Source organism: Streptomyces sp. NPDC002176, from assembly GCF_044903645.1.
Classification (GTDB): domain Bacteria; phylum Actinomycetota; class Actinomycetes; order Streptomycetales; family Streptomycetaceae; genus Streptomyces.
Window position 1 is genome coordinate 337,090 of the sequence record NZ_JBJDQW010000005.1, and the last position, 227,742, is coordinate 564,831.

The following is a 227,742-nucleotide window of genomic DNA, read 5'->3' on the forward strand; positions in this document are numbered from 1 at the left end:
AGCCACTCGAGGCGGGCGTACAGCTCGTCGCTGGGGCTGGGCTGCCGCTCGGGCGGCACCGGGCCTGCGGCCCACTCCGCGGCGAGTTCCCGGAGCAGGGCCTCGTCGCCGCGGGCGTAGGCGGCGTTGACGCGGGTGATGAACTCCTCGCGGCGGGCGCGCTCGGCGTTCTCCTGGGCGAGGTCCGGGTGGGCCTTGCGGGCGAGGTCGCGGTAGAGCTTGCGGACCTCCTCGCTGGGACGCACCCGCTCCGGAGGCCGCACCGGCTGGTCGGTGAGCATCGCGGTGGCCTCGGGGAAGAGTCCCTGGCCGTCCATCCAGCCGTGCAGCAGTTCCTCGACGCCGGGGATGGGCGAGAGGTTGGCGCGGGCCTCGGCGGCGCGGCGGATGTCCTCGGGGTCCTGGGTGCGGGCGGCCCGCGCCTCGGCGATCGAGGCGTCCAGTTCCTCGATGCGGGCGTACAGCGGGCCGAGCCGCTGTTCGTGCAGCCGGGCGAAGTTCTCGACCTCGACGCGGAAGGTCTCCACGGCGATCTCGAAGTCGATCAGCGCCTGCTCGGCGGCGCGGACGGCGTTTTCCAGCCGTTCTTCGGGCCGCGGCGACTGGGACTGCTCGGTCTGCTCAGCTTCCGGGGTCGTCACCCGACCAGCCTAGGCCACGGCCACAAGAGCCCAACCAGGCCGAACCGGACGACCACCCGGGGCCAACTCGCCTCCTCCACGGCCACCCCCACCCAGGCACCCCCACCTAGGTACCCGTGTCCGGGCAGGCGGCCGGTACCCACTCGGCCACCAGATCGCGGCAGGCCACCACCAGTCGGCCGGGGCGGCAGGCCACCTCATGGGTGCAGCCGCCGGGCAGCGGCAGGATCTCGTCGAGGATCACATCGCCCAGCGAGGCCGGATCGCACACGTCCAGCACGTCCGACTGGAAGCGGGAGACGCCGGTGTAGCGGACGAGGAGGTCCTCCTCGTGGCGGAAGCAGTTGTGGCGGAAGCGGATCTCGACGTCACCGTCGGCCGTGCGGTTCACCCGCGTGGGCAGCAGGTCGCGGACGCAGCGCTTGGCGTCGGGGTCGTAGTGCGCCGGGTCGGTGGCGAAGGCGCGGGCGCCGGGCGGAAGTCCGGCGGCGATGCCGGGCAGCCGGGCGAGGTAGGGGCGAGGGTCGGCGAGCACCGGCTCCTCGCTGCCACCGCCGCGCAGTTCGACGTACTTCATCTCACCACTCCGGGCACCCTCTTCCCGGCCACGACGGCGGCACCGACCACGACGGCTGTCCAGGCATCGGCGCTCACACCCCCGCCTCGGCGGCGATCCGCCCGGAGCGCACCGCCGTGACCAGTTGGGCGTGGTCGGCCTCGGTGCGGTCGGCGTAGGCGGTGGCGAAGTCGGCCAGGGCGTCGTCCAGTTCCTCGTTCTTGCCGCAGTAGCCCGCGATGAGGCGGGGGTCGGCGCTGTGGGAGTGGGCGCGGGCCAGCAGGGCGCCGGTCATCCGGCCGTAGTCGTCGACCTGGTCGGGGGCGAGGGCGGCGGGGTCCACGCTGCCCTTGCGGTTGCGGAACTGGCGCACCTGGAAGGGTCGTTGGTCGACGGTGGTCCAGCCCAGCAATATGTCGCTGACGACCTGCATCCGCTTCTGCCCGAGGACCACGCGCCGTCCCTCGTGCTCGGCGGGCGGCACCGGGAAGCCCGCGGTGGCCAGATGCGGGGTGAGCGCGGAGGGCCGGGCCTCCTTGACCTGGAGGACGAGCGGTTCCCCGCGGTGGTCGAGGAGCAGCACCACGTAGGAGCGGGTGCCGACGCTGCCGGTGCCGACGACGCGGAAGGCGACGTCCTGCACCGCGTACCGCGCGAGCAGCGGCAGCCGGTCCGGGCCGAGCGTCGCCAGATACGGCTCCAGCGAGGCGGCGACGACGGCGGCCTCGGCGTCCGGGACGCGGCGCAGCACCGGGGCCGCGTCCACGAAACGGCGGCCGCCGTCCCCGGTGTCCTCCGTCGACCTGGCGGCGAAGCGGCCGCTGGTGTTGGCCCGCGCCTTCGCCGAGACCCGCTCCAGGGTGCCGAGGAGGTCATGGGCGTCGGTGTGGGAGACGAGTTCCTCGTCCGCGATAGCGTTCCAGGCGTCCAGCGCGGGCAGCTTGGCGAGCAGCCGCATGGTGCGCCGGTACGCGCCCACGGTGTCCCGGGCGGCCGCGCGGCAGGTGTCCTCGTCCGCCCCGGCCTCACGCCCGGCCAGCACCAGGGAGGCGGCGAGCCGCTTCAGGTCCCACTCCCAGGGGCCGTGCACGGTCTCGTCGAAGTCGTTGAGGTCGATGACCAGGCCGCCGCGCGCGTCCCCGTACAGACCGAAGTTGGCCGCGTGGGCGTCGCCGCAGAGCTGGGTGCCGATGCCGGTCGCCGGGGTGCGGGCCAGGTCGTACGCCATGAGGCCGGCCGAGCCGCGCAGGAAGGCGAAGGGGGAGGCGGCCATGCGGCCCACCCGTATCGGGGTCAGTTCCGGGATGCGCCCGGCGTTGGACTCCTCCACCGCGGCGACCGCGTCCGGACGCGCGTCGTCCACCACGAGGTCCCGGTGGGAGGCGCGGGGTACACCGGCCCGCAGCGCCTTGCCCTGGTGCTTGGCGGAGCCTCGCGGCGGCCACTGCGCGAACCCGCGCAGCCGTGGCACCCGGCTCTCCAGCCCCGCGCTGCCCACCGCTTCAGCCAGCTCCACACCGGCTCCGGTCACCGTGACCGCCTCCCCCGCACACCGACCGCCCACGCCCCGCACGAGCGTCTCGAACATCAACTCGTGCCGAAGGTACATGCGGTGACCGAAACGCGTCAGACCCTGTGGACAACTCACCGCTTGTGGACATCCACGGCCTCTCCCGCACCAGTACCCCCACGCCTACCCGATTCCCCCGCCGCACCCGCACCCCGCACCCCACCGGCACCGCCTTCACAAGGCGCCCCCGCCCGGGTGAGGCGCCGGAAGAACACCCACGTCAGCGCGTACTGCGCCCCGGTCCCCAGGCTCATCGACAGCCACACCCCCCGCACCCCCAGAGCAGTGAGCGACAGCCCGTAGGCGAGAGGCATTTGCACACAGGCGCCGAACGCCGTGACCGCGAGCAGCGCGCGTGGGCGCCCCGCACCCATGAACACGCCGCCCAGCGCCACCACCCCCGCGAGCAGTACCAGGTAGGGCAGCAGCCAGCGGAAGAAGACCGCGCCCGCGTCCACCGCGGCGGGCTCGCCGGTGAAGAGCCGCGTCAAGCGGCGCCCGCCCAGCGCGAGAAAGAGCCCGGCGCCGAAGGCGGTCGCCGTGGCGAGCAGCAGGCTCTGCCGTCCGATCAGCCACGCGGCGCTCCGCCCCGCACCCCGCGTCCGGGCGGTCAGGATGGCGGCCGCCTGCCGGAAGGCGTAGCAGGCCATGGTGACGAGCAGCATCACCTTGGACCCGACACCGTAGGCGGCGAGCGGGCCCGCACCGAACCTGGCCACGATGCCGACGAGAGCCGCGCTCATGCCCATCCGCAGCACGAAGTCCCCGGACACCGGAAGCCCGATGCGCAGCACGCGCCGCAACACGGTGGCCGTGCGCGGACCGGGCGCCGCCCGCTGAGCGCCCGCCGCCCGGCCGAGCACCCGCCGCAGAAACACGAGACTGACCGCCAGCGCCACCGCTCGCCCCGCCAGCGTGGCGAACGCCGCGCCCTGCACACCCAGCCGAGGCAGGGGGCCGACGCCGTAGATCAGTAGGGGATCGAGAACGAGCACGATCCCGTTGGCCAGGAGCGCCATCCGCATCGGGGTGCGGGTGTCCCCGGTGCCCTTGATGAGGCCGTCGACGACGTTCTGCGCGAAGAAGACCGCCATGCCGGGGAAGGAGACGGCGAAGAAGGCGACGGCCAGCCGGTGCACTTCGCCCTCCCCGCCGCCCACGAGGAGGGTGGCCACCCGGTCCCGGAGGAGGAAGCCGCCCACGGTCACGACGGGCGTGATGACCAGCCAGAGGACGGCGACCGCCCGAACCACCACCGGGACCTCCCCGCGCCGCCCGGCCCCCAGGGCGTCCGCCATCAGCATCGTGGCGCCGGTACCGGCCATGAGGATGACGCCGAGCAGCACGTTCTCCACCGTGCTCGCCACCGCCACGGCGCCCACCGCGGCCTCTCCGAGGCGGGCCACCCAGAGGGTGTCGATGATCCCGGCGACCACACCGGAGAGCAGTTCGCCGTAGACGGGGACACCGAGCCCGAGCAGCGCCCGGCGGGTGGCGGCCGGAGCGCCGGGTTCGAAGGCGGCGGGAGCCTGCGCCGAGCGCTTGGTCCCAGGAGACACCGGTCACCCCTTTCCGAGGGCGCGCGGACGCGCGCACCCGTCGCGGCCCCGCGTCCACGACGGCTCGGACAGGCTCCGCCAGGCCGGGCACCTGGAGCGCGAGGCCGAGCCCGGCGACAGCGCGCCCCAGCGGCAGGTGCTGCGGATCACTCCGTCCGGCCGGGCCGAGCTGCTGCGCAGGCTGAGCGAGCCCAAGGAGACGGAGATCACTGACGGCGGGGCCTTCTTCACCCTGCTGGCCTTCCTCAGCCAGGTGCCCGACCCCGCCCGCCGGGCAGCCGTACTGCGCCGACGCCTGGACTTCCTGACCCGCCCGGCGGGCTTCTTCACCCATGACGGCACCCCGGTACGCATCGCCGACGAGCCCGACCCGTACCGCAAGGGGATGCTGGTCATGGCCAGGGCGGCCCAGCGGGCGGAACGCGCCTGGCTGGAGGAGGCCCTCCGGGACCTGGACGCCGAGCCCCCACGGCCGACGTGATCCCAAGACCCCGCCGAGCAGCCGCCCTTCGCCAACTCCCGCCCGACGGCATCGGGAAGGCCCAGGCCACCTGAGACCTTCCTCACAAGCCCCCAGGGGGAAACGCTTGGCCGGGAACGCCAAAGTGGGCGGCATCTTCACGATGCCGCCCACTTGACTATGGTGCGCGAGGGGGGAGTTGAACCCCCACGCCCTTTCGGGCACTGGAACCTGAATCCAGCGCGTCTGCCTATTCCGCCACCCGCGCATTGGGTGTGTCTTCCGGCTTGGCCCTTGCGGGCTGGCCCCTTCCGACATGCAGAACATTAGCACGGCCCACGGGGTGGAATCACATCTCTTCTCCAGGCCCCCCACCAGGCCATCTGTGCCCCCCGGCCCGAGAACCCGCGCCGCACGGCGCCCCCGGCGGGCACTCCCGCAACCGCCGCCCCTGTGGACAAAGCTGTTCAGGTATCAACCTCGTACCGGTCCCGGCCATCTCATCCACAGGGGGACCGGACCGGCCGCCGGGTGCGGGACACTGGAGCGAGACCGCCTCTACGATCCTCCTCCGAAGGAGTTCGAAGGGGGGCCGCTGGGGGAACCGGCTGATTGCCGGGCGCGTAGATACGATCAGTGAGCAGTACCGGCGAGGCTGCCGCGCCGAGCACGGCACGGCAGAACGGCAGCGACGGAGGAGGTGCCCCATGGGAGTCCTGAAGAAATTCGAGCAGCGCCTCGAAGGTCTGGTCAACGGCACCTTCGCCAAGGTGTTCAAGTCCGAGGTCCAGCCGGTGGAGATCGCCGGCGCGCTCCAGCGGGAGTGCGACAACAACGCGACCATCTGGAACCGCGACCGGACCGTGGTCCCCAACGACTTCATCGTGGAGCTGAGCACGCCCGACCACGAGCGGCTCAGCCCCTACTCCGGACAGCTCGGCGACGAGCTGGCCGGAATGGTCCGCGACTACGCCAAGCAGCAGCGGTACACCTTCATGGGCCCGATCAAGGTCACCCTGGAGAAGGCCCCCGACCTGGACACCGGTCTGTACCGGGTGCGCAGCCGCACCCTCGCCTCCTCCAGCAGCCAGGAGCCCCAGGCCCCCCAGTCCGGCGGTCCGGGCCCCGCAGGCCCCCAGGCCCCCCAGAGCGGGTACGGCTACCCGCCCGCCGGAGCCCCCCCGATGCCGTCCGCGCCGCCTCCCGGCGCCCGGCCCGGCGGCTACGGCTACCCCCAGCCCGCCACCCAGCGGCCCTCGGCCGCCCCGATGGGCGGCGGCGCGACCCGGTACTGGATCGAGGTCAACGGCACCCGCCACCAGATCTCCCACCAGACCCTGGTCCTCGGCCGCAGCACCGAGGCGGACGTCCGGATCGACGACCCCGGCGTCTCCCGCCGGCACTGTGAGATCCGCACCGGAACGCCCGCGAGCGTCCAGGACCTCGGCTCCACCAACGGCATCGTGGTGGACGGACAGCACACCACCCGCGCTACGCTCCGCGACGGCTCGCGGATCGTCGTGGGCAGCACCACCGTTATCTATAGGCAAGCCGAAGGGTGAAGCGGGGGCAATGTCAGAGCTGACCCTCACGGTCATGCGGCTGGGTTTCCTGGCCGTACTGTGGCTGTTCGTGATCGTGGCCGTGCAGGTCATCCGCAGCGATCTGTTCGGTACGCGTGTCACACAGCGCGGAGCGCGCCGGGAGGCCCAGCGACCGCAGGCCGCCGCCCGGCAGCAGTCCGCGCAGTCGCAGGGACGCGGCCAGCGCGGACAGCGCGCCCAGCAGAGCGGCGGCGGCCGCCAGCGGCGCAACGCGCCCAGCAAGCTCGTCGTCACCGAGGGCACCCTCGCCGGGACCACCGTGGCGCTCCAGGGCCAGACCATCACCCTGGGCCGCGCGCACGACTCGACGATCGTGCTGGACGACGACTACGCCTCCAGCAGGCATGCCAGGATCTACCCCGACCGCGACGGCCAGTGGATCGTGGAGGACCTCGGTTCCACCAACGGCACCTACCTGGACCGGTCCCGGCTGACGACCCCGACGCCGGTCCCGCCGGGCGGCGCGATCCGCATCGGCAAGACCGTCATCGAGCTGCGGAAGTAGTGCTACACCAATGAATGAGCGCGAGCGGAGCGAGCACGCGGCGGCGGACCGCAATCCGGTCCCCGGCGCGCTCCCGACCGGAGGGTGGGCAGTGTGGCTCGACACGACCGGCTGTACCCGGAGCCGACTGGCGAGGTGCGCATGAGCCTGTCACTGCGCTTCGCCGCCGGATCGCACAAGGGCATGATCCGGGAGGGCAACGAGGACTCCGGTTACGCCGGTCCCCGCCTGCTCGCCATCGCCGACGGCATGGGCGGCCAGGCCGCCGGTGAGGTCGCCTCCTCGGAGGTCATCTCCACCCTGGTCACGCTCGACGACGACGTGCCCGGCTCCGACATCCTCACCTCGCTGGGCACCGCCGTGCGCCGCGCCAACGAGCAGCTGCGCTCCATGGTCGAGGAGGACCCCCAGCTCGAGGGCATGGGCACCACCCTCACCGCGCTGCTCTGGACCGGCCAGCGGCTCGGCCTCGTGCACGTCGGCGACTCGCGCGCCTACCTGCTGCGCGACGGCATGCTCAGCCAGATCACCCAGGACCACACCTGGGTGCAGCGCCTGGTCGACGAGGGCCGGATCACCGAGGAGGAGGCGGGCGCCCACCCGCAGCGCGCGCTGCTCATGCGCGCCCTCGGCAGCGGCGACCACGTCGAGCCCGACCTCTCCATCCGCGAGGTCCGCGCGGGCGACCGCTACCTGATCTGCTCCGACGGGCTCTCCGGCGTCGTCTCCCACCAGACGATGGAGGAGGCGCTCGCCAGCTACCAGGGCCCGCAGGAGACCGTGCAGGAGCTGATCCAGCTCGCGCTGCGCGGCGGCGGCCCCGACAACATCACGGTGATCATCGCCGACGTCCTCGACCTGGAGACCGGAGACACCCTCGCCGGGCAGCTCTCCGACACCCCCGTCGTGGTCGGCGCCGTCGCCGAAAACCAGCACCACCTGAACCACGACAACGGCATCATGCAGACCCCGGCCGGCCGCGCCTCGCACCTCGGCCGCCAGGGCCGCAGGCAGGGCGGTGGCGGTCGGCACGGCGGGCCCTCCGGCGACACCGAGGAATACGCCCCCGAGGGCAGCTTCGGGGAGTACTCCGAGGAGGACTTCACCAAGCCCCGCAAGGGCCGTCGCTGGCTGAAGCGTTCCCTCTGGAGCGCCCTCGCCCTCGCGGTGATCGGCGGCGCGGTGTACGGCGGCTGGCGCTGGACCCAGACCCAGTACTACGTCGGGGTCAACGGCGAGCACGTCGCGCTCTACCGGGGCATCAGCCAGGACCTCGCCTGGGTCTCGCTGTCCAAGGTCGAGCAGGACCACCCCGAGATCGAACTCAAGTACCTGCCGTCGTACCAGCAGAAGCAGGTCAAGAACACGATCGTGGTGGCGGGCGGTCTGTCCCAGGCCCGCTCCAAGGTCCAGGCGCTCTCCACGCAGGCGTCCGCCTGCCGCAAGGAGGCCGAGCGCACCACCGCCGAGCGCGAGCAGCAGAACCCCAAGACGGGCCAGGGCGCGACCGGCGGCACCACCGGTGCCACCAAGACCGCCTTCACCAAGGCCAGCCCCTCGCCGGACCCCTCGGCCTCCGGGTCGAAGTCGCAGGCGTCGCCCTCGAAGTCCCCGACCGCAACCGCCACTCCCCGGCCCGGCCCCAGCCTCTCCGAGGATGAGCAGAAGGTCGCCGATCAGTGCGGCAAGCAGTAGGCAAGCTGTGAGAGGCCCCGTCACACGATGAGCAGTACTACCAACACGCCGACGCACCACACGTCCACGATCGGCTCGATCGGTGCGCCGAGCCGCCGCAACACCGAGCTGGCCCTGCTGATCTTCGCCGTGGTCATCCCGGTGTTCGCCTACGCCAACGTGGGCCTGGCCCTCAACGACCAGGTCCCCACGGGCCTGCTCGGCTACGGCCTGGGCCTCGGCCTGCTGGCGGGCGTCGCCCACCTCGCGGTGCGCAAGTTCGCCCCGTACGCCGACCCGCTGCTGCTGCCGCTGGCCACCCTGCTCAACGGGCTGGGTCTGGTGTGCATCTGGCGCCTGGACCAGTCGAAGCTGCTGCAGTCCATCGGCCAGGCGGGCGGCAAGGCCACCAACCAGCTCGTCTACACCGCGCTGGGCATCATCCTGTTCGCCGTCGTGCTGATCTTCCTCAAGGAACACCGCACGCTGCAGCGGTACACGTACATCTCCATGGTGGCCGCGCTCGTGCTGCTGCTGCTGCCGCTGGTGCCCGGCCTCGGCGCCGACCTGACCTACGGCGCCAAGATCTGGATCAAGATCGGCAGCTTCACCATCCAGCCCGGTGAGTTCGCCAAGATCGTGCTCGCGGTCTTCTTCGCCGGGTACCTGATGGTCAAGCGGGACGCGCTCGCGCTCGCCAGCCGCCGCTTCATGGGCCTCTACCTGCCGCGCGGCCGCGACCTCGGCCCGATCCTGGTCGTCTGGTTCATCTCGATCATCATCCTGGTCTTCGAGACCGACCTCGGTACCTCGCTGCTGTTCTTCGGCATGTTCGTGATCATGCTGTACGTGGCCACCGAGCGGACCAGCTGGATCGTCTTCGGTCTGCTGATGAGCGCCGCGGGCGCGGTCGGCGTGGCCACCTTCGAGCCGCACGTCCAGACCCGTGTGCAGGCGTGGCTCAACCCGATGCATGAGTACGAGCTGAGCCGCACCCCGGGCGTCACCGGTGTCCACTCCGACCAGCTCCAGCAGGCCCTGTGGGCGTTCGGCTCCGGCGGCACCCTCGGCACCGGCTGGGGCCAGGGTCACTCCGAGCTGATCCGCTTCGCCGCCAACTCCGACTTCATCCTCGCCACCTTCGGCGAGGAGCTGGGCCTGGCGGGCATCATGGCGATCCTGCTGGTCTACGGCCTGATCGTCGAGCGCGGTGTACGCACCGCCCTCGCCGCCCGCGACCCCTTCGGCAAGATGCTCGCGGTGGGCCTGTCCGGCGCGTTCGCCCTCCAGGTGTTCGTCGTCGCGGGCGGTGTGATGGGGCTCATCCCGCTGACCGGTATGACGATGCCCTTCCTCGCGTACGGCGGTTCGTCCGTCATCGCCAACTGGGCGCTCATCGGCATCCTGATCCGCATCAGCGACACCGCCCGGCGCCCGGCACCCAGCCCGGCCGGGAACCCCGACGCCGAGATGACGCAGATCGTGCGGCCCGGCGCCACCGGGCCCGACGAGCAGTGAGCGCGGCGGGCGGCGGGACCGTACCTCCGGGCGGGTCCCGTCGCCGGGCCTCAGGAGCGTCTCCGTCCACAGGCAGTGCCCCTAGACTGTGGGCGGCCATGGACGGGGTCCAGCCCCAGCGACACCGAGAGACCGAAGCGACAGGCGTCCCTGTCAGCTCGTGGAAAGGCCGGACGTGAACAAGCCCCTGCGCCGCATCGCGCTCTTCTGCGGACTGCTCGTCCTGGCCTTGCTGATCCGTGACAACTGGCTCCAGTACGTCCAGGCCGACAAGCTCCGCACCGCCGGGGACAACCGCCGCGTCTCCATCGAGCGCTACGCCGCCCCGCGCGGCGACATCATCGTGGACGGCGACCCGATAACCGGCTCCGTGGAGACCAAGGCCGGTGACTTCAAGTACAAGCGCACGTACAAGAACGGGCCCATGTGGGCGCCGGTCACCGGCTACTCCTCCCAGGCGTTCGACAGCACCCAGCTCGAGAAGATCAACGACGGCATCCTCACCGGCAACGACGACCGGCTGTTCTTCCGCAACACCCTGGACATGCTGACCGGCAAGCCCAAGCAGGGCGGCAACGTCGTCACCACCCTCAACTCCGCCGCGCAGAAGGCCGCGTACTCCGGGCTGAAGAACCAGGGCGGCAAGGGCGCGGTCGTCGCGCTGGAGCCCTCCACGGGCAAGATCCTCGCGCTGGCCTCGTACCCCTCGTACGACCCGTCGTCCTTCGCGGGGTCCCGTGACGGCGACGCGGAGGCGTGGTCGAAGCTGCAGAAGAAGAGCGACTCCGCCGACCCGATGCTCAACCGGGCGCTGCGCGAGACCTACCCGCCCGGCTCGACCTTCAAGGTGGTCACCGCCGCCGCGGCGCTGGAGAACGGCAAGTACGCCTCGGCCGACCAGAAGACCGACAGCCCGCTGCCCTGGGTGATGCCCGGCACGCAGACCGAGCTGAAGAACGAGGGCAACATCCCCTGCAAGGACGCGACGATGCGGGTCGCGCTCCAGTACTCCTGCAACACCGTCTTCGGCAAGATCGGTGCCGACCTCGGCAACGAGAAGATGCTGGACGAGGCCAAGAAGTTCGGCTTCGACGAGGAGCAGTTCACGCCGATCCGCGCCAACGCCTCGGTGTTCTCGGACAACATGAACGACTCGCAGACCGCGCTGTCCTCCATCGGCCAGTTCAACACCGCCGCCACCCCGCTGCAGATGGCCATGGTCGCCTCCGCGGTCGCCAACGACGGCAAGCTGATGAAGCCGTACATGGTCGACTCGCTCCAGTCCTCCAACCTGGACCCGGTGGAGAAGAACGAGCCGCAGGAGATGAGCCAGCCGCTGTCGCCGGGCAACGCGCAGATCCTGCAGTCGATGATGGAGACGGTCGTCAAGGACGGCACCGGCAAGAACGCGCAGATCGACGGCGTGACCGTCGGTGGCAAGACCGGTACCGCGCAGCACGGTGTGAAGAACAGCGAGAACCCGTACGCGTGGTTCCTCTCCTACGCCAAGCTGCCCGACCACAGCGCTCCGGTCGCCGTGGCCGTGGTCATCGAGGACGACAACGCCGTCCGTGACGACATCTCCGGTGGCGGCCTGGCCGCCCCGATCGCGAAGCACGTCATGGAGGCGGTCATCAACTCCAAGAAGTGAACCCGCTCACGTGTCCTTCACATCGGCGCACGTTGCGGTACCGGTCCGGTATCGGGTTACCGGCTTGGCCAGGGCACACGGAGCGAGCCGGGTACGGTAGGCCCGGACGGCAGCTCCGGCCGCGCACACCCGTGCCGGCCGGGACCGACGGAGAGGGCTGGTAAGTAGCTATGGAAGAGCCGCGTCGCCTAGGCGGCCGGTACGAGCTGGGCCACGTGCTCGGCCGTGGTGGCATGGCCGAGGTCTACCTCGCGCATGACACCCGCCTCGGCCGCACCGTGGCGGTGAAGACGCTGCGCGCGGACCTCGCGCGTGACCCGTCCTTCCAGGCCCGGTTCCGCCGGGAGGCCCAGTCTGCCGCCTCGCTCAACCATCCCGCGATCGTCGCGGTCTACGACACGGGCGAGGACTACATCGACGGGGTCTCGATCCCGTACATCGTGATGGAGTACGTCGACGGCTCCACGCTCCGTGAGCTGCTGCACTCCGGGCGCAAGCTGCTGCCTGAGCGGTCGATGGAGATGACCATCGGCATCCTCCAGGGTCTGGAGTACGCCCACCGCAGCGGCATCGTCCACCGGGACATCAAGCCGGCCAACGTCATGCTGACCCGCAACGGCCAGGTCAAGGTGATGGACTTCGGCATCGCCCGCGCCATGGGCGACTCCGGGATGACGATGACGCAGACCGCGGCCGTGATCGGCACCGCGCAGTACCTCTCCCCGGAGCAGGCCAAGGGCGAGCAGGTCGACGCCCGCTCCGACCTGTACTCCACGGGCTGCCTCCTCTACGAGCTGCTGACCGTCCGTCCGCCGTTCGTCGGTGACTCCCCGGTGGCCGTGGCCTACCAGCACGTCCGCGAGGAACCGCAGCCGCCGAGCGTGTTCGACCCCGAGATCACGCCGGAGATGGACGCGATCGTCCTCAAGGCGCTGACCAAGGACCCGAACTACCGCTACCAGTCGGCCGACGAGATGCGCGCCGACATCGAGGCGTGCCTCGACGGCCAGCCCGTCGGCGCGACCGCCGCCATGAGCGCGGTCGGCTACGGCTACGCCGACAACCAGGCCACCACCGCGATGCGGCAGGAGTCGGCCGGGGCGACGACGATGCTCCCGCCGATGAACGCGGACGACGGCGGCTACGGCTACGACGACCGGCCCGACCGGCGGCGCCAGCAGAAGAAGAGCAACAACACCTCGACGATCCTGCTCGCGGTCGCGGGTGTGCTGGTGCTCGTCGGCGCCGTCCTGATCGGGATGGTGATGTTCTCCGGCAAGACCGAGAAGCCGTTCCCGGCGCCGACCTTCGTGGGCCACTCGGTCGACGAGGCCCGGAAGATGGCGGAGGCCACCGATCTGAAGCTGGGCGAGGTCACGCGCAAGCCGTGTGACAACCAGCCCAAGGACAAGATCTGCACGCAGGACCCGGCGGCCGGTACGGACGTCAAGAAGAAGGACACCGTCAACGTGGTCGTCTCCACCGGAGCGCCCAAGGTGACGATCCCGAGCGTCATCGGGCTTCCCTTCGACGAGGCCCGGGAGAAGCTGGAAGGCGACGACTACCAGCTCACGGTGAAGAAGGAGACCCGCGTCTCCAGCGACACCCCGGACAACGTGGTCGACCAGGACCCCACCGGCGGCAACCAGGTGCAGAAGGGGTCCAAGATCACCCTGACCGTCGCCAAGGCCGAGGAGAAGGTCACCATCCCGGACGTCGCGGGCAAGTCCTGCGACGAGGCCAAGGCCGACCTCCAGAACGCGGGCCTCGTCCCGACCTGCACCGACCAGCCCGTGGCCGACCCGGCCCAGAAGGACAAGGTCCAGGGCACCAACCCGGAGATCGGCCGCCAGGTCAAGAAGGGCACCCCGGTCTCCATCAACGTCGGCAAGAACGACACCCCGGAACAGGTCCAGGTCCCCGAGGTCCGCAACCAGACCCTCAAGGCCGCCCGCGACGCTCTCCAGGCCGTCGGCCTCCAGATCCAGCCCACGGGACCGGGCGCGGGCGACGACAACGCCACCGTCCTCACCCAGAGCGTCCCCCCCGGCACCCCGGCCAACAAGGGCGACACCATCACGGTGATAGCCGTGACCCAGGGCAACAACGGAGCCGGAGGCGGCGGAATCTTCGGCGGCCCGAACGGCTGACCCACTCCGCTCCGACCAACGAAGAGTCCCCCGGCACCCATGGGCGCCGGGGGACTCTTCGTTTCAAGCAGTGATCTCAAGCAGTGATCAGCGGAGTTCCGCCGGAGGGGTGCGGTTGCTGTCGACCTTTTCCGTGCGGACCAGTTCGGCCCAGACGACGTAGCGGTAGCGGCTGGTGTAGACCGGGGTGCAGGTGGTCAGGGTGATGTAGTGGCCCGGCTTGGTGCGGCCGGACTCCTTGGGGATCTGGGCGAGGACGTCGACGTTGTACTTCGAGGTCTCGGGGAGGACCGAGTAGACCTTGTAGACGTACCACTTGTCCTTGGTCTCGAAGACGACCGGGTCGCCCTCGTGCACCTTGTCGATGTTGTGGAACTTGGCGCCGTGGCCGTCGCGGTGGGCGGCGAGGGTGAAGTTGCCCTTCTTGCCGGTCATCGGGAGCACGGCCCTGGCCGGGTCGGTGTAGTAGCCGGCCACCCCCTCGTCGAGGACGTCCGGGGAGGTGCCCTTCTCCACCAGTACCGTGCCGTTGCGCATGGCCGGGACGTGGAGGAAGCCGATGCCCGCCTTGGTGTCCAGCGCGCCGGGCCCGGTGTCGGAGCGTGCCCAGTGGTCGCGGACCTTGTCGGCCTGCTGGTCGGCGTGCCGGTCGGCGACGACGTTCGTCCACCACAGCGAGTACACGACGAACAGCCCGAGCACCGCCCCGGCCGTGATGAGGAGTTCCCCGAGGAGGCTGACCGCCCGCGCGACGGGCCCCTGCCCCCGCGGCGGACCCCCGCCCCTGCGGGACGCGGCCGTGTGCTCTTCGGTGCCGTCGGCGGTCGCTGCCACAGATCCCCTGCCCATGTTCGGCTCTTCGGCTGGTCGGCGGACCGCCGCTACTGGATGAGCGCGTCCGGCTTGCCCTTGCTGCGCGGGCGTTCCTCGACCATCTTGCCCCAGACGATCAGCCGGTACTTGCTGGTGAACTCGGGCGTGCAGGTGGTCAGCGTGATGTACCGCCCCTGCTGGGTGAACCCGGACCCCGTCGGCACCGGATTCAGCACACTCGTGTTCGACGGCGGCGTCACCGGCAGCATCGACGCCACCTTGTACACGAAGTACTCGTCCTGCGTCTCGACCACGACCGCGTCGCCCGGCACCAGCCGGTTGATGTAACGGAACGGCTCCCCATGGGTGTTGCGGTGCGCGGCGAGCCCGAAGTTGCCGGTCTTGTCGTACGGCATCGCGGTCTTCAGCGGGGCCTCGCCGTAGTGCCCGACCATGCCCTTGTCGAGCACGTTCTTGTTGCTGACGCCCTCCGCGATCGGCGCGACCACGTCCAGCTTGGGGATGTGCAGGATGGCGAACCCCTGCCCCGGCTCGAACACCCCCGGCGCCCGCTTGCCGTTCGCCCAGTCGTCCTGGAGCTGGCTGGTCTCGCTGCCCGCCTCCGCGTGCGCCCGTACGTTCGTCCACCACAGCTGGTAGGTGACGAACAGCAGCATGACCACGCCGGTGGTGATGAAGACTTCGCCGATCGCCCGGCTGATCAGGACGCCCGCCCCCGGCTTGCGCGCCCGCTCCCGCTGCCGGGCCTCGACCCGCGACAGCGGCCGCGCCGGACCCGCCGCGGAAGCCGTCGCCTCCTCGCCTCCCCCGCCACGGCGCCCGCCACCCCGCTTGGCGGCCTTTCTGCGGGCCGCGCGCCCACCGGTGGCACTCCCGGAGCCCGCGGCGCTCGCGGAGGCGCTCAGCGAGCCGTGCGCGCCCTCCGGGGCGCCGGGCACCCGCAGTGCCACCGTCCGGTCGTCCAGGGGGAGTTCAGGGACATGATCGCCGTACTGGTCGTACTGGTCGTACTGGTCCACGGCGGGCATCCGCGCCGTCCCCGGATCGCCCGCGCCCACGAACGCCGGACCGTAGGACCCGTACGGCACCCCGCCGTACCCGTCCTCGCGCTCCGGGCGCGGTGTGGTCACGCCGTGGCCCTGCCCACCACCGGGGCGAGCCCCGCCGACCTCGCCACCGCGTCCGCGTCGCCGCATTCCGCCAGCCAGTTGGCCAGCATCCGGTGGCCGTGCTCGGTCAGCACCGACTCGGGGTGGAACTGCACGCCCTCGACCGGGAGTTCACGGTGGCGCAGCCCCATGATGATCCCGTCCGCGGTGCGGGCGGTGACCTCCAGCTCGGCGGGCACGGTGGCCGGTTCGGCGGCCAGCGAGTGGTACCGGGTGGCGATGAACGGCGTCGGGAGCCCCGCGAAGACGCCCCGGCCTTCGTGGATCACGGGCGAGGTCTTGCCGTGCAGCAGCTCGGGCGCCCGGTCCACCACCCCGCCGTAGGCGACCTGCATCGACTGCATGCCGAGGCAGACCCCGAACACCGGGACGCCGGTCGCGGCGCAGTGCCGGACCATGTCCACGCAGACCCCGGCCTCCTCGGGCGTGCCCGGTCCGGGCGAGAGGAGGACGCCGTCGAAGCCGTCCTGGGCGTGGGCCGTGGTCACCTCGTCGTTGCGCAGCACCTCGCACTCGGCGCCAAGCTGGTACAGGTACTGGACGAGGTTGAAGACGAAGCTGTCGTAGTTGTCGACGACGAGAATCCGGGCGCTGCTCACTGGTTGTCCACCGTCACATCGTTGAAGGGCAGCAGCGGTTCCGCCCACGGGAACACGTACTGGAACAGGACGTAGACCGCGGCCACGACGAGCACGAGCGAGATCAGTGCCCTCACCAACGCGTTGCCCGGCAGATGCCGCCAGATCCAGCCGTACATGCCGTCCCTTCCGTTCCTCCACGGCTCCTGACTCACGCCGTACGGCACCAGACTAACGGCGGCGGGCCCGCCTCCGGCCTGCCTGGAGCCCACCTGGACTTACGGGGCCGGGCGCCGATCACCTCAATGACGGGCGGAACGGTTTCGCACCGCGAACACGCGGTCGGCGGGTGAGCGGCGGCTCCTCCACGCGCGGCTCCTTCGCGGGCGCCTACTTCACGGGCGTCGCGTAGTGCAGGTCCACGGTGCCGGTGTAGCCGGGCAGCGTGATGGTGCCCTCGTCGGCGACGTCCCAGCCGAGGCCGTAGACGTTGACGTACACCATGTAGTTCTGGATCGCCTTGCTCGCGGCGAGCGCCTGCTTCAGCCGGTCCGGGTCGCCCACAGCGGTGATCTTGTACGGGGGCGAGTAGACGCGGCCCTGGAGGATCAGGGTGTTGCCGACGCAGCGGACCGCGCTGGTGGAGATCAGCCGCTGGTCCATGACCTTGATGCCCTGGGCGCCGCCGTGCCACAGCGCGTTGACGACCGCCTGGAGGTCCTGCTGGTGGATGACGAGGTAGTCGGGCTGCGGGGCGGGATAACCGGGGAGCTTGGCGGTGGCGTTCGGCGGGGCGTCGTCGAGGGTGACGGTGACGGCCTTGCCGGTGAGCCGCTCGGTGCCCGCGCTCTTCTCCAGCCCGCCGAGCTTCTCGTCCTGGGCGCGGGTGCTGCCGTCGTCGCCCTCGGCGAGCGATTCCACGCCGCGCCGCAGTGTGGCGTTGGACTCGTCCAGGCCCTGGTTCTTGCGGCTGCGCTCCTGGATCAGGTCCGACAGCTTCAGCAGCGAGGTGTCGGTGCGCAGGTCGGTGCCCTTGGCGGTGTTGAAGCTGGTGACGAAGAGGAGCCCGGCCAAGGCGAAGACCCCGGCGGTGAGTATCCGTACCGGCCGGAAGCGCGCGCGGCGGGCCGGAGCGGGACCCCTTGCTCCCGTCCCTGGGGAGTCGGCAGAATTGCTCAACGTACCCTTATCTCCTTCGGCGCCGCGGAAGCACTACGCTAACGGACGCCCGGGGGAGGGCTCGGTGTGCCCTTGCCGTCCCCTTGTACGCTGCCCCGAGCCCGACCCAGACACCTGCGCGGCCACGCAGCGCATCGACAGGAGAGACCCTCGTGCCGAAGTCACGTATCCGCAAGAAGGCCGACTACACGCCGCCGCCCGTCAAGCAGGCGCAGGCCATCAAGCTCACCAACAGCGCCTGGGTCGCGCCCGTCATGCTGGCCATGTTCCTCATCGGCCTGGCGTGGATCGTGGTGTTCTACGTGACCGACGGCTCGCTGCCGATCGACAGCCTGGACAACTGGAACATCGTGGTCGGCTTCGGCTTCATCGCCGCGGGCTTCGGCGTCTCCACGCAGTGGAAGTGACGGGGCTCCACGCCCGGTCCGGCCGACCTCTGCCCACGGCCCGCCGCTGAGTTATCCACAGGCCAACGAAGTATCCACACCCCCCTGGGGAAAAGGAATACGATCTGTGGATAACTAATCCCCGGTTGACGCCGACAACACCATCCGACGACCGGTTCTCCACCACGCGCCCCCTGTCTGACCTGCGGAGTCTCATCCGAGCGACAGGGGGCACAGCTGTTCCCGCACGGTATGCACAAGATCGGGCACAGACTGTGGACAACGGTTCGGGCTCAGGTGAGCTGCACGGTTCTCACCAGGGTGAGAACGGCCACCACGACGAGCACCAGGGCACACGCGCCGTACTGGATCAGCGCCCGGCGCTCGCGCGGGGCGTGGACCATCGCGTACCCCAGGACGACACCGGCGACCAGGCCGCCGATGTGCGCCTGCCAGGCGATGCCCGGCACCCCGAAGGTGATGATCAGGTTGACCACCAGCAGCACGATGACCGGCCGCATGTCGTAGCGCAGGCGGCGCATCAGCACGGCGGTGGCGCCGAACAGGCCGAAGATCGCACCGGAGGCGCCCAGCGAGGGCTGGTTGGGCGCGGCCAGCAGATAGCTCAGCGCACCGCCGGCCAGGCCGCAGACCAGGTACAGCGTGAGGTAGCGGGCGCGGCCGAGCGCGCCTTCCAGCGGGCCGCCGATCCACCACAGGCTGAGCATGTTGAACAGCAGGTGGACATACCCGCCGTGCAGGAACATCGAGGTCAGCAGGCGGTAGTACTGCCCCTCGGCGAGACCCTGCACGCCACCCAGGTGGGGGACGTAGGCCCGGCCGATCAGATCGAGCTGGTCGGTGAACTTGTCGCCCAGGGAGAGCGAGGCCAGGAAGGCGGCCAGGTTCAGCCCGATGAGGATCTTGGTGACCAGCCGGGGATCGCTGGTGAGGGTGCCGCCCGCCAGGGTGCGGGGCCGGTTGTCCTGGCTCGCGGCGGGTGCGGTGCCGCTCGGGACGGGGGCGGGGGTGCCGCCGCGCACGCAGTCGGGGCACTGGAAGCCGACGGAGGCGTCGACCATGCACTCGGGGCAGATCGGGCGGTCGCAGCGGGTGCAGCGCACGCCGGTCTCGCGGTCCGGGTGCCGGTAGCACCCGGGCACGCTGCGGGCGCCCGGGGCGTCGGCTGCGGCCTGGTCCATGAGATCCCCTTGTCCCTCTTGTCCCCCGCGTCGTCCGCCGAGGCTCCGGGAGCGCGGCACCGCCCCTCGCTCATCTTTACGGACGAGCGAGGCATTTGGTTCCGGTCAGCTCTCGCTCTTCTCCACGACGACGGACTCGATCACCACGTCCTCGACCGGACGGTCGTTGCGGCTGGTGGGGACGGCCGCGATGGCGTCGACGACCTTCTGGCTCGCCGGGTCCGCGACCTCGCCGAAGATGGTGTGCTTGCGGTTCAGCCAGGTGGTCGGGGAGACCGTGATGAAGAACTGCGAGCCGTTGGTGCCCGGCCCGGCGTTGGCCATGGCGAGCAGATAGGGCTTGTTGAAGGACAGGTCGGGGTGGAACTCGTCCGGGAACTGGTAGCCGGGGCCGCCGATGCCGGTGCCGAGCGGGTCGCCGCCCTGGAGCATGAAGCCGCTGATCACCCGGTGGAAGGTGGTGCCGTCGTAGAGCCGGTCCGTGCTCTCGACGCCGGTCCCCGGGTGCTTCCAGGAGCGCTCGCCCCGCGCCAGTTCGACGAAGTTCTTGACCGTGGCCGGCGCGTGGTTCGGGAACAGCCTGATCTTGATGTCGCCGTGGTTCGTCTTGAGGGTGGCGTAAAGCTGCTCGGCCACGATCTGCCTTCCGTTGTCTTTCCGTTCGCCTCCGATCCTCGCACGCCCAGGTCGGCCCGGAGCCGGGCGGGCGATGGTGAGTTCGGGTCGGAATGGGCAGCGCCGAGCGGGGAATCGTGGCAGTGTCGTGGACGGGGCCGGTTGCCCGGAATTTCCTGACTTCGACAGAGATCGGCACCCGTATGCCCGTCCACGCATGCTGTGTGGGCCACGGGCAGGCATGATCCGTAACAGGGTGGACAGTCGAAATACCGTACGCCACCGAGGAGGAGGTTCCCGTGACCCGCATCGACAGCGTGCGCGCCGCGACCGGTTCGGCCAAGGACAGCGTGCTGCACGCAGCGGACGTGGTGGCGCCTTACGCCGACACGGCCAAGGAGCGCGCCGCGCATTACACGCAGGAGGCGCGCGTACGGCTGGCGCCCGTGGTCGCCCAGGCGGCCGACCAGGCCCGTCTGCAGTACGACGCCAAGCTCGCCCCGCAGGTGGAGCGAGCGCTTTCCCACGTGCCGCCGAAGGTCGATCAGGCAGCGCAGGACGCCGCCAAGCTCACCCGCAAGGCCGCCAAGCAGGCAGCCGATTACTCCCGTCCCGTACTGGAGCAGGCCGTGGCCGCCGCCACCCCGGTGTACGACGAGGCCGCCGCGCGCAGCGCCGCCGCCTTCGTCGCGCTGCGCGGCAATGTCTCGGCCAAGGAGATCAAGAAGCTGGCCCGCCGCAACGAGCGCCGGGGCCGTACGGGCCGCGCGCTGAAGTACATGGCGCTGGCGAGCCTGCTCGCGGGTGGCGCCTATGTCGTATGGCAGTGGTGGGACCGTCAGGCCAACCCGGACTGGCTGGTCGAGCCCCCGGCCGCGACGGAGATGCCGGACGCGGCCCGTCTGCACTCGGTCGACGGCACCGGCCCCTCCGTACTGGACCCGGAGGTCCAGGCGAAGCAGGTCGAGGACGACATCGAGGGCGACGAGAACAGGTGACCTGCCGGTCCCCAAGTCACGCTCCTCGCACGCCGTTTCACGTGAAACACTGAGAAAACCCCCTCCGCACTGCGTTTCCGCAGCTCGGAGGGGGTTTTCGCTGTGGAGCCTAGGGGAGTCGAACCCCTGACATCTGCCATGCAAAGACAGCGCTCTACCAACTGAGCTAAGGCCCCGGACGGGAACGACCGGCAGGAGAACGGGCTCCCGGCGGGCGTCGCAGACCAGAGTACCGGGTCACCCCCCGTATCCCGCAAAAAGATTGGGGGTCCCCGCGAAACACCCCGCTCCGTAGGATGCTCGACGTGGTTCGCTTCAGCGAACCACGGTTTCTGGGGAAGCGATGGGGAGACGCAATGGACGCCGCACAGCAGGAAGCCACCGCGAGAGCGCGGGAGCTCCAGCGGAACTGGTACGGGGAGCCGCTGGGGGCGCTCTTCCGTAAGCTCATCGACGATCTCGGGCTCAATCAGGCCCGGCTCGCCGCCGCTCTGGGGCTGTCGGCTCCGATGCTGTCGCAGCTGATGAGCGGCCAGCGCGCCAAGATCGGCAACCCCGCGGTGGTCCAGCGGGTCCAGCTGCTGCAGGAGCTGGCCGCACAGGTCGCGGACGGCAGTGTGAGCGCGGCCGAGGCGACCGACCGCATGGACGAGATCAAGAAGTCCCAGGGAGGCTCGGTGCTGAGCAACACCACGCATACGACGAGCAGTTCGGGCGCGCCGACGGTCAAGCGCGTGGTCCGCGAGATCCAGTCGCTGCTGCGCTCCGTCGCCGCCGCCGGGGACATCATCGACGCCGCGGACACCCTCGCCCCGACCCACCCCGAGCTGGCAGAGTTCCTCCGGGTCTACGGCGCGGGCCGCACCGCCGACGCGGTCGCGCACTACCAGTCCCACCAGAGCTGACCCCCGGCCCGGTCCGGAGGGGGTCCGGCACCGGGCCCGGTCGTACGGCCGGGGCAGCACACCAGGGGGAGGAGCTGCACGGTCATGGGTGAGGTCTTCGCGGGCCGGTACGAGCTGGCCGACCCGATCGGGCGTGGCGGTGTGGGCGCGGTATGGCGCGCCTGGGACCACCGCAGACGGCGCTATGTCGCCGCCAAGGTGCTTCAGCAGCGCGACGCCCACACCCTGCTGCGCTTCGTGCGCGAGCAGGCACTGCGCATCGATCATCCGCATGTGCTGGCACCTGCCAGCTGGGCGGCCGACGACGACCAGGTCCTGTTCACCATGGACCTGGTGTCCGGTGGCTCCCTGGTCCATCTGATCAACGACTACGGTCCCCTCCCCCCGGTGTTCGTCTGCACCCTGCTGGACCAGTTGCTGTCCGGCCTGGGCGCCGTGCACGCCGAGGGGGTCGTGCACCGGGACATCAAGCCCGCCAATGTGCTGCTGGAGGCCACGGGCACCGGTCGGCCGAGGCTGCGGCTGTCCGACTTCGGTATCGCCATGCGGTTCGGGGAACCCCGGCTGACCGAGACCAACCTCGTGGTGGGCACGCCGGGTTATCTGGCGCCCGAGCAACTGCTGGGGGCCGAACCCGACTTCCCCGGTGACCTGTTCGCCGTGGGCCTGGTCGCCCTGTACCTGCTGGAGGGGGCCAAGCCGGACGGCAAGGAGATCGTCCGGTACTTCCTGGAGCACGGGACGCCGGGTGCGCCCGCGCGGGTGCCGGAGCCGCTGTGGCAGGTGATCGCCACCATGCTGCAGCCCGATCCCGCCGCCCGTTTCCGCACCGCCACGGGTGCGCGCAAGGCGCTCGCGGCCGCGAGGGAACTCCTGCCGGAGCCCGGCCCCGACGACGAGCCGATAGAGATCTTCGACCAGCTCGGCCCGCTGCCCCCCGGCTTCGGCCCCGAGGGCCCGTCCAAGCCCGCCGCCGCGGTGGACCCGCGCTGGGAAGGCCGGGCCCCCGGCGCCCCGGACACCAGCGGCACCACGACCGACGCGCCGATCCCCAGGGCCTCCGTCACGCCCCCGACCGTCGACCTCGCCACCCCGCGCCCGGCCGTCACCGCCCCGTCGATGTCCGACACGGGCAGCTTCCACCTCCCGCCCCCGCGGCCACCCCGCCCCGCCACCGACCCGCAGACCGCCGCGTACACCGCCCGCGACCCACGCACCCCTCCCCTCAATCCCCCCAGTCCCGCCAGCCACCGGGCCGCCGCCACCCGCCCGCGCCCCGGCCCCCCGGCCAAGGTCGCCGTACCGGTGCTGCTGCTCGCGCTGCTCTGTTACGCGGTCGGCCTCTGGGCACTGGCACACGGCTGAGTGTGCCGGGGGTCGGCCGGTCGGTCGCGCTGTCGGCGGTACTCCGTCACACCGTCGGCTTCTGCGCACCGGCCCGCGTCCGCCGGGCCAGCAGCGTCCAGCCGACCAACCCCAGCAGCAGCGCCGTACCGGTGCCGAGACCGCCGTAGGCGAGTGCGCGCATCGTCGGGTCGCTGCTCCCGGTGGCGCCGGACTGCTCGTCCCGCGCGCTCACGGTGAAGAGGCCGGTCGGTTCGGGGCGCCCCCGGTACTCCGGCCCGGCGTGCGCGTCTCCGTCCACCCGCACCCGGAGGGTCACGCCGAAGGGGCCGGTGCCGAAGGAGTCGGCCATGCGCTCGCTGAGGTGGACGACCAGGTAGTAGTCACCGGCGAAGCGGACCGCGTTCTCGCCGCTGGGTACGGCGTAGCGGTTGGTGTATTCGACCGGGGGCACCGGTGCGAGGGACGTGGCGCGCCGGGTGCCGGTGTAGCCGAGGGCGACGTCGGTGACGGGGCCGCGCGCCGGGTTCAGCAGGGAGAGGGTGAGGGCGCCGCCGACGTAGCCGTGGCCGGTGGGGGTGGCGTCCAGTTCGGCTCCGGCGTTCACCTGGCGGCCCCAGCCGACCGGGACCTTGTAGAAGAGGGTGTCGCCGGGGGCGAGACGGGTGCGCCAGGCGCCCTGGCCGAGGGAGGTGGCGGTGCTGAAGCCGTCGCCGCCGCGTCGCTCCCGCGGCTCCTCGCCGGGCGGCTCGGGTGTGGCGGAGTTCCAGGAGCCGGGCGGCGTGGACGGCGCTGCCGCCGCGAGGGCGGGTTCGGTGGCGGGGGCCAGCTCCAGGTCCCAGCGGTCCGGGGTGGAGTTCTTGGCGTCCAGCCGCTCCACCACCAGGAAGTACACGGACGCGGCCTCACACAGCGACTTGCCGGTGTCCCGCTGGCCGACGGCCGTGACGGGCCGGGGGCTGAGTCCGGCGCCGAAGGACGCGGAGGAGTAGAAGCAGGGGTTGCCGTCGGCGTCCTGGATCGAGACCCGGATGCCGTCCGTGGCGGCGACGGTCGCGCCGCGCGGGGGTATGGCGGTGACCGGGACGTAGACGTTCGACGTGGCGTCGAGGGTGAGGTGGTAGTAGAGGCGGCCGTGCGCGGGCAAGGAGCTGCGGTAGGTGCGGCCGGCCACGATCGACTTCGCCCCGTCGGTGTCCGGCGAACCCGCGACACTCTCGGCACCGGGGGCGAAGGCGTACCCGGTCCCGCGCGGCACGGCCAGGGCGTCCGGCGCGGGTGTCCAGGCGAGCGTCCACACCACGGCCCCCGCGCACAGGGCCCTCATCGCGTTCCGCCAGCCCCGCCGCATCCGCCGCCCCCTGCCCCTAGGTCACATGCCGGGGCTCATATTGCCCGGTACCGCTTGCGCCATCAGGGTTTTTCGCACGGCCGTCCGAAACGCCCGCGCCCCGAGAAGGGGGCCTACCCCACGTATCGGCACCCGGCAACACAGAACCCCGGCCGCTCGAGCGGCCGGGGTTCGTTCAGATCGTGGTGCCGGGTTTCAGGAACCGGTGGGCACGGAGTCGGTGGCCTCCGTCCACAGGTCCTGCTCGGCGCGATCGGCCTGGATCTGGCGGTACACAAGGAGACCGCCGATGGCGGCCAGTGCGACCAGGAGCAGCTTCTTCACCGCGCGACCTCGTCTTTCGTTGACGTAGGGGACCTCTGGAGCCCGACTATACACACCGGCCGAGACCGATCGGTGACCTGCGGCGGGCCCCCAACTCCCGCCCCTCGGCAGGGGTTGCGGCGCCCCGGAGCCACCACGATCGGAGGGTGATCACACCCGCACAGAAGGTTGTGTTCCTGCCGTTTCGAGAAGCTTTCAGGGGTTTTCCGCCTCCTTGCACCCATCCGTGTGGTGTTCATCTGAACATCGACGCGCCACGGGCGTCGGTCCACCACTTCGCGGCCCGCATACACATCATGAGGAAAGTACGCAAATCGCCCAACCTGAAAGTGAGGGGTTATGGCCAGGAACAAGGTCATGACGCTGTGGACCGCCATCGCCACCGCCTTCCTCGCGCTGTGCACGGCGCTCGGACTCGTCACCGCGACCGCCCCGGTCGCCTCGGCCCGCACCGAGAGCCCGAGTCACGGCAGCACGGAGCACACCGCCCCCGAGGCACCGGCGGCCACCAGCCACCAGGTCTGGCCACAAGCCAGGTCCCTGCCCCCCACGATGAAGCAGCGCATCCGGGCCGAGGCCCACGGGAAGTCCCCCCACTGCCGGAACCGCTCACTGGCCGGACGGGAAGCGGGCACCCTCACCCCGCACCGCGTCAACGCCCCGGACCGCACCGAGACCACCCACCGGCAGGAGAGCACCGAGCAGTACGCGTCCCACCTCGACTGCTGAGCCCCTCGGCCGGACATCCAGTACCGCGGACGTCTCGACCTATTGGCGACTTGCGTACCCGACCGTCGACACGGAACGCCCCCCGGCCCACCGGCCTGGGGGCCCGCACCACGTCCGCCGCGTTGTCCGCGGCGGCGCTCAGTCCCCGAGCAGCACAGCCTGCGAGGGGCACTTCTCCACGATCTCGCGCACCAGCGGATCGTCGCCGGAATCCTCCCGGCCCGGCCTGACCACGCCGTATCCCTCGACGAAGTCGAAGACCTCGGGAGCGCGGTACGCGCACTCGGCCGAGCCGTAACACGCGTTGCGGTCCACGGACACCTTCATGCGGCCTCCCCTGCTCGCCCGCTCGCACGGGCAGCCCCGGCGCGGCGGGCCACCGGCGGCCCGCGTCTACGACGACCCTGCCCCTGTGACGCCCGCCCGAACCGGCGGCGCGGGCCGGGCCCACGCCGCCGCCCGTCCGGCACCGGTCCCTCCCCTCGTGGGGACCGGTACCGAACGGAGCGGAGGGTCTTCGTCCCGCGCCGAGCCGGTGTGTCCGGCACGGGCGGACGGATCTCATGGCGTCCCGCCACGCCGTGACAGCATCCCGGCGAACTTTGACCGAGAACGTTCGGCGTCCGGTGGGCCTTTTTCCCGGAGTCGGCAGGTGGCCTGTCCGGACGGTGTGTGACAGCTCCGCTACCGCGATGTGATCCTGCCATCTATGGCAACGGGCGAGGAGGTCCGGACCACCGAACCAGGGCTTTCCCGCAGGTCAGCCGTATAGGGTGAGTTTTCCGGTCCGGACGCATCAGATGGGGGAAGTGAGGGGTGGGACCTTGGGTTCCGACTCAGGGGCACGCACAGCCTTCGCCGAACGCCTCGCCCTGCTGTACCGGGAGGCCGGGAACCCGCCCCTGAAGAGCGTGTCCGAGGCGGTCGGCCGACTCCAGCGGGTGGACGAGCGGGGGCGTCCCGTCAGGGTCTCCGCGCAGCGCATCAGTGACTGGAGACGGGCCAAGAACGCGCCCGCCCAGTTCGCCGCCCTCGCCGCCGTCCTCCAGATCCTCATCCCCGAGGCCCGCCGCGCCAGCCCCGCCCCGGTCTCCAGCGGCCTGTACGACGTCGCCCAGTGGCAGCGACTGTGGGAACGCGCCCTGGCCGACCCGGTGGGCGAGCGCCCCGAAGGCCCCGCGGCCGAGCCTCCTCCGGCCGAGTCCCCGGTGTGCCCGTACCGGGGCCTCGCCTCCTACCGGCAGGAGGACGCCCGCTGGTTCTTCGGCCGGGAGCGCGGCACGGAGGCGCTGGTGGCCCAGCTGCGCGCCGCCGAACGCGGCGGGGGACTGGTGATGCTGGTCGGGGCCTCCGGTGCCGGGAAGTCGTCGCTGCTCAACGCGGGCCTGATGCCCGCGCTGGAGGAGGGGGGCGCGCACACGGTCCGCCAGCTCGTGCCGGGCGCCGATCCGCTGGGGGAGCTGACCCGGCTGATCCCGGCTCTCGCCCCGCTCGCCGCCGAGGCCCGGGCCGCCGAGGACGATGAGCCGGGCTCCCCCGGTCTCTCCGGGGCGATACGGGAGGCGGTCACCGAGTGGGCGCTCGGCCACCGGCCTCCGGGGACGGCCCTCACCATCCCCGGCCCACGCCACTCACCGGAGTCCCCGGCCCCCGTACCGGAGCCCGGCGCCCACGGGACGGCCCGGCCGGTGCTGATCGTGGACCAGTTCGAGGAGACCTTCACCCTCTGCCCGAGCGAGGCCGACCGCCGGGCCTTCGTCCAGTTCCTGCACGCCGCCTGCACCCCCGGCCCCTCCGGCCCCGCCCCCGTCCGGGTCGTCCTCGGCATCCGCGCCGACTTCTACGAGGAGTGCCTCGGCTACCCCGAACTCGCCGACGCCCTCCAGCACCGGCACATGGTGCTCGGCCCGCTGACCACGGCCGAGCTGCGCGAGGCGGTGAACGGACCGGCGCGGGCGGTGGGACTGGAGCTGGAGGGGGGCCTGACCGAGCTGATCGTCCGCGAGGTCAGCGCCGACGGCCCGCGTGGCGCCCATGACGCGGGCGTGCTCCCGCTGCTCTCCCACGCCCTGCTCGCCACCTGGCAGCGCCGCAAGGCCGGACGGCTGACGGTGGCCGGATACCGGGCGGCCGGCGGCATCCAGGGCGCGGTCGCGGCCACCGCCGAGCGCGCCTGGTCCGGGCTCGACCCGGCCGCCCGTACCGCCGCCCGGCTGCTCCTGCTGCGCCTGGTCCGGCTCGGCGAGGACACCCAGGCCACCCGCAGGCGCGGCACCCGGCGCCAGCTGGCAGCCGAGTCCACCGACCCGGACAAGACCGAGGAGTCGCTGGAGGCGCTGGTCCGCGCCCGGCTGGTCACCCTCGACGCGGAGACCGTGGAGATCACCCACGAGGCACTGCTGCACGCCTGGCCCCGGCTGCGGCACTGGATCGACGACAACCGGGGCGACCATCTGCTGCGCCAGCGCCTGGAGGAGGACGGCCGGTCCTGGGAGGACTCCGAGCGCGACAGCTCCCTGCTGTACCGGGGCTCCCGTCTTGAACAGGCGCGCGGCTGGGCGGAGTCGGCCGGGGACACCTATCTGACGCGGGGCGCGCTGGACTTCCTGGCCGCCTCGGTACGGCTGCGCAGGCGCACGGTGCTGGTCAGCAGGGCCGCAGTGGCGGCGCTCACCGTGCTGGCGGTGCTGGCCGCGGGGGCGGCGGTGGTGGCCTGGCAGCAGCGGAACGACGCGGTGTTCGAGCAGGTCCTCGCGGAGGCCGACCGGGTCCAGCACACCGACCCGTCGCTGGCGGCGGGCCTCGACCTGGTGGCGCACCGGCTGCGCCCGGACGACGAGGGCGCGTACAGCAGGCTGATCTCCATCGTGAACGCCCCGCTCGCCACCCCGCTGAGCGGCCACACCGGCGCCGTCTACCTCACCTCCTTCAGCCCGGACGGCAAGACCCTCGCCACCGCCAGCTACGACCGCACCGTCCGCCTGTGGAACGTCGCCGACCGAGGCCACCCGAAGCCCCTGGGCGCCCCGCTGCACGGCCACCGGTCCTGGGTAAGCAGCGCGGTGTTCAGCCCGGACGGGCACACCCTGGCCAGCGCGGGCGACGACGGCACGATCCACCTGTGGGACGTCACCGACCCCGCGCACCCCACGTCCCTGGGGGAGCCCCTCACCGGTCACGACGGCACGATCTACCTGGTCGCCTTCAGCCCGGACGGCCGCACCCTGGCCAGCGCGGGCGAGGACCGCACCGTACGGCTGTGGAACGTGGCCGACCCGCACCGGGCGAAGCCGCTGGAGGCGCTGCGCGGGCACAGCGCGCCGGTGCGCTCGGTGGCGTTCAGCCCGGACGGGCGGACCCTCGCCTCGGCGGGCGACGACGACACCGTGCGGCTGTGGGACGTGGCCGACCCCGGGCATCCCGAGGCCCGGCGCGGGGTGTTGCGGGGGCACACCGATCTGGTGCATTCGGTGGCGTTCAGCCCCGATGGGAAGGTGCTGGCCAGCGGCAGCGCGGACGACACGATCCGGCTGTGGAACGTGGCCGACCCGGCGCGTCCGGCCCCGCTGGGCTCGCCGCTGACCGGGCACACCGGGCCCGTGTGGTCGGTGGCGTTCAGCCCGGACGGGGGTAGGCTCGCGGCGGCCAGCGCCGACTCGACGGCCAGCCTGTGGAACGTCACCGACCCCGCCTCCCCGTCCCAGGTCGGCGAGCCGCTCGCGGGGAGCAGCGGGGAGATGTACGCGCTCGGGTTCAGCCCGGACGGACGGACCCTCGCCACCGGCAGCGGCGACGGCAAGGCCCGGCTCTGGGCGGTGCCGACCTCGGACATGACCGGGCGCGGCGCCGCGTTCCGCCCGGACGGGAAGGTGCTGGCCACGGCCGCGCGCGACGGCCGGGTCCGGCTGTGGCGGGTGACGGCGCCGGGGCGGCCGGTGGCGCTGGGCGCGCCGTTCATGCCCGCGGACGGCGGGCAGCGCACCCTGATGTTCGCGCCGGACGGCCGCACGCTGGCCGTGCTGAGCGGAAACCGCTCGGTGTACCTGTGGAACGTGGCGGACCCCGCGCATCCGATGGTCGCCGGGCCGCCGCTGAAGCTGATGACCCGCTTCATGGGCGCCGACGCGCTCGCCTTCAGCCCCGACGGCCGCGTCCTGGCCACCGCCTACGACGACCACCGGTTCCGGCTGTGGAACGTGTCCGACCCCGCCCGCCCGGCCCCCTACGGGCCACCCCTGGCCGGACACCGGGGGTACATCAACGCGCTGGAGTTCACCCCGGACGGGCACACCCTGGCCAGCGGCAGCGCGGACGGCACGATCCGGCTGTGGAACGTGACCGACCCGGCCCGGCCGGTCCCGCGCGGCCACCCGCTCACCGGCCACTCGGGCCCGGTCAACGCGCTGGAGTACAGCCCGGACGGCCGCACCCTGGTCAGCGGCGGCGACGACGACACGGTCCGGCTGTGGGACGTCACCGACCCCGGCTCGGCGGGCCCCGTCGGACGCGTCCTGACCGGGCACACGGAGTCGGTGACCTCACTGACCTTCAACGCCGACGGCCACACCCTGGCCAGCGGCGGCAACGACAACACCGTCCGCCTGTGGGACCTCACCGACCCCGGCTCGGCGGCCCCCATCGGCCAGTCGATGAGCCCGTACGCCAAGACGGGCAACTTCCTCGCGTTCAGCCCCGGCAGCCACGTCCTCGGCGTCTCCAGCGGCGCGGACACGGTACGTCTGTGGAGCCTGGACGCGGACGAGGCGGTCACCCACATCTGCGCGGTCACCCGAGGTGTCCTCACGCCCCAGAAATGGCACGAGTACCTCCCCCGCCTCTCCTACGACCCCCCGTGCCCCCACTGACCCACCAAGATCAGCCAACTCCCCCACCGTTCAACCCCGTTGGCCCCGCAACGCCCCCAACCTTGTTACCCTTGGCCATAGCCCGATCGCTGGTGCATCCCCCGTCGCCAGCGATCGGGTCTTTTGCGTGCCTGGCGCCGCTCAGTCCCCGGAAGAACCGAAGAAGCCGACATGCGTGGGTCGGCCCTCGGCGTGCAGCACCACATAGACACCGGTCCAGCTCGTCCGGTGCTCACCGAGCAGCGTCGTGCCCTCGTCCGCGGGACGCCCGGACTCCAGCACCTCGTGGGCCCGAGCCATCGCGTCCTCGTACTGACGCACGCTCGGGCGGTCCGTGCCGAAGTGGTGGACGAGCCGAGCGGCGGGCAGCGGACGGAGCGTGAGACTCTTTGCCGAGCCGGGCTTCCCGGCCACGCGCCGCACGTCCAGGATCGAGTGAGTCCCCTCCTCCTCCATGAACTCCTCGTCGGCGTACAGCTCCGCACGGCTCCCGTACTCCTCGCCGCCGCCGTACAACTCCCGGAAGACCTCGTCGTGCAGGGCCTCCAACGTCGCCTCGACGTTTCCTCTGTACGGAGTGACGTAATCCCACCCACTGGCACCCATGAACCGCCCCCTTCAGTGCCTAAAGTCCCAGACCGCCCCTGACGGACGACTCCTGCCTGGTGAACTCTCCCGTCAGCATCGGCATCGCCTTGCCGATGGCGGCCTTTGTCTCCGGCAGTGTCAGCGAGGCGTCGTGGTGTTCCTTGCTCTGCCAGACCTCGGTCACCCAGATGGTCACGTCATCGTCGTCGGACACGCTGACGACGTAGAGGTGGCATCCCGCCTCGCGGAGACCGTCCACCCCGCTCAGCAGAATGGAGACGACTTCGTCGCGGGAACCGGGCTGGGTCTTCATCGAGCCGATGTAGCCGTAAGTCATCGTGACTCCCTCTCCCAGGGATGGGCCGGTGCTTGCCTTGGACGAGGACAGTCAAGCAGGTATGCCGAAGACCCCCGGCCCAAATGGACCGGGGGTCTTCGTGAATGTGGGGCTAACAGGATTTGAACCTGTGGCCTCATCCTTATCAGGGATGCGCTCTAACCAACTGAGCTATAGCCCCGCCCGCGCTTTGCGGGGTGACCCGCGCGCTGACTCCTGAAGATTAGCGCACGACCGGGGCAGTCCCAAAATCGGTTGTCGGGGGATCGTCAACCGGGCCGGGAGGCACCCTCACTCGTCCTCCGCCAGCGTCAGTTCGACGCCGCCCACGAAGCCCGCGGAGAGGTTGTAGATGAAGGCGCCCAGCGTCGCCAGGGCGGTGGCCAGGACGACATCGATGACCGCGATGATCGTGGCGAACATCAGCACGTGTGGCAGCGACAGGTACGCCTGGAGGTCGAAGCCGGTCGCCTCGGTGGCCCCGGTCGCCTCGGAGATCGTGCCGCCCACGGTGGAGAACACGCCCATCGCGTCCAGCACCATCCACAGCACCGCCGACGCCACGATCGTGCAGATGCCGAGCGCGATGGAGAGCAGGAAGCTGACCTTCATCACCGACCACGGGTCGGCCTTGGCCACCCGCAGCCGCGCCTTGCGGGTACGCGGCGCCGTGCCCACACCGGAGCGCGGACGGCGTACCGCGCCCGCGGGCGGCTGCGCCGCGTACGCCTGCGGCGGGTGGTAGGGCCCGCCGGGCTGCTCGGGGCCACGCTCACCGGGCAGCGGGGAGGCCGCCATGCCCTCGGTCGCAGCGGCCTTGGCCTGGGCGCCACGGGTGTCCGTCACGGTTCCCCCCTGGGAACTCGAAGAATCAGGAGAAGAAGCAGGAGTAGCAGCAGAAGAAGTGTCGGCCGGGGCCGACTGCGGGCCCGTCGCGGTACCGGCGCTCCCCGCGCCCCGCTTCCGCCCCGCCTTCGCGGCGGAGCCACGGCCGCCGCCGTCCGTCTCCGTACCCGTAGAGGTACCGGCCGATCCGGCGCCCGTGGCTCCGCTCACGTGATCCACTCCTCGTGCTACTCGACTGAGGGCGCCTCACCCTCGTCCGTGCCGGTGATCTCGATGACCTCGACGGTCTCGTCGACGACGATCTCGCCGTCGACCTCCTCCGCCTCACGCCCCGCTTCGGCGTTGCGAGCGATACCGACGACGGCATCTCGCTTGCCCAGGTTGATCAGCTGGACGCCCATGGTGTCACGGCCCGTCTCCCTGACTCCGCTGGCGCGCGTACGAATCACACCGCCGGAGAGGGTGATGGCGAGGATCTCGTCACCCTCCTCGACGATCAGCGCGCCGACGAGCGAACCCCGGTCCTCCACGATCTTGGCAGCCTTGATGCCCAGACCGCCACGCCCCTGGACGCGGTACTCGTCCACGGCCGTGCGCTTGGCATAGCCGCCGTCCGTCGCGGTGAAGACGAACGTACCCGGCCGCACCACGTTCATCGAGAGCAGCTCGTCGCCCTCGCGGAAGCTCATGCCCTTCACACCCGAGGTGGCACGGCCCATCGGACGCAGCGTGTCGTCCGAGGCGGTGAACCTGATGGACTGCGCCTTCCGGCTGACGAGGAGCAGGTCGTCGTCGGCGGAGACCAGCTCGGCGCCGATCAGCTCGTCGTCCGTGCCGTCCTCGCGCGCCCGCAGGTTGATGGCGATGACACCGCCGGAGCGCGGCGAGTCGTAGTCCTTCAGCGGGGTCTTCTTCACCAGACCCGCCTTCGTGGCGAGCACCAGGTACGGCACCGCCTCGTAGTCGCGGATCGCCAGGATCTCCGCGATCGCCTCGTCCGGCTGGAAGGCGAGCAGGTTGGCCACGTGCTGGCCGCGCGCGTCCCGGCCCGCGTCGGGCAGCTCGTACGCCTTCGCCCGGTAGACCCGGCCCTTGTTGGTGAAGAACAGCAGCCAGTGGTGCGTGGTGGAGACGAAGAAGTGGTCGACGATGTCGTCCTCCTTCAGCTTCGCGCCCCGCACCCCCTTCCCGCCGCGCTTCTGCGCCCGGTAGTCGTCCGTCTTGGTGCGCTTGATGTAACCGCCGCGCGTGACGGTGACGACGATGTCCTCCTCGGCGATCAGGTCCTCGATGGACATGTCGCCGTCGTAGGGCACCAGGGTGCTGCGCCGGTCGTCGCCGAACCGCTCGACGATGGTGGCCAGCTCGTCGTGGACGATCTGACGCTGCAGCGACTCGGAGGCGAGGATGCGGTTGTACTCGTTGATCTTCGCCTGGAGCTCGTCGTGCTCCTGGACGATCTTCTGACGCTCCAGGGCGGCCAGACGGCGCAGCTGCATCTCGAGGATGGCGTTGGCCTGGATCTCGTCGATGGCGAGGAGGTCCATCAGGCCCGCGCGGGCGATCTCGACGGTCTCACTGCGCCGGATCAGCGCGATGACCTCGTCGATGGCGTCCAGGGCCTTCAACAGACCGCGCAGGATGTGCGCGCGCTCCTCGGCCTTGCGCAGCCGGAAGCGGGTCCGGCGGACGATGACCTCGATCTGGTGCGTCACCCAGTGCCGGATGAACGCGTCCAGCGACAGCGTGCGCGGCACACCGTCGACCAGGGCCAGCATGTTGGCGCCGAAGTTCGTCTGCAGCTCGGTGTGCTTGTACAGGTTGTTCAGCACGACCTTGGCGACCGCGTCCCGCTTGAGGACGATCACCAGACGCTGACCGGTGCGGGACGACGTCTCGTCACGGACGTCGGCGATGCCGCCGATCTTGCCGTCCTTCACCAGGTCGGCGATCTTCTGCGCCAGGTTGTCGGGGTTCACCTGGTACGGCAGCTCGGTGACGACCAGGCACTGCCGGTTCTGGATCTCCTCGACCTCGACCACCGCGCGCATCGTGATGGAGCCGCGCCCGGTGCGGTACGCCTCCTCGATGCCCTTGCGGCCCACGACCAGCGCGCCGGTCGGGAAGTCCGGGCCCTTGATGCGCTCGATGAGGGCGTCCAGCAGCTCCTCCTGCGACGCCTCCGGGTGCTCCAGGTGCCACTGGGCACCGGCCGCGACCTCACGGAGGTTGTGCGGCGGGATGTTGGTCGCCATGCCGACCGCGATACCGGCCGAGCCGTTGATCAGCAGGTTGGGGAAGCGGGCGGGCAGGACGGTCGGCTCCTGGGAGCGGCCGTCGTAGTTGTCCTTGAAATCGACGGTGTCCTCGTCGATGTCGCGGACCATCTCCATGGAGAGGTGCGCCAGCTTGCACTCGGTGTACCGCATGGCGGCCGCGGGGTCGTTGCCCGGCGAGCCGAAGTTGCCGTTGGAGTCGACGAGCGGCATGCGCATCGCCCAGGGCTGGGCGAGGCGGACCAGGGCGTCGTAGATCGAGCTGTCGCCGTGGGGGTGGTAGTTACCCATGACGTCGCCGACCACGCGGGCGCACTTGTAGAAGCCGCGGTCGGGGCGGTAGCCGCCGTCGTACATCGCGTACAGCACACGGCGGTGGACGGGCTTGAGGCCGTCCCGGACGTCGGGCAGCGCGCGCGACACGATGACGGACATCGCGTAGTCGAGGTAGGAGCGCTGCATCTCGGCGTCGAGGCCGACCGGTTCGATCCGGAGGGCGACGGCGTCGCCCGGCTCCTCCACCGGCGTCACCGGTTCGGGCACGATGTTCGGGGTCTCGTCGGTCATTGCTGGTGAAGATCCTTCCTGGTGCGGTCAGCCGGGACCGACTCAGATGTCGAGGAAGCGGACGTCCTTGGCATTGCGCTGGATGAACTGGCGGCGGGCTTCGACGTCCTCGCCCATCAGGACCGAGAACAGGTCGTCGGCCTGGGCGGCGTCGTCGAGGGTGACCTGGCCGAGGACCCGGAGGTCGACGTCCATCGTGGTCACCCGCAGCTCCTCGGCGTTCATCTCGCCGAGGCCCTTGAAGCGCTGGATCGAGTCCTCGCGGACCCGCTTGCCACGCTGACGGCCGATCTCCAGCAGGGCGTCCCGCTCGCGGTCGGAGTACGCGTACTCGAAGTCGTCCCGGCCCCACTTGATCTTGTACAGCGGCGGACGCGACAGGTAGACGTGCCCGGCCTCGATCAGGGGCCGCATGAAGCGGAACAGGAAGGTCAGCAGCAGGGTGTTGATGTGCTGGCCGTCGACGTCGGCGTCCGCCATCAGGATGATCTTGTGATAGCGGAGCTTGGCGATGTCGAAGTCCTCGTGCACACCCGTGCCGAAGGCGGAGATCAGCGCCTGGATCTCCTGGTTCTGCAGGATCTTGTCGATCCGCGCCTTCTCGACGTTGAGGATCTTGCCTCGGATCGGGAGGATCGCCTGGTACTCCGGGTTGCGGCCCGACTTGGCGGAACCGCCGGCGGAGTCACCCTCGACGATGAAGATCTCGCACTTGGCCGGGTCGTTCGACTGGCAGTCGGACAGCTTGCCCGGCAGCGCCCCCGACTCCAGCAGGCCCTTGCGCCGGGTGAGGTCACGGGCCTTGCGGGCCGCGACGCGCGCGGTGGCCGCCTGGATGCCCTTGCGGATGATGTCCGCCGCCTCGACCGGGTTGCGGTCCAGCCAGTCGTTGAGGTGCTCGTAGACCGCGCGCTGCACGAAGGTCTTGGCCTCCGTGTTGCCCAGCTTGGTCTTCGTCTGGCCCTCGAACTGCGGCTCGCTCAGCTTCACCGAGATGATCGCGGTCAGACCCTCGCGGATGTCGTCACCGGTGAGGTTGTCGTCCCGCTCGCGCAGCAGCTTCTTGTCGCGCGCGTACTTGTTGATCAGGGAGGTCAGCGCGGCCCGGAAGCCCTCCTCGTGCGTGCCGCCCTCGTGGGTGTGGATGATGTTGGCGAAGGAGTAGACACCCTCGCTGTATCCACCGTTCCACTGCATGGCGACCTCGAGGGACAGGGCCTTGTCCTTGTCCTCCGCCTCCAGGTCGATGATCGTGGGGTGCACCATCTCGCCCTTGCGGGAGTTCAGGTACTTCACGTAGTCGACGATGCCGCCGTCGTAGTGGTACGTGACCGACTTGACCTCGGCCTTCTCGTCGGCGCCCGCCTCGTCCGCACCGCTGGTGGCCTTCGCCTCCTCGCGCTCGTCCGTGAGCCTGATCGTCAGGCCCTTGTTGAGGAACGCCATCTCCTGGAAGCGCCGCGACAGCGTCTCGAAGGAGTACTCGGTGGTCTCGAAGATCTCCGGATCGGCCCAGAAGGTCACCGAGGTGCCGGTCTCCTCCGTGGCCTCGTTCTTGGCCAGCGGGGCCGTCGGGACGCCCATCTTGTAGTCCTGCGTCCAGCGGTAGCCGTCCGTCTTCACCTCGACGGCGACCTTCATGGACAGCGCGTTCACCACGGACACGCCCACACCGTGCAGACCACCGGAGACGGCGTAACCGCCACCGCCGAACTTGCCGCCCGCGTGCAGCACCGTGAGCACGACCTCGACGGCCGGCTTGCCCTCGGAGGGAACGATGCCGACCGGGATGCCGCGGCCGTTGTCGACCACGCGCACTCCGCCGTCGGGCAGGATCGTCACGTCGATCATGGTCGCGTGCCCGGCCAGGGCCTCGTCGACCGAGTTGTCGACGACCTCCTGCACCAGGTGGTGCAGACCGCGCTCACCGGTGGAACCGATGTACATGCCGGGGCGCTTGCGGACCGCGTCCAGCCCTTCGAGCACGGTGATGGCACTGGCGTCGTAGGAGGTGGAGGCGGCTGCCTCGCCGTTGACGCCGGCGTCGGTGGAAGGGATGTTCTCGTTGGGGTTGCCGGAATCGGCCACGAAGCGCCCTTTCTGGCACAGCACGAGCGCTCCTTGCGGGTGCGCGCCCTCCGGGAGGAGGGTTGCCGGAGCGGCTGCGGCATGTTGCGTTGGTAAGCCCTGAATCAGCGTTGCTCAGCTTTTCCCGGACGGTCCCCACGATTGGGGCGGGATCGCCTTCCAGTCTACCGGTAGCGCCGACAATGATGGGGGCTTGCGGGCACCTGAGTCCGCATGTGCCGCCCTGAACCGGCCCCGACCGGGTCCCGATATGGGGAAGGGGGCTGCGAGGGGCTCACAGCGGCGCTCAGGGCTTCGGGCCGTCAGCCCTTGTCCATCGGGGGGTACGCCCATGATCGGCCCGTGATCCGTACACCCGTACGGCCCTGGAGCGCCCGCACGCCTCGCTGGTCAGACGTGAGGTACGTCACCCGTAGGTGTCGCCCGGACCGGCGCTTCCCGGCGCCCTGAGGGGGCCGTAACGGCGCACCGGGGCACCCGGACCGTTCACCTTGATCATCCGGACCGTGCCGTGCCCGAGGTCCTCGTTCAGCCGGGCCACGAGCGTCGGCGCCAGCAGCCGCAGCTGCGTCGCCCACGCCGTCGAGTCGCAGGAGACCGACAGCACCCGCTCGTCCTCGTCGTACCGCTGCGGCACACAGTGCTTCGCCAGGTCCTCGCCGACGATCTGCGGCCAGCGGCCCATCACACCGCCCACCGCCGCCGGGGCCTCCCAGCCGCGCTCGTTCAGCAGCCGGTTGATCGCCGCGCCCAGCGCCATCGGGTCCCGGCCGTCCGCCCGCGCGCCAGAGCGCAGCCCGCCGCCGCGCCGCACCTGCTTCTTCTGCCGCGCCGCGTCCCCACGCGCGCGTGCCTGCTCCTTCGCCGCGCGCAGCGCCACGCGCGCGAGGTCGACACCGGACGGCTCCGGCGCCTTGCGGTCCTCGCCGCCCTCACCGGCGCTCATGCCGGTTCCACCGTCCCGTCGGCGACCGCGTACCGGGCGCCCGCCAGGACGTGCGGCACGTCGTCGTCGACCGCGGCCGTCACGAGCACCTGCTCTCCGGGCGCCACCAGCTCGGCCAGCCGCTCCCGGCGGCGCGCGTCCAGCTCGGCGAAGACGTCGTCCAGGATCAGCACCGGCTCATTGCCCTCGTCCCGCAGCAGGTCGTACGAGGCTAGGCGCAGCGCCAGCGCGTAGGACCAGGACTCGCCGTGCGAGGCGTAACCCTTGGCGGGGAGGCGGCCGAGCCGGAGCACCAGGTCGTCGCGGTGCGGGCCGACCAGGGTCACGCCCCGCTCGATCTCCTGCTTGCGCGCCTCGGCGAGCGCCGCCAGCAGCTGCTCGGCCAGTTCCTCACGGGTGTGCGCGGTGCCGGGCGCGGAGGACTTGTAGTCCAGCGCCACGGGGCCGCCGCCGGGGGCCAGCTGCTCGTACGCCTTGTCGGCGAGCGGCTGGAGCACCGCGATCAGGTCCAGGCGCTGCGCCAGCAGCTCGGCGCCCGCGCGCGCGAGGTGCTGGTCCCACACGTCGAGCGTGGAGAGGTCCATGGTGCGGCCGCCGTGCCGACGCGCCAGGGCCGCCGACTTCAGCAGGGTGTTGCGCTGCTTGAGCACCCGCTCGTAGTCGGAGCGGACGCCCGCCATGCGCGGGGAGCGCGCGGTGATCAGCTCGTCCAGGAAACGGCGCCGCTCACCGGGGTCGCCCTTGATCAGCGCCAGGTCCTCGGGCGCGAACAGCACGGTCCGCACGATGCCCAGCACGTCACGCGGCCTGACCTGCGCGGACCGGTTGATCCGGGCCCGGTTGGCGCGGCCGGGGTTCAGCTCCAGCTCGACCAGCTGCTGCCGCTCGCCCTGCCGGACCTGCGCCCGGACGACGGCGCGCTCGGCGCCCATGCGGACCAGGGGGGCGTCGGCGGAGACCCGGTGGCTGCCGAGGGTGGCCAGATAGCCGACGGCCTCGACGAGGTTGGTCTTGCCCTGCCCGTTGGGGCCGACGAAGGCGGTGACGCCCGAGCCGAGCGGAACCTCGGCCCGGGCGTACGAGCGGAAGTCGGCCAGCGAAAGATGCGTGACGTGCATGGTCGTTCGCCGACCTCCCTCAACAGCCTGTGGATCGCGGACGCGACCCTGTGGACTACTTCTTCTGCGTGCCTACGGCTTCTTCTCCACCGCGTGGCCGCCGAACTGGTTGCGCAGCGCGGCGATCATCTTCATCTGCGGCGAGTCGTCCTGCCGCGAGGCGAACCGCGCGAACAGCGACGCGGTGATCGCGGGCAGCGGCACCGCGTTGTCGATCGCGGCCTCCACCGTCCAGCGTCCCTCACCGGAGTCCTGCGCGTAGCCGCGGAGGCCGTCCAGGTGCTCGTCGTCGTCGAGCGCGTTGACCGCGAGGTCGAGCAGCCAGGAACGGATGACCGTGCCCTCCTGCCAGGAGCGGAAGATCTCGCGGACGTTCTCCACGGAGTCGACCTTCTCCAGCAGCTCCCAGCCCTCGGCGTACGCCTGCATCATCGCGTACTCGATGCCGTTGTGGACCATCTTGGAGAAGTGGCCCGCGCCGACCTTCCCGGCGTGTACGGAGCCGAAGTCGCCCTCGGGCTTCAGCGCGTCGAAGACGGGCCGCACCTTGGCGACGTTCTCCTCGTCACCGCCGTACATCAGCGCGTAGCCGTTCGCCAGGCCGTGGACGCCGCCGGAGACGCCGCAGTCGACGAAGCCTATGCCCTTGGCCGCCAGCTCCTCGGCGTGCTTCTCGTCGTCCGTCCAGCGGGAGTTGCCGCCGTCCACGACCACGTCGCCGGGCTCCAGCAGCTCGCCGAGCCGGTCCACGGTCGCCTGCGTCGCCTCGCCCGCCGGAACCATCACCCAGACCACGCGCGGGGCGCTGAGCTTGCCCACAAGCTCTTCGAGGCTGTGGACGTCCGCGAGGTCCGCGTTGCGGTCGTATCCGATGACGGTGTGGCCTGCGCGGCGGATGCGCTCGCGCATGTTGCCGCCCATCTTGCCGAGGCCGACGAGACCGAGCTCCATCAGTTGTTCCTTAGGTCGCTGTGTGGCGTGCCGGGCACGTGGGTGCCCGGCACCGAGCCTAACGGCGGCCCGTCCCGCACAGCTGTGGGCATACGCGCTCATACGTACGCCCCCACCTGGGCTTTTGCCGGGGAGCCCGACTCAGCCGCTCAGCCGCACCGGCATGATCAGGTACTTGTAGGCGTCGTCCGCCTCCGCGTCCAGCGCGGGCTTGCCGCTGAGCAGCGCCGGCTTGGTGGAGGTGGTGAACGACAGCTGCGCGACGGGCGAGTCGATGGCGCTCAGGCCGTCCAGCAGGAAGGTCGGGTTGAAGGCGATCGAGATGTCGTCGCCGTCCAGCTGGGCGTCGACCCTTTCCACAGCCTGTGCGTCGTCGCTGGAGCCCGCCTCCAGGATCAGCACGCCCTGCTCGAAGCTCAGCCGCACCGGGGTGTTCCGCTCGGCGACCAGGGCGACGCGCTTGACGGCCTCCACGAAGGGGGCGGTCTCGATCACGGCGACCGAGTTGAACTCCGTCGGGAACAGCGTGCGGTACTTCGGCAGGTCGCCCTCGAGCAGCCGCGTGGTGGTGCGGCGGCCCGCGCCCTCGAAGCCGATCAGGCCCTCGCCGGAACCGGAGCCGGAGAGCGCCAGGGTGACGCTGTCACCGGCGCCGAGCGACTTGGCGGTGTCCAGCAGCGTCTTGGCCGGGACCAGGGCGACCGCGGAGGCGTCCGGGTTCTCCGGCTTCCACAGGAACTCGCGGACCGCGAAGCGGTACCGGTCGGTGGAGGCCAGGGTGACGGTGTCGCCCTCGATCTCGATGCGCACACCGGTGAGGACGGGCAGCGTGTCGTCGCGCCCGGCGGCGATGGCCACCTGGGAGGCGGCGGCCGCGAAGACCTCGCCGGGGACGGTGCCCGTGGCGGTCGGCATCTGCGGCAGCGCCGGGTACTCCTCCACCGGCAGGGTGTGGAGGGTGAAGCGGGAGGAGCCGCAGACCACGGTCGCCCGTACACCGTCCGTGGAGATCTCCACCGGGCGGTTGGGCAGCGCGCGGCAGATGTCGGCGAGCAGTCGGCCGGAGACCAGGACGGTGCCCTCCTCCTCGACCTCGGCCTCGACGCCCACCCGGGCGGAGACCTCGTAGTCGAAGCCCGACAGGCTCAGCTGGCCCTCCTCGGCCTTGAGCAGCAGGCCGGCGAGGACAGGAGCCGGCGGACGGGCCGGAAGGCTGCGTGCCGCCCACGCCACTGCCTCCGCGAGTACGTCGCGTTCAACCCGGATCTTCACCGTAAGCCGCCTCCTGCTGTTGCGTCTGAGTCCTCCGACTCGGTGTCGCCGCCCATTGCCGGGGGAAGGACACCGGTGACCAGTCTGACGCACTGCGCTGACAGCAGGTGCCGGTCGGGGTCAAGTCGGTCCGAGCGGCAGCCGGGCTCGAAACAGCGAGTTGTGCACAGGCCCCGCTTCGAAACGGATTCCCAGCTCTCTCTAGTTGGAAGTAGTAGTAGGGGCTGTGGATACCGTGGATAACCTCGTTTTCGCAGGTCAGACCCCAAATTTTATCCACTGCCCCTGTGGGCGGAGCCGGTGGAAAACCCGGCCCCTCTGTGGAGAACAGAAAGTTCTGCACACACCGTCCCCAGGACAGGGCGAGTTCTCCCCAGCTGCGTCCCCAGGTTTGGCGACGTTTCCCACAGGGTCTGTCGGCAGCTTCGTGTGACGGCTTTCACTCGACGCAGTGACGGAGCCCGTCGCGTTGCCGAACAGTGGACAGTGATGTGGAGAAGCTGGCCTCTGCTGGGGAAAACCGCCCCCAACCTGTGGGCCGAGCCGTGGACAACGTTACGCACAGGGTGTGGACGGAGCACTTGTCCACACCCTGTGGAGATCGTTCGTCCACGAATCCACAGCCCTCTGAGCTGGGCAGACGTCCTACGCCCAGGCTCCCTGTGGACACAGCTTGGGACAACTTCTCAGTCCCCAGCCTGTGGGCGGAAGAAAGTCGGGAAATCTGTGGAGGGAGGCCGTAACCCCACAGGGAATCGAACACAAGGTTGCTGGTGGGACACGGTGCTGGGGGCTTGAAGGGGGGCGTCGAGGGCGCTTCGCCTCGCTGCGGGATGGGCCAGGAACGCCGAAGGGCGCCCCGGAGACCTCCCGGAGCGCCCTCAGGGCTCGTACGCGGCCGACGTCAGCCGTTCTTGATGCGGTTCGTCAGCTCGGTCACCTGGTTGTAGATCGAGCGCCGCTCGGCCATCAGCGCCCGGATCTTGCGGTCCGCGTGCATGACGGTGGTGTGGTCCCGGCCGCCGAACTGGGCGCCGATCTTCGGCAGCGACAGGTCGGTCAGCTCACGGCACAGATACATGGCGATCTGCCGGGCGGTGACCAGCGCCCGCCCGCGCGAGGTGCCGCACAGGTCGTCCACCGTCAGCCCGAAGTAGTCCGCGGTGGCCCCCATGATGGCCGGCGCGGTGATCTCGGGGGCGGAGTCCTCGCCGCCGGGGATCAGGTCCTTCAGGACGATCTCGGTGAGCCCCAGGTCCACCGGCTGCCGGTTGAGCGAGGCGAACGCCGTCACCCGGATCAGCGCGCCCTCCAGCTCACGGATGTTCCGCGAGATCCGGGAGGCGATGAACTCCAGCACCTCCGGCGGGGCGTTGAGCTGCTCCTGCACCGCCTTCTTCCGCAGGATCGCGATCCGCGTCTCCAGCTCGGGCGGCTGGACGTCGGTGATCAGGCCCCACTCGAAGCGGTTGCGCAGCCGGTCTTCCAGCGTGACCAGCTGCTTGGGCGGCCGGTCGGAGGACAGCACGATCTGCTTGTTGGCGTTGTGCAGCGTGTTGAAGGTGTGGAAGAACTCCTCCTGCGTCGACTCCTTGTCCGCGAGGAACTGGATGTCGTCGACGAGCAGGATGTCCATCTCCCGGTACCGCTTGCGGAAGCTGTCGCCCTTGCCGTCGCGGATGGAGTTGATGAACTCGTTGGTGAACTCCTCCGAGCTCACGTACCGCACGCGCGTGCCGGGGTACAGGCTGCGCGCGTAGTGCCCGATCGCGTGCAGCAGGTGCGTCTTGCCGAGTCCCGACTCCCCGTAGATGAAGAGGGGGTTGTACGCCTTCGCAGGCGCCTCGGCGACGGCCACCGCGGCCGCGTGCGCGAAGCGGTTGGACGCGCCGATGACGAAGGTGTCGAAGAGGTACTTCGGGTTCAGCCGCGCCGTCGGCTCACCGGGACCCCCGGCGGCCGGGGACGAGGAGGACGACGAGCCGGAGCCGCCACGGCCGGTGGACGGCAGTTCGGGACGCCCGGTCCCGCCGCCGCCGCGGCGCGCGGGGCCGCTGTCGGACGGCGGCTCGGGCAGCTCGCGGCGGACCGGGTCGCGCTGGTCGTACTCGGCGCGGGGCGCGCCGTAGTCGCGGCGCGGGGCGTCGTAGACGGGGCGCTGCTGCTCGTATCCCTGGCGCTCGCGGCCGGGATTGCGGTAGTCCGGCGCGCCGTAGGAGTCCTGGGGCGGGGAGGCGTAGGGGTCGCGCTCGGGATAGCCGAGGCGGGGCTGCTGCCAGCCGTAGTCGTCCTGGCCGGAGCGCGGCCACGCCCCGGGCTCGGGGCGCTGGTACTCGGACGGGTAGGTGGGGCGGGCCGTCGGCATCCGCTCCTCGCGCCCGGTCGGCGGGCGTTCGCCGTGACCGGCCGGTCCGTCGCCCGGAAGCTGGTGGTCCTCGGTGTGGCGGCGGCCGTAGCCCTCGTACGGGCCGGAGGGCAGTTCCGGCTCCTCGTAGCGCGGCTGCTGGGCGCTCTGCTCATGGGCGTCCGGCTGCTCGTGGTCGGCGGACTGCTGCGGGGCCGGGGGGCCGCCGACGGAGTCGTCCACGGTGATGGCGATCCGGATGGGGCGGCCGCACTCACGGCTCAGGGTCTCGCTGACGACCGGGGCCAGGCGGCCCTCCAGTACGCCCTTGGCGAATTCGTTCGGCACGGCCAGCAGCGCGGTGTCCGCGACCAGGGCCAGCGGCTGGCAGCGCCTGATCCAGTGCTCGTCCTTGGTCTCGACGCCCTGGCCCCGGCCCTCGCCCAGGAGTTTCTCCAGTACGCGTGGCCACACTGCGGCAAGATCGGCAGGTACGTCAGCCACAGGGCACGCTCTCTCAGAGGTCCCACGAACGTGTGGTTGTGGGATGGGTCGGGATGACAATCAGGTGGACGGGCCGGACGGTGCCGGGCAATCCCGGTCGTGCTGGGACAAGGGAACGAATCGGAGTCCAGCCACGGTAGTCAGGGCAGCCGGTAGGGTTCAAGTTGTTGTCCCCAGCCTGTGGACAGTGTCCCCCGACGGGCGCCGGTTTGACCGGATGGCGTAGCCGCGCGTACCGTGACCAGGTCGAGTTGTCGATGGCTGCTGCCGCCTGCCTCCGATGGGCACAGATCACTTCAGGTGATCGGGAAGCGGTGCACTCGGGCGCGTTGCGAGCTACTCGTGGGCGCACGGTGACAGCCAGGACGGCACCCCGCCACTACCGATTTCTTCTGGAGCCCCCGAGTGAGCAAGCGCACCTTCCAGCCGAACAACCGTCGTCGCGCGAAGACCCACGGCTTCCGGCTGCGTATGCGTACCCGTGCCGGCCGCGCCATCCTGGCGACCCGCCGCAGCAAGGGTCGCGCCCGTCTGTCCGCCTGATCCCGATCAGGTCATGACATCGTGCTGCCCTTCGAAAACCGGCTGAGGCGGCGCGAGGACTTCGCATCCGCGGTACGACGAGGACGCCGGGCCGGTCGCCCGACTCTCGTCGTCCACCTTCGTAGCGGTGCCACGAACCCGCACGCGCCTGGGGAGAGCGCTTCCCCGACGCGTGCGGGTTTCGTCGTGAGCAAGGCCGTGGGCAACGCGGTCGTCCGCAACACAGTGAAGCGCAGACTGCGTCACCTGATGCGTGACCGAGTCGCCCTGATTCCCCCCGGTAGCCTGGTAGTCGTACGCGCGCTGCCCGGATCGGGCGACGCGGACCACGCACAGCTGGCCCGAGACCTGGACGCCGCTCTTCAGCGGCTGATGGGAGGGGGCACGCGATGAAGTACCCGCTACTGGCCCTGATCAAGTTGTACCAGTGGACGATCAGTCCGCTGCTGGGGCCGGTGTGCAAGTACTACCCGTCGTGCTCCCACTACGGCTACACGGCCATCGACCGGCACGGTGCCATCAAGGGAACAGCACTCACGGCCTGGCGCATTCTCCGCTGCAATCCGTGGTCGCTGGGCGGTGTGGACCATGTCCCGCCGCGCAAGCGTCCGCGGTGGCACGAGATGCTGCGCAACGCCTGGGGCGCACGCAAGGGCGGGAACTCCGCCGACCCGGCCACCGAGGCGAAGCTTTCTTCCGAGCCACCTTCGGGCCCGGCCGCAGAGAACTCGTCCCATGCCCAAGGAGCATGATTAGTGGACACGATTGCCAGCTTCTTCAGCTTCATCACGACACCCGTCTCCTGGGTCATCGTCCAGTTCCACACGGTGTACGGGTCCATCTTCGGCCCGGACACGGGTTGGGCCTGGGGCCTGTCCATCGTGTCCCTGGTGGTCCTGATCCGCATCTGCCTGATCCCGCTCTTCGTGAAGCAGATCAAGGCCACGCGCGCGATGCAGACGCTCCAGCCGGAGATGAAGAAGATCCAGGAGCGCTACAAGAACGACAAGCAGCGCCAGTCCGAAGAGATGATGAAGCTGTACAAGGAGTCGGGTACCAACCCGCTCTCCTCGTGCCTTCCCATCCTGGCGCAGTCGCCGTTCTTCTTCGCCCTGTACCACGTGCTCAACGGCATCGCGTCGGGCAAGACCATCGGCGTCATCAACGACTCGCTGCTGGAGAGCGCCCGTAAGGCCCACATCTTCGGCGCCCCGCTCGCGGCGAAGTTCAAGGACAGTGCGGACACCCTGCACGCCCTCGGTGCCACGGTCACCGATGTGCGGGTCGTCACCGCCATCATGATCATCCTGATGTCGGCGTCGCAGTTCTACACGCAGCGCCAGCTGATGACGAAGAACGTCGACACCTCGGTGAAGACCCCGTTCATGCAGCAGCAGAAGATGCTGATGTACGTCTTCCCGATCATGTTCGCCGTCTTCGGCATCAACTTCCCGGTCGGTGTCCTCGTCTACTGGCTGACCACCAACGTGTGGACCATGGGCCAGCAGATGTACGTCATCCGCAACAACCCGACTCCGGGCTCCAAGGCGCAGGCGTCCTACCTGGAGCGGCTGACCGGCCACGTCACGCACCACGGCAAGGTCCGCCGTCGCAGCTCCCGGGTGATCGTCAAGGCGATCGTCGCCAAGGGACGCGACCGCAACGAGGCCGAGCGGAAGTTCATCAACTCCCTCAGCAAGGCGGGGCTCACCGCCCAGGCCGACGGCAACGTGGTCAAGAGCGAGAGCCAGGCCGTCGAACAGGCCGAGGACGGTACGCCCATCGCGGCCGCCGCGGCACGTCGTCAGCAGCCCAAGCGGCAGAGCAAGTCCCAGCGCCAGTCGGGGCAGAAGCAGCCGCACGAGGCCGAGCCGACCGCCGAGCACGCTCCTGAGCCGGACGCTGGACAGGCGCCCTCGCTGAGCAAGTCCGACGAGTCGCAGGACGCCGCCCCCGCGGCCGCCAAGCAGACCCCGAAGCCCGGTTCCGGCACCCGCAGCAAGGCCCAGTCCGGGCAGCGCAAGGGTGGCCAGCGGCCCAAGTCCCCGTCCAAGAAGTAAGAAGGAGCCCATCCCGTGACGGAAGGCACCACCACCGCCGCCACCGAGGGTGCTGACACCCTCACCCGCCTCGAGCAGGAGGGCGAGATCGCTGCGGACTACCTCGAGGCTCTGCTGGACATCGCCGACCTCGACGGCGACATCGACATGGACGTGGAGGCCGACCGCGCCTCCGTCTCGATCATCAGTGACGCGAGCGGCCGGGATCTGCAGAAGCTGGTCGGCCGGGACGGCGAGGTGCTCGAGGCGCTCCAGGAGCTGACGCGTCTGGCCGTGCACCGCGAGACCGGTGACCGCAGCCGTCTGATGCTGGACATCGCGGGCTACCGCGCCCAGAAGCGCGCCGAGCTGGCCGAGCTGGGTGCCGAGGCGGCCGCCGAGGTCAAGAGCAGCGGCGAGCCGGTCAAGCTCAAGCCGATGACGCCGTTCGAGCGCAAGGTCGTCCACGACGCGATCAAGGGTGCGGGACTGCGCAGCGAGTCCGAGGGCGAGGAGCCGCAGCGCTTCGTCGTCGTGCTGCCCGCCTGATCGGCCCCATGGTTCCATCGGCCCCGTCTGACCAACAGACGGGGCCGAAGTTTGTCAGCCTGGTAGTTCTGAGGGCCGGTGCGTGAAGCACCGGCGCGGTACGGAAGGACGGTCCCCGTGACGGAGGCAGCTGAGCTTCCCCCCGCGCCCGAACAGGCGCGGGAAGTGTTTGGCGATCGCTTCGAGGATGCGGTCCGCTATGCGGAGCTGCTGGCCGAGGCCGGAGTCCAGCGTGGCCTGATCGGCCCGCGGGAGGTGCCCCGCCTGTGGGAGCGGCACCTGCTGAACTGTGCGGTGCTCTCCGAGGCCGTCCCCGAGGGGGTGACGGTGTGCGATGTCGGCTCAGGTGCGGGACTGCCGGGCATTCCGCTGGCCCTGGTGCGTGACGACCTGAACATCACCCTGCTGGAGCCCCTGCTGCGCCGCACCACGTTCCTCACCGAGGTCGTGGAGCTGCTGGGCCTGGACCATGTCACCGTGGTCCGCGGTCGCGCGGAGGAGATGCTGGGCAAGGTGCCGCCGGTCCATGTGGTGACCGCGCGGGCCGTGGCTCCGCTGGACCGGCTGGCCGCGTGGGGCATCCCGCTGCTGCGGCCCTACGGCGAGATGCTGGCGCTCAAGGGGGACACCGCCGAGGAGGAGCTGAAGGCGGCGTCCACCGCGCTCAGCAAGCTCGGTGCGGTGTCGACGTCGGTTCTCCAGGTGGGCGAGGGCGTGGTGGACCCGCTCTCCACGGTGGTCCGGGTGGAGGTCGGTGAGAGTCCGGGCGGCGTGCGGTTCGCCGCCAAGCGGGCCAAGGCGGCCCGGACGAGCCGGACGCGTCGGCGTCGCTGAGTTCTGGGCTGCTGAGTTCTGAGCTGCTGAGTTCTCAGCCGCTGGGTTCTGAGTTGCCGAGTCCTGCGGAGTGCGCCCCTGGCCGAGGCCGGGGGCGCTTTCTTTTGCTCGTCGGCTGGGCGGGCCGGAGTGTCGCAGAGCCCCGGCCCTCGTGGCTGTGCATCGTGTTTCACGTGAAACGTCGCTCTCTGCTGCACGGCATCATCAGTCGCGGTCGCGCCGCGGCGGAACCCCTCGACCGGCGGCCTCTTGGTTCACTCGGAGGGGTGCCGAAGTTGTCCACAGAGGTGGACTTCTCCACAGAACGCCAGGGCTCACTGGTTCGTGCCCCCGAAGGCATGGGAGGCTCTGTTCATTGCGAGCCTGTAGTCGAGGAGAGTGAATCCTTGCGGTCCGACGCCAACATCGCGGGACCGATGACCGATCCGGTCCCCGGTCCCCGTACCGAATCGAGGGAGACGGATGTTTCACGTGAAACACCGCCTCCGATGGACGACACTCCCATCGGTCGTGCGGCCCAAGTGGCGGTCGACGCCCTGGGCCGTGCCGCAGAGGGCATGCCGAGGCCGGAGCAGACCCGAGTCATCGTGGTCGCCAACCAGAAGGGCGGCGTCGGCAAGACGACGACGACCGTCAACCTCGCCGCCTCCCTCGCGCTGCACGGCGCCCGGGTCCTGGTGATCGACCTCGACCCTCAGGGGAATGCCTCCACGGCACTAGGGATCGACCACCACGCGGAAGTCCCCTCCATCTACGACGTCCTGGTGGACAGCCAGCCGCTCGCCGAGGTTGTCCAGCCCGTCACCGATGTCGAGGGTCTCTTCTGCGCTCCCGCCACGATCGACCTCGCCGGTGCGGAGATCGAACTGGTCTCCCTGGTCGCCCGTGAGAGCCGGTTGCAGCGCGCGATCCAGGCGTACGAGCAGCCGTTGGACTACATCCTCATCGACTGCCCGCCGTCGCTGGGCCTGTTGACGGTCAACGCACTCGTGGCCGGCCAGGAGGTCCTCATCCCGATCCAGTGCGAGTACTACGCACTGGAGGGCCTGGGTCAGCTCCTGCGCAACGTCGATCTGGTGCGGGGTCACCTCAACCAGTCCCTGCATGTGTCGACGATCCTGCTCACCATGTACGACGGCCGGACCCGCCTCGCCTCCCAGGTGGCGGAGGAGGTGCGCACCCACTTCGGCGACGAGGTGCTGCGGACGAGCATTCCGCGCTCGGTCCGTATCTCCGAGGCGCCGAGCTACGGGCAGACGGTGCTGACCTACGATCCAGGTTCGAGCGGTGCGCTCTCCTATCTCGAGGCGGCCCGAGAGATCGCGCTGAGGGGCGTGGGGGTCAGCTATGACCCGACCCAGGCCCATCTCGGCACCCAGAACGACCGGAACATGGTGGAGGGGATGCAGTGAGTGATCGACGAAGGGGGCTGGGCCGAGGACTTGGCGCACTGATCCCCGCAGCGCCGACAGAGAAGATCCCGGCGTCGGCCGTGCTGGGCGGTGGATCGCCCGCCTCCTCGGCATCGGGCCCGACGCTGTCGCCCGACCGCAGGCCCACCGGGATCGGCCGAGGCGGCGCCCTGCCGTCGGCGTCCCGGGAGCTGGAGGAGGTCCCGGCGAGCCCGGCCGACGAGCGGCCCGCACCGCCCGCCGGTGCCTACTTCGCCGAGCTGCCGATCGAGGCCATCACGCCGAACCCGCGCCAGCCGCGCGAGGTCTTCGACGAGGACGCGCTGAACGAACTGGTCATCTCCATCAAGGAGGTGGGCCTGCTTCAGCCCGTCGTCGTGCGGGAACTGGGCGACGACCGCTATGAACTGATCATGGGTGAGCGCCGTCTGCGCGCCAGCCGCGAGGCGGAACTCGAGACCATCCCGGCGATCGTCCGCGCCACGGACGACGAGAAGCTCCTGCTGGACGCCCTGCTGGAGAACCTGCACCGCGCGCAGCTGAACCCGCTGGAAGAGGCGCACGCCTACGACCAGTTGCTCAAGGACTTCAACTGCACGCACGACCAGCTGGCCGACCGCATCGGGCGCTCCCGGCCGCAGATCTCCAACACCCTGCGGCTGCTGAAGCTTTCGGCGACCGTGCAGAAGCGGGTCGCCGCAGGTGTGCTCTCGGCGGGTCATGCGCGGGCGCTGCTGTCCGTGGAGGACTCCGAGGAGCAGGACCGGCTGGCGCACCGCATCGTGGCCGAGGGGCTGTCGGTGCGGGCCGTCGAGGAGATCGTGACGCTGATGGGGTCGCGGCCGCAGGGCGCCCAGCGCGCCAAGGGGCCGCGGGCGGGCGCTCTGGTCTCCCCGGCGCTGAGCGGTCTGGCGACGCGGCTCTCCGACCGGTTCGAGACCCGGGTGAAGGTCGACCTCGGCCAGAAGAAGGGCAAGATCACCGTCGAGTTCGCTTCGGTGGAGGATCTGGAACGCATCCTCGGCACGCTGGCCCCCGGTGAGGGGCCGATCCTGCCGAAGGGGTCCCCGGAGGACGAGTCCGAGGAGTAGCCCTCCCCGGGAGGGCGTTCCGTCAGCGGGACTGCGAGAGCGGGCCGTGTCCGGTGTGTACCGGAACACGGTCCGCTCTTTGCTTTGCGCCGGTATCGAGGGAATCGCATCGTGGATACGATGCGAGCGGATGTGACGCGGCGAAGGAAGCGAGGAACAGCTTTCATGGGGCGTCGGCTCGTACCGCTCACGCTGGACAACCTTCAGGATCTCCCCCAGCGGTGCCGTTCGTGCGTCTTCTGGGAGCTGGACCCCGTCAGCGCCGAAGCCGCCGTGCGGGCGGGCACCACGCAGATGGAGAAGGAGTCCTGGATCTCCGCCGTCCTGCTGGACTGGGGCTCCTGCGGCCGGGTGGCCTATGTCGACGACGTACCGGTCGGCTTCGTGCTCTACGCCCCGGCGGCCTACGTCCCGCGCGCGACTGCGTTCCCCACGAGCCCGGTCTCCCCGGACGCCGTGCAGCTCATCACGTCGTTCATCATGCCCGGCTACCAGGGGCAGGGGCTTGGGCGGGTGCTGGTGCAGGCGGTCGCCAAGGATCTGCTGCGCCGGAACTTCAAGGCCATCGAGGCGTTCGGGGACACCCGCTGGAAAGAGCCCGCCTGCCTGCTGCCCGCCGACCATCTCCTCGCGGTGGGCTTCAAGACGGTGCGGCAGCACTCCCGGCACCCCCGGCTGCGTCTGGAGCTGCGCTCGGCGCTGTCCTGGAAGGAAGACGTCGAGCTGGCCCTCGACCGGCTGCTGGGCGCGGTCCACAAGGAGCCCGCACTGCGGCCGCTGTGACGGGGCCGGGCGGTCTCCGCGTCCCGAACACGACGAAGGGGCCGACCCTGATGGGTCGGCCCCTTCGTGGGCCATGTTTCACGTGAAACATCGGCCGGTGCTGTGGACGTCAGCCGGTGATGAAGTCGTCCAGGTCGCGGACGAGCGCCGCCTTCGGCTTGGCACCGACGATCGTCTTGACGACCTCGCCGCCCTGGTAGACGTTCAGCGTCGGGATGGACATGACGCCGTACTTGGCGGCCGTGGCCGGGTTCTCGTCGATGTTCAGCTTGACGATCTGGATCTTGTCGCCGTGCTCGGCGGCGATGGCCTCCAGGGACGGAGCGATCTGGCGGCACGGCCCGCACCACTCGGCCCAGAAGTCCACCAGGACGGGCTTGTCGCTCTTGAGGACGTCCTCGTCGAAGGAGTCGTCAGTCACTTTCTTCACGGTGCCGGCCACAGCGGGCTCCTTAATTGATCGTTCGGGGGGGATGGGGGTAAGTCAGACGGCGGTCTTCTCGGGCTCGGCGTGGCCGCCCTCGTCCAGCAGGGACGCGAGGTAGCGCTCCGAGTCCAGCGCCGAGGCGCAGCCGGTGCCGGCCGCGGTGATCGCCTGGCGGTAGGTGTGGTCGACGACGTCACCCGCGGCGAAGACGCCGGGCAGGTTGGTCCGGGTGGAGGGCGCGTCCACCTTGAGGTAGCCCTCCGCGTCCAGGTCCAGCTGGCCCTTGAAGAGCTCGGTGCGCGGGTCGTGGCCGATGGCGATGAACAGACCCGTGACGGGCAGGTCGGACAGCTCGCCGGTCTTGAGGTTGCGGAGCTTCAGCCCGGTGAGCTTCTTCTCGCCCAGGATCTCGACGACCTCGCTGTCCCAGGCGAACTTGATCTTCGGGTCGTTGAAGGCACGCTCCTGCATCGCCTTGGAGGCGCGCAGGGTGTCCCGGCGGTGGACGATCGTCACGGACTTGGCGAACCGGGAGAGGAAGGTGGCCTCCTCCATCGCGGTGTCACCACCACCGATCACGGCGATGTCCTGGTCCCGGAAGAAGAAGCCGTCACAGGTGGCGCACCACGAGACGCCACGGCCGGACAGCGCGTCCTCGTTGGGCAGTGCGAGCTTGCGGTGCTGGGAGCCGGTGGCGATGATCACGGCCTTGGCCCGGTGGACCGTGCCCGCGGTGTCGGTGACGGTCTTCACGTCGCCGGTGAGGTCGACGGAGACGACATCGTCCGGCAGCAGCTCGGCGCCGAAACGCTCGGCCTGCGCCCGCATGTTGTCCATCAGCTCGGGGCCCATGATGCCGTTGGGGAAGCCCGGAAAGTTCTCCACCTCGGTGGTGTTCATCAGCGCGCCACCGGCGGTGACGGCACCCTCGAACACCAGGGGCTTCAGGGACGCACGCGCGGTGTACAGCGCCGCCGTGTAGCCCGCGGGCCCGGAGCCGATGATGATCACATTACGGACGTCGCTCACGGCTTGGTTCCTCGTCTCTGGTCTGTGTCGGCCGACCGGTGGGAGCCCCTGCCGGGACTCTCACACCACCCAACCGATCCTAAGGGGCGCACATTCCCCTGATGTCCGGCCACACGACGGCTGACACCGTACGGACGAGGAGAGACGGGCGGAGATCACCTCCGCGCCTTCTCAGTGACGGGCGAGAGACTGCTTCAGCAGCACATCACCGGCGGAGGCGGGGCGCCGGGTCGTACAGGAGGCGTCGACCACATAGGCCGTGACACGCTTGCTGTCGGCCTTGTCGGGCACCACGACGAGGTAGGCACTCTTGTCGGCGTAGGTGCCGCTCTTCGCCCCCAGAACCGTTTCACCGGAGTGGAGCGCACGCCGGACGCAGTCGGGCACCGGGACCTCGGGCTGGATCAGCGTGTTCGCGCTCTGCGTAGGCCCGGAGTGCGCCAGGTCCGTCTCGGCGTCCTGCTGCGGGCGCTGGCTGCCCCGCTGCAGTCCCTGCCTGGCGACGAGCAGGTCCGACACCTGGCTCTTCACGCTGGCCCCGGAGAAGGTGCCGACGGCAGACGCCGCCGTGCTCTGCGCCGTCTTGTCAGCCGAGCTCTGCCCGAGGGACTGGACGAGCAGGGAACCGGCCCCGAGGACAGCGGCGGTGAGCACGGCGCCCAGCGCGGCTGTCCGGCGGCGGCTCCGGGCGCGCCCCTTCCGACCGGGGCCGGTGGTGGCGCGAGAGAGCCTGGCGGGACGGTCCGGTGGGGTCGGTGTTTCACGTGAAACATGGCGACCGGAGCCTTCGGAGTCCGCCTGCTCGGTCCGCCCTGCTGCCTCGGCGGCCAGGGCGGCGTCGATTCGGTCGGCGATGTCCAGGGGCATCGGTGGCACATCCGGGACGCCGCCCAGCAGCCCCTGGATCTCCGTCAGCGCGGCATGGACCTCGGCGCATGCCGCGCAGCCCTCCAGGTGGCACCGCAGCTCCGCGCTACGGGACGGCGGCAGGAGCCCCTCGGTCAGGTCGGAGATCTCGGCGACATCCGGGTGCCCGGTCGTGTCCGTCGAGGACGTCATGCTCGCCCACCTCCGCCCTTCACGACGGCTGAACCATTCGGCCCGGAGTCTTCGGTTCCCTCGCCCTCAGATCCTGTCGGAGGTGGGACGGATGCCCCGTGCACCCGGTTCCGTCCCGCCAAGGGTTCTTTTCCACCGTCAGGGGCGGCGGCGCTTCTCTCGCGGGGGGCGCCGGGGCGTAGGTGGGCGAGCAGGGGAAGGAGTCTGGCCCGGCCTCGGGCGCAGCGGCTCTTCACCGTCCCGGTGGGCACGTCCAGGACTCGCGCCGCCTCGGCGACGGGGTAGCCCTGCATGTCCACCAGGACCAGCGCCGCCCGCTGCTCGGCGGGCAGGGTGCCGAGAGCCTCGAGGAGCTGGCGGTGGAGGTCGTTGCGCTCGGCCGGGGCGGAGGCCGACTCGTGCGGCTCCAGCAGCTGTTCCAGGCGCTCGGGGTCGTCGACGGGCGCGGTCTTCCGCGAGGCCGCCTTGCGGATGCGGTCCAGGCAGGCGTTCACGGTGATCCGGTGCAGCCAGGTCGTGACGGCGGACTGCCCCCGGAAGGTGTGCGCGGCGCGGTAGGCCGACACCAGCGCGTCCTGCACCGCGTCGGCGGCCTCCTCGCGGTCCCCCAGCGTCCGCAGCGCGACCGCCCACAGCCGGTCCCGGTGCCTCCGCACGATCTCACCGAAGGCATCGGGGTCACCCTGCACATGACGGGCGAGCAGATCCTCGTCCCGTACCTCGCCGTACCGGCTATCGCCTGCCATCGTCCCCCTCCGGCTCGGATGAGACGTCAGCCTGTGAAGTGCACTTCGGTGATGGCCTGCTTGTAGCCCGCCTTGGAATAGGTGGCCGCGTCATACCCGGACATGGGAACGGCCGTCAGCCAGACGAGGACGTACCGCGCCTTCACCGGCTTGTCGGGCTTCACCGTGGCGGTGGAGTCCGAGGTGGTGCTGCTGCCGACCTTGTGCATCGAGTCCAGCGACACCGGTGCCGAGTCGGCCGTGTAGAGGTCGACCGTCGTGTGGTCTCCGGAGTAACGCAGCCCGATCGTGGCGGCGTCGAGGTCCTTCGCCGAGCCGAGGTCATAGACGATGCCCACACCTGGCTTGAGGGGGGCGATCTCAGGACCCTGGGTGAAGGACTTGGTCCGCCAGGACGTCGACGTGTCCCCGTCGTAGGTCTTGGCGACATCGGCCGGGTGCTGGGCACCGCCCTCCGCGACGAACTCCTGCGCACCCTGGATCGTCACCGGCTGCGGCGCCACCTTGGCCGCGCCCTTGTCGCCGCCGTCCTGCGTCTGGGTGGTGTTGGTGTCGTTGGAGTTGTCGCCGCGGTTCATCAGGGCTTCCGCCAGCTGCCAGCTGCCGAGGCCGAGCGCCGCGATGAGCAGGGCGGAGACCGCCCACTTCAGCGCCTTGCCCGTACGGCTCTGGAGCGGGGGCGGCGGAGGCGCCATGGGCTGCGTGGCACCGGGATGCGTCGAGGTGCGGCCGTAGGTGCCCTGCTGGTAGGTCGTGCGCTGGTACTCCGGCGGACGGGTGAACGCGGGCTCCGGCGGCCGGACGCGGGGCATCTCGCCGATCGCCTTGACCAGTTCCTCCGGCGTGGTGCACGCGGCCTCGTGCCGGGAGGCGGTGGCGCCGTCGTTGACGAGCGCGCGCATCGCCAGCTCGGACAGTCCCCGGTGGATTCCGGCGCGCACCTGGTCCGGCGCGATGAGGCCGATGTCCTTGGGCAGGCCGGCCAGGCCGTACGCGTCGCTCTCGTAGGGCCAGCGCTGCGTCAGCGCCGCGTACAGCAGGGCGCCGATCGCCTCGGTGTCGGTGCGCTGGGGGGTGTCGGAGCCGACGCCGCGCAGGACGGCGTTCACGGCGAGGCCGCGGATCCGCCACTGCCCGGAGGAGGTGCGCAGGACCGCGTTCGGGTTCAGCCGCAGATGGGAGAGGCCCTCGCGGTGGGCGGCGGCCATGGCGGCCGAGACCTGACTGACCATCTGGTAGGCGTCGTGCGGCTCCAGGGGACCGGCCGCGAGCAGCGCGGTCAGCTCGGTGGCGTCGGGCAGCCACTCATGCACGACGTAGACGAGGTCGTTCTCCTCGACCGCGTCGAGGACCTGCACGAAGCGCGGATCGCCGAGCAGCGCCGCCGAACGGGCGGCCGCCAGCACGGCACGGGAACGTACGTGGTCGGCGGGCAGGATGTGCACACCGACGGCTCGCCGCAGTTTCTCGTCGACCGCGCGCCAGCTGCTGAATCCGTCCAGACGGGTGACGCACTCCTCGAGGCGGTAGCGTCTGGCGAGTTTGTGACCGCTGTGCAGCTCGGTGGGCGAAGACGTCCTGCCGGAGTCTTCGGCCCCGCCGCTCCCCTGCGCCTGGTCGATGTCCGTGTCCCGCTCCGGGTTCTTGGCCACCCCGTCGGCCGTGGCCTGATCCGCCTTGGCGGTCAGCGGCTCGTCACCGCTGTTGTCTGCCACGTCGACGGCAGCCGTGCTCCGTTCTGCCACCGTCGTCCCTGCCTCCCCATCCGTTGCACGCTGTCCGACGCCGAAACCAATTGTGCCCACAGTCCGCCGCAATGCACGACACGCAGAGGGGGACGATGGTTGTGCGACTACCCCCGCCTCAACGCCCCAGACGCCCGCGAACCATGCCGACGAGCGAATTGAGCTCGTCGATCCGCATCCGGCGCGCGGCCAGGAAGAAGACGCCCAGCAGTACCGCACCGCCCGCCACCAGCGCAACGAGCGAGCCGAGGACACCCTGTCCGAGGGAGTGCCCGATGCCGTAGCAGGCCGCGCCGCTGAGCAGCGCCGCCGGGACCGAGGCGATCGCCAGGCGCGCGTACGTCCGCAGCACCCGGGAGCCGTCCAGGTCGCCGCCCAGCCGCTTGCGGAGGCGCCGCCAGGCGACACCGACGCCGATGGCGTAGGAGAGCCCGTACACGGCCGCCATGCCCGCCACGGCCCAGCGGGCCGGGAGCAGGAAGTAGCAGAGCGCGGAGGCGCCCGCGTTGACCGCCGCCACGATGACGGTGTTGTAGAAGGGGGTGCGGGTGTCTTCGTACGCGTAGAAGGCGCGCAGGACGACGTACTGCACCGAGTACGGGATCAGGCCGAGGCCGAAGGCCATCAGCATGAAGCCCATGTTGGTGGCCGAGCCGGTGCCCGAGGAGCCGAAGATCAGCGTGCACATCGGGATGCCGAGCGCGACGAAGCCGAAGGAGACGGGCACGATGGCCACGGCCGTGGTGCGCAGGCCCTGCGAGATGTCGTCGCGGACGGCGCCGCCGTCGCCCTCCGCGGCCGAGCGCGACAGCCGCGGCAGCAGCGCGGCCATGAGGGACACGGTGATGATGGCCTGCGGCAGTCCCCAGATGAGCTGGGCGTTGGCGTAGGCGGCGAAGCCGGTGCCCTTGACGCCGGAGTCCTTTCCGGCGGCGGTGGACAACTGGGTGACGACCAGGGCGCCCGCCTGGTTGGCGAGCACGAACAGGACCGTCCACTTGGCGAGCATCGCAGCCTTGCCCAGGCCGTGGCCCTTCCAGTCGAACCGGGGCCGGATGCGGAAGCCGGTCTCGCGCAGGTACGGGATCATCGCCAGGGCCTGCACGACGAGGCCGAGCAGGATGCCGATGCCGAGCAGGCGCTGCCCCTCCGGCGGGATGTTGTTGACGGTCATGTGGGAGTCGGCCGCCGAGCCGTAGACCCACAGGAACATGCCGAGCGTCACGATGATGACGATGTTGTTCAGGACCGGGGTCCACATCATCGCGCCGAACTTGCCGCGCGCGTTGAGGATCTGACCCATCACCACGTGGATGCCCATGAAGAAGATCGAGGGCAGGAAGTAGCGGGTGAAGGTGACCGCCACCTCGTTGGCCGCGTGGTCGGTGGCGATCGGGTTCGACAGCACGCGCACCAGGTACGGCGCGCCGAGCATCGTCAGCGCGGTCAGTGCGGCGAGCGCGACCATCACGAGGGTCAGCAGCCGGTTGGCGAACGCCTCGCCGCCGTCCTCGTCCTCCTTCATCGACCGCACCAGCTGGGGCACGAAGACGGAGTTGAGGCCGCCGCCGACGGTGAGGATGTAGATCATCGTCGGCAGCTGGTAGGCGACCTGGAAGGAGTCGCCGAGGAAGCCCGCGCCCAGCGCCGCGATGATCATCGCGGAGCGGACGAAGCCGGTGAGGCGCGACACCATCGTGCCCGCGGCCATGACGGCGCTGGAGCTGAGCAGCCCGGAGGCGCGCCCCTTCGCCGGGGCCGGAGCCGGTGGGGCCGGGGTCTCCACGGGCCCGGAGGGACCGGCCGGGGCGGGTACGGGTGGCTGCATGGGGTTCCCGGAGGCTGCCTGGTACGGGGTTCCGCCACCGCCGTGGTGCGCGGGGCTCTGGGTGTGGGGCGGCGGGTACGAGCCGCCCTGGCCCGCGCGGGCCGACGCGGCGGAGCCGCTGTGCTGCTGGTCCCGCAGGAGATGCGCGAAGGCGTCCGGCTCGTGGTACTCCTCGCCGGAGTGCGAGACCAGGTCGTCCACGCCCACGAACTGGGTCGTGCGCGGGTGGTCGCCGTACGGCAGGTGCTGGGTGGCGTCGCCCTCCGGCTCGGGCGCCGGGGTCTTGGCCCACACGCGCGGGTCGGGGGAGTACGACGACTGCGACGGCGGGGCGTAGAGCGGCTGGCGCGGCTCGTAGCTGCCCGGAGGCGGCGGGGGGTGCGCGGCGCGGTCGTAGAGCGCCTCGGCGACCGGGTCCTGGGCGGAGAGGTCCCGCGCCCGGTAGGGGTCCTGGTCGTAGGCGTCCTGGAGGTACATGTCCGCCGCGGGCTGCGGCTCCTGGCCGGGCTCGGGCGGGGTCTCGGGCCTGCCCGAGTCGGCGGCATCCCCGCCGCGGTCACCGTCGTACGGCGCGTTCATGGTTGCCCCACCTCATCGTCCCTGGCCACACGGGCCGCGGCGTCGCTCAACGGTCCACTCTCTCACCCGTGCCGGACGGGTCGGTGCTTTCCGGTGCGGTGTCCGGTGCAGGGTCACCCGGCTGGTCCGGCCCGGCTGCCCCGGCGGGGGAACCGGCCTCCTCGGGAAGACGGTCCTCGGTGTCGTCGGGGTTCCCCGAGCCGTCGCCGGAGTCCGCCTCCGCCTCACCCGAGCCGTCACCCTCGGCCTGGCGGGCGGCCGCGCGCTTGCGCTGGGTGTACATCCGGAATCCGGCGAGGACCAGCAGCAGCACCCCGCCGCCGATCACCAGCATGACCGTGGGCGTGACCTCCGTGACCTTCACGTCGAAGCTGACGGGGTCGCCGTACTCCTGGCCGTCCTCGGTGTACAGCTGGGCGAGGACCGTGGCCCGGCCGTTGGCGTTGGCCGAGGTGGTGAACTTCACCGACTGGCTGTGGCCGCCGGAGACCTCGACAGGCTGCTCGTCGTACGCCTTGCCGCTGATCTTCAGCCGGGTCGGCTGGGTCGAGCTGAGCCGCAGGTACAGATGGCCGACGGGCTGGACCAGGTTGTTCTGCACGGTCACCGGGATGGTGGCGCTGCGCCCGGATAGCTTGGTCTCCGACTTGTCGATCAGCTTGACCTGGCCGCCGAGGTTGTCGAGATAGCTCAGCACGTCCGCGCGGAAGCCGTCCGCCTTGGTGGCCTGGCCCCGCCACGACGTGGACATCCCGCGGTTTATGGCCCGGCCGAACGGCGTGACCACGCGGGACTGGTCGGTGAGGATCACCTGGAAGTTGTCGAGCTTGTCCTCCGTGTCCGCGATCTGCTCGAAGGCGCTCCTCGGCAGTTCCTGCTTGCGCAGCGACGAGGGGTAGGCCGACGAGGAGGGGATGCGCGTGGTGGCGTCCGGGTCGGGCTTGGCCTTGGCGGCGGCGGTGAGGGTCTCGGGCTGCGACCAGTTGCCGTCCTGGAGCGCCTTCATGGCGGTGGCCATGGCCTGTGCCTGGCTGGCGGTCGGCGTGCGCTGCGGGGCGACCACGATGCTGCGCTGCTCGTCCTTCTGCACGTTCGCCTCGAGGCTCTGTGCGAGGAACTGCTGCACCGCGAGGGTGGAGGAGTCCGCCTTGGTGAGGTCGCCCTCGAAGGCCGTGGACATCCGCGCGTCCGCGACCACCGCCGTGGTGCCGCCGCCGATGGGGCGGGCGGCGGACGGCGTGTAGGAGAGCCCGGCGGACTCCCGGAGGCTGTCGCTGCGGGCGATCACCCGGTCGGCACCGGCGGAGGTGGCCACCTTGATGATCGAGGGGTCCACGGCACCCTCCACCGGCCAGGCGAAGTCCGTGGTCGGCGTCACGTGGAGCACGGTCTTCACCGTGAGGGCCGCGACATCGGTGGCGTCCTTGAGGTGGCTGAGCGAGCCGGTGACGCTGGTGCCGGTGTGGGCGAGCGAGGCGAGGTCCGGGTCGGCGAACGGCAGCGCGACGACCTCCTTGCCCGCCACGGACTGCTGGAGACCGGCCAGCCACTGCTTGGCGACGTCCTGGTTCTCCCGCGAGCCGGCCTTGGTACTGCCGTCGGACTGCTGGACCCGGTAACCGTTCGCCATGGCGTCCACCGCGGCCAGCAGGTCCGGGTCGATCACCCAGGTGACGTCGAGATCCCGGCCCAGGTCCGTCATCTGCGCCAGGCGGCCGCCGGGGGCGATCTCCTTGGCCAGCTCGTCGTCCTGGAAGACCGGGGTCTGCCGCTCTCCGGCGCCCGTGCGGGCCGTCATGTGGACGGAGGAGATCAGCGGCCACATGAAGGTCGTGCGGCTCTTGGTGTCGGCCTCGGACGACTGCCAGGGCAGGAAGGTCCGCTCGATGCCGAGCATCTGGTCCCAGGGCCGCGCCGAGGTCTTGCCGGAGACGGAGACGCCGAAGGAGTAGACGCCGTCCTTGCCGAGGTTCAGCTCGTCCGCCGGGACGGAGATGCTGAAGTGCTCGGCGACGCCCGGGACCAGCTTGCTGAACTTCTCCGTGTACTTGTCGCCGAGCTCGTCGCCGGTGCCGCCACGGAGATCATTGGGGTGCTGGGAGATGCCGTCGACCGCGGAGCGCGTGTTCAGCAGGGGGCCCACCCGTAGCCCGACGTGGGCGCCGGTCACGGTCTGCCTGCCGTTGTTGACCACCGTGCCGGACACGGTCAGCGTGTCGTCCTCGGTGGGCGCGCTGGGCGTAAGTGAGTCCAACGCCACGGACACCGAGTCCGCCGACGCCGTCGGCGCCGCCTGTGCGGGTTCGGCCGCGGTCAGCTGGAGCAGCCCGGCCAGCAGCGGGGCGCCCGCCAGCAGTGCTCCCGCCCGCCGCAGTCGGCGGCGGGCGGGAGAGGCACTGTGCCCCTGGAATTCAGCCGCGTCGGCCACGCGCTAGCCCGTCCCTCGTCGTCGTCATCAGTGGTCGTCGGAATGTGCGTCCCCGCATGGTAACGATGACCGCTGAGGTGAAGTGCCACGGACCGTTCCCCAAGATCGCCCCGGAGCGTCCGCCTGTCCTCTATATCCATTAACGAGCGGAGAGCCGGTGTCCGCCGCATGGGGAGCCCTTGTGGGGGTATGGCGGGGAGCCTCGGGGCCGGTCAAATGGGTGCGGTCCTGGTCGGCCGGGCCACGTACCCTCTTCTGTTGTGCCGAACCCCAACGATGACAATCCCGCTGCCCTCAGCCAGGTGCAGCAGCGCGCGGTGAGCGAGCTGCTGCGGGTGGCTCCCGTCGCAGACGACCTCGCCCGCCGTTTTCAGGAGTCCGGGTTCTCGCTCGCCCTGGTCGGCGGCTCGGTCCGTGACGCGCTGCTCGGCCGGCTGGGGAACGACCTGGACTTCACGACCGACGCGCGCCCCGAGGACGTGCTGCGGATCGTCCGGCCCTGGGCGGACGCCGTCTGGGAGGTCGGGATCGCCTTCGGCACCGTGGGCGTCCAGAAGGACGGCTACCAGATCGAGGTCACCACCTACCGTTCGGAGGCGTACGACCGCACCTCCCGCAAGCCCGAGGTGTCGTACGGCGACTCCATCGAGGAGGACCTGGTCCGACGTGACTTCACGGTCAACGCGATGGCCGTGGCCCTGCCGGAGAAGGAGTTCATCGACCCGCACGGCGGTCTGGAGGACCTCGCGGCACGGGTGCTGCGCACCCCGGGCACACCGGAGGAGTCGTTCTCCGACGACCCGCTGCGCATGATGCGCGCCGCACGCTTCGCCGCCCAGCTGGACTTCGAGGTGGACCCGGCGGTCGTCACGGCGATGACCGAGATGTCCGCGCGGATCGAGATCGTGTCGGCCGAGCGGGTCCGGGACGAGCTGAACAAGCTGGTGCTCTCCGCGCACCCCCGCAAGGGACTCACCCTGCTGGTCGACACCGGGCTCGCCGCCCATGTCCTGCCGGAGCTTCCGGCGCTCCGGCTGGAGCGTGACGAGCACCACCGCCACAAGGACGTCTACGACCACTCGCTCATCGTGCTGGAACAGGCGATCGACCTGGAGGAGAACGGCCCGGATCTCACGCTCCGGCTGGCCGCGCTGCTGCACGACATCGGCAAGCCCCGGACGCGCCGCTTCGAGGAGGACGGCCGGGTCTCGTTCCACCACCACGAGGTGGTCGGCGCCAAGATGACCAAGAAGCGCATGACGGCCCTGAAGTACTCCAACGAGCTGGTGAAGGACGTCTCGCGGCTGGTCGAGCTGCATCTGCGCTTCCACGGCTACGGCACCGGGGAGTGGACGGACTCCGCCGTCCGGCGCTACGTCCGCGACGCGGGCCCGCTGCTGGAACGGCTGCACAAGCTGACCCGCTCCGACTGCACCACCCGGAACAAGCGCAAGGCGACCACGCTGTCCCGCGCCTATGACGGGCTGGAGACGCGCATCGCCGAGCTTCAGGAGCAGGAGGAGCTGGACTCCATCCGCCCCGACCTCGACGGCAACGAGATCATGAAGATCCTCGGCGTCGGCCCCGGCCCCGTCATCGGCCAGGCGTACAAGCAGATGCTCGAGCTGCGCCTGGAGAACGGCCCGATGGACCATGACACGGCGGTCGCGGCTCTTCAGGAGTGGTGGGCGCGGCAGCAGGGCTGAGCATTTCCGAGTCGTGTTTCACGTGAAACATGACTCAGCGGTGGGGTGGTGTTTCACGTGAAACACCACCCCTTTCGCTGTCCCGCCGCCACTCGAAGCGGGCCATGGCCACGGTGACGACGCCGTAGAGCAGTGCCACGAGGATCACCAGCAGCGCCGACCGGCCGTCCGGTGGCAGCATCAGGGCGGCCACTCCGGCGGCACCGACGAAGGCCACGTTGAAGAGGACGTCGTAGACGGAGAAGACCCGGCCCCGGAAACCGTCCTCGACCGACGCCTGGACGATCGTGTCCGTGGCGATCTTGGCGCCCTGGGTGACCAGCCCCAGCAGGAAGGCCGCGATCAGCAGCGGCACCGTGGCGAACGCGAGCCCGAGCGCCGGCAGCAGAAGGGCGGCGGCGCCCGCACAGACCGTGATCCACCGCCCGGCACCCAGACGTCCCGCGCTCCATGGGGTCACCACGGCGGCCGCGAAGAACCCGGCGCCGGACACCGCCAGCACCAGCCCCAGCAGACGCAGCCCCTCCGCAGGCGTGTCGGAGAGGCCGTACCGGCACAGCATGAGCAGCAGGACCAGCAGCGCTCCGTAGCAGAAGCGCATGCAGGTCATCGCCGTGAGCGCCCAGACGGCCTCCCTGCGCCGGGGCTGGGCCAGGTACCGCACGGCCGCCAGGAGGCCGCGCGCCGTGTCGGAGAGGACGGTGCGCAGCCGGGGCAGCACCGGTGGCCGGTCGGGACCGAGCAGGGAGGGGGCCATGGTCAGAGCGGTCAGGCCCGCGCACAGATACAGCAGGGCGCCGAGCAGGACCACCGCCGCGTCCGAGTTCGACACGACGAACCGGACGCCGAGGGCGAGGGCGGCGCCGAGGGTCGCGGCGAGTGTTCCGGCGGTGGGGCAGAGGGAGTTGGCCAGCACCAGGCGTTCGGTGTCGACCACCCGGGGCAGTGCCGCCGAGAGCCCGGCGAGGACGAACCGGTTGACGGCCGTGACGCACAGCGCGGAGGCGTAGAACAGCCAGTCGGGCGCGTGGACGGCCATCAGCAGGGCGGTGGCGGCCGCCAGCAGCGCCCGCAGCACATTGCCGTGGACGAAGACCTGACGTCGGCGCCAGCGGTCCAGCAGTACCCCGGCGAAGGGTCCGACCAGCGAGTAGGGCAGCAGCAGGACCGCCATAGCGGAGGCGATCGCCGGGGCCGAAGTCTGCTTCTCGGGGGAGAAGACGACGTACGAGGCGAGCGCGACCTGGTACACCCCGTCCGAGCCCTGGGAGAGCAGACGGACGTACAGCAGGCGCCGGAAGTCCCGTACGCGCAGCAGCAGGCGCAGATCACGGACGACAGGCATGGGCACAGCCTCACACATGCGGAAGGTCCCCGGGGTCGGCAGACCCCAGGGACCCTCGCAGCCCTGGCAGGAGCGTTCTCGTGCGAGCGGGTGCTTAGCGCTCGACGTCGCCGCTGATGAACTTCTCGACGTTGTCGCGGGCCTCGTCATCGAAGTACTGGACCGGCGGGGACTTCATGAAGTACGAGGACGCCGACAGGATCGGGCCACCCACGCCCCGGTCCTTGGCGATCTTCGCGGCACGCAGGGCGTCGATGATGACACCGGCGGAGTTCGGGGAGTCCCAGACCTCCAGCTTGTACTCGAGGTTCAGCGGGACGTCGCCGAACGCACGTCCCTCCAGGCGGACGTAGGCCCACTTGCGGTCGTCCAGCCACGCCACATAGTCGGACGGGCCGATGTGGACGTTCTTCTCGCCGAGGTCCCGGTCGGGGATCTGGGAGGTGACGGCCTGCGTCTTGGAGATCTTCTTGGACTCCAGGCGCTCGCGCTCGAGCATGTTCTTGAAGTCCATGTTGCCGCCGACGTTCAGCTGCATGGTGCGGTCCAGGATCACACCGCGGTCCTCGAACAGCTTCGCCATGACGCGGTGCGTGATGGTGGCGCCCACCTGCGACTTGATGTCGTCACCGACGATCGGCACACCGGCCTCGGTGAACTTGTCCGCCCACTCCTTGGTGCCGGCGATGAAGACCGGAAGGGCGTTGACGAAGGCGACCTTGGCGTCGATGGCGCACTGGGCGTAGTACTTCGCCGCGTCCTCGGAGCCCACGGGGAGGTAGCAGACCAGGACGTCGACCTGCTTGTCCTTCAGGGTCTGGACGATGTCGACCGGCTCGGCGTCCGACTCCTCGATGGTCTCGCGGTAGTACTTGCCGAGACCGTCGAGGGTGTGGCCGCGCTGGACGGTGACCCCGCTGGAGGGTACGTCGCAGATCTTGATGGTGTTGTTCTCGGAGGCGCCGATGGCGTCCGCGAGGTCGAGGCCGACCTTCTTGGCGTCCACGTCGAAGGCGGCGACGAACTCGATGTCCCGCACGTGGTAGTCGCCGAACTGCACGTGCATCAGGCCGGGGACCTTGGCCGCCGGGTCGGCGTCCTTGTAGTACTCGACTCCCTGCACCAGCGACGCGGCGCAGTTGCCGACACCGACGATGGCTACGCGAACCGAACCCATTCCGGTTGCTCCCTGTGTGTACGAGTGAGGCCCTGACGGGCCGTCACGTGGCGGTGTCGCCGGGCGTATCCGTCCCCGGAAGATCCCTGGGACGGGGCAGGCCGCCCGTCGATCCAGATGTGGTGTCCTGCTGAGCGGACTCGTCGGATTCGGGACCCTTGCGGTCCCGTCCGGCCCGCTCGCTCTCGATGAGCTCGTTCAGCCAGCGCACTTCGCGCTCCACGGACTCCATTCCGTGGCGCTGGAGCTCGAGCGTGTAGTCGTCGAGGCGCTCCCGCGTGCGTGCCAGGGAGGCGCGCATCTTCTCCAGGCGCTCCTCCAGGCGGCTGCGCCGGCCCTCCAGCACACGCATGCGCACATCGCGCGAGGTCTGCCCGAAGAAGGCGAACCGGGCGGCGAAGTGCTCGTCCTCGTATGCGTCGGGGCCGGTCTGCGACAGGAGTTCCTCGAAGTGCTCCTTACCTTCGGCCGTCAACCGATAGACGATCTTCGCGCGGCGTCCGGTGAGAGGGGCGGCCAGAGCGTCTTCATGGGTGTTGCCCGGTTCCTCGATCAACCAGCCGTTGGTGACCAGCGTCTTGAGGCACGGGTAGAGCGTCCCGTAGCTGAACGCCCGGAACACACCCAGGGACGTGTTGAGTCGCTTGCGCAGCTCATAGCCGTGCATCGGCGACTCGCGCAGCAGCCCGAGCACGGCGAACTCGAGGATGCCGGAACGACGGCTCATGATCGCCTCCTCTCGGCACACAGCGCTTTTATCTCGCTCTGATGTATCGACTCGATACATCACGACGATAGAACGCCCCCCGGCATGCGACAAGAGGGGCGACGGTGAACGGGATCACATCACCGATTCGTACGAGGCAAGTTGCCTGTTTTGGGGTGAACTTCGGGACTCGGAGGTTTTGGTGGTGCGTAGTCTGTGCGGCATGCACAACACCGGGAACCAAGGGGCGCTTGGGGAGCGTCGTGATCCTCGGTGCAGTACGGGTGAATGCAGTTACGACCGCATCCGTACTTCGGGGGGACCGGAAACCAGCCGCTGTTTCCAGGCGCGCACGGATGCGCCTGCCCGAGGAGTAATCGTTCGATGAGCGAGCACCGTCGCAAACCGCCGCAGCCGCAGGGAGGCGGACGTGCCGCGGCCCGACGCGGCCAGCCTGGCCCGTCCTCCGGCCGCGCCGCGGCACCGCGAGGCGCCAACGGGGCCTCTGACCACTCCTACGGGTCCGGTTCCCATGGACCGGACTCCTACGGCTCTGGGGGTGATGGGCGTGAGTACGGCAGCCGTGCCGAGGCACGCCGCGCCGCCCAGAGAGGCGGCGGCCGCCGCAGGGGGGCCGACAACGCGCCCTCGGGGCGTGGCCGTGGCCATGACCAGGGCCCGCCCGGCAAGCCCCGGTTCATCGACTATCCCCGCGTGGGCAAGTACGGCTGGCGCCGCTGGGTGCCCTCCTGGCGGCTGGTCACGGGCCTGGGCATCGGGTTCGTGGGCAGCATGGTCGTCATGGCGGGCGTGGGCTACGCGCTGGTCCGCGTGCCGGACGAGAACGCCGCAGCCGCGTCGCAGAACAACGTCTACTACTGGGCCGACGGCAGTCAGATGGTGGCCACGGGTACCGGTGTGAACCGGCAGAACCTCAAGATCGAGAACATCCCCAAGGCCATGCAGTACGCGGTGATCTCCGCGGAGAACAAGAGCTTCTACAAGGACTCCGGCGTCGATCCCATGGGTATCGCGAGGGCCGTCGCCAACATGGCGCGCGGCGGTCAGACCCAGGGTGGCTCCACGATCACGCAGCAGTTCGTGAAGAACACCTACCTGAGTCAGGACCAGACCCTCACGCGCAAGTTCACGGAGATGTTCATCTCCGTGAAGGTGGGTACGCAGGTCAGCAAAGACGAGATCATGCAGGGGTACCTGAACACCTCGTACTACGGGCGTGGTGCCTACGGCATCCAGGCCGCTGCCCAGACGTACTACGGCAAGGAAGCGAAGAACCTGACGCCCAGCCAGTGCGCGTTCCTGGCGGCGCTTCTGAAGGGGCCGACGTACTACGACCCGGCCGGTAACGCGGACCTCGACAAGTCGGCGACCCCGGAGAACAACAGGAAGCTCTCGGAGGGCCGCTGGCGCTGGATCCTCGGTGAGATGCACAAGGACAAGCGCCTCACCGACGCCCAGTACCAGGAGGCGGTCAGCACTTACCCCAATCCGCAGGGCCGCAAGGCGACCAAGGGCATGACCGGCCAGACCAGCTACATGGTCGACACGGCCAAGAAGTACGTCCTGAACCACTCCAACATCACGGAGGCGAAGTTCGACCAGGGCGGCTACCAGATCCAGACGACCTTCCAGAAGGACAAGGTCGAGGCCCTGACCGCGGCTGTGAAGAAGATCCAGAAGACGCGGCTGAAGCCCGAGACCAAGGAGAAGGACAAGTTCGTCCAGTTCGGTGCCGCCTCGGTGGTACCCAACGACGGCGCGATCGTCGCCCTCTACGGCGGTGACGGCTACGAGAACGGTCACTTCACCAACAACGCCGACACCTCCGGTGTCCCGGTGGGCTCGACGTGGAAGCCGTACGTACTGGCCGCGGCCATGCAGGACGGCGTGTACAACTCGGACGGTGAGGGCATCTCGCCGCTGAGCAAGTACAACGGCAACGACCATCTCAAGGTCCGCCGTCCCGACGGGTCGTTCTATCTGAACAAGGACAACTCGTTCTTCTTCCAGGCGAACGAGAGTGAGCGGCCCTGGGGCTACATCAGCCTGCGCAAGGCGATGGAGCAGTCGATCAACACACCGTTCGTGCAGCTCGGCGTCGATGTTGGTATGACGAAGGTCCGGGACATGGCCAAGTCCACCGGCATCCTGGAGGGCAGCATGGCGAAGGACCTGAACCCGTCATTCGCCATCGGTACCTCCACTCCGAGCGCGATCCGCATGGCCGACTCCTACGCGACGTTCGCCGCGTCCGGAAAGCAGGTGGACCCGTACTCGGTCACCTCGGTCAAGTTCGACGGCCAGCCGTTGCCGGGATTCGCCAAGCCGAGGTCCAAGCAGGCGATGGACGCGAACATCGCCAACAACGTCACCGACGTCCTGGAGAACGTGATCCAGAACGGCACCGCCAAGGGCGCGCTGGCCCTGGGTCGTACGGCGGCGGGCAAGACGGGTACCACCGACGAGAACAAGTCGGCCTGGTTCGTCGGCTACACCCAGCAGCTCTCCACCTCGGTGGCGATGTTCCGCGAGAATCCCGAGGATCACCGACTGCTGTCCATGAACGGCACGGCGGGCAAGGACTCCATCCACGGTGGTGACATCCCGACCTCGGTCTGGACCGAGTACATGCTGGCCGCGCTGAAGGGGAGCAACGACCCCGGATTCCCGGACGCCGTCAAGATCCCCAAGATCCAGAACGAGGCGGGCGCTCCCACCCCGAAGCCGAAGCCGAGCGTCACGCCGAGCGAGAAGCCGACCCAGTCGTCGAGCCCGTCGCCGAGCCTGTCGACGACGGCGCCGCCGTCGCCCTCGGAGAGCGAGACCTGCCGGTTCTTCTGCAACGACGACGGCGGCACCGGTCCCGGTGGTGCCGACGGCGGAAGCAGTGCTTCGCCGACCGACTCGACCTCACCTGGAAACGGTGGTGTCCGGGGTAACAGCAATGCCGGGGCCAATGGGAGCGACGGCGGAGGCTTGTTCGGAGGCCAAGCAGGCCAGTAGGACCACCTGACCGATTGGCGGTCCTTTCGACCGGCACGGGTGTTTCACGTGAAACAAGGGCCGTCGCACCGACCAGGTGCGGCGGCCCTCGGTGTTTTACCGAGCGAGTACGGCAGGATGTGCCCCATGCCCAGCCCCATGTCCAGTGCAGAGACGACGCCCGCGCGCGTGCGTGAACCGGAGACGGTACGACCGACGCGGGAAGACGAGATCGCCGCGGCCGGCAGCGAGCTGATCGGCGGCCCCCTCGGGCGACGCGCCCTGACCGGCACGTCCTGGTGGACGCCGGTCCGGGTCGTCGTGCTCGTGGCGATCGGCATGTTCGCCCTCGGGCTCGTCCAGAAGGCGCCCTGCTACGACGGCGCCTGGTTCTTCGGGGCCAGCTCGCAGTACACGCACGCCTGCTACTCGGACATCCCCCACCTCTTCCAGGGGCGTGGTTTCGCCGACGGGCTCGTGCCGTACTTCGACAAGCTGCCCGGCGACATGGACTACCTCGAGTACCCGGTGCTGACCGGCGTGTTCATGGAGGTCGCCTCCTGGCTCACACCGGGCAGCGGCGGCATCCAGCGCCAGGAGCAGTGGTACTGGTTCGTCAACGCCGGGATGCTGATGGTCTGCGCGGCCGTCATCGCCGTCTGCGTCAGCCGGACCCACCGCCGCCGCCCCTGGGACGCCCTGCTGCTCGCCCTGGCACCCGCCTTCGCGCTGACCGCCACCATCAACTGGGACCTCCTCGCGGTGGCCCTGACGGCCGCGGCGATGCTGATGTGGTCGCGCGGCCGGGCCGTCGCCTTCGGCGTGCTCCTGGGCCTGGCCACGGCCGCCAAGCTCTATCCCCTCGTCCTGCTCGGGCCCCTGCTGGTGCTGTGCTGGCGGGCGGGCAAGTGGCGGGAGTTCTTCCTGGCGGTCGGCGGGGCTGCGGGCGCCTGGCTCGTGGTGAACGTGCCGGTGATGCTGTTCGCCTTCCAGGGCTGGTCGAAGTTCTACACGTTCAGCCATGACCGGGGCGTCGACTTCGGCTCGTTCTGGCTGATCTGGTCCCAGAACTCCAGCAACCCGCCGAGCATCGACTTCGTGAACACCACCGCCAGTGCCCTGGTGGTGCTGTCGTTCCTCGCCATCGCGGCGCTGACGTTCACCGCCCCGCGTCGGCCGCGCTTCGCCCAGCTGGCCTTCCTGATGGTGGCGGCGTTCATCCTCACCAACAAGGTCTACTCCCCCCAGTACGTGCTCTGGCTGGTGCCGTTGGCCGTCCTCGCCCGGCCCAAGTGGCGGGACTTCCTGATCTGGCAGGCGTGCGAGGTGGCGTACTTCCTCGGCATCTGGTTCTACCTCGCGTACACGACCAGCGGAGACGCCCACAAGGGCCTGCCCACCGAGGGCTACCACTGGGCGATCGCCCTGCACCTGCTCGGCACCCTGTACCTGTGCGCCGTCGTCGTGCGCGACATCCTCCGGCCGGAGCGGGACGTGGTGCGCCGGTCCGGGGACGACGACCCCTCGGGCGGCGTACTCGACGGCGCCGCCGACGTCTTCGTCCTGCGCGGCCTCCGGACCCCGGAGCACGAGTCACCCGAGGAGCCGTCACGGACGGACTGGGGCGGCCCGGAACCACAGCTCCACGAGGGGCGTTCACTCTGAGCGAACAGCCCCGGCGGGCATGAAGAAGGCCGTGCACGACACCTCGTGCACGGCCTTCCGCCCGTCTCGGCCCGGTACAGCGGTCCTAGCGGTCCACGATCCGGTCGAACGTCGTGGTGGTGTGCCGCAGATGGGCTACCAGCTCGTCGCCCACCTTCGGCTCGGGAGCGTCGGAGGGGACGAACAGGATCGACACCTGCATGTGCGGCGGCTCGGCGAACCAGCGCTGCTTGCCGCCCCACACGAACGGCGCGAGGTTCCGGTTCACCGTGGCGAGGCCCGCCCGGGCCACGCCCTTGGCGCGGGGCATGACGCCGTGCAGGGCCTTCGGAGCCTCCAGGCCCACCCCGTGCGACGTACCGCCCGCCACGACCACCAGGAAGCCGTCCGAGGCCGCCTTCTGCTGGCGGTAGCCGAAGCGGTCGCCCTTGGTCACCTTCGTGACGTCCAGGACGGCTCCCCGGTACTCGGTGGCGTCGTGATCGCCCAGCCAGAGCCGCGTGCCGATCCGGGCGCGGAAGCGGGTCTGCGGGAACTGCTGCTGGAGCCGGGCCAGTTCATCGGCCTTGAGGTGGCTGACGAACATCGTGTGCAGCGGCAGCCGGGCCGCGCGCAGCCGGTCCATCCACCCGATGACCTCCTCGACGGCGTCCGAGCCGTCGGTGCGGTCCAGCGGCAGATGGATAGCGAAGCCCTCCAGGCGGACGTTCTCTATTGCCTGGTGCAGCTGCGGCAGGTCCTGCTCGCTGATGCCGTGCCGCTTCATCGAGGACATGACCTCGATGACGACACGGGCACCCACCAGGCCGTACACGCCGTCGACCGACGACACCGAGCGGACCACCCGGTCCGGCAGCGGCACCGGCTCCTCGCCGCGCCGGTACGGGGTCAGTACGAGCAGGTCGCCGCTGAACCAGTCCTTGATGCGCGCGGCCTCGTACGTGGTGCCGACGGCGAGCATGTCCGAGCCCAGCCGGGTGGCCTCCTCCGCGAGCCGTTCGTGGCCGAAGCCGTAGCCGTTGCCCTTGCAGACCGGGACGAGTCCCGGGAACTGCTCCTGCACGTGCTTGTGGTGCGCACGCCAGCGCGCGGTGTCGACGTAGAGCGTGAGCGCCATGGCCGGACCCGGAACCTTTCTCGTGGCTGCGGTGGATTCAGTGGGCGGTCCCCGAGGGATGTAGGGGGACCGGTGGACGGTGAAGCCTTGTGAAGGCTATGGAACCAGACAGCGGGACGGGCGGCTGCCCGCCGCTCAGCGCCGCGACATGTAGATGTCGAGCGCCTTGTGCAGCAGCTTGTTCAGCGGGAAGTCCCATTCGCCGAGGTACTCGGCCGCCTGGCCGCCGGTGCCGACCTTGAACTGGATCAGGCCGAACAGGTGGTCCGTCTCGTCCAGGGAGTCGGAGATGCCGCGCAGGTCGTAGACGGTGGCGCCGAGCGCGTAGGCGTCGCGCAGCATCCGCCACTGCATGGCGTTGGAGGGCCGGACCTCACGGCCGATGTTGTCGGAGGCGCCGTAGGAGTACCAGACGTGACCGCCGACGATCAGCATGGTGGCCGCGGAGAGGTTCACGCCGTTGTGGCGGGCGAAGTACAGCCGCATCCGGTTGGGGTCCTCGGTGTTGAGGGCCGTCCACATGCGCTGGAAGTACGACAGGGGGCGCGGCCGGAAGTGGTCGCGCACCGCGGTGATCTCGTACAGCCGCTGCCACTCCTCCAGGTCCTGGTAACCGCCCTGGACGACCTCGACGCCGGCCTTCTCGGCCTTCTTGATGTTGCGGCGCCACAGCTGGTTGAACTGCTTGTGGACCTCTTCGAGGGAGCGGTTGGCCAGCGGCACCTGGAAGATGTAGCGCGGCTGCACGTCGCCGAAGCCCGCTCCGCCGTCCTCGCCCTGCTGCCATCCCATGCGGCGCAGCTTGTCGGCCACCTCGAAGGCGCGCGGCTCGATGAAGTCGGCCTCCATGTCGCGCAGCCGCTTCACGTCCGGGCTCTGGATGCCCTTCTTGATGGTCTCCGCGTTCCAGCGGCGGATGATCACCGGCGGGCCCATCTTGACCGAGAACGCGCCCTGGTGCTTGAGGTGGGCCAGCATCGGCTGGAGCCAGTCCTCCAGGTTCGGCGAGAACCAGTTGATGACCGGGCCCTCGGGGAGGTACGCGAGGTAGCGCTTGATCTTGGGCAGCTGGCGGTAGAGGACCATACCGGCGCCGACCATGTCTCCGGTGCGCTCGTCGAACCAGCCGAGGCTTTCCGAACGCCACTCCGCCTTCACGTCGGCCCATGCGGGGACCTGCATGTGGCTGGCCGACGGCAGGCTCTGGATGTACGCCAGATGCTGCTCGCGGCTGATGGTCCTCAGGGTCAGACTCATGTCGGGGCGCTCCTCGGGCTGGTGTGTCCCCATGGGATCAGGGGCTCCGGCTCTCGCGCCGAAGCCTACTGCGCCCTGCGAGCGCCCCGAATAGGGCGTACAGCACCCGCGTTCCGGCCCGTTGGCGGGCCGGAACGGTCGTCGGTGCCCGCGATGTCTTCGTGGACGGCGGGCCGGGTGCGTCAGCTGCCGATGAGGCCCCCGAAGAGACCGCCGTTGGCCATGCCGATCAGGAAGCCGATCCCGGAGGCGCCGAGCCCGACGACCAGGCCGAAGCGCTCCCGGGTGGTGATCGAGATCCACTGCCCGTAGGCGCCGGTGAGCAGGCCGATCAGACCGGCCCAGGAGGCCACCAGGTGGAGGCCGCCGATGAAGCAGGTGACGAAGGCGAGCAGGCCCAGGACGAGCGTCACCACCGTCAGGGTGTCCTGGAGCGGATGGGGCTTGCCGTCACTGGCGAAGAGGGAGCCGGCGGTGGTCGGTCGCAATGCCTGGGTCATGAGGCACCTCCTGCGGATCGCGGCGCACTGTAGCGCCCTACACACCCGATGTGTACAGATTGCGGGCTCCCAGGCCCGGATTTCAACCGGAAGCGGGTGGGCGGGTAGTCTGTAACGTCTGCACCGGTGTCTGCCCTGACCCGTCGCGGTCCACTGTGGACGGTTCCTCGCGGAGCCTCCGATTGTCAGTGGTGGCCGATACCGTTGCGTACGCATCACGACCCTCCTGCCACGGAACGACCGTGGCCGCTGAGTCCAAAGGAGGTGGGTTCCACATGCGTCACTACGAGTTGATGGTCATCCTCGACCCCGATCTCGAGGAGCGTTCTGTCTCCCCGCTGATCGAGAACTTCCTCTCTGTCGTCCGCGATGGCGGCGGCAAGGTGGAAAAGGTCGACACCTGGGGCCGTCGTCGTCTCTCGTACGAGATCAAGAAGAAGCCTGAGGGCATCTACTCGGTCATCGACCTGCAGGCCGAGCCTGCGGTCGTCAAGGAGCTCGACCGCCAGATGAACCTGAACGAGTCGGTCCTCCGGACCAAGGTCCTCCGCCCCGAGATGCACTGAGCTCTCCCGCTCAGCTGATCTCGGGATTCGAGTAGCAGCAACCAAGCAGCCAGAGCAATCCCGCCGAGAGGTTCCCCCATGGCAGGCGAGACCGTCATCACGGTCATCGGCAATCTTGTCGATGACCCCGAGCTGCGCTTCACCCCCTCCGGTGCGGCGGTCGCGAAGTTCCGCGTCGCGTCCACTCCCCGCACCTTCGACCGGCAGACCAATGAGTGGAAGGACGGCGAGAGCCTGTTCCTGACCTGCTCGGTCTGGCGTCAGGCGGCGGAGAACGTCGCGGAGTCGCTCCAGCGAGGCATGCGCGTCCTCGTGCAGGGCCGGCTGAAGCAGCGGTCCTACGAGGACCGCGAGGGCGTCAAGCGCACGGTCTACGAGCTGGACGTCGAGGAAGTCGGCCCCAGCCTGCGCAACGCGACGGCGAAGGTCACCAAGACCTCCGGCGGCGCCCGCGGCGGCCAGGGCGGTTACGGCGGCGGTGGCAACCAGGGCCAGGGTGGCGGCGGCTGGGGCGGTGGCTCCGGTGGCAACCAGGGCGGCTCCCAGGCCGACGACCCGTGGGCTTCCGGCGCTCCCGCCGGTGGCAACCAGGGTGGCGGCGGCTGGGGCGGCGGCTCCGGCTCCGGTTCCGGCTCTGGCGGCGGTGGCGGCTACTCGGACGAGCCCCCCTTCTAAGGGCTCGCATCCCACTTCTTGATCACACAGGAGAAACACCATGGCGAAGCCGCCTGTGCGCAAGCCTAAGAAGAAGGTCTGCGCTTTCTGCAAGGACAAGGTCACGTACGTGGACTACAAGGACACGAACATGCTGCGGAAGTTCATTTCCGACCGCGGCAAGATCCGTGCCCGCCGCGTGACCGGCAACTGCACGCAGCACCAGCGTGACGTCGCCACGGCCGTCAAGAACAGCCGTGAGATGGCGCTGCTGCCCTACACGTCCACCGCGCGCTAAGGAAGGGTGACCTACACATGAAGATCATCCTCACTCACGAGGTCTCCGGCCTCGGTGCCGCCGGTGACGTCGTCGACGTCAAGGACGGGTACGCCCGCAACTACCTGATCCCGCGGAACTTCGCGATCCGCTGGACCAAGGGTGGCGAGCAGGACGTGGCGCAGATCCGCCGCGCCCGCAAGATCCACGAGATCCAGACCATCGAGCAGGCCAACCAGATCAAGGGCCAGCTCGAGGGTGTCAAGGTCCTTCTGGCCGTTCGCTCCGGCGACGCCGGTCGGCTCTTCGGTTCCGTCACCCCGGCCGACATCGCTTCCGCGATCAAGGCTTCCGGTGGCCCCGAGGTCGACAAGCGCCGCATCGAGCTGACCGCTCCGATCAAGACCCTCGGCGCCCACGAGACGTCCGTGCGTCTGCACCCCGAGGTTGCCGCCAAGGTGACCCTCGAGGTCGTCGCGGCCTGATCGCCGTGACCGCTCGGCTCGTTTGAGCTGGTGAGGGGCCGCATCCTTTCGAGGATGCGGCCCCTTTCTCATGCGCTCGGTGCCTGGCTGGGTGGGGTCGCAGGGCACGTTTCACGTGAAACGGTCAGCGGGTCGCGCCCGTCACGATCCATCGGCCGGACCGGGTGCGGACCCAGAGGGTCACCATCCGGACCGTCATCATCAGCGTCATGGCCGCCCAGATCGCCGTGAGGCCGCCGCCCAGCGCGGGCACGAGCAGGGCGACCGGAGTGAAGACCGCCAGCGTGAGCACCATGGCCCAGGCCAGATAGGGTCCGTCGCCCGCGCCCATCAGCACCCCGTCCAGCACGAAGACGACCCCGCAGACGGGTTGGCAGAGCGCCACCACCAGCAGCGCGGGCAGTGCCACGTCCTTCACCCCTGCGTCACTGGTGAACAGCGGGAGGAAGAGCGGCCGCGCCGCCACCACCAGCACACCGAGGGCGACACCGGTGGCGATGCCCCACTGCACCATGCGGCGGCAGGCCGCGCGGGCGCCCGGTGCGTCGTCGGCGCCGAGATAGCGGCCGATGATCGCCTGCCCGGCGATGGCGATCGCGTCCAGGGCGAAGGCCAGCAGGCTCCACAGGGACAGCACGATCTGGTGGGCGGCGATGTCGGCGTCACCGAGACGGGCCGCCATCGCGGTGGCGATCATGAGGATGGCACGCAGGGACAGGGTGCGGACCAGCAGCGGTACGCCCGCCTGTGCCGAGGCCCGGATGCCGGCGAGATCCGGACGCAGGGACGCCTCGTGCCGTCGCGCGCCCCGGACGACCACCCAGAGGTAGACGGCGGCCATGCCGCACTGCGCGATCACGGTGCCCCAGGCGGAACCCGCGATGCCGAGCCCGGCGCCGTAGACGAGCACGGCGTTGAGGACGGCGTTGGCGATGAAGCCGCCGATGGCGACGTACAGCGGGGTCCTGGTGTTCTGGAGTCCGCGCAGTACACCGGTGGCGGCCAGGACGGCCAGCATGGCCGGGATACCGAGGGCGGAGATGCGCAGATAGGTGGTGGCGTGGGGCGCCGCGGTGGCGGAGGCGCCGAAGAGGTCCACGATGCCGGGTGCGAGCGGTACGACGACGGCGATGACGACGGCGCCGATGAGCAGGGCCAGCCAGATCCCGTCCATGCCCTGGCGGATCGCGGCCCGCAGATCCCCGGAGCCGACGCGGCGGGAGACCGCCGCCGTGGTCGCGTAGGCGAGGAAGACGAAGATGCTCACGGCGGTGGTGAGGAGCGCCGAGGCGACGCCGAGACCGGCGAGCTGGGCGGTGCCGAGATGGCCGACGATCGCGCTGTCGGCCATGACGAAGAGAGGCTCGGCCACGAGCGCGCCGAAGGCCGGGAGGGCGAGGGCCACGATCTCCCGGTCATGGCGTCGCCTCGTGGCCTTGGAGATCGCGGGAGCCTGTGTCATGCGCATCAATCTAATCGTCCACAGGTAAGAGATGCAACTGTCCTCTGACCCTTACTTCCGTTTCCGGAAGGCAAGGTTTCGTGCGGCGTTCGAGCTGATCTTGGTCCGAGTGGGAAAGTTTTTCTTCTGCACAGCCGGTGGACGGTAAAGATGCAGGTCAGTGCGGTCTCGTCGAGGAGGGCGAGGTCTTGTTCACAGGGCTGTCCACCGGGTCGTGCACAGGTTTCGGCGAGTTCTCCACAGCATCTGGGCCGTCGTCCACATGGCCTGTGGATAACCAGATTGGCTGACGGTGCCGGGGGGCCTACCGTGGTCCGGCGCCCGCTCCCTCTCCCGGCCGTGGAAACGTCACATATCCGACGCGCCGGAACCGGAGTTGGGCCTCTCATTTTGTCAGTGCCGTGCCGTAGAACAGAGGGCACGGCGAGGTCCGCCCAGGCGGACGGGAGGAGGTGGCTCGGTGAGCATTTCCGAGCCCTTGGACGATCCGTGGGCCGACAGCGGTCCCAGTGATCGTCTCCCCGCCTCCCGGCGCCGTGGTGACGCCAACCGTGGCGGCCGTGACGAGCAGCATGAGCGTGGCCGCGAGAACGGCGGCTGGGACGACGGAGGCTCCACCTTCGAGCGGGTGCCGCCGCAGGACCTGGACGCCGAGCAGTCCGTGCTGGGCGGCATGCTGCTGTCCAAGGACGCCATCGCCGACGTGGTCGAGATCCTCAAGGGCCACGACTTCTACAAGCCCGCGCACGAGACGATCTACACGGCGATCCTCGACATCTACGCCAAGGGCGAGCCGGCCGACCCCATCACCATCGCGGCCGAACTCACCAAGCGCGGTGAGATCAACAAGGTCGGCGGCGCCGCCTATCTGCACACCCTCGTCCAGACGGTGCCGACCGCGGCGAACGCCGAGTACTACGCGGAGATCGTCCACGAGCGGGCCGTCCTGCGCCGACTGGTGGAGGCCGGAACCCGCATCACGCAGATGGGATACGCGGCCGACGGCGACGTCGACGAGATCGTCAACAGCGCCCAGGCCGAGATCTACGCCGTCACCGAGCAGCGCACGAGCGAGGACTACCTGCCGCTCGGCGACATCATGGAGGGCGCCCTCGACGAGATCGAGGCGATCGGCTCGCGCAGCGGCGAGATGACCGGCGTGCCCACCGGGTTCACCGACTTCGACTCGCTGACCAACGGCCTGCACCCCGGCCAGATGATCGTCATCGCTGCGCGTCCCGCCATGGGTAAGTCGACGCTCGCGCTGGACTTCGCGCGGGCCGCGTCGATCAAGCACAACCTGCCGAGCGTGGTCTTCTCGCTAGAAATGGGCCGCAACGAGATCGCCATGCGTCTGCTGTCCGCCGAGGCCCGTGTCGCCCTGCACCACATGCGTTCCGGCACGATGACCGACGAGGACTGGACGCGCCTGGCCCGCCGGATGCCGGACGTGTCGGCCGCGCCGCTCTACATCGACGACTCCCCGAACCTGTCGATGATGGAGATCCGCGCGAAGTGCCGTCGGCTGAAGCAGCGCAACGACCTGAAGCTGGTCGTCATCGACTACCTCCAGCTGATGCAGTCCGGTGGCTCCAAGCGGGCCGAGAGCCGTCAGCAGGAGGTCTCGGACATGTCCCGTAACCTCAAGCTGCTCGCCAAGGAGCTGGAGATCCCGGTCATCGCGCTCTCCCAGCTGAACCGTGGCCCCGAGCAGCGCACCGACAAGAAGCCCATGGTCTCCGACCTGCGTGAGTCGGGCTCCATCGAGCAGGACGCCGACATGGTCATCCTGCTGCACCGCGAGGACGCCTACGAGAAGGAGTCCCCCCGCGCGGGCGAGGCCGACCTGATCGTCGCCAAGCACCGAAACGGCCCCACGGCCACGATCACGGTGGCCTTCCAGGGCCACTACTCCCGCTTCGTGGACATGGCCCAGACCTGATCGACGCCCACGGCGGAATGCGCTCGACGTGGCCCGTCCCAGCGGGTGGAGTGGGCACATGACGACATGGGACGAAGAGCTGCTTCCGGCGACGCGCCGGGCGTTGACGCACCGGATCGCCGTCGCGCAGGTCGAGGGGCGGGCGCCGTCGCTCGTCGCCGCGGTGGTGCGTGGTGGCCGGGCGGTGTGGCACGGGGCGCGGACCTCGGTGGACGGGCACGGGCCGGACGAGGATGTGCAGTACCGGATCGGCTCCATCACCAAGACCTTCACCGCCGTCCTGGTGCTGCGGCTCCGGGACGAGGGCGTGCTCGACCTCGGTGACCCGCTGGAGAAGCATCTGCCCGGTACCGGCGCCGGTGAGGCGACCATCGCCGAACTGCTCGCCCACACCGCCGGGTTGGCCGCCGAGTCGCCCGCGCCGTGGTGGGAGCGGACGCCGGGCTCGCTGCGGCCCGAACTGAGCGATGTACTCGGTGAGAAGCCCCCGCCGCACCCGGCCGGACGGCGCCATCACTACTCCAACCCCGGCTACACCGTCCTCGGCGCGCTGGTGGAGGAACTCCGCGGCGCTCCCTGGGAGCAGGTGCTGCGCGACGAGGTGCTCGAACCCCTCGGCCTCCACCGCACGACCGCCCAGCCCGAGGCGCCGCATGCCGGTGGCTGGGCGGTGCACCCCTGGGCCGACGCGCTGCTGCCCGAGCCGCTGGAGGACCTCGGCCGGATGGCCCCGGCCGGGCAACTGTGGTCCACCACCGGCGATCTCGCCCGCTTCGCCGCCTTCCTGGTCCAGGGAGACGACCGGGTGCTGAGCGCCGAGTCGGTACGGGAGATGCGCACCCCCGCCGCGCCCGCCGAACCCGCGGACGTGGTCGACGGGGCCACGTACGGTCTCGGCCTGCAGATCCAGCACCGGGACGGGCGGCTGCTCGCCGGGCACTCCGGTTCGCTGCCGGGCTTCCTGGCGAACCTCACGTTCAGCGTGGCGGACGATGTGGCGGCGGTGGTGCTGGCCAACTGCACCAGCGGTCCCCTGCTCGGTGCGGTGGGCGCCGATCTCGTCCGTATCGTCGCCGAGGCCGAACCGCGCATCCCCGAGCCGTGGCGCCCGCTGCGCGAAGTCGACCCGAAGGCGCTGGAGTTGGCGGGCCTCTGGTACTGGGGGACCCATCCCTTCGCGCTGCGGGTGAGGGCCGACGGCCTGCTCACGCTGGGACCGCTGAGCGGAGGTGGCCGCCGTGCCCGGTTCCGGCCGAACGGCGACGGCGGCTGGACGGGCCTGGAGGGCTACTACGCCGGGGAGTTGCTGGAAGCCGTGCGCCGCCCGGACGGCACGGTGAGCCATCTCGACCTCGGGTCGTTCGTGTTCACGCGTCAGCCGTACGACGCGGACGCGCCCGTACCTGGCGGGGTGGACGCGGAGGGCTGGCGGGGGATCGCCCAGCCGTAGCGAGACATCGACGGTACGAAGGGTCCTGTTTCACGTGAAACAGGACCCTTCGTGACATCAACTACACGTTCAAAGGCTCAGCTTGAAGCCTTCGTGCGAGGCCGTGAAGCCCAGCCGCTCGTAGAAGCGGTGGGCGTCGGTACGCGTCTTGTCCGAGGTCAGTTGCACCAGGTGGCAGCCGAGGCGGCGCGAGGTGTCGACGGCCCACCCGATCAGCTCGCTGCCCAAGCCGCTGCCGCGCTCGTCCGCGTGGACCCGGACCGCCTCGATGAGGGAGCGGGTGGCGCCCTTTCGGGAGAGCCCGGGGATGATCGTGAGCTGGAGTGTCCCGATGACCCGGCCGTCCCGGACCGCGACGACGAGATGCTGGTTCGGGTCGGTGTCCAGGCGCTCGAACGCCGACAGGTAGGGCGTCAGGTCGTCGGGTGACTCGCGCTGGGCGCCCAGCGGATCGTCGGCGAGCATGGCCACGATCGCCGGGATGTCGTCCGGGGTCGCGGGCCTTATGTCGAGGTCGGTCATGAAGCGCAGCCTATGCGGGGACGTGCAGCGACTCCACGGCCTTGACCAGCGGGGCGAGTTCGGGAGTCAGCGCCGCCGCGTCCAGTGACTCGCGCAGCGCGGCGTCATTGGTCGGACGTGCCTTCTCCAGCAGCTCCAGACCGGCCTCGGTGACATTGGTGTAGATGCCCCGGCGGTCGGTGGGGCACAGATAGCGCTCCAGCAGCCCGCGGTCCTCCAGACGGGTCACCAGCCGGGTGGTGGCGCTCTGACTGAGCACGACGGCGTCGGCGACCTGCTTCATCTGCAGATGACCGCCGTCTCCGTCGTGCTGCCTGCTGAGCACATCGAGCAGGGAGTACTCGCGCACGCTCAGCTCGTGCTGCGCCTGGAGGGCGCGCTCGATGTGCGCCTCGATCCTCCCGTGCAGCAGAGACAGGGCGCACCAGCCCTGCGCGAGGGCGGTGAGCGCGGGGTCCGTCGCTGTCATTGGGGTGTTCCTCCGTCCCGGAGCGGCTGAACTCCAGAGTAGAGCACTGCCGCAATATCCAGCGATTGCATTTAACCCGCGTCTGCAATTATTGTGGAAGCACGCAAAGCGCTCCTGCAATCGTTTGGGAAGGTCTACCCCCTCATGCCTCTCGCGCTTCTGGCCCTGGCGATCGGGGCCTTCGGAATCGGAACGACCGAGTTCGTGATCATGGGTCTGCTGCCCCAGGTGGCGGGCGATTTCGGGGTCTCCATCCCCACCGCTGGCCTGCTCGTCACCGGCTACGCCCTCGGCGTGGTGATCGGCGCCCCGCTGATGACCGTGCTCGGCACCAAGATCTCGCGCAAGCGGATGCTGATGGTGCTGATGGGCCTGTTCATCGCCGGAAACCTGCTCTCGGCCGTCGCGCCCGTCTTCGCGGTCATGCTGATCGGACGGGTGGTCGCGTCCCTCGCCCACGGCGCCTTCTTCGGCATCGGCTCGGTCGTCGCGGCCGAGCTGGTGGCACCGCAGAAGAAGGCCGGCGCCATCGCCATGATGTTCACGGGGCTGACCGTCGCCAATGTGATCGGCGTCCCGCTGGGCACGCTCATCGGGCAGCAGATCGGCTGGCGCGTGACCTTCGGCATCGTCGCCTTCCTCGGTGTGATCGGCCTCGCGGGCATCGCGAAACTCGTGCCCGAGGTGCCCAAGCCCGAAGGCGTGCGGCTGCGTCATGAGCTGGCCGCGTTCAAGAACGCCCAGGTCCTGCTCGCCATGGCGATGACCGTGCTCGGCTTCGGCGGAGTCTTCGCCGCCATCACCTACATCGCGCCGATGATGACCCACGTCGCCGGATTCGCCGACGGCTCGGTCACCTGGCTGCTGGTCCTGTTCGGCCTCGGCATGGTCGGCGGCAACCTGATCGGCGGCAAGTTCGCCGACCGCGCCCTGATGCCCATGCTCTACGTCTCGCTGGGCGCCCTGGCTGTCGTGCTCGCGCTCTTCACGCTCACCGCGCACAACAAGATCGCGGCGGCCGTCACCATCGCCCTGATCGGCGCCCTCGGCTTCGCCACCGTCCCGCCGCTGCAGAAGCGCGTCCTCGACCAGGCGCACGGCGCCCCGACCCTCGCCTCGGCCGTGAACATCGGCGCGTTCAACCTGGGCAACGCCCTGTCCGCCTGGCTCGGCGGCATGGTCATCGCGGCCGGGTTCGGCTACACCGCCCCCAACTGGGTCGGCGCCGTCCTCGCTGCGGCCGCCCTGCTGCTCGCCATCCTGTCGGCCGCCCTGGAACGCCGCGACACCAGGTCCGGCGCGGTGACCGCCTCCGGTGCGTCCGTCGGCCGACCGGAGCCCGCCCGCCACTGAGACCGGCGCGGCGCCCCCACAGATCCCCGTCCGCACCGGTGACGAACACAGCCCGGCCCGGACGGACCACCTCAGAGACATCCAAGGAGACCCCCACCATGAGCACCACCACCTTCGCCCCGCTCACCATCGAGGACGCCGAGCTGCTCATCGCCACCGCCCGGCGCGCGGCCGAGGACGCCGGTGTGACCGTCAGCGTCACCGTCCTGGACGCCGGTGGCCACCTGCTCGCCTTCCGCCGGGACGACCGGGCCGTGCTGATCTCCGGCGAGACCAGCACCCGCAAGGCGTACACCGCTCTCCAGCTCGACGCGCCGACCGCCGACCTGGTCGACCTCGTGCAGCCGGGCGGCCTCTTCCACACGCTGCCCACGGCGCTCGACCGCCCGCTGCTCTTCATCGCCGGTGGCGTTCCCGTCCACCGTGGTGGTCGGCTGATCGGCGCGATCGGTGTCGGCGGCGGCGCGCCGGACCAGGACCACGGCTTCGCCACCGCGGCGGTGAGCGCCCTCGTCTGAGCGAGCCCCGCACACCATGACGACGGCCCCCGCCGCAGCGCGGGGGCCGTCGTCATGCGGAGGTCAGCCCGCGGCCACCGTCAGCGGTGCGAACCTGCGGGTCCAGTCCCCCGGCAGCTCCGCCGCGCCGAGCACCATGACGGAATTCGACATCACCGGCGCGAGTCCCCGCTCCTTCGCCCAGGTCAGCAGCTCCTCATGGCGCACGTCCACATCGGTGCGCAGCGGCCGGTCGGTACGGGCCGCGAGCGAGCCGATGAGAGCCTTGGCCGTCTCCGTGTCACGGGCGATCAGCGGGCCGACGACATGGGTCCGCATGTTGGGCCAGGCGGTGGCGTATCCGGTGATCCGGCCGTTCTCCTCCGCCACCCGCACCTGATCGGCGAAGGCGGGCAGCCGGACGACGACCGAGGTGCGGTCGGCACCGAAGACCTCCGCGTCGAGACGGAGGATCGACGGCAGATCCTCGGCGGTCGCGGCCCGGGTCGCCACCGATGGCTCCGACCCGTCCGGCGTGAAGTGCCCCATGAGCATCTCCGCCCGGCCCACGGTCTTGAAGCCGATCTCCTCGTAGAGCGGGCGGCCTGCGGGCGTGGCGTGCAGGGTCAGGGGAGTGCCGTCCATGGCGGCCACGACGTGCCGCATCAGGCGGCGCCCCACGCCCTTGCGGGAGTGGCGTTCGGCGACCAGGACCATACCGATGGCACCCAGCTCCAGCCGCTGCCCGGAGCCGTACTCCGTGACGACGCACGCGGCGACGAGGCCACCGTCGGGATCGTCGATGCCGAAGCCGTTTCCGGCGGTCAGCAGCAGTCCCCACTTGTGTTCTTCGCGGGACCACCCCCGGTCCTCGGAGAGGTCGGCGCAGGCGGTGAGATCGCGCGGAGTCAGACGGCGGATGGGCAGCGCGGCGAGTGAAGAGATCGGCACGCCGGTCAGGCTGTCCGAAGGACACCCTTCACGTCCACCGGATTCGGAGACTTCTTACCGCTTCAGGCCAGTTCCGGCAGGGGTGTTTCACGTGAAACACCCCTGCCGCACGACGTAGCGCACACCGAAGTCGATCAACCCAGCGGACTCGTAAGGGGCTTGGCGGCCAACAGCGTAACCGGACGAAGCGCTTCAAGAGCTGTGTTTCCGGGTAACCCGACGCGGCATCCGGCCACGGTGTCACGCTGCGGAACGAGTGCTGCGGTCCTCCGTCTCGTCGGGGATCACGCGCTTCCGAGGGGGAGAGCGCAGACCGTCGCAGGAGTGCGAGCGAGGCCACACATGGAAGCTCCGGCCACCCCATCGGGGAACGACGGCCTGCCGGACCACGGCGACCGACGCCCGAGCCGCGGAACCGAGGCCGAACCGGTCGTCGCGCGCCCGGCGCGGCCCCTCGGCCAGCCGTCCTGGGACGCGCTGCTCATCCGCCGCACGATGGCGGAGATCGCGCCCGTCGCCGACAAGGTGACCTCCTACTTTTACGCCCTCCTCTTCGTGCGCCACCCGGAGCTGCGGCCCCTGTTCCCGCCCGCGATGGACACCCAGCGGGACCGGCTGCTGCGGGCACTGCTCACGGCGGCGGAGCACATCGACAACACCCCCGTGCTCGTCGACTACCTGCGGAACCTAGGCCGGGGCCACCGGAAGTACGGCACTCGGGCCGAGCACTACCCGGCTGTGGGCGCGTGCCTGATCGGCGCCCTGCGCACCTACGCCACCCACACCTGGAACCCACAGGCGGAGGCGGCCTGGGGCCGGGTCTACGCCACGATCTCCCAGGTCATGACCGACGCCGCCGCGACGGCCGGCCGGGACGCTCCGCCCTGGTGGCACGCCGAAATCGTCACCCACGACCTGCGGACACCCGACGTCGCGGTCCTCACGCTGCGCCCCGACCAGCCGTACCCCTTTCTGGCCGGGCAGTACACGAGTGTGGAGACCCCCTGGTGGCCGCGCGTCTGGCGGCACTACTCCTTCGCCTCCGCACCCCGCGCCGACGGCCTGCTCACCTTCCATGTGCGCGCGGTCCCGGCAGGCTGGGTGTCCAACGCCCTGGTCCACCGCGCCTGCCCCGGGGACATCGTGCGCCTCGGGCCACCGGTCGGCTCGATGAGTGTCGACCACGACACCGACAGCGGCCTGCTCTGCCTGGGCGGCGGCACCGGCATAGCCCCGATCAAGGCCATGGCCGAGGAGGTGGCCCGGCACGGCGCCCGCCGCCCGGTGGAGGTGTTCTACAGCGCGCGCGACGACCACGGCCTGTACGACATCGACACCCTGCTCCGGCTGCGGCAGGCCCACCCCTGGATATCCGTCCGGTCGGTCATCGACCGGGAGGACCGCCACCTCCACGACGCCGTGCGGGCGCGCGGCCCCTGGCGGGACTACGACGCCTATCTCTCCGGTCCGCCCGGCATGATCCGCAGCGGTGTCTCCGCGTTGCAGGCGCTCGGTGTCCCCACGCCCCGCATACGGCACGACCCCGTCGAGGACCTGGTGGTCGCCGGTTTCTGAGTGCGTGGGCCCGGGCTAGCCGAGGTCGGGGGCGTGCATGGCGCGGACGCCCTCGATGTTGCCGTCCAGGTAGTGCCGCAGCGACAGCGGGACGAGGTGGACGGAGGCGATGCCGACCCGGGTGAAGGGGATACGGACGATCTCATACTCCCCGGCGGGCTCCTCCACCTCGGGGCCATGGCGGAGGGCGGGGTCCATGGACTCCAGTCGGCAGACGAAGAAGTGCTGGACCTTCACCCCGGTCGCGCCGCCGTCCTCGCCGATGTGCTCCACGGTGTCCACGAAGCAGGGCACGACATCGCTGATCTTGGCGCCGAGTTCCTCGTAGACCTCGCGGTGCAGGGCGTCCACGACGGTCGGGTCCTCGGGCTCGACCCCGCCACCGGGGGTGACCCAGTAGGGATCGACACCGGGCTTGGTGCGCTTGATCAGGATGAGGTCGTCACCGTCCAGCAGAACGGCGCGGGCGGTGCGCTTGACCACGGGTCGGACGGTCATGGGAACAATGTGGCCCGGCTGGTTCCACGTGAAACATCGCAGGCGACTTCGGCCGCCCGAGGTGGCGGCATTCCCGGAGGAAAGCCTCTTCAGCACCAGTGAGAGGCCGCCCGCTGAAGCCACTCGTGCGCCCGTGCCACATGGGGCAGGGCCAGCGATCCGGTGCGCACCACCAGGAAGTACGTCCGCAGCGGCGGCACGGCCGGGTCGTGCAGCAGCACCACCTCGGCGCGGTCCAGAGCCGTGGCGCACAGATAGCGGGGCAGCACCGCGAGCCCGGCGCCCGCCCCGGCGCAGGCCAGCACGGCGCGCAGGTCGGGGACGATGACCGTGCCCGAGACCCCCGGACGTGTGTCGAAGACGGCGGCCCAGTAGCGCGAGACGAAGGGCAGCGACTCGTGGACCTCGACCACGGGCAGGTTCTTCAGCGCGGCCGCGCCTGTCCGCCGTAGCGCTTCCGGACCGATCCGCTCGGCCCAGCGCGGGGCGGCGACCAGCACATGTTCCTCGTCGCAGAGCGGGCTCGCGCTCAGCAGGGCACCGCGCGGCCGGAGCGTGCTGATGGCCAGCTCGTGATGGCCTGCCGCGAGACCTTCCAGTACTTCCTCCGCGGTGCCGAAGGAGGCGCGCAGGGCGAGGCCCTGTCCGTCGGCGCCGGTCAGCTCCGTCAGGGCGGGCAGTGCGCGCTCGGCGGTGAACTCCGGGGGCCCGGCCAGATGCAGTGTGCGCAGCGAGGACTCGTCGTCCAGGCCGCTCTCGGCTATCTCCACCAGGGCGTCGAGATGCGGTGCGGCCTTGTGGGCCAGCTCGTCGCCGATGGTCGTAGGTGTCACCCCGCGGGCCTGCCGCAGGAAGAGGGGGCGGCCGAGCTGGCGCTCCAGCGTGCGGATCTGGGAGGTGACGGCGGGCTGGGACAGGCCCAGCAGGGCGGCGGCGCGGGTGAAGGAGCCTGCCCGGTGCACGGTGACGAAGGTCCGCAGCAGGGCCAGGTCCATGCGGGGTCCCCTTTCCCTGCCTCCTCCGGCGGCCGGGCAGAACCCAACTATAAATAAGTCGATAGGTCTCTGTCGTTACCGTGATTGGACACTGACGCAGAGTCAACTAGCCTTGTTCGCGCGGTTCTTCGCGCGCGGAACCGGTGACGGTCCGAGCCACGAGGGGGGAGGCTCGGACCGTCCGCACCGCCTTCAGCCCGCGGACTCGGCGGCCTCGGCGGACTCATCCAGGGCCCGCAGCACGTCCGCCACCAGGTCCTCGGCGTCCTCGGCCCCGACCGACATGCGGATGAAGCCCTCCGGTACCGCGTCCCCGCCCCAGCGGCCACGCCGCTCGGCCGTGGAGCGGACCCCGCCGAAGCTCGTCGCGTCCTCGACCAGACGCAGCGCCTCGAGGAACCGCTCGGCGCGCTCGCGGCTGGGCAGCGTGAAGGAGACCACGCAGCCGAAGCGGCGCATCTGCCGCGCGGCGACCGCGTGCGACGGGTCGTCGGGCAGCCCCGGGTACCGCAGGTCGGAGACCTCGGGACGCCCGCGCAGCGCCTCGGCCACCGCGAGCGCCGTGGCGTTCTGCCGGTCGACGCGGAGCGGGAGCGTGGCGATCGAGCGGTGGGCGAGCCACGCCTCCATCGGGCCGGGGATCGCCCCGACGATCTTCCGCCAGCGGCGCACCGCGTCCATCGCCTCGCCCGCGTGCCCGACGACGTAACCCAGCAGGACGTCACCGTGCCCGGTGAGCTGCTTGGTGCCGCTGGCCACGGCGAAGTCGGCGCCCAGCTCCAGCGGACGCTGCCCGAGCGGTGTGGCGAGGGTGTTGTCGACCGCGACCAGCGCGCCGCGCGCGTGTGCCTCCTTCACCAGCCGCCGGATGTCGCACACGTCGAGCCCGGGGTTGGACGGCGACTCGATCCACAGCAGCCGTGCCCCGTCGAGCGCGTCGAGCTGGGCGTCGCCGCCGGTGGGCGCGGTGCGCACCTCGATGCCGAACGCCTCCAGCTGGGCCCGGACCAGGGGGAGCGCCTGGTAGCCGTCCGAGGGCAGTACGACCGTGTCGCCGGAGCGCAGCTGGGAGAAGAGCACGGCGGAGATCGCGGCCATCCCGGAGGCGAACACCAGCGTCTCGGCGTCGTCGTCGCCGGGCGCCTCCAGCTCGCCGATGGCACGTTCCAGCAGGGTCCAGGTGGGGTTGCCGTCGCGGCCGTAGGAGTACGGGCCGCTGACCTCGCCAGGCAGGTGGAAGTGCGCGGCGAACACCGGGCCCGGCAGGGTCGGCTCGTGCTTCACCGGCTCGGGGAGACCGGCCCGGACGGCGCGCGTGCCGTCGCCGGTCGAGTTGTCGTTCATACGGGCCGTTCCTCCAGATGTTCGCGTACGGAGTCGAGCAGTCCGGCGCTCGCCGCCTCCACCATCTCAAGGCACTCCTCGAAGCCCGCACGGCCCCCGTAGTAGGGGTCCGGCACATCGAGGTCGGCGTCGGCCGCCGGGTCGTAGGAGCGCAGCAGACGCACCTTGCGCGCGTCCTCCTCGGTGGGGGCGAGGCGGCGCAGGGTCTTGAGGTGGTCGGTGTCGAGGGCGATCACCAGGTCGAGGCGGCCGAACCAGGAGGGCCGGAACTGCCGCGCGGTGTGCCCGGTGCCGTAGCCGTGCTCGTCGAGGACGGACACGGTGCGCGGGTCGGCGTCGTCGCCCTCGTGCCAGCCACCGGTACCGGCGCTGTCGACCTCGACCAGGCCGTCGAGTCCGGCTTCGGCGACGCGCGCCCGGAAGACCGACTCGGCCATCGGGGAGCGGCAGATGTTGCCGGTGCACACGAAACAGACGCGGTAGGTCATGACCGGATCAGTCCTCGTCGGGCAGAACGAGGTTCAGCGCCCAGGAGACGATGGAGATGATCAGTCCGCCGAGCACGGCCGTCCAGAACCCGTCGACGTGGAAGCTGAGGTTGAGCTGCCCGCACACCCACGAGGTCAGCAGCAGCATCAGCGCGTTGACGATGAGGGTGATCAGGCCGAGGGTCAGGATGAACAGCGGGAAGGTCAGCACCTTCACGACCGGCTTGACCAGAAGGTTCACCAGGCCGAAGACCAGCGCGACCACGATCAGCGTGCCGACCTTCTTGCCCGTGCTGTCACCGGTGAGGGTGATCTTGTCGAGGAGCCACACGGCGACCGCGAGGGCGCCCGCGTTGGCGATCGTCTTGACTACGAGATTCTTCATGTGTCTGATCGTTGCAGACCAGAATCAGAGTGGCGGCGGGGCAAGGGCGGGCGACGGCGATGAAGGCATTCCGGCTGGACGATCTGGAGGCGGAGCGCGCCGCCAACGAGGGCGCGTATCTCCAGTTCCTGCACGAGCGGAACATGTCGGTCGGCCTGTACGCCCTCGACGCGGGCTCCCACGACCCGCAGAAGCCGCATCTCCAGGACGAGGTGTACTTCGTCGTCAGCGGCCGGGCCTCGATCACGGTCGGACTGGAGACCACCGAGGTCGCGCGGGGCAGCGTGGTCTACGTACCCGCGGGCGTGGCCCACAAGTTCCACCACATCAGCGAGGACCTGAGGGTCATGGTGGTGTTCTCTCCCCCCGAGGCGTGAGGGTCGGCTCTCAGGGTTCCCTAGGGGATGGATCAGGGGACGACAAGGGGTGCGCGGCCCCCACGGAGACCCTCGTCGGCTCTAGCATCGAAGCGGGACATCGAGAACCGCTAGCGCAAAGGACGAGGCGATGCGAGAGATCTTCACGGGGATGCCGTGGTGGGTGAAGTGGATCGCGGTGCCGGTCATCGCGCTGGTCGTGTTCGGCGGGCTGATAGCGACCGTGGTCGGCTTCCTGATAGGTCTGCTCTTCAAGCTGCTGCTCTTCGTCGCCCTGGTCGGCGGACTCATCTACGTGGTGCGGAAGTTCACCGCCGGTTCCTCCTCGCGCGGCGACTGGTGACGCGCGCGGGAGCCGGGGAGCGGTAACACGGATCGCCGGTTCCCTCGGGCGGGGGAAGTTTCCCCGGCAGGCCGTCCGCGCGCGGTGGTGGACGGTTAGAGTCCGGAACCTCCGTGGGGCCCCGAACCCCACGGGCGGCACGCACCCCACCCGTGTCCACCCCGCACGGGCCGCCCCCACCTCCGCGCTTCGGGAGTAAATCCTTGGCCACGGTCGACACCGCCCCGGCAGGACCCCACGCACCCCCGGCTCCGGCGCGGTCCTGCGCGCCCCCCATGCAGCGGCCCCCCGCCGCCACCGCCCCCGACAAGCACTCCGCGACCCTCATCGGCTCCGTCCAGCGCGCCATGCGCCTGCTGGAGACGGTCGCCGGGCACGAGTACGGCGCCCCCGCCAAGCAGCTCGCCCGCGAGACCGGCCTCGCGCTCCCCACGGCGTACCACCTGCTGCGCACCCTGGTGCACGAGGGCTATCTGCGCCGGGACAAGGGGCGGTTCTTCCTCGGCGACGCGGCGGACCGGCTGAGTAGCAGCGGAGCGCAGCAGAAACGTCGCAGCACGGTGGCCGACACCCTTGCGCACTGGCGCGATTCGATCGGCGCCCCGGTGTACTACGCGATGTACCGGGACGGCGAGATCGAGGTCATGTGTGTGGCCGACTCGCGCGAGACCCCGGCCGTCGCGGAGTGGGCCGACTTCCGCGAGACCGGACACGCCCACGCCATCGGGAAGTGCCTGCTCTCCCAGCTGGACGAGGACGCCCGCCGCGACCACCTCGCGCGCTACCCGGTGCGCTCCCTCACGCCGTACACCGTGCGGGACAACGATGCCCTGCTGCGGCGGCTGGCCAGGACCCGGCGGATGGAACCTGTGGTGGAGCGGCAGGAGTACGCCCTTGGAGCGATCTGTGCGGCGGTGCCGATCACTGTCGGTACAACCGCCGCGACGATGGCGATCTCGCTCCCGGCCCATCAGGCTGATCAACTTCCGTGCATGACAAGGAGGTTGCAGTCGGAGATGGGCCGTCACATGGGAGCGCTGGCGCTCTCTATCAGCATCTGAAAACTCACTCCTTGTGATCTGCCATGTACGTTCAGCTAGATTTGACCCCAGTCAGGGATTAAACCCGGCCAGTCGATGTCATACGACGGGGTAGGCGATGCGCGAGTCCGTACAGGCAGAAGTCATGATGAGCTTTCTCGTCTCGGAGGAGCTTTCCTTCCGTATTCCGGTGGAGTTGCGCTACGAGACGAGTGATCCCTATGCGGTCCGGCTCACCTTCCATCTGCCCGGTGACGCCCCGGTGACCTGGGTCTTCGGCCGGGAGTTGATGATCGACGGGGTCGGCCGGCCGTGCGGCGAGGGTGATGTGCACATCGCCCCCGTCGACTGCGAGGTGCTCGGCGAGGTGCTGATCCGGCTTCAGGTGGGCGGTGACCAGGCGCTGTTCCGCTCCTCCACCCCGCCGCTCGTGGCGTTCCTCGACCGCACCGACAAGCTGGTGCCGCTCGGGCAGGAGGGTGCGCTGGCCGACTTCGACACCCACCTCGACGAGGCACTGGGCCGCATCCTGGCCGAGGAGCAGAGCGCGGGCTGACGTGGCCCGGCCGGGGGGCGCCGAGCGTTCCGCCGGGCTCCGTGCACCTTTGAAGAAACGCTTCTGCAAGGGTTCACGGCCCGACGGTCTAGACGGTCCGCTCAGCGCTTCCGGCGCCGTCCCCTGCCGCCGGAGGCCGCGACGGGCGGGGTGGCCGCGGGAGCCGCCGTACCGGGCGCGGGGCGGTCCGCCGATACGACCAGGGCGGCCAGCGCGGTGGTGACCGGAACCGAGGCGACCAGACCGATCGAGCCGACGAGCGTGCGCACGATCTCCTCCGCGACCAGCTCGCTGGTGGCCACCGTGCCCACCCCGCTCTGCGCGATGGAGAAAAGCAGCAGCAGGGGCAGCGCGGCGCCCGCGTAGGCAAGGACGAGGGTGTTGACGACGGAGGCGATGTGGTCGCGGCCGATGCGGATGCCCGCCCGGTAGAGCCCGCGCCAGCCCATCGAGGGGTTGGCCTCGTGCAGTTCCCACACGGCCGAGGTCTGGGTGACCGTCACATCGTCCAGCACGCCCAGCGAGCCGATGATGACGCCCGCGAGCAGCAGCCCGCTCATGTCGATGGACGGGTAGAGGCCGTGGATCAGGCCGGTGTTGTCGTCCGTGTTGCCGGTGAGCGCGGCCCAGCCGATGAACTGTGAGCCGAGGAGACCGATCAGCAGCAGGGAGACGAGGGTGCCGAGCACCGCGACGGAGGTCCGCGCGGACAGGCCATGGCACATGTACAGCGCGATGAGCATGATCGCGCTCGACCCGACCACGCCCACCAGCAGCGGATTCGAGCCCTGGAGTATCGCGGGCAGGATGAACAGGGTGAGCACCATGAAGCTGACGGCCAGGGCCACCAGCGCCATGACACCGCGCAGTCGGCCCACCACCACGACGGCGACCGCGAAGATCCCGGCGAGCAGGGCCATGGGGAACTTGCGGTCCAGGTCGGTGACCGCGTACTGGAGTTCCCTCGGCGCCTTGGGCTCGTAGGCGACCACGACCTTGTCGCCCTGGTGCAACTGCCGGGTCTGGTCCGGCTGCACCAGCTCGGTGAAGGTGCGTCCCTTGTCCTTGCCGGTGTCGACCCGGACAATCGCCTTCTTGCAGGGGCCCTTCTTGTCCTCCTGGGCAGCCGGACCCGCGCCCGTGGCCGAGGGATCACCGGCCGGGGCTCCCCCGCCCACCCCGCCGACCTGGCAGCTCACCGAGGTGACCTGGGTGACCGTGGCCTGCTGGGTCTGGCGGTCGAAGCCGACCCCGGAGCGCTGGTGCGGGGGCGCGCCTCCGGGCCAGAGCACCACCAGACCCACGACGACGGCCGCGCTGAACGGGATCAGGATGGCCGCGATGACCTTGCGCAGATGTCTGGAGACCGGCGCGGCGGGGCCGTGGTTGTGAGAGTGGCCATGACCGCCATGACCGCCATGGCCGTTTCCGGGGCCGGACCCGTGCCCGCTCCCGTCGCCGGGGCCTGGTCCGGAGCCGGGCCGGTGGGGTGGGCCGGGGGGAGGGTAGGGAGGCTGCTGCGTCGTGGTCACGGCCCGATCATTGCAAGAACGGGGGAGGCCCACTGTTCATCCCGTCACACAGGGCGCTAGCGTGGAGGCACCTTTGCACACGCGGGAGCTCGGAGCACCGGGCTGAGAGGGCGCTGACCTCCGTCGTTGCGATGTTTCACGTGGAACATGGTTCCCCGAGATCATCTGCGGACGGAAATCGCTGCGTCGACCGCCGAACCTGTTACCGGGTAATGCCGGCGTAGGGAGTAGGTCTCATGACCAACAAGGACGCACGCACGCCTGCCTCCGCGCAGACCACGACGACCAGTTCGTCGGGCGAGGAGGCCGGGAAGTCCATCGGCTGGCACAAGGCGTATGTCGAGGGTTCGCGCCCCGACCTGCGGGTGCCGGTCCGTCAGGTGCATCTCACCAACGGGCGGTCGGTCACGCTGTACGACACCTCCGGCCCGTACACCGATCCGGAAGCCGACACCGATGTCCGCCGGGGGCTGGCCCCGCTACGGGAGAACTGGATCGTCGCCCGTGGCGACACCGAGGAGTACGCGGGCCGTCCCGTCCGGCCGGAGGACGACGGGATCAAGCACACCTCGCCGCGCGGCGGGCTGCGCAATCTGGACGCAGTCTTTCCGGGACGGCCTCGCCAGCCCCGGCGTGGACGGACGGGCCGGGCGGTCACCCAGCTCGCCTATGCCCGCCAGGGGGAGATCACGCCCGAGATGGAGTTCGTGGCGCTCCGGGAGAACGTCTCTCCCGAGGTGGTCCGCGAGGAGATCGCGGCGGGCCGGGCCGTGCTGCCCGCCAATGTGAACCATCCGGAGATCGAGCCGATGATCATCGGCAAGCGGTTCCTGGTGAAGGTCAACGCCAACATCGGCAACTCGGCGGTCACTTCCTCGATCGAGGAGGAGGTGGAGAAGATGACCTGGGCGACCCGCTGGGGCGCCGACACGGTCATGGACCTCTCCACCGGCCGCAACATCCACACCACCCGCGAGTGGGTGCTGCGCAACTCCCCCGTGCCCATCGGCACCGTGCCGCTCTACCAGGCACTGGAGAAGGTCGACGGCCGGGCCGAGGAGCTGACCTGGGAGGTCTACAAGGACACGGTGATCGAGCAGGCCGAGCAGGGCGTGGACTACATGACGGTGCACGCGGGTGTGCGGCTGCCGTACGTCCCGCTGACGGCGAACCGGAAGACCGGCATCGTCTCGCGCGGCGGCTCGATCATGGCGGCCTGGTGCCTGGCGCACCACAAGGAGTCGTTCCTGTACGAGAACTTCGAGGAGCTCTGCGAGATTCTCGCCGCCTACGACGTCACCTACTCGCTCGGCGACGGTCTGCGGCCCGGTTCGATCGCGGACGCCAACGACGAGGCGCAGTTCGCGGAGCTGCGCACGCTCGGGGAACTCAACCGGATCGCCAAGCGGTTCGATGTACAGACGATGATCGAGGGCCCCGGGCACGTCCCGATGCACAAGATCAAGGAGAACATCGACCTTCAGCAGGAGATCTGCGACGAGGCCCCGTTCTACACGCTCGGCCCGCTGACCACCGACGTCGCGCCCGCGTACGACCACATCACCTCGGGTATCGGCGCCGCGATGATCGCCTGGTGGGGCACGGCGATGCTCTGCTACGTCACACCCAAGGAGCACCTGGGCCTGCCGAACCGGGACGACGTCAAGACCGGCGTCATCACCTACAAGATCGCCGCCCACGCCGCCGACCTGGCCAAGGGGCACCCCGGAGCACAGGAGTGGGACGACGCGCTCTCGGACGCCCGCTTCGAGTTCCGGTGGGAGGACCAGTTCAACCTCGCCCTGGACCCGGACACGGCACGGGAGTTCCACGACGAGACCCTGCCCGCCGAGCCCGCTAAGACGGCCCACTTCTGCTCCATGTGCGGGCCGAAGTTCTGCAGCATGAAGATCTCGCAGGACATCCGGCGCGAACACGGCGGCAACCGGGCCGAGATCGAGGAGGGCATGGCGAAGAAGTCGCTGGAGTTCGCAGCCACGGGCAACCGGGTCTACCTGCCGATCGCGGAGGACAAGCCCTAACCGTACGGGGCTAGTCCGGCTGGTGTTCCGGGCCGCCGAAGTCCGGGCTCGTGTAGTCCGGGCTGCTGAAGCGGGGGCGGTCGGTGGCCGTTCCGTCGTCGGGGCTGCTGAAGCCGGGGCGGCCGTAGCCGAGGCGTGGCATCCGGCCGCTCGGTCCGGGGGCCGGGAGGGGCTGTGCGGCGGGTGCGCCGGGCCGGGTGAGGGCGTCCTGCAGGAAGGGCAGGATGCCGCGCTCGAGCAGCGCGTCCCGCCACTCCTGACGCGCCCTCGCCACCGCCTCGCGCGCCTCCTCCTGGGCGGCGGCCCCGGCGGAGGAGCCGTTGCGCAGCGCGGTGATCAGAAGCGCCACCCCGGCGGTCAGGATCGCCACCGCCGTCAGGGCGCCGAAGACCCAGCCGACGGTGACCATGGTCCGGCCGAACTGCTGGCCGGGGGCGACCATCTTCAGGCTGTAGCCGACCAGCAGGAAGATCACCGCGGCCGTTCCGGCGAGCACGGGGGCCAGGACCGCGATCATCGCGCTGGCGCCCGCCCCGGCGGCCTCGGCGGTCTCACCGAGGGCGGCGGCGAGCCCCAGCGGGCCCGATCCCGGTTCCGCCGAGCCGGATTCGACGCCGGTCGTCTCGGCGGCCGGTGCCGGACGGCGCAGTTCCTCGCGGGTCTTGACGTAAGTCTGGTACTCGGTGGCGGCGGCGGCCGCGATGAGGGCCGTGGCGTTGAGCGCCATCGTGCGCAGCTGTTCCGGGTTGAGCCGCTCTCCGACGGCGGACAGTTCCGGGTGGTCGGGTGCGGAGCGCAGCGCCTCGTCGAGGAGCCGCTCGAATTCCCGGCGGTCCTCGCTCAGCAGGTGCTGCGGAACGCTGTTCATGTGCATCCCCCGATGCTCCGTAGGGCTTGGGGCTCGCATGGCGGCGAGCCGTCGGGCAGAAACGGAGGGGAGCCTGCTACGGATAAGCCGATGGTAGAGCTGTCACACCGCACGGTGACAGGGGGTTGCCGGAAATTCAGACCAGGTGAAGCGTCAGGCGTCCAGGGGCAGTTGCTGGACCAGCAGCTTTCCGGCCATGGTCACGCCGCCGTCCATGGCGATGGCGAGACCGTCGGCGTAGACGTGCGGACCCTCGACATGGGGTTCGCCGCGGTCCTCGTTCTCCTCGGAGCCGACCTGGCCGAGCAGATACGGGATCGGGCTGTGGCCGTGCACGACACGGGTGCCGCCGTACGTGTCGAGGAGGGAGCGCACGGCGTCGGCGCCGCCCTCGTCGCGGAAGGAGAAGCGCTTCGTGAACTTGCGGAACAGGTCCCACACCTCGTCCGCGTCGTTGCGGGTCAGCGCCTCGCGGACGGTGTCGTTGACAGCCTCGATCGAGTCGCCGTAGTCGAGGTAGGCGGTGGTGTCGGAGTGGACCAGCAGATGGCCGTCGACCTCCTCGACCGCGTCGAGCCGGGCCATCCACTGCAGGTGATGGTCCTGGAGACGGTCCATGTCGGTCTTCTGGCCGCCGTTGAGCAGCCAGGCCGCCTGGAAGGTTGCGGTGCCCGCGCCGGAGTTGACCGGGGTGTCGCCGAACCGCTTGGCGCCCAGCAGCAGCAGCTCGTGGTTGCCCATCAGGGCCTTGCAGTAGCCGCCTGCCGCCGCGGCCTCGGCGGACAGCCGCATCACGAGGTCGATGACGCCGATGCCGTCCGGACCGCGGTCGGTGAAGTCGCCGAGGAACCACAGCCGGGCGGTGCCCGCGCACCACTGTCCGGCCTCGTCGACCAGGCCCTTCTCCCGCAGCGCGCTCAGCAGCTCCTCGATGTAGCCGTGGACGTCGCCGACGACGAAGAGCGGGCCGGGACCCGCGTCGGACTGCGGCGCCGGGGCGGCCGCCGGTTCGACGGGTGGCGGGAGGGTGTCGCCGCGCTGGATGACCGGCAGGTCCCGCTCGGTCGGGGTGTACCCGTCGGGGTGCTCCTCCTCGTGCGGCGGGACGACGTCACCGGGGTGCACGTCGGCGTACGGACCGGTCTCATGGACGTACGCGGGCACCCGGAAGTCGCGCAACGTCGCCGTTCGCTCCGTCTCGGGTCCCTGACCGGCCCCCTGAGTCATCAGACCCCTCCACCATCGCGCCGCAGCTGCACCGCTTCGGACTGCCTGGTCGCAGCGGCCCGCGGTGTCGTGGGCCCATCATAGGAATGCGCGTCGCGCCATGTGATGACCCAGGGGTGGTGAATCACGGCGAGGCTCCTGATCGCCGAGGCTTTCGTCCTGATTGGGCACGGGTTCGACCGGTTGCCCGGCCGGGATCGGTTGGCCCGCCGGGCGGTCGCCCACCCCGGTTCGGCGAGCCGCGACCGCCCGCCTCTCCCGCCGGGCGGCCCGGCCCTCATTGTGCCCGGTTCCGTCAGTCCCGCTCCGGCGCCCTGGGCGGGCTGACCGTGGTGCGTGGCGGACGGCGTTGGGACGAGGTGCGCACGATCAGCTCGGTCGGCATCACCTGCTCGACCGGCTGGTCCGACTCGACCCCCTCGATGGCGTCGATGAGCAGTTGTACGACCGCCGTGCCGATGCGGCGCGGCTTGAGCGAGAGCGTGGTGATGGGCGGCTCGGTCGTCGCGTACACCGTGGACTCGCTGCAGCACACCAGCAGCAGGTCGTCCGGGACGCGCAGCCCGTAGCGCCGGGCGGCGGCGAGCAGGTCGGTGCCGTTGGGGTCGAAGAGGCCGTAGACGGCGTCCGGGCGGTCGGGGCGGGCGAGCAGCCGGTCGGCGGCGACGGCGCCCGCACACGGGTCGTGCGCCGGGTACGACTCGTAGACCGGGTCCTGGCCGACCCGCTCGCACCAGCGCAGATAGGCGGTGGTGGACAGATGGGTGTACGTGTCCGTGGTGGTGCCGGTGAGCAGTCCGATGCGGCGCGCCCCGGCGGCGGCGAGGTGGTCGAGGATGCCGAGGACGGCGGCCTCGTGGTCGTTGTCGACCCAGGCGGTGACCGGGAGGGAGCCGGCCGGGCGGCCGTCGGAGACGACCGGTAAACCCTGCCGGACCAGTTCGCTGACGACGGGGTCCTGGTCGGAGGGGTCGATGACGACGGTGCCGTCCAGCGCGACGTTCGACCAGACGTCGTGGCGGGAGGTGGCGGGGAGGATGACGAGGGCGTAGCCGCGGGCGAGCGCGGCGGAGGTCGCGGCCCGCGCCATCTCGGCGAAGTAGGCGAACTCGGTGAAGGTGAAGGGTTCGTCCCCGTACGTGGTCACGGTCAGGCCGATCAGGCCGGACTTGCCGGTACGGAGGGTGCGGGCGGCGGCCGAGGGCCGGTAGCCCAGTCGGTCCGCGACCTCGCGGACATGGCGGCGGGTGGCATCCGGGAGCCGCCCCTTGCCGTTGAGGGCGTCGGAGACGGTCGTGATGGAGACCCCGGCGGCGGCGGCCACATCTCTGATGCCCGCCCGGCCCGGCCGGCTGCCTCGCCGGGAGGTTTCCCCGCGGCTCACCTGGTGCTTCCCTGCTGCTGTCATGGCGAGCCGATAGTAGGGCTCTTGTGGTGGGGTAGGGCGGACGCATATGCATGCGTTGACAGGCACGTTTCTGCATGATCATTAGGTAGTAACAGCCTTGGAAAGCAAGCCAGTTGGCCGGTCCAGTGCCAGGACGTGACTTGTCGACGCGTGTGGGCCTGCCAAGTGCCCGATGTTTCGAAGAGGTCTCAACTCACCTTCACGGGGGATGCGCGCCACGGCGCGAGCCACCGGCGCGTAGACAAATGCGCGATGCGCCCCCTATTGCGCGGCCAGTCGCCCGATGCGCCCCATGATGCCCCTGGGGCGGTGGAAGCGGCGGCGCACAGGTACGCAAGCGCGCCGAATCCTCATAAGGTGAGGAGCATTGGATGCCGGCGGCGTCGACGGTCCGCCGGTGGTCGCGAGGAGGACTGCGGTGAGCGAGACGAGCCCCAAGCTGCGCGCCGAGCTGGAGGGTATCCCCACCTACAAGCCGGGCAAGCCCGCCTCGGCCGAGGGTCCGGTCGCCTACAAGCTGTCCTCCAACGAGAACCCCTATCCCCCGCTGCCGGGCGTCATGGAGCGGGTCGCGGCGGCCGTCGCCGAGTTCAACCGCTACCCCGACATGGCGTGCGGCGCCCTGATGACCGAACTGGCGGACCGCTTCGGCGTGCCGGTCTCCCATCTGGCCACCGGCACCGGCTCGGTCGGTGTGGCCCAGCAGCTGGTGCAGGCGACCAGCGGACCGGGCGACGAGGTGATCTACGCCTGGCGCTCCTTCGAGGCGTACCCGATCATCACGCGGATCAGCGGCGCCACGCCGGTGCAGGTGCCGCTCACGCCGGGCGATGTCCACGACCTGGACGCGATGGCGGACGCGATCACCGAGCGGACCCGGCTGATCTTCGTGTGCAACCCCAACAACCCGACCGGCACGGTGGTGCGGCGGGCCGAGCTGGAACGGTTCCTCGACCGGGTGCCGAAGGACGTCCTGGTGGTACTGGACGAGGCGTACCGCGAGTTCATCCGCGACCCCGAGGTGCCCGACGGGGTCGAGCTGTACCGGGAGCGGCCCAACGTCTGTGTGCTGCGCACCTTCTCCAAGGCGTACGGGCTGGCCGGGCTGCGGGTCGGGTTCGCCATCGCGCACGAGCCGGTGGCCGCCGCGCTGCGCAAGACGGCGGTGCCGTTCGGGGTCAGCCATGTCGCGCAGGAGGCGGCGATCGCCTCGCTCCAGGCCGAGGACGCGCTGCTGGGCCGGGTCGGTTCGCTGGTGTGTGAGCGCGCCCGGGTGGTCGACGCGCTGCGCGCCCAGGGCTGGACGGTGCCGGAGACGCAGGCCAACTTCGTGTGGCTGCGGCTGGGGGAGCGGACCATGGAGTTCGCGGCGGCGTGCGAGGACCACGGTGTGGTGGTGCGGCCGTTCGCCGGTGAGGGCGTGCGGGTGACGGTCGGGGAGACCGAGGCGAACGACCTGTTCCTGAAGGCCGCGGAGGCGTTCCGCCGCGAGGTGGCGGGCGAGGAGGGCTGACGTCCTCGATCTCCCGGCGATGAGCAGGGGCCCCGCTTCGGCGGGGCCCTTCGTCGTGGCGGGAAGTTGTCAGGGCCCCCCTATCGGGTGACGAATACCTGTGCGCCATAATGGCTTGTGAATGTGAACGCTTTCACAAGCCCCGTCCGGATTGCTCCCTATGTGGGGGACATAAGCGGCGAACACCGCACCGGAACGGCGAAGTAGGGAGGGGTGACGACGTGGAACTGGCGCTGGCGCCGGAGACCCTGGCGCGCTGGCAGTTCGGCATCACCACCGTCTATCACTTTCTGTTCGTCCCCCTGACGATCTCCCTGGCCGCGCTCACGGCCGGGCTGCAGACCGCCTGGGTACGCACGGAGAAGGAGGTCTACCTCAGGGCCACGAAGTTCTGGGGCAAGCTCTTCCTGATCAACATCGCGATGGGCGTGGTCACCGGCATCGTGCAGGAGTTCCAGTTCGGCATGAACTGGTCGGAGTACTCGCGCTTCGTCGGGGACATCTTCGGCGCCCCGCTGGCCTTCGAGGCGCTGATCGCCTTCTTCTTCGAGTCGACCTTCATCGGGCTGTGGATCTTCGGCTGGGACAAGCTGCCGAAGAGGCTCCACCTGGCCTGCATATGGATGGTCTCGCTCGGCACGATCCTCTCGGCGTACTTCATCCTCGCGGCCAACTCCTGGATGCAGCACCCTGTGGGCTTCCGGATCAACAAGGAGCGGGGACGCGCCGAACTGACCGATTTCTGGGCCGTGCTGACCCAGAACACCGCGCTCAGCCAGGCGTTCCACACGCTCTCCGCGGCCTTCCTGACCGGCGGCGCCTTCATGGTGGGCCTGGCCGCCTATCACCTGGCCCGGCGTCGGCACATCAGGGTGATGCGGATGTCGCTGCGGCTCGGCCTGGTCACGGTGGTGATCGCCGGTCTGCTCACCGCGATCAGCGGCGACACCCTCGGCAAGGTGATGTTCAAGCAGCAGCCGATGAAGATGGCCGCCGCCGAGGCCCTGTGGGACGGTCAGAAGCCCGCGCCCTTTTCGGTGTTCGCCTACGGCGACGTGGACAAGGGCCACAACACCGTCGCCATCGAGGTGCCGGGCATGCTGTCCTTCCTCGCCAACGACGACTTCTCCTCGTACGTCCCCGGCATCAACGATGTGAACAAGGCCGAGCAGGAGAAGTTCGGACCCGGCGACTACCGGCCCAACATCCCGGTCGCCTACTGGGGCTTCCGCTGGATGATCGGGTTCGGCATGGCCTCCTTCACCCTCGGGATGCTCGGCCTCTGGCTGACCCGGAAGAAGTTCCTGCTGCCCCAGCACCTGCGTACCGGCGACGACGAGGTGCCGCGTCTGGTGCTGTTCGGGAAGCGGACGCTGAGCCCGAAGCTCACCCACTGGTTCTGGCGCGTGGCCACCTGGACGATGGCCTTCCCGCTGATCGCCAACTCCTGGGGCTGGATCTTCACCGAGATGGGCCGCCAGCCCTGGGTGGTCTACGGCCTGTTCCAGACCCGGCAAGCGGTCTCCCCCGGTGTCTCCCAGACCGAGGTCGCCCTCTCCATGGCCGTCTTCACCGCGCTGTACGCGATCCTCGCGGTCATCGAGGTCCGGCTGCTGGTCAAGTACGCCAAGGCCGGGCCGCCGGAGCTGACCGACGCCGACCTCAACCCGCCCACGAAGATCGGCGGCGATCACCACGACGCCGACCGGCCGATGGCCTTCTCGTACTAGAGCTGGGGGAACAGCCATGGAACTGCATGACGTCTGGTTCGTCCTCATAGCCGTGCTGTGGACCGGCTACTTCTTCCTGGAGGGGTTCGACTTCGGGGTCGGTGTCCTCACCCGGCTGCTCGCCCGGGACCGGCCCGAGCGCCGGGTGCTGATCAACACCATCGGCCCGGTCTGGGACGGCAACGAGGTGTGGCTGCTCTCCGCGGCCGGTGCGACCTTCGCCGCCTTCCCGGAGTGGTACGCCACCCTGTTCTCCGGCTTCTATCTGCCGCTGCTGCTCATCCTGGTCTGCCTGATCGTGCGGGGCGTGGGCTTCGAGTACCGGGTGAAGCGTCCCGAGGAGAACTGGCAGCGCAACTGGGAGTGGGCGATCTTCTGGTCCTCGCTGATCCCGGCGTTCCTGTGGGGCGTGGCCTTCGGGAACATCGTGGGGGGCGTGAAGATCGACCGGAACTTCGAGTACGTCGGTGGCCTGGGCGATCTCTTCAACCCCTACGCCCTGCTCGGCGGCGCGGTGACGCTCACGCTGTTCACCTTCCACGGGACGGTGTTCACGGCACTAAAGACCGTCGGTGACATCCGGGCCAGGGCCCGGACGCTGGCGCTGCGCCTCGGCCCGGTCACCGTCATCCTGGCGCTCGGCTTCCTGGTCTGGACGCAGCTCCACAGCGGCGACGGCGCGAGTCTGGTCGCCTTGGTCGTGGCGGCCGTCGCCCTGGTCGGCGCGCTGGGAGCCATCTGGCGGCTGCGGGAGGGATGGGCGTTCGCACTGTCCGGGATCACCATCGCGGCCACCGTGGCGATGCTCTTCCTGTCGCTCTTCCCGAACGTCATGCCGTCCACCCTCGACGCGGACTGGAGCCTCACGGTCACCAACGCCTCGTCGAGCCCGTACACCCTGAAGATCATGACCTGGTGTGCCGTCATCGCCGCCCCGCTGGTCATGCTCTACCAGGGTTGGACCTACTGGGTCTTCCGCAAGCGCATCGGCACCCAGCACATCGCCGAAGCCGCACACTGACCGCCTCAAGGGTATGTTTCACGTGAAACACACTCTCGGGACTGAAGGACACGTTTCACGTGAAACCGATCGATCCCCGCCTCATGCGCTACGCCCGTGCCACGCGCTTCTTCCTCGTGGCGGTCGTCCTCCTGGGCGGGCTCGGCGCCGGCCTGGTCATCGCCCAGGCCATGCTGATCGCCGAAATCGTGGTCGGAGCCTTCCAGCACGGCAAGTCCGCAGGTGACCTGGTCACACCGCTGGCACTGCTGGCCGGTGTCGCCTGCGGCCGGGCCCTGGTCTCCTGGCTCACCGAGCTGGCGGCGCACCGGGCCAGTGCGGCCGTGAAGTCCGAGCTGCGGGAGCGGCTCGTCGAGCGGGCCGCTGTGCTCGGACCGGGCTGGCTGAGCGGCCAGCGCACCGGCTCGCTGGTCACCCTGGCCACCCGCGGGGTCGACGCCCTGGACGACTACTTCTCGCGGTACCTCCCGCAGATGGGGCTTGCCCTGGTCGTCCCGGTGGCGGTGCTGGCGCGGATCGTCACCGAGGACTGGGTGTCGGCGGCGATCATCGTCGCCACCCTGCCCCTCATCCCGATCTTCATGATGCTCATCGGCTGGGCCACCCAGTCCCGGATGGACCGGCAGTGGTCGCTGCTGTCCCGGCTGTCCGGCCACTTCCTGGACGTGGTCGCGGGACTGCCCACGCTGAAGGTGTTCGGCCGGGCCAAGGCGCAGGCCGACTCCATCCGCAAGATCACCGGCGAGTACCGCCGCGCCACCATGCGGACCCTGCGGATCGCCTTCCTCTCGTCCTTCGCGCTGGAGCTGCTGGCCACGCTCTCCGTCGCACTGGTCGCGGTCACCATCGGCATGCGGCTGGTGCACGGCGGGATGGACCTGTACATCGGCCTGGTCATCCTGATCCTGGCCCCCGAGGCGTATCTTCCGCTGCGCCAGGTGGGCGCGCAGTACCACGCGGCGGCGGAGGGCCTGGCGGCCGCGGAGGAGATCTTCGCCGTACTGGAGACGCCGGTCCCGGCCACCGGCACCGCGCCGGTCCCCTCCGGCTCGATGGCCTTCGACTCCCTGACGGTCCGCTATCCGGGCCGGTCGGCGGATGCCGTCACCGACGTGTCCTTCTCCGTCGAGCCCGGCGAGACCGTGGCGCTGATCGGGCCGAGCGGCGCGGGCAAGTCCACCCTGCTGAGCGTGCTCCTCGGCTTCGTCCGGCCCACCGAGGGCCAGGTCCGTATCGGCGGCGCCGACCTCGCCGACCTCGATCTGGAGGAGTGGCGCTCCCGGATCGCCTGGGTCCCCCAGCGGCCGCACCTGTACGCCGGGACCATCGCGGAGAACGTCCGGCTGGCCCGCCCCGACGCGGACGACACCGCCGTACGCCGGGCGATGGCGGACGCGGGCGCGCTGGAGTTCGTGGACGCGCTCCCCGCGGGCGCGGACACGGTGCTCGGTGAGGACGGGGCCGGTCTCTCCGCGGGTCAGCGGCAGCGGCTCGCCCTGGCCCGCGCCTTCCTCGCCGACCGGCCGGTGCTGCTCCTGGACGAGCCCACCGCCGCACTGGACGGCGCGACCGAGGCCGATGTCGTCGCCGCGGTACGGCGGCTCGCGGTCGGCCGCACGGTGCTGCTGGTCGTGCACCGGCCCGCGCTGCTGGAGGTCGCCGACCGGGTGGTGCGGCTGGAGCTGTCCGAGCCTGTCGCCGTTCCCGAGCCGGTCCTGGCCGAGGCGCTCGCCCCCGAGCTGGCCGCCGCCGCGCTCGACGCGCATGTGCCCGAGCCCGCCGCGCCCGGCAAACCCTTCTTCCCCGAGCCGGACGACGCCGACGACGACCTGGGCGAGTCCGCGCCCGAGACGGTGACCGCTCAGGAACAGGGCATCCTGGCCCGCGTCCGCTCCGTGGCCGCGGCCCGGCGTGGCCGACTGCTCTTCGCGCTGCTGCTCGGCAGCCTGGCCCTCGGCTGCGCCGTCGGTCTGATGGCGACCTCCGGCTGGCTGATCTCCCGCGCCTCGCAGCAGCCTCCGGTGCTGTACCTGCTGGTCGCCGTCACGGCCACGCGGTTCTTCGGCATCGGCCGTGCCGTCTTCCGGTACAGCGAGCGGCTGGTGTCGCACGACGCCGTGCTGCGCATGCTCGCCGACACCCGTGTCGCCGTCTACAAGCGGCTGGAGCGCCTAGCCCCGGCCGGGCTGCGGGGCACCCGGCGTGGCGATCTGCTCACCCGGCTCGTCGCCGACGTGGACGCCTTCCAGGACTACTGGCTGCGCTGGCTGCTGCCCACCGGGGTGGCGGTCGTCGTCTCCGCCGCCTCGGTTGGCTTCACCGCCTGGCTGCTCCCCGAGGCGGGCGCCGCGCTCGCCGTCGGCCTGCTGCTCGCCGGGGTCGGCGTCCCGCTGATCACCGCGGCCGTCGCCCGGCGCACCGAACGACGGCTGGCGCCCGCCCGGGGCGTGCTGGCCACCCGGGTGACCGACCTGCTCACCGGCACCGCCGAGCTGACCGTCGCCGGGGCACTGCCCTCGCGTACGGCGGCCACCCGGCAGGCCGACGGCATCCTCACCCGGATCGCGTCCCGCGCCGCCGGGGCCACGGCGCTCGGCGACGGCCTGACCGCGCTGATCCAGGGGCTGACCGTCACCGTCGCCGCGCTGCTCGGGGCGCAGGCGGCGGCCGGGGGCCGTATCCACGGCGTGCTGGTGGCCGTGGTCGTCCTGACCCCGCTGGCCGCGTTCGAGGCGGTGCTCGGCCTCCCGCTGGCCGTCCGCTACCGGCAGCGGGTCGCCCGCAGCGCCGAGCGCGTCTACGAGGTCCTGGACGCCCCGGTGCCGGTCCACGAGCCCGAGCAGCCCCGCGAGGCACCCGCCTCGCCCTTCCCGCTCGTGGTGAAGGACCTGACCGCCCGCTACGAGGACCAGCACCGCGACGCGCTCGACGGGCTCGACATCACTCTGGACCGGGGCCGCCGGATCGCCGTGGTCGGTCCCTCCGGTTCCGGCAAGACCACGCTCGCCCAGGTGCTGCTGCGCTTCCTGGACGCTGGTTCGGGCACGTACACGCTCGCCGGGGTCCCGGCGGACGAGATGGACGGCGACGAGGTGCGGCGGCTGGTCGGGCTGTGTGCCCAGGACGCCCATCTCTTCGACAGCAGCGTGCGGGAGAACCTCCTGCTCGCGCGGAAGGACGCGACCGAGGCCGAGCTGCGCGACGTGCTGCTGCGGGCCCGGCTGCTGGACTGGGTGGACGGGCTCCCCGAGGGCCTGGACACGCATGTCGGCGAGCACGGCGCCCGGCTCTCCGGCGGTCAGCGGCAGCGGCTCGCGCTGGCCCGCGCGCTGCTCGCGGACTTCCCGGTGCTGGTGCTGGACGAGCCCGCCGAGCACCTCGATCTGCCCACGGCGGACGCCCTCACCGAGGACCTGCTGGCCGCGACCGAGGGCCGCACCACGCTGCTGATCACGCACCGGCTCGCCGGTCTCGCCGCCGTCGACGAGGTGCTCGTCCTCGACGCGGGCCGCGTGGTGCAGCGTGGCCCGTACGCCGAGCTGCTCACTGTGGACGGCCCGCTGGCCACGATGGCCCGCCGTGAGGCCGAGGCGGAGTCCCTCGTCGTGCTGTGACCGGGCGGGCGGTCAGACCCGGCCCGCGAGGAGGTCCTCGATCACGCGGGCCACGCCGTCCTCGTTGTTGACGTGGGTGCGGCCGGTGGCGGCGGCCAGGGTGTCGGGGTGCGCGTTGCCCATGGCGTAGGAGCGCCCGGCCCAGGTCAGCATCTCGATGTCGTTGGGCATGTCGCCGAAGGCGACGACCTCCTCGTGCGAGATGCCGCGCTCGGCACAGCACAGGGCCAGCGTGCTGGCCTTGGAGACGCCGGGCCCGCTCAGCTCCAGCAGGGCGCTGGGGCTGGACCGGGTGACGTTGGCGTGGCCGCCGATGGCGATCCGGGCGAGGGTGAGGAAGGCGTCCGGGTCGAGGTCGGGGTGGTGGGCGAGGATCTTCAGCACCGGCTGGCTCGCGGCGACCCCGTCCGGTGCGAGCAGTTCCTCGGCGGGCCGCAGGGTGTCCGGGATCTCCATGTGCAGCTTGGGATAGGCGGGCTCCTGGTGGAAGCCGTAGGTCTGCTCGACCGCGAACAGGGTGCCGGGGGCCGCGTCGCGCAGCAGCTGTACGGCCTTCAGGGCGTTCTCCCTGGCCAGCTCGCGCACCTTCACGAACCGGTGGGCGCCGGGTCCGCCGTGCAGGTCGACCACGGCGGCGCCGTTGCCGCAGATCGCCAGGCCGTGGCCGTGCACATGCTCGCTGACGACGTCCATCCAGCGGGCGGGGCGGCCGGTGACGAAGAAGACCTCGATCCCCGCCTTCTCGGCTGCGGCCAGCGCGGCGACGGTACGTGCGGACACGGTCCCGTCATCGCGCAGCAGGGTGCCGTCGAGGTCGGTGGCGATCAGGCGCGGCGGCGGGAGAGAGCCCCCTCCTCGTCCGGACGTGGCCGACGGCTGGGCGGAGGCCGGGGTCCCCGGCTGTCTGGTCGCTGAGGTCACCCGGCCATTCTCGCGCATATGCGCGCACGGCCGTGCGTGAGTGCGCGCAGATGAGGTCAGGGATGCGTCAGACGAGTTCAGGATCGCGTTCCGAGCGGCCATCCGGGCGTCGTAGGCTCAACGGCATGGCCCTTCGTCTCAGTACCGTGATCCTTCCCGTCGACCGCTGGCACGAGGGAGGACGGGCGAAATGGCAGCGGGCCGAGGAGCTCGGGTTCCATGCCGCGTACACCTATGACCATCTGTCGTGGCGGACCTTCCGGGACGGGCCGTGGTTCGGGGCGCTGCCGACGCTGACGGCCGCCGCCGGGGTGACCGAGCGGCTGCGGCTGGGGACGCTGGTGACCTCGCCGAACTTCCGGCATCCGGTGACCCTGGCCAAGGAGCTGATCTCCCTGGACGACATCTCCGGCGGCCGGGTCGCCCTGGGGGTCGGGGCGGGCGGCTCCGGGTTCGACGCGACGGCGCTCGGGCAGGAGGCGTGGTCGCCGCGTGAGCGGGCCGACCGGTTCGCGGAGTTCGTCTCGCTGCTGGACCAGCTGCTGACCGAGGACGCGGTGTCGTACGCGGGGGACTTCTACTCGGCGCACGAGGCCCGCAACATTCCGGGGTGCGTGCAGCGGCCCCGGCTGCCGTTCGCGGTGGCGGCGACGGGTCCGCGCGGGCTGAAGCTGGCGGCGCGGTACGGGCAGGCGTGGGTGACCACGGGCGACCCGAAGCTGTTCGAGACGGGTACGCCGGAGCAGTCGGTGCTGGCGGTGGAGGGGCAGATCGGTCGGCTCACCGAGGCGTGCGCGGAGATCGGCCGGGATGTGGCCGACCTGGACAAGATCATGCTGACCGGGTTCACCCCGGACCGCGCGCGTCCGCTGGAGTCCGTCGACGCGTTCGTGGACTTCGCGGGCCGGTACGCCGCGCTGGGCATCACCGAGCTGGTGATCCACTGGCCCATCGCCGACTCGGACTTCGCGGCCGACCAGGCCGTCTTCGAGAAGATCGCCACCGAGGCCGTCGCCCAGCTCGGCTGAGCGGGCGGGGACCTCAGCGCGGCTCGGAGAAGCGCAGATAGCGCGGCGGGACGGCGTCGGTCAGCCAGACGCCGTTCGCGCTGACGTGGAAGACGTGGCCGTCGCGGTGCATGGCCCCCACTCTTTCTCTCATAGGGTGCTTTTCGTATCTCCCTCTCTTCGGGCCGCCCCGCGTTTTCGGCCCGTTCTCTGCGCCTCCCCAGCCTCCCGGAGAGACGCGGATCACGCATATGATTTACGCGGGCAGGTTTGATCCACAGCCAACGCCCGTTATCCACAGCCTTTTTGACGATTCTGTGGACAACCGACGCCCGTTTCAGGCATGTTGATCAACTTCCGGGTGCTTCACGGCAGATGGAGCGCCCGAGGCCGACCCCCCGCCTCACAACTTCGGCTCCACCCGCGCTACTTTGCGCAGCGCCCCCGGCAGAAACCGCGCCAGCAGATACGCCCCCCGCGCCTCAGGAGTCACCGGCACCACGGCACGGTTCTCCGCCACCGCGTCCAGGATCGCCCTGGCGACCTTCTCCGGCGGGTAGTTGCGCTTCCCGTACAGCAGGGACGACCGCTCCTGGCGCCGCCGCGCCTCGGTCTCGTCCACCCCCGTGAAGCGTGTCGTCGACGTGATGTTGGTGTTGACGATGCCCGGGCAGATGGCCGTAACTCCGATGTCCTGCCCGGCCAGTTCGGCGCGCAGGCATTCCGAGAGCATCAGCACCGCCGCCTTCGACGTGCTGTACGCCGGAAGCGTCCGCGAGGGCTGGAAGGCCGCTGCCGAGGCGATGTTGACGATGTGGCCGCCCTGCCCGCGCTCGGCCATGCGGGCGCCGAAGAGGCGGCAACCATGGATGACACCCCACAAGTTGACGTCCAGCACCTTGCGCCAGTCGTCCGAGGTGGTGGTGAAGAAGGAGCCGGACAGGCCGATGCCCGCATTGTTGACCAGCACGTCCAGCACCCCGTACTCGCGGTGCACCCGCTCGGCCAGTTTCTCCATGGCCTGCTCGTCCGAGACGTCCACCGTCTCCGCCCAGGCACCCGACGCCCCTGCCGCCAGGGCCAGTTCGGCGGTGCGGGCGGCCGTCCCGGCGTCCCGGTCGACCGCCACCACCCGCGCCCCTGCCTCCGCGAGAGCGAGTGCGGTCGCGCGACCGATACCGCTGCCCGCACCCGTGACCAGCGCCAACTGGCCGCCGAATCGGTCGGCATGAGGACCGCTGCCCCGCGAAGACTCGCCCTGCTCCACGGAGGTCACGAACTCCTCGATCCATCGAGCCAGTTGGTCGGGCCGGGTGCGCGGCACCCAGTGCTTGGCCGGGAGCGTGCGCCGGGTCAGCCTCGGCACCCACCGCTCCAGGTCGTCGTAGAGCCGCTCCGAGAGGAACGCGTCGCCCTGCGGAGTGATCAGCTGCACCGGTACGTGCGCGACGGCGTCCGGGCGGGGGCGGCGCAGCCGGGGGCGGACGTTGTCCCGGTACAGCCAGGCGCCGTGGGCCGCGTCGGAGGGGAGTGAGGCCGTCGGGTAGTCGCCGGACGGGACCTTCTCGGCCCGCTCCAGCAGCTTCGGCCACCGCTTGCCCAGCGGCCCGCGCCAGGCCAGCTCCGGCAGCACGGGCGTGTGCAGCAGGTACACGTACCAGGACTTGGCGCCCTGGCCGAGGAGTTGGCCCACCCGGCGCGGGGTCGGACGCTTCACGCGGGCGTCGATCCAGTGGCCGAAGTGGTCCAGCGAAGGGCCGGACATGGAGGTGAACGAGGCGATGCGGCCCTGTGTCCGCGCGACCGTCACGAACTCCCAGGACTGCACCGAACCCCAGTCGTGCCCGACCAGGTGCACCGGCCGGTCCGGGCTCACCGCGTCGATCACCGCGAGGAAGTCGTCCGTCAGCTTGGTCAGGGTGAAACCGCCGCGCAGCGGCTTCGGCGCGGTCGAGCCGCCGTGGCCGCGCACGTCGTAGAGGACCACGTGGAAGTCGTCCGCGAGGCGGGCGGCCACCTCGGACCAGACCTCCTTGCTGTCCGGGTAGCCGTGCACCAGCACCACGGTGGGGCGCTCCGGATCGCCCAGTTCGGCCACGCACAGCTCGATCCCGCCGGTACGCACCCGCCGCTCACGCGCGTCCTTCAGCGTCACTTGCTCCTCCGCCCGTATCCGCCCGCATCCGTCCGGCGCCACCGCGCGGCACCGCTCGTACGACTTCCTGCGAATGTGGCAGTTGTTAGAGTCGGCGTCAATAGGGGAGATCACCCAGGGGTCGGCCCACCAGCCGCGCGTGTCGCCCACCCCTGGGGCCTGTCTTCCGGATCTTGCCGGGGTCGCGGGCCCTGGCACGCACATCTGCGGCGTTGTCGTCGGTTGCCGACGCTCCGCGTCGACGCCCTCCTCCGCCTTGCAGCTGCACGCACCAGACCCCGCTCGGGTCGGCCCGAAGGCACCGTCGGCCCGAGCCGGCCTGATCCGGAAGAAAGGCCCTAGGGACCGCACCCCCTAGGGCCCCGTACTACCCGAGACGGACCCCAAGACGGCTCTGTGGTCTGACGACCCGCGTGCCCCACGTCACTACCGTCGAGGACGTGACTGTGATCGTGACCGAGAGCCTGAGCAAGCGGTTCCCCCGGGTGACCGCGCTCGACCGGCTGTCCGTGGACATCGGACCCGGTGTGACGGGACTCGTCGGTGCCAACGGCGCCGGCAAGTCCACCCTGATCAAGATCCTGCTGGGTCTGTCCCCCGCCAGCGAGGGCCGCGCCGCCGTGCTCGGCCTCGACGTGGCGACCGAAGGCGCCGCCATCCGCGAACAGGTCGGCTACATGCCGGAGCACGACTGCCTGCCGCCCGACGTCTCGGCCACCGAGTTCGTCGTGCACATGGCGCGCATGTCCGGCCTGCCGCCCGCCGCCGCCCGCGAGCGCACCGCCGACACCCTGCGCCACGTCGGGCTGTACGAGGAGCGCTACCGCCCCATCGGCGGCTACTCGACCGGCATGAAGCAGCGGGTCAAGCTGGCGCAGGCGCTGGTGCACGACCCCCGGCTGGTCTTCCTGGACGAGCCGACCAACGGCCTCGACCCGGTCGGCCGGGACGAGATGCTCGGCCTGATCCGGCGGGTCCACACCGACTTCGGCATCTCGGTCCTGGTCACCTCCCATCTGCTGGGCGAACTGGAGCGCACCTGCGACCACGTCGTGGTCGTCGACGGCGGCAAGCTGCTGCGGTCCAGCTCCACCACCGACTTCACGCAGAACACCACGACGCTGGCCGTCGAGGTCACCGACAGCGACACCCACCCCGACGGCACCCGCGCCCTCGCCGAGGCGCTGCACGCGCGCGGGATCGACACCCATGACGACGGCGGCGGCCTGCCCGGCGCCGGTCACATCCTGCTGCTCACCGCGCAGGGCGAGGAGACGTACGACCTGGTGCGCGACACCGTCGCCGGGCTCGGCCTCGGCCTGGTCCGGATGGAACAGCGGCGCCACCACATCTCCGAGGTGTTCACCCGCGACGAGCAGCGGAAGGAGGCAGTCGGCCATGGCGGTTGACCAGCCCGTCCCCACGGCACCGGCGCCCTTGGGCGACCAGTCCCGCATCCACGACATCGGCTACCGCGGCTACGACGGCCCGCGCCTCGGCCGCGCCTACGCCCGTCTCTCGCTGTACTCGCAGTCCCTGCGCGGCGCCTACGGTCTCGGCCGGTCGGCCAAGTCCAAGGTGCTGCCGATGCTGCTGTTCGCGGTGATCTGCGTGCCCGCCGCCATCATGGTCGCCGTCGCGGTGACCACCAAGGCGCACGAACTGCCGGTCCCCTACACCCGGTACGCGATCATCATGCAGGCCGTGATCAGCCTGTTCGTCGCGTCCCAGGCGCCGCAGTCCGTCTCCCGCGACCTGCGCTTCAAGACGGTCCCGCTGTACTTCTCGCGGCCCATCGAGACCGTCGACTATGTGCTCGCCAAGTTCGCGGCGCTCGCCTCGGCCCTGTTCATCCTCACCGGGGGCCCGCTGCTCGTGCTGTACGTGGGCGCGCTGCTCGCCAAGATGGGCGTGGCGCACCAGAGCGAGAAGTTCGGCCAGGGACTGGTCGCGGTGGTCCTGCTCTCCCTGCTGTTCGCCGGGATCGGCCTGGTCATCGCCGCCATCACCCCGCGCCGCGGCTTCGGCATCGCCGCCGTCATCGCCGTCATGACCATCTCCTACGGCGCCGTCTCCACCCTCCAGGCCATCGCCGACTCCCAGGGCAACAGCGGCGCGACGCCGTGGATCGGGCTGTTCTCCCCGGTCACCCTGATCGACGGCGTCCAGTCCGCGCTGCTCGGCGGCCAGTCGTCGTTCCCCAGCGGCGTCGGCCCGTCGACCGGGCAGGGCTTCGTCTACCTGATCGTCGTCCTCGGCCTGATCGCCGCGAGCTACGGCCTCCTGCTGCGCCGCTACAAGAAGGTGGGCCTGTGACAACGCTCCAGATCGATCACGTCTCCCGCTGGTTCGGCAACGTGGTCGCCGTCAACGACATCACCATGACCATCGGTCCCGGTGTCACGGGCCTCCTCGGCCCCAACGGCGCGGGCAAGTCCACCCTCATCAACATGATGGGCGGCTTCCTCGCCCCCTCCACCGGCACCGTCACCCTCGACGGAAAGCCGGTGTGGCGCAACGAGTCGGTGTACCAGCACATCGGCATCGTCCCCGAGCGCGAGGCGATGTACGACTTCCTGACGGGCCGCGAGTTCGTCCTCGCCAACGCCGAGTTGCACGGACTCGGCGCCAAGGCCGCCCAGCGCGCCCTGGCCACGGTCGAGATGGAGCCCGCCCAGGACCGGAAGATCTCCACCTACTCCAAGGGCATGCGCCAGCGCGTGAAGATGGCGTCCGCGCTCGTCCACGATCCCTCGCTGCTGCTGCTCGACGAGCCCTTCAACGGCATGGACCCGCGCCAGCGGCTCCAGCTGATGGAGCTGCTGCGCGCCATGGGCGACGAGGGCCGCACCGTGCTGTTCTCCTCGCACATCCTGGAGGAGGTCGAGCAGCTCGCCCGGCACATCGAGGTCGTCGTCGCCGGACGGCACGCGGCCAGCGGCGACTTCCGCAAGATCCGCCGCCTGATGACCGACCGCCCGCACCGCTATCTGGTCCGCTCCAGCGACGACCGCGCCCTCGCGGCCGCCCTGATCGCCGACCCGTCCACCGCGGGCATCGAGGTCGACGCCGTCGAGGGCGGGCTGATCGTCCAGGCCGTCGACTTCGGCCGCTTCACCACGCTGCTGCCCAAGGTCGCCAGTGACCAGGGCATCCGGCTCCTCACGGTCTCGCCCTCGGACGAGTCCCTGGAGTCCGTCTTCTCGTATCTCGTCGCGGCGTAGGAGGCCGAAGATGTACGACCCCACAGTCGCCCGGCTCACCTACCGGGCCCTGCTCGGCCGCCGCCGGGCCCTCGTCCTCGGCGCCCTGCCCCTGCTGCTCATCGTGATCTCGGTGGCCGTCCGCCTGCTGACCGGGGCCGACGACCAGGTCGCCGCCGACGTGCTCGGCGGGTTCGCGCTCGCCACCATGATGCCGATCATCGGCGTCATCGCGGGCACCGGCGCGATCGGGCCGGAGATCGACGACGGTTCCGTGGTCTATCTGCTGTCCAAGCCGCTGAAGCGGCCGACGATCATCTTCACCAAGCTGATCGTGGCCATCGCGGTAACCATGGTGTTCTCCGCGCTGCCCACCCTGATCGCGGGCCTGATCCTCAACGGCAACGGCCAGCAGGTCGCCATCGCCTACACGGTCGCCGCGCTCGTCGCGTCCATCGCCTACTCGGCGCTGTTCCTGCTGCTGGGCACGGTCTCGCGGCACGCGGTGGTCTTCGGCCTGGTCTACGCCCTGGTCTGGGAGGCCCTGTTCGGCTCCCTGGTGTCCGGCGCCCGCACCCTGAGCGTCCAGCAGTGGTCGCTCGCGGTCGCGCACAAGGTGGTCGGCAGCAACCTGATCACCTCCGACGTCGGCCTGCCCACCGCCACCGCCCTGCTGGTCGTGGTCACCGTCGCCGCCACCTGGTACGCGGGCCAGCGGCTGCGCGCGCTGACCCTGGCGGGCGAGGAGTAGGAGGGGCCGCCCAACCGGAGAACCGGCCGGGAGGCAGGGCACGACCAAGCCGTGCCCTGCCTCTCAGCCGAGCAGGCGCTCCAGGACCAGCGCGATGCCGTCGTCCTCGTTGGAGGCGGTCACCTCGTCGGCCACGGCCTTGAGGTCCTCGTGGGCGTTGGCCATGGCCACGCTGTGCGCGGCCCAGGCGAACATCGGCAGGTCGTTCGGCATGTCGCCGAAGGCGATCGTGTCGGCCGCCTTCAGCTTCAGCCGCCGGGCCGCCAGCGACAGCCCGGTGGCCTTGGACAGCCCGAGCGGCAGCAGCTCCACGATGCCCTCGCCCGCCATGACGACGGTGACGAAACCGCCCGCCGCGCGCGAGGCCGCCTCCGCCAGCTCGTCCGTGGACAGCGTCGGATGCTGGATGTAGATCTTGTTCAGCGGCGCTTCCCAGAGGTCGGCCGCGTTCGTGAACGCCTTCGCCGGGAGTCGGCCGGTGACCGAGTAACCGGGGCCGACCATGACGTCGCCGTCCAGGCCGTCCCGGCTCGCCGCCAGGTACAGCGGGCCCACCTCGGCCTCTATCTTGGCCAGCGCCACGCCCGCCAGCTGCCGGTCCAGGGTCACCGAGGTCAGCAGCCGGTGCTGTCCGGCGTCGTAGACCTGGGCGCCCTGGCCGCAGACGGCGAGGCCCTGGTAACCGAGGTCGTCCAGGATGTGCCGGGTCCAGGGGACCGCGCGGCCGGTGACGACGATGTGCGCGGCACCCGCGGCCGTGGCGGCGGCGAGCGCCTCACGGGTGCGCGGCGAGATCGTCTCGTCGCCGCGCAGCAGCGTGCCGTCCAGGTCGGTCGCGATCAGCCGGTAGGGAAGGGGGCTGCTCACTTGGCGACCGGCTCCAGGACTTCCCGTCCGCCCAGGTAGGGGCGCAGGACCTCGGGGACACGGACCGAGCCGTCGGGCTGCTGGTGGTTCTCCAGGATCGCCACGATGGTGCGCGGTACGGCGCACAGGGTGCCGTTCAGCGTGGCCAGCGGGCGGACCTGCTTGCCGTCGCGCATCCGGATCTGGAGGCGGCGGGACTGGTACTCGGTGCAGTCCGAGGTGGACGTCAGCTCGCGGTACTTGCCCTGGGTCGGAATCCACGCCTCGCAGTCGAACTTGCGGGCGGCGGAGGAGCCCAGGTCACCGGTGGCCACGTCGATCACGCGGAACGGCAGCTCCAGCGAGGTCAGCCACTGCTTCTCCCACTCCAGCAGACGCTGGTGCTCGGCCTCGGAGTCCTCCGGGGCGACGTAGGAGAACATCTCCACCTTGTCGAACTGGTGGACGCGGAAGATGCCGCGGGTGTCCTTGCCGTGCGAACCGGCCTCGCGGCGGAAGCAGGGGGAGAAACCGGCGTACCGCAGCGGCAGCCGGTCCGCGTCGATGATCTCGTCCATGTGGTACGCGGCGAGCGCCACCTCGGAGGTGCCGACCAGGTAGAGGTCGTCCTTGTCCAGGTGGTACACGTCCTGCGCGGCCTGGCCGAGGAAGCCGGTGCCCGCCATGGACTGGGGGCGGACCAGCGCCGGGGTCAGCATCGGGGTGAAGCCCGCCGCGGTGGCCTGCGCGATGGCCGCGTTGACCAGGGCCAGCTCCAGCAGGGCGCCGACGCCGGTGAGGAAGTAGAAGCGGGAGCCGGAGACCTTGGCGCCGCGCTCGGTGTCGATCGCGCCGAGGATCTGGCCGAGCTCCAGGTGGTCCTTGGGCGCGAAGCCCTCGGCGTCGAAGTCGCGGATCGCGCCGTGCGTCTCCAGGGTGACGAAGTCCTCCTCGCCACCGACCGGGACACCGGGGTGCACGAGGTTGCTGACGCCGAGCAGCAGGCGCTGGGTCTCCGCGTCGGCCTCGTCGCGCTCGGCGTCGGCCGCCTTGACGTCGGCCTTCAGCTGCTCGGCACGGTTGAGCAGCTCGGCCCGCTCCTCGGGCGTGGCCTTGGGGATCAGCTTGCCGAGCTGCTTCTGCTCGGCGCGCAGCTCGTCGAAGCGGACGCCGGAGGACCTGCGCCGCTCGTCGGCAGACAGGAGGGAGTCGACGAGCGCGACATCCTCTCCACGAGCACGCTGGGAGGCGCGCGCACGGTCAGGGTCCTCACGAAGCAGGCGAAGGTCAATCACAGGCCCCAGGCTACCGGTGCGCGTGGAGCGGACGTGACCCACATACCCGGGCTGCAGCCGGGGCGGCCGTGGGCATCCACACCCCGGGAAAAGTTATCCACAGGCTGTGTGGAGTGACTGTGGATTTCGGAATTGATCATTCCGAGTGAGTTGTGTCCCGAGGAATTCCCGGTTCAAACTCCCTGGATAACCACTTTCGAGTGGAAAGTGGTCGTCCCAAAAGCTGAATCGATGGAAACAGGTGGACGAAGGGTGATCCGGGCTGGGCTGAATGCACCTGAGGACTGTGAGCCGATTTGTCGACCGGGTGGGGCTTGTTGTCGACTTGTCCCCAGGTAGAGAAGCGGACCTGTGGATAACTTCTGTGGATAACGGAACCCGCTAGAAACGGCCGTCCTGGCAGCGCGCCACCCAGTCGGAGGCGGCCAGGAACTCCTGGTCCGACGTACCCGGCAGTGTCGGCCGTGCGCCGCCCGGCGCGATGTCGGCACGCGGATAGGAACCCAGGAATCGCACCTGGAGACAGAGCCGCTTCAGCCCCATCAGCGCCTCCGCCATCCGCCGGTCGGAAACGTGCCCCTCGGCGTCCACGCAGAAGCAGTAGTTTCCGATGCCCTCGCCGGTCGGCCGGGACTGGAGCAGCATCAGGTTGATGCCCCGGGTGGCGAACTCGCCGATCAGATCACGCAGGGCGCCGGGATGGTCGTCCCGCTGCCACAGCACCACCGAGGTCTTGTCGGCGCCGGTCGGCGCGGCGGGCCGGGCGGGACGGCCGACCAGCACGAACCGGGTCTGCGCGTTCTCCGCGTCGTGGATATCGGTCTCCAGCGGGACCAGGCCGTACCGCGCGGCCGCGAACTCGCCCGCGAAGGCCGCGTCGTACCGGCCCTCCTGCACCAGGCGGGCGCCGTCCGCGTTCGAGGCGGCCGACTCCCACAGGGCGTCCGGGAGGTGGGCGCGCAGCCAGTTGCGGACCTGCGGCTGGGCGGCGGGATGCGCGGTGACCGTCTTGATGTCGGCGAGCTTCGTGCCCGGCCGGACCAGCAGCGCGAAGGTGATCGACAGCAGCACCTCGCGGTAGATCGTGAGCGGCTCGCCCGCGACCAGCTCGTCCAGGGTGGTGGTGATCCCGCCCTCGACCGAGTTCTCGATCGGCACGAACGCGGCCTCCGCCTCGCCGGTGCGCACCGCGTCCAGCGCGGACTGCACCGAGACGTAGGGGATCAGCTCGCGGGTGGCGGCCTCCGGGAGAGTACGGAGGGCGACTTCGGTGAAGGTGCCTTCGGGACCGAGATACGCGTAACTCGCTGGCATGCCCTCACCCTAATGGCCGTGCCGCGACCCGGCCCGACCGTCTCACCGCAGCCACCCTTCCGGGTGGTTTCGATCCCGGACGCCGGTGAAGACGGCGTCCGTGGCGCACCCTGTCAGCCCTCCAGCAGGCGCTGTCCCACGTACTCCCCCTGCGCCGCGCCGCCCGGCACCGCGAACAGCCCGCTGGCCTCGTGCCGCAGATACCGCGACAGCGCGTCACCCCGGTCGAGCTTGCGCTGCACCGGCACGAAGCCGCGCAGCGGGTCGGCCTGCCAGCAGATGAACAGCAGCCCGGCGTCGGGGACGCCGTCCGCGTCGAAGCCGTCGTGGAAGGAGAACGGGCGCCGCAGCATCGCCGCCCCGCCGTTCTGGTCGGGCCGGGTGATCCGGGCGTGCGCGTCGAGCGGGACGACGTACTGCCCCTGCGCGTCCGCCTTCTCCAGGTCCATCGCGGTGGTCTCGTCCCCGCCGGACAGCGGACCTCCGTCCGACTTGCGGCGGCCGATCACCGCCTCCTGCGCCGGTCGCGCCAGCTTCTCCCAGTCGTCCAGGAGCATCCGGATGCGGCGGACGACGGCGTACGAGCCGTTCGCCATCCAGGCGGGCTCGCCCGAGGCGGGCACGAAGATTCGCCGGTCGAAGTCGGGCTCGGCGGGCTTGGGATTGCGGGTGCCGTCGATCTGGCCCATGAGGTTGCGCGTGGTCATGGGGTGCGCGGTGGTGCCGGGTGAGCGGTTGAAGCCGTTCATCTGCCAGCGGACGCGGGCCGCGTCGCCCGCCTCCTTCTGGAGCGTGCGCAGCGCGTGGAAGGCGACCAGCGCGTCATTGGCGCCGATCTGCACCCAGAGGTCGCCCTCGCCGCGCTTCTTGTCCAGGTGGTCGGCGGAGAAGTCGGGCAGCGGGTCCAGCGCGGTCGGCCGCTGCTTCTCCAGTCCGGTGCGGGCGAAGAAGCTGTGGCCGAAGCCGAAGGTGACGGTCAGCGAGGAGGGTCCGGCGTCGCGGGCCACGTCGGTGTCCTCGTGCGGGGCCGCCTCGCCCGCCATCAGCCGCTCGGCCGCCGTCGACCAGCGGCGCAGCAGGGCCGCCGCCTCCTTGCGGCCCGCGCCCGGCTTCAGATCGAAGGCGACGAGATGGCCGTGGGCCTGGAGCGCGTCGGTGATGCCGGGCTGATGTTTCCCGTGAAACATCGCGCGGTCCGTACCGATCGAGGTGAGCGGCGTGGCCGGGGCGGGCGCGGCGGCGTAGCCCAGGGCGCCGCCCGCCGCGCCGAGCACGAGGCCGGTGGCCCCGGCGGTGCCGAGCAGGGTGCGCCGGGAGACGCCCCGGCCCTGCTCGGGGGCGGTGCGGGCCTGGGGGACGGACGGGTCGGGCATGGTGCGGTTCAGCCGATCTGCGCGTTCTTGGAGACGGTCACCTGGTCGATGTCGGAGGTCCGTACGGTGACGGCGACCTCCCAGTCTCCCGCCATGGGGACCTGGACACCGCTCGCCGCCCAGTGGCCGGTGGTGATGTGTTCCGGGGCCACGGGAAGCGGCCCGATCTTCTTCGCCTTCAGGGTGAGGGCGACCTTCACCTCGGGGATGTCGTACGGGCGGCCGTCGGGCCGCTGCACGTAGAGGTGCATCTCGTTGGCGCCGACGCTGGCCGGGTCGAGGTCGATCCGGACCAGGCCCTTGCCGTTCGTGCCGCCGGTGTCGAAGGGCATGTCGAGGGTGAGGGCGCCGGAGGTGTCGGCCGGGGAACTGGCGGCCGGGGCGGTGGCCGCCCTGGCCTCCTGCTCGGTGCGGCCGGGCTCGGTCTGGGTGAGCGCGGTGGTCACGGCGAGCAGGACGACGGCGACGGCCGCTTCCGCGAGCACCGACCGACGCAACCCGGAACGGTTCGGGTCGGCATCCCGCACCCGCTTGCGCCGCGCGGTCTCGACGGCGACCCGCTGCCGGGCGAGCTGCGCGGCCCGGTCCGGGTCGTCGTCTGCCGAGGCCCCCACCGGCCCGGCGGCGACAGCGCCGGTCGGCACGGCGGCGGAGCGGGACGCCTGCTCAGGAACGTCGGCCCGCTCGGCGGCGAGGGGAGCCTGCTCCCGCGCCTCGGCCGACGGGGCGTCCGCAGCTGCCTCGGACTCCGCCTCGGCTTCAGCCGCACCCCGCTCAGCCAGCCGCCCCGTCCACCGCCGGGAGATCCACGCCAGCCCCACCATGACCGCCACGAGCCCCAGCTTGACCAGCAGGAGCTGCCCGTAACGGGTATCGGTGAAGGCCGACCAGGAGCCCAGCTGGCGCCAGGACTGATAGACGCCGGTGGCGACCAGCGCGAGGACGGAGCCGAAGGCCAGCCGGGAGAAGCGCCGCACGGCATCCGTGCCGAGCGGGGTGTCGGCGGGCGCCCGGTACAGCGCGACGAGCAGCGCGGTCAGCCCGCCGAACCAGCAGGCGACGGCGAGCAGGTGCACGATGTCGACCGGCATGGCGATGCCCGGCTGGAGCCCGGTGGACGCGTGCTCGGCCATGGCCCAGCTCGCCGCGAGCCCGGCCGCGACGACGATCCCGCCGATGGCGAGCCCGAAGCCCAGGTCACGCCGCTCAGCGGCCGCGTCCTCGTCGGCCCCCTCCTCCGCCCCCTCTTCCTCCCGCCGCGCGTACGCCCCGAAGAGCACCGCGACGAACAGCGCGGCGGCGGCGAGCAGCAGCAGCCGGGAGACCAGCGCGGCCCCGGTCTTGGTCTGGAGCACCTGCCCGAGCAGATCCAGGTCGAAGACGTCCCCGAGCTTGCCCGAGGAGGTGTACGAGCCGCGCAGGAGCAGCAGCCCCAGCGTGGCCGCGGTGAGCGTCAGCCAGCCCCCGACCACGAGCCGCTGCAGCGCCCGTACCCCCGCGCCCTGCCGCCAGCAGGCCAGTACGAAGGCGGCGCCGCCGACCAGCACGATGAAGCCCGCGTAGGACAGATAGCGGCCGACGGAGTACAGCCCGCCCACGACTCCGCCGCCCGCTCCCGCCCCGGTGTCGGAGACGACGGTGCGCGAGGGCGCGCCGATGGAGAAGGTGTAGGCCCCGGCGACGGGATGGCTGTCGGCGGAGACGACCTGGTAGGCGACCGTGTAGGTGCCGTCGGCGAGCCCGGCGTGCAGCCGGATCGCGTAGGTGGTGCCGCTGACGTTCACCGGCCCGCCCGCCTGGACCGCCTTGCCCTTGGGGTCGAGCACGCGCAGCGCGTTGTCGCCCATCGCCACCTGCTCGGAGAAGGTGAGCGAGATCTGGGTGGGCGCCCGGTCGACCACCACCCCCTGCGCGGGGTCGCTGCCGGTCAGCGCGGCGTGCGCGGAGGCGGGCGCGGCGCCCGCGAACAGCGCGCCGGTGACGGCGAGGAGCAGCAGTACCAGGGTGCGCAGCCGGGGGGTGATGGTCGGCGTCAAGGTGGTCCCTCCCTCAGTGTCCGGTCGACGGGTTGTACGTGGCGGACCGCACCGGCATCTCGACGGTGAGCGGACCGGACCGGGCGAAGCCCAGCTTGAGCTTGACGGTCTGGCCCTGGCGCGGCTTCTGCTTGAGCTGCTCGAACATCAGGTGGTTGCCGCCGCTCCGGAAGACGAGTCTGCCGTGGGCGGGCACCGCGAAGGAGCTGCGCTCGGCCATGGTGCCGCCGCTGGTGCTGTGCATGGTGACCCGGCCGATGTCGCTGCTGACCGAGGTCAGCTCGTCCTGTTCGCCGCCCTTGTTGGTGACGGTGAGGAAGCCCGCGGCCATGTCGGCGGCGACCGGCTGGGGCATGTAGGTGGCGCTCACGGACAGCTTCGGCTCGCCTGATCCCTGGCCGGAGCCACACCCGGCGAGGGCGAGGGCGGCGGCGAGGGCGGTGACGGGCAGCGCGGCCCGCTTCACGGCTTCGCTCCGCGGACGAGCTTGGGCAGGTCCTTGGTCCAGTCGTCGACGGTGGCGTCCTCGCCGTAGAGGACGTAGCCGCCGTCCGTCTTCGGGGAGAAGGCGATGACCTGGGTGCCGTGGACGGAGACGGTCTTGCCGTTCTTGTCCTTGGTCGTCGGCTCGATGGAGATGCCCAGCGAGCGGGCGCCCGCCTGGATGGTGGAGAAGTCGCCGGTCAGGCCGGTGAAGCCCGGGTCGATGCTGTTGAGCCACTTGCCCAGCTCGGCCGGGGTGTCGCGGCCGGGGTCGGTGGTGACGAACACGACGCGCAGCTCGTCCTGCTCGGCCTTGGGCAGCGCCTTCTTGGCGACGGCGAGGTTGCTCATCGTCGTGGGGCACACGTCGGGGCAGTGGGTGTAGCCGAAGTAGACGAGCGTCGGGTGGCCCTTGGTCGCGGCCCGCAGGTCGTACTTCTTGCCGTGGGTGTCGGTGAGGACCAGGTCGGGCTTGGCGAAGGGCTGGTCGAGGACGGTGGCGGCCTTGTCGGAGCCGCCCTCCTCGGAGACCACGGAGACGGGCGAGGAGGAGTCGTCACCGCTGCCGCAGGCGGACAGGGTGAAGGCGGCGGCGGCCAGCAGCGCGGCCGCGGCCAGGGTCTTCTTGCGCGGAGAAAGCATGGAGAGATGTCCCAAGGGGGTCGAGAGCTCCCGCGTGCGCCGGGGCCGTACCGGGCGGGCACGGCCCCGGCGCACGCGGATCAGAGAGGGGTCAGGCAGTGCGGCGGCGGCCCGCGAGGACGCCGTAGGCCACGCCCGCGACGCCGATCACGATGCCGACGATGCCCAGCACCCGGGCGGTGGTGTCGGTGCCGTCGGAGTCGGCGGCGGCCGTCTCCTCATGGGCGTCGTCCTTGTCGCCACCCTTGGCGTCGTCACCGGCGGCCGCCGCCGTGCCGTGGTGGTCGTCGGTCGCGGCGGACAGCGCCAGCGTCGGGGCCGGGTTCTCCGGCTCCTCCTGGCCCTTCTGCTGCACCTCGATCCAGCGGACGACCTCCTTGTTGGAGTACGTCTGGATCGCCTTGAAGACGAGCTGGTCGGTGTCCTCGGGCAGCGCGCCCAGCGAGAGCGGGAACTTCTGGAAGTAGCCCGGCTCGATGCCCTTGCCGTCGGCGGTCCAGGTGACCTTGGTGACGGCCTCGCCGATCTTCTCGCCGTGCATGGTCAGCGGCTTGTCCAGCTTGGACTTGGTCACCTGGACCTTCCAGCCCGGCACCGGCTGCGGCATGACCGAGGCCAGCGGGTGGTCGGCCGGGAGGTTGACCTCGAGCTTGGTGGTGGAGGCGTTGTCGCGCTCGTTGGGCACCTTGAAGTCCACGGTGGCGTAGCCGCCCTTGGCCGCGGTGCCCTCCGGCTGCACGCTGACATGCGCGAACGCGGGGACCGACACGGCGAGGACGGTCGCGCCCGCCACGGCGACGGCGGCGGTGACACGGGAGGCGGTACGGGAGATCTGCATGCTGGGGAAACTCCGCTCTTGAGCGAGATCCGGTGCTGAGCCCGGTGACGGTGAGGGGTGCGCGGGGCGCGTAAGAGGCGCACGCGCGTGCCGCACGACGGCGGCCCCCCTCCACGTACGTACGGGAGCGGTGGTCGCGTCAGGCGGCGAGACGGAACACGTCGGCGGGCGGGCCGCGCCGGATCACCGAGTGCTGGAGTGCCTCGGCCCGCGGCAGCGGTGTCTCGTCCCGGCCGGTGCGGCGCACGCGGGGAACGGGCCCGGTCGCGGGCAGCAGCCCGGCGTACAGGGCGCGGGTCAGCGCGAGCGCGGCGCGCAGCGAACGGACGAGCGCGCCCTCCGCGACGCCGTGCGTCGACAGCTCGATCAGCCGCAGCACGGCCAGGTCGCCCCGGCGCAGCAGCCAGCCCAGGGCGAGGGCCGCGAGGAGGTGGCCGAGAAGCATCGGCAGCGAGGGCAGCCACCCTGCCGAGGAACCGGCCATGTCGTAGGCGTGCCCGCCGGTGGGCGCGCGGTCCGTGAAGCGGCCCGAGGCGTCGATGAGGCGCGCGTCGAGCAGCAGCCGGTAGGCGTGGCCGGGGGTGAGGGTGGCCGGGCCGGACCCGCACAGCAGCTGCGCGGCCCGCTGGACCATCTCGTCGTCGGCCGCACCGGAGTGCGCGGTGCCCATGGACGCCATGGGCTGCGCGGTGTGCTGGCCGAGGCCGAACAGCGTGTGCAGGGCCAGCTGGCCGAGGGCGAGGAGGGCCGCGATCGCGGGCACCGAGCGGGCCCGTCCGGCGAGCGGCGCCATGACCAGCAAGGAGCCCAGGAATCCGGCGCCGAGCGTCCACAGCGGGACGTTCGCGCAGGAGGCCACGGTGTGCCCGGCGGCGGCCAGCACGACACAGACCGCGGCGAAGACCGCGGCCCGCAGAAGCCGGACACGGGGTCCGGACCGCGCCGTGCGCGGGTGAGGGGCACTCATGGCGGGGCTCATCATCGCACTGCGCCCGCCGCACCCCCGAGGCAGGGCCGCCGGATCGCGCCACCACCGGGACGCGCGCCGTGGCATCGGCCGTACGTCATACCCCGATTCGTCCCGGCGCACATCGACCATATGGGGGGCATCACGTCATCGGGGGGCTTACCGGTGCGCACGCGCGGCAATAGGTAACGGTATGTCGAGCCGCGGCCAGGAGGCTGGAGCATGAGCATCTGGTGGTCACTCCATCTGCGCCGCGACGCCGCGAGCGTCCCGCTCGCCCGGCGACTGCTGATCGGCACCATGGAGACGGCCGGGGTCGACCCCGACGTCTCGTACGACATCTCCGTGGCCCTGACCGAGGCGTGCGCCAACGCCGTGGAGCACGGTGGCACCGCACGCGGTGAGCACTCGGAGGCGTACCGGGTGACCGCCTATCTGGACGGCGAGAAGTGCCGCATCGAGGTGGCCGACTCGGGCCCCGGTGTCGCGCCCGCACCGGCCCTGGGCATCCGGATGGCCCGCGTGGACGCCGAGGACGGCCGGGGCCTGTGTCTGATCCGGGAGCTGGCCGACCACGTGCACATCGGCGCCCGGCCGGGCCGCACCGGCACCGTGGTCAGCTTCGACAAGGTCCTGAAGTGGAAGAAGGACCCCTCACTGCTCACCGCGTGAGGGGTCCTTCCATGAGGGGCCGTCCGGCCCTTCGTCGTGCCGTCAGCTCTTGAGCGACGCCATCCACGCCTCGACGTCCTCGGAGCGGCGCGGCAGGCCCGCCGACAGGTTCCGGTTGCCGTCGGCGGTGACGAGGATGTCGTCCTCGATCCGGACGCCGATGCCCCGGTACTCCTCGGGCACGGTCAGGTCGTCGGCCTGGAAGTACAGGCCGGGCTCGACGGTGAGGACCATGCCGGGCTCCAGGGTGCCGTCGACATAGGTCTCGGTGCGGGCGACCGCGCAGTCGTGGACGTCCATGCCGAGCATGTGGCCGGTGCCGTGCAGGGTCCAGCGGCGCTGCAGGCCCAGCTCCAGGACGCGCTCGACCGGGCCCTCGACCAGGCCCCACTCCACCAGCTTCTCGGTGAGCACGCGCTGGGCGGCGTCGTGGAAGTCGCGGAACCCGGCGCCGGGCTTCACCGCGGCGATCCCGGCCTCCTGGGCCTCGTACACCGCGTCGTAGATCTTGCGCTGGACGTCGGTGTACGTGCCGTCGACCGGGAGGGTGCGGGTGACGTCGGCGGTGTAGAGGGTGTGGGTCTCCACGCCCGCGTCGAGCAGCAGCAGGTCGCCGGAGCGGACCGGGCCGTCGTTGCGCACCCAGTGCAGGGTGCAGGCGTGCGGGCCGGAGGCGCAGATCGAGCCGTAGCCGATGTCGTTGCCCTCCACGCGCGCGCGGAGGAAGAAGGTGCCCTCGATGTAGCGCTCGGAGGTGGCCTCGGCCTTGTCGAGGACCTTCACCACGTCCTCGAAGCCGCGCACGGTGGAGTCGACGGCCTTCTGCAGCTCGCCGATCTCGAAGTCGTCCTTGACGAGACGGGCCTCGGAGAGGAAGACGCGCAGTTCCTCGTCGCGCTCGGCGGTGACCTTGTCGGTCAGGGCCGCCTCGATCCCGGCGTCGTGGCCGCGGACCACGCGGACCGGGCCGGTGGCCTCGCGCAGCGCGGCGGCCAGCTCGCGGACGTCGGCGGCCGGGATGCCGTACAGCGCCTCGGACTCGGTGAGGGAGTGGCGGCGGCCGACCCACAGCTCGCCCTGGCCGGACAGCCAGAACTCGCCGTTCTCGCGGTCGGAGCGGGGCAGCAGGTAGATGGTCGCGCGGTGGCCGCCCGCGGTGACCGGCTCCAGGACCAGGACGCCGTCCTCGGTCTGGTTGCCGGTGAGGTAGGCGTACTCGGTGGCGGCGCGGAAGGCGTACTCGGTGTCGTTCGAGCGGGTCTTCAGGTTGCCCGCGGGGATCACCAGGCGCTCGCCGGGGAAGCGGGCGGACAGCGCGGCGCGGCGGCGCGCGGTGTCGGCGGCCTGCGGGATCGGCGCCAGGTCACGCAGCTCGGTGTCGGCCCAGCCGGAGCGCATGTTCTCCGCCAGCTCGTCGGAGACACCGGGGTAGAGGCCGTTCTTGCGCTGCTTGATGGGCGCCTCGGCCTCTGCGGCCTCGGTGGCCTCGTCGGGAACGGCCGGGTTGAGCTCGTCGGACACTGATCCTCCTCGGTACGGCGTGTGGTCTCCCCCAGGGGGCACGCGGCGCTCGCGTCCATGCCCGAGCAGGGGTGCCCCCATCATCGTACGTTCGTACCGAAACCGGACCGGTCGTGCTCATGCCGACGCTCAGCCTCATGCCGACGCTCAGCCGAAGCGGGCCGCCAGCAGCACCACGTCCTCGTCGCCGCGGGCGGTGTCGCCCGGCAGGAGGGTGGCGAGGACATGGTCGGCGACGGCGCCGGGGTCGCCGCGCAGGGCCCGCGGCACGCTCGCCGCGGCCGCGCGCAGCCGGGTGAAGGCCCGGTCCATGGGCTCGCCGGTACGGCGCAGCAGCCCGTCGGTGTAGAGCAGAACCGTCTCTCCGGGCTCGACGCGGAACTCCACGCTGGGCGCCTCCCAGCAGGCGAGCATGCCGAGCGGGGCGGACAGGGAGGTCTCGGCGTACTCGGTGCGCCGCTCCCCGGTCAGCAGTGGCGGGCTGTGCCCGGCACCGGCCAGGGTGATCCGGCGCGCGGCGGGCTCGCAGTAGGCGAACAGGGCGGTGGCCGAGCGGGCGGGCTCGGTCAGCCGCAGCAGCAGCTCCAGGTCGGACAGGACGGCGACCGGGTCCTCGCCCTCCATCACGGCGTAGGCCCGCAGCGAGGCGCGCAGTCGGCCCATCGCGCCGACGGCGCCGGGTCCGCCGCCGGTGACCGAGCCCACGGACAGGCCGAGGGCGGCGTCGGGCAGCGGCAGCGCGTCGTACCAGTCGCCGCCGCCGCGCGGGCCGGTGCGGTGCCGGACGGCGAGCTGGACGCCGGGCAGCCGGGGGAGCCGGGAGGGCAGCAGTTCCCCGGTGAGGGTCGCCGCGTACGCGCGGGTGCGCTCCACCTCCAGCAGCAGGGCGAGGTGTTCGGCGGCCTGGCGGAGGTAGCGGCCGATCAGATGTCGGTGGTGTTCGTCGGGTGCGGCGGGCTCGTCGTAGAGCCAGACGGCGGTGCCGAGGTGGGCGTCGTCGGTGGCCAGGGGGACGGCGTGTCCGGCGGCGTAGCCGAGGCGGGCGGCGACCTCGCGGTGGCGGGGGTCGAGGCCGGGCTCGGCGAGGAGGTCCGCGGTGCTGGTCAGCAGGGCTTCGCGCGGGACGGTCTCCAGGTGGCCGAGGTCGGCTCTGCCGAGGCCGTGGCCGACGGTGGTACGGGGGCCGAGTCCGTCGCCGGGTTCCCATACGACCAGACCGCGCCGGGCGCCCACGAGGGCGGCACCGGCGCGCAGGAGTTCCTCAAGTGCGGTGTCCAGGGCGGAGGTTCGGCACATCCGCTCGGTCAGCTCATGGAGGGTGGTGAGGTCGGAGACCCAGCCGGCCAGCCGGTCCTGGAGCAGACTGCCGGGGGCGTCGGGGGCTGTGACGGGGGGTGGAGTGCCTGCCGGGGCGTCCGGTGCGGGACCGGCTTCCGGGTCGGGGGGTGCGGGCGCGACAGTGTGGGTCGGAGGGGGAACCGTGGGATCGATTCCGGCCACTTTCGGAGGGTGCGGGGCGTTCATGGCGTCCGGCTCTCGGACCGGTGCGTCTTACTGAAAAGCATCGCAAACCCCCATGTGATTCTGCGCCGCCAGCAGTGTCTCCACATGTACACGCACTCGTGAGGGGATGTCCAGCATTGTCCTGCGGGGATTCCTGGTGTTGGCGGGGCCGGAGGGGGATTGCCCGGAACCCCTTGCCTTACTGGCAAGTTGGCTTGAAACTGCCTCGGGTGGAGCTGCATTGCGGTCGACTGGCCCTGCTCGACGGAGCGTCACCACGGTCGTGCGGGGTACGTACTCGAGAGAAGACCAGGGGTGGCCGGAGGCCGCCCGGAACCTGGCGAAGGACTCGGACGTCATAACCACCGACGGCCGTGCCCCATCCTCCCGCGGCGGAGGCGGAGAGAAACACGCGCGACGGCAAAACGCCAGACTTCGCCACCCCCGTGCCGTGTCCGTGCTCCTGAAGAACCGCACGTCGGACGCGTCCGATGCTCCACCCCTGGGGGTTCCCCGCGCCGTACGCGGGGGCGTGATGCGCCAACAGGTACGCACAGTGAAGTGATCCACACATGTTGTGATGTCCACGGTGTTGCCAGCGGTGCAACGGAAAGGAACGAGCGCTCATGCGCGAGATCCTCGGAAGGCGACGCGGACTCCCGCCCCGGCGGGACGACGACGGCCCGGCGCTGATCGACGCGGCCACGACCGTCGCGGCGACCTGGCGATGGCCCGTACTGCCCGGCGTGGCCCCCGATCCGCGGGGCCCGGCCGGCTGCTCCTGCCCCGACCCGGCCTGCACGGTGCCCGGCGCCCACCCCGGTGACCCCGATCTGCTCGCGGCCACGACCGACGCCCGCATGGTGCGCTGGTGGTGGACCAGCAGGCCGGACGCGCCGATCGTCCTCGCCACCGGCGGCCAGGCGCCCTGCGCGGTCAGCCTGCCCGCCGCCGCCGGGGCCCGCGCGCTCGCGCTGCTCGACCGGCGCGGCATGCGGCTCGGCCCGGTCGTCGCCGCCCCGCACCGCTGGGCGATCCTCGTGAAGCCCTACTCCATGGAGCAGTTGGGCGAACTGCTGTACGCCAAGGACTTCGTCCCCGGCTCGCTCCGCTTCCACGGCGAGGGCGGCTACCTCGCCCTCCCGCCCTCCACCACCGGTGCGGGCGACGTCCGCTGGGAGCGCGCCCCGCTGCCCGGCTCCGCCTCCCCCTGGGTGCCCGACGTGGAGGCCGTGGTGGACGCGATGGTCGAGGCCCTCACTCGTACGGGTGTGAGCGCGCCCGAGTTGTAGGGGTGTCGGGGGCGCGCGGGGCCTTCGGGCCGCGCGCGCTCGTTATGTTCCGCCCATGCTGCGAAATCACCGGCCCCGCGTGGACGGGCCGGTCGCCGGACCGCTCCGCACCTCCGTCCTGGCGGCCCTCGTGGCGGCCGCGCTGCTGCTGCCGCTGACCGGGGCGTCGGCCGGGCCGGTGGACGGGGGTACGCCCGCGCGGGCCGGGGTCTCGGCTTCCGCGTCCCCTTCTCCGGACCGGATCACTCTCATCCGCTGCGGACCCGAACTCGCCTCGCCGGACGGGCTGGAGGCGCAGACCTGTGTGCTGACGCGGGGCGGTGACACCTGGGCGCGGGTCTACTACCGCAACACCACCGGCGAGCCCGTGGACGCGGACTTGAGCTTGCTGGGGCCGGACGGCCGGGCCGTGCGCACCACCTGCGCCATCGACGCGGACGACGCGCCCGCCACCTGTGAGACACCCCGCGAACGCACCCGGGGGACGGCGGCCGCCTACACGGCCGTCTCCGAGTTCGCGGCCGGAACCGAAGGCCCGCTACTGCTCCGCTCGGGCAGCAACTCCGCCCATGTGATGGGGAGTTGAGGATCAGCTACGGCTGACGCCACGGGGTGCGGGCATGGAAAGACCCGGTTGCTGGCGACGGGGGATGCACCAGCAACCGGGCTACTCGAACGGTAACAAGAGATCGGCGGTTCGCAAATTCGGTCCGGCCCATTCGGACACCGATTCGCTTGTCACACCGAGGAGTTGTGACAGGAGTCACCCACTCCGCGGCTTCGGCCGGGTCAGCTGAGGGTGACCTGCCGGTTGGTGAGTCCGCCGCGCGCCCGGCGCTCCTCCGGGGTGAGCGGCTCGGTCACCGCGAGGGCCGCGGCCAGCCGCTCGGCGAACTCCGCCGCGGGCTTCTCGATCTCCTCGGCGCCGACCCCGCTCGGCAGGTCCCACACCGGCACGGTCAGCCCGTGCGCGCGGAACGAGCCGACCAGCCGGGTGCCCTCGCCCAGGCTGGAGGTGCCCGCCGCGTGCAGCCGGGCCAGCGCGTCCAGCAGGTGCTCCTCCTCGTGCGGCATGACCCAGCGCAGGTGGTTCTTCTCCGGCGTCTCGCACCAGTACGCGGCGTCCACGCCCGACAGCTTCACCGTGGGGATCGCGGCGGAGTTGGCCCGCTCCAGGGAGGCGGTCACCTCCGGCGTGGCGTTCTCCGCGTCCGGCACCCAGAACTCGAAGCCGCTGTGCACGACCGGCTCGAAGGCGCCGTCGGCGTCCAGCAGGTCCTGGAGGCGGGGCGCGCCGGAGGGGGCGCGACGGCCCTCCACCGGGGTGCCCGGCTCGGCGACCAGGGCACGCCGGAGCGTGTCGGCGAGGTCGCGGCTGATGTCGCCGGAGGCGGTGTCGTTCTGCAGGCCCAGCAGCACCGAGCCGTCGTCGCGGCGCAGCGCGGGCCACGCCATCGGCAGCACGGTGGCCAGCGTGACCGAGGGGACGTCCGCGGGCAGACCGTCCTTCAGGGTCAGCTCGACGGTCGCGGCCGGGACCAGCTCGCGCAGCGCCACCCAGTCGCACTCGCCCGGCAGGCCCTCGAACGGGCGCTGCACCAGCTCGGTCACCGCGTGCGCGGCCGCCCGGCCGTGGCACGCCTTGTAGCGGCGGCCGCTGCCGCAGGGGCACGCCTCGCGGGCGCCGACGACCGGAACCTCGCCCTCGGCCCCGTGCGGCTGCGGGCGCTGGCCCTTGGTCTGGGGTCGCTTCTTGGCCATCGTGGCTGTCTCCCGGTTACGGCTGGTCTCGTACGGGCGGGAGCCTAGTCGTTCGGGCCACGAGCGACGGGAACCTGTGGACAACGCGGGACGGGGCCGTCCGCGCCTGTGGACAACACCCTTGTCCTCCGCCCTTGTTCAGCCGAGGCCCTCAAGGGTGTCGGTGAAGCCGAGTTCGGCCAGCGCGGCGACCGGCGGGGCGGTGGTGACGCGCGTAGCGAAAGATTCGGGCGGGCCCCCGGCATCGGGATCGTGCACGTCCGCGTGGACCACCACCCAGACCGTCACCTCGCCCGGCACCTCGTCCCGGACGCCCCAGTCGTCGGCGAGCGCGTCGATGATGCTCAGGCCCCGGCCGCCGTGCGCGGTGACCGAGGGGGTGGCCGGAGCCGGGCGGGTCGGGCCGCCGCCGTCCGTCACCTCCACGATGAGCCGTCCGCGCGGGTCGACGCGCCAGGCCGCGCGCACCGCGCCGTCCCCGGCCCGGGCACCGCCCAGCGGGCGCCCATGGCGGCACGCGTTGCTCAGCAGCTCCGACAGAATCAGCACGGCGTCGTCCACGACCGGTTCGGGGACCCCGCCGCCGCGCAGTTGCGCACGCATCCGGTGCCTCGCCTTCCCCACGCCGGCAGGGCCATGAGGTACGGCCATGCTCGACGACGCGGGCACTTCCTGTGCCACCACCAACGCCACCCCCGAGACCTCCTTCGCCCCACGCCACGGTGTGGATGCCCCATTGGCCTGAACCGGAAACCGGCCAGTCTCGTTCCGGCGACGCATTCGCAATGTCCGCACCGGGAGCGAACGCGCCGGAGCACTCCCCGAGGCGTGGGGCGGTCAGCGGCCGAGGCGGCTCAGCACCTCGCGCGGGCGGTTGGTGATGATGGCGTCGACGCCCAGCTCCACACAGAGGTCCACGTCCGCAGGCTCGTTCACGGTCCACACGTGCACCTGGTGCCCGGCCTCCTTGAGCCGCCGTACGTACGCGGGATGGCTGCGCGCGATCCGGACCGAGGGGCCCGCGATCGTGACGCCCTCGGGCAGCCGTCCGTCGCGCAGCCGGGGGGTGACGAACTGGGCGAGCAGCACCAGGGGCAGGGTCGGGGCGGCGGTGTGCACCCGGTGCAGGGAGCGGGCGGAGAAGCTCATCACGCGGACCGGGGAGGCTTCGGGGGAGGCGGGGGCGTGCAGCCCGTACCGGCGCAGCAGGGCGAGCAGCCGTTCCTCGACCTGTCCGGCCCAGCGGGTGGGGTGCTTGGTCTCGATGGCCAGCTCCACCCGCCGCCCCGCGTCCGCGACGAGTTGGAGCAGTCGTTCCAGGGTGAGCACCGAGGTCTCCTCGCGGTCCTCGGGCCGGTGCTCCCAGTCGGGTTCCTCGTCCCGGCCCACGCGGCCCTTCCAGGAGCCGAAGTCGAGGGCCGAGAGGTCGGACAGCTCCAGCGCGGAGACGGCGCCGCGGCCGTTGGAGGTGCGGTTCACCCGGCGGTCGTGGACACAGACCAGATGCCCGTCGGCGGTGAGCCGTACGTCGCACTCCAGGGCGTCCGCGCCGTCCTCGATGGCCTTGCGGTAAGCGGCGAGGGTGTGTTCGGGCGCGTCCTCGGAGGCTCCACGGTGGGCGACGACCTGGATGGTGTGGTGTGGTGCGTGGGTCACCGCGTCATGGTGCCACCGACGTGGGGTTGTGGGGGGGCGCGCGAGCGGGCATGCGCCGGGGAGGAGCGCGCCATCGGGCGGGCTTCCGCGCATACTTATCTCACTTTTGCCTGAGAAGTCTTATATAAAGAGTGCCCACGGTCCCACAGGGACCGCTTACGGTGCCCTGACGGCCCGTGGGAAAAGCTGAGTACGTACAACAGGAACAGACACGGGACCACGCGCGGCCTTGTCGCGCCGGTCCGCGCGTCTTGGGCGACGGGCATGCACGCGGCCACCGGTATGACCGACCATGGACCGGCGCGACCGTACGCGACCCGTATACGACGTGACGCGACCGGTGGCGACCGAGCATGATCGGGTGCGACCGAGCGCGACCGACGACAACAGCCGTGGATCGAGGAGAGAAGAGCTGTGAGCACCGAGAACGAGGGCAACGCGGTACCCCCGGCCCCGTCCGCACCTCCTGTGCCGGTGGCATCTCCCGCTCCCCCGCAGGGTGACGCGGGTGCGACGGCTCAGCTTCCGCCGGTGCCCCCCGGCCCGCCGGAGCAGCATCCGTACGGACCCGGCGCCCCCCAGACCTACGGCGCCCCCGAGGGCGCCTGGCCGCCCCCGCCGCCGCACGGTGCGCCGGGCTACGGCGACGCGGGTGCGGGCGGTGCGGGCGGCGGCTGGGGTGCCGCCTACCAGCAGCCCGCGCCCAAGCCGGCCGGCGGCGGGCGCGGCGGGCTGATCGCGGCGGTGCTGGTGGCCGCGCTGGTCGCGGGCGGCCTGGGCGGCGGCCTCGGCTACACCCTGGCCAAGGACAACGACGGCCAGGGCTCCACCACCGTCACCGCCGCCGACAACGGCGCCTCGCAGGTCAAGCGGGCGCCCGGCACCATCGCGGGCGTCGCCTCCAAGGCGCTGCCCAGCACGGTGACCATCGAGGCGGAGAGCAACAGCGGCGAGGGCGGTACCGGCACCGGGTTCGTCTTCGACACCCAGGGCCACATCGTCACCAACAACCACGTGGTGGCCGAGGCGGTCGACGGCGGCAAGCTGTCGGCCACCTTCCCGGACGGCCGGAAGTACGACGCCGAGGTCGTGGGCCACGCCCAGGGCTACGACGTGGCCGTCGTCAAGCTGAAGAACGCCCCCTCCGACCTCAAGCCGCTCTCCCTCGGCAACTCCGACCAGGTCGCGGTGGGCGACGAGACGATCGCCATCGGTGCCCCCTTCGGGCTGTCCAACACGGTGACCACCGGCATCATCAGCGCCAAGAACCGCCCGGTGGCCTCCAGCGACGGCAGCTCCGGCAGCAAGGCGTCCTACATGAGCGCCCTGCAGACCGACGCGTCGATCAACCCGGGCAACTCCGGCGGCCCGCTGCTGAACGCCTCCGGCGCGGTGATCGGCATCAACTCCGCCATCCAGTCCACCAGCGGCGGCAGCTTCGGCTCCGGCCAGTCCGGCTCGATCGGCCTCGGCTTCGCCATCCCGATCAACCAGGCCAAGTACGTGGCCCAGCAGCTGATCAAGAACGGCAAGCCGGTGTACGCCAAGATCGGCGCCTCGGTCTCCCTGGAGGAGTCCGCCGACGGCGCGAAGATCACCGACCAGGGCACGGGCGGCGCGGCCGCGGTCGAGCCGAGCGGCCCCGCCGCGAAGGCGGGCCTCAAGCCCGGCGACGTCATCACCAAGCTGGACGACTCCGTGATCGACAGCGGTCCCACCCTGATCGGCGAGATCTGGACCCACAAGCCCGGCGACAAGGTCAAGGTCACCTACACCCGCGGCGGCGACCAGCACACGGTTGACCTCACCCTCGGCTCCCGAGTCGGCGACAGCTGAGCCGGTTCCCCCGCCCGCTCCCCGCTCCCGGTACGCTGTACCCCGCTCCGCCCCAGGTGGGCGGCAGCGGGGAGGTGTGCCCGAGCGGCCTAAGGGAACGGTCTTGAAAACCGTCGTGGCAGCGATGTCACCGTGGGTTCAAATCCCACCGCCTCCGCAGAGGTAGTGAACAAAAAGGGGTGCTCCTCATCAGGGGGCACCCCTTTCTGTCCTCCCTACCGTGCGGCGACGGCTCCGAGCCAGTCCTCGACGGTGAGGACATCGGCCCACTGCGGGAACAGCTTCTCGGTGAGCATCCGGTGCACCTCGGGGTCGGTGTCGAGGCAGGCGTCCGCCAGGACGGTGAGGCCGAAGTCCAAGTCGACGGCGTGCCACAGGGTGGACAGCACTACGGCGCTGGTGGCGATGCCGGTGAGGACCAGGCTGTCGATGTCGCGAGCCCTGAGCACCAGGTCGAGGTCGCTGCCCGAGAACGCGCTCCCCCGCCTCTTGGTGACCACCACGTCGCCCTGCCGGGGCGCTACGTCGGGATGAATCTCGGAGCCGGGCGCGCCCTCGATGAACAGTCCCCCGCACGACGTTCGCCATCACCTTGCTGCGCGGGCTGATGTCCGGATCGCCCGGCCGCCGCCCCATCACCACGTAGATCACGGGGATTCCGGCAGCCCGGGCACCGTCGATCGCCCCGCGCAGCCGCGGCAGATACCCGGAACCGTCGTCGGCCATCGCCACGACGTCCCGTTGGACGTCCATCACCAACAGCGCGCTGTTCGCCATGCTCGCCACCCCTCCTTCGCCGCCTTCGCCGGTGGACAACGGCAAGTCTGACGGATCGACCGAGCAGACGGTCGGCCCACTCGGTCGACGCTGACGAGTCGGGCTCCCAGGTGCGAGCGGTCCAGCCAGGCCGGAGCGGAGTCGCATTTTCAGCGGGCACCGCTGGAATTCACCCTTTCCGGGATGTCTACGCGGGTAGATATATGTGCGGAATAAATCCCTCCGCCTTCACGCCCCGTGATAAATGATTTGGTGGCAAAGTTTTTCTTCTCCACAGTGTGCGTAACTGAAAGCCGCAGTTCAGATGCCGTTCTGTGGATGCCTCTGTGGGTTATGCACGTCTCTGTCCACCGGCCCGTACACAGAAAACTTGGGTTTACGCACAGTTATTTGCTGGTTGTCCACAGGGGTTGTGGACAACCGGATTGGCGACCTTCTAACTCACTGTCACTATTGGCCTTGACGGGTGGCGTGGTCGCAGAAAAGGCGACCCCCGCTGGCACGGGAGCCGCCCCGACCTTGTCCCTAGGTTGAAGAGGAAGGTCTACCGATGACGGTACCCATGAATCCTGAGACGCCGCGCTCCAAGGCTCTGCCTGTGGATGAAGCGGGCTCTGCTGTGCGTAAGCGGCTGGGAGGCTTCCGGGCGCGGCGGGCTGCCGTGGCCGCCGTGCTCGCGGTCGCTCTGACCGTGGTGCTCCTGGTGACGGCGTTTCCGCGCCTCGCGGCCCCGATTGGTACGGCTGCCGGCGTCGTTGCCGTGGTCATTCCCCTGGTGCAGCGGAAGGGGCGTGACGAGTCGTCCGTCGGCGGGTCGGTGGACGAGCCGTAGCGGCCGACAGGTCGTCCTTGCCTAGTTTCCCGGCCGGGGAAAAGGCCAAGTGTGGGCCTCCGCAGAGGTCCTGAATGGAAGGGGTGCCCCCAGCGAGGGGAGGGCGCCCCTTCCGCCTGCTCGGCACTACGCCCCCGCGTCCTCCGGATACCACCGCAGCTCGATCGTGTTCCCGTCCGGGTCCCGCACATAGATCGACGTCGCCTCGCCCCGTGCGCCCGAGCGCTGGACCGGGCCCTCCAGGACGGTGAAGCGGTCGGAGGCGATGACCTCGGGCCAGTCCAGGGGGTCCACGACCAGGCAGAAGTGGTCGACGTTGGAGTCGGAGCGGGGGCCCGCGACGATGTCGATGATGGTGTCCGGGGAGATGCGGACGGAGGGGAAGGGGGCCTTGCCGGCGCGCCATTCGTCGACGTTCTCCGGGTGCAGGCCGAGGAGGGCCGTGTAGAAGCCGAGGGAGCGTTCGACGTCGGCGACGTTGAGGACCAGGTGGTCGAATGCCTTGACGCGCAGCGCGGGCACGTTTTCCTCCAGGGGAGCGGATGCGGTGACGCTTCTACGATCCGCCGGTGCCGGGTCACCATCAAGCGCTGACCGGCTTACGGTCGTTGAGCCTGACTGAACGCTGGGGGACGCATGCTGGAGCGGATCGAGATCGAGTCCTTCCTGACGCTCGCGGAGGAGCTGCACTTCGGGCGGGCCGCCGAGCGGCTCGGCGTCACGACCGGGCGGGTCAGCCAGGTGATCCGGAAGCTGGAGCGGCGGATCGGGGGCCCGTTGTTCGAGCGGAACAGCCGGAGTGTCCGGCTCACGGCGGTCGGGCAGGGGCTCGCCGACGACCTCGCTCCCCTGGTCGACGGCATGGCGGACGCCCTCCGCCGGGCCACCGACGCCAGCCGCGGGATCACCGGCGAGCTGCGGGTCGCCTTCCTCGGGGAGTGGACCGCGCCCGCGCTGCTGAAGGTGGTCGGGCTGTTCCGCCAGCGGCATCCCGAGTGCCGGGTCGTCGTACGGGAGGCGCAGCTGTCCGACTCGCGCGCGGGTCTGCTCGACGGCTCGGTGGACGTGCTGATCGCCTCGTACCCGTTCGACGGGATGGCCTGCGGGGCTCCCCTGCTCGTGGAGGGGCGGGTGCTCGCCGTCCCGGCCGGGCATCCGCTCGCGGGCGAGGAGTCCGTGTCGCTGGAAGTCCTCGCGGACCACCCCGTCGTGCAGTACCCGGCGGTCACCTCCGCCGCCTTCAAACGGGACCGCACCCCCGACCGCACCCCCTCCGGCCGCCCGATACCGAAGGGCCCCGCCGGAACCTCGTTCTCCGAGATGCTGACCCTGGTCGCCCTCGGCCTCGGCGTCCTTCCGGTGGGCGACCACTCACGCCGCTACTACCCCCGCCCGGACATCGCGTACGTGCCCCTGCGCGACGCCCCACCCATCCGGCGGGGACCGGTGTGGCGGACGGGGAACACGACGGCGCGCGTGCGGGAGTTCGTGCGAGCGGCGGCGGACGTGGCACGGGCCTAGGGCGTGCCAGGTGGATCACATCGGCTCGGGCCGAGGGCGCCTTCCTGGCCGGCCCCGGCGAGATCCAGAAGTCAGGACCTAGCCCCCTCCCCCCACCCTCCGCGCCGCAGACCCCAGCGTGGCCCGTGCCTCCGGTTCCGGCAGCCCGGTGTCCAGGGCCGCGTCCAGGAGTGGCCCTTCCAGCGCGGAACCCATGCCCTGCTCCCAGGCCCGGCACGCCGCCCAGAAGAGCCGGGCGTTGCGCTCGCCCTCGTGCGCGGTGCGGACGAAGTGGACCAGGGACGCGCCCCCGGCGGCGGAGGGGGCCCGAGGTGGCCGGGGTGGCGGAGGCAGGAGCAGGTGCAGCAGGGCCGGGGGACAGGGCGCCGGGCCGAGATGGGCGGTGCCCGGTGCCGTCGTGTACGTGCCGTGGGTGCCGCGCGAACCGGGGCCGACCAGGTAGCCCCCGGCGCCCCGGATGTCGATGCCGGGGGCCAGTCGGCTCGCCGAGTTGGGGACGGCCACGTCCGGCGGGCCGGTCAGCCACAGGTGGCGCCCGCCGCTCGGGGTGAGGACGACGACCGTCTCCGGGATCGTGAACCGGTGCCGTATGGCCAGGGCGCGCAGCGCGGCCGGGGAGTCGGTGCCGGGCTTCGTGTCCAGGTCGACGCCGATCAGCTGGTGCGGGGGCAGGCCGCAGGCGATGCCGTAGCCGGTGGCCCAGGGCGCGGCGGCGAACAGGGCGCGCACCCGGTCGGGGTCCGTGGAGGCGTCGTGCACCCCGTGCCCGAAGCGGCCGCACTCGCCATGGCAGGGCGGCCGCGCGGGGTCGGACCGGTGCGGGGAGCGCAGGGCCGGGAGCTTCCGCCGGGACAGGGGGATGACGGCCAGCCCGCGCTCGGCGGCTGACAGCGCGTGGGCGAGGGCCAGCGTTCTGGCCTGCCGGTCGGAGGTGGCCATACTCCATGGTCGTACATACGTTCGAGTATGGGAAGTGGGCAGGGATGTCCCGTCTGCACCACACCGCGAAGAAATGTGGCGATGGGGGTTTATCGACTTGTCATCACGCTTGCGTGGTAATCGTGCCCCCTGGGGAGATTGGGGCGGGACGGGGCGGGCAGTACTCCGGTGCGACGCCGCAGGAAACGAGTCGGGATGGTCGGCCAACCTCCCTGACTCAAGCCGTAGTTGGTTCTGGAGGAAGAGATGGACAGCAGTCACCGCGGACCTCTCCGGTGAGCCCGGGGCGGGGTCCCTGGGGAGGGGCTCCGCCGGGGTGTGCTTCGGGGTCATGACAGCGGCGCGGCCGGCACTTCGGTGCCCGCCGCGCCGCTGTCGTACGCCCGCCCCTCTCCAAGCCGTCCACGAGCCTCCGGGAGAACCCCCAGGCCGGGTGGAGGTCCACTCCACCTTCAGGAGGTCCGGCGAACCCCACCCCTACAACCTGAGGCGGACCCGGCTTCGGGACCTCCGGCCGATCCCCGGCGCCGTGCCCGCTCCTAGCGTGGAGTCATGACCGCACCCGTCTGCACCAGCGCCTCGGCCGCCGCCGCACCAGCGCGGCAGACCCTTCCCCACCCCCGCCTCGCGCCGGGCGGCACCTCGCTGTACCCCTCCTTCGCCTCCTACGTCCACGCCCGCCACCCCGCCCTCCTGCGCACCGCCCGCTCGCTCACCGCCAACCCGAGCGACGCCGAGGACCTGCTGCAGACCGCGCTGGCCAAGACGTACGTCGCCTGGGAGCGCATCGAGGACCACCGGGCGCTGGACGGGTATGTGCGCCGCGCCCTCCTCAACACCCGTACCTCGCAGTGGCGCAGACGACGGGTGGACGAGTTCGCCTGCGACGAGCTGCCCGAGCCCGAGCCGCGTCCCGGCGCCGACGACCCGGCCGAGCGCCAGGCGCTGCGCGACGCGATGTGGCGGGCGGTCCTGCGCCTGCCCGCCCGCCAGCGCGCCATGGTCGTCCTGCGCTACTACGAGGACCTCAGCGAGGCCCGCACCGCCGAGCTGCTCGGCGTCTCCGTCGGCACCGTGAAGTCCGCCGTCTCCCGCGCCCTCGGCAAGCTCCGCGAGGACCCGGAGCTGGGCCTGGCCCGCTAGAAACCAGCGGGCCACAGCGCCGACTTTCCCTCCCCCTAGTGACATACCGCGCGGTATGTGCGCAGAATCAGCGCGACTCTACTTCCGTACAGGCAACGCTGCCGGGGAGGACGCCCGCCGTGCTGAGCACCATGCAGGACGTACCGCTGCTGATCTCGAGGATTCTGACCCACGGCTCGACCGTGCACGGGTCGTCGCGGATCACCACCTGGACCGGCGAGGCCGAGCCGCACCGGCGGACCTTCGCCGAGATCGGCGCCCGCTCGGCCCAGCTCGCGCACGCCCTGAAGGACGACCTCGGGGTGCGGGACGACGACCGGGTCGCGACCCTGATGTGGAACAACGCCGAGCACGTCGAGGCGTACTTCGCCGTCCCGTCCATGGGCGCCGTACTCCACACGCTCAACCTGCGGCTGCCCGCCGAGCAGCTGGCGTGGATCGTCAACCACGCCGCCGACCGCGTGATCATCGTCAACGGCTCGCTGATCCCGCTCCTCGCGCCCCTGCTGCCCCAGCTGCCCACCGTCGAGCACCTCGTGGTGACCGGCCCCGGCGACCGCGCCCCGCTCGCGGCGGGTACGGCACGCGTGCACGAGTACGAAGAGCTGCTCGCCGGGCGCCCGGAGCACTACGACTGGCCCGAGCTGGACGAACGCCGGGCCGCCGCCATGTGTTACACCTCCGGCACCACCGGCGACCCCAAGGGCGTGGTGTACAGCCACCGTTCGGTCTACCTGCACTCCATGCAGGTCAACATGACCCAGTCGATGGGCCTGACCGACCAGGACACCTCGCTGGTCGTGGTCCCGCAATTCCACGTGAACGCGTGGGGGCTGCCGGACGCCGCGTTCATGACCGGCGTCAACCTGCTGATGCCGGACCGGTTCCTCCAGCCCGTGCCGCTCGCCGAGATGATCGCGGCCGAGCACCCGACGCACGCGGCCGCCGTCCCCACCATCTGGCAGGGCCTGCTCGCCGAACTCGGCGTCAACCCCCGCGACGTCTCCTCCCTCGTTCAGGTCACCATCGGCGGCGCGGCCTGCCCGCCCTCCCTGATGGAGGCGTTCGACGCGCTCGGCATGCGGGTCTGCCACGCCTGGGGCATGACCGAGACCTCCCCGCTCGGCACGATCGCCCGGCCCCCGGCCCACGCGATCGGCACCGAGGAGGAGTTCGCCTACCGGCTCACCCAGGGCCGCTTCCCCACCTCCGTCGAGGCCCGCCTCACCGGCCCCGGCGGCGAACGCCTGCCCTGGGACGGCGAGTCGGCGGGCGAGCTGGAGGTGCGCGGCCCCTGGATCGCGGGCGCCTACTACAACGGCCTCGACGCCGAACCCCTGCGCCCCGACGACAAGTTCAGCGCGGACGGCTGGCTGAAGACCGGCGACGTCGGCACCATCTCCCCCGACGGCTTCCTCACCCTCACCGACCGCGCCAAGGACGTCATCAAGTCCGGCGGCGAGTGGATCTCCTCGGTCGCGCTGGAGAACGCCCTGATGGCCCACCCGGACGTCGCCGAGGCCGCCGTGGTCGCCGTGCCGGACGAGAAGTGGGACGAACGCCCGCTGGCCACCGTGGTGTTGAAGGAGGGCTCGGAGGTCGGCTTCGAGGCGCTGCGCCTCTTCCTCGCCGAGGAGTGCGGGATCGCCCGCTGGCAGCTCCCCGAGCGCTGGACGATCGTCGAGACGGTCCCGAAGACCAGCGTCGGCAAGTTCGACAAGAAGGTGCTGCGCAGGCGGTACGCGGACGGCGAGCTGGACGTGACACAGCTCTGAGTGACCGGGCCGGGGTACGCGAAGTACCCCGGCCCTTACGTCAGTTGGTGCCGATCCGGGCCAGCAGGTCCACGATCCGGCCCTGCACCTCGTCGCTGGTGGAGCGCTCCGCGAGGAACAGCACCGTCTCGCCCGACGCCAGCTTCGGCAGGTCCGCCTGCTCGACCGCCGCCGTGTAGACGACCAGCGGGGTGCGGTCGAGCTGCCCGTTGGCGCGCAGCCAGTCCACGATCCCGGCCTGGCGGCGCTTGGTCTGCATCAGGTCCATCACCACGAGGTTCGGCCGGAACTGCCCGGCCAGCGTCACCGCGTCGTTGTCGCTCGCGGCCCGCGCCACCTGCATCCCACGCCGCTCCAGCGTCGCGGTCAGCGCCAGCGCGATCTCCGCGTGCTCCTCGATCAGCAGCACCCGCGGCGGATGCTGCTCGCTGTCCCGCGGCGCCAGCGCCTTCAGCAGCACGGCCGGATCGGCGCCGTACGCCGCCTCGCGGCTCGCCTGGCCCAGCCCGGCCGTCACCAGCACCGGCACCTCGGCGGCGACGGCCGCCTGGCGCAGCGACTGGAGCGCGGTCCGGGTGATCGGGCCGGTCAGCGGGTCCACGAACAGCGCGGCGGGGAAGGCCGCGATCTGCGCGTCGACCTCCTCGCGCGAGTGCACGACCACCGGCCGGTAGCCCCGGCTGCTCAGCGCCTCCGACGTCGTCACGTCCGGCGCGGGCCACACCAGCAGCCGACGCGGGTTGTCCAGCGGCTCCGGGGGCAGCTCGTCGTCCATCGGCTGCGGACGCGGGGTGTCCGCGACCTCCACGGCACCGCCCGGACCGTCCAGCGGCTCGGGCCCCTCGGCGGCGTTCGCGTCCGGCGCCCCTATGGCGTACGACCGTCCGGCGCCCTCGGTGCCCGGAGCCCGGCGCGGCTGCGCGGGCGTCGGCGTCGCCTCGGGGTGCGGACGGGCGCCCGCCTCGGGCTGTGCCTCCGGGCGCGCGGGCGGGGTGCCCAGCTTGCGGCGCCGTCCACCGCCGTTGGTGGCGTGCGGCGGCGGGGTCGCGGTCGGCTGCTGCACCTGCGCGGCCTGCCGTACGAACGGCACGCCCTGCCCCAGCGTGCGCACACTGATCGCCCGCCCCTGGGTGGAGCCGGAGTCGGCGGCACCCGGCGCCTCGGCGGGCAACGGCTGCGCGGCACGCGGCTGTTGGCGCGGCGTGAACTGCGGCGGCAGCGCGGCACCGGGCAGGCCCGCACCCGCCGTGTCGTCGTCCTCGTCATCGGGCCACGGCTGCGGAACCGGCGCCACCGGAGCGGCCGCGGCGGGAGCAGCGGGAGCCGCCGCGGCGGGCGCGGCCTCGGCGGGCAGCGGCTGCGCGGGTACGGCCGCCTCGGGGGCGGTTGCCTGCGCGGGTACGGGGAGGGGCTGGGCGGGAGCGGCCTGCGCGGGGACACCCGCACCGGGCGCGCCCTGCGCCGGGATCGCCGCCTCCTGCTGCACCGGCTGGGCCACGGCCCGACGCCGCCTGCCCGTGGGCGCCGTGGTCGGATGCGGCTGCGGAGGCGTGTGGTCCTCGGACTGGTCCACGGGCACCGCGTCGTGCCGCCCACCGTCGGCGGGCTCGCCCTCGGCGGGGGGCTGGGGCTGCGGGGGTACGGGGGCGGACTGGGCCGGAGCCACCGGTGCGGGGGCCGGGTCCGCGACGGGAACCATGCCCGGAGCCGACCCCGTACCCATAGCGGTGCCCGGCGCGGGAGCGGGAGCCACACCCGGCGCACCAGCACCCGGCGCCGAAGCGGGACCCGCACCCTGGGCCGGAACCATGCCCGCACCCGGAGGAACCGCACCCTGGGCCGGGACCGGAGCGGCGCTCACGGCCATCCCCGGAGCGGCTCCCGTACCCGCGGCCGTACCCAGCGCCGGAGCCCCCGGCAGCGGACCGACACGCACACCGGGCGCCGCGGGCTCGGGCTCCGGTGTCCGGTCCGCCTCGGCCGGGGGCAGGGCGAAGACCGTACGCGCACCCGTGTCCTGCGCGGCGGCACGCTCGGCCGCGGCGGCCAGCGCACGGCGGCGACGGCCGGTCGGCTGGCCGTCCTCGGCCGCGTCCTCCGTGCTCGGGGCAGGCAGCGCGGGCGGCAGCGCGGCCTGCTCGCCCGCGCCCTGCGGGGCCCGCTGTCCGGCGGGCACCGGTACGCCCTGCGGCGGCACGGCGCCGCCAAGTCCCGTGTTGGAAGCGGCGGTTCCGGCGGCGTGCTCGGCCGCCGTCAGCACGGCACCCTCGGCCGCCACCCCGTCCCCGACCTCGGCGGGACGACCCCGCCGCCGTCCGGTGCCGCTGGAACCCGGCTCCGCGCTCTCGATCGCGGCCGGTGCCAGTTCCTCGGCCGCCGGGGCACCGCGCCTGCGGCGCCGCCCGGTGGGCGCGGGAGCACCCGGCACGTCGGCCGCCTCGGCGCCCGCCACCTCGCTCTCCAGGAACGCGTCGGTCGACGACCGCCGCGCCCGCCGCCGGCCGCCCTGCTCGCCCGCGTCGCCCACGAGGGCGACCTCGGCGCCGGTCGACACGGCCGCGCGCGGGTCCGGGACGGGCGCGGCGACCGTTCCGGCGCCACCGCCCAGCGGCACTTCGAGGACATAGGCGCGCCCACTCATGCCCGGCACCTCATGTGTCTGGAGCACACCTCCGTGCGCCCGGACGATGCCCCGCACGATCGGCTCGTGCACCGGGTCGCCCCCGGCGTACGGCCCACGCACCTCGATCCGCGCGACCTCCCCGCGCTGGGCGGCCGCGACCACGACGGTGTTGTCCAGGTAACCGGCCGCCGACACGGGCGCGTTGCCGGTGGCGTCCACGCCCGCGACGTCCGCCACGAGGTGGGCCAGCGCGATGGCGAGCCGCTGCGGGTCGACCTCGGCCTCGATGGGCGGCGCGTGCACGGCGAACTGCACGCGTCCCGGCCCGATCAGCTCCACGGCCCCGTCGACACCGGCCGCGACGACCGCGTCCAGCATCACCTTGGTGCGGGCGATGTCCTCGGTACCGGAGTCCAGCCGCTGGAAGCCGAGGACGTTGTCGATGAGAGCGGTGATACGGGCGTACCCGGCCGAGAGGTGGTGCAGCACCTGGTTGGCCTCGGGCCACAGCTGGCCCGCGTCGTCGGCGGCGAGGGCGGCCAGTTCGCGGCGCAGCTCGTCCAACGGGCCGCGCAGGGAGGCGGCGAGGAGGGTGAGCAGCTGTTCGTGACGCCCGGCGAGGGCCTCGTAGCGGTCCTTCTCGCGCTCGCCGAGGGCGGCGTACCGTTCCTCGCCCGCGGCCAGTTCCTCCTGGAGCTTCTCGCGCAGCTCGGTCAGCTCGGCGGCGCCGCGCTCGGTCAGCTCCTCCACCTCGGTGGCGTGCTTCTGGCGCAGCGCGGTCAGGTCGGCGGCGTGCTCCTCGGCGAGCCGCTCCAGCTCCTCGGCATGCGCCTTCTCCAGCGCCTCCTTCTCGTCGGCGAGCAGCTGGTACGGCCGCCGGTCGGTGAAGGTCATGACGGCGCCGACGAGCTGGTCGCCGTCGCGTACCGGGGCGGTGGTCAGGTCGACGGAGACCTCGGCACCGCTCTTGGACCACAGCACCTGCCCGCGCACCCGGTGCTTGCGCCCGGAGCGCAGGGTGTCGGCGAGCGGGGACTCGTCGTACGGGAAGGGGGAGCCGTCGGCGCGGGAGTGCGTGACGAGGGTGTGCAGCTCCTTGCCGCCCAGCTCACCGGCGCGGTAGCCGAGGATCTGCGCGGCGGCGGGGTTGACCAGCACGACCCGGCCGTCGGTGTCCGTGCCGACGACGCCCTCGGAGGCGGCGCGCAGGATCATCTCGGTCTGCCGCTGCGAACGGGCCAGCTCCGCCTCGGTGTCCACGGTCCCAGACAGGTCCCGCACCACGAGCATCAGCAGCTCGTCGCCGGTGTAGGCCGAACCGTCGTACGCCTGCTGGGGGTTCTCCAGGTTGGCGCTGGTGACCTCGACCGGGAACTCGGTCCGGTCCGTGCGCCGGGCGACCATGCGCGTCGGCTTCGTCCGGCCGTGCGGGTCCATGTGGTCGGGGCGGCGCATCGAGCCGGGGATGAGCTTGGAGTCGAACTGCGGCAGCAGATCGAGCAGGCCCCGCCCCACGAGCGCCGTACCGGGTGCCTCGAACGCCTCCAGGGCGATGGTGTTGGCGTTGACGACCGTGCCGTTGGCGTTGACCAGGAGCAACGCGTCGGGCAGCGCGTCGAGTATGGCTGCGAGGCGAGCAGCGCCTCGGGATGGCCTGCTGCTCACGAGACGCTTCCTCCCTGTTACCGCACCTTGCCGACCGCTCGGGCCATCTTGCCAATCCGCCCGCGGGGTGTCACGCGAGGGAGTCTAAGGGCTCCACTCGCGCGCACGCCGCCGGATGGGAGGCAGGTACCACGACGAAGTGACGCCGAACATATGCCCGTATCCCACCACGGGTCGCCTTCCACGGCCCCCGACTTGCCCCTGACGTGGCACTCCGACCCGCCGTCGCCACCCCTGCCCGGCCCACGCCCCCGCCACGACCCGCCTGCCGGACGCCTCCGAGACCTTCGCGGGACCTTTACGGGGATTTCTACGACCCGGTACTCGGCAGGAACGGCACGAGCCGGTCCCAGCGCGCGATCTCGCACCCGTTGCGACGGCTGAAGCCCGCGTCCACGGGGCGGCCGGCCCAGTACCCGGTGACGTGGGCGGTGGCCGGGCCGCCGTCGATCATCGTGCAGATGCTGTCCGGGGGGACCGGGGCGAAGGTGTCCTGACCCCACCGGGTGTTCTCGTCGAGCACGCGGCAGGCCGCGGCGGGGTCGGGGTGATCACCGCTCTCGGGATGACAGAACAGCTGCCGCACCCCGTCCCGCCCGGCCCCGGCGCCGTGGACGACGAGGGTGAGGTGATCGCCGGTGCGGTCGTCGGGGAGCGGGGGCGGCGGAAGGGTGGGGGCGATGGCCTGGGCCGGGGCGGCGGCGAGGCCGCAGAGGAGGGAGACGGCGAGGACGGCGATGGACGCGGCGCCGCGCCGAGGGAGTGCGCTCATACCCACCCCAACGCGCGCCCCCGCCGGATGTTGCGCCCCACCAGCGGGACCACCTCCGCGAGCGGCTCGCGCCTCGCCGGAAGAAGCCCTTTGCCCTGTGGGCATCCCGCCTAGTACCGTGGGGACCGATTGGTGACACCGCGCTTGCCTGTGTCATCATCTGCACGCACCAATCGCGCGCTCGCGGGAGTGGTTGTGCTGGAGGCGTCGCCTAGTCCGGTCTATGGCGCCGCACTGCTAATGCGGTTTGGGTTTTAAAGCCCATCGAGGGTTCAAATCCCTCCGCCTCCGCCCCTGATCCGAAGCCCCGGTCCACATGGACCGGGGCTTCGGCGTTGTGCGGGTCCGTCCGGGTGGCGCCCGCTCGATCTAGGTTTCGACGTTTCCGCAGGTCAGGCAGGGTGCGAGGAACGGATTTCACATGGCGGCGGCAGTCATGTAATGTTCTTCCTGTCGCCGGGACAGGCCGAAAGGCCAGCGAAACGGAGACAAAAACAAAAGAACAAGCACTCGTAGCTTAACGGATAGAGCATCTGACTACGGATCAGAAGGTTGCAGGTTCGAATCCTGCCGAGTGCACAGTAAAGAGGCCCCGGAGAAATCCGGGGTCTCTTGCGTTTGCTGTGACGGCTCACCCAGTACGCCCACGACGGCGCCGGAGGTCCGTCCGTGGTGTTCATGGCCGTGTGCGCTTCGCCGAGGGCTGGCTGCGCTTCCCGGCTTGCCGCGCCGCAGACATTCGGACTCGCGATGCAGCCGGACAACACGTCGTCGGCGAGCCGCAGGCCGTGCTCGCGAGCCGCCAGGCCCTCCACGGTGGTGATGCCGATCCGCCGCCCGCAGGGGGCCGCCAACGGCTCCTGGGCATCACCGTCAGGCAGCAGGTCCGCCAGCGTGGCCGTGACCCCTGCAAGGGGGGCGAGGGGGTCGCCCCGAGCGTAGGCGGCAGCCTGTTCCAGTTCCCGCAGCGGCAACCCGAAGACGGCGGCTAGGAACGGCAGCCACGTGTCCGGGACCCAGGCACCCCGCTCCCACCGGGAGACCTCATTGCGGGTGACGGACTGCGTCCCCGAAGCGACACACAGCGCGGCGGCCAACTGCGGCTGAGAGCGGCCGGAGTGGCGCCGCAGCCTGGCGAGATAGGCGCCGAACTCCCCGACCGTCTTCGGCTACTGAGCGTACCCAGCGGCGCTTGACCCGGCCACCAGGGGAGGATCAACGGCGCGACGGTAGGCGCTGAGCCTGTCCGATCAACCCGATGGCGAGCAACAGCACAGCAGCGCCGGACATCGTCACCGCGAAGTGGATGTCTGGCCTCCTGATCAGCAAGCCGCCAACCAGCTGAGTGACAAGTGCGGCAGTCACGGTGAGCTGCGCCCAACCGAAGAGAACCGGGCGGAGTATCCGGCTTCGCGACCACGGCGGCAGCCAGCCCCAACCAAGGGTGGCGACTGCCCCGCAGGTGGCGAGTAGTGCCATCGAGCCGAGCAGCGCGGCAACGTACGAGCTCATGATTGACCCTCCGGTTCCGGAGCGGAATCTTGGCACACCCTCTGCTCACTGCCCACCCGGCCGGGCATGGCCGACCACAGCAACCGGTCCCGCCCCGTAGCGTCCCTGTAGACCCGAAGTGCGGCATGTATCAACGTCATTGACCGATCTGTCCAGAGCTACGGGCCAGAGGGTCCGGCCGCGTGAAGCCTCTTCCGCAGGAGGGCGTCACGGTGCGGACGACTGGCCGCGAACCTCAGCGGATCGGTGCGTGGCACGTTCTGTTGAACGTCGCAGCCATGCATGTCAGCGTCGCTCCACCGTCCGACGGTTCACGGACCGATTCAGCTGGCATCTCGGTTCACTCGCCATGTGGGCTCTACTGCGGCCACCACGGCGTGGTCCCCGCTGAAGCCGGAGGACGCGGTCGGCAGGCCCGCCATCGTGGCGATGCGCTGCGAGGGGTCAGTCCGTCTCTTGCGCCGACAGTGCCGCTCTCGACTCGTGTGCCAGGGCCGTCGCTCGGGTGAACCAGTCGGTGATGACTGCCAGTTCGGCCGGGGTGTAGTCCGCGAACAGGGTCATCAGGCGGGTGTAGTGGGGGCCGTACGCCGCCTCCACTCGGGCCACCGCTGCCGGGACCGCTGCCACTCGGACTCTGCGGCGGTCCGTGGGGTCCGGGCGGCGGGTTACGTAGCCCGCACGTTCCAGGCGGTTCAGGATGCCCGTCACCGCGCCCGTTGTGACCTGGATGCGGGAGGCGAGGTCGCCGGCGGTCAGGAGGTCCGGGCCCGCCTGGAGGACGTAGCCGAAGCAGGTGAGGTCGGTGACGGACAGGCCCAGGCGCCGGGCCATCTCCTGCTGGCCGATCAGGTGCGCGGCGATGAGGTCGTCCATCGCGGTCAGCGCCTGTGCGGGGGTCGCGGGCGGGCGGGACTTGCCGTCCATCTTCCTTGATTCCTTAGTTCGTGAGATATTCGATAAGTAAATCTCTTAGGATGTGAGAGACCTGTAGGGGGCCGTTCCATGAGTCTGTACGACGAGGGTCACACGATCGCCGGGTGGACCGGGTGCGCCATCGCCACCGTCGGGAGTGGTGTCGTGGGCGCGGGAGTGTGTATGGGGTCGGTTCCGGCGCTCGTGGGTGGCGCGGTGCTCGTCGCCGTCAGCGTGCTGGTCACCTGGGTGCTCCACCTCAGTGGGTGGGGGAAGCCGCCGGGTGTCCGGCCGCGGGAGGAGTGGCGGCTGGGGGCGCGGGACACGCAGGCCCGCGATGGGCACCCGGGGTGCGTGGGCTGCGCGCTGGCGGGGCGTCGTCCGGCCTCCGCGCCCGTGGTCGCCCGTGGCGAATCGATACCTCTGTCTTCTATCGAGTGAACGTGCCCTGCCCCGGCCGTAGTTGCTGGTCAGTCTCCCTAGCTTCCGTGGTGGAGGTGATGCTCGATGTACGAGCACAACGACACGACCCGGCTGCCCGAGCGCGGCGCCATCGAGATCAGTGACTTCGTCTACGCGGCGACCGGCGCCCGGCTCCGGAGGCTCACCACTCCGGACGGCGAGCACTGGTTCCCGGCCGTGGACGTCTGCAGGCATTTGGGATACGCCCACACCGGTTCCACTCTGCGCAACCTCGTCGACCCGGCGTTCCAATCTCCCACCGGAAGTGTGCTCCTGAGGCACACTTCCAGCATTCCCGCAGGTCAGAACTGGCGCCGAAACATGAATCTGGTGAACCTTCACGGCCTGATCCAGTTGGTGAACGGCTCCACCAAGCCCGAGTCGCGGTCCTTCAAAGCGTGGGTCTCCGAAGTCATCGTCGCCATCCAGCGCGACGGCACCTACAGCCTCGACCCCGCCCCCCTCCAGACCACTCCAGGCACCTCCTACGTCATGCCCCAGCAGGTCGCCGACGCCATCGTCCGCCTCGAGGAGCGCAACCTCCGCGCCGACGAAGCCCTCGCCGCCGCCCAGGCCCAGCACCTCACCGAACTCCGACGCGCGAACGACGAGCGCAGCAAGGTCACCGAACAACTGGGCACCTTCACCCACCAAGCAACCGGCGTCCAACACGTCCTCACCCGCATCGCCGACGCCCTCGACCAGATCGCCGCCCGCATGCGCCCCGCCCCCTCACCCCCCGAGCCGCGGCAAGCGCCGATCACCCCCCAGCACCTCCTCGCCACCTGGCGCGACCGGAACCTCGTCGTCACCGAGGACGTGCACGCGGTCGCCGCCTACCTGGCCCCGGCGCTGGTGCGTGGCCCCGTCGCCTGTCGGCTGGAGGACGTCGCCACGCGGACCGGTCTCACCCGCGACCGCGTCCACGACTGCGTACGCATGCTGATCAAGCGGGGCTGCGTACGGCAGACCGGCAGCGCGGCGGACGGCGTACCCGTCTACACGCTCCCGTAGTGCACAGCACAGAGCCCGAAGTCGCACTCAGAGGATGCGGCTTCGGGCTCTTCACGTACCGTACCGGCCCCCACCGCCGGACGGGCGATGTCGGCGGCATCTCCTACCCTCACGAGTGATGGCAGCACAGATGTGGACGTGTACGGGACTGCGCTGGACCCCCGAGGGACCCGAGCTGGTCTGGTCCGGCGGGCGGCGCAGCGCGCTGACGTGGGGGAAGCGGGTCGCTTTCGGGGTACGGGAGGACACCCCCCGGCACTGCGTCGGCGCGCGGGGGCACGCGTGTCCCACCCACACCCCCGTACCGGCGCGCAGCACCGGCGCCCGCTGCGAGGAGTGCGCCCGGCTGGACCGCGCGCACTCCGTGGCCGCCGACACGATCGCCGACGACCCCCGCCCGTACCGCGTCTACCTCGCCTGGTTCGGCCCCGGCCTGGTCAAGGTCGGTATCACCGGCGTGGAGCGTGGGTCGGCCCGGCTGCTGGAGCAGGGTGCCGTCTGTTTCAGCTGGCTGGGCACCGGCCCGCTGATGGCCGCCCGGCGCACCGAGGAGCTGCTGCGGGCCGCGCTCGGCGTCCCGGACCGGATTCCGTACGCCGTGAAGCGCACCGTACGGGCCGCCCTCCCGGCCGATCCCGAGGAGCGGGCGGCGGAGGTGCGGGACCTGCACGCACGCGCCCTCTCCCTCGGGAACTGGCCCGAGTCCGTAGAGAAAGCCCCGTGCCAAGTCACGGACCATGTAGCCGAGTTCAACCTCCAGCACGCCCAGCCCGCCACCGGCGCCGTGACCGAGCTGGTCGCCGGAGGACACCTGGCCGGAGAACTCGTCGCCGCCGTCGGACCCGACCTGCACCTGGACACCCACGGACCTAGAGGCGTACTCGTGCTCGACACCCGCCTGCTCCCCGGCTGGGAACTGACCCCGGCTCAGCAGAACAGCGAAACCACCCTCCCCGCAAAGGACTTCGGCGCCCGCCAAGACGGCCTCTTCTGACTCTCACCCCTTTCTCAGCGAAATCACAGACTGCCGAAAGGGCTCTCTCAGAGCGGGCGGACAAGGTCTCACCATGACCACGACCTCGCCCCAGGGGCGCACCGAACTGCTGAGGCCGGACGGGAGCCCCGTCCGCGTGCTGGTGGTGGACGACGAGCTGTCGATCACCGAACTGCTGAGCATGGCGCTGCGCTACGAGGGCTGGCGGATAAGGAGCGCGGGGGACGGCCAGGACGCGCTGCGCGCGGCCCGCGAGTTCCGGCCCGACGTGGTGGTGCTGGACATGATGCTGCCGGACATGGACGGGCTGACCGTGCTGAGCCGGTTGCGCCGCGAACTCCCGGACGTGCCCGTGCTGTTCCTCACCGCCAAGGACGCGGTGGAGGACCGTATCGCCGGGCTCACCGCGGGCGGGGACGACTACGTGACCAAGCCGTTCAGCCTGGAGGAGGTCGTGGCCCGGCTGCGCGGGCTGATCCGGCGCTCCGGCGCCACCGACCGGCGCCCCGACTCCGTACTGGTCGTGGGCGACCTCAGCCTGGACGAGGACAGCCACGAGGTCTGGCGGGGCGAGGAGTCCATCCACCTCACCGCCACCGAGTTCGAGTTGCTCCGCTTCCTGATGCGCAACCCGCGCCGGGTGCTGAGCAAGGCGCAGATACTGGACCGGGTCTGGTCGTACGACTTCGGCGGGCAGGCGAACGTCGTGGAGCTGTACATCTCCTATCTGCGCCGGAAGATCGACGCGGGCCGCGAGCCGATGATCCACACCCGGCGGGGAGCGGGTTATCTGATCAAGCCCGCCGTGTCGTGAACGCACGGCGTTTCCCCGGCCGCCTCGGGAAGCCGCGCACTCTGCGGGCCCGGCTCGTCGTCGCGTCCGTGGCGCTGATCGCCGTGGTGTGCGCGGTGATCGGCACGGTGACCACGCTGGCCCTGCACGCGCACCTCTACGAGCAGTTGGACGGCAAGGTCACCGAGGTCGCCCGGCGTGCCGTCGGCCACCCGCGCCTGCTCCCCGAGCTGCCCGGCCTCGACACCGGCGCGGCTTCGGCCCTGGACACCGCGACCCCCGCCGAGAAGGTCGCCGCGCTGCTCACCAAGGGGCCCGCCCAGAAGCGGACCGTCGCCGCGTACGTGAGCGGCGGCTCGATCGTGTCCGCCGCCGTGTCCGAGGAGCAGAACGACGGGCGCGGTGTCTTCACCCCGATGCGCGCCTCCCGGCTGACCCAGGCCCAGACCGACGCCCTCGCCTCCGTCCCCCAGGACGACAGCGCCCACACCGTGCACCTGCCCGGCCTCGGCGACTACCTCGTCCGGTACGCGGAGAACCGGGACAGCGCCGACCGCTACTACGTCGCCCTCCCCACCGCCGACATGGACGGCGTCGTCGACACCCTGGTGCTGGTCGAGGTCTGCGTCACCGTCGCCGGGCTGATCGCGGCCTCGCTGGCCGGGACCGTCATCGTCGGCGTCGCCACCCGCCCCCTGCGCCGGGTCGCCCGCACCGCCACCCGGGTCTCCGAACTCCCCCTGCACTCCGGTGAGGTGAACCTCCACGAGCGGGTCCCGGAGTCCGAGTGCGACCCGCACACCGAGGTCGGCCGGGTCGGCGCCGCGCTCAACCGGATGCTCGACCACGTCAACGGCGCCCTGCACGCCCGCCAGGAGAGCGAGACGCGGGTCCGGCGCTTCGTCGCCGACGCCAGCCACGAGCTGCGCACCCCGCTCGCCTCGATACGCGGCTACGCCGAGCTGACCCGGCGCGGCCGGGAGCAGGTCGGTCCGGACACCCGGCACGCGCTGGGCCGGATCGAGTCCGAGGCGGGCCGGATGACCCTGCTGGTGGAGGACCTGCTGCTGCTGGCCCGGCTGGACGCGGGCCGCCCGCTCCAGTTCGACCGCACCGATCTGGTCCCGCTGGTCGTGGACACCGTCAGCGACGCCCGCGCGGCCGGGCTCGACCACATCTGGCGGCTGGACCTGCCCGATGAACCGGCGCCGGTGACCGCCGACGCGGCCCGGCTCCAGCAGATCCTGGTCAACCTGCTGGGCAACGCCCGCAGCCACACCCCGCCGGGCACCACGGTGACCGCGCGGGTGCGCAGGCAGGGCGACCGGATGTGCGTCCAGGTCGAGGACGACGGTCCGGGCATCCCGGCCGCGCTGCTGCCGGACGTCTTCGAACGGTTCGCGCGCGGCGACTCCGCCCGTACCCGCGCCACCGGCTCCACCGGGCTGGGTCTCGCCATCGTGCGGGCCGTCGTCACCGCGCACGGCGGCACCGTGGACGTGGAGAGCGCGCCGGGCCGGACCGTGTTCACCGTACGGCTGCCCGCGGCCGGACCCGAGCCGGTGGTGCACTCACAGCCGGGCCACAGCCTCACCACACGGGCGCGACAGGGGAGTTGAGAAGAGTCGGTCCCATGCGAACCGACTCTTCTCCCGGCACCCTCCCGGCACGGGAGCACCTCCCGGCCACCGCCGCCGGCACCCCCGTGCTGGACGTGGTGATCCCCGTCTACAACGAGGAGAAGGACCTGCGCCGGTGTGTGCTCAGACTGCGCGAGCACCTGGCACGCACCTTCCCCTACGCCTTCCGGGTCACCATCGCGGACAACGCCTCCACCGACGGCACCCCGCTCATCGCCGCCGAACTCGCCGCCCGCCACCCGGACGTGGCCAACGTCCGGCTGGAGCGCAAGGGCCGGGGGCGCGCCCTGCGCACGGTGTGGTCCGCCTCCGACGCGCCGGTCCTCGCGTACATGGACGTCGACCTCTCCACCGACCTCAACGCCCTGCTCCCGCTGGTCGCCCCGCTGATCTCGGGCCACTCCGACCTGGCGATCGGCTCCCGGCTCAGCCGGACCTCGCGGGTGGTGCGCGGGCCGAAGCGGGAGTTCATCAGCCGGGCCTACAACCTGATCCTGCGCGGCTCGCTCCAGGCGCGGTTCTCCGACGCCCAGTGCGGCTTCAAGGCGATCCGGCGCGAGGTGGCCCAGGTGCTGCTGCCGCTGGTGGAGGACACCGGCTGGTTCTTCGACACCGAGATGCTGGTGCTGGCCGAGCGGGCGGGCCTGCGCATCCACGAGGTGCCGGTCGACTGGGTCGACGACCCGGACTCCACCGTGCACCTCGTGCGCACCGCGACCGACGACCTGAAGGGCGTGTGGCGGGTGGGGCGGGCGCTGACCACCGGTTCGCTGCCGCTGGACCGGCTGGCCCGGCCGTTCGGCGACGATCCGCGCGACCGCGAGATCACCGACGTACCGAAGGGCCTGGCCCGCCAGCTCGTCGGGTTCTGCGTGGTCGGCGGCCTCTCCACCCTCTTCTACCTGCTGCTCTACAGCGGTTTCCGGCAGTTCGGCGGCTCGCAGTTCGCCAACGCGCTCGCCCTGCTGCTCTCCGCGCTCGCCAACACGGCCGCCAACCGGCGCCTCACCTTCGGGGTGCGCGGCCGGGGCGGCGCGGTACGGCACCAGGCGCAGGGCCTGGTCGTCTTCGCCATCGGCCTCGCCCTGACCAGCGGCTCCCTGGCCGCCCTCAACGCGGCCACCACCAGCCCCGCGCACACCACCGAGATCGCGGTCCTCGTCGTCGCCAACCTCGCCGCGACCGTCCTGCGCTTCCTCCTCTTCCGCGCCTGGGTCTTCCCGGACCGCACCGGCGCGCAGACCGCCTTCGCCGAACCCACCACCATCTCTACGGGGGACCCCCGATGACCACCCAGTACGACCAGCCCCCGCAGGTCGCCGAGGCGCCACCCGCGCCGCGCGCCTCCTTCGCCCACCGCGCGTGGCGCGGCCGCCCCGAGGACCCGAGCTGGGCCCGCCCCGCGTTCTGGGCCCTGCTCGCCGCGACCCTCGTGCTGTACCTGTACAACCTCAGCGCCTCCGGCTTCGCCAACTCCTTCTACTCGGCGGCCGTGCAGGCGGGCAGCACCTCCTGGAAAGCCTTCTTCTTCGGCTCGCTGGACGGCGGCAACGCCATCACCGTCGACAAGCCCTCGGCGTTCCTGTGGCCCATGGAGCTGTCGGTCCGGATCTTCGGCCTGAACTCCTGGGCGGTCCTGGTCCCCGAGGTCCTCATGGGCGTCGGCTCGGTGGCGGTCGTGTACGCGGCCGTACGGCGCCGGTTCAGCGCGGTGGCCGGACTGGTCGCGGGCGCGGTGCTGGCGCTGACCCCGGTCGCGGCGATGATGTTCCGGTTCAACAACCCGGACGCGATGCTGGCCCTGCTGATGTCGCTGGCCTGCTACTTCACCGTCCGCGCGGTCGAGGACGGCCGGACCCGCTGGCTTGTCTGGGCGGGCGTCGCCATCGGCTTCGCCTTCCTCGCCAAGACCCTCCAGGCGTTCCTGATCCTGCCTCCGCTGGCGATCGTCTACGCGGTCTGCGCGCCGGTGCGGCTGGGCAGGCGGCTGGTCCAGCTCGGTCTGGCCACGCTCGCGCTGGTGGTGTCCGGCGGCTGGTGGGTCGCGGTGGTCGAGCTGTGGCCGGCCTCCTCCCGCCCGTACGTCGGCGGCTCGCAGAACAACAGCTTCCTGGAGCTGACCTTCGGCTACAACGGGCTCGGCCGGATCAACGGCGACGAGACCGGCAGCGTCGGCGGCGGAGGCGGCGGCATGGGCGGCGGCGGTGGCCGCTGGGGCTCGACCGGCTGGGACCGGATGTTCGGCGCCGAGGTCGGCGGCCAGGTCTCCTGGCTGCTCCCGGCCGCGCTGATCCTGCTGATCGCGGGCCTGTGGGCCACCCGCAAGCTGGGCCGCACCTCGGTCACCCGCGCGTCGTTCCTGGTCTGGGGCGGCTCGCTGCTGATCAGCATGGTGGTCTTCAGCTACATGGCGGGCATCTTCCACCAGTACTACACGATCGCCCTCGCGCCGTACCTCGCCGCCGTCGTCGGCATGGGCGCCGGGCTGCTGTGGGAGCGCCGTGAGGAGACCTGGGCCGGGTGGGCGCTCGCGGCCGCCTCGGTGGCCTCGGCCGCCTGGGGGTACGTCCTGCTCAACCGCACCTCCGACTACCTGCCCTGGCTGAAGTGGCTGGTGCTGGTCGGCGGTCTGCTGGCCGCGCTCGGCCTGCTCTTCCTCGGCCGCGCACCCCGGAACCTGGCGCTCGGCGCGGCCGCGCTGGGCCTGATCGCGGCGCTCGCCGGACCGACGGCGTACACGCTGAGTACGGTGAACTCCGCGCACACCGGGTCGATCCCGACGGCCGGACCGGCGGGGGCCAGCATGATGGGCTTCAGCGGCGGACGGCCGGGGAGCCGGGGCGGCGGCATGCGCGGGGGCTTCCCGGGCGGGATGCCGGGTGGGCAGAACCAGCAGGGTCAGGGTCAGGGTCAGACCCCGCCCAACGGCGGCACCGGCCAGAACGGCCAGGGCTTCCCCGGCGGCGGCTTCCCGGGCCAGAACGGCCAGAACTTCCCCGGCAACACCCGCACCGGCGAATCCGGCCGCATGGGCGCGGGCGGCGCGGGCGGCCTCCTCAACGGCGCCACCGTCTCCGCCCAGGCCAAGAAACTGCTCCTCGCCGACGCCGACTCCTACACCTGGGTCGCCGCCTCCACCGGCTCGCAGAACGCGGCCAGCTACCAACTCGCCACCAACAAGGCGGTGATGGCGATCGGCGGCTTCAACGGCACCGACCCCTCCCCGACCCTCGCCCAGTTCAAGCAGTACGTCGCCAAGGGCCAGATCCACTACTACATCGCGGGCGGCGGCATGGGCATGGGCCGCACCGCCGAGGCCCGAGGCGGCATGGGCCGCGCCAGCGGCACCGCCTCCTCCATCAGCACCTGGGTCGAGGCCAACTTCAAGAAGGTGACGGTCGGTTCGGCCACCTTCTACGACCTCACCCAGAAGAAGGCGAGCTGACCGAAAACACCCTCGGCCGATAATGCTGTACACCGTATAGCGAAACCGCTATACGGTGTACAGCATGTCCGCTCCCGACGTCTCGGCACCACCGCTCCCGAAGGCCCCCGAGGGCCACCCCCGCCGCTGGCTGATCCTCGGCGTGATCTGCCTCGCCCAGCTCACCGTGCTGCTCGACAACACCGTGCTGAACGTGGCGATCCCCTCGCTCACCCACCGGCTGCACGCGGCCACCTCCGACATCCAGTGGATGATCAACGCGTACTCCCTGGTCCAGTCCGGCCTGCTGCTCACCGCGGGCAGCGCCGCCGACCGGTACGGCCGCAAGAAGATGCTGATCGCGGGTCTCGCGGTGTTCGGCCTGGGTTCGCTGGCGGCCGGACTCTCCACCACGACCGGCCAGTTGATCGCCGCCCGCGCGGGCATGGGCATCGGTGGCGCCCTGCTGCTGACCACCACCCTCGCGGTCGCCATGCAGATCTTCGCGCCCGAGGAGCAGCCGAAGGCGATCGGCATCTGGGCCGCGGTCAACTCGCTCGGCTTCGCGGCCGGTCCGCTGATCGGCGGCTTCGTGCTCGACCACTTCTGGTGGGGCGCGATCTTCCTGATCAACCTGCCGGTGGCCGCCCTCGGCCTGGTCGCCGTGGTGGCGCTCGTCCCCGAGTCCAAGGCCACGCGTGCCGTCGGCGCCTCGGGCCTGCCCGCCCGCCCCGACCTGCTGGGCGCGCTGCTCTCCACGATCGGCATGACGGCCCTGGTCTTCGCGGTCATCTCCGGCCCGCACCACGGCTGGACCTCGGCCCGCGTGCTCGGCTCGGCGGCCGTGGCGGTGGCCGTGCTGGCCCTCTTCGCCTACTGGGAGAGCCGGGTCGAGGAGCCGATGCTCGACCTCGCGTTCTTCCGGGACCGCAGGTTCACCGGCGCGGTCGCGGGCGCGGTGCTCATCACCTTCGGCATGGGCGGCGCGCTGTTCCTGCTCACCCAGCACCTCCAACTGGTCCTCGGCTACGGCCCCTTGGAGGCGGGCGCGCGCACCGCACCGCTCGCGCTCACCGTGGTCCTGCTCAACTTCAGCGGGGTCTCCGCCAAGTGGGCGGCCAAGCTGGGCACCCCGGTGGCGATCGCGCTGGGCATGGCGCTGATGGCGGGCGGCCTGGTCTCCATCGCCGAGCTGGCCTCCTCCGGGTACGCCGGGACACTGCTCGGCCTGGTGCTGATCGGCGCCGGGTGCGCCCTGGCCAACCCCGCCATGGCGCACGCCATCATGAGCGCCATCCCGCCGGAGAAGGCCGGGGTCGGCGCCGGGATCAACGGCACGCTCGCCGAGTTCGGCAACGGCCTCGGGGTGGCCGTGCTGGGCGCGGTGCTCAGCTCCTTCCTGGCCGACGGGCGCACCCTGTCGGCCGGGCTCAGCGCCGGGCAGCTGGTCGGCGCGGTCTCCGTGCTGGCCGGTGGCCTGGTCGCGGCGGCCCTGCTCAAGCGGGCCCAGCGCGATGCCGTCTGAGCCGGGGTGGTTGAGCCGCCCGGACCTGGCAAGGTGTGCGATGAGTGACGTGCTGCGGAGGGAAACCCGGTGGTGAAGGAAGACGGCCCGAAGGAAGACCGCCCGACCCGCGGCAGCGTCTGGCTGACCGGCAAGGAGCGGCGCCCCCGCAGCGCCCAGCCCTCCGGCCTGGACCGGGACCGGATCACCGCCACCTCCGTCGCCCTGCTGGACGCCGAGGGCCTGGACCGCTTCTCCATGCGCCGCCTGGCGGGCGAGCTGAACGTGACCGCGATGTCCCTGTACTGGTACGTCGACACCAAGGACGACCTGCTCGAACTCGCCCTGGACACCGCCTTCGGCGAGCTTCCGCTGCCCGACACCGAGGACACGGCGGCGGACTGGCGCGAGCAGCTGCGCACCCTGGCGACCGACTACCGGGCGATGATGGTCCGCCACCCCTGGCTGTCCCCGATCGCGGGCCGCTTCCTCAACATCGGCCCCCACTCCCTGGCGTTCTCACGGGTGGTGCAGCAGGTGGTGGGCCGTGCCGGGCTGCCCGCGCACGGGGTGACCGGCGCGATCTCGGCCGTCTTCCAGTTCGTGTACGGCTACGGCACGATCGAGGGCCACTTCCACGCCCGGATCGCGGACACCGGGCTGAGCGCCGACGAATACTTCCGGCAGTCCCTGACCGTCGCCTCCGAGGTGGCCGGGACCTCCGAGGTGATGAAGGAGTCGTACGCGCTGATGGCCGCGCGCGGCGGTGACACGGTCGAGGAGATGCTCGACCGGGACTTCGTCTTCGCGCTGGACCTGCTGATCGCGGGCATCGAAGCGATGGTGGCCCGCGGCTGACCCCGAGGGTCGGCCACGGGCCACCACGATGCCGCTCTACGAGTCGGACGCCAGCCGCGCCGGGAACCCGCCCGTCGCCACCGGCCCCCACCGCTCCGGCGTCACCCGGATGATGGACTTGCCCTGCTCGGCCATGGCCGTGCGGTACTCGTCCCAGTCCGGGTGCTCACCGGCGATGTTCCGGTAGTACTCGACGAGCGGCTCGACGGAGTCCGGGGTGTCCAGCACCTCGGCCGTGCCGTCGATCTGGACCCAGGGCCCGTTCCACTCGTCGCTCAGCACGATCAGGCTGACCCGCTCGTCCCGCTTGGCGTTCCGGGTCTTGGCCCGCTCCGGATACGTGGAGGCCACGATCCGGCCCGAGTCGTCCACCCCGCAGGTCAGCGGGGAACCCTGTGGCGAGCCGTCGGAGCGCCGGGTCAGCAGGATGGCGCGATGGCGGGGGCGTACGAAGTCCAGCAGTTCCGGCAGGGTCACTTTGGTGTTCGTAGCGATGTTGGGTGCCATGCGCCGAGCCTAGGACGTGTCCCGTCAGAGCGACGGCAGCGCGTCGCCCTGGACCGCCTGGATGTCCAGCTCGATCCGCAGGGTGGTGCCGATGGCGGCGATGCCCGCCTGCAGGACCTGGTTGTAGTTCATGGCGAAGTCGTCCCGGTGCAGCTCGGCCGTCGCGCGGAACGCGGCCCTGGTGCCGCCCCAGGGGTCGGCGCCGGTGCCGAGGTAGGCGAGGTCCAGGTCGACCGGGCGGACGATCCCGCGCATCGACAGCTCGCCGTGCACGGTCCACCGGTCAGGCCCGGCCTGGGTCAGCCCGGCCGAGCGGTAGGTCAGCTCCGGGTACTTCTCGACGTCCAGGAAGTCCGCCGAGCGCAGGTGGGTGTCCCGCATCCCGTTGCCCGTGTCGATGGACTCGGCCCGGATGACCGCCTCCACGCGGGACTTGGTGATGTCGTCGGGCGCGATCTCGATGCGCCCGCCGAACTCGGTGAACCGGCCCCGCACGCTGGAGATGCCCAGGTGCTGCGCGACCGCGCCGACCGAGGAGTGCACGGGGTCGATGGTCCACGGGCCGGGCGGCGGCAGCTCGCTGCCGCCCTGGCGGGCCAGGGTGACCGCGCCGACCTCGGCCCGGCCGCTCGCGGTGACCAGCGCGCTGGAGGCGACGGGCGCGTACCCGACGGCGGTCACGATCACGGTGTACGCCCCCGGAGCCAGCACGGTGTCGTCGCGCACCGCGCCCTCGGCGTCCGCCTCGGCCCGCAGCACCTGCGTACCGGTCATGTCGGCCACCGTGACCACCGCGTGCGAGACGGCCCAGCCGTCACGGGTGCGGATTCTCGCGGTCAGTGCCATGGCGTTCTTCTCCCTGCGCGGCTGAGCGCGCGTCATTCAGGGGACCGGCCCGTGGCCCGCGCTGAGCGGCGGGCCACGGGCCGGTCGGGTGAACTACTCGCCGGGGTGGGCGAGTGCGATGTCGTGGCCGTCCGTGCCGGTACCGGCGACGGTCAGCGCGGTGGCCACCGGCGGGTAACCCGTGGCGATCACGGTGTACTCGCCGCCGTCCAGGTCGGTGAAGGCGTACGCGCCGTCCGCACCGGTGGTGGCGCTGCCGACCACGTTGCCCGCCTGGTCGACCAGGGTGACGCGGGCGTCGGCCAGCGGACCGTGCGGGGCCCGGACGACACCGCTGAGCAGCGCGCCGGTCTCCAGGTCGACCTCCACCCGGGTGACCCCGGTGGTGGCGACCTCCACGGGCAGGGCGCGCGGCCGGTAGCCGCCCGCGTTGACCGCGATCGTCACGGTGCCGGGCACCAGCTCGGTGAACCCGAACTCGCCCTGCTCGCCGGTCTGCGCGGCGGCCAGCAGATCACCGCGGACGTCGGTGACGACGACCATCGCGTCCTTCACCGGCAGCGCGCTCCCGGCCGCCCGGACCACACCGGTCAGCCCGCTGGTGCCGCTGAGCAGGATGTCGTACGACAGCGCCTCCTCGCCCACCACGACGGTCGACGCCTGCGGCTGGAAGCCGTCCGCGGAGGCGATCAGCACGTACGAGCCGGTGCCGGGGGCGGCCAGCCCGTAGGAGCCGTCGGCCTGGGCGACCGAGCGGCCCAGCTGGCGACCGGCCAGCGAGATCAGCGTGACCGCCGCGCCCGGGACCGGGGCGCTCTCGGCGCCGCGCACGAAGCCGTGCACCGGGGTGCCACCGGCCGGACCGGTCTCGGCGGCCATGGCGACGGCCGTGACCTGCGGGGCGGTCGCGGTGGCCGTGCCGTCGGCCGAGGGGGCGCCCTCGGTGCTGGCGAAGGCCATGGCCGGGACCTGCTGGGCCTCGGCGACCGCGGGAGCGGCGGCCGGGTCGGTGACGGGGGCCTCCACCTCGGAGGACTGCGCGAGCGCGCCCTTCGTCTTCAGCGGGACCTCCTTGATGAACAGCGTGATCAGGAACGCGATGGCGGCGAGCGCACCCGCGATCATGAACACGTCGGCGATGCCGTGCCCGTAGGCGCTCTCCAGCAGGTTCCGGATCGGACCCGGGAGGCTGTTCATGTCCGGGATGGTGTCGGTCGAGCCGGACTTGGCCATCGCGGCCTGGTACTTCGGGCTCAGCGAGCCGATGCCGTCCGTGACGTAGTGCGTGATCCGGTGGGCCATCACCGCGCCGAGCGCCGAGACGCCCACCGCGCCGCCGAGGGAGCGGAAGAAGGTGACCGTGGAGCTGGCCGAGCCGAGGTCGGACGGCGCCACCTGGTTCTGCGTGGCGAGCACCAGGTTCTGCATCATCATGCCGATGCCGAGACCCAGCAGGGCCATGAAGATGGCCATCTTCCAGTAGTCCGTGTCGTACCGGATGCCGCCCAGCAGGAGGAGTCCGGCGGTGACCAGTACGCCACCGCTGACCAGCCACGCCTTCCAGCGGCCGGTACGGGTGATGAACTGGCCCGAGACGGTCGAGGAGATGAACAGACCACCGATCATCGGGATGGTCAGGACACCGGACATCGTCGGCGACTTGTCGCGGGCGAGCTGGAAGTACTGGCTGAAGAACACGGTGCCGCTGAACATGGCCACGCCGACGAACAGCGAGGCGAGCGAGGCGAGCGTGATGGTGCGGTTCTTGAACAGGCGCAGCGGGATGATCGGCTCGCTGGCCTTGGACTCGACGAGCACGAACAGCGCGCCGAGGACGATCGAGCCACCGACCATCGCAAAGGTCTGCCAGGACACCCAGTCGTACTTGTCACCGGCGAAGGTGACCCAGACGAGCAGCAGGGAGACGGCGGCGGCGATGAGGGTCGCACCGCCCCAGTCGACCTTCACGTCCCGCTTGACCACGGGCAGGTGCAGGGTCTTCTGGAGGACGATCAGCGCGATGATCGCGAACGGCACACCGACGTAGAAGCACCAGCGCCAGCCGAGCCACGAGGTGTCGGTGATGACACCGCCGAGCAGCGGACCGCCGACGGTGGCGACGGCGAAGGTCGCGCCGAGGTAGCCGGAGTAACGGCCGCGCTCACGCGGGGAGATCATCGCCGCCATGACGATCTGCGCCAGGGCGGACAGACCGCCGACGCCGATGCCCTGCACGACACGGCAGGCGATCAGCATGCCGGGGTTCTGCGACAGACCGGCCGCCATCGAGCCGACGACGTAGATGACCAGGGCTATCTGGACGAGCGCCTTCTTGCTGTACAGGTCGGCGAGCTTGCCCCACAGCGGGGTGGCGGCCGTCATCGACAGCAGGGCCGCGGTGACGACCCAGGTGTAGGCGGACTGGCCGCCGCCGAGGTCGCCGATGATGTGCGGGAGGGCGTTGGAGACGATCGTGGACGACAGGATCGCCACGAACATGCCGAGCAGCAGCCCGGAGAGCGCCTCCATGATCTGCCGGTGGGTCATCGGGGCCTCGTCGGCCCCGCCCCCGTGCTTGGCGTGAGCCCGCACACCGGATGGTGTGGTGGTTGCCATGAGCTTCCTTTACTTACGTGATCGCGGGTGTACGGGTTTCCTCGGACACGGGGGCGGCCGGTCTCGGCACTCCGGTGCGGCAGTCGCCGAACGACGCGCGCAGCCGGGTCATGAGCTGGATGAGCTGGGCGACCTCGTCGTCGGTCCAGTCGCTCAGCCGCTCTTCGAGCAGCCGGCTGGTGCGCAGCGACAGCTCCATGAGCTGGTCGTGGCCCGTGGGCGTCAGGCGCAGGATGCGCGAGCGCTTGTCCGCCGGGTCCGGCGACCGCTCGATCCAGCCGCGCGCGGCCACGTGGGCGACATGCCTGCTGGTCACCGACAGGTCGACGGCGAGCAGCTCGGCGAGCTTGCTCATGCGCATCTCCTCGTGGCGGCCGAGCAGGGTCAGCACGGCGGCCGAACCGGCCGGGCAGTCGGGCGGGAGTATCCGCCCGATGTCGCGCTTCACGGCGCCGACGGCACTGAGCTGACGTGCCAGCTCCTCGAACTGCGCCTGCTCGGCCATCACACCTCCCGTATTCGTTGCTTTGGGCAACCATAGAGATGCTTGGTTGCTGTAGGCAAATAAATCGGGGGTCCGCGCCGCAAAAACTTGGCAAAGGCAAGTATTGCGATCGTAAACGTGCAGGTGGACGCGGGTGACCTGCCCGCCTCTGTCCCCATGGCCCCGCACTTGGGGTGGGCACCCGGATTCGCTAGTGTCTCGGCCCATGGCTAACACCCAGGGCCCCCAGGGCAATTACGACCCCGCAGGCAGCACCCAGATGTTCCGCGCGTTCGTCGACGAGACTCCCCCGGCTCGCCAGCAGGAGGCCGCTTCCTCCGGTCCCCGCGTCGGCCTGATCATCGGCGTCATCGTGGCCGTGGCCGTCGTCGCCGCTGTCGCCTGGCTCGCGCTGAAGTGACCCCCGGCTCCCTCCCGGAGCCCCATCCGGCGGGCGGTACCTGAACACGCCCGCCGCCTACGGGAGCCCTTGCGGCTCCCACGCAAGCCCGCGGCCCGCGTCCGCGCCGAAGCGCGCGACACGGGCCGGGCGGGCCTTGCGAGGTCCGTCAGTCCGAGACGAGACCCTCGCGGAGCTGCGACAGCGTGCGGGTCAGCAGCCGCGAGACGTGCATCTGCGAGATGCCGACCTCCTCGCCGATCTGCGACTGGGTCATGTTGGCGAAGAAGCGCAGCATGATGATCCGGCGCTCGCGCGGCGGCAGCTTGGCCAGCAGCGGCTTGAGCGACTCCCGGTACTCCACGCCCTCCAGCGCCGTGTCCTCGTAGCCGAGGCGGTCGGCCAGCGAGCCCTCGCCGCCGTCGTCCTCGGGGGCCGGGGAGTCGAGCGAGGAGGCGGTGTAGGCGTTGCCCACCGCCAGACCGTCGACCACGTCCTCCTCGGAGACCCCGAGCGCGGCCGCCAGCTCCGGCACGGTCGGGGAGCGGTCGAGCCGCTGGGACAGCTCGTCGCTCGCCTTGGTCAGCGCCAGGCGCAGCTCCTGCAGCCGACGCGGCACCCGCACCGACCAGGAGGTGTCGCGGAAGAACCGCTTGATCTCGCCCACGACCGTCGGCATGGCGAACGTCGGGAACTCCACGCCCCGCTCGCAGTCGAAGCGGTCGATCGCCTTGATCAGCCCGATGGTGCCGACCTGGACGATGTCCTCCATCGGCTCGTTGCGGGAGCGGAAGCGGGCCGCCGCGTACCGCACCAGCGGGAGGTTCAGCTCGATCAGGGTGTCCCGGACGTAACCCCGCTCGGGGCTGTCCTCGCCGAGCGCGGCGAGCCGCAGGAACAGGGAGCGGGACAGCGTGCGGGTGTCGATGTCCCCCGAGCGCACCGGCAGTTGGACGGCCTCCTCGGCGGCCAGGGCCGCTTCGGGCGCCGGTGCCGGGACGGCGGGGGCGGGCGCGGCGTCGAGGGCCGGAGCGCCCTCGAAGCCGTCGAGGACGTCGAGAGCGTCGAGCTTCTGCGGCGCTGCCACGGTCTTCGTGAGCACCTTCGAGCTGCCCTGTTCTGCGGACATGCCACCCCCTTTGGGTCGCGGGACGGTCGCGGCACGCTGTCCTGATCGAACAGCGCGGCCTTCACCTGAATTACCGGCGCCGAAGCCCCGGCAAACGCGCTTCCCGCAGAATGTCACATGTCGGCAACGCGCTGTAGTGACATGTCGACACGTGAGACGCCAAGAAGCCCTGGCAGAATGGGGTCTGACGGGCTTTCGGCGCACAATTGCCGACACTGCCGACGTGCCGTGATTCGCTCCTGACGGTGATCATTCGATCCCGCATACGAACGGCTGCTACCTGCTGTTTTCCGTTCCGTGCTCCCGTGCGCCGGTCATGCCTCGATCCGGTTGGCCGATCTGAGCCGCTGGAAGCTCCGGGCGAGCAGCCGGGACACATGCATCTGGGAGACGCCGAGTTCGGCGCTGATCTGCGACTGGGTCAGGTTGCTGTAGTAGCGGAGCAGCAGGATGCGCTGCTCGCGCTCGGGGAGCTGGACCAGCAGGTGCCGGACCAGGTCGCGGTGTTCCACGCCGTCCAGCGCCGGGTCCTCGTAGCCGATGCGGTCCAGCAGTCCGGGCAGCCCGTCGCCCTCCTGCGCGGCCTCCAGGGAGGTGGCGTGGTACGAGCGTCCGGCCTCGATGCAGGACAGCACCTCCTCCTCGCTGATCCTGAGCCGCTCGGCGATCTCGGCGGTGGAGGGCGATCTGCCGAGCGCGGTGGTGAGGTCCTCGGTGGCCCCGTTCACCTGCACCCACAGCTCGTGCAGCCGACGCGGTACGTGCACCGTGCGGACGTTGTCCCGGAAGTACCGCTTGATCTCACCGACCACGGTCGGCATGGCGAAGGTCGGGAACTGCACGCCACGGTCGGGGTCGAAGCGGTCGATGGCGTTGATCAGCCCGATGGTGCCGACCTGGACCACGTCCTCCATCGGCTCGTTGCGGGAGCGGAAGCGGGCGGCGGCGTAGCGCACCAGCGGGAGGTTGGCCTCGATGAGCGCCCCCCGCACGCGGTTGTGCTCCGGCGTGCCCGGCGTCAGGTTCTTCAGCTCGCCGAAGAGCACCTGGGTCAGGGCCCGGGTGTCGGCGCCCCGGCGCTTCTCGGGAGGGGGTGTGGCGGAGGCGGCGGGGAGGGTCACGGGCGCCTCCGCCTGGGGTGGCGCAGTACTGGCCGACACGGTCAACGCCACCTCTTCATCGGTCAATCATCCGTCAAAAGCGGTCATAGCATCACAAGACATGTGCACTGTGTGCAAGCACCGCATAACGCCGTGTTGGCCCTCAAACGACGCCAATGGATGGATCGGAACACGCGAAAAGCCCCCCGCCGTGGAGGCGGAGGGCTCGCTGTCCGGGGTGCGGTCCGGCTCAGAACTCGTAGTCGGCGATCACCCACGTGGCGAACTCCCGCCACAGGGCGACGCCCGCCTGATGGGCGGGGTGGTCCAGATAGCGCTGGAGGGCTCCGGTGTCCTCGACGGAGGAGTTGATGGCGAAGTCGTAGGCGATGGGTCGGTCGGTGACGTTCCAGCCGCACTCCCAGGAGCGCAGCTCGTCGATCTGCCCGCCGAGCGCGCGGAAGGCGGCCACGCCCTCCCGCACACGCGGGTCGTCGCGCTCGACGCCCTCATCGAGCTTGAACAGGACCAGGTGCCGGATCATGCGACGTACCTCTTGCTCTTGCGGCCGGGTCAGTTCTTCGCGCCGTCCACGACCCAGGTCATGAAGTCCCCGATGGCCCCGGCGGCGTCCGATATGCCCTCGAAGGCTATCTGGACGTAGTCGGCCGCCTTGGCCGGGTCCGTGATGATCACGTACATCGCGAAGACCACGAGCGCGAACACGACGATCTTCTTGGCGTTCACCGCCACCGCGGCCTCCCCTGTCCCATCGGCCCCACTGACCTGCCTGCGGCGGCGAGTGTAACCGCCATGGGCCTTCGCGTACCCAACAGGACGCGCACGATCGTCAATTGAGGGCCTCGAGCCGGGACGCACGAAGGGCCCCGTCCGAAGACGGGGCCCTTCTCAAGCGGTAGCGGAGGGATTTGAACCCTCGGTGACGGGTTACGCCACACTCGCTTTCGAGGCGAGCTCCTTCGGCCGCTCGGACACGCTACCGAGGGAGACCTTACAGCAAGGTGCCCCATGGGCAGAAATCGATACCCGGAGCCCCTCCCAGCAGGGCTTTCAGCACCCCGCCAGCGGCCCCGTCAGCGGCCCCGGAAGAACTCCGTCAGCGGCCGGGCGCACTCCTCGGCGAGCACGCCCGCGACAACCTCCGGCCGGTGGTTGAGCCGCCGGTCGCGCACGACGTCCCAGAGCGAGCCGGCCGCGCCCGCCTTGTCGTCACGGGCGCCGTAGACGACCCGTTCCACGCGGGACTGCACCAGCGCGCCCGCGCACATCGTGCACGGCTCCAACGTCACCACGAGCGTGCAGCCGGTCAGCCGCCACTCGCCGAGCACCGCGGCGGCCCGGCGCAGCGCCAGCACCTCCGCGTGCGCGGTCGGATCGCCGGTGGCCTCACGTTCGTTGTGCCCGGCGCCCAGCACGGTGGTGCCGTCCGGGCCGAGCACGACGGCGCCCACCGGGACGTCACCGCCGAGCGCGGCCCGCCCGGCCTCGGCCAGGGCGAGCCGCATCGCGGGACGCCAGGGGTCGCGTACCGGGTCCACGGTTCCTCGGGTCTCGTGCGAAGCGGTCAGCGGACGGTCTCCAGTACCTCCGAGGCGCCCAGCACCTCGGCGATCGTGCCCAGCGCGTCGTCCGCGTCCAGGGCGCGCAGCTCCTTCTCGCCGATCCCGAGATCGCCGAGGATCTCGCGGTCGCCGACCGGGCTGTGCGGGACGGCGTCGGCGTCCGGGGACTCCTCGCCGTCGTCGTCCTCCTCGGACTCGCCGTCCTCGGTGCCGTCGAGGTCCAGCGAGTCCAGGTCGGCCCCGTCGTCGGCGCCGGGCTCGCGGCCCAGCAGCTCATCGGTGAGGAGCAGCTCCCCGTAGGCGCTGCGGGCGGCCGCGGCCGCGTCGGAGACATAGATACGGGGGTCCTCCTCCCCGTCCACCCGGACGACCCCGAACCAGGAGTCCTCCTGTTCGATCAGGACGAGCACCGTGTCCTCCTCCGGCGACGCCTCGCGGGCGAGGTCGGCCAGATCGGACAGGGTCTCCACGTCGTCGAGCTCCGTGTCGCTCGCTTTCCACCCGTCTTCGGTGCGCGCGAGCAGTGCGGCGAAGTACACCGTGACTCTCCCACTGGTCATAGGCGTGCCGGTTGGGGGTCCCCCCGGCGGAGGTCCGGGCGGGAGGGAGCTGATGCGCTCCTGGGTCCGCCCACTGGGAATCGTGGCAGAAACAAGTCGCTCGAGGGGCGTCTTCGGCTCCCCGTGTCCGGCTGTTTCGATCGTCCGCCGCCAGACGGCCGACCGTGGGTCCGTAAAGGGCTCGGCAGCGCGCCCGGTTGCCGCCACCTGCGGATCGTACGCGGCCGCGCGGGCGCCCACGCACGCCCGTCTCCGCGGCCGCGGGACGGGCGCCGATCATCCTCGCCGGGAGTTTCCCCGGTGCTTGCTGACAGGACCGTACGACGGCGGGGGCTACCAGCGGAACGTTCGCATGCGCATGGCGTGGCGCAGCCGGGCCGCCTTGGCGCGGCGCGGCTGGACCCGGTCGCGCAGCTGCCGGGCCTCGGCCAGGTCGCGGAGGAACTGGGCGCGCCTGCGCCTGCGTTCGGCGTCGGTCTCGGGGCACGGGGGCCTGAAGGGGCCGATCTCCCCGGTCGTCGCCGGGCCGTTCTTCGGCAGGTCTGGCAGGTCAGGCACGGTGTCACCACCCCGGGTCGGTCTCCTGCGCATTCCCCCGGACGGGCGGTTTGATGCCGACACGAGGCACGGGGCGGGCACGGTTACTGTTGAAGACATGCGTCTCCACGTCGTCGACCACCCCCTGGTCGCTCACAAGCTCACCACGCTGCGCGACCAGCGCACCGACTCCGCGACCTTCCGTCGTCTCGCCGACGAGCTGGTCACCCTGCTCGCCTACGAGGCCACGCGGGACGTGCGCACCGAGGTCGTCGACATCCAGACGCCGGTCGCCCGGACCACCGGCGTCAAGCTCGCCCGCCCGCGCCCGCTGGTGGTGCCGATCCTGCGCGCCGGCCTCGGCATGCTGGACGGCATGGTCCGGCTGCTGCCGACCGCCGAGGTGGGCTTCCTGGGCATGATCCGCAACGAGGAGACGCTCCAGGCGGAGACCTACGCCTCGCGGATGCCGGACGACCTCTCCGGCCGCCAGGTGTACGTCCTGGACCCGATGCTGGCCACCGGCGGCACCCTGGTCGCGGCCATCCGCGAGCTGATCGCGCGCGGCGCCGACGACGTGACCGCCGTGGTCCTGCTGGCCTCCCCGGAGGGCGTGGAGGTGCTGGAGCGCGAGCTGGCGGGCACCCCGGTCACCGTGGTCACGGCCGCGGTGGACGAGCGCCTGAACGAGCAGGGCTACATCGTGCCGGGCCTCGGCGACGCGGGCGACCGCCTGTACGGCTGCGCCGAGTAACAGTGGTGCGCGGGGCCGCCCTGGCCGGGCGGCCCCGGTTCAGCAGGTCTTCTTCTTGGCGGTCGTGACCGCCGCGACCTGCTCGGGCGCGGTCAGCTTGGTCACCGCGCTGTCGGCCGCGGGCCGCTGGGTGAGGGACCTGAACTTGTCCCCGATGACCAGGTCCAGGACGGCGCCCTTGCGGGCGGCGTCGGTGCGGCGCTCGGCGTCGGTCAGCTGGGTGCTCAGCACCGGCAGCGTGGTGTCGAGGGCGGTGGCGGGACCGACGAGCAGCCCGGTGCCCTTGACCTTCTTGTCGAACTGCTTGTCGGCGTTGCCCACGTCGCCGATCTTGAAGCCGCGCTTCTTCAGCTCGTCCGCCGTCTGCTTGGCGAGCCCGGAGCGCGTGGTGGCGTTGTAGACGTTCACGGTGATGGTGTCGGGCTTGGGCAGGGCCTTGACCGGTGCCGCCTTGGCGACCTTGGTGCGGCAGTCCGCCGCGTGGCCGGACACCGAGCCGTCGCCGCCGGTGAAGACGTCGATGAGCTGCAGCGTGCCCCAGCCCGCGACGCCCAGCGCGGCCACGGAGGCCACGACGGCGGCGACGAGCCTGCCGCGTCGCCGGGGCGGGCGCATCCGAGGGTAGGTGTCCCCTGTGATCCGGTATTTACCGCCCATGCCGGGGGGAGTCAGCATGCTCATGAGCGCAGCGTAGTGCGCCGGAGCCGCGATGCCTATTAGATGATCAGTCCATCCGGCGTAGTGGAACCCGAAAGGGGTAACCGGCGGCCCGTACGGGTCAGTCGGGCTTGCCCCGACGGCGGAGAAGAGCCCGTCAGCCCAGTTCGAGGACGCGGGCGTGCAGCACCTGGCGCTGCTGGAGCGCGGCGCGGACCGCGCGGTGCAGCCCGTCCTCCAGATAGAGGTCGCCCTGCCACTTCACGACATGGGCGAAGAGGTCGCCGTAGAACGTGGAGTCCTCGGCGAGCAGCGTCTCGAGGTCGAGCTGCTGCTTGGTGGTCACGAGCTGATCGAGGCGGACCGGGCGCGGCGCGACGTCCGCCCACTGCCGGGTGCTCTCCCGGCCGTGGTCGGGGTACGGCCGGCCGTTTCCGATGCGCTTGAAGATCACACGGAAAGCCTACCGGCCCAGACGTTCCGGGCGCAGCCATGGCGGGGGAGTGCGAGGCTGAAAAAGACACGGCAAAGCGGGCATTACGGGGACTTCCGGCAGCGGCGGTCACCGGGACGAGGGGCCTTGAGATGAGCGACAGCGCGACCACGCCCGCCCCCGACGGCTCCGGCCCGGCGCAACTGCCCGCCCCGGCCCGCGAGATCGCCGCCGGGTACGCCTTCACCGGCCCCGCCCTGGACCTCGGCGCGCTGCTGTGGGACGGGGTGAGCCACCCGGACGCGGCGGTGCGGGTGCCGCTGCCGATGCTCAACCGGCACGGGCTGGTCGCGGGCGCCACCGGCACCGGCAAGACCAAGACGCTCCAGCTGATCGCGGAACAACTCTCCGCGCAGGGCGTCCCGGTGTTCCTCGCGGACGTCAAGGGCGACCTCTCCGGCATCGCGCGGCCCGGCCAGGGCGGGGACCGGGTGAACACGCGGGCCGCCGAGACCGGGCAGAGCTGGTCGGCGGAGGGCTTCCCGGTGGAGTTCCTGGCGCTCGGCGGGATCGGCCACGGCATCCCGGTGCGGGCCACCGTCACCAGCTTCGGGCCGGTGCTGCTGTCCAAGGTGCTGGGTCTGAACCGCACTCAGGAGCAGTCCCTCGGCCTGATCTTCCACTACGCCGACACCAAGGGCCTGGAGCTGATCGACCTCAAGGACCTCCGCGCGGTCGTCGCCTTCCTCACCTCCGACGAGGGCAAGCCCGAACTGAAGGGCATCGGCGGCCTCTCCACCGCCACGGCCGGGGTCATCCTGCGCTCGCTGACCGCGTTCGAGGCACAGGGCATGGCGGACTTCTTCGGCGAGCCCGAGTTCGACACCGCCGACCTGCTGCGCCTCGCGCCGGACGGGCGGGGCCTGGTCTCCGTACTGGAGCTGCCCGCGGTGCAGGACAAGCCGCAGCTGTTCTCCACGTTCCTGATGTGGCTGCTGGCCGACCTCTTCCACGACCTGCCCGAGGCCGGGGACCTGGAGAAGCCCAAGCTGGTGTTCTTCTTCGACGAGGCGCATCTGCTCTTCCACGACGCCTCGGCCGCGTTCCTGGACGCCATCACCCAGACCGTGCGGCTGATCCGGTCCAAGGGGGTCGGCGTCTTCTTCGTGACCCAGACCCCGAAGGACGTGCCCTCCGACGTCCTGGGCCAGCTCGGCAACCGCGTCCAGCACGCTCTGCGCGCCTTCACCCCGGACGACCAGAAGGCGCTGAAGGCGACCGTGAAGACCTTCCCCGACTCCCCGTACGACCTGGAGGAACTCCTCACCGGGCTCGGCACCGGCGAGGCGGTGATCACCGTGCTCAGCGAGAACGGCGCCCCCACCCCGGTCGCCGCCACCCGGCTGCGCGCGCCGGAGTCCCTGATGGGCCCGGTGGACGCGGCCGAACTGGACCGGGCGGTACGGGAGTCCCCGCTCCACGGACGTTATGCACAGGCTGTGGACCGCGAGTCGGCGTACGAGAAGCTGACGGCGGCACAGGCCCAGGCCCAGGCCCAGGCACAGCCTCCCGCCGAGGCCCCGAAGGCGCCCAGGGCCAAGCGGGAGAAGGCCCCCGCCGAGGACCCCTCGCTGGTGGAGCAGGTCGTCGGCAGCGGGATGTTCAGGTCGCTGGCGCGCTCGGTGGGCACCCAGATCGGCCGGGAGATCACCCGCTCGCTGTTCGGCACGGCCCGGCGGGGGAGGTAGCCCAGAGGGAGGCAGCCCGCCCCCGCCGGTGCGTCAGCGGCGCTTCTCCTCGGGCGGCCGCTGCCGCTGGGTCGTCTTGTCCCGCTGGTCGGGCGCGTTGCGGCGGGCCTCGGCGCGCAGCAGGGCGCGCAGGACCGCGTAGGGGTCGGTGGGCATGGGGCCTCCTGTGTCGAACGGGCTGACGGAGCGGTGTGCCGACTGCTCGGCCCGCTCAGCAGCGCAGGACGACCGTGCTCAGGAGGGGTGCGGTGTACGGGGGGTGCGTGCGCTCCGGGTGCGGCCCCGCGTCGGACGGGCCGGACGCGGGGGCGGGCGGGGGAGCGGTGCGGTCGGGGAGGTCGGCGTGGCTCCGGGCGCGGGCGCCGGGGCGGGCCGGGGTGGCGGGCAGGTCGTGCTCGCACTCCTGGGCCATGCCCGGCACCGGGCCCGGCTGCGCGAGGGCCACATGGCCGCCGGGCACCGACAGGGCGAGCAGCAGCACGAGCGCCCGGAACCAGCTCCGGGCGCGCGAGACACGAGGACGCGCGGTGCTCACCCAGGTCATCTCCCCACCGGAGCCCCCCGCTCCGCCTCCCGCCGCCCAAGTCCGCCCGCACGGCGTACGACGGCGGCGGGAGGTTGACGACCGGAGGCAGCGGGAGGCCGGGGGACCGGGGTTCAGACCGTCTGCGGGATCTCCTTGGCCCGACCCTTGATCCGGATGGAGGTGATGATCTCGACGATGCCGACGACGATCAGCCACCAGCCGCCGACCAGGGTCAGCACGGCCACCGACTCGAAGGGGGAGTCGATCAGCACGATGCCCGCGATGAAGGTGACGATGCCGAGGAAGATGTGCCAGCCACGGGCGGGCATGCCCTTGTCGGAGATGGCGGCCATGGTCTGGGTGACGCCCCGGATCAGCCAGCCGATGCCGATCCACAGGGCGAGCAGCAGGATCGACTGCATCGGCCCCCGGAAGCAGAGCAGCCCCAGCAGGATCGACAGACCGCCGCTGAGGAAGGCCAGCACCCGCAGCGAGGTCTTCTTGTGCGTGCCGAAGGCGGAGACCAGCTGGAAGACGCCGCTGACCAGGAGGTAGAGGCCGAACAGCACGCCCACCGCGACCAGCGTGGCCCCCGGCCAGACCAGCACCAGGATGCCGAGGATCAGCGAGGCGATACCGGTGAGCAGGACGACCTGCCAGGCCGCCTGGGACAGCATGTGCAGCGGTCCCTCGAGCGGCTCCTCGGGCTCATGGTGTCCCCGCTCGCGGTCCTTCTCCATGCGGACCGCGTCGGGGTTGGGAGCGGTACCGGGCTGGGCCTGGCCCGCGCCGGGGTTCGGGTCGTACGGGCCGCCCTGCGTGGGGCCGCCGATGGGAGGCTCGGTCATGTTCCATGCTTGGACCGAACGGGGACATTCCGCCACTCGGGGGGCGCCCGACGGGTGCTAATCCTTCGCCTTGGCGGACTTCGCCGCCTTGGCCGCCGCCTTCATCTCCTGCTTGTGCGCCCGCACCTTGAGCAGCGAGTCGGGCCCGGTGATGTCGGCGACGGAGCGGTACGACTTCGCCTCGCCGTAGGCCCCGGCCGCCTCCCGCCACCCCTTCGGCGTCACCCCGAGCTGCTTGCCGAGCAGGGCGAGGAAGATCTGCGCCTTCTGCTTGCCGAACCCCGGCAGCGCCTCGAGGCGCTTCAGCAGCTCGGCCCCGCTCCCCGCGTCCCGCCACACCGCCTCGGCGTCACCGTCGTACTGCTCGACCAGGTACTGGCACAGGGCCTGTACCCGCTTGGCCATCGACCCCGGATAGCGGTGCACGGCCGGTTTCTCGGAGAGCAGCGCGGCGAACTCCTCCGGGTCGCGCGCCGCGATGTCGTGCGCGTCCAGGTCGTCGGCGCCCATGCGGCGCGCGATCGTCTCCGGGCCCTTGAACGCCCACTCCATCGGGATCTGCTGGTCCAGCAGCATCCCGGTGAGCGCGGCGAGCGGGCTGCGGCCGAGCAGCGCGTCGGCCTCGGGGTCCTGGGCGAGGTGCAGGGTGACGTCCATGCGGCCATGATCCCGCCCGTGGGGTCAGTCCGCCCGCCAGTACCCCAGCGCGTGCACCCGCTGCTTGGGCACGTTCAGCTCCTTGCGGACGTACGAGCCGAGGGCGCGGGTGGTCGCGGTGTCGCAGGCGATCCACACGTACGGGTGCTCGGTGCCGGAAAGGATCTCCGGCAGCTCGGCGCGGACCCGCTCGACCAGGTGCTTCCCGGCCTCCTGGCGCGGCACCTCGCGGATCTCGTGCCGCTCCGGGTCGGCGCCGGACGGGAGTCCGTCGAGGGTGCCCTCGAACCAGACGGTCGCGGGGGCCGAACCCAGTTCCTCGAAAAGGGAGTTGATCGCGGGCAGTGAGGCGGTGTCGCCGACCACCAGGACGTGCGAGGGGGCGGGTTCGGGGCGCTGGAAGCCGGTTCCCTGCACGGTCGCCTCGACGGTGTCGCCCTCCTTGGCCGCGCGGGCCCAGTCGGAGGCGACGCCCTCGTGCAGGGCGAACTCCAGGGCGAAGGTGCCGGTCTCCGGGTCGGGGTCGACCAGGGTGTACGCGCGCTGGTGGGGGCGGCCGTCGTCGGAGAACCACAGGCGGACCCACATGGTGGGGTGCACCCCGGTCGCCGCGAGCAGCCCGCCGTCGGTCATCCGCAGCCGCCGGTAGTGCGGGGTGACGTCCTCGGTGGCGGTCACCGTGAACGTGAAGTCCTTGGCCCGCAGCAGCTTGAGTACCGCGCCCTCCCAGCCCCGACCCTGACCCATCGTGCCTCCACCCCTCGCGTACGATTCCTTCACCTGACGGTGAAGTTAGGCAAGGCTAACCTAAAAGGGAAGGGTCCTCCAGGGTGACCACCGAGACCTACCGCGACGCCTGGGGCATCCCCCACCTGCGCGCCACCAGTGCCCGTCAACTCGCCCGCGCCCAGGGCCGGGTGACCGCGGTCGACCGCGCCTGGCAGCTGGAGGTCGAACGGCACCGCGCCCAGGGCACCTCGGCGTCCTTCCTCGGCGCCGCCGCCCTCCCCTGGGACGTCTTCGCCCGCCGGGCCCGCCTCGACGACACCGCGAGACGCTGCTTCGCCGCACTGGAGAGACGGGACCCGGAGACGGCGGACTGGGTCCGTGCCTACGTCGACGGCGTCAACGCGGGCCTGCCCGAAGGTGCCGCGCGCACACCGGAGTTCGCCCGGGTGGGGTTGGCCCCCGGCCGCTGGGAACCCTGGACCCCGCTCGGCGTCTGGCTCGGCACGCACATCCTGTTCGCCGGTTTCCCGGCCAAGCTGTGGCGCGAGGAGGCGGTACGGCACCTCGGCCCGGACGCGGTCGGCCTCTTCGCCACGGACGGCCCCGGCACCGCCGGAAGCAACGGCTGGCTCCTCACCGGCGCCCGCACCACCACCGGGCTGCCCCTCATCGCCGGTGACCCGCACCGCTACCTGGAGGAACCCGGCGTCTACCAGCAGATCCGCCTCTCCTGCCCCGAGTTCGACGTCATCGGCCTCGCCGTCCCCGGCGTCCCCGGCATCGCCCACTTCGCCCACACCGGTACCGCCGCCTGGTCCATCACCAACGCCATGGCCGACTACCAGGACCTCTACCGAGAACGCCTCCGCCGCACGGGCGCGGGGGTGGAGGCGCTCTCCCCTGAGGGGGCCTGGGTGCGGGCGGTCCGGCACGTGGAGCTGGTGGAGGTCGCGGGGGAGGGGACGGTGGAGGTCGAGGTCATCGAGACGGAACGGGGGCCGGTGATCGCGGGGGGTCCGGAGGGACTTGGCGGGCTGGAGGGGACGGAGGTTCGCACGCCTGCGGTCGAGGCCGCCCCGGTGATCCCGAAGTTGGCGGAAGAGGATGCCCCCTCTCCGGTGCCCTCGAAGTCGGTCGAAGAGGATGCCCCCTCCCCCATCCCCCTCCCGCCCGCCGCCGACGGCGAATCCGCCCCACAGGGGCCACCCGCACCCGACGACGAAAGTTGCACGGGTGGTGCGGGTGGGAACAAAACCCCCGCCGAAGGCGAAGCCGAGGCGGAACCCCCCGCCATAGCGATCGCCCTCCGCTACCCACCCCGAGTAACAGAAGACCTCGGCTTCAGCGCCCTCCTCCCCCTCCTCAGAGCCCGCACAGTCGCCGACATAGACACCGCCCTGGACGCCTGGACGGAACCCGTCAACGTCGTCCAGGCAGCCGACACCACAGGCGCCGTACTCCACAGAGTCGCCGGCAAGGTCCCCATACGCCCCCGTACCAACAGCCTCCGCCTCGTCCCCGCCTGGGAAAAGGGCAACGAGTGGCAGGGCTGGCACCCACCCCCGTACACCACCGTCGACCACGGCATAGCCGTGATGGCGAACCAGCGCGGCCCCGCCACCCCCCTCGGCGTCGAGTTCGCCCCACCCCACCGAGCCCACCGCATCCGCACCCTCCTCGAACAACGCCCCACCTGGTCCGCCACCGACCTCCCCGCCATCCACACCGACACCCACCTCGCCTCGGCGGCCCCCCTCCTGGACCACCTCGCCGCACTCGACACCCTCACCCCCGAGGCGACCCGCCTCCGCAAGCGCCTGCTGTCCTGGAACCGCCACATGGACGCCGACAGCACCGACGCGGCGACGTACGCGGCCCTCCGTACAGCGGTGGTCCGCCGCCTCGCCGCCCACCCCGCCTTCGCCGCCCTCACCGAGCCCCCCGCCTACCCCGAGGTCCTCCTCCCCTGGATGTCCCTCACGGCCCGCATCGGCTTCGCGCTGGAACACCTGCTGAAAGCAGAGGAGTTGTACGGCATCGACCGCCGCGAGACCGTACGCGCGGCCCTGGAGGAGATCGCCTCCGCACCCCCCACCACCCCCTGGTCCGAAACCCACCGAGTGGCCCCCTGGCGGGCACTCCCCGAAGGCCCGTACACGGAACCGGGGTTGGCGGGCGACCACGACTGCGTGAACTGCACCACCGCCGTCCCCGGCATCACGGACCTGGCCGCCCGAGGCCCGGCGGCCCGCTACGTCTGGGACCTGGCCGACCGCGAGAACAGCCGCTGGATCGTCCCCTTCGGCGCGGACGGCGTACCCGGAAACACCCACCACCGCGACCAACTCCCCCTGTGGCTCAAGGGAGATCTGGCCCAGGTGGTCACCGACTGGACCCGACTCACCCTCGAACACACCGACACCACCGACCTCCCCGAGGAAGCACATGCCTGAGACCGCCCGCCACGAACAGCGCATCCCCGACTACGGCACCGTCGCCATCCGCCCCCTGGACCCCACGACGGACTCCCGCGTGATCCACGCCTGGGTCTCCCAGGAGCGAGCCGCCTTCTGGGGCATGACGAACCTCACCGAGGCCCAAGTAGCCGAGATCTACGCCCACATGGCGACCCTCGACACCCACCACGCCCACCTCGTCACCAAGGACGGCGAACCGGCGGCCCTCCTCCAGACCTACGACCCCGCCGCCGACCGCGTGGGCGAGTGCTACGAGGTCCGCCCCGGAGACATAGGCGTCCACCTCCTCCTCGCCCCCGCCGCCCCGAACGGCCACCGCCCCGGCTGGACCTCGGCCCTGCTGACCGCGGTGGCGGAGTACGTCCTGCTGGTCCTGGAGCGGGACCGGGTCGTGGTCGACCCGGACGTCCGCAACACCAAGGCCATCACCCGCTTCGAACGCCAGGGCTTCGCCCCCGGCCCCGAGGTCGTCCTCCCCGAGATCGACCTGCCGGACGTGTACCTGCCCGAGAAGCGGGCCCGTCTCGCCTTCCTCACCCGCGAGACCGCGTTCCCGGAGGCCACCGGTACGGTTTGAGCGCGCCGCCGCGAACATCCGTACAGGCGGGGGACAGGGCGGGGTCGGATGACGGAGGCGGGACGACGTGCGCGACCGTGAACGAGCCCTCAGGCGCGTGCTGTTGGCGGTCGGGAGCCTGCTCCTGCTCCTCCTCGGCACCGCCTCCCCCGCCTCCGCGCACGCGGCCCTGCGCGCGACCGACCCGGAAGACGGAACGATCCTCCAGCGGGCCCCGCGCACGCTGACCCTGACGTACACCGAGTCGGTGGGCCTGCTCACCGACTCGTTCCGGATCTACGACCCCGAGAACCACCGTCTGCGCACCGGCCCAGCCGACCACGCCCCCGGCCGCTCCGACACGGTCCGGGTGCCGCTCCCGAAACGGATGGCCAAGGGCACGTACGTGGTGGCGTGGCGCGTGGTGTCCGCCGACAGCCACCCCGTCTCCGGCGCGCTCACCTTCTCGGTGGGCGAGCGCTCGGTGACGACGGCGACGGCCCCCGGCGAGACCGAGAACCGGACCACCACCAGCCTCTACAACATCGCCCGCTACCTGGCGTATCTGGCGGTGGCACTGGTGCTGGGCGCGGCCGCGTTCATCGCGTACTGCCGCCCACCCCAACGAACGCTCCTGCGCCACCTGTTCGTCGTCGGCGCCGCCACCCTGCTCGTCTCCACGCTGGCCCTGCTCCTGCTGCGGGGCCCGTACGAGGAGGGCACCGCACCGGCGTTCACCTCGCTGGGCCGCACCCTGACCACCCGCCCCGGTGAACTCCTGCTCGCCCGGCTGGCGTTGCTGCTGGTGGCGGCCGTGTGCGCGCTGTGCCTGCGCCGTTGGGGCGCGGCCGTACCGCGCCCGGCCGCCCTGACCGCCGGGGCGACGCTGGCGGTGGCCCTCGCCCTGACCTGGTCGGCGGCCGAACACGCCTCGGCCGGTATCCAGGTCCCGCTGGCCATCGCCTCCACCACCCTCCACCTGCTGGCGACGGCGGCCTGGCTCGGCGGCCTCGCGGCCCTGCTGCTGACCTTGCGCGCCGGGCTCTCCCCACAGGTCGTCACCCGCTTCTCCCGCATGGCCCTCACCTCGGTGATCGTCCTGGTGGTGACCGGCGTCTACCAGTCCTGGCGCGGCCTCGGCAGCTGGCAGGCGCTCACGGACACGACGTACGGCCGCGTGCTGCTGGCGAAGCTGGCGGCGGTCGCGCTGCTGCTGACGGTGGCGGCGTGGTCGCGCCGCTGGACGGCCCGCCTGGCGACGGCCCCGACGCCGAAGATCCTGGAACCGGCGGCCGGCCCGCCCCTCCCTGAGCCACCCGAACCCGCCCTCCCTGTCCGCCACCTCCGCCGCTCGGTACTGGCGGAGGCGGCCGTGGGGGTCGTGGTCCTGGTCCTGACGACCCTGCTGACCAGCACACTTCCAGGCCGGGCGGCCGAGGAGGCGGCCACGGAGGAGACGGGCATACCGGCGGCCTCGGTCACCACGGTCCCGTTCACGGTGGGCGAGGGCGGCCACGGCAAGGTCCAGATCACCTTCGACCCCGGCCGGGTGGGCACGAACTCCGTCCAGGCGGTGGTCTACGGCGCGAACGGCGCCCTGGCCGCCGTCCCCGAACTCCGCATCACCATGACCCTCCCGGCCCAGCGCCTGGGCCCGCTGGACACCGAGGTCGCCGACCGCGGCGGCTACTGGGCCACGAACTCCTTCGACCTCCCGATCCCCGGCACCTGGACGATGAAGGTGACGGTACGGGTGTCGGACCTGGACCAGGTGACGGTCTCCCGCACGGTACGGGTGACACGCTGAGCCGTGACGCACACGGAGCGAGTGACCATCGAGGGCGTGGACTTCCTGACCACGCTGCACCTGGCAGGCCCCATCGGCCTACTGGCCCTGCACGGCGGCGTGGAGGGCGGCACGGCGGAACTGGCGGCCGAGGTGGCGGCCCGCACGGGAGCCACCCTCCTGACCTTCACCCAGCCACTCGGCCCCCCGACTCACATCCCGTCCACCCGCATGTCCCCCTGCACCCCCCTGACCACCTTCCTGACCCACACCACCCTCACGATCTCCCTCCACGGCCATAGCCGCAGAGATGCCCCCCGAACGATCTACGTAGGCGGCTCGAACCGCCCAGCGGCCCGAGTCCTGGCGACCGCCCTGTCCGACCGGGCCCCGCTTTTCCTCCCCCTCACCGCGCTGTCCGAAATCCCCGCCCCCCTTCGTGGCCTCCACCCGGACAATCCGGTGAACCGGACCAGGGACGGAGGCGTCCAACTCGAACTCCCGGTCCTGGCCCGCACGAGCCACCCGGCGCCGACGGCCCCCGAGATTCCGCCGGAGGAGGTCGTGGAGGCGTTGACGGCAGGCGTCCGGTCGCTGATGGGGCGAGATGAACAGCGGTGACGATCACCCGGTGGCGTCGGGGTCAGCGCTCTTGCCGAGGGTGCCGGCGTCGGCCTTCACGACGTAGACCTCCCAGGGCTCCCCGCCGGGGCCGTGGACCCAGACCTTGTCCCGGAGGGCGTAGCAGCAGGAGGTGTCGTTCTCCTCGAACGTCGCCAGGCCGGCGTCCTTGAGGCGGATGGTGGCGGCGTTGACCTGATCGGTGGACTCGACCTCGACGCCCAGCAGGCGTCCGACGTCGTGATCACGATGGGCTGCGGCGACACCTGTCCCGTCTTTCCCGGGAAGCGCTGCCTCGACTGGGAGCTGCCCGATCCGGCCGGGCAGGGTGTCGACGCCGTTCGTCCGATCCGCGACGCGATCGAGAAGCGCGTCCGCGGCCTGGTCGACGAGATCACTCCGGTGAGCTGACCATGGGCACGGCTGGTGAGTATCGCGTCGCCGTGCTGGGCTGGACATGCTCGACACGTCCTGACGATCTGCCAACACGCCTTCCAACCGCCCGCCTGACGGTTCGGGGGCGTCCATGGGCATTCAAGCGCCAGGTCCGGGAGGCGTGACCTCAGTACGTGGCCTGGATGTTCTTCACGGCGGAGCCGTTGAAGTTGTCGTAGGCAGCCAGCAGCTGGACGCGGCCGGCGTGGGCCTTGTTGTCCCAGCCGACGATGCGGACCCGGATCCTGTCAGTGGCGGTGGCCCCGTTGGCCAGGTGCGCGGGCAGGACCGGAAGTTGCGCGGCGCCCTTGCCAAGGAACACCCAGCGCTTGCCGTTCCACAGGTCGTAGGCGACTGTGACGCCCGACAGCGTGGAGCGGGAGTTGGTCTGGTAGATCGCCGGGTAGACCTTCTCGGCCAGTGGCACGCCGGTGCGGTTGGTGTAGCTGACATCCAGGGTCAGGGGCTTCTTGACCGTCAGGCTCTGTCCACCGGTCACCTTGGTCACGATCGGACCGCCGTTGTGCAGGTTGAACGCCCCGATGTGGAAGGAATTCCTGCTCCAGGCCCCGATCCGGCCGTGGTCGGCCTCGGCACCGAAGTCGACCACCAGACGGTCGTCGTTGATCGGGAGGGACTTGGTCGCGGCGACGGTGATCTTCCAGGTGAAGCTGGAGTGGGCCGGCAGCTTGAACGTGCTGTCCCAGCGGCCACCCTTCGGGTAGAAGGTACCCATCAAGCCGCTGCCCTGGCTGCTGATGGAGGACGTGGTGGCCGGGGCGTGCACCGCCTGCACACTCAGCTTCACATCCCCCTTGTCCAGCGGCAGTGCGCCGTGCGCGCTCGCGCCGACGTTGCCGTTCATGGCGATCGCGGCGCCGGTGTGGTTGGCGACCGTGAAGACGAAGCTCTTCGCCGCCCCACCCGGCAGCAGCGGACCGGGCTGGGCCGAGGACGCCGTGACGGTGAGCGGGTTCAAGGCGGTGCTCTGCGTCGCGGCGCTCGCCGTACCCGGCAGCAGCGCGAGCACGCTGGACGCGGCGGCGACGACGGTGGCGGTACCGGCGAGACGACGACGGACAGACATGAAAGCCCCCAGGCAAATTTGTGCTGAACGATTCAGCGGTTCGCGCCGTCCCCCCTGGGCCGACATGCCGATCATGGCCCGGCGACCGTCCCCAACTGATCATCGGAATGTCACCGCTGAGCAACGGCCCGATCGGCCGGTCTGAGGACAACGTCGAAGGGCCCCGCTGCAAGCAGCGGGGCCCTTCGACGTTAGTGCCCGGTGAGGCACTGGCGGAGGATACGAGATTCGAACTCGTGAGGGGTTGCCCCCAACACGCTTTCCAAGCGTGCGCCCTAGGCCACTAGGCGAATCCTCCGGGGCAAACATTACATGACCGCGGAGGGTGCTCGCGAACCTCGTTCCCGGGCTCGGGAGGGCGCTCACCACGGGTTCGTGCGAGGTACCTCGCGGCGGTTCGGATCGGGTACTCTTTCCGCAGCCCCCCACGTGGTGCTATCTGACTGAACTCCCCCAGGGCCGGAAGGCAGCAAGGGTAGGTCGGCTCTGGCAGGTGCGTGGGGGGCCCTTGTGTTTCCGGGGTCGGAGGCGGAGGTCCGGCCTGTGACCTGCGGTGGGCTCGGGCCCGCTTTCGCCGCGCGGCCGGTTGTCGGTGCTCCCCTATAACCTCGTATGCGTGTCGTCTCTCGCCTTGTACCGCCGCTATCGCCCGGAGACCTTCGCCGAGGTCATCGGGCAGGAGCACGTAACCGACCCGCTGCAGCAGGCGCTGCGGAACAACCGGGTCAATCACGCGTACCTGTTCAGTGGTCCGCGCGGCTGCGGCAAGACGACCAGTGCCCGCATCCTGGCCCGCTGTCTCAACTGTGAGCAGGGTCCCACCCCCACCCCCTGCGGCGAGTGCCAGTCGTGCCAGGACCTCGCGCGCAACGGGCCCGGTTCCATCGACGTCATCGAGATCGACGCCGCCTCCCACGGAGGTGTGGACGACGCCCGTGAGCTGCGCGAGAAGGCGTTCTTCGGGCCCGCGGGCAGCCGGTACAAGATCTACATCATCGACGAGGCCCACATGGTCACGTCGGCCGGCTTCAACGCGCTGCTGAAGGTCGTCGAGGAGCCCCCGGAGCACCTCAAGTTCATCTTCGCCACCACCGAGCCCGAGAAGGTCATCGGGACCATCCGGTCGCGTACGCACCACTACCCCTTCCGGCTCGTGCCGCCCGGCACCCTCCGGGAGTACCTGGGCGAGGTGTGCCAGAAGGAGGACATCCCGGTCGCCGAGGGGGTGCTGCCGCTCGTCGTGCGCGCCGGTCAGGGCTCCGTGCGTGACTCCATGTCCGTCATGGACCAGCTCCTCGCCGGTGCCGGTACGGACGGTGTGACCTACCCCATGGCCACCTCCCTCCTCGGCTACACCGACGGGTCTCTGCTCGACTCCGTCGTCGAAGCCTTCGCCACCGGTGACGGTGCCGCGGCCTTCGAGGTCGTGGACCATGTCATCGAGGGCGGCAACGACCCCCGCCGCTTCGTCGCCGACCTGCTGGAGCGGCTGCGCGACCTGGTGATCCTCGCCGCCGTGCCCGACGCCGCCGAGAAGGGCCTCATCGACGCCCCCGCCGACGTCATCGAGCGCATGCAGGCCCAGGCCGAGATCTTCGGCGCCGCCGAGCTGAGCCGCGCCGCCGACCTCGTCAACGAGGGCCTCACCGAGATGCGCGGCGCCAACTCGCCCCGCCTCCAGCTGGAACTCATCTGCGCGCGCGTGATGCTGCCCGCCGCGTACGGCGACGAGCGCTCCGTCATGGCCCGGCTCGACCGCATCGAGCGGGGCGTGAACTTCTCCGCCGGTGCCGCCGCTCCCGCCATGCAGTACGTCCCCGGCCCCGAGGCCCACCCCGGCGCTGCGGCCCCGGCACCCGTCATGGACGGGCCCGCCGTACCGCCCGGTGGTGGTCCCGCGGCTGCCCGCGCGGCCGTACGGAATCCCGGGGGGCCGCCGCCCGGCGCGGGTACGGAAGCCCCGGCGCCCGCTCCTGTTCAGGCTCCGGCGCCGACCCCGCCGCCCGCTCCCGCTCCCGCTCCGGCTCCGGAAGCCGCGCCCGCGCCCGGTGCGTGGCCCACCGCCGCCTCTGCCGGTGGCGGTCGGCGTTCCGGCGCCTGGCCCACCGCGACTTCGGCGGGCAGCCAGCAGCAGGCGCAGAGCCAGCCCAGCCGCCCCCAGGCCCCGGCCCCGGCCCAAGCTCCGAGCCAGCCCCAGCCCCAGCCGACGGCCCCCGCACCGGCCGCCCCCGCCTCCTCCTCCGGTGGCCTCGATCCCCGCATGCTCTGGCCGAACATCCTGGAGGCCGTCAAGAACCGCCGTCGCTTCACCTGGATTCTGCTGAGCCAGAACGCCCAGGTGACCGGCTTCGACGGCACCACCCTCCAGCTCGGCTTCGCCAGCGCGGGCGCTCGGGACAACTTCTCCGCCAGTGGCAGCGAGGATGTGCTGCGCCAGGCGCTGGCCGAGCAGTTCAACGTGCAGTGGAGGATCGAGGCGGTCATCGATCCGTCCGGCGGCGGCTCCGCACCCCCGCCCCCTGGCGGCACCCCGGGCTTCGGCGGAGGCGGCGCGGCGAACACGGGCGGTGGCTACGGCGCCTCGGCCCCGTCCCGTCCCGCGGCCCCCCAGCAGAGCGCCCCCACCCCGGCCGACGGCGCCCAGTCGACTCCGGCGCCCAGACCTCCGGCCCCTGAACCACCTTCCGTCTCCCTCGAGGACGACACCCCCGCCGATGACGACCCCGACCTGGACGAATCCGCCCTCTCCGGCCGCGACTTGATCGTCCGCGAACTCGGCGCCACCGTCTTGGACGAGTTCTCCCACGACCAGTAGGCGGTCACTGCTGGCCGGGGGCGCGGCTGTCGGTGCGCTGTGGCTGGTCGCGCAGTTCCCCGCGCCCCTAGGTGGGCACAGCAGAGGTCAGTCGGGTCGCCTCTGCCCGTCCACTCACCGGTCCATCGGCGCGTAGCCGGCTGCCGAGCCGTCGTGGCCGTTCGCGCAGTTCCCCGCGCCCCTAGGTAGGCACAGCACACGTTGGTCAGGGTCGCGGGCAGACCGAGCCGCCCCGACCCACGTCCACCACCCCCACCCCAGGGGCGCGGGGAACTGCGCGACCAGCCACGACGGACCGGCACACCGCCCACGAACCCCGAGCGCAACTGACCTCCCCGCCGCCCCACGCGAGTGGCCCTCGTAGGTTCCTCCAACTTCCCCACCCCCCAGTCTTCGGCGACCCAGCCGATAGGCTGACCCCGTGAAGGTCCTCGTCATCGGCGGCGGCGCCCGCGAACACGCCCTGTGCCGCTCCCTGTCCCTCGACCCCGACGTCACCGAACTGCACTGCGCCCCCGGCAACGCGGGCATCGCCGAGGTGGCCCAGCAGCACCAGGTGGACGCGCTCGACGGCAAGGCCGTCGCCGCGCTCGCCGGGGAACTGGAGGCCGACCTCGTCGTCATCGGCCCGGAGGCCCCGCTGGTCGCCGGGGTGGCCGATGCCGTGCGGGAGGCGGGCTTCCCGGTGTTCGGGCCGTCCCGCGAGGCCGCCGTGCTGGAGGGGTCCAAGGCGTTCGCGAAGGACGTCATGGCCGCGGCCGGGGTGCCCACCGCGCGCTCGTACGTCTGCACCACCGCCGAGGAGGTCGCCGAGGCGCTCGCCGCCTTCGGGGCCCCCTATGTCGTCAAGGACGACGGACTGGCCGCGGGCAAGGGCGTCGTCGTCACCTCCGACGTGGCGGAGGCCGAGGCGCACGCGGCCGGATGCGAGCGGGTGGTGATCGAGGAGTTCCTCGACGGCCCCGAGGTCTCGCTCTTCGCCGTGACCGACGGCGTGACCGTCGTACCGCTCCAGCCCGCGCAGGACTTCAAGCGCGCGCTGGACGGCGACGAGGGCCCCAACACCGGTGGCATGGGCGCGTACTCCCCGCTGCCGTGGGCCGCCCCCGGGCTGGTGGACGACGTGCTGCGCACCGTGCTCCAGCCGACCGTGGACGAGCTGCGCAGGCGCGGCACCCCGTTCTCCGGGCTGCTGTACGCGGGGCTCGCCATGACCTCGCGCGGGGTCCGGGTCATCGAGTTCAACGCCCGCTTCGGCGACCCCGAGACCCAGGTCGTGCTGGCCCGCCTGAAGACCCCGCTGGCCTCCCTGCTGTCCGCCTCCGCGAACGGCACCCTCGCCGACCTGGAGCCGCTGCGCTGGAGCGAGGACGCGGCCGTCACCGTGGTCGTCGCCTCGCACAACTACCCCGGCACCCCGCGCACCGGTGACCCGATCACCGGCCTGGCCGAGGTGGCCGCCGAGGACGCCCCGCACGCCTACGTCCTGCACGCCGGGACCAAGCAGGACGGGGACGCCGTCGTCAGCGCGGGCGGCCGCGTGCTGTCCGTCACGGCGACCGGTGAGGACCTCGCCGAGGCCCGCGAGCGGGCGTACCGCGCGGTGGCCCGTGTCGGTCTGGACGGCTCGCACCACCGCACGGACATCGCGGCGAAGGCGGCCGACCCGGCCACGACCGGCGTGGCGTAGGGCCCGTAGAAGACCCCCGTTCCACCCCAGGCCCCGGACCCCGAAATCCGGGGCCTGACCTTTGCCGTCTGTCACCCAGCTCTGACCAAGGCCATTCCATCGAGTGAGCAATGCGCCATCCGGCTGACGGGGGCCGGGGCCCCAACTATGGTGCGGCGCATGCGGTCCGGCACTTGGCCCACCGGCATTGCGATGTCAGTGACGGGTGCCACAGTGGGGGAGTGGGCAACCGCCAGGACAGGACGCGATCGGCACGGAGGGGGTGAGCGTCGCGCATGACCGGAACCGGTGGGGAGCTGGGCGCGCGGGCCGCGCGTTCGCGCGCGCTGGCCGTGCTGCGGGTGCGCAGTCGGGCGCTGGCCGTGGCGCTGCTGCCCGCGGCCGTCGAGGTGATCCTGCTGACCGGTGGTGCCACCGGCCAGTTCACCGGGCCGGGCTGGGACACGGCCCGCTGGGTGGTGGGCGTCCTCGCGGTGCTGGTGCTGCTGGCGGCCGCCGCCGTCGCCCTGGTGGTGGCCCGGGCGCGCCCGGCCGCGAGCCCCACGGTCCCGGTGTCCGAGCGCTCCGCCCCCGACCTGTACCGGATGGTGCGCGACCTGGCCGACCGGCTCGACGTGCCCGCGCCCTCCGCGATAGCGCTCACCCCGGACTGCGACAGCTGGCTGGAGGACCGTACGCACCCGGCCCACGCCCCGCCCGTGACCCGCGCGCCGGACGAGCCGGTGGTCCCCGGCACCCGTGCCGAGCGGCGGCCCGCCGTCCCGGCGCCGGTGCTCGTCATCGGGTCGCCGTTCCTGTGGTGGATGCGGGTCGCCGAGCTGCGCGCGGTGCTCGCCCCGGTCGTCGCGGGTACGGGCCCGTCCGCCCAGCCCGACATAGCCGCCGCCCGCCGCTTCGTACGCGGCCTCGACGCCGCGGTGGCCGTGGCCGACGCACCGGGCCGCAGCCCGCTGACCCGCGGTGGGTACGCGGCCCTCGGCCGGGTGGCCCGGCTGCTGCTGCGCGGCTGCCGTGAGCACGCCGCGCTGATGGAGCGCGGGGTGGCCACGGCCGCCGCCGAGCGCGCCCAGTCGGTGGACTACGGACCCCGGATCGCCGCCCAGGAGCAGGTCGGGCTGGCGTACGCGGGCTGGGACCGGCTGCTGACCAAGGTGGCGCTGCCCGCCTGGCGGATGGGCCGCTGGCCCTCCCGGCTGGACGTGGGCGTGGCCGCCGCGCTGACCGAGCTGTCCCGGCGCGACCGGCTGGCCGACGGCTTCGCCGCCCGGCTCGGTGAGCGCCCCGCCTGCGATCTGCTGGAGGAGCCCGGCGCGGTGGACGAGGCGGTGTCCCTGCTCACCGCCCGCCTCTTCCACGGCGGCCCGGCCGAGTCCGGTCCCCGCTGGGCGCCGGTGGACTGGCAGGCGTACCCGGAGGAGGTCGTGGACCGCACCTGGCGCGCGGAGGCGGCCCGGCTGCACCGGGTGCTGGACTCCCTGGGCGTCAGCCCCAGCCTGGACCCGGCCGCCCCCGACCCCGGCGGCCCCACCCTGGCCCGCGTCCTGGACCACCTCGCCGAGCCCGCGGCGGACGCCGTCCCCACGGTCCCGGCTCCTGCCATGCCCCTCGACAACGCGGACAGCGCGGACAGCGCCGAAACCGAAGACGGCGCCGACCCTGACCCCGCCACCGAGCGCAGCGCGCTCCTCGCGGCCGGGCTCAGTGCCGCGCTGGCCCGTGAGGAGAGCGCGGTACCGCAGGGCGCGCGGGCGCAGGGCCCGGACAGCGCGCTGTGGGAGGACGGCGACCTGCCGCTGTTCCCGCTCCAGCCCCCGCGCACCGGCCGGGAACTGCTTGCCGCGCACATCACCGCGATGATCTGCTGTGCGGCCGTCGACACCGCCGGAGCCGCCCCCGGCCTGGACTGGCTGGACGGCCCCACCCTGCTGCTGGACGGCGAGCGCGCCGCCGACCTCACCCCGAAGGTGCTCAGCCTGATCGAGGAGGGCGATCCGGCCCCGCTGCGCGCCTGGCTGGCCGAGTCCGGGATACGGCCGGACAAGCCGGTCCGGCTGAGCTGAACACCACCACCTCACGAGCCACGAGCCCCGACCCCACGAGCCACGACCCCCGACCCCCGACCCCACGAGTCGCCACCGGGCACAAGGAGTCCCGGCGGTTCCCCGGTGTAACGGAGCAGCGCCTTCCACTTCAGGCCAATTCACAACGAACAGTGACCGGAGTCGTGCGTTATGTGATGTGCTGGGACCGACACGCACATGGCACGGGCATACGACACACGCCCGCACGGCCGAGCGATCCGTCGCGCCGAGCACACCCGAGACGGCAGGCGACGGCACCGGGTCCGGTCCTGGCACCACAGACAACGCCATAACGGCAACGGGGGACACGAGGGAGGGGGCGTCCATGACCTCGGATCACATCCGCCGCTGGGAGTCGGGAGCGCTCGCGCACGCCGTCACCGACCCCTTCGGCCAGGGCCCGGTCCCCTGGCTGCGCGGCAGTGAGACCTACTTCGACGACACCGGCCAGGTGGTCCCCTGGTACGTCGACACCACCCAGCCGGTCACCACCCGGCCCGGCCGCGCCGGAGCGCCGCGTGTCCCGGCCCCGCGTTCGGCCGGTCCCGGCCCGCGCTCGGCCGACGACGTGGGCCGCCAGATCAAGGGGTTCGCGTCCACCGGCGCGGTGGCGCCCGGCGAGGCGATCGACTTCCACATCACGGTCGACCCGCCGCAGGAGTTCAGCGTCGACATCTACCGGATCGGCCACTACGCCGGTCACGGCGCCGCGAAGATCACCACCAGCCCCCGGCTCTCCGGCATCGTCCAGTCCGCGCCGCTGGCCGCCGACCGCACGGTCTCCTGCCATCACTGGTGGCTGTCCTGGCGCCTCCAGGTGCCCGCCGAGTGGCGCGTCGGCGCGTACGTCGCCGTCCTCACGACCGCCGACGGCTACCGCTCCCACGTGCCCTTCACGGTCCGCGACGACGAGCCCGCCGACCTCCTGCTGCTGCTCCCGGACATCACCTGGCAGGCGTACAACCTGTACCCGGAGGACGGCCGCACCGGTGCCAGCCTCTACCACGCCTGGGACGAGAAGGGCTCCCTGCTCGGCGAGGCCGACGCCGCCACCACCGTCTCCTTCGACCGCCCCTACGCCGGTGCGGGCCTGCCCCTGCACGTCGGCCACGCCTACGACTTCATCCGCTGGGCCGAACGCTACGGCTACGACCTCGCCTACGCCGACGCCCGCGATCTGCACGCCGGACGCGTCGACCCCACCCGGTACCGGGGCCTGGTCTTCCCCGGGCACGACGAGTACTGGTCGGTGCCGATGCGGCGGGCGGTGGAGGCGGCCCGCGACCGGGGCACCTCGCTGGTCTTCCTGTCGGCCAACACCATGTACTGGCAGGTGGAGTTGTCGCCCTCCGCGTCCGGGGTGCCGGACCGGCTGCTGACCTGCCGCAAGCGCAAGGGCCCCGGCAAGCCGGTGCTGTGGCGGGAGATCGACCGCCCCGAGCAGCAGCTCATCGGCATCCAGTACGCGGGCCGGGTGCCAGAGCCGCATCCGCTGATCGTCCGCAACGCCGGACACTGGCTGTGGGACGCCACCGGTGCCCGCGAGGGCGACGAGATCGCGGGCCTGGTCGCGGGCGAGGCCGACCGGTACTTCCCACGCACCGCTCTGCCCGAGCACGACGAGCGCGTCCTGCTCGCGCACTCCCCCTACACCGACGGCGAGGGCACCCGGCGCCACCAGGAGACCTCCCTGTACCGCGCCCCCTCCGGCGCCTGGGTCTTCGCCTCCGGCACCTTCGCCTGGTCCCCGGCGCTGGACCGGCCCGGCCATGTGGACGCCCGCGTCCAGCGGGCCACCGCCAACCTGCTGGACCGTATCTGCAAGCGGGACTGACCCTGCCACCTGCCCGGTCACCGGCATACGGGAGAATCGACGCAGTTGGACAGAACCACGGGGAGGAACCGTGTCCGGATTCGTAGAAAAGCCCGAGCCGATCCAGGTTCCGGGTCTGGTGCACCTGCACACCGGCAAGGTGCGCGAGCTGTACCGCGACGAGGCGGGCGACCTCGTGATGGTCGCCAGCGACCGCATCTCCGCGTACGACTGGGTGCTGCCCACCGAGATCCCCGACAAGGGCCGGGTGCTGACCCAGCTGTCGCTGTGGTGGTTCGACCAGCTGCGCGACCTGGCGCCGAACCACGTCATCAGCACCGAGCTGCCGAAGGGCGCCCCGGCCGACTGGGCGGGCCGCACCCTGGTCTGCAAGTCGCTGGACATGGTCCCGGTGGAGTGCGTGGCCCGCGGCTATCTGACCGGCTCCGGCCTCGCGGAGTACCGGGAGTCCCGTACGGTCTGCGGGCTCGCGCTGCCCGAGGGCCTGGTCGACGGCTCGGAGCTGCCCGGCCCGATCTTCACCCCGGCCACCAAGGCCGAGGTCGGCGAGCACGACGAGAACGTGTCGTACGAGGAGGTGGCCCGCCAGGTGGGCGCCGAGACCGCCGCCCAGCTCCGCCAGAGCACCCTCGCGGTGTACGCCCGCGCCCGTGACATCGCCCGGGACCGGGGGATCGTGCTGGCGGACACCAAGTTCGAGTTCGGCTTCGACGGCGACACCCTGGTCCTCGCCGACGAGGTGCTCACCCCGGACTCGTCCCGCTTCTGGCCGGCCGAGACCTACGAGCCGGGCCACGCCCAGCCGTCGTACGACAAGCAGTTCGTGCGGGACTGGCTGACCGGCCCCGGCTCCGGCTGGGACCGCGCGAGCGAGCAGCCCCCGCCCGCGCTGCCCGAGCAGGTGGTGGCGGACACCCGCGCCAAGTACATCGAGGCGTACGAGCGCCTGACCGGCACCCGCTGGAGCTAGTACGAGAAAAGCCCCCCGGTGAGAACCGGGGGGCTTCTTCATGGAGCGGACGACGAGGCTCGAACTCGCGACCTCAACCTTGGCAAGGTTGCGCTCTACCAACTGAGCTACGTCCGCAGTGCGCCGTGGCGCGGAGCCAACTATACCCAACCCCGGTCCCGTGCGAGACGCACCGCGGTGTGCCGGTTCTCCGCGCCCAGCTTGGTGACGGCCGAGGACAGATAGTTCCGCACCGTCCCCGGCGACAGCGCGGCCCGCTCGGCGATCTCCGTGACCGGTGCCCCGTCGGCCGCCAGTTCCAGCACCTCGGCCTCCCGCGCGGTCAGCGGGGAGTCCCCGGCGGAGATCGCGTCGGCGGCCAACTCGGGGTCGACGTACCGGCTTCCGGCGTGCACGGTGCGGATGATCTCGGCGAGCCGCTCGGCGCTGACCGTCTTCGGCACGAACCCCCGCACCCCGGCCGCCAGCGCCCGCTTCAGATGGCCCGGCCGCCCGTGCCCGGTCACGATCAGCACCTGGCAGTCCGGCAGTTCGGCCCGCAGGGATGTGGCCACCCTCACACCGTCGGCGCCCGGCATCTGGAGATCCAGCACCGCCACGTCCGGGGTATGGGCCCGCGCCATCGCCAGCGCCTCCGGCCCGCTCGCCGCCTCCGCGACGACGACCATGTCGTCCTCCAGCGAGAGCAGCGCGGCCAGCGCGCCCCGGATCAGATGCTCGTCGTCGGCGAGCAGCAGCCGTACGCGCGTGGGGGGTGTCGTCGTCATGGGGGCCTCGTCGGTCGATGGAACCTGGTTCACCGCTGTGTGCCCTCCGCCGAGAGCTCCGGCGGGCCGCCGGACGGACGGGGGAGCGCTGCCTCCCTGGGCGCGGCCAGCGGCACGCGTGCCGTCAGCCGGTAGCGGCCGGGCCCGGCGGGCCCCGCGCGCAGGGTGCCGTCGAGACCGGTCAGGCGTTCACGCAGACCGGCCAGGCCCGTGCCCGGGCGGTCGCCGGGAGGCGTGGGGCGTACGCCGTCGTTCTCCACGCACAGCTCCACGCCGGAGTCCGTCACGCTCAGGGTCACGGCGCACTGCCGGGGGTCGCCGTGCCGGAGCACGTTGGTCGCGGCCTCCCGGACCACCCAGGCGAGGGCGGACCGCACCGGGGGCGGCAGCTCGGCCGCCGACCGGCTGCCGGTGATCGAGCAGTCGATCCCGGCGGCCGTCAACACGCCCTGCGCACCGGCGAGTTCCGCGGCGAGGTCGACCTCACGGTAGCCGCGCACCACCGCGCGCACCTCGCGCTGCGACTCCTGCGCCAGCCGCTGCGCCTCGATCATCTGCTCCACCGCCTCCGGGCTGCCGCGCCGCCCCAGCCGCACCGCCAGCTCGGCCTTCAGGGCGATCACCGCCAGATTCCGGCCCAGTACGTCGTGCAGGTCGCGTCCGAAGCGCAGCCGTTCCTCCGCGACGGCGAGCCGGGCGCGCGTCTCGCGGGCCTCGTCCAGCTCGTAGACGGCGTTCAGCAGCCAGACGGAGAAGAGCGAGGTGAAGGCGAGGAACCCGGCGCCGATCAGCACCGCCAGCGTCGTGCCGAGCCCGGTGAGCCCGGGGATGTGGAGCGGGTAGGTGTACAGGCCCGCACCGGCCGCGAAACCCACCACGATCGCGAGCACCCGGCGCCGGTCGCGCACACCGAGCGCGATGGTGCCGCCGCCGAAACTGAGCGAGCCCGCGAAGAGCGTTCCCGTCCCCGTCGACATGGCGTCGCCGTGCGGGCCGCGCTGGGCGACGGCGACGCTGGTCACCGCGACGGCGGCGGTGACGGCGGCCAGCGTCCACAGCAGCCGCACCGGCTGGGGGCGCAGGCCGCGCGTCCAGTCCAGCGACCGGGCCGCGGTCACCGCGCAGACGGCGGCGTGCAGGCACACGAGCAGGACCAGCCACGCTCCCTGGGCGCCCGGCAGATGCGACAGGACGGGAAGCCCGACCGACGCGACCTCGAGCACGGCGAAGACGTGGAACGACCACCGTGTGTACGTCTCGACCTTGGCCGGAGTGCTCTTCCCGCGCCACCAGCCGACCGGCCCGCGCATGTCCCGCCCCCTTCGTCCGGCACCGTCGGGCCCCGGCCGGTTCAGCGCCGTGGCTCCCAGCGGAACCACCGCCGTACAGCAAACACGGCGACGACCGTCCAGACCAGTGCGACGCCCACGGCCCGCAGGGCTTCGCCCGCGCCGAGGTCACCGGTCCAGCCGCCGCGCACCAGGGTGATCACCGGGGTGAGCGGCAGCAGTTCGCAGAGGTGGGCCAGCCGGTCGGGGAAGAGTTCCAGCGGGATGACGATGCCGGAGCCGAGCGCCGAGAGGAGCACCAGGGGGACGGTGGTGATCTGGGCGCTCTCGGCGGTGCGGGTCCAGACGGCGGTGAGCGCGGCGAGCGCACCGCACATCACGATCCCCGACACCAGGCCGATCAGCGCGAGTTGGGGAGCGCGCGGGGCGGGGACGTGGAGCAGGGCCGTGCACGCGGCCGTCAGTGCCGCGCACTGCGCGAGAGCGACGGAGACGGCGGGCAGGGCGGCACCGGCGAGGATCTCGGCGTCCCGCGGCTCGCCGGTGCGCAGTCGTTTGAAGACGAGTTGTTCGCGCCGGGTGACGAACACGCCGACGAGGGTGGAGTAGACGGCGAACAGCAGCGCGAAGCCGATGGACGCGGGCACCATGACCAGGCCGACGGTGAGCCCCGCGTCCTTCAGGTCCATCTGCCCGACCCCCGAGCGCACGCTGAACGGCAGCACCAGCGGCACGAGGACGGCGGCGGCCAGCGTGCCCCTGTTCCGCGCGAACGAGGACAGCTCGGCGCGGGCCAGCGCGGCCATCCGGCCGAGCGGGGTGGTGCGTTCGGGCGGTGCGGGCCGTGGGGTGAGGTGCGTGCCGCTCATCGGGCGTACTCCTTCCGGCGGGACCCGGAGGTCTCGCGTGCGATCTCGAGGAACGCCTCCTCGAGCGAGGCGGACCGGGCGTCCAGCCCGCGCAGTTCCACCCCGGCGCCGCGTGCCCACAGCAGCAACTCGGTGGCGGTGCGCTGCAGTTCGTGGGTGCGCAGCCGGATGGTCCGGGCGTCGACGTCGTGGCCGCAGGCGCCCATCTCGTGCAGTGGGGGCAGGTCGCCGGGGAACCAGCCCTCGGGCAGCCGGAAGGAGATGTTGGACGGGCGGTCCGCGGTCACCTCGGCCGGTGTGCCGGTGACGGCGATGGACCCCTCGTGCAGGATGGCGAGCCGGTCGGCGAGCCCTTCCGCCTCCTCCAGATAGTGCGTGGTGAGCAGCACGGTCGTCCCCGTCTCGCGCAGTGAGCGCACCAACTCCCAGGTTTCCCGGCGCCCTTCGGCGTCCAGCCCGGTCGTCGGCTCGTCCAGGAACAGCACTTCGGGGTCGCCGAGCAGCGCGAGTGCCAGATCGAGCCGTCGCCGCTCGCCGCCGGACAGCTGCTTGACGCGGACGCCGCTCTTCCCGGCGAGGCCGACCCGCTCCAGCACCTCCGCCCCGGACCGGGCCCCGCTGGTGCACCCCGCCCACATGCGGGCGGTCTCCGTGACGGTGAGGTCGGCCGGGAAGCCGCCCTCCTGGAGCATGACCCCGGTACGGGGGCGTACGGCGGCGCGCTCGCGGTAGGGATCGTGGCCGAACACCCGGACCCGGCCGCCCGCCGGACGGGCCAGCCCCTCCAGCAGTTCGACGGTCGACGTCTTGCCCGCGCCGTTGGTGCCGAGCAGGGCGAAGACCTCCCCGCGGGCCACGGAGAAGGTGATGCCCCGCACGGCCTCGAATCCGGTGCCGTAGACGCGCCGCAGGTCGGTGACCTGGATCACGTGCTCTTGCTCGTCGCTGTCCATGACTTCAGCGTCCCGGCGGCCCGGCCGCTCCGGCAGTGCGCGGTGTCATCGGTCGGCATGACAAATGTCAGCCCGGCGAGGGCATGAACGACAAGAGGGCATGGACAACAAGAGGGCATGAAAAAAGCCCCGGTCCGAAGACCGGGGCCTTTTCTCTGAGCGGACGACGAGGCTCGAACTCGCGACCTCAACCTTGGCAAGGTTGCGCTCTACCAACTGAGCTACGTCCGCACTGCTCCCGACCGGCTCCCACCGATCGGTGCGAGCACCAGCCTACCTGATCCAAAAGGATGGTCATGACCGGTGCCAGAGCGGGTGACAGGAATCGCACACTGCGCCTCCCCCCTGGAAGGGGGGTGTTCTACTACTGAACTACACCCGCACGCTCCGTGGGTTTCGGCCTTTCGGCCTCGCCCCTCGGCGTGTCCCAGACATTAGCCGATCAGCAGGGGGGTTGCGCAAGTCGGTTCCCCCCGAGGACAGGTGAACGACTCTCAGGGCCCGGCGTCCGGGGCCCTGAGGGGTCCGCCCTACGGGCTCAGCGGGCCTCGCTGAACGCCTCGTAGACCTTCTTCGGGATACGGCCGCGCGCGGGGACCTCCATCTTGTTCGCCTGGGCCCAGGCGCGGATCGCCGCCGGATCGGGGGCGACCTCGGTCTGCTTGTACGCCTTCCCGGACCGGGCGCGCTTACGGCCGGCCTCCACGTAGGGCGCGAGCGCCTTGCGCAGTTTCTTGGCGTTGGTTTCGTTCAGGTCGATCTCGTACGACTTGCCGTCCAGTCCGAAGGCGATCGTTTCCGCCGCTTCCGAGCCGTCGATGTCGTCGAAGAGCGTGACCACGACTTTTTGCGCCACGGATATCGGTCCCTTCGTATCGGCTATCGCCAATTCATTTGTACAGTGCCCGGCAATAAAATGGGAAGCCCTACTGAATACGTCCGCGTGTCCCGGCTCAATAGGCATCATGCGTGGACCGCAAAACTTTCCCAGAAATTTTCATCACGGCAGGTGTTCGACACCCGATCGTGATGCGGGTCACGTAGAAACCTCCAACTCTACTCGCGTAGAAATTTTGTACGGGTAGTCTGAAGGAACCTGCTCAGCACCACACATCGGGAGTGCCAGTGGCACGCGTCGTAGTCGACGTCATGCTCAAGCCGGAGATCCTCGACCCCCAGGGCCAGGCGGTCCAGCGTGCGCTGCCGCGCCTGGGTTTCGCGGGGATCTCGGACGTCCGTCAGGGAAAGCGATTCGAGCTGGAAGTGGAGGGCCCGGTCGACGAGGCCGCGCTCACCCGCATCCGTGATCTGGCGGAATCCTTCCTCGCCAACACCGTGATCGAAGACTTCACCGTGAAGGTGGAGGAAGTAGCGGGGGCCGCCGAGTGACCGCTCGTATTGGTGTCGTCACATTTCCGGGAAGCCTCGACGACCGTGACACCCGGCGCGCGATCACCCTCGCGGGCGCCGAGCCGGTGGCTCTCTGGCACAAGGACAAGGACCTGAAGCAGGTCGACGCCGTGGTGCTGCCCGGCGGTTTCTCCTACGGCGACTATCTGCGCGCCGGGGCGATCTCCCGCTTCTCGCCGGTGATGGAGACCGTCATCGAGCAGGCGAAGGCCGGCCTGCCGGTCCTCGGTATCTGCAACGGCTTCCAGGTCCTCACCGAGGCGCATCTGCTGCCCGGCGGGATGCTCGGCAACGACCACCTCCACTTCATCTGCCGCGACCAGAAGCTGCGGGTGGAGAACGCGGAGACCTCCTGGACCGGCGACTACCGCCAGGGCCAGGAGATCCACATCCCGCTGAAGAACATGGACGGCCGGTACGTCGCCGACGCGTACACGCTCGACAAGCTGGAGGCGGAGGGCCGGGTGGTCTTCCGCTACCTGGACGTCAACCCCAACGGCTCGCTGCGCGACATCGCCGGCATCACCAACGAGGCCGGGAACGTCGTCGGCCTCATGCCGCACCCCGAGCACGCCGTCGAGCCGCTGATCGGAACCGGCCGCACCGACGGCCTCCCGTTCTTCACCTCGATCCTCAAGAAGCTGGTCAACGCATGAGCCGGACGCCTCTGGACACGGTCGAGCACGCGGCCGCGACCCCCGACGTCGAGCTGCCCTGGGCCGAACTCGGCCTGAAGAAGGACGAGTACGAGCGCGTGGTCGAGATCCTCGGCCGCCGCCCGACCGGCGCCGAACTCGCCATGTACTCGGTCATGTGGTCCGAGCACTGCTCGTACAAGTCCTCCAAGGTCCACCTGCGCCAGTTCGGCGAGAAGGCGCCCCACTCGGACGCCATGCTCGTCGGCATCGGTGAGAACGCCGGTGTGGTGGACGTCGGCCAGGGCTACGCCGTCACCTTCAAGGTCGAGTCGCACAACCACCCCTCCTACGTCGAGCCCTACCAGGGCGCGGCCACGGGCGTCGGCGGCATCGTGCGCGACATCATCGCCATGGGTGCCCGCCCGGTCGCGGTCGTGGACCCGCTGCGCTTCGGCGCCGCCGACCACCCCGACACCAAGCGGGTGCTGCCCGGCGTGGTCGCGGGCATCGGCGGCTACGGCAACTGCCTGGGCCTGCCCAACATCGGCGGCGAGGTCGTCTTCGACGCCTGCTACCAGGGCAACCCACTGGTCAACGCCGGTGCCATCGGCGTGATGCGGCACGAGGACATCCACCTCGCGAAGGCGTCCGGCACGGGCAACAAGGTCATCCTCTACGGCGCCCGCACCGGCGGCGACGGCATCGGCGGCGCGTCGATCCTGGCCTCCGAGACCTTCGACGACGCCAAGCCGAGCAAGCGCCCGGCCGTCCAGGTCGGCGACCCCTTCCAGGAGAAGCTCCTCATCGAGTGCACCCTGGAGGCGTTCAAGGAGAAGCTCGTCGTCGGCATCCAGGACCTCGGCGCGGCGGGCCTGTCCTGCGCGACGAGCGAGCTGGCCTCCAACGGCTCCGGCGGCATGCGCGTCACCCTGGACGACGTACCGCTGCGCGACTCCACGCTCTCGCCAGAGGAGATCCTCATGAGCGAGTCGCAGGAACGCATGTGCGCGGTGGTCGAGCCGGAGAAGGTCGACCGCTTCCTCGAGATCTGCGAGAAGTGGGACGTCATCGCCACCGTCATCGGTGAGGTCACCGACGGCGACCGGCTGGAGATCTTCTGGCACGGCGGCAAGATCGTCGACGTCGACCCGCGCACCGTCGCCCACGACGGCCCGGTCTACGAGCGTCCCTACGCCCGCCCCGACTGGCAGGACGCCCTCCAGGCCGACGACGCGAACAAGCTGCCCCGCCCGGCCACGCCCGAGGAGCTGCGCGAGCAGGTCCTGAAGCTGGTCGCGTCGCCCAACCAGGCGTCGAAGAAGTGGATCACCTCGCAGTACGACCACTTCGTGCAGGGCAACACCGTCCTCGCCCAGCCGGAGGACTCCGGCATGATCCGCGTGGACGAGGAGACCGGCCTCGGCGTCGCCATCGCCACCGACGGCAACGGCCGCTACGCCAAGCTCGACCCGTACACCGGCGCGCAGCTGGCGCTGGCGGAGGCGTACCGGAACGTGGCGACGACCGGTGCCAAGCCGCTCGCCGTCTCCGACTGCCTGAACTTCGGTTCGCCCGAGGACCCGGCCGTGATGTGGCAGTTCGCGGAGGCCGTGCGCGGTCTGGCGGACGGCTGCCTCCAGCTCGGCACCCCGGTGACCGGCGGCAACGTCTCCCTCTACAACCAGACCGGCGAGGCGGCGATCCACCCGACCCCGGTGGTCGCGGTCCTCGGCGTCATCGACGACGTGGCCCGGCGCACCCCGGTCGCCTTCCAGGAGGAGGGCCAGCTCCTCTACCTGCTGGGCGACACCTCCGAGGAGTTCGGCGGCTCGGCCTGGTCCCAGGTCGTCCACGACCACCTCGGCGGGCTGCCCCCGAAGGTCGACCTGGAGCGGGAGCGGCTGCTCGCCGAGACCCTGATCTCCGCCTCCCGCGACGGCATGATCGACTCCGCGCACGACCTCTCCGACGGCGGCCTCGTCCAGGCCGTGGTCGAGTCGGCGCTGCTCGGGGAGAAGGGCGCGCGGCTGATCGTCCCGGACGGTCTGGACGCCTTCACCTTCCTCCTCTCGGAGTCGGCGGGCCGCGCCCTCGTCGCCGTCCCCCGCTCGGAGGAGCTGCGCTTCACCGACATGTGCGGCGCCCGGGGCCTCCCGGCCACGCGGATCGGCGTGGTGGACGGTGATTCGGTCGAGATCCAGGGCGAGTTCACCCTCCCCCTGGCCGAGCTGCGCGAGGCACACGAGAACACGATCCCGGCGCTGCTGGCGTGACGACCGCGGACGGCTCCCGACCCTCTCGGGCGGGGGCCGTCCCGGCATAGGGTCGCCCCATGCCCCCGGCCAAGAAGCGCCCCCGTAAGTACGACCCCCTCCGGACCCGTGCCGCCGTGCTCGCACAGCTCGGTGGGGTGAGGAAGGCGGTGGAGGGGCTCGACCCCGGTCAACTCGCGCTGCCTACGCGGCGGGAGGGGATGACCGTGGGGGAGCTGGCCGCGCAGGTCGCCGCGTCCGTCGTCGCCGTGCGGCAGGCGGTGGAGCGGCCGGCCAAGTTCAAGCAGACGTTGCCGCTCGCGGAGTGGCCGCTGCACCGGGCCGTCGCGTTCACGCCCGTGCCGCTCGATCTCGGTGGGGCCGAGGACGATCTGCGCGCCCTGCTGGCCGACCACCCCGGCAGCCCGCTGGTGGACACCGGTGCCGGGGTGCTGCCGCTCAACGAGTACCTGGTCACCCTGGCCGTCGAACTGGTCCTCGCCGCCGACGACCTGTCCGACGCCGTGCCCGGACTCGACGTGCCGCTGGACCGGCACGCGCTGGCCGCCGCTACCCGGCTGCTCGCGGACGCCCTCGCCGTGAAGGCGCCCGGCGGGTCCACCGAGGTGCGGGTGCCGCCGTACGCGGTGGTGCAGTGCGTGGAGGGGCTCAGACACACCCGGGGGACACCGCCCAACGTGGTCGAGACCGGCCCGCTCACCTGGGTCCGCCTCGCCACCGGGCGTCTGACCTGGGCGGACGCCGTCGCGCGGGCCGAGGTGAGCGCGAGCGGGGAACGCGCCGACCTCTCCGGCCTGCTGCCACTCGGCCGATAGCGGGGAACCCCGGCGGCGCCGCGCGCGTCGAACCGGCATGGACCGGCACACGCAGCGCATGACACTGACCGTGGCCGCCGCGCTCGTACCGCTCGCGGTGGCCTGTGGGAACGACACCGCCGACCCCGGCAGCGGATCGGTGGCCCCGCCGCCCAAGCTCACCGGCACCGACTGGCGGGTGGACAGCGTCACCGAGGGCGGCACCACGCACCGCGCCCCCGCGGCGGCCCGTATCCGCATCGGCGACGACGGCCGGGCGACCGGCAACCTCGGCTGCAACACGTTCTCCGCACCCACCACCATCGACGACGGCCGGATCGACTTCGGCACCCTGCGCACGACCCGGATGGCGTGCGACGAACCCCGGATGACCTTCGAACGCGCCCTCACCCGCGCCCTCGACTCCGGCGCGCTCACGGCACGCACCGACGACGGCGCGCTGACCCTCACCACGGAGAAGGGAGCGCGCGTCCAGCTCACGCCGAGCGCGTCCCATTGATGTGCGACACCTCACTCGGGGCCGGGCCCCAGCGGCCCCAGGAGCGCCCACCGGGGCCCGGCCACCCGATCCGCTCCGCAGCGACACCTCTCTGACCTGCGGAAACGTAGAATCCACCAAGGTGATCGCGAGTCCGGGTTCGGCGAGGGCCACATATCCCTGATTCGGCCCAGCGGTCGGCCTCGCCTACACTCGGGAACGTGCCACGTGGTGACGGTCGACTCAATCACGATCTGCTTCCCGGCGAAAAAGGCCCCCAGGACGCTTGCGGCGTCTTCGGGGTCTGGGCGCCCGGCGAAGAGGTCGCCAAGCTCGCGTACTTCGGGCTCTACGCCCTCCAGCACCGGGGCCAGGAATCCGCGGGTATCGCGGTCAGCAACGGCTCCCAGATCCTCGTCTTCAAGGACATGGGCCTGGTCTCCCAGGTCTTCGACGAAACCTCACTCGGTTCGCTCCAGGGTCATATCGCGGTCGGACACGCCCGCTACTCGACCACCGGCGCCTCCGTGTGGGAGAACGCCCAGCCGACGTTCCGCGCCACCGCGCACGGTTCGATCGCGCTCGGCCACAACGGCAACCTGGTCAACACCGCCCAACTGGCGGAGATGGTCGCCGACCTGCCCAAGGACACCAACGGCCGCTCCACCCGCGTCGCGGCCACCAACGACACCGACCTGCTGACGGCACTCCTCGCCGCCCAGGTCGACGAGGACGGCAAGCCGCTGACCATCGAGGAGGCCGCGCACGCGGTGCTCCCGAAGGTCCAGGGCGCGTTCTCGCTCGTCTTCATGGACGAGCACACCCTCTACGCCGCCCGTGACCCGCAGGGCATCCGCCCGCTGGTCCTCGGTCGGCTGGAGCGCGGCTGGGTGGTCGCCTCCGAGTCCGCGGCCCTCGACATCTGCGGCGCGTCCTACGTCCGGGAGATCGAGCCGGGCGAGTTCATCGCCATCGACGAGAACGGCCTGCGCAGCTCCCGGTTCGCGGAAGCGAAGCCCAAGGGCTGTGTCTTCGAGTACGTGTACCTGGCCCGCCCGGACACCGACATCGCCGGCCGGAACGTCTACCTGTCCCGGGTGGAGATGGGCCGCCGCCTGGCCAAGGAGGCGCCCGCCGAGGCCGACCTGGTCATAGCGACCCCGGAGTCCGGCACCCCGGCCGCGATCGGCTACGCCGAGGCGTCCGGCATCCCCTTCGGCAACGGCCTGGTGAAGAACGCCTACGTCGGCCGGACCTTCATCCAGCCCTCGCAGACGATCCGCCAGCTCGGCATCCGGCTGAAGCTGAACCCGCTCAAGGAAGTCATCAAGGGCAAGCGCCTGGTCGTCGTGGACGACTCCATCGTGCGCGGCAACACCCAGCGGGCCCTGGTCCGCATGCTGCGCGAGGCGGGCGCCGCCGAGGTCCACATCCGGATCTCCTCGCCCCCGGTGAAGTGGCCCTGCTTCTTCGGCATCGACTTCGCCACCCGCGCCGAGCTGATCGCCAACGGCATGACGATCGAGGAGATCGGCACCAGCCTGGGCGCCGACTCGCTCGCCTACATCTCCATCGACGGCATGATCGAGGCGACCACCATCGCCAAGCCGAACCTGTGCCGGGCCTGCTTCGACGGTGAGTACCCGATGGACCTGCCCGACCCGGAGCTGCTCGGCAAGCAGCTGCTGGAGACCGAGCTGGCGGCCGGGACCGCCGCCACCGCCGCGGCCGACGCCATCCGGCGTCCCTGAACCGCGCCGACCGAGCCGTACGACAGGAAAGTTCTCTTCTGCCATGTCCTCTGAGACCACGGGTGCCAGCTACGCGAGCGCGGGCGTCGACATCGAGGCGGGCGACCGCGCCGTCGAGCTGATGAAGGAGTGGGTGAAGAAGACGCGCCGCCCCGAGGTCCTCGGCGGCATCGGCGGCTTCGCCGGCCTCTTCGACGCCTCCGCCCTCAAGCGCTACGAGCGCCCGCTGCTCGCCTCCGCCACGGACGGTGTCGGCACCAAGGTCGACATCGCGCGCCGCCTCGGCGTGTACGACACCATCGGGCACGACCTGGTCGCCATGGTCATGGACGACATCGTGGTGTGCGGCGCCGAGCCGCTGTTCATGACCGACTACATCTGTGTCGGCAAGGTCCACCCCGAGCGGGTCGCCGCGATCGTCAAGGGCATCGCGGAGGGCTGTGTGCTCGCCGGGTGCGCCCTGGTGGGCGGCGAGACCGCCGAGCACCCCGGACTGCTCGGCCCCGACGACTTCGACGTGGCCGGTGCCGGTACCGGCGTGGTGGAGGCCGACCGGCTGCTGGGCCCCGACCGCATCCGCTCCGGTGACGTGGTGATCGCCATGGCGTCCTCCGGGCTTCACTCCAACGGGTACTCCCTGGTCCGCCACGTCCTGCTGGAGCGGGCCGGGCTGGCGCTGGAGAGCGAGATCGCGGAGCTCGGTCGGACGCTCGGCGAGGAGCTGCTGGAGCCCACGAAGATCTACTCGCTGGACTGCCTGGCGCTGACCCGCACCACCGAGGTGCACGCCTTCTCGCACATCACCGGCGGCGGCCTCGCGGCCAACCTGGCCCGGGTGATCCCGGACGGGCTGTACGCCACCGTGGACCGCTCCACCTGGACGCCGGGCGCGATCTTCGACCTGGTCGGCCGGACGGGCGACGTCGAGCGCCTGGAGCTGGAGAAGACCCTGAACATGGGCGTCGGCATGATGGCCGTCGTACCGGCGGAGTCCGCCGAGGCCGCGCTGACCACGCTGGCCGACCGGGGCGTCGACGCCTGGGTGGCCGGCACGATCGCCGAGCGCGGCGAGCAGGAGAGCGCCGCCGGACTCGTCGGCGACTACGCGGTCTAGGCGACTACGCGGTCCAGCGGCGGGGGCCGGTCGGCCCCGGACAGCACAGAAGCCGGTCGGTGGCAGTGCCACCGACCGGTCTTCGGCTGCTCAATGCGACATGCTCAGTGCAAGGTCAAGCGCCGCGACGGTGCTGTGAGGGACCGTCGTCCTCGTCCTCGTCGTCCTCATAGAGGTCGGCGTAACGGGAGTAGAGGTCTTCCTCGTCGCCCTCATCGTCCTCGAACGGCTCGCTGTTCGGCGGCTCGTTCGAAGTCGATGCGCCCAGTTCACTGGCCAGACGCGACAGATCAGTCCCACCGCTGTTGTACTTCAGCTGGCGGGCGACCTTCGTCTGCTTGGCCTTGGCCCGGCCGCGCCCCATGGCTCGACCCCCTCGGTGACGGGGCTCAACGGCCCCAGAGTCTGACACGCGTTCATGATCCGAAACGGACTCCCCGTAGAGAGGCCGGTCCGTAGGGCTTCCACGGTACCTGAGCCCGCGCCCATACGGTACGTCGCCCGCAGCACGCGCGTGTGCACAGGACCCACGAGGTGCCCTGTCCTCGCTGGTCAATGGCGATTTTAACCACTTATCGGGGTACGACCCGCCGACGGAAGTGACAGTTCTCTCCAAGTTGCCCCCGGCGGGTACCGCCGGGGGCCTCGGGCGCCCACCCGGACGCGGGGCGGGCACGATCGCCGGGTCGGTGTCTCCCCGGCGTGTCGGTCAGTGCGCGGCGCGCGCGTCGGCCATCCGCTGCTCGGCGATCCGGTCGGCCGCCGCGGCGGGCGGAACCCCGTCCGCCTTCGCACGTGCGAAGATCGCCAACGTGGTGTCGAAGATCTTCGCGGCCTTCGCCCGGCACCGGTCGAAGTCGAAGCCGTGCAGCTCGTCGGCGACCTGGATGACCCCGCCCGCGTTCACCACGTAGTCCGGCGCGTAGAGGATGCCCCGGTCCTGGAGGTCCTTCTCCACACCGGGGTGGGCGAGCTGGTTGTTGGCCGCGCCGCACACCACGGACGCGGTCAGCACCGGCACCGTGTGGTCGTCCAGCGCACCGCCGAGCGCGCAGGGGGCGTAGATGTCGAGCCCCTCCAGGCGGATCAGCGTCTCGGTGTCCGCGACCCGGCGCACGGCGGGGTGGGCCGCGACGATCCCGTCCACGGCCGCCGCGCGCACATCGGTCACCACGACCTGCGCGCCCTCCGCCAGCAGATGCCCGACCAGATGGCGGCCGACCTTGCCCACGCCCGCGATGCCGATCACACGGTCCCGCAGCGAGGGGTCGCCCCACAGATGCTGCGCCGAGGCACGCATGCCCTGGTAGACGCCGAACGCGGTGAGCACCGAGGAGTCGCCCGCGCCGCCCTGCTCCGGCGAGCGTCCGGTCGTCCAGCGGCACTCGCGGGCCACCACGTCCATGTCGGCGACATAGGTACCGACATCGCACGCGGTGACGTAGCGGCCGCCGAGCGAGGCGACCATGCGGCCGTACGCGAGCAGCAGCTCCTCGGTGCGGTCCCGCGCCGGGTCGCCGATGATCACGGCCTTGCCGCCGCCGTGGTCGAGCCCGGCCATGGCGTTCTTGTACGACATCCCGCGCGCGAGCTGGAGCGCGTCGGCCACGGCCGCCGCCTCGTCCGGGTACGGGTGGAAGCGGGTGCCGCCGAGCGCGGGGCCCAGCGCGGTGGAGTGGATGGCGATGACGGCCTTCAGGCCGGTGGCGCGGTCCTGGCAGAGCACGACCTGCTCATGGCCGCCCTGGTCCGAGCGGAACAGGGTGTGCAGGACATCTGCGGTGACGCCGGTTACCTCGGTCACTGTGGTGACTCCTGTGTAAGAAGCGGCGGGCGGGGCCGGAGCCCCTGGGGTGCCCCCACACTTTTGGTGGCGGGGGAGGGTGGCGGGATGCTGCCACGCGGCCGTTGGGCCGCAAGGCTGAGAGTAGAGCCTGCGCCCGGCCCAGGACCGGCACCCGCCGAGGATCACCCGCAGGTGCGACCCGCGGGTGCGGCCGTGGCACGATTCGCGGTGGTTTCGAGGCGATCGGGATGGGGAGTGAGCAGGCGTGCCCAAGGTGTCCTCGGTGGTCGTCCCCTATGCCGCGTACCTGCGCGTGTACGAGCCGCTGGCCGCCTTCCCGGAGCCGGAGCGCGACCACTGGACCCGCTACGCCCGCCGCTCCGACCGCCCCACCTACCAGGACGAGCTGCGCCGCTCGCTGGCCGATCTGCTGCCCACCCCGCCGGTGCCGGTCCCGGTGCACGAGAGCGCCGACGCGTTCGTGCTGGAGCGGGACGGCGTGGTGTGCGTCTGCCCCTGGCGGACCCGGCTGCGCGGCTGGCAGGCGCTGGCGGGCCTCGGCGAGGAACTGCCCACCCCGGTGCTGGACGCGGTTCTCCCGCCCCTGGTGCGCGACCAGGCCGCCCAGGACTACGAGCGCTGGCTCGAGCGCAACCCCGGGGCCCGCTCCTGGATCCGCGGCGCGACCTGGCAGATCCCGCTGAACTGGTTCGTGCTGGTCGCCGACGAGGAGCGCCGCTTCGAGCCGCGCAGCGGCGAGACCCCGGCGATGCTGCGCTACCGCACGCCGATGGTGCAGGCCCGGCGCCGGGTGGCGCGGTCGCTGCGCACCCTCAGGGACACCGTCCAGGAGAGCCCGCTGATCGACGGTGTGCTGGACGTCGGCCGCTGGCTGGAGGAGTTCCACCCGCGCTCGGTGGTCGAGCTGGACTACGGCGGCCTGGTGCACGCGGTGCCGGGCCGGACGCTTCAGGAGGACCACTCCGCGGCGGACGTCGCCGACGGCGTCGACGCGCTGCGCCGGGGCGACGGAAGCGCCGCGAGCCTGGCCTACGGGCGGCTGGCGGCCCGCTGGCGGTCGGTGCGGGACCTGCGCTCGGCGAACTGAACCCCGCCCGAGTGACGCACGTCACGGTCGAAATGGCCTCGAACAGCGTACGGTCTACGGAACTTGGGCCGTTTGGCGTGACGTTGACCTCGAACCGGGCTTTTGCCTCATTGGGTGATGGACGGCACTTACACGGCCCTTGCGTCTCTTGCCACTCCTCGTGCCAAAATAGGACAAGGAGTCCGGGGAGGACTCTGTCTGCCCATCTGTGCTCCACTATGGGCGGATTCTCCGCATTGCACGCTTTGGTGGGTCTTGTGGCTCCCGATCGCCATGTGACTGATCGTCACGTCGGCGTGACTGTCCGCTATGGCATGGTCCATCGGCTTCCGTCGTGGATGAACACCTGGGAGGGCAATTCCATCGGTTTGGCCGACGCGGCTGGACAGATGGTGTAGTTGTAGTGCCGAGGACAAGCCGTTCGTCCTATAACCGACTCGACTCGCGTCCGCCATTTCGGGCAACGCGGGTCAAGGTGCAGAATTTAGAGGAAAGAACCGAGAAGGTTCGGTTCTCCCGAGGAGGCCGCTCATGACCGCTCGCACCCCTGATGCCGAGCCGCTGCTGACCCCGGCTGAGGTCGCCACCATGTTCCGTGTCGACCCCAAGACGGTCACGCGGTGGGCGAAGGCCGGCAAGCTCACGTCGATCCGCACGCTCGGCGGGCACCGGCGCTACCGCGAGGCGGAGGTCCGCGCACTGCTCGCGGGCATCCCGCAGCAGCGCAGCGAGGCATAACAACTGAACAACCGGGCAAAACGACCGGCCCCCCAACCGGCCGAAACGCCCGAACCCTAGCTCCATATGACGCGGGACCTGCCCCAACAGGCCCCCTGCGCGCGCCGGACGGACTCCGAAGGCGCGCGGCATCGAGAAGCGTCGTCGATCGCGCTGGACTCCGCCGGGTCCAGCGCGATCTTTTTTGTGCGCTCACGGCGGTCCGCCGACCCCCGCGTGCGCGGCCTTGTCGGAGTCTGGGGAGGGCTGCGGGAAGGCCCTGGGGACACCCCTGGGGAAGGGTGCAATTGCACATATTAAATTGACCTGTTGTAGGGCAGCAGTAAAAACCTGAGTTTCAAAAACTCATGCCGTGACTCCCGTCACACGCCAAGACGCTTGTCGTTCCGCTCACAGGTGCGCTATTAGCGCCCTTCCCGTCTCATCACCCCCTGTGGGAACGGGTGTTGGGGGTGGCGGCCGGACGCGGCGCCGACGGCGCGGGGAAGGCCCCAGGTGTGCGCTCAGGGGCGCCCGCGTCCCGCGCCGGGCCGGTGCCGCCGCACCCCGCCTCCGCAGGCCGCACAGGGCGCCCACAGCCGCCCGGAACGACGGAAGGGCCCCCGGATTCCGGGGGCCCTTCTCTTTCTGCGGTCCTGACGGGATTTGAACCCGCGGCCTCCACCTTGACAGGGTGGCGAGCACTCCAAACTGCTCCACAGGACCATCTGGTGCGGCGCTTCGTTTCCGCGTTGCGCTGCGAGAAGGACTGTACAGGAGTCCGGGGGCCCTGGTCGAACTCACCCAGCGCGTCCGCTCCGCTACGGTGCGGCGGCGTCGATCGCCTTCACGATCCGCTTGTCGGAGACCGGGTACGCCGTGCCCAGGGCGTGGGCGAAATAGCTGACCCGCAGCTCCTCCAGCATCCAGCGGATGTCCAGCACCCGCCGGGGCACCGGGCGTCCCTGGGGCAGCTGCTCCAGCAGCCAGGCGTACTCGTCCCGCATCTCGTGCACCTTCTGCATACGGGTGGTGTCCCGCTGGACGCTGGTCGGCATCTGCTGCAGGCGCCGGTCGGCGGCCACCAGGTAGCGCATCAGATGCGGCAGCCGCGCGATGCCCGCCCACGTCACGAAGCCGGGCTTCACCAACGCGTCCAACTGCTGCCGTACGTCCGTCAGATTGGCCAGCAGCGTCGGGCTGGTGACCGACTTCAGCCGCCGTTCGCACGCCTGCCAGGCGGCCAGCACCTGCTGCGTCTGGCCCACCGCGCGCACGGTGGTGTCCACGATGTCGGCCCGCACCTTGTCGTAGAGCTTCCGGTACGACTCCTCGTCCCACACCGGACCGCCGAAGTCCGCGATCAGCTTGTCGGCCGCCGCCATCGCGCAGTCGTCGAACAGCGCCTGCACCGAACCGTGCGGATTGGCGGACAGCGCGAGCTTCTGCGCGTTGGTCAGCTTCTCGGACGCGAACTTCGCCGGGTTCACCGGGATGTTGCGCAGGATCAGCCGCCGTACGCCCTTCCACATCGCCTCGGCCTGCTCCTCCTCGGTGTCGAAGAGGCGGACCGAGACCGTGTCGCCGTCGTCCACCAGCGCCGGGTACGCCTTCACCGGCTGCCCGGCCCGACGGGTCTCGAAGACCCGGCTGAGGGTGCCGATGCTCCAGTCGGTCAGGCCCGACCGCTCCAGCGAGGGCCCGCCCTGCCGGGACGCGGTGGCGGCGGCCGCCTGGGAGATGGCCTCGCGGGCCTTCGGGCGCAGCCGGAGCTTGAGCGCCTCCAGGTCCTTGTCCTCGGCCAGCTTGCGGCGCCGCTCGTCCACGATCCGGAAGGTGACCTTCAGATGGTCCGGCACCCGCGACCAGTCGAAGTCCTCGGCCTCGAAGGGCACGCCCACCATGCGCTTCAGCTCGCGCGCCATGGTCGTCGTCAGCGGCTCCTGGAGCGGTACCGCCCGCTGCAGGAACTTCTTGGCGTAGTTCGGCGCCGGGACGTAGTTGCGGCGGATCGGCTTGGGCAGGGAGCGGATCAGCTCGGTGACGACGTCCTCGCGCAAGCCCGGGATCTGCCACTCGAAGCCCTCGTCGGTGACCTGGTTGAGCACCTGGAGCGGGATGTGCACGGTCACCCCGTCGGCGTCCGCGCCCGGCTCGAACTGGTAGGTCACCCGGAACTTCAGCTCACCCTGGCGCCAACTGTCGGGATAGTCGGCCTTGGTGACCGCCTCCGCCGACTCCCGGATGAGCATCTCCCGCTCAAAGTCCAGGAATTCGGGCTGCTCGTGCCGCTTGCGCTTCCACCAGGAGTCGAAGTGGGCGCCGGAGACGACGTGTTCGGGCACCCGCTGGTCGTAGAAGTCGAACAGCGTCTCGTCGTCCACGACGATGTCCCGGCGGCGCGCCCGGTGCTCCAGCTCCTCGACCTCGCTGAGCAGCTTGCGGTTGTCGGCGAAGAACTTGTGGTGGGTGCGCCAGTCGCCCTCGACCAGGGCGTTGCGGATGAACAGCTCGCGGGAGATCTCCGGGTCGATCCGCCCGTAGTTCACCTTGCGCTGGGCGACGATCGGCACGCCGTACAGCGTCACCTTCTCGTACGCCATCACGGCCGCCTGGTCCTTCTCCCAGTGCGGCTCGCTGTACGTGCGCTTCAGCAGGTGCTCCGCGAGCGGCTCGACCCACTCGGGCTCGATCTTGGCGTTGACGCGGGCCCAGAGCCGGGAGGTCTCCACCAGCTCGGCGGACATCAGGAACTTGGGCTGCTTCTTGAACAGCGAGGAGCCGGGGAACACCGCGAACTTGGCGTTGCGGGCGCCCAGGTACTCGTTCTTGTTGCCGTCCTTCACGTCCTTCATCCCGACGTGGGAGAGCAGGCCCGCGAGGAGCGAGACATGGACGCGGTCGGCGGGGGCGTCGTCCTCGTTGAGGTGGATGTCCATCTGCTTGGCGACCGTGCGCAGCTGGAGGTAGATGTCCTGCCACTCGCGCACCCGCAGGAAGTTCAGGTACTCCTGCTTGCACATCCGGCGGAACGAGGAGGAGCCGCGCTCCTTCTGCTGCTCGCGCAGGTACCGCCAGAGGTTGAGGTAGGCGAGGAAGTCGCTGGTCTCGTCGCGGAAGCGGGCGTGGCTCTGGTCGGCCTGGGTCTGCTTGTCGGCCGGGCGCTCGCGCGGGTCCTGGATGGAGAGCGCGGCGGCGATGACCATGACCTCGCGGACACAGCCGTTCTTCGCGGCCTCCAGCACCATCCGGGCCAGGCGCGGGTCGACGGGCAGCTGGGCGAGCTTGCGGCCGGTGTCGGTGAGCCGTCTGCGCGGGTCCTTCTGCGCCGGGTCCAGGGCGTTGAGTTCCTGGAGGAGCTGGACGCCGTCGCGGATGTTGCGGTGGTCCGGCGGGTCGATGAAGGGGAACTTCTCGATCTCGCCGAGGCCGGCCGCTGTCATCTGCAGGATGACGGAGGCGAGGTTGGTGCGCAGGATCTCGGCGTCGGTGAACTCCGGCCGGGCGAGGAAGTCGTCCTCGGAGTACAGCCGGATGCAGATGCCGTCGGAGGTACGGCCGCAGCGGCCCTTGCGCTGGTTGGCGCTGGCCTGCGAGACCGGTTCGATGGGCAGCCGCTGGACCTTGGTGCGGTGGCTGTAGCGACTGATCCGGGCGAAGCCGGGGTCGATCACGTACTTGATGCCGGGCACGGTCAGCGAGGTCTCGGCGACGTTGGTCGCCAGCACGATCCGGCGCCCGGTGTGCTGCTGGAACACCCGGTGCTGCTCGGCGTGCGAGAGGCGCGCGTACAGCGGGAGCACCTCGGTCGAGCGGAACTTCTTCTTCTCCAGGGCGTCCGCGGTGTCCCGGATCTCCCGCTCGCCGGAGAGGAAGACGAGCACGTCGCCGGGGCCCTCGGCCATCAGTTCCTCGACGGCGTCGGTGATCGCGGTGATCTGGTCCCGGTCGGCGTCGGTGGAGTCCTCCTCCAGCAGCGGCCGGTAGCGCACCTCCACCGGGTAGGTCCGTCCGCTGACCTCGATGATCGGGGCGTCGCCGAAGTGCCGGGAGAAGCGCTCCGGGTCGATGGTCGCCGAGGTGATGACGACCTTCAGGTCCGGCCGCTTGGGCAGCAGCTGGGCGAGGTAGCCGAGCAGGAAGTCGATGTTGAGGGACCGCTCGTGGGCCTCGTCGATGATGATCGTGTCGTAGGCCCGCAGCTCGCGGTCGTTCTGGATCTCCGCGAGCAGGATGCCGTCCGTCATCAGCTTGATGAAGGTGGCGTCCGGGTTCACCTGGTCGGTGAAGCGGACCTTCCAGCCGACGGTCTCGCCGAGCGGGGTGTGCAGCTCGTCGGCGACCCGCTCCGCGACGGTCCGGGCGGCGATCCGGCGGGGCTGGGTGTGCCCGATCATCCCGCGCAGGCCCCGGCCCAGCTCCACACAGATCTTGGGGATCTGCGTGGTCTTACCGGAACCGGTCTCACCGGCCACGATGACGACCTGGTGATCGCGGATGGCGGCCGCGATCTCGTCCTTCTTCTGGCTGACCGGGAGCTGCTCGGGATAGCTGACCGAGGGCACCCGGGAGCGCCGCTCGGTCATCCGGGACGCGGCCTTGTCGACCTCGCCCTCCAGCTCGGCCAGGACGGCGGCACGCGCCTCCGGCTTGCGGATCTTGCGTGCGCCTTCGAGCCTGCGCCCGAGCCCGTGCGCGTCACGCAGCGACAGCTCGGTCAGACGGGAGGCGAGAGACCCCAAGGCGGGGGCGGGATGCGTAGACATACGCGGTCCAGGATCTCACCTCGGGGAAAAACCGCGCGAACGAATTGACGCGGGGGGTGCTGGACCTGGGTGTGACCTCGGTGTGACCTCGGTGCCGAGGGTCAGCAGGAGTCGCGGCCGAGTCGGAACCCCGACTTGTAGCCGTTCTTGAATCCCTGCTGGTAGTCGCGGTTCGGGTCCTTCAGCGAGAGGCCCTTCCCGTCGCGGTGGTCGCCGTTGTGGTGATGGCAGTGGCGGCCATCGCGGTACCCGGACCTGAAGCCGTCCCGGAACCCCTTCTTGTAGTCCCCGGGGGAGGCGGGTGCCGTCGTCGTGGTGCCGACGTGGGCCTGAGCGGGCGCCGCCGACGCCTGCTGGATACCGATCGGAGTGAGGACGATGCCGGCGGCCATGAGGACCGAACACAGGGCAGCCGTCCGTCTTCTGTTCGTGGCGGGCATGAAACGCCCCCTTGAGAGATTTCCCCACGAATGGATGATTTTCACTCTAGTCCGGCGCTATCCGGCTGCAACCGCACTCTCGGAGGCCCCGCAACGCAAGAACCCCCTCCAGAAACCGGAGGGGGTTCGGCCCGAATCGGGCGATTGTGGCTGGGGCCGGGGTCGAACCGGCGACCTATCGCTTTTCAGGCGATCGCTCGTACCAACTGAGCTACCCAGCCACGAGGTTTCACGTGAAACCTCAGCGGTCCTGACGGGATTTGAACCCGCGGCCTCCACCTTGACAGGGTGGCGAGCACTCCAAACTGCTCCACAGGACCTTGCGCTGTACGACAGTGTCGCACAAGGTTGCGGGTCCTCCCAACGCGTTTCCCACCGGGGGTGAGGTGCGCATCTGTTGGGCTGACGTCGCTCGAGAAGCGTATCAGAGCAGGGGCGGTGCTCCGTACCGCGCTTTTCGACGGCGGCCGGTGCCCGGACATGGGGAAACGCGAAAGCCCGCCCTGGATCAGGGCGGGCTTTCGCGACAAGTCTGTTGTGGTGCCCCCAACGGGATTCGAACCCGTGCTACCGCCTTGAAAGGGCGGCGTCCTAGGCCGCTAGACGATGAGGGCTATCGGCCCGCCTGGGCGCTTCGCAGCGCGTCGGGGACGTCTGCAGCATAGGGGATCGTGAGCGGTATGGGCAAAACCCTTCGCCGCGGTGAGGACGCCGGGCCGGGGTTCAGTGCTTCACCAGATGTCGGCTGACCTCCGCCGTGGTCCGCCCGAGCCCGCCCAGCTTGATCGCGTCCCATGCCTGGAGCCGCCGGGTGTCCCGGTCCAGGTAGAGCACCGACGCCTCGATCGGCGCCGGGTACCGGCCCTCCACCGCGCGCAGTCCGCTGCCTCCGGTCGAGCCCTCGCGGCGCAGTCGGGTGCCCAGCGGAAGGATCTTCGTGCCCTGGGTGTGCAGATGGCCGCAGAGCACCAGCGGCACCGTGCCGTCGGTCCCGGCGGCGGCCACCGGTTCGTGCGCCACCGCGATGTCCACCGGGGTGCCCTTCGCCTGCTGGTCGCGCAGTGCCGAGGCGAGCCGGGCGCCCGCGAGCCGTTCGGCCGCGTCGCCGCCGGTCGGCTGGGAGCGGTCGGGGGTGAACTGGGGGTCGCCGGTGCCCGCGAAGCGCACCCCGGCGATCGTCTCGGCCTCGCCCTCGTCCAGCACGTGCGCGTTCTTGATGCCCTCCAGATAGCGCTGGGTGGCGCGCGAGTCGTGGTTGCCCCGGACCCACACGTACGGCGCGCCCAGGTCCTTCACCGGATCGAGGAAGCCGTTCTCCGCCGAGGTGCCGTGGTCCATGGTGTCGCCGGAGTCGACGATCACATCGACCTTGTACTGGTCCACCAGCGAGCCGATGATCTTCCACGCGGCCGGGTTGAGGTGGATGTCGGAGACGTGCAGGACCCGGATGGTGGTCGGGTCGGGCTGGTAGGCGGGGAGCGTGGAGGCGACGTCGTACAGCTTGGTCACGTTGGTCACCAGGCGGGCCAGTTCCTGCTGGTAGACGTCGAAGTCGGTGACGATGCTGCGGGCGTTGCCCACCACGGACGGTGCCGAGGAGAGCAGGCCGGAGAACTTCGGCTCCAGCACCGACTTGGGGTTCCACGTGGCCCACGCCGACACCCCGGAGGCCGCGAGCAGCGCCAGCGCGAGACCGCCCGCCGCCAGCGCGGGGCGCGGACGCCGGTAGACGGCGAGGCCGAGCGCGGTCGCGCCGGTGACGACGGCCACGCACGAGCGCACCGCGAGGTCGAGCGTGCCCCGCTGGACGTCCCGGGCCACCTCGTCCTGGAGCCCGGACAGCCGCTCGGGGTGGTCCACCAGTGCCTGGGCGCGGGCCGGGTCGAGCTGGTCCACGTCGACGTCCAGCCGGACGGGCGCGACATGGCTGTCCAGGGTCAGCGCGCCGAGCGGGGAGACATTGACCTTGGTGCCGCCGCTGAGGGAGGGCCGCAGGGCCATCGTGGTGTCCATCGGGCCGACCGGGGCCCGGACGTTGCCGACGATCAGCAGCCCCAGCCACGCCCCGACGAGCACGACACCCGTCAGGCCCAACGCCCGGAGCCAAGGGCCGCCGCCCGTCCGGCGCGGCAGACGCCACCACTTCCGGTCGCGGGGCGGGTCCGGGACGGGAGCGGCGGGGGCTGTGGGCATTGGTGCCGTATGCCCGTACGAACGCCGGACCATGCGGGGCGCTGGACCATGCGGCGCCCCGGATCAGCCCCAGCCCAGTTCGTGCAGCCGGGCGTCCTCGATGCCGAAGTGGTGGGCGACCTCGTGGACGACGGTGACGGCCACCTCGTGGACCACCTCCTCGGCGGTCTCGCAGTACCGCAGGGTGGGGCCCATGTAGATGCTGATGCGGTCGGGGAGGACCCCGGCGTACCACTCGCCGCGCTCGGTGAGCGGGGTGCCCTCGTACAGACCGAGCAGTTCGGGGTCGTCGGCGGAGGGCTCGTCCTCCACGAAGACGGCCACGTTGTCCATGACCCGCGTCAGTTCCGGCGGGATACGGTCCAGGGCCTCGCTCACCAGCTCTTCGAACCTGTCGCGTGTCATCTGCAGCACACGGCCATTGTCGGGGACCGGCGCCCGGCGGGGGAGGTGTACGCGCGGGCGGGCCCGACGGGCCGCGTGTCCTCTTGCGGGCGGCGGGAGTTGGGCAGGGCGTTTCCGTTCCCCGCTGTCGGAGGTGGCCGTCGTGCGCCGCTTGTACGTACCCGTCCGTCTGGTCGTCGCGGTGCTGGCCGTGGCCGCCGCCTCCGGCTGTGTGCGCGTCGGCGACGACGCGGGCCCCGCCCGTACCCCGCACTCCGCCGCCCAGCGGGAGGGGGCGGACTCCGGGGGCGGGCCGGTGTCCGGGGGTGGCGGAGCCGGGGTGGACGACGAGGACGAGGGCGGCGACGGCAAGCACGGGCACGGCGGCAAGAAGAAGCGGCACGGGGAGTCGGCCTCCGCCTCGGCGGACCAACGCGAGCCGGGCGAGAAGGGTTCGGCGGCGCCGTCCGAGCCGGGGCAGACGGTGCGGCCCGGTGAGCCGGTACCCTCGGGCGAGCCGACGCCGCCCCCGGTGACGTCCGAGCCGCCCGCGCCGCCCGCGTCGACCCCGCCGCCGCCGGTCACCGAGCCGCCCTCGGCCGAGCCGTCGTCGTCGGCCCACGAGGACCCCGCCCCGCAGCTCGGCGGACGGGTTCCGGTGCCCGCCGTACGGGTCGCGGTGTGAGCCCCGCGGGGCCGCCGGACCGGCGCTGACGAGCTGGTTTGCCTTCAGGGGTGGGGGGTGCGTATGGTGGTAGATCGTTTGATCCCATTTGCCCGGCGCCATCGCAGAGCGCGCCGTGTGGCGCGTACTCTCCTTTGCCGTGACGGACCGCATTGAGGCGGTTGTGTTGAGCGAATCACGGAGTTGACGGGCGCGTGCCGAGAGACTCCGGAAGGTTTCGCATTCGCATGTCCGTTTCCAGTTCTGACCAGTTCGTCGTGCCCGAGAGCCCCGAGGACGAGATCGCTCTCGTCGACGAGACGAACGAGGTCACCGCTGTCGTCGAGGCCGACGAGGCCGCCGACACCACCCCCCAGATCACCTTCGCCGACCTCGGTCTGCCCGAGGGCATCGTGCGCAAGCTCGCGCAGAACGGTGTCACCACCCCGTTCCCGATCCAGGCCGCGACCATCCCGGACGCCCTGGCCGGCAAGGACATCCTCGGCCGTGGCCGCACCGGCTCCGGCAAGACCCTCTCCTTCGGTCTGCCCACCCTGGCCTCGCTGGCCGGTGGCCGCACCGAGAAGAAGCGCCCGCGCGCCGTCATCATGACGCCGACCCGCGAGCTGGCGATGCAGGTCGCCGACGCCCTCCAGCCGTACGGTGACGTGCTCGGCCTGAAGATGAAGGTCGTCTGCGGCGGCACCTCGATGGGCAACCAGATCTACGCCCTCGAGCGCGGCGTCGACGTCCTCGTCGCCACCCCGGGCCGCCTGCGCGACATCATCAACCGCGGCGCCTGCTCCCTCGAGGACGTCCAGATCGCGGTCCTCGACGAGGCCGACCAGATGTCCGACCTGGGCTTCCTGCCCGAGGTCACCGAGCTGCTCGACCAGGTCCCGGCCGGCGGCCAGCGCATGCTGTTCTCGGCCACCATGGAGAACGAGATCTCCACGCTGGTCAAGCGCTACCTGAACAACCCGGTGACGCACGAGGTCGACAGCGCCCAGGGCAACGTCACGACCATGTCGCACCACATCCTCATCGTGAAGCCCAAGGACAAGGCGCCGGTCACCGCCGCGATCGCCTCCCGCAAGGGCCGCACGATCATCTTCGTCCGCACCCAGCTGGGCGCCGACCGCATCGCCGAGCAGCTGCGCGAGTCCGGCGTGAAGGCCGACGCGCTGCACGGCGGCATGACCCAGGGCGCCCGTACCCGCACGCTGGCCGACTTCAAGGACGGCTACGTCAACGCGCTCGTCGCCACCGACGTCGCCGCGCGCGGCATCCACGTCGACGGCATCGACCTGGTCCTCAACGTCGACCCGGCGGGCGACCACAAGGACTACCTGCACCGCTCCGGCCGTACGGCCCGCGCAGGCCGCTCCGGCACGGTCGTCTCGCTGTCCCTGCCGCACCAGCGCCGCCAGATCTTCCGGCTGATGGAGGACGCGGGCGTCGACGCCGCGCGCCACATCATCCAGGGGGCCGGTGCCTTCGAGCCCGAGGTCGCCGAGATCACCGGCGCCCGCTCCATGACCGAGGTGCAGGCCGAGTCCGCGGGCAACGCCGCGCAGCAGGCCGAGCGTGAGGTCGCCCAGCTGGTCAAGCAGCTGGAGCGCGCCCAGCGCCGCGCCGGTGAGCTGCGCGAGGACGCCGACCGCCTGGTGGCGCGGGTCGCCCGCGAGCGTGGCGAGGACCCCGAGGCCGCCGTGGCGGAGGCCCAGGCCGTCGCCGAGCAGGCCGTGGCCGAGGCGGCCGCCGAGGCGGAGCGTCCGGCGGCCCGCGAGCCCGAGCGCGACGAGCGCCCGGCGGGCCGGGAGCGCCGCTCCTTCGACCGCGACCGTGGCGGCGACCGCCGTGACGACCGTGGTGGCCGTGGCTTCGAGCGTCGTGACGACCGTGGCGGCCGTTCGTTCGAGCGCCGTGACGACCGTGGCGGTTTCCGCCGTGACGACCGTGGTGGCGAGCGTCGTGACGACCGTGGTGGCCGTGGCTTCGAGCGTCGTGACGACCGTGGTGGCCGTGGCTTCGAGCGTCGTGACGACCGTGGCGGCCGTTCCTTCGAGCGCCGTGACGACCGTGGCGGCGAGCGCCGTGACGACCGCGGTGGCCGTTCCTTCGAGCGCCGTGACGACCGTGGTGGCCGTGGCTTCGAGCGCCGTGACGACCGCGGTGGCTTCCGCCGTGACGACCGTGGCGGCCACCGGGGCAGCGACCGTCCCTTCAACCGTGAGCGCCGCGACGACCGTCCGGGCTTCCGCTCCGGCGGCCACGACCGTCCCTCCGGCCGTCGTGACGACCACCGTGGCAACGGCTCCTCCTTCGGCCGCCGCGAGGACAAGCCCCGCTGGAAGCACAACGGCTGACACCAGGTGAGCTGATGAAGGGCCCGTACGGAGTCATCCGTACTGGCCCTTCGCGTACCCGGCGCTTTTCGGCCGTGGAGTGGCGCATGTCACGTCCGCGCCCAGGGAATTGCTGGGGGCATGACAGACGACACGAAAGCGAGCGCCGCCGGACCCGTCCTGTCGGACGAGGAGCGGCTCGCCGAACTCGGCTACACCCAGGTCCTGGCCCGCCGGATGTCGGCGTTCTCCAACTACGCCGTCTCCTTCACGATCATCTCGGTGCTGTCCGGCTGCCTCACGCTGTATCTCTTCGGCATGGTCACCGGCGGCCCCGCCGTGATCACCTGGGGCTGGGTGGTGGTCGGCCTGATGACGCTCCTCGTCGGCCTGTCGATGGCCGAGATCTGCTCCGCCTACCCCACCTCGGCGGGCCTGTACTTCTGGGCGCACCGGCTCGCGCCCCCGCGCTCGGCGGCGGCCTGGGCCTGGTTCACCGGGTGGTTCAACGTGCTCGGCCAGGTGGCCGTGACGGCGGGCATCGACTTCGGCGCGGCGTCCTTCCTGGGCGCCTGGCTGAACCTCCAGTTCGGCTTCCGGGTGACGCCCGGCCGCACGGTCCTGCTCTTCGCCGCGATCCTGCTGCTGCACGGCCTGCTGAACACCTTCGGCGTGCGCATCGTCGCCCTGCTGAACAGCGTGAGCGTGTGGTGGCACGTGGGCGGTGTCGCGGTCATCGTCGGCGCGCTCGCCTTCCTGCCCGACCACCACCAGTCGGCGTCCTTCGTCTTCACCCACTTCGTCAACGAGACGGGCTGGGGCAGCGGCTTCTACGTCGTCCTGCTCGGCCTGCTCATGGCGCAGTACACCTTCACGGGGTACGACGCCTCGGCCCACATGACCGAGGAGACCCACGACGCGGCGACCGCCGGTCCCAAGGGCATCGTCCGCTCCATCTGGACCTCCTGGATCGCGGGCTTCGTCCTGCTGCTGGGCTTCACCTTCGCCATCCAGTCGTACGACGGCGCGCTGAACTCGCCGACCGGCGCGCCCCCGGCCCAGATCCTCCTGGACGCGCTCGGCGCCACCACCGGCAAGCTGCTCCTGCTCGTGGTGATCGGCGCCCAGCTCTTCTGCGGCATGGCCTCGGTGACGGCCAACAGCCGCATGATCTACGCCTTCTCGCGGGACGGCGCGCTCCCCTTCTCCCGCGTCTGGCACACGGTCAGCCCGCGCACCCGGACCCCGGTCGCGGCGGTCTGGCTGGCCGCCCTCGGCGCGCTCGCCCTCGGCCTGCCGTACCTCATCAACTCCACGGCGTACGCGGCCGTGACGTCCATCGCGGTGATCGGGCTCTACATCGCCTACGTCATCCCGACTCTGCTGCGCGTCCGCAAGGGCGCCGACTTCCAGCGGGGGCCGTGGCACCTGGGCCGCTGGTCCCTCCCGATCGGCGTGGTCTCGGTCGCCTGGGTCGTGCTGATCACGGTGCTCTTCATGCTCCCCCAGGTCTCCCCGGTCACCTGGGAGACCTTCAACTACGCCCCGGTCGCCGTCCTCGTCGTCCTCGGCTCCGCCGCCACCTGGTGGCTCGCCTCCGCCCGCCACTGGTTCCTCCGCGACTGACCGACGCGGCCGTGTCCCCGATACCCGATCGGAGACACGGCCACCGCCAGCTATGCTCGGACAGGCAACACCGCCCCGGGCCCTTAGCTCAATTGGCAGAGCAGTGGACTTTTAATCCATTGGTTGTGGGTTCGAGTCCCACAGGGCCTACCGAATGCAGGAGAGGGGAAACCCCATCTGACCTGCGGTGCAGTGCCCGAGTCGGCTTAGGCCGGGTCGGGCACTGCTTCGTTCTGGGGCTCTTGCGTGAGCGGCTGGCGCGGATGGTTGCCACGGTGTGCCCTGGAGTGACTCGGTCCTGTCCAAAACCGATCCGCGGAACGATATCCTCACATCGGACCGCTGGGGGGGGCGTAGCTACGATCCCGGCGCGGGCCCGCCCCGGCGGGAGTGCAGGGGGGATGGACTTTGACAAGCACTGCTGTGGCGGCCGATCCGGGACAAAGCGATGCGTCCGCCGCGGTCGCGGTCGTCGACTTCAGTAATCTGTGCCCCGCGCCACGCTCGGACGCAGACATGTATGACGGGTTGCATGCCGTAGATCATGTGGTTCGGGAAGCTGTGAAGCAGTACTGGCCGCGTGTCTCCGACCTTCACCTGCGTCTGTACGGGGGATGGCTGTTTCGTGATGGACGAGCGACCCGGCAGTGGGAGTGGGCGCTGCCGCTCCTCGCTGACTTTCACACCCGGCGTGATGGTTTGCGGGTCGAGCCGGAGTTGGCCCACTCCTCTGCCTGGCAGCCCAGCACTCGCATTCTGGGTACGTTCCGTACCGCCCGTGAGGCCGATCCTGGGGGTCCCGCTAGGGCTGCGCAGAAGATAGTCGACGGCCTGATAGTCGCCGACTCGCTGCGGTACAGCCTGGAGGGCAAGCCAACTGTCCTAGTAAGCGACGATGATGACGTGTTGCCGGGCTTGCTGGCGGCCACTGCGCGACCTACCCGCCGCATGATTTGGTTGCGCAAGCGTGCCCATGGCCAGTCCTGTAACGACCAGTGGCTAGAGAGCCATTCGAACATCGAGATTTGTCACGCACCGGGATGGCCAAGATGGTAACTGCAGATGTGACCGCGTTCGCCAAGGAAGTACGGGCGGACCTGCTGACCTTCGTGGACCCGGGAACGGAGCCCGAGATCATGCCCCGGGGCGGCGGACTCCTCGTTCGCTGGTCGCATGATTTTGATGAACGCGAGGCGACAGTCACCTGGGACCGTACCCGCGAACAGTGGGTGGTCGAGCACGGTGGTAAGCGCGTCGACTATGCGTCATTTGTTGCCGGGCCGGACCTGGCCGATCTGCGAGCTCTGGCCAAGAACATCGTTCAGGTCCTCGGCCGTCGCCGCAGCGACCGTTACGTTCCGGGCCGCGCCCGCCATTCTGGCGGCACCGATGAGGACGCCGCGACGCTGGTCGAGCGCTCCTCCGTGCCCGAGGACGACTCAACGAAGATTGTTTTCGTCACTGGTGACGCGGGTGCCGGCAAATCACGGATGCTTTCCGAACTGACCTACGAGGCTGCCGTTCGCTATCTGCAGGGCGAGAGCGACTATCTCTACCTCAATGTCAGCGCCCAAGGCCGCGGCCTCGCACGACTCAATGAGGCTCTAGCGACCGAACTCCAGGACGTACGGGCCAGGATGACGTACCACTCAGTGGCACGGCTGGTACGACATGGTCGACTGCGGCTCATTGTCGACGGCTTTGACGAGCTGATCGGTGGGCAGGGCAGCTACGAGGAAGCGTTTGGCTCCCTCGCGGGCTTCATAGAGGAACTGGACGGCCGCGGTTCGGTGATTGCCGCTGCCCGCAGTGTCTACTACGAGCAGGAGTTCCTCGCTAGGACAAACAGCAGTTCCGAACTCGGATCCCTGCTCTGGACGCTTGTCCCGGTGGAGATGCGCTTGTGGGGCACAGACGAGGTCGAGGCTTACCTCCGGCACTTCTCCCCAGGCGTCCGAGACCGTGTGCGGTCCCTGCGCGACAGCCCGGACGCTGAGGGCACTCTGCTAAACAAGCCGCTGTTCCTGGCGCGGACATGCGAACTGATGGAGGCAGAGAGTCAGTTCATTGCGACAGGCCGCCCGCTGCTCGCGCAGCTCGTGGATGCGTATGTCCAGCGAGAGGTCAGTAGCAAACTGGTTGGCCAGCACGGTCAATACCTGAGCAGTGAGCAGTACGTCGAACTGCTCAAGGAGATCGCCATCGAAATGTGGCGCCAGAAGACCCGCGAACTCAACCGCGGCACTCTTCACGACCTGGTATCCATCTTTGCCCAGATACACGATTTGCCCACTGAGGCGCAGCAGAACCTCATTGACGCTGCGCCCAGCCGCGCGATGCTCATGCTGGGTACCAAGCCTGGCACCGTGGCCTTCGAGCATGACCTGTTCTTCGGATTCTTTCTGGCCAAGCCGATCGAGCTGGCTCTGGCCCGAGGTAGTCACGAGGCCGCCTCAATTTTGCGCCGAGCCAATCTCCCGGTGGAAGCCGCCCGCGCGGCGGTCGGCGGCGTTATCGACTCCGGAACCAATGGCCAAGAGATCCTCTCGGTGCTTGCTCTGGCTGTCGATCCGAACGACTCTTTCGCTGAAGTGGTGGGTCGGAACGCCGGCACGCTAGCGGCGGAAGTCCTGCGACTGCGTGGAACAGTCGAACCGGAACTTATGGTGCAGAACGTGACGTTCGCTGATGCCGACACATCGGGCCTAGACGTGCTCGGCGCGTCCCTGGCGAATGTTCGATTTGAGCGTTCCGACCTGCGTAGCACTCGATTTGATTCGTGTGTGGGGCAGGGAGTCACATGGCACCTGGTGGTGATTGACCCGGAGACCACACTGCTCGACTTTATTGGCGTCACCCCTGCAGACTTCGTCGGACTACGGGTTGCTGGCAGTCAGGGCGTCGAACAGGACTTCGTTGCATCGTCGATTCTGCAGAGGCTCCAGGGGTGTGGCCTTGGCGCAGATGTCGACCAGGCGAGGACGCGCGACGTCGCCGATGACGTTGTGGCAGTAGTTGAGAAGCTCGCTCGGCATTACTCACGTTCGAACATGCTCTGCGTCGACGATGGCTCTATCGGCTCTGTCATCACTTCCCCCGTTTGGCAACGTGTGATCAACGCGGCGGAAGAGTCTGGCGTGGTGCGGCGCGAGCCGCGGGTGACGTCTGGTCGCCCCAAGACCTTTTACCGGCGGATGGTTTTGCCCGAGACACTACTAGCTGGCCTCGTCGAGGACGCCCCAGTGCCGCGTACTGTCTCCGACTTCTGGTTCCGCCTAACAGGGGCGGCTTAAGGACCGCGTCGAAGGGTTCGCAGGCGAGGAACGCCCCCTGTCCTGCTAGGTAGCGTCCAAGTCTGCTTCGGTTGGCTTGGGCGCTTTCAGGCCTGGGTGTAAGCGGCCTTGCCCCCAACCTGTGCCTCGGCTCTGGCTTCGGCAAGGGTATTGGCGGTGGCCGGACGTGACCGGGGTATCAGCGGGGCTGCCTTCTCGGCGATCTCGTGGTCCAGCTCAGGCAGCAGGCTCGTGTACGTGTCCGAGGTCAGGGTGATGGTGGAGTGGCGGAGCGTCTCCTTCACGGCGTGGATGTCGCCGCCTCCTCCGTGCGTGAGCGTCGCGGCGACGTGGCGCAGGTTCCGGAGGGTGATGGGCGGCAGGTCGGTCCCCACTGACCTGGTCAGCAGGGGGTTCCGCTGCTTCCGGGGCCTGTTCGTCGCTTGAATCCGCCGTAGGGGTGGTCGCCGAGCGGTCGCGCCGGCCCGTTGCCGACCTGGATGGGTCTGGATTCTCCCCCTCGGCCTTTGTGACGGACGCTACACTCGCAGTCTCTTGGCCAGGGCCCTTTCCGTATATGGGCCGAGCCGGGCTGGTGCGTGAATGACGGGGGCGCCATGCATAACAGAGTCACTCCACTGGACATGGCCAGGCGGGCGTCCGGCCCGGAGAGAAAGATCCTCCCCAGCCAGAAGTCGGCAGCGATCGGGCCCGCGCCGTCCAAGCAGGTCCTGGCCGACCTCCTGGAGCGGAACTATCCCGAAGTGGTTCAGTTGCTGCGCTGGGTCGGCTGCGAGTCCCTGGACGATCTGATGAGTGAGTGGATCCAGTGCCGTGGCGCGGCCTGGGTGCACAAGGTTCTCGACGGGAGCGGAGACCCGGGGTTCGCCTTCATCGCGTGGAAGGACGTCCTGGACGCCCGTGACCAGACCCTGCTGGTCCTCGAGGCGTTCGTCTTCGAGGGCAATATGTGCCGGTTCGCGTCCTTTGCCGCGACGAGTATGCCTGTGCGGATGCGGTACGACAAGACTCTCCATGTCGTTCGGCAGCGACTGGCCCTTTCCCTGTGGGGCCACGCCCTGTCCGTCAACTGGCGTCGCCCGGTGGTCTTCTGCCGGGCGTTGCGGCTGGCCAGGACCTATCTGGCCCACGTGGTCGGGGACAGCGAGCTGACCGACACCAGGAGCAAGCTCCAGTTCTCCGGCCGACTGGGGCAGGCAGCGGTGATGTTGGCGCGGTTCGAACCGGTCGGAGTCGGGGAGCTCGGGGCGTCGGCAGAGCAGTTCCGCGTCTCGATCACCGAGGGGAACCCTGCCTCTGACGCGGTTCCCTACCTTCTGGAGTGCTATCTCCGCCTGCACGACCACACGGGGAGCCGGGAGTACTTGGGCCAAGCCGTCCTCACCGACAGGGAGTTCCCCACCGAGCAGCGTGGCACCACGTGGTACCTGTTGATGGCCGAGGTCTGGCTGCGGCTGGCCGACGGCACGAGCAAGGACGGCAACTTCGACGTCTACCTGAAGCGTGCCGAGGAGGCCCTCAGGTTCGCTGGGGAGCCGAGCGGTGGTGAAGCCGTCCAGCATGCGCTGCTGTCGTGTGTGGCCGGCGCTGCCCGCAGGGCCCCGGCACTGGTCCCGCGGATCCGCCTCGGGCTGCGGCGGCTCAACAACCCCTTTGGCCTCGGCGAGCATCTGCGCCGGTTCGCGGAAGCCGGCCACCCCGCGGTGGAGCTGCCGGCCGCGCTCGTCCACGACCTCCAGAGCCGTTTCTCGTCCTCCACGGAACCGCTGCACCGCCGCCTTCTGTCCGACTGCCTCAGGGCGTACGTCCAGCTCGAGGATCTCGGTGAGTTGGAGCGGGACAAGTTGCTCCACAAGGCGCTCGGCCTGCAGGACGGGTCGCTCGTCAACGCGGGACCGCTGACCGATGAGCTCAGCCGGATCCGCTACGCCGACGACCTGCTGGCCGTGGCCGCGTTCCGGGACAACCGCAGGCTCTGGATCGAGGGGGTGACCCGGCTGATCCGCGAGACGCAGGCGAACACCACCTCCTGCGTTCCCCTGGTCAGGCTCGGCCGGGAGCTCGAAAAGGGCGGGGTCGCGCTTAACCAGGCCGAACGAGGAACCATGCGGGGCCGGTTGGGCGACATCGCCCAGGCCGACAGATGGATCCAGGCGGTCGCGGACGGCGACCCGGCCTACTTCTACGAGCGGGCCGCCGACCGGGCCATCAGCAGCCCCGACCTCGTACGCCGAAACCTCGGCGGCCGCAGCAACGTGGTGACCGTCGACGATTACCTTGGCTTCACCAACTCCACGCTGGTCTTCAAACCGACGACGCGGCTCTGCTTCGACCGCGACACCGAGAAGTCGGCGGCGGTGCAACGAACGTTGAAACGGATGGAAGCCGAGGGCGAGTTCGGGATCATCGATCTGATCACCACTATCTCGGTCGCTGACCTGCCGCACGGTGAGGAGCAGTTCCCGGACGGTTCGGAGATCATTTCCGTGCGCCGCTTCGAGCATGGCGCGGTGCTGGCCGAACGGTTGTCTCCCGCCGTGCCGGAGATGTCCTGCGAACTGCTCAAGCGCGCGGCGAAGTTCCTTGCCTACGTGCACGGTTCCCGCGAGACGCCTCGGACCCCGGTCCCCAACGTCCGTAAGGAGGTGCGCAACGAGGTGCGGATGTGGCTGCGGGCGATCCTTCCCGACGATCCGCTGAGCGAGGTCAACGCGCTGTTCGAGGAGTGGTGGGCACTGCTCGACGGCACCGGCCTGCCGCCACAGCCCCGACGTGACGCGCATGCCTTCAACTGGCTGGTGACCGATACCGACCGGATCATCGCGGTCGATCTGGAAGCGTCGCACTTGCGCCCCATGGGATACGAACTGGCCCAGCTGACGGACGACGTGCCCGCTCTTCCTGTGGGCCGCTGGGATCTGCGCCGCGAGGTGGTCATGGCGTACCTGGAGGCACTGTCGCACTGCCAGGGTGGGCCACCCGTCGACGTGGAGAAGCTGTGGACCGCCTACCGGGCTTCTCTGCTGGTCCGCGCGGTGCGCTGTCTGAGTGACCGGACGGGTGGGCAGGGCATTCGCGAGCACGGCGAGGCACTCCTGGACGAGCTGTGTGCGCACCTCGTGGCCGACGACCCGCTGCGCAGTCCCGGGCTCGATTCCATGCGCGATGTCGCGATCAGGCTGCGCGACGCCTGGGCGGAGCGGCGCGGCACTCCGGGTGACGCTCCGCTGCGCGAATTGAAGGACGGCCGAAGGCGGCGCATCAGCCGCACATTGGCCTATCACCTCCGCCACGACACCGGGATCGCGCGCGATGACCAGGGCTGGGTATCGGTAGACACCCTGGCGGTGACACTGGAACCCAAGCTCAGTGTCTCCGCCGAAGAACTGATCAGCGTGGCGCG

The 227,742-nt window shown here is 70.9% G+C and carries 193 protein-coding genes, 16 tRNA genes, 1 other RNA gene, 5 pseudogenes and 1 riboswitch (2 of these 216 cut by a window edge); of the genes and pseudogenes, 96 read left to right on the forward strand and 119 right to left on the reverse strand.

Translation table 11 applies throughout. From position 1 onward, the window contains the following. The 4 genes from ACI2LY_RS24370 to ACI2LY_RS24385 all read right to left on the reverse strand — a co-directional run. Positions 1-641 carry the 5' portion of a hypothetical protein gene (locus ACI2LY_RS24370; RefSeq protein WP_389003817.1) on the reverse strand. The gene continues 181 nt to the left of window position 1, outside the view, so only the first 641 of its 822 coding nucleotides appear in the window; it begins with the start codon at positions 639-641; its stop codon lies beyond the left edge, outside the window. A gap of 106 nt (positions 642-747) precedes the next feature. Then, positions 748-1,218, reverse strand: coding sequence for a hypothetical protein (locus ACI2LY_RS24375; protein ID WP_404709031.1), 471 nt, complete (start codon positions 1,216-1,218; stop codon positions 748-750). A 73-nt stretch (positions 1,219-1,291) separates the two neighbouring features. Continuing rightward, complete coding sequence (locus ACI2LY_RS24380) at positions 1,292-2,806, reverse strand: DUF2252 domain-containing protein (protein WP_404709032.1); 1,515 nt, start codon at positions 2,804-2,806, stop codon at positions 1,292-1,294. A gap of 35 nt (positions 2,807-2,841) precedes the next feature. Further along, positions 2,842-4,326 (reverse strand): MATE family efflux transporter, encoded by a 1,485-nt coding sequence (locus ACI2LY_RS24385; protein WP_404709033.1) that lies wholly within the window; start codon positions 4,324-4,326, stop codon positions 2,842-2,844. On the opposite strand from ACI2LY_RS24385, the gene ACI2LY_RS24390 reads away from it, so the two are divergent. Beyond that, positions 4,310-4,807, forward strand: a complete 498-nt coding sequence (locus ACI2LY_RS24390; protein ID WP_404709034.1) for a PadR family transcriptional regulator — start codon at positions 4,310-4,312, stop codon at positions 4,805-4,807. The two genes, ACI2LY_RS24385 and ACI2LY_RS24390, sit on opposite strands and share 17 nt — an antisense overlap. Positions 4,808-4,967: 160 nt before the next feature. On the opposite strand, the gene ACI2LY_RS24395 is transcribed toward ACI2LY_RS24390, so the two are convergent. Further along, a tRNA-Leu gene (locus ACI2LY_RS24395) sits at positions 4,968-5,054 on the reverse strand. Between the two features lie 439 nt (positions 5,055-5,493). Here ACI2LY_RS24395 and ACI2LY_RS24400 point away from each other — a divergent pair. The 6 genes from ACI2LY_RS24400 to pknB all read left to right on the forward strand — a co-directional run bounded on the left by ACI2LY_RS24400 (position 5,494) and on the right by pknB (position 13,888). Continuing rightward, positions 5,494-6,348, forward strand: a complete 855-nt coding sequence (locus tag ACI2LY_RS24400) for an FhaA domain-containing protein (protein WP_404709035.1) — start codon at positions 5,494-5,496, stop codon at positions 6,346-6,348. Between the two features lie 10 nt (positions 6,349-6,358). Further along, complete coding sequence (locus ACI2LY_RS24405) at positions 6,359-6,895, forward strand: FHA domain-containing protein (RefSeq protein WP_404709036.1); 537 nt, start codon at positions 6,359-6,361, stop codon at positions 6,893-6,895. Between the two features lie 141 nt (positions 6,896-7,036). Continuing rightward, complete coding sequence (locus ACI2LY_RS24410; RefSeq protein ID WP_389003802.1) at positions 7,037-8,590, forward strand: Stp1/IreP family PP2C-type Ser/Thr phosphatase; 1,554 nt, start codon at positions 7,037-7,039, stop codon at positions 8,588-8,590. Between the two features lie 27 nt (positions 8,591-8,617). Next, complete coding sequence (locus ACI2LY_RS24415) at positions 8,618-10,087, forward strand: FtsW/RodA/SpoVE family cell cycle protein (protein WP_404709037.1); 1,470 nt, start codon at positions 8,618-8,620, stop codon at positions 10,085-10,087. Between the two features lie 175 nt (positions 10,088-10,262). After that, on the forward strand, positions 10,263-11,738 hold the full coding sequence (locus ACI2LY_RS24420; protein ID WP_404709038.1) for a peptidoglycan D,D-transpeptidase FtsI family protein: 1,476 nt from the start codon (positions 10,263-10,265) through the stop codon (positions 11,736-11,738). A 170-nt stretch (positions 11,739-11,908) separates the two neighbouring features. Beyond that, a complete protein-coding gene (gene pknB / locus ACI2LY_RS24425) occupies positions 11,909-13,888 on the forward strand; it encodes a Stk1 family PASTA domain-containing Ser/Thr kinase (protein WP_404709039.1) in 1,980 nt (659 codons plus the stop codon). 87 nt (positions 13,889-13,975) lie between these two features. Here pknB and ACI2LY_RS24430 read toward each other — a convergent pair whose 3' ends face one another. The 5 genes from ACI2LY_RS24430 to ACI2LY_RS24450 all read right to left on the reverse strand — a co-directional run bounded on the left by ACI2LY_RS24430 (position 13,976) and on the right by ACI2LY_RS24450 (position 17,648). Beyond that, positions 13,976-14,722 (reverse strand): class E sortase, encoded by a 747-nt coding sequence (locus ACI2LY_RS24430; protein ID WP_404709182.1) that lies wholly within the window; start codon positions 14,720-14,722, stop codon positions 13,976-13,978. Between the two features lie 47 nt (positions 14,723-14,769). Beyond that, a complete protein-coding gene (locus ACI2LY_RS24435; RefSeq protein ID WP_404709040.1) occupies positions 14,770-15,852 on the reverse strand; it encodes a class E sortase in 1,083 nt (360 codons plus the stop codon). Further along, positions 15,849-16,490 carry an aminodeoxychorismate/anthranilate synthase component II gene (locus ACI2LY_RS24440; protein ID WP_404709041.1) on the reverse strand — a complete coding sequence of 214 codons (642 nt, stop codon included), beginning with the start codon at positions 16,488-16,490 and terminating at the stop codon, positions 15,849-15,851. Before ACI2LY_RS24440 ends, ACI2LY_RS24435 begins: the two co-directional genes overlap by 4 nt. After that, positions 16,487-16,648: a hypothetical protein gene (locus tag ACI2LY_RS24445; protein ID WP_030805941.1), complete on the reverse strand. Its 162-nt coding sequence runs from the start codon at positions 16,646-16,648 to the stop codon at positions 16,487-16,489. Before ACI2LY_RS24445 ends, ACI2LY_RS24440 begins: the two co-directional genes overlap by 4 nt. A gap of 211 nt (positions 16,649-16,859) precedes the next feature. Then, the gene (locus ACI2LY_RS24450) at positions 16,860-17,648 is read right to left on the reverse strand and encodes a DUF881 domain-containing protein (protein ID WP_404709042.1); all 789 of its coding nucleotides are present in this window, start codon (positions 17,646-17,648) and stop codon (positions 16,860-16,862) included. Between the two features lie 152 nt (positions 17,649-17,800). Between ACI2LY_RS24450 and crgA the strand changes: the two genes are divergently transcribed. Further along, entirely contained in the window at positions 17,801-18,055 is a 255-nt protein-coding gene (gene crgA, locus ACI2LY_RS24455; protein ID WP_030805947.1) for a cell division protein CrgA, read from the forward strand. A gap of 272 nt (positions 18,056-18,327) precedes the next feature. Here crgA and ACI2LY_RS24460 read toward each other — a convergent pair whose 3' ends face one another. After that, positions 18,328-19,236, reverse strand: a complete 909-nt coding sequence (locus ACI2LY_RS24460) for a rhomboid family intramembrane serine protease (protein WP_404709043.1) — start codon at positions 19,234-19,236, stop codon at positions 18,328-18,330. Positions 19,237-19,341: 105 nt separating this feature from the next. Beyond that, positions 19,342-19,872, reverse strand: coding sequence for a peptidylprolyl isomerase (locus tag ACI2LY_RS24465; RefSeq protein WP_393913242.1), 531 nt, complete (start codon positions 19,870-19,872; stop codon positions 19,342-19,344). A 278-nt stretch (positions 19,873-20,150) separates the two neighbouring features. On the opposite strand from ACI2LY_RS24465, the gene ACI2LY_RS24470 reads away from it, so the two are divergent. Continuing rightward, positions 20,151-20,849, forward strand: a complete 699-nt coding sequence (locus tag ACI2LY_RS24470; protein WP_393594262.1) for a DUF5324 family protein — start codon at positions 20,151-20,153, stop codon at positions 20,847-20,849. 103 nt (positions 20,850-20,952) lie between these two features. On the opposite strand, the gene ACI2LY_RS24475 is transcribed toward ACI2LY_RS24470, so the two are convergent. Then, positions 20,953-21,025: transfer RNA gene (locus tag ACI2LY_RS24475), tRNA-Ala, on the reverse strand. Between the two features lie 180 nt (positions 21,026-21,205). Between ACI2LY_RS24475 and ACI2LY_RS24480 the strand changes: the two genes are divergently transcribed. Together ACI2LY_RS24480 and ACI2LY_RS24485 are read left to right on the forward strand one after the other, a co-directional pair. After that, positions 21,206-21,754 carry a helix-turn-helix transcriptional regulator gene (locus ACI2LY_RS24480; RefSeq protein ID WP_164188304.1) on the forward strand — a complete coding sequence of 183 codons (549 nt, stop codon included), beginning with the start codon at positions 21,206-21,208 and terminating at the stop codon, positions 21,752-21,754. 84 nt (positions 21,755-21,838) lie between these two features. After that, the gene (locus tag ACI2LY_RS24485) at positions 21,839-23,119 is read left to right on the forward strand and encodes a protein kinase (protein ID WP_404709044.1); all 1,281 of its coding nucleotides are present in this window, start codon (positions 21,839-21,841) and stop codon (positions 23,117-23,119) included. 46 nt (positions 23,120-23,165) lie between these two features. Here ACI2LY_RS24485 and ACI2LY_RS24490 read toward each other — a convergent pair whose 3' ends face one another. Both ACI2LY_RS24490 and ACI2LY_RS24495 read right to left on the reverse strand, forming a co-directional pair. After that, positions 23,166-24,425: a hypothetical protein gene (locus ACI2LY_RS24490; protein WP_404709045.1), complete on the reverse strand. Its 1,260-nt coding sequence runs from the start codon at positions 24,423-24,425 to the stop codon at positions 23,166-23,168. Between the two features lie 219 nt (positions 24,426-24,644). After that, on the reverse strand, positions 24,645-24,773 hold the full coding sequence (locus tag ACI2LY_RS24495) for a DLW-39 family protein (protein WP_003999697.1): 129 nt from the start codon (positions 24,771-24,773) through the stop codon (positions 24,645-24,647). A 339-nt stretch (positions 24,774-25,112) separates the two neighbouring features. Here ACI2LY_RS24495 and ACI2LY_RS24500 point away from each other — a divergent pair, with 339 nt between their 5' ends. Continuing rightward, positions 25,113-25,502 carry a DUF6344 domain-containing protein gene (locus ACI2LY_RS24500; protein ID WP_404709046.1) on the forward strand — a complete coding sequence of 130 codons (390 nt, stop codon included), beginning with the start codon at positions 25,113-25,115 and terminating at the stop codon, positions 25,500-25,502. Positions 25,503-25,640: 138 nt separating this feature from the next. Here ACI2LY_RS24500 and ACI2LY_RS24505 read toward each other — a convergent pair whose 3' ends face one another. Next, positions 25,641-25,829 carry a ferredoxin gene (locus ACI2LY_RS24505; RefSeq protein WP_393913246.1) on the reverse strand — a complete coding sequence of 63 codons (189 nt, stop codon included), beginning with the start codon at positions 25,827-25,829 and terminating at the stop codon, positions 25,641-25,643. 473 nt (positions 25,830-26,302) lie between these two features. Between ACI2LY_RS24505 and ACI2LY_RS24510 the strand changes: the two genes are divergently transcribed. After that, positions 26,303-30,367 carry an NACHT and WD repeat domain-containing protein gene (locus tag ACI2LY_RS24510; protein WP_404709047.1) on the forward strand — a complete coding sequence of 1,355 codons (4,065 nt, stop codon included), beginning with the start codon at positions 26,303-26,305 and terminating at the stop codon, positions 30,365-30,367. Between the two features lie 141 nt (positions 30,368-30,508). On the opposite strand, the gene ACI2LY_RS24515 is transcribed toward ACI2LY_RS24510, so the two are convergent. The 11 genes from ACI2LY_RS24515 to dnaA all read right to left on the reverse strand — a co-directional run bounded on the left by ACI2LY_RS24515 (position 30,509) and on the right by dnaA (position 44,204). After that, positions 30,509-30,973: a hypothetical protein gene (locus tag ACI2LY_RS24515; RefSeq protein ID WP_404709048.1), complete on the reverse strand. Its 465-nt coding sequence runs from the start codon at positions 30,971-30,973 to the stop codon at positions 30,509-30,511. A gap of 19 nt (positions 30,974-30,992) precedes the next feature. Beyond that, a complete protein-coding gene (locus tag ACI2LY_RS24520; protein WP_404709049.1) occupies positions 30,993-31,292 on the reverse strand; it encodes a putative quinol monooxygenase in 300 nt (99 codons plus the stop codon). Positions 31,293-31,399: 107 nt separating this feature from the next. Continuing rightward, a tRNA-Ile gene (locus ACI2LY_RS24525) sits at positions 31,400-31,473 on the reverse strand. 110 nt (positions 31,474-31,583) lie between these two features. Further along, the gene (locus ACI2LY_RS24530) at positions 31,584-32,348 is read right to left on the reverse strand and encodes a DUF3566 domain-containing protein (protein ID WP_404709050.1); all 765 of its coding nucleotides are present in this window, start codon (positions 32,346-32,348) and stop codon (positions 31,584-31,586) included. Positions 32,349-32,365: 17 nt separating this feature from the next. Further along, complete coding sequence (gene gyrA, locus ACI2LY_RS24535) at positions 32,366-34,981, reverse strand: DNA gyrase subunit A (RefSeq protein ID WP_404709051.1); 2,616 nt, start codon at positions 34,979-34,981, stop codon at positions 32,366-32,368. A gap of 42 nt (positions 34,982-35,023) precedes the next feature. Continuing rightward, complete coding sequence (gyrB, locus tag ACI2LY_RS24540; RefSeq protein ID WP_404709052.1) at positions 35,024-37,093, reverse strand: DNA topoisomerase (ATP-hydrolyzing) subunit B; 2,070 nt, start codon at positions 37,091-37,093, stop codon at positions 35,024-35,026. Between the two features lie 382 nt (positions 37,094-37,475). Further along, positions 37,476-38,015, reverse strand: coding sequence for a DUF721 domain-containing protein (locus tag ACI2LY_RS24545; protein WP_393594283.1), 540 nt, complete (start codon positions 38,013-38,015; stop codon positions 37,476-37,478). Further along, positions 38,012-39,133, reverse strand: coding sequence for a DNA replication/repair protein RecF (gene recF, locus ACI2LY_RS24550; RefSeq protein WP_404709053.1), 1,122 nt, complete (start codon positions 39,131-39,133; stop codon positions 38,012-38,014). Before recF ends, ACI2LY_RS24545 begins: the two co-directional genes overlap by 4 nt. A 72-nt stretch (positions 39,134-39,205) precedes the next feature. Then, positions 39,206-40,087, reverse strand: coding sequence for a phosphogluconate dehydrogenase (NAD(+)-dependent, decarboxylating) (gene gnd / locus ACI2LY_RS24555; RefSeq protein ID WP_389004458.1), 882 nt, complete (start codon positions 40,085-40,087; stop codon positions 39,206-39,208). 138 nt (positions 40,088-40,225) lie between these two features. Further along, positions 40,226-41,356 (reverse strand): DNA polymerase III subunit beta, encoded by a 1,131-nt coding sequence (gene dnaN, locus ACI2LY_RS24560; RefSeq protein WP_030806004.1) that lies wholly within the window; start codon positions 41,354-41,356, stop codon positions 40,226-40,228. A gap of 904 nt (positions 41,357-42,260) precedes the next feature. Beyond that, entirely contained in the window at positions 42,261-44,204 is a 1,944-nt protein-coding gene (gene dnaA, locus ACI2LY_RS24565) for a chromosomal replication initiator protein DnaA (protein ID WP_404709054.1), read from the reverse strand. A gap of 405 nt (positions 44,205-44,609) precedes the next feature. Here dnaA and rpmH point away from each other — a divergent pair, with 405 nt between their 5' ends. The 9 genes from rpmH to ACI2LY_RS24610 all read left to right on the forward strand — a co-directional run bounded on the left by rpmH (position 44,610) and on the right by ACI2LY_RS24610 (position 51,455). Then, positions 44,610-44,747 carry a 50S ribosomal protein L34 gene (gene rpmH / locus ACI2LY_RS24570; protein ID WP_003975051.1) on the forward strand — a complete coding sequence of 46 codons (138 nt, stop codon included), beginning with the start codon at positions 44,610-44,612 and terminating at the stop codon, positions 44,745-44,747. Between the two features lie 21 nt (positions 44,748-44,768). Continuing rightward, on the forward strand, positions 44,769-45,140 hold the full coding sequence (rnpA, locus tag ACI2LY_RS24575) for a ribonuclease P protein component (RefSeq protein ID WP_399716235.1): 372 nt from the start codon (positions 44,769-44,771) through the stop codon (positions 45,138-45,140). Then, complete coding sequence (yidD, locus tag ACI2LY_RS24580; RefSeq protein WP_355191600.1) at positions 45,137-45,499, forward strand: membrane protein insertion efficiency factor YidD; 363 nt, start codon at positions 45,137-45,139, stop codon at positions 45,497-45,499. Before rnpA ends, yidD begins: the two co-directional genes overlap by 4 nt. Positions 45,500-45,502: 3 nt before the next feature. Further along, positions 45,503-46,807: a membrane protein insertase YidC gene (gene yidC, locus ACI2LY_RS24585; protein WP_404709055.1), complete on the forward strand. Its 1,305-nt coding sequence runs from the start codon at positions 45,503-45,505 to the stop codon at positions 46,805-46,807. 15 nt (positions 46,808-46,822) lie between these two features. Further along, positions 46,823-47,335, forward strand: coding sequence for a protein jag (locus ACI2LY_RS24590; protein WP_404709056.1), 513 nt, complete (start codon positions 46,823-46,825; stop codon positions 47,333-47,335). A gap of 117 nt (positions 47,336-47,452) precedes the next feature. Next, entirely contained in the window at positions 47,453-48,169 is a 717-nt protein-coding gene (rsmG, locus tag ACI2LY_RS24595; RefSeq protein WP_030806030.1) for a 16S rRNA (guanine(527)-N(7))-methyltransferase RsmG, read from the forward strand. Positions 48,170-48,507: 338 nt separating this feature from the next. Beyond that, positions 48,508-49,581 carry a ParA family protein gene (locus ACI2LY_RS24600; RefSeq protein ID WP_389004456.1) on the forward strand — a complete coding sequence of 358 codons (1,074 nt, stop codon included), beginning with the start codon at positions 48,508-48,510 and terminating at the stop codon, positions 49,579-49,581. After that, complete coding sequence (locus ACI2LY_RS24605) at positions 49,578-50,672, forward strand: ParB/RepB/Spo0J family partition protein (protein ID WP_404709057.1); 1,095 nt, start codon at positions 49,578-49,580, stop codon at positions 50,670-50,672. The genes ACI2LY_RS24600 and ACI2LY_RS24605 overlap by 4 nt, the downstream gene beginning before the upstream one ends. A 165-nt stretch (positions 50,673-50,837) precedes the next feature. After that, positions 50,838-51,455 carry a GNAT family N-acetyltransferase gene (locus ACI2LY_RS24610; protein ID WP_389003687.1) on the forward strand — a complete coding sequence of 206 codons (618 nt, stop codon included), beginning with the start codon at positions 50,838-50,840 and terminating at the stop codon, positions 51,453-51,455. Between the two features lie 109 nt (positions 51,456-51,564). On the opposite strand, the gene trxA is transcribed toward ACI2LY_RS24610, so the two are convergent. From trxA to ACI2LY_RS24645, 7 genes are all read right to left on the reverse strand, one after another. Beyond that, positions 51,565-51,897 carry a thioredoxin gene (trxA, locus tag ACI2LY_RS24615; RefSeq protein ID WP_161147293.1) on the reverse strand — a complete coding sequence of 111 codons (333 nt, stop codon included), beginning with the start codon at positions 51,895-51,897 and terminating at the stop codon, positions 51,565-51,567. Positions 51,898-51,939: 42 nt separating this feature from the next. After that, positions 51,940-52,911 carry a thioredoxin-disulfide reductase gene (gene trxB / locus ACI2LY_RS24620; RefSeq protein WP_389003681.1) on the reverse strand — a complete coding sequence of 324 codons (972 nt, stop codon included), beginning with the start codon at positions 52,909-52,911 and terminating at the stop codon, positions 51,940-51,942. Between the two features lie 171 nt (positions 52,912-53,082). Beyond that, the gene (locus ACI2LY_RS24625; protein WP_404709058.1) at positions 53,083-53,970 is read right to left on the reverse strand and encodes a hypothetical protein; all 888 of its coding nucleotides are present in this window, start codon (positions 53,968-53,970) and stop codon (positions 53,083-53,085) included. Continuing rightward, entirely contained in the window at positions 53,967-54,716 is a 750-nt protein-coding gene (gene sigM, locus ACI2LY_RS24630; protein WP_404709059.1) for an RNA polymerase sigma factor SigM, read from the reverse strand. Before sigM ends, ACI2LY_RS24625 begins: the two co-directional genes overlap by 4 nt. A gap of 26 nt (positions 54,717-54,742) precedes the next feature. Further along, positions 54,743-56,461, reverse strand: a complete 1,719-nt coding sequence (locus tag ACI2LY_RS24635) for a protein kinase family protein (RefSeq protein ID WP_404709060.1) — start codon at positions 56,459-56,461, stop codon at positions 54,743-54,745. 118 nt (positions 56,462-56,579) lie between these two features. Next, positions 56,580-58,868, reverse strand: coding sequence for a murein biosynthesis integral membrane protein MurJ (gene murJ, locus ACI2LY_RS24640; protein WP_404709061.1), 2,289 nt, complete (start codon positions 58,866-58,868; stop codon positions 56,580-56,582). Between the two features lie 46 nt (positions 58,869-58,914). Next, complete coding sequence (locus ACI2LY_RS24645) at positions 58,915-61,296, reverse strand: DUF6049 family protein (RefSeq protein ID WP_404709062.1); 2,382 nt, start codon at positions 61,294-61,296, stop codon at positions 58,915-58,917. Positions 61,297-61,556: 260 nt separating this feature from the next. On the opposite strand from ACI2LY_RS24645, the gene ACI2LY_RS24650 reads away from it, so the two are divergent. Further along, complete coding sequence (locus ACI2LY_RS24650) at positions 61,557-63,002, forward strand: CCA tRNA nucleotidyltransferase (RefSeq protein ID WP_404709063.1); 1,446 nt, start codon at positions 61,557-61,559, stop codon at positions 63,000-63,002. A gap of 34 nt (positions 63,003-63,036) precedes the next feature. Here ACI2LY_RS24650 and ACI2LY_RS24655 read toward each other — a convergent pair whose 3' ends face one another. The 3 genes from ACI2LY_RS24655 to ACI2LY_RS24665 form a co-directional block, all read right to left on the reverse strand. Next, complete coding sequence (locus ACI2LY_RS24655) at positions 63,037-64,347, reverse strand: MFS transporter (RefSeq protein WP_404709064.1); 1,311 nt, start codon at positions 64,345-64,347, stop codon at positions 63,037-63,039. 94 nt (positions 64,348-64,441) lie between these two features. Next, the gene (locus ACI2LY_RS24660; RefSeq protein ID WP_393913268.1) at positions 64,442-65,524 is read right to left on the reverse strand and encodes an inositol-3-phosphate synthase; all 1,083 of its coding nucleotides are present in this window, start codon (positions 65,522-65,524) and stop codon (positions 64,442-64,444) included. 43 nt (positions 65,525-65,567) lie between these two features. After that, a complete protein-coding gene (locus ACI2LY_RS24665; RefSeq protein WP_389003654.1) occupies positions 65,568-66,251 on the reverse strand; it encodes a helix-turn-helix transcriptional regulator in 684 nt (227 codons plus the stop codon). 363 nt (positions 66,252-66,614) lie between these two features. Here ACI2LY_RS24665 and ACI2LY_RS24670 point away from each other — a divergent pair, with 363 nt between their 5' ends. Continuing rightward, the gene (locus tag ACI2LY_RS24670) at positions 66,615-69,254 is read left to right on the forward strand and encodes a transglycosylase domain-containing protein (protein ID WP_404709065.1); all 2,640 of its coding nucleotides are present in this window, start codon (positions 66,615-66,617) and stop codon (positions 69,252-69,254) included. Positions 69,255-69,392: 138 nt separating this feature from the next. After that, complete coding sequence (locus tag ACI2LY_RS24675; RefSeq protein ID WP_404709066.1) at positions 69,393-70,898, forward strand: glycosyltransferase family 87 protein; 1,506 nt, start codon at positions 69,393-69,395, stop codon at positions 70,896-70,898. An 85-nt stretch (positions 70,899-70,983) separates the two neighbouring features. Here ACI2LY_RS24675 and ACI2LY_RS24680 read toward each other — a convergent pair whose 3' ends face one another. From ACI2LY_RS24680 to ACI2LY_RS24690, 3 genes are all read right to left on the reverse strand, one after another. Further along, on the reverse strand, positions 70,984-72,015 hold the full coding sequence (locus ACI2LY_RS24680) for an alanine racemase (protein ID WP_384358713.1): 1,032 nt from the start codon (positions 72,013-72,015) through the stop codon (positions 70,984-70,986). 135 nt (positions 72,016-72,150) lie between these two features. Beyond that, a complete protein-coding gene (locus ACI2LY_RS24685) occupies positions 72,151-73,272 on the reverse strand; it encodes a lipid II:glycine glycyltransferase FemX (protein WP_389003645.1) in 1,122 nt (373 codons plus the stop codon). Positions 73,273-73,454: 182 nt separating this feature from the next. Beyond that, positions 73,455-73,772 carry a hypothetical protein gene (locus ACI2LY_RS24690; RefSeq protein ID WP_393913271.1) on the reverse strand — a complete coding sequence of 106 codons (318 nt, stop codon included), beginning with the start codon at positions 73,770-73,772 and terminating at the stop codon, positions 73,455-73,457. A 275-nt stretch (positions 73,773-74,047) separates the two neighbouring features. On the opposite strand from ACI2LY_RS24690, the gene rpsF reads away from it, so the two are divergent. From rpsF to rplI, 4 genes are all read left to right on the forward strand, one after another. Further along, positions 74,048-74,338, forward strand: coding sequence for a 30S ribosomal protein S6 (rpsF, locus tag ACI2LY_RS24695; protein ID WP_389003639.1), 291 nt, complete (start codon positions 74,048-74,050; stop codon positions 74,336-74,338). 78 nt (positions 74,339-74,416) lie between these two features. Further along, on the forward strand, positions 74,417-75,013 hold the full coding sequence (locus ACI2LY_RS24700) for a single-stranded DNA-binding protein (protein WP_404709067.1): 597 nt from the start codon (positions 74,417-74,419) through the stop codon (positions 75,011-75,013). Between the two features lie 40 nt (positions 75,014-75,053). Further along, positions 75,054-75,290, forward strand: a complete 237-nt coding sequence (rpsR, locus tag ACI2LY_RS24705) for a 30S ribosomal protein S18 (RefSeq protein ID WP_003949403.1) — start codon at positions 75,054-75,056, stop codon at positions 75,288-75,290. Between the two features lie 17 nt (positions 75,291-75,307). Further along, positions 75,308-75,754 (forward strand): 50S ribosomal protein L9, encoded by a 447-nt coding sequence (rplI, locus tag ACI2LY_RS24710; RefSeq protein ID WP_389003633.1) that lies wholly within the window; start codon positions 75,308-75,310, stop codon positions 75,752-75,754. Positions 75,755-75,878: 124 nt separating this feature from the next. Here the strand turns inward: rplI and ACI2LY_RS24715 are convergent, their stop codons facing one another. Next, positions 75,879-77,216: an MATE family efflux transporter gene (locus ACI2LY_RS24715; protein ID WP_404709068.1), complete on the reverse strand. Its 1,338-nt coding sequence runs from the start codon at positions 77,214-77,216 to the stop codon at positions 75,879-75,881. Positions 77,217-77,676: 460 nt separating this feature from the next. Here ACI2LY_RS24715 and dnaB point away from each other — a divergent pair, with 460 nt between their 5' ends. Then, complete coding sequence (dnaB, locus tag ACI2LY_RS24720; protein WP_389003627.1) at positions 77,677-79,158, forward strand: replicative DNA helicase; 1,482 nt, start codon at positions 77,677-77,679, stop codon at positions 79,156-79,158. Positions 79,159-79,216: 58 nt separating this feature from the next. Further along, the gene (locus ACI2LY_RS24725; RefSeq protein ID WP_404709069.1) at positions 79,217-80,608 is read left to right on the forward strand and encodes a serine hydrolase domain-containing protein; all 1,392 of its coding nucleotides are present in this window, start codon (positions 79,217-79,219) and stop codon (positions 80,606-80,608) included. A gap of 69 nt (positions 80,609-80,677) precedes the next feature. Here the strand turns inward: ACI2LY_RS24725 and ACI2LY_RS24730 are convergent, their stop codons facing one another. Then, the gene (locus ACI2LY_RS24730; protein WP_404709070.1) at positions 80,678-81,130 is read right to left on the reverse strand and encodes a GNAT family N-acetyltransferase; all 453 of its coding nucleotides are present in this window, start codon (positions 81,128-81,130) and stop codon (positions 80,678-80,680) included. A 10-nt stretch (positions 81,131-81,140) separates the two neighbouring features. Then, positions 81,141-81,599, reverse strand: coding sequence for a MarR family winged helix-turn-helix transcriptional regulator (locus ACI2LY_RS24735; RefSeq protein ID WP_389003618.1), 459 nt, complete (start codon positions 81,597-81,599; stop codon positions 81,141-81,143). 144 nt (positions 81,600-81,743) lie between these two features. On the opposite strand from ACI2LY_RS24735, the gene ACI2LY_RS24740 reads away from it, so the two are divergent. Both ACI2LY_RS24740 and ACI2LY_RS24745 read left to right on the forward strand, forming a co-directional pair. Further along, positions 81,744-82,952 carry an MFS transporter gene (locus ACI2LY_RS24740; RefSeq protein ID WP_404709071.1) on the forward strand — a complete coding sequence of 403 codons (1,209 nt, stop codon included), beginning with the start codon at positions 81,744-81,746 and terminating at the stop codon, positions 82,950-82,952. Between the two features lie 98 nt (positions 82,953-83,050). Then, a complete protein-coding gene (locus tag ACI2LY_RS24745; RefSeq protein WP_401639098.1) occupies positions 83,051-83,470 on the forward strand; it encodes a heme-binding protein in 420 nt (139 codons plus the stop codon). A 63-nt stretch (positions 83,471-83,533) separates the two neighbouring features. Here the strand turns inward: ACI2LY_RS24745 and ACI2LY_RS24750 are convergent, their stop codons facing one another. After that, entirely contained in the window at positions 83,534-84,400 is an 867-nt protein-coding gene (locus ACI2LY_RS24750) for a GNAT family N-acetyltransferase (protein ID WP_404709072.1), read from the reverse strand. 342 nt (positions 84,401-84,742) lie between these two features. Between ACI2LY_RS24750 and ACI2LY_RS24755 the strand changes: the two genes are divergently transcribed. Then, positions 84,743-85,975 (forward strand): globin domain-containing protein, encoded by a 1,233-nt coding sequence (locus ACI2LY_RS24755; protein WP_404709073.1) that lies wholly within the window; start codon positions 84,743-84,745, stop codon positions 85,973-85,975. 15 nt (positions 85,976-85,990) lie between these two features. Here the strand turns inward: ACI2LY_RS24755 and ACI2LY_RS24760 are convergent, their stop codons facing one another. The 5 genes from ACI2LY_RS24760 to ACI2LY_RS24780 all read right to left on the reverse strand — a co-directional run bounded on the left by ACI2LY_RS24760 (position 85,991) and on the right by ACI2LY_RS24780 (position 89,685). Beyond that, the gene (locus ACI2LY_RS24760) at positions 85,991-86,473 is read right to left on the reverse strand and encodes an NUDIX hydrolase (RefSeq protein ID WP_350900782.1); all 483 of its coding nucleotides are present in this window, start codon (positions 86,471-86,473) and stop codon (positions 85,991-85,993) included. Positions 86,474-86,562: 89 nt separating this feature from the next. Continuing rightward, positions 86,563-87,468: a LysR substrate-binding domain-containing protein gene (locus tag ACI2LY_RS24765; protein ID WP_404709074.1), complete on the reverse strand. Its 906-nt coding sequence runs from the start codon at positions 87,466-87,468 to the stop codon at positions 86,563-86,565. Positions 87,469-87,660: 192 nt separating this feature from the next. Then, on the reverse strand, positions 87,661-88,812 hold the full coding sequence (locus ACI2LY_RS24770; RefSeq protein WP_404709075.1) for a cystathionine gamma-lyase: 1,152 nt from the start codon (positions 88,810-88,812) through the stop codon (positions 87,661-87,663). Then, positions 88,809-89,300, reverse strand: a complete 492-nt coding sequence (locus ACI2LY_RS24775) for a low molecular weight protein-tyrosine-phosphatase (protein WP_404709076.1) — start codon at positions 89,298-89,300, stop codon at positions 88,809-88,811. The genes ACI2LY_RS24770 and ACI2LY_RS24775 overlap by 4 nt, the downstream gene beginning before the upstream one ends. A 7-nt stretch (positions 89,301-89,307) precedes the next feature. Next, entirely contained in the window at positions 89,308-89,685 is a 378-nt protein-coding gene (locus ACI2LY_RS24780; protein ID WP_389003596.1) for a phage holin family protein, read from the reverse strand. A gap of 59 nt (positions 89,686-89,744) precedes the next feature. Here ACI2LY_RS24780 and ACI2LY_RS24785 point away from each other — a divergent pair, with 59 nt between their 5' ends. From ACI2LY_RS24785 to ACI2LY_RS24800, 4 genes are all read left to right on the forward strand, one after another. Beyond that, the gene (locus ACI2LY_RS24785) at positions 89,745-90,062 is read left to right on the forward strand and encodes a cupin domain-containing protein (protein ID WP_389003593.1); all 318 of its coding nucleotides are present in this window, start codon (positions 89,745-89,747) and stop codon (positions 90,060-90,062) included. A gap of 130 nt (positions 90,063-90,192) precedes the next feature. Beyond that, complete coding sequence (locus tag ACI2LY_RS24790) at positions 90,193-90,405, forward strand: DUF5326 family protein (RefSeq protein ID WP_393913284.1); 213 nt, start codon at positions 90,193-90,195, stop codon at positions 90,403-90,405. A gap of 203 nt (positions 90,406-90,608) precedes the next feature. Next, the gene (locus ACI2LY_RS24795) at positions 90,609-91,466 is read left to right on the forward strand and encodes an IclR family transcriptional regulator (protein ID WP_404709077.1); all 858 of its coding nucleotides are present in this window, start codon (positions 90,609-90,611) and stop codon (positions 91,464-91,466) included. Positions 91,467-91,563: 97 nt separating this feature from the next. Continuing rightward, on the forward strand, positions 91,564-92,001 hold the full coding sequence (locus tag ACI2LY_RS24800; RefSeq protein ID WP_161147327.1) for an SsgA family sporulation/cell division regulator: 438 nt from the start codon (positions 91,564-91,566) through the stop codon (positions 91,999-92,001). Positions 92,002-92,102: 101 nt separating this feature from the next. Here the strand turns inward: ACI2LY_RS24800 and ACI2LY_RS24805 are convergent, their stop codons facing one another. Continuing rightward, entirely contained in the window at positions 92,103-93,533 is a 1,431-nt protein-coding gene (locus ACI2LY_RS24805) for a YibE/F family protein (RefSeq protein ID WP_404709078.1), read from the reverse strand. A gap of 71 nt (positions 93,534-93,604) precedes the next feature. Then, positions 93,605-93,777: riboswitch (TPP riboswitch) on the forward strand. Here ACI2LY_RS24805 and thiC point away from each other — a divergent pair. Beyond that, positions 93,770-95,575 (forward strand): phosphomethylpyrimidine synthase ThiC, encoded by a 1,806-nt coding sequence (gene thiC / locus ACI2LY_RS24810; RefSeq protein WP_404709079.1) that lies wholly within the window; start codon positions 93,770-93,772, stop codon positions 95,573-95,575. It overlaps the preceding riboswitch by 8 nt. Before the next feature lie 10 nt (positions 95,576-95,585). Here the strand turns inward: thiC and ACI2LY_RS24815 are convergent, their stop codons facing one another. The 3 genes from ACI2LY_RS24815 to ACI2LY_RS24825 form a co-directional block, all read right to left on the reverse strand. After that, positions 95,586-96,449 (reverse strand): hypothetical protein, encoded by an 864-nt coding sequence (locus ACI2LY_RS24815; RefSeq protein WP_404709080.1) that lies wholly within the window; start codon positions 96,447-96,449, stop codon positions 95,586-95,588. Between the two features lie 147 nt (positions 96,450-96,596). After that, complete coding sequence (locus tag ACI2LY_RS24820; protein ID WP_393913288.1) at positions 96,597-97,670, reverse strand: metallophosphoesterase; 1,074 nt, start codon at positions 97,668-97,670, stop codon at positions 96,597-96,599. 295 nt (positions 97,671-97,965) lie between these two features. Then, positions 97,966-99,078 (reverse strand): LacI family DNA-binding transcriptional regulator, encoded by a 1,113-nt coding sequence (locus tag ACI2LY_RS24825; RefSeq protein ID WP_389003572.1) that lies wholly within the window; start codon positions 99,076-99,078, stop codon positions 97,966-97,968. Between the two features lie 418 nt (positions 99,079-99,496). On the opposite strand from ACI2LY_RS24825, the gene hisC reads away from it, so the two are divergent. The 4 genes from hisC to cydD all read left to right on the forward strand — a co-directional run bounded on the left by hisC (position 99,497) and on the right by cydD (position 106,956). After that, a complete protein-coding gene (gene hisC, locus ACI2LY_RS24830) occupies positions 99,497-100,591 on the forward strand; it encodes a histidinol-phosphate transaminase (protein WP_404709081.1) in 1,095 nt (364 codons plus the stop codon). A 221-nt stretch (positions 100,592-100,812) separates the two neighbouring features. Then, positions 100,813-102,321, forward strand: a complete 1,509-nt coding sequence (locus ACI2LY_RS24835; RefSeq protein ID WP_404709082.1) for a cytochrome ubiquinol oxidase subunit I — start codon at positions 100,813-100,815, stop codon at positions 102,319-102,321. Positions 102,322-102,337: 16 nt separating this feature from the next. After that, positions 102,338-103,342, forward strand: a complete 1,005-nt coding sequence (gene cydB / locus ACI2LY_RS24840) for a cytochrome d ubiquinol oxidase subunit II (protein WP_404709083.1) — start codon at positions 102,338-102,340, stop codon at positions 103,340-103,342. A gap of 59 nt (positions 103,343-103,401) precedes the next feature. Next, positions 103,402-106,956: a thiol reductant ABC exporter subunit CydD gene (cydD, locus tag ACI2LY_RS24845; protein ID WP_404709084.1), complete on the forward strand. Its 3,555-nt coding sequence runs from the start codon at positions 103,402-103,404 to the stop codon at positions 106,954-106,956. A gap of 12 nt (positions 106,957-106,968) precedes the next feature. On the opposite strand, the gene ACI2LY_RS24850 is transcribed toward cydD, so the two are convergent. Beyond that, positions 106,969-107,895 carry an HAD family hydrolase gene (locus tag ACI2LY_RS24850; RefSeq protein ID WP_404709085.1) on the reverse strand — a complete coding sequence of 309 codons (927 nt, stop codon included), beginning with the start codon at positions 107,893-107,895 and terminating at the stop codon, positions 106,969-106,971. 107 nt (positions 107,896-108,002) lie between these two features. On the opposite strand from ACI2LY_RS24850, the gene ACI2LY_RS24855 reads away from it, so the two are divergent. Next, a complete protein-coding gene (locus ACI2LY_RS24855; RefSeq protein ID WP_404709086.1) occupies positions 108,003-108,905 on the forward strand; it encodes an LLM class flavin-dependent oxidoreductase in 903 nt (300 codons plus the stop codon). A 13-nt stretch (positions 108,906-108,918) separates the two neighbouring features. Here the strand turns inward: ACI2LY_RS24855 and ACI2LY_RS24860 are convergent. Together ACI2LY_RS24860 and ACI2LY_RS24865 are read right to left on the reverse strand one after the other, a co-directional pair. Next, positions 108,919-109,080: pseudogene (locus ACI2LY_RS24860) on the reverse strand (RNA 2'-phosphotransferase); the annotation flags it as partial. A 207-nt stretch (positions 109,081-109,287) separates the two neighbouring features. Next, a complete protein-coding gene (locus tag ACI2LY_RS24865) occupies positions 109,288-111,039 on the reverse strand; it encodes an SDR family oxidoreductase (protein ID WP_404709087.1) in 1,752 nt (583 codons plus the stop codon). Positions 111,040-111,485: 446 nt separating this feature from the next. Here ACI2LY_RS24865 and ACI2LY_RS24870 point away from each other — a divergent pair, with 446 nt between their 5' ends. Genes ACI2LY_RS24870 through ACI2LY_RS24885 form a run of 4 tightly spaced genes read left to right on the forward strand, consistent with a single transcriptional unit; the run spans position 111,486 to position 114,993 of the window. Further along, positions 111,486-112,448, forward strand: coding sequence for an ABC transporter ATP-binding protein (locus tag ACI2LY_RS24870; protein ID WP_404709183.1), 963 nt, complete (start codon positions 111,486-111,488; stop codon positions 112,446-112,448). Further along, positions 112,438-113,355, forward strand: coding sequence for an ABC transporter permease subunit (locus ACI2LY_RS24875; RefSeq protein WP_404709088.1), 918 nt, complete (start codon positions 112,438-112,440; stop codon positions 113,353-113,355). The genes ACI2LY_RS24870 and ACI2LY_RS24875 overlap by 11 nt, the downstream gene beginning before the upstream one ends. After that, positions 113,352-114,263, forward strand: coding sequence for an ABC transporter ATP-binding protein (locus ACI2LY_RS24880; protein WP_404709089.1), 912 nt, complete (start codon positions 113,352-113,354; stop codon positions 114,261-114,263). The genes ACI2LY_RS24875 and ACI2LY_RS24880 overlap by 4 nt, the downstream gene beginning before the upstream one ends. Positions 114,264-114,273: 10 nt before the next feature. Then, positions 114,274-114,993, forward strand: a complete 720-nt coding sequence (locus ACI2LY_RS24885; protein ID WP_404709090.1) for an ABC transporter permease subunit — start codon at positions 114,274-114,276, stop codon at positions 114,991-114,993. Between the two features lie 63 nt (positions 114,994-115,056). Here ACI2LY_RS24885 and ACI2LY_RS24890 read toward each other — a convergent pair whose 3' ends face one another. The 9 genes from ACI2LY_RS24890 to ACI2LY_RS24930 form a co-directional block, all read right to left on the reverse strand. Then, a complete protein-coding gene (locus ACI2LY_RS24890; protein WP_404709091.1) occupies positions 115,057-115,860 on the reverse strand; it encodes an HAD family hydrolase in 804 nt (267 codons plus the stop codon). Next, on the reverse strand, positions 115,857-117,134 hold the full coding sequence (gene serS, locus ACI2LY_RS24895; RefSeq protein WP_393913300.1) for a serine--tRNA ligase: 1,278 nt from the start codon (positions 117,132-117,134) through the stop codon (positions 115,857-115,859). Before serS ends, ACI2LY_RS24890 begins: the two co-directional genes overlap by 4 nt. A 381-nt stretch (positions 117,135-117,515) precedes the next feature. Then, the gene (gene pheA, locus ACI2LY_RS24900) at positions 117,516-118,448 is read right to left on the reverse strand and encodes a prephenate dehydratase (RefSeq protein WP_393913301.1); all 933 of its coding nucleotides are present in this window, start codon (positions 118,446-118,448) and stop codon (positions 117,516-117,518) included. 113 nt (positions 118,449-118,561) lie between these two features. Next, positions 118,562-119,821, reverse strand: a complete 1,260-nt coding sequence (gene efeB, locus ACI2LY_RS24905; protein ID WP_404709092.1) for an iron uptake transporter deferrochelatase/peroxidase subunit — start codon at positions 119,819-119,821, stop codon at positions 118,562-118,564. 8 nt (positions 119,822-119,829) lie between these two features. Next, positions 119,830-121,857: a copper resistance CopC/CopD family protein gene (locus tag ACI2LY_RS24910; protein ID WP_404709093.1), complete on the reverse strand. Its 2,028-nt coding sequence runs from the start codon at positions 121,855-121,857 to the stop codon at positions 119,830-119,832. A gap of 13 nt (positions 121,858-121,870) precedes the next feature. Next, entirely contained in the window at positions 121,871-122,323 is a 453-nt protein-coding gene (locus ACI2LY_RS24915) for a copper chaperone PCu(A)C (RefSeq protein ID WP_404709094.1), read from the reverse strand. Continuing rightward, positions 122,320-122,982 (reverse strand): SCO family protein, encoded by a 663-nt coding sequence (locus ACI2LY_RS24920; RefSeq protein ID WP_404709095.1) that lies wholly within the window; start codon positions 122,980-122,982, stop codon positions 122,320-122,322. The genes ACI2LY_RS24915 and ACI2LY_RS24920 overlap by 4 nt, the downstream gene beginning before the upstream one ends. 91 nt (positions 122,983-123,073) lie before the next feature. Beyond that, entirely contained in the window at positions 123,074-123,820 is a 747-nt protein-coding gene (locus ACI2LY_RS24925) for a YcnI family protein (protein WP_404709096.1), read from the reverse strand. Positions 123,821-123,959: 139 nt separating this feature from the next. Further along, entirely contained in the window at positions 123,960-124,787 is an 828-nt protein-coding gene (locus tag ACI2LY_RS24930) for a hypothetical protein (protein ID WP_404709097.1), read from the reverse strand. Between the two features lie 222 nt (positions 124,788-125,009). Between ACI2LY_RS24930 and ACI2LY_RS24935 the strand changes: the two genes are divergently transcribed. Next, complete coding sequence (locus ACI2LY_RS24935; RefSeq protein ID WP_393913308.1) at positions 125,010-125,459, forward strand: ATP-binding protein; 450 nt, start codon at positions 125,010-125,012, stop codon at positions 125,457-125,459. 42 nt (positions 125,460-125,501) lie between these two features. Here the strand turns inward: ACI2LY_RS24935 and ACI2LY_RS24940 are convergent, their stop codons facing one another. Both ACI2LY_RS24940 and ACI2LY_RS24945 read right to left on the reverse strand, forming a co-directional pair. Then, entirely contained in the window at positions 125,502-126,980 is a 1,479-nt protein-coding gene (locus ACI2LY_RS24940; RefSeq protein ID WP_404709098.1) for an aminopeptidase P family protein, read from the reverse strand. Between the two features lie 147 nt (positions 126,981-127,127). Next, complete coding sequence (locus ACI2LY_RS24945; RefSeq protein WP_404709099.1) at positions 127,128-128,504, reverse strand: SpoIIE family protein phosphatase; 1,377 nt, start codon at positions 128,502-128,504, stop codon at positions 127,128-127,130. A 605-nt stretch (positions 128,505-129,109) separates the two neighbouring features. Here ACI2LY_RS24945 and ACI2LY_RS24950 point away from each other — a divergent pair. Continuing rightward, entirely contained in the window at positions 129,110-129,775 is a 666-nt protein-coding gene (locus ACI2LY_RS24950) for a bifunctional DNA primase/polymerase (RefSeq protein WP_393913310.1), read from the forward strand. Between the two features lie 55 nt (positions 129,776-129,830). Further along, positions 129,831-130,361, forward strand: a complete 531-nt coding sequence (locus ACI2LY_RS24955; protein ID WP_404709100.1) for a hypothetical protein — start codon at positions 129,831-129,833, stop codon at positions 130,359-130,361. Positions 130,362-130,564: 203 nt separating this feature from the next. Here the strand turns inward: ACI2LY_RS24955 and ACI2LY_RS24960 are convergent, their stop codons facing one another. The 3 genes from ACI2LY_RS24960 to ACI2LY_RS24970 form a co-directional block, all read right to left on the reverse strand. Further along, positions 130,565-131,536 (reverse strand): DUF5926 family protein, encoded by a 972-nt coding sequence (locus tag ACI2LY_RS24960; RefSeq protein ID WP_404709101.1) that lies wholly within the window; start codon positions 131,534-131,536, stop codon positions 130,565-130,567. A 138-nt stretch (positions 131,537-131,674) separates the two neighbouring features. Then, a complete protein-coding gene (locus tag ACI2LY_RS24965) occupies positions 131,675-132,316 on the reverse strand; it encodes an ATP-binding protein (protein ID WP_404709102.1) in 642 nt (213 codons plus the stop codon). 57 nt (positions 132,317-132,373) lie between these two features. Further along, a complete protein-coding gene (locus tag ACI2LY_RS24970) occupies positions 132,374-133,192 on the reverse strand; it encodes a glycerophosphodiester phosphodiesterase (RefSeq protein WP_393913314.1) in 819 nt (272 codons plus the stop codon). 414 nt (positions 133,193-133,606) lie between these two features. Between ACI2LY_RS24970 and ACI2LY_RS24975 the strand changes: the two genes are divergently transcribed. After that, positions 133,607-135,028, forward strand: coding sequence for a S1C family serine protease (locus tag ACI2LY_RS24975; protein ID WP_393913315.1), 1,422 nt, complete (start codon positions 133,607-133,609; stop codon positions 135,026-135,028). A gap of 70 nt (positions 135,029-135,098) precedes the next feature. Further along, a tRNA-Ser gene (locus ACI2LY_RS24980) sits at positions 135,099-135,185 on the forward strand. A 58-nt stretch (positions 135,186-135,243) separates the two neighbouring features. Here the strand turns inward: ACI2LY_RS24980 and ACI2LY_RS24985 are convergent. After that, a pseudogene (locus ACI2LY_RS24985) lies at positions 135,244-135,805 on the reverse strand (cysteine hydrolase family protein). 550 nt (positions 135,806-136,355) lie between these two features. Here ACI2LY_RS24985 and ACI2LY_RS24990 point away from each other — a divergent pair. Then, positions 136,356-136,637: a hypothetical protein gene (locus ACI2LY_RS24990; RefSeq protein WP_404709103.1), complete on the forward strand. Its 282-nt coding sequence runs from the start codon at positions 136,356-136,358 to the stop codon at positions 136,635-136,637. Between the two features lie 126 nt (positions 136,638-136,763). Here the strand turns inward: ACI2LY_RS24990 and ACI2LY_RS24995 are convergent, their stop codons facing one another. Continuing rightward, positions 136,764-137,150 (reverse strand): VOC family protein, encoded by a 387-nt coding sequence (locus ACI2LY_RS24995; protein ID WP_404709184.1) that lies wholly within the window; start codon positions 137,148-137,150, stop codon positions 136,764-136,766. 123 nt (positions 137,151-137,273) lie between these two features. On the opposite strand from ACI2LY_RS24995, the gene ACI2LY_RS25000 reads away from it, so the two are divergent. Next, complete coding sequence (locus tag ACI2LY_RS25000; RefSeq protein ID WP_404709104.1) at positions 137,274-138,158, forward strand: LysR family transcriptional regulator; 885 nt, start codon at positions 137,274-137,276, stop codon at positions 138,156-138,158. Between the two features lie 78 nt (positions 138,159-138,236). Here ACI2LY_RS25000 and ACI2LY_RS25005 read toward each other — a convergent pair whose 3' ends face one another. Next, positions 138,237-139,097: a bifunctional DNA primase/polymerase gene (locus ACI2LY_RS25005; RefSeq protein ID WP_404709105.1), complete on the reverse strand. Its 861-nt coding sequence runs from the start codon at positions 139,095-139,097 to the stop codon at positions 138,237-138,239. A gap of 552 nt (positions 139,098-139,649) precedes the next feature. Between ACI2LY_RS25005 and ACI2LY_RS25010 the strand changes: the two genes are divergently transcribed. Together ACI2LY_RS25010 and ACI2LY_RS25015 are read left to right on the forward strand one after the other, a co-directional pair. Then, entirely contained in the window at positions 139,650-140,240 is a 591-nt protein-coding gene (locus tag ACI2LY_RS25010; protein ID WP_404709106.1) for a SigE family RNA polymerase sigma factor, read from the forward strand. A 119-nt stretch (positions 140,241-140,359) separates the two neighbouring features. Next, positions 140,360-142,015 (forward strand): long-chain fatty acid--CoA ligase, encoded by a 1,656-nt coding sequence (locus ACI2LY_RS25015; RefSeq protein WP_404709107.1) that lies wholly within the window; start codon positions 140,360-140,362, stop codon positions 142,013-142,015. Positions 142,016-142,055: 40 nt separating this feature from the next. Here ACI2LY_RS25015 and ACI2LY_RS25020 read toward each other — a convergent pair whose 3' ends face one another. Both ACI2LY_RS25020 and ACI2LY_RS25025 read right to left on the reverse strand, forming a co-directional pair. Next, positions 142,056-146,303 carry a PAS domain-containing protein gene (locus ACI2LY_RS25020; protein ID WP_404709108.1) on the reverse strand — a complete coding sequence of 1,416 codons (4,248 nt, stop codon included), beginning with the start codon at positions 146,301-146,303 and terminating at the stop codon, positions 142,056-142,058. A gap of 310 nt (positions 146,304-146,613) precedes the next feature. Beyond that, positions 146,614-147,075: an SSI family serine proteinase inhibitor gene (locus ACI2LY_RS25025; protein ID WP_404709109.1), complete on the reverse strand. Its 462-nt coding sequence runs from the start codon at positions 147,073-147,075 to the stop codon at positions 146,614-146,616. Between the two features lie 200 nt (positions 147,076-147,275). Here ACI2LY_RS25025 and ACI2LY_RS25030 point away from each other — a divergent pair. Together ACI2LY_RS25030 and ACI2LY_RS25035 are read left to right on the forward strand one after the other, a co-directional pair. Further along, positions 147,276-147,366 (forward strand) — tRNA-Ser (locus ACI2LY_RS25030). A 215-nt stretch (positions 147,367-147,581) separates the two neighbouring features. Then, a tRNA-Arg gene (locus tag ACI2LY_RS25035) sits at positions 147,582-147,654 on the forward strand. A gap of 386 nt (positions 147,655-148,040) precedes the next feature. Here the strand turns inward: ACI2LY_RS25035 and ACI2LY_RS25040 are convergent. The 3 genes and pseudogenes from ACI2LY_RS25040 to ACI2LY_RS25050 all read right to left on the reverse strand — a co-directional run. Then, positions 148,041-148,217 (reverse strand): annotated as a pseudogene (locus tag ACI2LY_RS25040) (helix-turn-helix domain-containing protein); the annotation flags it as partial. A 73-nt stretch (positions 148,218-148,290) separates the two neighbouring features. Beyond that, positions 148,291-148,587: a hypothetical protein gene (locus tag ACI2LY_RS25045; RefSeq protein ID WP_404709110.1), complete on the reverse strand. Its 297-nt coding sequence runs from the start codon at positions 148,585-148,587 to the stop codon at positions 148,291-148,293. A gap of 444 nt (positions 148,588-149,031) precedes the next feature. Then, on the reverse strand, positions 149,032-149,514 hold the full coding sequence (locus tag ACI2LY_RS25050) for a MarR family transcriptional regulator (RefSeq protein WP_404709111.1): 483 nt from the start codon (positions 149,512-149,514) through the stop codon (positions 149,032-149,034). Between the two features lie 78 nt (positions 149,515-149,592). On the opposite strand from ACI2LY_RS25050, the gene ACI2LY_RS25055 reads away from it, so the two are divergent. From ACI2LY_RS25055 to ACI2LY_RS25095, 9 genes and pseudogenes are all read left to right on the forward strand, one after another. After that, positions 149,593-149,943 (forward strand): HGxxPAAW family protein, encoded by a 351-nt coding sequence (locus tag ACI2LY_RS25055; RefSeq protein WP_404709112.1) that lies wholly within the window; start codon positions 149,593-149,595, stop codon positions 149,941-149,943. A 66-nt stretch (positions 149,944-150,009) separates the two neighbouring features. Then, positions 150,010-150,978 carry a Bro-N domain-containing protein gene (locus ACI2LY_RS25060; RefSeq protein WP_404709113.1) on the forward strand — a complete coding sequence of 323 codons (969 nt, stop codon included), beginning with the start codon at positions 150,010-150,012 and terminating at the stop codon, positions 150,976-150,978. A gap of 118 nt (positions 150,979-151,096) precedes the next feature. After that, complete coding sequence (locus ACI2LY_RS25065) at positions 151,097-151,972, forward strand: DUF2797 domain-containing protein (RefSeq protein ID WP_404709114.1); 876 nt, start codon at positions 151,097-151,099, stop codon at positions 151,970-151,972. A 73-nt stretch (positions 151,973-152,045) separates the two neighbouring features. Continuing rightward, on the forward strand, positions 152,046-152,786 hold the full coding sequence (locus ACI2LY_RS25070) for a response regulator transcription factor (protein WP_404709115.1): 741 nt from the start codon (positions 152,046-152,048) through the stop codon (positions 152,784-152,786). Beyond that, complete coding sequence (locus ACI2LY_RS25075) at positions 152,783-154,384, forward strand: ATP-binding protein (RefSeq protein ID WP_404709116.1); 1,602 nt, start codon at positions 152,783-152,785, stop codon at positions 154,382-154,384. The genes ACI2LY_RS25070 and ACI2LY_RS25075 overlap by 4 nt, the downstream gene beginning before the upstream one ends. A 14-nt stretch (positions 154,385-154,398) precedes the next feature. After that, positions 154,399-155,634 (forward strand): annotated as a pseudogene (locus ACI2LY_RS25080) (glycosyltransferase); the annotation flags it as partial. 56 nt (positions 155,635-155,690) lie between these two features. Then, positions 155,691-157,850: an ArnT family glycosyltransferase gene (locus ACI2LY_RS25085; protein WP_404709117.1), complete on the forward strand. Its 2,160-nt coding sequence runs from the start codon at positions 155,691-155,693 to the stop codon at positions 157,848-157,850. A 64-nt stretch (positions 157,851-157,914) separates the two neighbouring features. Further along, positions 157,915-159,354 carry an MFS transporter gene (locus ACI2LY_RS25090; RefSeq protein ID WP_404709118.1) on the forward strand — a complete coding sequence of 480 codons (1,440 nt, stop codon included), beginning with the start codon at positions 157,915-157,917 and terminating at the stop codon, positions 159,352-159,354. A gap of 72 nt (positions 159,355-159,426) precedes the next feature. Then, positions 159,427-160,191 carry a TetR/AcrR family transcriptional regulator gene (locus ACI2LY_RS25095; protein ID WP_404709185.1) on the forward strand — a complete coding sequence of 255 codons (765 nt, stop codon included), beginning with the start codon at positions 159,427-159,429 and terminating at the stop codon, positions 160,189-160,191. A 36-nt stretch (positions 160,192-160,227) separates the two neighbouring features. Here ACI2LY_RS25095 and ACI2LY_RS25100 read toward each other — a convergent pair whose 3' ends face one another. The 4 genes from ACI2LY_RS25100 to ACI2LY_RS25115 all read right to left on the reverse strand — a co-directional run bounded on the left by ACI2LY_RS25100 (position 160,228) and on the right by ACI2LY_RS25115 (position 164,665). Beyond that, entirely contained in the window at positions 160,228-160,698 is a 471-nt protein-coding gene (locus ACI2LY_RS25100; protein WP_161189571.1) for a PPOX class F420-dependent oxidoreductase, read from the reverse strand. Between the two features lie 24 nt (positions 160,699-160,722). Next, a complete protein-coding gene (locus tag ACI2LY_RS25105) occupies positions 160,723-161,544 on the reverse strand; it encodes a YceI family protein (protein WP_404709119.1) in 822 nt (273 codons plus the stop codon). A 93-nt stretch (positions 161,545-161,637) separates the two neighbouring features. Next, positions 161,638-164,160 carry an MFS transporter gene (locus ACI2LY_RS25110; RefSeq protein WP_404709120.1) on the reverse strand — a complete coding sequence of 841 codons (2,523 nt, stop codon included), beginning with the start codon at positions 164,158-164,160 and terminating at the stop codon, positions 161,638-161,640. Between the two features lie 13 nt (positions 164,161-164,173). Beyond that, positions 164,174-164,665 (reverse strand): MarR family winged helix-turn-helix transcriptional regulator, encoded by a 492-nt coding sequence (locus ACI2LY_RS25115; RefSeq protein WP_404709121.1) that lies wholly within the window; start codon positions 164,663-164,665, stop codon positions 164,174-164,176. A gap of 205 nt (positions 164,666-164,870) precedes the next feature. Here ACI2LY_RS25115 and ACI2LY_RS25120 point away from each other — a divergent pair, with 205 nt between their 5' ends. Next, positions 164,871-165,065: a hypothetical protein gene (locus ACI2LY_RS25120; RefSeq protein WP_030806323.1), complete on the forward strand. Its 195-nt coding sequence runs from the start codon at positions 164,871-164,873 to the stop codon at positions 165,063-165,065. Positions 165,066-165,213: 148 nt separating this feature from the next. On the opposite strand, the gene ACI2LY_RS25125 is transcribed toward ACI2LY_RS25120, so the two are convergent. The 8 genes from ACI2LY_RS25125 to ACI2LY_RS25160 form a co-directional block, all read right to left on the reverse strand. Then, the gene (locus ACI2LY_RS25125; RefSeq protein ID WP_404709122.1) at positions 165,214-166,173 is read right to left on the reverse strand and encodes an RNA polymerase sigma factor SigF; all 960 of its coding nucleotides are present in this window, start codon (positions 166,171-166,173) and stop codon (positions 165,214-165,216) included. Positions 166,174-166,487: 314 nt separating this feature from the next. After that, positions 166,488-167,345, reverse strand: coding sequence for an RNA polymerase sigma factor SigF (locus tag ACI2LY_RS25130; protein WP_389004449.1), 858 nt, complete (start codon positions 167,343-167,345; stop codon positions 166,488-166,490). A gap of 178 nt (positions 167,346-167,523) precedes the next feature. Continuing rightward, positions 167,524-167,817 (reverse strand): Dabb family protein, encoded by a 294-nt coding sequence (locus ACI2LY_RS25135; RefSeq protein WP_404709123.1) that lies wholly within the window; start codon positions 167,815-167,817, stop codon positions 167,524-167,526. 29 nt (positions 167,818-167,846) lie between these two features. After that, complete coding sequence (locus tag ACI2LY_RS25140; protein WP_030806336.1) at positions 167,847-168,026, reverse strand: hypothetical protein; 180 nt, start codon at positions 168,024-168,026, stop codon at positions 167,847-167,849. Between the two features lie 161 nt (positions 168,027-168,187). Continuing rightward, positions 168,188-168,275, reverse strand: a tRNA-Ser gene (locus tag ACI2LY_RS25145). 92 nt (positions 168,276-168,367) lie between these two features. After that, the gene (gene tadA, locus ACI2LY_RS25150; protein WP_404709186.1) at positions 168,368-168,799 is read right to left on the reverse strand and encodes a tRNA adenosine(34) deaminase TadA; all 432 of its coding nucleotides are present in this window, start codon (positions 168,797-168,799) and stop codon (positions 168,368-168,370) included. A gap of 59 nt (positions 168,800-168,858) precedes the next feature. After that, entirely contained in the window at positions 168,859-169,395 is a 537-nt protein-coding gene (locus tag ACI2LY_RS25155) for a hypothetical protein (protein WP_404709187.1), read from the reverse strand. 354 nt (positions 169,396-169,749) lie between these two features. Then, positions 169,750-169,974: a hypothetical protein gene (locus ACI2LY_RS25160; protein WP_393594441.1), complete on the reverse strand. Its 225-nt coding sequence runs from the start codon at positions 169,972-169,974 to the stop codon at positions 169,750-169,752. 97 nt (positions 169,975-170,071) lie between these two features. Here ACI2LY_RS25160 and upp point away from each other — a divergent pair, with 97 nt between their 5' ends. Further along, positions 170,072-170,707 carry a uracil phosphoribosyltransferase gene (upp, locus tag ACI2LY_RS25165; RefSeq protein WP_389003406.1) on the forward strand — a complete coding sequence of 212 codons (636 nt, stop codon included), beginning with the start codon at positions 170,072-170,074 and terminating at the stop codon, positions 170,705-170,707. A gap of 39 nt (positions 170,708-170,746) precedes the next feature. Here upp and ACI2LY_RS25170 read toward each other — a convergent pair whose 3' ends face one another. Together ACI2LY_RS25170 and ACI2LY_RS25175 are read right to left on the reverse strand one after the other, a co-directional pair. Then, positions 170,747-171,364 (reverse strand): LytR C-terminal domain-containing protein, encoded by a 618-nt coding sequence (locus ACI2LY_RS25170; protein ID WP_404709188.1) that lies wholly within the window; start codon positions 171,362-171,364, stop codon positions 170,747-170,749. Positions 171,365-171,521: 157 nt separating this feature from the next. Next, complete coding sequence (locus ACI2LY_RS25175) at positions 171,522-171,818, reverse strand: type II toxin-antitoxin system VapB family antitoxin (RefSeq protein ID WP_003986294.1); 297 nt, start codon at positions 171,816-171,818, stop codon at positions 171,522-171,524. A gap of 131 nt (positions 171,819-171,949) precedes the next feature. On the opposite strand from ACI2LY_RS25175, the gene ACI2LY_RS25180 reads away from it, so the two are divergent. Continuing rightward, entirely contained in the window at positions 171,950-173,545 is a 1,596-nt protein-coding gene (locus ACI2LY_RS25180; protein ID WP_404709124.1) for a helicase HerA-like domain-containing protein, read from the forward strand. 33 nt (positions 173,546-173,578) lie between these two features. Here ACI2LY_RS25180 and ACI2LY_RS25185 read toward each other — a convergent pair whose 3' ends face one another. The 5 genes from ACI2LY_RS25185 to ACI2LY_RS25205 all read right to left on the reverse strand — a co-directional run bounded on the left by ACI2LY_RS25185 (position 173,579) and on the right by ACI2LY_RS25205 (position 176,323). Then, entirely contained in the window at positions 173,579-173,701 is a 123-nt protein-coding gene (locus ACI2LY_RS25185; RefSeq protein WP_404709125.1) for a hypothetical protein, read from the reverse strand. Positions 173,702-173,756: 55 nt separating this feature from the next. Continuing rightward, entirely contained in the window at positions 173,757-174,080 is a 324-nt protein-coding gene (locus tag ACI2LY_RS25190; protein ID WP_404709126.1) for a hypothetical protein, read from the reverse strand. Between the two features lie 122 nt (positions 174,081-174,202). Then, positions 174,203-174,811, reverse strand: coding sequence for an HdeD family acid-resistance protein (locus tag ACI2LY_RS25195; protein WP_404709189.1), 609 nt, complete (start codon positions 174,809-174,811; stop codon positions 174,203-174,205). A 165-nt stretch (positions 174,812-174,976) separates the two neighbouring features. Further along, positions 174,977-175,576 carry an HhH-GPD-type base excision DNA repair protein gene (locus tag ACI2LY_RS25200; RefSeq protein WP_404709127.1) on the reverse strand — a complete coding sequence of 200 codons (600 nt, stop codon included), beginning with the start codon at positions 175,574-175,576 and terminating at the stop codon, positions 174,977-174,979. 24 nt (positions 175,577-175,600) lie between these two features. Continuing rightward, entirely contained in the window at positions 175,601-176,323 is a 723-nt protein-coding gene (locus ACI2LY_RS25205) for a siderophore-interacting protein (protein WP_404709128.1), read from the reverse strand. Positions 176,324-176,406: 83 nt separating this feature from the next. Between ACI2LY_RS25205 and ACI2LY_RS25210 the strand changes: the two genes are divergently transcribed. The 4 genes from ACI2LY_RS25210 to ACI2LY_RS25225 all read left to right on the forward strand — a co-directional run bounded on the left by ACI2LY_RS25210 (position 176,407) and on the right by ACI2LY_RS25225 (position 181,745). Further along, positions 176,407-178,758 carry a penicillin acylase family protein gene (locus ACI2LY_RS25210; RefSeq protein WP_404709129.1) on the forward strand — a complete coding sequence of 784 codons (2,352 nt, stop codon included), beginning with the start codon at positions 176,407-176,409 and terminating at the stop codon, positions 178,756-178,758. Continuing rightward, positions 178,751-179,359 (forward strand): GNAT family N-acetyltransferase, encoded by a 609-nt coding sequence (locus ACI2LY_RS25215; protein ID WP_404709130.1) that lies wholly within the window; start codon positions 178,751-178,753, stop codon positions 179,357-179,359. Before ACI2LY_RS25210 ends, ACI2LY_RS25215 begins: the two co-directional genes overlap by 8 nt. 67 nt (positions 179,360-179,426) lie before the next feature. Further along, positions 179,427-181,145 (forward strand): copper resistance protein CopC, encoded by a 1,719-nt coding sequence (locus ACI2LY_RS25220; RefSeq protein WP_404709131.1) that lies wholly within the window; start codon positions 179,427-179,429, stop codon positions 181,143-181,145. A 3-nt stretch (positions 181,146-181,148) separates the two neighbouring features. Next, positions 181,149-181,745 carry a poly-gamma-glutamate hydrolase family protein gene (locus ACI2LY_RS25225; protein ID WP_404709132.1) on the forward strand — a complete coding sequence of 199 codons (597 nt, stop codon included), beginning with the start codon at positions 181,149-181,151 and terminating at the stop codon, positions 181,743-181,745. A 3-nt stretch (positions 181,746-181,748) separates the two neighbouring features. On the opposite strand, the gene ACI2LY_RS25230 is transcribed toward ACI2LY_RS25225, so the two are convergent. The 3 genes from ACI2LY_RS25230 to ACI2LY_RS25240 all read right to left on the reverse strand — a co-directional run bounded on the left by ACI2LY_RS25230 (position 181,749) and on the right by ACI2LY_RS25240 (position 183,565). After that, positions 181,749-182,273: a hypothetical protein gene (locus ACI2LY_RS25230; RefSeq protein ID WP_404709133.1), complete on the reverse strand. Its 525-nt coding sequence runs from the start codon at positions 182,271-182,273 to the stop codon at positions 181,749-181,751. Positions 182,274-182,307: 34 nt separating this feature from the next. After that, a complete protein-coding gene (locus ACI2LY_RS25235; protein ID WP_404709134.1) occupies positions 182,308-183,267 on the reverse strand; it encodes a hypothetical protein in 960 nt (319 codons plus the stop codon). Between the two features lie 210 nt (positions 183,268-183,477). After that, positions 183,478-183,565, reverse strand: a tRNA-Ser gene (locus ACI2LY_RS25240). A gap of 118 nt (positions 183,566-183,683) precedes the next feature. On the opposite strand from ACI2LY_RS25240, the gene ffs reads away from it, so the two are divergent. The 6 genes from ffs to ACI2LY_RS25270 all read left to right on the forward strand — a co-directional run bounded on the left by ffs (position 183,684) and on the right by ACI2LY_RS25270 (position 192,657). Then, positions 183,684-183,780: signal recognition particle sRNA small type (gene ffs / locus ACI2LY_RS25245), an RNA gene on the forward strand. Positions 183,781-183,883: 103 nt separating this feature from the next. Further along, complete coding sequence (locus ACI2LY_RS25250; protein ID WP_404709135.1) at positions 183,884-186,082, forward strand: DNA polymerase III subunit gamma and tau; 2,199 nt, start codon at positions 183,884-183,886, stop codon at positions 186,080-186,082. 421 nt (positions 186,083-186,503) lie between these two features. After that, positions 186,504-187,772, forward strand: a complete 1,269-nt coding sequence (gene purD / locus ACI2LY_RS25255) for a phosphoribosylamine--glycine ligase (RefSeq protein WP_404709136.1) — start codon at positions 186,504-186,506, stop codon at positions 187,770-187,772. Between the two features lie 275 nt (positions 187,773-188,047). After that, positions 188,048-189,832, forward strand: coding sequence for a hypothetical protein (locus ACI2LY_RS25260; RefSeq protein WP_404709137.1), 1,785 nt, complete (start codon positions 188,048-188,050; stop codon positions 189,830-189,832). Positions 189,833-190,178: 346 nt separating this feature from the next. Next, complete coding sequence (locus ACI2LY_RS25265; RefSeq protein WP_404709138.1) at positions 190,179-191,687, forward strand: N,N-dimethylformamidase beta subunit family domain-containing protein; 1,509 nt, start codon at positions 190,179-190,181, stop codon at positions 191,685-191,687. Between the two features lie 70 nt (positions 191,688-191,757). Further along, entirely contained in the window at positions 191,758-192,657 is a 900-nt protein-coding gene (locus tag ACI2LY_RS25270) for a phosphoribosylaminoimidazolesuccinocarboxamide synthase (protein WP_404709139.1), read from the forward strand. A gap of 41 nt (positions 192,658-192,698) precedes the next feature. Here the strand turns inward: ACI2LY_RS25270 and ACI2LY_RS25275 are convergent. From ACI2LY_RS25275 to ACI2LY_RS25310, 8 genes are all read right to left on the reverse strand, one after another. Next, positions 192,699-192,774: transfer RNA gene (locus ACI2LY_RS25275), tRNA-Gly, on the reverse strand. Between the two features lie 23 nt (positions 192,775-192,797). Further along, a complete protein-coding gene (locus tag ACI2LY_RS25280; RefSeq protein WP_404709140.1) occupies positions 192,798-193,424 on the reverse strand; it encodes a response regulator transcription factor in 627 nt (208 codons plus the stop codon). Between the two features lie 29 nt (positions 193,425-193,453). Beyond that, the gene (locus ACI2LY_RS25285; RefSeq protein ID WP_404709141.1) at positions 193,454-194,734 is read right to left on the reverse strand and encodes a sensor histidine kinase; all 1,281 of its coding nucleotides are present in this window, start codon (positions 194,732-194,734) and stop codon (positions 193,454-193,456) included. Between the two features lie 41 nt (positions 194,735-194,775). Next, complete coding sequence (locus ACI2LY_RS25290) at positions 194,776-195,582, reverse strand: ABC transporter permease (protein WP_404709142.1); 807 nt, start codon at positions 195,580-195,582, stop codon at positions 194,776-194,778. Next, entirely contained in the window at positions 195,579-196,535 is a 957-nt protein-coding gene (locus tag ACI2LY_RS25295) for an ABC transporter ATP-binding protein (protein ID WP_404709143.1), read from the reverse strand. The genes ACI2LY_RS25290 and ACI2LY_RS25295 overlap by 4 nt, the downstream gene beginning before the upstream one ends. Before the next feature lie 158 nt (positions 196,536-196,693). Next, a tRNA-Gly gene (locus ACI2LY_RS25300) sits at positions 196,694-196,766 on the reverse strand. A gap of 79 nt (positions 196,767-196,845) precedes the next feature. Then, positions 196,846-196,917: transfer RNA gene (locus ACI2LY_RS25305), tRNA-Gly, on the reverse strand. 156 nt (positions 196,918-197,073) lie between these two features. Beyond that, a complete protein-coding gene (locus ACI2LY_RS25310; protein ID WP_389003337.1) occupies positions 197,074-197,391 on the reverse strand; it encodes an Lsr2 family protein in 318 nt (105 codons plus the stop codon). 269 nt (positions 197,392-197,660) lie between these two features. On the opposite strand from ACI2LY_RS25310, the gene purS reads away from it, so the two are divergent. The 7 genes from purS to purM all read left to right on the forward strand — a co-directional run bounded on the left by purS (position 197,661) and on the right by purM (position 205,014). Beyond that, on the forward strand, positions 197,661-197,924 hold the full coding sequence (gene purS / locus ACI2LY_RS25315; RefSeq protein ID WP_389003334.1) for a phosphoribosylformylglycinamidine synthase subunit PurS: 264 nt from the start codon (positions 197,661-197,663) through the stop codon (positions 197,922-197,924). Beyond that, positions 197,921-198,601: a phosphoribosylformylglycinamidine synthase subunit PurQ gene (purQ, locus tag ACI2LY_RS25320; RefSeq protein WP_404709144.1), complete on the forward strand. Its 681-nt coding sequence runs from the start codon at positions 197,921-197,923 to the stop codon at positions 198,599-198,601. The genes purS and purQ overlap by 4 nt, the downstream gene beginning before the upstream one ends. Then, entirely contained in the window at positions 198,598-200,856 is a 2,259-nt protein-coding gene (purL, locus tag ACI2LY_RS25325) for a phosphoribosylformylglycinamidine synthase subunit PurL (protein WP_404709145.1), read from the forward strand. The genes purQ and purL overlap by 4 nt, the downstream gene beginning before the upstream one ends. A 59-nt stretch (positions 200,857-200,915) precedes the next feature. Further along, on the forward strand, positions 200,916-201,671 hold the full coding sequence (locus tag ACI2LY_RS25330) for a sterol carrier family protein (RefSeq protein ID WP_404709146.1): 756 nt from the start codon (positions 200,916-200,918) through the stop codon (positions 201,669-201,671). Positions 201,672-201,729: 58 nt separating this feature from the next. After that, positions 201,730-202,170 (forward strand): META domain-containing protein, encoded by a 441-nt coding sequence (locus ACI2LY_RS25335; protein WP_404709147.1) that lies wholly within the window; start codon positions 201,730-201,732, stop codon positions 202,168-202,170. Between the two features lie 200 nt (positions 202,171-202,370). Then, positions 202,371-203,900, forward strand: a complete 1,530-nt coding sequence (gene purF, locus ACI2LY_RS25340; protein WP_389003313.1) for an amidophosphoribosyltransferase — start codon at positions 202,371-202,373, stop codon at positions 203,898-203,900. Positions 203,901-203,943: 43 nt separating this feature from the next. Then, positions 203,944-205,014: a phosphoribosylformylglycinamidine cyclo-ligase gene (gene purM, locus ACI2LY_RS25345; protein ID WP_404709148.1), complete on the forward strand. Its 1,071-nt coding sequence runs from the start codon at positions 203,944-203,946 to the stop codon at positions 205,012-205,014. Positions 205,015-205,129: 115 nt separating this feature from the next. Here the strand turns inward: purM and ACI2LY_RS25350 are convergent, their stop codons facing one another. Together ACI2LY_RS25350 and ACI2LY_RS25355 are read right to left on the reverse strand one after the other, a co-directional pair. Next, positions 205,130-205,378, reverse strand: a complete 249-nt coding sequence (locus tag ACI2LY_RS25350; RefSeq protein WP_389003307.1) for a DUF3073 domain-containing protein — start codon at positions 205,376-205,378, stop codon at positions 205,130-205,132. A 345-nt stretch (positions 205,379-205,723) separates the two neighbouring features. Continuing rightward, complete coding sequence (locus tag ACI2LY_RS25355) at positions 205,724-206,818, reverse strand: Leu/Phe/Val dehydrogenase (RefSeq protein ID WP_404709149.1); 1,095 nt, start codon at positions 206,816-206,818, stop codon at positions 205,724-205,726. Between the two features lie 247 nt (positions 206,819-207,065). Here ACI2LY_RS25355 and ACI2LY_RS25360 point away from each other — a divergent pair, with 247 nt between their 5' ends. Together ACI2LY_RS25360 and bldC are read left to right on the forward strand one after the other, a co-directional pair. Then, positions 207,066-207,908 (forward strand): hypothetical protein, encoded by an 843-nt coding sequence (locus tag ACI2LY_RS25360; protein ID WP_404709150.1) that lies wholly within the window; start codon positions 207,066-207,068, stop codon positions 207,906-207,908. A 531-nt stretch (positions 207,909-208,439) separates the two neighbouring features. Continuing rightward, a complete protein-coding gene (bldC, locus tag ACI2LY_RS25365) occupies positions 208,440-208,646 on the forward strand; it encodes a developmental transcriptional regulator BldC (protein ID WP_003949541.1) in 207 nt (68 codons plus the stop codon). Between the two features lie 630 nt (positions 208,647-209,276). Here bldC and ACI2LY_RS25370 read toward each other — a convergent pair. The 8 genes from ACI2LY_RS25370 to ACI2LY_RS25405 all read right to left on the reverse strand — a co-directional run bounded on the left by ACI2LY_RS25370 (position 209,277) and on the right by ACI2LY_RS25405 (position 216,438). Continuing rightward, positions 209,277-209,351 (reverse strand) — tRNA-Asp (locus tag ACI2LY_RS25370). A gap of 95 nt (positions 209,352-209,446) precedes the next feature. Continuing rightward, on the reverse strand, positions 209,447-213,391 hold the full coding sequence (hrpA, locus tag ACI2LY_RS25375; protein ID WP_404709151.1) for an ATP-dependent RNA helicase HrpA: 3,945 nt from the start codon (positions 213,389-213,391) through the stop codon (positions 209,447-209,449). A gap of 101 nt (positions 213,392-213,492) precedes the next feature. Further along, complete coding sequence (locus tag ACI2LY_RS25380; RefSeq protein WP_404709152.1) at positions 213,493-213,783, reverse strand: hypothetical protein; 291 nt, start codon at positions 213,781-213,783, stop codon at positions 213,493-213,495. Between the two features lie 195 nt (positions 213,784-213,978). Then, positions 213,979-214,052, reverse strand: a tRNA-Phe gene (locus ACI2LY_RS25385). A 24-nt stretch (positions 214,053-214,076) separates the two neighbouring features. Then, positions 214,077-214,151: transfer RNA gene (locus ACI2LY_RS25390), tRNA-Asp, on the reverse strand. 218 nt (positions 214,152-214,369) lie between these two features. Further along, positions 214,370-214,445: transfer RNA gene (locus ACI2LY_RS25395), tRNA-Glu, on the reverse strand. 109 nt (positions 214,446-214,554) lie between these two features. Continuing rightward, positions 214,555-216,024 carry a metallophosphoesterase gene (locus ACI2LY_RS25400; protein WP_404709153.1) on the reverse strand — a complete coding sequence of 490 codons (1,470 nt, stop codon included), beginning with the start codon at positions 216,022-216,024 and terminating at the stop codon, positions 214,555-214,557. Positions 216,025-216,087: 63 nt separating this feature from the next. Further along, positions 216,088-216,438, reverse strand: a complete 351-nt coding sequence (locus ACI2LY_RS25405) for a metallopeptidase family protein (RefSeq protein ID WP_389003288.1) — start codon at positions 216,436-216,438, stop codon at positions 216,088-216,090. A gap of 133 nt (positions 216,439-216,571) precedes the next feature. On the opposite strand from ACI2LY_RS25405, the gene ACI2LY_RS25410 reads away from it, so the two are divergent. The 5 genes from ACI2LY_RS25410 (at position 216,572) to ACI2LY_RS25430 (ending at position 224,339) form a co-directional block, all read left to right on the forward strand. Continuing rightward, the gene (locus tag ACI2LY_RS25410) at positions 216,572-217,093 is read left to right on the forward strand and encodes a hypothetical protein (protein WP_404709154.1); all 522 of its coding nucleotides are present in this window, start codon (positions 216,572-216,574) and stop codon (positions 217,091-217,093) included. Between the two features lie 227 nt (positions 217,094-217,320). Next, positions 217,321-219,441, forward strand: coding sequence for a DEAD/DEAH box helicase (locus ACI2LY_RS25415; RefSeq protein ID WP_404709155.1), 2,121 nt, complete (start codon positions 217,321-217,323; stop codon positions 219,439-219,441). Positions 219,442-219,561: 120 nt separating this feature from the next. Continuing rightward, complete coding sequence (locus tag ACI2LY_RS25420; RefSeq protein ID WP_404709156.1) at positions 219,562-221,046, forward strand: amino acid permease; 1,485 nt, start codon at positions 219,562-219,564, stop codon at positions 221,044-221,046. 77 nt (positions 221,047-221,123) lie between these two features. Beyond that, positions 221,124-221,196: transfer RNA gene (locus ACI2LY_RS25425), tRNA-Lys, on the forward strand. A 914-nt stretch (positions 221,197-222,110) separates the two neighbouring features. Next, the gene (locus ACI2LY_RS25430) at positions 222,111-224,339 is read left to right on the forward strand and encodes an NACHT domain-containing protein (RefSeq protein WP_404709157.1); all 2,229 of its coding nucleotides are present in this window, start codon (positions 222,111-222,113) and stop codon (positions 224,337-224,339) included. Between the two features lie 86 nt (positions 224,340-224,425). Here ACI2LY_RS25430 and ACI2LY_RS25435 read toward each other — a convergent pair. Further along, a pseudogene (locus ACI2LY_RS25435) lies at positions 224,426-224,707 on the reverse strand (site-specific integrase); the annotation flags it as partial. A 228-nt stretch (positions 224,708-224,935) separates the two neighbouring features. Between ACI2LY_RS25435 and ACI2LY_RS25440 the strand changes: the two are divergent. Continuing rightward, positions 224,936-227,742, forward strand: partial view of an RNA 2'-phosphotransferase gene (locus ACI2LY_RS25440; protein ID WP_404709158.1) — the 5' portion only. Its footprint extends 385 nt past the window's final position; the window shows 2,807 of its 3,192 coding nt (coding positions 1-2,807); its start codon is at positions 224,936-224,938; its stop codon lies off the right edge, out of view.

What these genes read in the sequence shown, in the direction of transcription:
- ACI2LY_RS24725 (WP_404709069.1), top strand. Translation starts at nt 79,217, where the DNA reads ATGACGACATGGGACGAAGAGCTGCTTCCGGCGACGCGCCGGGCGTTG.
- ACI2LY_RS25115 (WP_404709121.1), bottom strand. Translation starts at nt 164,665, where the DNA reads ATGGCCGAGCAGGCGCAGTTCGAGGAGCTGGCACGTCAGCTCAGTGCC.
- ACI2LY_RS25125 (WP_404709122.1), bottom strand. Translation starts at nt 166,173, where the DNA reads ATGTCCGCAGAACAGGGCAGCTCGAAGGTGCTCACGAAGACCGTGGCA.
- ACI2LY_RS25265 (WP_404709138.1), top strand. Translation starts at nt 190,179, where the DNA reads ATGACCTCGGATCACATCCGCCGCTGGGAGTCGGGAGCGCTCGCGCAC.
- ACI2LY_RS25330 (WP_404709146.1), top strand. Translation starts at nt 200,916, where the DNA reads ATGCCCCCGGCCAAGAAGCGCCCCCGTAAGTACGACCCCCTCCGGACC.
- ACI2LY_RS24685 (WP_389003645.1), bottom strand. Translation starts at nt 73,272, where the DNA reads ATGAGTCTGACCCTGAGGACCATCAGCCGCGAGCAGCATCTGGCGTAC.
- ACI2LY_RS25420 (WP_404709156.1), top strand. Translation starts at nt 219,562, where the DNA reads ATGACAGACGACACGAAAGCGAGCGCCGCCGGACCCGTCCTGTCGGAC.
- purL (WP_404709145.1), top strand. Translation starts at nt 198,598, where the DNA reads ATGAGCCGGACGCCTCTGGACACGGTCGAGCACGCGGCCGCGACCCCC.
- ACI2LY_RS24875 (WP_404709088.1), top strand. Translation starts at nt 112,438, where the DNA reads ATGGCGGTTGACCAGCCCGTCCCCACGGCACCGGCGCCCTTGGGCGAC.
- ACI2LY_RS25025 (WP_404709109.1), bottom strand. Translation starts at nt 147,075, where the DNA reads ATGAGCGCACTCCCTCGGCGCGGCGCCGCGTCCATCGCCGTCCTCGCC.
- ACI2LY_RS24825 (WP_389003572.1), bottom strand. Translation starts at nt 99,078, where the DNA reads ATGACAGCAGCAGGGAAGCACCAGGTGAGCCGCGGGGAAACCTCCCGG.
- ACI2LY_RS25100 (WP_161189571.1), bottom strand. Translation starts at nt 160,698, where the DNA reads ATGGCACCCAACATCGCTACGAACACCAAAGTGACCCTGCCGGAACTG.
- ACI2LY_RS25000 (WP_404709104.1), top strand. Translation starts at nt 137,274, where the DNA reads ATGCTGGAGCGGATCGAGATCGAGTCCTTCCTGACGCTCGCGGAGGAG.
- cydB (WP_404709083.1), top strand. Translation starts at nt 102,338, where the DNA reads ATGGAACTGCATGACGTCTGGTTCGTCCTCATAGCCGTGCTGTGGACC.
- ACI2LY_RS24965 (WP_404709102.1), bottom strand. Translation starts at nt 132,316, where the DNA reads ATGCGTCGCCGGAACGAGACTGGCCGGTTTCCGGTTCAGGCCAATGGG.
- ACI2LY_RS25195 (WP_404709189.1), bottom strand. Translation starts at nt 174,811, where the DNA reads ATGGAGAAGGACCGCGAGCGGGGACACCATGAGCCCGAGGAGCCGCTC.
- ACI2LY_RS24610 (WP_389003687.1), top strand. Translation starts at nt 50,838, where the DNA reads ATGGGGCGTCGGCTCGTACCGCTCACGCTGGACAACCTTCAGGATCTC.
- pknB (WP_404709039.1), top strand. Translation starts at nt 11,909, where the DNA reads ATGGAAGAGCCGCGTCGCCTAGGCGGCCGGTACGAGCTGGGCCACGTG.
- bldC (WP_003949541.1), top strand. Translation starts at nt 208,440, where the DNA reads ATGACCGCTCGCACCCCTGATGCCGAGCCGCTGCTGACCCCGGCTGAG.
- sigM (WP_404709059.1), bottom strand. Translation starts at nt 54,716, where the DNA reads ATGGCAGGCGATAGCCGGTACGGCGAGGTACGGGACGAGGATCTGCTC.
- ACI2LY_RS24415 (WP_404709037.1), top strand. Translation starts at nt 8,618, where the DNA reads ATGAGCAGTACTACCAACACGCCGACGCACCACACGTCCACGATCGGC.
- tadA (WP_404709186.1), bottom strand. Translation starts at nt 168,799, where the DNA reads ATGCGGCTCGCCCTGGCCGAGGCCGGGCGGGCCGCGCTCGGCGGTGAC.
- ACI2LY_RS24735 (WP_389003618.1), bottom strand. Translation starts at nt 81,599, where the DNA reads ATGACAGCGACGGACCCCGCGCTCACCGCCCTCGCGCAGGGCTGGTGC.
- ACI2LY_RS24410 (WP_389003802.1), top strand. Translation starts at nt 7,037, where the DNA reads ATGAGCCTGTCACTGCGCTTCGCCGCCGGATCGCACAAGGGCATGATC.
- ACI2LY_RS24885 (WP_404709090.1), top strand. Translation starts at nt 114,274, where the DNA reads ATGTACGACCCCACAGTCGCCCGGCTCACCTACCGGGCCCTGCTCGGC.
- ACI2LY_RS24790 (WP_393913284.1), top strand. Translation starts at nt 90,193, where the DNA reads ATGCGAGAGATCTTCACGGGGATGCCGTGGTGGGTGAAGTGGATCGCG.
- ACI2LY_RS24680 (WP_384358713.1), bottom strand. Translation starts at nt 72,015, where the DNA reads ATGGCGCTCACGCTCTACGTCGACACCGCGCGCTGGCGTGCGCACCAC.
- ACI2LY_RS24675 (WP_404709066.1), top strand. Translation starts at nt 69,393, where the DNA reads ATGTCCAGTGCAGAGACGACGCCCGCGCGCGTGCGTGAACCGGAGACG.
- ACI2LY_RS25090 (WP_404709118.1), top strand. Translation starts at nt 157,915, where the DNA reads ATGTCCGCTCCCGACGTCTCGGCACCACCGCTCCCGAAGGCCCCCGAG.
- ACI2LY_RS25105 (WP_404709119.1), bottom strand. Translation starts at nt 161,544, where the DNA reads ATGGCACTGACCGCGAGAATCCGCACCCGTGACGGCTGGGCCGTCTCG.
- murJ (WP_404709061.1), bottom strand. Translation starts at nt 58,868, where the DNA reads ATGAACGCGCCGTACGACGGTGACCGCGGCGGGGATGCCGCCGACTCG.
- ACI2LY_RS24740 (WP_404709071.1), top strand. Translation starts at nt 81,744, where the DNA reads ATGCCTCTCGCGCTTCTGGCCCTGGCGATCGGGGCCTTCGGAATCGGA.
- ACI2LY_RS24655 (WP_404709064.1), bottom strand. Translation starts at nt 64,347, where the DNA reads ATGCCTGTCGTCCGTGATCTGCGCCTGCTGCTGCGCGTACGGGACTTC.
- ACI2LY_RS24960 (WP_404709101.1), bottom strand. Translation starts at nt 131,536, where the DNA reads ATGGCCAAGAAGCGACCCCAGACCAAGGGCCAGCGCCCGCAGCCGCAC.
- ACI2LY_RS24730 (WP_404709070.1), bottom strand. Translation starts at nt 81,130, where the DNA reads ATGACCGACCTCGACATAAGGCCCGCGACCCCGGACGACATCCCGGCG.
- ACI2LY_RS24715 (WP_404709068.1), bottom strand. Translation starts at nt 77,216, where the DNA reads ATGACACAGGCTCCCGCGATCTCCAAGGCCACGAGGCGACGCCATGAC.
- ACI2LY_RS24760 (WP_350900782.1), bottom strand. Translation starts at nt 86,473, where the DNA reads ATGACCGTCCGACCCGTGGTCAAGCGCACCGCCCGCGCCGTTCTGCTG.
- ACI2LY_RS25110 (WP_404709120.1), bottom strand. Translation starts at nt 164,160, where the DNA reads ATGGCAACCACCACACCATCCGGTGTGCGGGCTCACGCCAAGCACGGG.
- ACI2LY_RS24850 (WP_404709085.1), bottom strand. Translation starts at nt 107,895, where the DNA reads ATGCGCGAGAATGGCCGGGTGACCTCAGCGACCAGACAGCCGGGGACC.
- rpsF (WP_389003639.1), top strand. Translation starts at nt 74,048, where the DNA reads ATGCGTCACTACGAGTTGATGGTCATCCTCGACCCCGATCTCGAGGAG.
- ACI2LY_RS24765 (WP_404709074.1), bottom strand. Translation starts at nt 87,468, where the DNA reads ATGGACCTGGCCCTGCTGCGGACCTTCGTCACCGTGCACCGGGCAGGC.
- ACI2LY_RS25005 (WP_404709105.1), bottom strand. Translation starts at nt 139,097, where the DNA reads ATGGCCACCTCCGACCGGCAGGCCAGAACGCTGGCCCTCGCCCACGCG.
- ACI2LY_RS24990 (WP_404709103.1), top strand. Translation starts at nt 136,356, where the DNA reads ATGACGGTACCCATGAATCCTGAGACGCCGCGCTCCAAGGCTCTGCCT.
- ACI2LY_RS25065 (WP_404709114.1), top strand. Translation starts at nt 151,097, where the DNA reads ATGGCAGCACAGATGTGGACGTGTACGGGACTGCGCTGGACCCCCGAG.
- ACI2LY_RS25050 (WP_404709111.1), bottom strand. Translation starts at nt 149,514, where the DNA reads ATGGACGGCAAGTCCCGCCCGCCCGCGACCCCCGCACAGGCGCTGACC.
- ACI2LY_RS25135 (WP_404709123.1), bottom strand. Translation starts at nt 167,817, where the DNA reads ATGATCCGGCACCTGGTCCTGTTCAAGCTCGATGAGGGCGTCGAGCGC.
- ACI2LY_RS24400 (WP_404709035.1), top strand. Translation starts at nt 5,494, where the DNA reads ATGGGAGTCCTGAAGAAATTCGAGCAGCGCCTCGAAGGTCTGGTCAAC.
- ACI2LY_RS25010 (WP_404709106.1), top strand. Translation starts at nt 139,650, where the DNA reads ATGACCGCACCCGTCTGCACCAGCGCCTCGGCCGCCGCCGCACCAGCG.
- ACI2LY_RS24745 (WP_401639098.1), top strand. Translation starts at nt 83,051, where the DNA reads ATGAGCACCACCACCTTCGCCCCGCTCACCATCGAGGACGCCGAGCTG.
- ACI2LY_RS24510 (WP_404709047.1), top strand. Translation starts at nt 26,303, where the DNA reads ATGGGGGAAGTGAGGGGTGGGACCTTGGGTTCCGACTCAGGGGCACGC.
- ACI2LY_RS25295 (WP_404709143.1), bottom strand. Translation starts at nt 196,535, where the DNA reads ATGGACAGCGACGAGCAAGAGCACGTGATCCAGGTCACCGACCTGCGG.
- ACI2LY_RS24815 (WP_404709080.1), bottom strand. Translation starts at nt 96,449, where the DNA reads ATGCACATGAACAGCGTTCCGCAGCACCTGCTGAGCGAGGACCGCCGG.
- ACI2LY_RS24375 (WP_404709031.1), bottom strand. Translation starts at nt 1,218, where the DNA reads ATGAAGTACGTCGAACTGCGCGGCGGTGGCAGCGAGGAGCCGGTGCTC.
- yidD (WP_355191600.1), top strand. Translation starts at nt 45,137, where the DNA reads ATGAAGTACCCGCTACTGGCCCTGATCAAGTTGTACCAGTGGACGATC.
- ACI2LY_RS25205 (WP_404709128.1), bottom strand. Translation starts at nt 176,323, where the DNA reads ATGGGTCAGGGTCGGGGCTGGGAGGGCGCGGTACTCAAGCTGCTGCGG.
- ACI2LY_RS24950 (WP_393913310.1), top strand. Translation starts at nt 129,110, where the DNA reads ATGCGCGAGATCCTCGGAAGGCGACGCGGACTCCCGCCCCGGCGGGAC.
- ACI2LY_RS25285 (WP_404709141.1), bottom strand. Translation starts at nt 194,734, where the DNA reads ATGCGCGGGCCGGTCGGCTGGTGGCGCGGGAAGAGCACTCCGGCCAAG.
- ACI2LY_RS24600 (WP_389004456.1), top strand. Translation starts at nt 48,508, where the DNA reads ATGGGAGGCTCTGTTCATTGCGAGCCTGTAGTCGAGGAGAGTGAATCC.
- ACI2LY_RS25170 (WP_404709188.1), bottom strand. Translation starts at nt 171,364, where the DNA reads ATGGGCGGTAAATACCGGATCACAGGGGACACCTACCCTCGGATGCGC.
- ACI2LY_RS25415 (WP_404709155.1), top strand. Translation starts at nt 217,321, where the DNA reads ATGTCCGTTTCCAGTTCTGACCAGTTCGTCGTGCCCGAGAGCCCCGAG.
- upp (WP_389003406.1), top strand. Translation starts at nt 170,072, where the DNA reads ATGCGTCTCCACGTCGTCGACCACCCCCTGGTCGCTCACAAGCTCACC.
- ACI2LY_RS25335 (WP_404709147.1), top strand. Translation starts at nt 201,730, where the DNA reads ATGACACTGACCGTGGCCGCCGCGCTCGTACCGCTCGCGGTGGCCTGT.
- ACI2LY_RS24480 (WP_164188304.1), top strand. Translation starts at nt 21,206, where the DNA reads ATGGACGCCGCACAGCAGGAAGCCACCGCGAGAGCGCGGGAGCTCCAG.
- ACI2LY_RS24935 (WP_393913308.1), top strand. Translation starts at nt 125,010, where the DNA reads ATGAGCATCTGGTGGTCACTCCATCTGCGCCGCGACGCCGCGAGCGTC.
- ACI2LY_RS24660 (WP_393913268.1), bottom strand. Translation starts at nt 65,524, where the DNA reads ATGGGTTCGGTTCGCGTAGCCATCGTCGGTGTCGGCAACTGCGCCGCG.
- ACI2LY_RS25185 (WP_404709125.1), bottom strand. Translation starts at nt 173,701, where the DNA reads ATGCCCACCGACCCCTACGCGGTCCTGCGCGCCCTGCTGCGCGCCGAG.
- recF (WP_404709053.1), bottom strand. Translation starts at nt 39,133, where the DNA reads ATGCACGTCACGCATCTTTCGCTGGCCGACTTCCGCTCGTACGCCCGG.
- ACI2LY_RS24955 (WP_404709100.1), top strand. Translation starts at nt 129,831, where the DNA reads ATGCTGCGAAATCACCGGCCCCGCGTGGACGGGCCGGTCGCCGGACCG.
- ACI2LY_RS24775 (WP_404709076.1), bottom strand. Translation starts at nt 89,300, where the DNA reads ATGACCTACCGCGTCTGTTTCGTGTGCACCGGCAACATCTGCCGCTCC.
- ACI2LY_RS25230 (WP_404709133.1), bottom strand. Translation starts at nt 182,273, where the DNA reads ATGGACGCCCCCGAACCGTCAGGCGGGCGGTTGGAAGGCGTGTTGGCA.
- ACI2LY_RS25060 (WP_404709113.1), top strand. Translation starts at nt 150,010, where the DNA reads ATGTACGAGCACAACGACACGACCCGGCTGCCCGAGCGCGGCGCCATC.
- ACI2LY_RS24945 (WP_404709099.1), bottom strand. Translation starts at nt 128,504, where the DNA reads ATGAACGCCCCGCACCCTCCGAAAGTGGCCGGAATCGATCCCACGGTT.
- ACI2LY_RS24445 (WP_030805941.1), bottom strand. Translation starts at nt 16,648, where the DNA reads ATGTACGGCTGGATCTGGCGGCATCTGCCGGGCAACGCGTTGGTGAGG.
- efeB (WP_404709092.1), bottom strand. Translation starts at nt 119,821, where the DNA reads ATGCCCGACCCGTCCGTCCCCCAGGCCCGCACCGCCCCCGAGCAGGGC.
- pheA (WP_393913301.1), bottom strand. Translation starts at nt 118,448, where the DNA reads ATGCCAGCGAGTTACGCGTATCTCGGTCCCGAAGGCACCTTCACCGAA.
- ACI2LY_RS25085 (WP_404709117.1), top strand. Translation starts at nt 155,691, where the DNA reads ATGACCACCCAGTACGACCAGCCCCCGCAGGTCGCCGAGGCGCCACCC.
- ACI2LY_RS24855 (WP_404709086.1), top strand. Translation starts at nt 108,003, where the DNA reads ATGGCCCTTCGTCTCAGTACCGTGATCCTTCCCGTCGACCGCTGGCAC.
- ACI2LY_RS25350 (WP_389003307.1), bottom strand. Translation starts at nt 205,378, where the DNA reads ATGGGGCGCGGCCGGGCCAAGGCCAAGCAGACGAAGGTCGCCCGCCAG.
- ACI2LY_RS24925 (WP_404709096.1), bottom strand. Translation starts at nt 123,820, where the DNA reads ATGCAGATCTCCCGTACCGCCTCCCGTGTCACCGCCGCCGTCGCCGTG.
- rplI (WP_389003633.1), top strand. Translation starts at nt 75,308, where the DNA reads ATGAAGATCATCCTCACTCACGAGGTCTCCGGCCTCGGTGCCGCCGGT.
- ACI2LY_RS24665 (WP_389003654.1), bottom strand. Translation starts at nt 66,251, where the DNA reads ATGAGCCGTCGTTCCGGCATCCTCGAGTTCGCCGTGCTCGGGCTGCTG.
- ACI2LY_RS24690 (WP_393913271.1), bottom strand. Translation starts at nt 73,772, where the DNA reads ATGACCCAGGCATTGCGACCGACCACCGCCGGCTCCCTCTTCGCCAGT.
- ACI2LY_RS25070 (WP_404709115.1), top strand. Translation starts at nt 152,046, where the DNA reads ATGACCACGACCTCGCCCCAGGGGCGCACCGAACTGCTGAGGCCGGAC.
- ACI2LY_RS25260 (WP_404709137.1), top strand. Translation starts at nt 188,048, where the DNA reads ATGACCGGAACCGGTGGGGAGCTGGGCGCGCGGGCCGCGCGTTCGCGC.
- ACI2LY_RS24520 (WP_404709049.1), bottom strand. Translation starts at nt 31,292, where the DNA reads ATGACTTACGGCTACATCGGCTCGATGAAGACCCAGCCCGGTTCCCGC.
- thiC (WP_404709079.1), top strand. Translation starts at nt 93,770, where the DNA reads ATGACCAACAAGGACGCACGCACGCCTGCCTCCGCGCAGACCACGACG.
- ACI2LY_RS25200 (WP_404709127.1), bottom strand. Translation starts at nt 175,576, where the DNA reads ATGGACGTCACCCTGCACCTCGCCCAGGACCCCGAGGCCGACGCGCTG.
- ACI2LY_RS24920 (WP_404709095.1), bottom strand. Translation starts at nt 122,982, where the DNA reads ATGCTTTCTCCGCGCAAGAAGACCCTGGCCGCGGCCGCGCTGCTGGCC.
- ACI2LY_RS25120 (WP_030806323.1), top strand. Translation starts at nt 164,871, where the DNA reads ATGGCTAACACCCAGGGCCCCCAGGGCAATTACGACCCCGCAGGCAGC.
- ACI2LY_RS24500 (WP_404709046.1), top strand. Translation starts at nt 25,113, where the DNA reads ATGGCCAGGAACAAGGTCATGACGCTGTGGACCGCCATCGCCACCGCC.
- ACI2LY_RS24380 (WP_404709032.1), bottom strand. Translation starts at nt 2,806, where the DNA reads ATGTACCTTCGGCACGAGTTGATGTTCGAGACGCTCGTGCGGGGCGTG.
- ACI2LY_RS25055 (WP_404709112.1), top strand. Translation starts at nt 149,593, where the DNA reads ATGAGTCTGTACGACGAGGGTCACACGATCGCCGGGTGGACCGGGTGC.
- ACI2LY_RS25380 (WP_404709152.1), bottom strand. Translation starts at nt 213,783, where the DNA reads ATGGCCGCCGGCATCGTCCTCACTCCGATCGGTATCCAGCAGGCGTCG.
- purM (WP_404709148.1), top strand. Translation starts at nt 203,944, where the DNA reads ATGTCCTCTGAGACCACGGGTGCCAGCTACGCGAGCGCGGGCGTCGAC.
- ACI2LY_RS24515 (WP_404709048.1), bottom strand. Translation starts at nt 30,973, where the DNA reads ATGGGTGCCAGTGGGTGGGATTACGTCACTCCGTACAGAGGAAACGTC.
- ACI2LY_RS24800 (WP_161147327.1), top strand. Translation starts at nt 91,564, where the DNA reads ATGCGCGAGTCCGTACAGGCAGAAGTCATGATGAGCTTTCTCGTCTCG.
- ACI2LY_RS24405 (WP_404709036.1), top strand. Translation starts at nt 6,359, where the DNA reads ATGTCAGAGCTGACCCTCACGGTCATGCGGCTGGGTTTCCTGGCCGTA.
- ACI2LY_RS24785 (WP_389003593.1), top strand. Translation starts at nt 89,745, where the DNA reads ATGAAGGCATTCCGGCTGGACGATCTGGAGGCGGAGCGCGCCGCCAAC.
- ACI2LY_RS24780 (WP_389003596.1), bottom strand. Translation starts at nt 89,685, where the DNA reads ATGAAGAATCTCGTAGTCAAGACGATCGCCAACGCGGGCGCCCTCGCG.
- gyrA (WP_404709051.1), bottom strand. Translation starts at nt 34,981, where the DNA reads ATGACCGACGAGACCCCGAACATCGTGCCCGAACCGGTGACGCCGGTG.
- ACI2LY_RS24490 (WP_404709045.1), bottom strand. Translation starts at nt 24,425, where the DNA reads ATGAGGGCCCTGTGCGCGGGGGCCGTGGTGTGGACGCTCGCCTGGACA.
- ACI2LY_RS24700 (WP_404709067.1), top strand. Translation starts at nt 74,417, where the DNA reads ATGGCAGGCGAGACCGTCATCACGGTCATCGGCAATCTTGTCGATGAC.
- rpsR (WP_003949403.1), top strand. Translation starts at nt 75,054, where the DNA reads ATGGCGAAGCCGCCTGTGCGCAAGCCTAAGAAGAAGGTCTGCGCTTTC.
- ACI2LY_RS25045 (WP_404709110.1), bottom strand. Translation starts at nt 148,587, where the DNA reads ATGAGCTCGTACGTTGCCGCGCTGCTCGGCTCGATGGCACTACTCGCC.
- ACI2LY_RS24485 (WP_404709044.1), top strand. Translation starts at nt 21,839, where the DNA reads ATGGGTGAGGTCTTCGCGGGCCGGTACGAGCTGGCCGACCCGATCGGG.
- ACI2LY_RS25215 (WP_404709130.1), top strand. Translation starts at nt 178,751, where the DNA reads ATGCCTGAGACCGCCCGCCACGAACAGCGCATCCCCGACTACGGCACC.
- ACI2LY_RS24505 (WP_393913246.1), bottom strand. Translation starts at nt 25,829, where the DNA reads ATGAAGGTGTCCGTGGACCGCAACGCGTGTTACGGCTCGGCCGAGTGC.
- ACI2LY_RS24770 (WP_404709075.1), bottom strand. Translation starts at nt 88,812, where the DNA reads ATGAACGACAACTCGACCGGCGACGGCACGCGCGCCGTCCGGGCCGGT.
- ACI2LY_RS25180 (WP_404709124.1), top strand. Translation starts at nt 171,950, where the DNA reads ATGAGCGACAGCGCGACCACGCCCGCCCCCGACGGCTCCGGCCCGGCG.
- ACI2LY_RS24755 (WP_404709073.1), top strand. Translation starts at nt 84,743, where the DNA reads ATGGAAGCTCCGGCCACCCCATCGGGGAACGACGGCCTGCCGGACCAC.
- ACI2LY_RS24930 (WP_404709097.1), bottom strand. Translation starts at nt 124,787, where the DNA reads ATGAGTGCCCCTCACCCGCGCACGGCGCGGTCCGGACCCCGTGTCCGG.
- ACI2LY_RS24545 (WP_393594283.1), bottom strand. Translation starts at nt 38,015, where the DNA reads ATGAGCGCCGGTGAGGGCGGCGAGGACCGCAAGGCGCCGGAGCCGTCC.
- ACI2LY_RS25400 (WP_404709153.1), bottom strand. Translation starts at nt 216,024, where the DNA reads ATGCCCACAGCCCCCGCCGCTCCCGTCCCGGACCCGCCCCGCGACCGG.
- hrpA (WP_404709151.1), bottom strand. Translation starts at nt 213,391, where the DNA reads ATGTCTACGCATCCCGCCCCCGCCTTGGGGTCTCTCGCCTCCCGTCTG.
- ACI2LY_RS24625 (WP_404709058.1), bottom strand. Translation starts at nt 53,970, where the DNA reads ATGACGTCCTCGACGGACACGACCGGGCACCCGGATGTCGCCGAGATC.
- ACI2LY_RS25280 (WP_404709140.1), bottom strand. Translation starts at nt 193,424, where the DNA reads ATGACGACGACACCCCCCACGCGCGTACGGCTGCTGCTCGCCGACGAC.
- ACI2LY_RS24820 (WP_393913288.1), bottom strand. Translation starts at nt 97,670, where the DNA reads ATGACTCAGGGGGCCGGTCAGGGACCCGAGACGGAGCGAACGGCGACG.
- ACI2LY_RS24460 (WP_404709043.1), bottom strand. Translation starts at nt 19,236, where the DNA reads ATGGACCAGGCCGCAGCCGACGCCCCGGGCGCCCGCAGCGTGCCCGGG.
- ACI2LY_RS25290 (WP_404709142.1), bottom strand. Translation starts at nt 195,582, where the DNA reads ATGAGCGGCACGCACCTCACCCCACGGCCCGCACCGCCCGAACGCACC.
- ACI2LY_RS25235 (WP_404709134.1), bottom strand. Translation starts at nt 183,267, where the DNA reads ATGTCTGTCCGTCGTCGTCTCGCCGGTACCGCCACCGTCGTCGCCGCC.
- ACI2LY_RS24670 (WP_404709065.1), top strand. Translation starts at nt 66,615, where the DNA reads ATGAGCGAGCACCGTCGCAAACCGCCGCAGCCGCAGGGAGGCGGACGT.